Origin of the sequence: Paenibacillus sp. FSL H8-0548 (genome assembly GCF_038630985.1) — a bacterium.
Taxonomy (GTDB): domain Bacteria; phylum Bacillota; class Bacilli; order Paenibacillales; family Paenibacillaceae; genus Pristimantibacillus.
In genome coordinates this window covers 4271895-4502580 of the sequence record NZ_CP152049.1, presented here as the reverse complement: position 1 = coordinate 4502580, position 230686 = coordinate 4271895, and the positions used below count along the sequence as shown (strand labels likewise).

General features: G+C 45.7%; 226 protein-coding genes, 2 other RNA genes and 2 other annotated features (1 of these 230 running past the window's edge). Of the genes, 178 read left to right on the top strand and 50 right to left on the bottom strand.

The window, feature by feature from the left end:
- Positions 1-15 carry the 3' end of an A24 family peptidase gene (locus tag MHI37_RS19705; protein WP_083676572.1) on the top strand. It extends 759 nt beyond the left edge of the window, so only the last 15 of its 774 coding nucleotides appear in the window; its start codon lies beyond the left edge, outside the window; its stop codon occupies positions 13-15.
- Positions 16-18: 3 nt separating this feature from the next.
- Here the strand turns inward: MHI37_RS19705 and MHI37_RS19700 are convergent, their stop codons facing one another.
- Both MHI37_RS19700 and MHI37_RS19695 read right to left on the bottom strand, forming a co-directional pair.
- Entirely contained in the window at positions 19-528 is a 510-nt protein-coding gene (locus MHI37_RS19700) for a prepilin-type N-terminal cleavage/methylation domain-containing protein (RefSeq protein WP_076339778.1), read from the bottom strand.
- Between the two features lie 21 nt (positions 529-549).
- The gene (locus MHI37_RS19695) at positions 550-1017 is read right to left on the bottom strand and encodes a prepilin-type N-terminal cleavage/methylation domain-containing protein (protein ID WP_076339777.1); all 468 of its coding nucleotides are present in this window, start codon (positions 1015-1017) and stop codon (positions 550-552) included.
- A gap of 74 nt (positions 1018-1091) precedes the next feature.
- Between MHI37_RS19695 and MHI37_RS19690 the strand changes: the two genes are divergently transcribed.
- The 13 genes from MHI37_RS19690 (at position 1092) to MHI37_RS19630 (ending at position 14666) form a co-directional block, all read left to right on the top strand.
- On the top strand, positions 1092-3020 hold the full coding sequence (locus MHI37_RS19690; RefSeq protein WP_076339776.1) for a polymer-forming cytoskeletal protein: 1929 nt from the start codon (positions 1092-1094) through the stop codon (positions 3018-3020).
- Positions 3021-3054: 34 nt separating this feature from the next.
- Entirely contained in the window at positions 3055-4098 is a 1044-nt protein-coding gene (gene pilM, locus MHI37_RS19685) for a pilus assembly protein PilM (protein WP_076339775.1), read from the top strand.
- Complete coding sequence (locus tag MHI37_RS19680) at positions 4095-4697, top strand: hypothetical protein (RefSeq protein WP_076339774.1); 603 nt, start codon at positions 4095-4097, stop codon at positions 4695-4697. The genes pilM and MHI37_RS19680 overlap by 4 nt, the downstream gene beginning before the upstream one ends.
- 2 nt (positions 4698-4699) lie before the next feature.
- Positions 4700-5365 (top strand): hypothetical protein, encoded by a 666-nt coding sequence (locus MHI37_RS19675; protein WP_076339773.1) that lies wholly within the window; start codon positions 4700-4702, stop codon positions 5363-5365.
- A 231-nt stretch (positions 5366-5596) separates the two neighbouring features.
- Positions 5597-6667, top strand: a complete 1071-nt coding sequence (hemE, locus tag MHI37_RS19670) for a uroporphyrinogen decarboxylase (protein ID WP_076339771.1) — start codon at positions 5597-5599, stop codon at positions 6665-6667.
- The gene (hemH, locus tag MHI37_RS19665) at positions 6660-7613 is read left to right on the top strand and encodes a ferrochelatase (protein WP_076339770.1); all 954 of its coding nucleotides are present in this window, start codon (positions 6660-6662) and stop codon (positions 7611-7613) included. The genes hemE and hemH overlap by 8 nt, the downstream gene beginning before the upstream one ends.
- A 5-nt stretch (positions 7614-7618) precedes the next feature.
- Positions 7619-9052, top strand: coding sequence for a protoporphyrinogen oxidase (hemG, locus tag MHI37_RS19660; protein WP_076339769.1), 1434 nt, complete (start codon positions 7619-7621; stop codon positions 9050-9052).
- 105 nt (positions 9053-9157) lie between these two features.
- Positions 9158-10444 (top strand): CapA family protein, encoded by a 1287-nt coding sequence (locus MHI37_RS19655; RefSeq protein WP_076339768.1) that lies wholly within the window; start codon positions 9158-9160, stop codon positions 10442-10444.
- Positions 10445-10474: 30 nt separating this feature from the next.
- A complete protein-coding gene (locus MHI37_RS19650) occupies positions 10475-11227 on the top strand; it encodes a glycerophosphodiester phosphodiesterase family protein (protein ID WP_076339767.1) in 753 nt (250 codons plus the stop codon).
- 63 nt (positions 11228-11290) lie between these two features.
- Positions 11291-12154, top strand: coding sequence for a DUF92 domain-containing protein (locus MHI37_RS19645; RefSeq protein WP_076339766.1), 864 nt, complete (start codon positions 11291-11293; stop codon positions 12152-12154).
- 829 nt (positions 12155-12983) lie between these two features.
- Positions 12984-13820, top strand: coding sequence for a hypothetical protein (locus tag MHI37_RS19640; RefSeq protein ID WP_342556504.1), 837 nt, complete (start codon positions 12984-12986; stop codon positions 13818-13820).
- A gap of 77 nt (positions 13821-13897) precedes the next feature.
- Positions 13898-14404, top strand: a complete 507-nt coding sequence (locus tag MHI37_RS19635) for a copper amine oxidase N-terminal domain-containing protein (protein ID WP_342556503.1) — start codon at positions 13898-13900, stop codon at positions 14402-14404.
- Between the two features lie 25 nt (positions 14405-14429).
- Positions 14430-14666: a hypothetical protein gene (locus MHI37_RS19630; RefSeq protein WP_144023816.1), complete on the top strand. Its 237-nt coding sequence runs from the start codon at positions 14430-14432 to the stop codon at positions 14664-14666.
- A gap of 50 nt (positions 14667-14716) precedes the next feature.
- Here MHI37_RS19630 and MHI37_RS19625 read toward each other — a convergent pair whose 3' ends face one another.
- The gene (locus MHI37_RS19625) at positions 14717-15421 is read right to left on the bottom strand and encodes a GH25 family lysozyme (RefSeq protein ID WP_076339763.1); all 705 of its coding nucleotides are present in this window, start codon (positions 15419-15421) and stop codon (positions 14717-14719) included.
- Positions 15422-15811: 390 nt separating this feature from the next.
- Between MHI37_RS19625 and MHI37_RS19620 the strand changes: the two genes are divergently transcribed.
- The 3 genes from MHI37_RS19620 (at position 15812) to MHI37_RS19610 (ending at position 18351) form a co-directional block, all read left to right on the top strand.
- Positions 15812-16828 carry a S66 peptidase family protein gene (locus MHI37_RS19620; RefSeq protein WP_076339762.1) on the top strand — a complete coding sequence of 339 codons (1017 nt, stop codon included), beginning with the start codon at positions 15812-15814 and terminating at the stop codon, positions 16826-16828.
- A 201-nt stretch (positions 16829-17029) separates the two neighbouring features.
- Positions 17030-17923 (top strand): transposase, encoded by an 894-nt coding sequence (locus tag MHI37_RS19615; protein ID WP_342556502.1) that lies wholly within the window; start codon positions 17030-17032, stop codon positions 17921-17923.
- On the top strand, positions 17854-18351 hold the full coding sequence (locus tag MHI37_RS19610) for a transposase (protein WP_342556501.1): 498 nt from the start codon (positions 17854-17856) through the stop codon (positions 18349-18351). The genes MHI37_RS19615 and MHI37_RS19610 overlap by 70 nt, the downstream gene beginning before the upstream one ends.
- 208 nt (positions 18352-18559) lie before the next feature.
- On the opposite strand, the gene pepF is transcribed toward MHI37_RS19610, so the two are convergent.
- From pepF to MHI37_RS19595, 3 genes are all read right to left on the bottom strand, one after another.
- Positions 18560-20350 carry an oligoendopeptidase F gene (pepF, locus tag MHI37_RS19605; RefSeq protein WP_076339685.1) on the bottom strand — a complete coding sequence of 597 codons (1791 nt, stop codon included), beginning with the start codon at positions 20348-20350 and terminating at the stop codon, positions 18560-18562.
- 195 nt (positions 20351-20545) lie between these two features.
- Positions 20546-20728, bottom strand: a complete 183-nt coding sequence (locus tag MHI37_RS19600; protein ID WP_076339677.1) for a hypothetical protein — start codon at positions 20726-20728, stop codon at positions 20546-20548.
- A gap of 130 nt (positions 20729-20858) precedes the next feature.
- Positions 20859-21092, bottom strand: a complete 234-nt coding sequence (locus tag MHI37_RS19595) for a hypothetical protein (RefSeq protein ID WP_076339678.1) — start codon at positions 21090-21092, stop codon at positions 20859-20861.
- A 147-nt stretch (positions 21093-21239) separates the two neighbouring features.
- On the opposite strand from MHI37_RS19595, the gene MHI37_RS19590 reads away from it, so the two are divergent.
- Entirely contained in the window at positions 21240-21953 is a 714-nt protein-coding gene (locus MHI37_RS19590) for a methyltransferase domain-containing protein (protein ID WP_076339679.1), read from the top strand.
- Between the two features lie 169 nt (positions 21954-22122).
- Positions 22123-22842: a YebC/PmpR family DNA-binding transcriptional regulator gene (locus MHI37_RS19585; RefSeq protein WP_076339680.1), complete on the top strand. Its 720-nt coding sequence runs from the start codon at positions 22123-22125 to the stop codon at positions 22840-22842.
- 97 nt (positions 22843-22939) lie between these two features.
- Here the strand turns inward: MHI37_RS19585 and MHI37_RS19580 are convergent, their stop codons facing one another.
- Positions 22940-24127 carry an MFS transporter gene (locus MHI37_RS19580; RefSeq protein ID WP_076339681.1) on the bottom strand — a complete coding sequence of 396 codons (1188 nt, stop codon included), beginning with the start codon at positions 24125-24127 and terminating at the stop codon, positions 22940-22942.
- A gap of 133 nt (positions 24128-24260) precedes the next feature.
- Between MHI37_RS19580 and MHI37_RS19575 the strand changes: the two genes are divergently transcribed.
- The 3 genes from MHI37_RS19575 (at position 24261) to pfkA (ending at position 26683) form a co-directional block, all read left to right on the top strand.
- Positions 24261-24578 (top strand): hypothetical protein, encoded by a 318-nt coding sequence (locus MHI37_RS19575; RefSeq protein WP_076339682.1) that lies wholly within the window; start codon positions 24261-24263, stop codon positions 24576-24578.
- Between the two features lie 78 nt (positions 24579-24656).
- Positions 24657-25685, top strand: coding sequence for a tetraprenyl-beta-curcumene synthase family protein (locus MHI37_RS19570; protein WP_076339686.1), 1029 nt, complete (start codon positions 24657-24659; stop codon positions 25683-25685).
- 29 nt (positions 25686-25714) lie between these two features.
- Positions 25715-26683 (top strand): 6-phosphofructokinase, encoded by a 969-nt coding sequence (pfkA, locus tag MHI37_RS19565; protein WP_076339683.1) that lies wholly within the window; start codon positions 25715-25717, stop codon positions 26681-26683.
- A gap of 73 nt (positions 26684-26756) precedes the next feature.
- Here pfkA and MHI37_RS19560 read toward each other — a convergent pair whose 3' ends face one another.
- The 4 genes from MHI37_RS19560 to MHI37_RS19545 all read right to left on the bottom strand — a co-directional run bounded on the left by MHI37_RS19560 (position 26757) and on the right by MHI37_RS19545 (position 30939).
- Positions 26757-27953, bottom strand: coding sequence for a putative glycoside hydrolase (locus MHI37_RS19560; protein WP_076339684.1), 1197 nt, complete (start codon positions 27951-27953; stop codon positions 26757-26759).
- A 123-nt stretch (positions 27954-28076) separates the two neighbouring features.
- Positions 28077-29435: a transposase gene (locus MHI37_RS19555; RefSeq protein ID WP_342556500.1), complete on the bottom strand. Its 1359-nt coding sequence runs from the start codon at positions 29433-29435 to the stop codon at positions 28077-28079.
- 331 nt (positions 29436-29766) lie between these two features.
- A complete protein-coding gene (locus tag MHI37_RS19550; RefSeq protein ID WP_076339355.1) occupies positions 29767-29961 on the bottom strand; it encodes a hypothetical protein in 195 nt (64 codons plus the stop codon).
- A 138-nt stretch (positions 29962-30099) separates the two neighbouring features.
- Positions 30100-30939 (bottom strand): YitT family protein, encoded by an 840-nt coding sequence (locus tag MHI37_RS19545; protein ID WP_076339356.1) that lies wholly within the window; start codon positions 30937-30939, stop codon positions 30100-30102.
- A 155-nt stretch (positions 30940-31094) separates the two neighbouring features.
- Between MHI37_RS19545 and MHI37_RS19540 the strand changes: the two genes are divergently transcribed.
- The 4 genes from MHI37_RS19540 (at position 31095) to MHI37_RS19525 (ending at position 34367) form a co-directional block, all read left to right on the top strand.
- Positions 31095-32720, top strand: a complete 1626-nt coding sequence (locus MHI37_RS19540; RefSeq protein WP_076339357.1) for a DEAD/DEAH box helicase — start codon at positions 31095-31097, stop codon at positions 32718-32720.
- A 138-nt stretch (positions 32721-32858) separates the two neighbouring features.
- Positions 32859-33635 (top strand): DUF624 domain-containing protein, encoded by a 777-nt coding sequence (locus MHI37_RS19535; protein WP_076339358.1) that lies wholly within the window; start codon positions 32859-32861, stop codon positions 33633-33635.
- 47 nt (positions 33636-33682) lie between these two features.
- A non-coding RNA gene (gene ssrS, locus MHI37_RS19530) (6S RNA) lies at positions 33683-33865 on the top strand.
- A gap of 112 nt (positions 33866-33977) precedes the next feature.
- A complete protein-coding gene (locus MHI37_RS19525) occupies positions 33978-34367 on the top strand; it encodes a DUF1499 domain-containing protein (protein ID WP_083676517.1) in 390 nt (129 codons plus the stop codon).
- Between the two features lie 82 nt (positions 34368-34449).
- Here the strand turns inward: MHI37_RS19525 and tpx are convergent, their stop codons facing one another.
- Entirely contained in the window at positions 34450-34968 is a 519-nt protein-coding gene (gene tpx / locus MHI37_RS19520; RefSeq protein WP_076339360.1) for a thiol peroxidase, read from the bottom strand.
- Between the two features lie 103 nt (positions 34969-35071).
- On the opposite strand from tpx, the gene MHI37_RS19515 reads away from it, so the two are divergent.
- Together MHI37_RS19515 and MHI37_RS19510 are read left to right on the top strand one after the other, a co-directional pair.
- Positions 35072-35710 carry a rhomboid family intramembrane serine protease gene (locus tag MHI37_RS19515; RefSeq protein ID WP_076339361.1) on the top strand — a complete coding sequence of 213 codons (639 nt, stop codon included), beginning with the start codon at positions 35072-35074 and terminating at the stop codon, positions 35708-35710.
- A 43-nt stretch (positions 35711-35753) separates the two neighbouring features.
- A complete protein-coding gene (locus MHI37_RS19510; protein ID WP_076339362.1) occupies positions 35754-36653 on the top strand; it encodes a LysR family transcriptional regulator in 900 nt (299 codons plus the stop codon).
- Between the two features lie 87 nt (positions 36654-36740).
- Here the strand turns inward: MHI37_RS19510 and MHI37_RS19505 are convergent, their stop codons facing one another.
- Entirely contained in the window at positions 36741-37421 is a 681-nt protein-coding gene (locus MHI37_RS19505; RefSeq protein WP_076339363.1) for a zinc metallopeptidase, read from the bottom strand.
- 34 nt (positions 37422-37455) lie between these two features.
- A complete protein-coding gene (locus tag MHI37_RS19500; RefSeq protein WP_256710685.1) occupies positions 37456-37881 on the bottom strand; it encodes a MerR family transcriptional regulator in 426 nt (141 codons plus the stop codon).
- Positions 37882-38290: 409 nt separating this feature from the next.
- Between MHI37_RS19500 and MHI37_RS19495 the strand changes: the two genes are divergently transcribed.
- The 3 genes from MHI37_RS19495 to MHI37_RS19485 are packed head-to-tail and all read left to right on the top strand — an operon-like array spanning position 38291 to position 41508.
- Complete coding sequence (locus tag MHI37_RS19495; RefSeq protein WP_076339365.1) at positions 38291-39655, top strand: ammonium transporter; 1365 nt, start codon at positions 38291-38293, stop codon at positions 39653-39655.
- Between the two features lie 38 nt (positions 39656-39693).
- Positions 39694-40761, top strand: coding sequence for a DUF294 nucleotidyltransferase-like domain-containing protein (locus MHI37_RS19490; protein WP_076339366.1), 1068 nt, complete (start codon positions 39694-39696; stop codon positions 40759-40761).
- A 12-nt stretch (positions 40762-40773) separates the two neighbouring features.
- Complete coding sequence (locus MHI37_RS19485) at positions 40774-41508, top strand: 3'-5' exonuclease (protein WP_076339367.1); 735 nt, start codon at positions 40774-40776, stop codon at positions 41506-41508.
- Here MHI37_RS19485 and MHI37_RS19480 read toward each other — a convergent pair.
- The gene (locus MHI37_RS19480) at positions 41494-41952 is read right to left on the bottom strand and encodes a M67 family metallopeptidase (RefSeq protein ID WP_076339368.1); all 459 of its coding nucleotides are present in this window, start codon (positions 41950-41952) and stop codon (positions 41494-41496) included. The two genes, MHI37_RS19485 and MHI37_RS19480, sit on opposite strands and share 15 nt — an antisense overlap.
- 240 nt (positions 41953-42192) lie before the next feature.
- On the opposite strand from MHI37_RS19480, the gene MHI37_RS19475 reads away from it, so the two are divergent.
- Positions 42193-42732 carry a TlpA disulfide reductase family protein gene (locus MHI37_RS19475; protein ID WP_076339369.1) on the top strand — a complete coding sequence of 180 codons (540 nt, stop codon included), beginning with the start codon at positions 42193-42195 and terminating at the stop codon, positions 42730-42732.
- 75 nt (positions 42733-42807) lie between these two features.
- Here MHI37_RS19475 and cimA read toward each other — a convergent pair whose 3' ends face one another.
- Positions 42808-44424: a citramalate synthase gene (gene cimA, locus MHI37_RS19470; RefSeq protein ID WP_076339370.1), complete on the bottom strand. Its 1617-nt coding sequence runs from the start codon at positions 44422-44424 to the stop codon at positions 42808-42810.
- A 202-nt stretch (positions 44425-44626) separates the two neighbouring features.
- Here cimA and MHI37_RS19465 point away from each other — a divergent pair, with 202 nt between their 5' ends.
- From MHI37_RS19465 to MHI37_RS19455, 3 genes are all read left to right on the top strand, one after another.
- A complete protein-coding gene (locus tag MHI37_RS19465; protein ID WP_076339371.1) occupies positions 44627-45916 on the top strand; it encodes a DNA polymerase IV in 1290 nt (429 codons plus the stop codon).
- Between the two features lie 58 nt (positions 45917-45974).
- Positions 45975-46211, top strand: coding sequence for a ferredoxin (locus tag MHI37_RS19460; RefSeq protein ID WP_076339372.1), 237 nt, complete (start codon positions 45975-45977; stop codon positions 46209-46211).
- 160 nt (positions 46212-46371) lie between these two features.
- Positions 46372-47778, top strand: coding sequence for a L,D-transpeptidase (locus MHI37_RS19455; protein ID WP_076339373.1), 1407 nt, complete (start codon positions 46372-46374; stop codon positions 47776-47778).
- 6 nt (positions 47779-47784) lie between these two features.
- Here MHI37_RS19455 and MHI37_RS19450 read toward each other — a convergent pair whose 3' ends face one another.
- Positions 47785-47925, bottom strand: a complete 141-nt coding sequence (locus tag MHI37_RS19450; RefSeq protein WP_179090311.1) for a hypothetical protein — start codon at positions 47923-47925, stop codon at positions 47785-47787.
- A 174-nt stretch (positions 47926-48099) separates the two neighbouring features.
- Between MHI37_RS19450 and MHI37_RS19445 the strand changes: the two genes are divergently transcribed.
- The gene (locus MHI37_RS19445) at positions 48100-49197 is read left to right on the top strand and encodes a quinone-dependent dihydroorotate dehydrogenase (RefSeq protein WP_076339374.1); all 1098 of its coding nucleotides are present in this window, start codon (positions 48100-48102) and stop codon (positions 49195-49197) included.
- Positions 49198-49214: 17 nt separating this feature from the next.
- A complete protein-coding gene (locus tag MHI37_RS19440; protein ID WP_076339375.1) occupies positions 49215-50018 on the top strand; it encodes a GTP pyrophosphokinase family protein in 804 nt (267 codons plus the stop codon).
- 231 nt (positions 50019-50249) lie between these two features.
- On the opposite strand, the gene MHI37_RS19435 is transcribed toward MHI37_RS19440, so the two are convergent.
- Positions 50250-50786 carry a PCYCGC motif-containing (lipo)protein gene (locus MHI37_RS19435; protein WP_083676518.1) on the bottom strand — a complete coding sequence of 179 codons (537 nt, stop codon included), beginning with the start codon at positions 50784-50786 and terminating at the stop codon, positions 50250-50252.
- Positions 50783-51298 (bottom strand): thioredoxin family protein, encoded by a 516-nt coding sequence (locus MHI37_RS19430; RefSeq protein ID WP_076339376.1) that lies wholly within the window; start codon positions 51296-51298, stop codon positions 50783-50785. The genes MHI37_RS19435 and MHI37_RS19430 overlap by 4 nt, the downstream gene beginning before the upstream one ends.
- A 138-nt stretch (positions 51299-51436) precedes the next feature.
- Between MHI37_RS19430 and MHI37_RS19425 the strand changes: the two genes are divergently transcribed.
- From MHI37_RS19425 to MHI37_RS19415, 3 genes are read left to right on the top strand one after another with little or no spacing between them, the layout of a single operon-like run.
- The gene (locus tag MHI37_RS19425; RefSeq protein WP_076339377.1) at positions 51437-53101 is read left to right on the top strand and encodes an RsmB/NOP family class I SAM-dependent RNA methyltransferase; all 1665 of its coding nucleotides are present in this window, start codon (positions 51437-51439) and stop codon (positions 53099-53101) included.
- 1 nt (position 53102) lies between these two features.
- A complete protein-coding gene (locus MHI37_RS19420) occupies positions 53103-53855 on the top strand; it encodes a pseudouridine synthase (RefSeq protein WP_076339378.1) in 753 nt (250 codons plus the stop codon).
- Between the two features lie 32 nt (positions 53856-53887).
- Positions 53888-54685 (top strand): Cof-type HAD-IIB family hydrolase, encoded by a 798-nt coding sequence (locus MHI37_RS19415; protein WP_179090312.1) that lies wholly within the window; start codon positions 53888-53890, stop codon positions 54683-54685.
- Between the two features lie 1231 nt (positions 54686-55916).
- Here MHI37_RS19415 and MHI37_RS19410 read toward each other — a convergent pair.
- Entirely contained in the window at positions 55917-57725 is a 1809-nt protein-coding gene (locus tag MHI37_RS19410) for a DEAD/DEAH box helicase (RefSeq protein WP_076339379.1), read from the bottom strand.
- A 128-nt stretch (positions 57726-57853) separates the two neighbouring features.
- Here MHI37_RS19410 and MHI37_RS19405 point away from each other — a divergent pair, with 128 nt between their 5' ends.
- From MHI37_RS19405 to leuS, 5 genes are all read left to right on the top strand, one after another.
- Positions 57854-58048 carry a YwbE family protein gene (locus MHI37_RS19405; RefSeq protein ID WP_076339391.1) on the top strand — a complete coding sequence of 65 codons (195 nt, stop codon included), beginning with the start codon at positions 57854-57856 and terminating at the stop codon, positions 58046-58048.
- A 58-nt stretch (positions 58049-58106) separates the two neighbouring features.
- Positions 58107-58409 (top strand): hypothetical protein, encoded by a 303-nt coding sequence (locus MHI37_RS19400; RefSeq protein ID WP_076339380.1) that lies wholly within the window; start codon positions 58107-58109, stop codon positions 58407-58409.
- Positions 58410-58515: 106 nt separating this feature from the next.
- Complete coding sequence (locus MHI37_RS19395; RefSeq protein WP_083676519.1) at positions 58516-59760, top strand: GNAT family N-acetyltransferase; 1245 nt, start codon at positions 58516-58518, stop codon at positions 59758-59760.
- 61 nt (positions 59761-59821) lie between these two features.
- A complete protein-coding gene (locus tag MHI37_RS19390) occupies positions 59822-61078 on the top strand; it encodes an MFS transporter (protein ID WP_083676520.1) in 1257 nt (418 codons plus the stop codon).
- Positions 61079-61162: 84 nt separating this feature from the next.
- Positions 61163-61408: a binding site (T-box leader), on the top strand.
- A gap of 81 nt (positions 61409-61489) precedes the next feature.
- Positions 61490-63928: a leucine--tRNA ligase gene (leuS, locus tag MHI37_RS19385; RefSeq protein WP_076339381.1), complete on the top strand. Its 2439-nt coding sequence runs from the start codon at positions 61490-61492 to the stop codon at positions 63926-63928.
- 40 nt (positions 63929-63968) lie between these two features.
- On the opposite strand, the gene comER is transcribed toward leuS, so the two are convergent.
- On the bottom strand, positions 63969-64808 hold the full coding sequence (comER, locus tag MHI37_RS19380; RefSeq protein ID WP_076339382.1) for a late competence protein ComER: 840 nt from the start codon (positions 64806-64808) through the stop codon (positions 63969-63971).
- 179 nt (positions 64809-64987) lie between these two features.
- Here comER and MHI37_RS19375 point away from each other — a divergent pair, with 179 nt between their 5' ends.
- The 9 genes from MHI37_RS19375 to MHI37_RS19335 all read left to right on the top strand — a co-directional run bounded on the left by MHI37_RS19375 (position 64988) and on the right by MHI37_RS19335 (position 75206).
- Entirely contained in the window at positions 64988-65551 is a 564-nt protein-coding gene (locus tag MHI37_RS19375; RefSeq protein WP_076339383.1) for a ComEA family DNA-binding protein, read from the top strand.
- A gap of 99 nt (positions 65552-65650) precedes the next feature.
- Positions 65651-66946 (top strand): homocysteine synthase, encoded by a 1296-nt coding sequence (locus MHI37_RS19370; RefSeq protein WP_076339384.1) that lies wholly within the window; start codon positions 65651-65653, stop codon positions 66944-66946.
- A gap of 59 nt (positions 66947-67005) precedes the next feature.
- Positions 67006-67536 (top strand): deaminase, encoded by a 531-nt coding sequence (locus MHI37_RS19365; RefSeq protein ID WP_076339385.1) that lies wholly within the window; start codon positions 67006-67008, stop codon positions 67534-67536.
- A 225-nt stretch (positions 67537-67761) separates the two neighbouring features.
- The gene (locus tag MHI37_RS19360) at positions 67762-70344 is read left to right on the top strand and encodes a DNA internalization-related competence protein ComEC/Rec2 (RefSeq protein ID WP_179090313.1); all 2583 of its coding nucleotides are present in this window, start codon (positions 67762-67764) and stop codon (positions 70342-70344) included.
- Between the two features lie 460 nt (positions 70345-70804).
- Positions 70805-71353 (top strand): sigma-70 family RNA polymerase sigma factor, encoded by a 549-nt coding sequence (locus tag MHI37_RS19355; RefSeq protein WP_076339386.1) that lies wholly within the window; start codon positions 70805-70807, stop codon positions 71351-71353.
- The gene (locus MHI37_RS19350) at positions 71350-72369 is read left to right on the top strand and encodes a zf-HC2 domain-containing protein (protein ID WP_076339387.1); all 1020 of its coding nucleotides are present in this window, start codon (positions 71350-71352) and stop codon (positions 72367-72369) included. Before MHI37_RS19355 ends, MHI37_RS19350 begins: the two co-directional genes overlap by 4 nt.
- Positions 72370-72587: 218 nt before the next feature.
- Positions 72588-73622, top strand: a complete 1035-nt coding sequence (holA, locus tag MHI37_RS19345) for a DNA polymerase III subunit delta (RefSeq protein ID WP_076339388.1) — start codon at positions 72588-72590, stop codon at positions 73620-73622.
- A gap of 95 nt (positions 73623-73717) precedes the next feature.
- Entirely contained in the window at positions 73718-74989 is a 1272-nt protein-coding gene (locus MHI37_RS19340; protein ID WP_076334764.1) for a transposase, read from the top strand.
- Positions 74958-75206, top strand: coding sequence for a hypothetical protein (locus tag MHI37_RS19335; RefSeq protein WP_076334765.1), 249 nt, complete (start codon positions 74958-74960; stop codon positions 75204-75206). Before MHI37_RS19340 ends, MHI37_RS19335 begins: the two co-directional genes overlap by 32 nt.
- Before the next feature lie 575 nt (positions 75207-75781).
- Here MHI37_RS19335 and rpsT read toward each other — a convergent pair.
- Positions 75782-76054, bottom strand: coding sequence for a 30S ribosomal protein S20 (rpsT, locus tag MHI37_RS19330; protein WP_076336756.1), 273 nt, complete (start codon positions 76052-76054; stop codon positions 75782-75784).
- A 217-nt stretch (positions 76055-76271) separates the two neighbouring features.
- On the opposite strand from rpsT, the gene gpr reads away from it, so the two are divergent.
- From gpr to MHI37_RS19295, 7 genes are all read left to right on the top strand, one after another.
- Positions 76272-77279 carry a GPR endopeptidase gene (gene gpr, locus MHI37_RS19325; RefSeq protein WP_076336757.1) on the top strand — a complete coding sequence of 336 codons (1008 nt, stop codon included), beginning with the start codon at positions 76272-76274 and terminating at the stop codon, positions 77277-77279.
- A gap of 783 nt (positions 77280-78062) precedes the next feature.
- Positions 78063-79283 carry a stage II sporulation protein P gene (locus tag MHI37_RS19320; protein ID WP_076336758.1) on the top strand — a complete coding sequence of 407 codons (1221 nt, stop codon included), beginning with the start codon at positions 78063-78065 and terminating at the stop codon, positions 79281-79283.
- Between the two features lie 46 nt (positions 79284-79329).
- Positions 79330-79767 (top strand): hypothetical protein, encoded by a 438-nt coding sequence (locus MHI37_RS19315; protein ID WP_076336759.1) that lies wholly within the window; start codon positions 79330-79332, stop codon positions 79765-79767.
- Between the two features lie 80 nt (positions 79768-79847).
- Positions 79848-81665, top strand: coding sequence for a translation elongation factor 4 (lepA, locus tag MHI37_RS19310; RefSeq protein WP_076336760.1), 1818 nt, complete (start codon positions 79848-79850; stop codon positions 81663-81665).
- 141 nt (positions 81666-81806) lie between these two features.
- Entirely contained in the window at positions 81807-82967 is a 1161-nt protein-coding gene (gene hemW, locus MHI37_RS19305; protein ID WP_076336761.1) for a radical SAM family heme chaperone HemW, read from the top strand.
- A gap of 93 nt (positions 82968-83060) precedes the next feature.
- Positions 83061-83531 carry an N-acetyltransferase gene (locus MHI37_RS19300; RefSeq protein WP_076336762.1) on the top strand — a complete coding sequence of 157 codons (471 nt, stop codon included), beginning with the start codon at positions 83061-83063 and terminating at the stop codon, positions 83529-83531.
- Between the two features lie 91 nt (positions 83532-83622).
- Complete coding sequence (locus MHI37_RS19295) at positions 83623-83898, top strand: hypothetical protein (protein WP_076336763.1); 276 nt, start codon at positions 83623-83625, stop codon at positions 83896-83898.
- A gap of 76 nt (positions 83899-83974) precedes the next feature.
- On the opposite strand, the gene MHI37_RS19290 is transcribed toward MHI37_RS19295, so the two are convergent.
- The 3 genes from MHI37_RS19290 to MHI37_RS19280 form a co-directional block, all read right to left on the bottom strand.
- The gene (locus MHI37_RS19290; RefSeq protein ID WP_076336764.1) at positions 83975-85369 is read right to left on the bottom strand and encodes an ABC transporter substrate-binding protein; all 1395 of its coding nucleotides are present in this window, start codon (positions 85367-85369) and stop codon (positions 83975-83977) included.
- A 76-nt stretch (positions 85370-85445) separates the two neighbouring features.
- Positions 85446-86276, bottom strand: a complete 831-nt coding sequence (locus MHI37_RS19285; protein ID WP_076336765.1) for a carbohydrate ABC transporter permease — start codon at positions 86274-86276, stop codon at positions 85446-85448.
- On the bottom strand, positions 86273-87229 hold the full coding sequence (locus MHI37_RS19280; RefSeq protein WP_076336766.1) for a sugar ABC transporter permease: 957 nt from the start codon (positions 87227-87229) through the stop codon (positions 86273-86275). The genes MHI37_RS19285 and MHI37_RS19280 overlap by 4 nt, the downstream gene beginning before the upstream one ends.
- Positions 87230-87540: 311 nt before the next feature.
- Between MHI37_RS19280 and hrcA the strand changes: the two genes are divergently transcribed.
- The 6 genes from hrcA (at position 87541) to MHI37_RS19250 (ending at position 92896) form a co-directional block, all read left to right on the top strand.
- Positions 87541-88566: a heat-inducible transcriptional repressor HrcA gene (hrcA, locus tag MHI37_RS19275; RefSeq protein WP_076336767.1), complete on the top strand. Its 1026-nt coding sequence runs from the start codon at positions 87541-87543 to the stop codon at positions 88564-88566.
- Positions 88567-88624: 58 nt separating this feature from the next.
- On the top strand, positions 88625-89185 hold the full coding sequence (gene grpE, locus MHI37_RS19270) for a nucleotide exchange factor GrpE (RefSeq protein WP_076336768.1): 561 nt from the start codon (positions 88625-88627) through the stop codon (positions 89183-89185).
- 83 nt (positions 89186-89268) lie between these two features.
- Positions 89269-91095: a molecular chaperone DnaK gene (gene dnaK, locus MHI37_RS19265; protein WP_076336769.1), complete on the top strand. Its 1827-nt coding sequence runs from the start codon at positions 89269-89271 to the stop codon at positions 91093-91095.
- 104 nt (positions 91096-91199) lie between these two features.
- Entirely contained in the window at positions 91200-92330 is a 1131-nt protein-coding gene (gene dnaJ / locus MHI37_RS19260) for a molecular chaperone DnaJ (protein WP_076336770.1), read from the top strand.
- A 204-nt stretch (positions 92331-92534) separates the two neighbouring features.
- Positions 92535-92690 carry a YfhD family protein gene (locus tag MHI37_RS19255; protein WP_076336771.1) on the top strand — a complete coding sequence of 52 codons (156 nt, stop codon included), beginning with the start codon at positions 92535-92537 and terminating at the stop codon, positions 92688-92690.
- Positions 92690-92896 (top strand): hypothetical protein, encoded by a 207-nt coding sequence (locus MHI37_RS19250; RefSeq protein WP_076336772.1) that lies wholly within the window; start codon positions 92690-92692, stop codon positions 92894-92896. The genes MHI37_RS19255 and MHI37_RS19250 overlap by 1 nt, the downstream gene beginning before the upstream one ends.
- A gap of 54 nt (positions 92897-92950) precedes the next feature.
- Here the strand turns inward: MHI37_RS19250 and MHI37_RS19245 are convergent, their stop codons facing one another.
- From MHI37_RS19245 to MHI37_RS19225, 5 genes are all read right to left on the bottom strand, one after another.
- The gene (locus MHI37_RS19245) at positions 92951-93772 is read right to left on the bottom strand and encodes an ABC transporter ATP-binding protein (protein WP_076336773.1); all 822 of its coding nucleotides are present in this window, start codon (positions 93770-93772) and stop codon (positions 92951-92953) included.
- Between the two features lie 34 nt (positions 93773-93806).
- Entirely contained in the window at positions 93807-94838 is a 1032-nt protein-coding gene (locus MHI37_RS19240; protein ID WP_076336774.1) for an ABC transporter substrate-binding protein, read from the bottom strand.
- A gap of 23 nt (positions 94839-94861) precedes the next feature.
- Entirely contained in the window at positions 94862-95692 is an 831-nt protein-coding gene (locus MHI37_RS19235; protein WP_256710512.1) for an ABC transporter permease subunit, read from the bottom strand.
- The gene (ssuD, locus tag MHI37_RS19230; protein WP_076336775.1) at positions 95658-96785 is read right to left on the bottom strand and encodes an FMNH2-dependent alkanesulfonate monooxygenase; all 1128 of its coding nucleotides are present in this window, start codon (positions 96783-96785) and stop codon (positions 95658-95660) included. The genes MHI37_RS19235 and ssuD overlap by 35 nt, the downstream gene beginning before the upstream one ends.
- A 213-nt stretch (positions 96786-96998) precedes the next feature.
- A complete protein-coding gene (locus tag MHI37_RS19225) occupies positions 96999-97592 on the bottom strand; it encodes a TetR/AcrR family transcriptional regulator (protein WP_076336776.1) in 594 nt (197 codons plus the stop codon).
- 231 nt (positions 97593-97823) lie between these two features.
- On the opposite strand from MHI37_RS19225, the gene prmA reads away from it, so the two are divergent.
- From prmA to MHI37_RS19200, 5 genes are all read left to right on the top strand, one after another.
- The gene (gene prmA / locus MHI37_RS19220) at positions 97824-98822 is read left to right on the top strand and encodes a 50S ribosomal protein L11 methyltransferase (protein ID WP_076336777.1); all 999 of its coding nucleotides are present in this window, start codon (positions 97824-97826) and stop codon (positions 98820-98822) included.
- Entirely contained in the window at positions 98822-99499 is a 678-nt protein-coding gene (locus tag MHI37_RS19215) for a site-2 protease family protein (protein WP_076336778.1), read from the top strand. The genes prmA and MHI37_RS19215 overlap by 1 nt, the downstream gene beginning before the upstream one ends.
- Positions 99500-99618: 119 nt before the next feature.
- Entirely contained in the window at positions 99619-100395 is a 777-nt protein-coding gene (locus MHI37_RS19210; protein WP_076336779.1) for an RsmE family RNA methyltransferase, read from the top strand.
- A 5-nt stretch (positions 100396-100400) separates the two neighbouring features.
- The gene (gene mtaB, locus MHI37_RS19205) at positions 100401-101792 is read left to right on the top strand and encodes a tRNA (N(6)-L-threonylcarbamoyladenosine(37)-C(2))-methylthiotransferase MtaB (RefSeq protein WP_256710513.1); all 1392 of its coding nucleotides are present in this window, start codon (positions 100401-100403) and stop codon (positions 101790-101792) included.
- 117 nt (positions 101793-101909) lie between these two features.
- Positions 101910-102341, top strand: coding sequence for an NUDIX domain-containing protein (locus tag MHI37_RS19200; protein WP_076336780.1), 432 nt, complete (start codon positions 101910-101912; stop codon positions 102339-102341).
- A gap of 2 nt (positions 102342-102343) precedes the next feature.
- Here the strand turns inward: MHI37_RS19200 and MHI37_RS19195 are convergent, their stop codons facing one another.
- Positions 102344-103318 (bottom strand): Na/Pi symporter, encoded by a 975-nt coding sequence (locus MHI37_RS19195; RefSeq protein WP_076336781.1) that lies wholly within the window; start codon positions 103316-103318, stop codon positions 102344-102346.
- Between the two features lie 107 nt (positions 103319-103425).
- Between MHI37_RS19195 and MHI37_RS19190 the strand changes: the two genes are divergently transcribed.
- The 31 genes from MHI37_RS19190 to rnpB all read left to right on the top strand — a co-directional run bounded on the left by MHI37_RS19190 (position 103426) and on the right by rnpB (position 139884).
- Positions 103426-104823: a class I SAM-dependent rRNA methyltransferase gene (locus MHI37_RS19190; RefSeq protein WP_076336782.1), complete on the top strand. Its 1398-nt coding sequence runs from the start codon at positions 103426-103428 to the stop codon at positions 104821-104823.
- 29 nt (positions 104824-104852) lie between these two features.
- Positions 104853-108368 carry a helicase-exonuclease AddAB subunit AddB gene (addB, locus tag MHI37_RS19185; RefSeq protein ID WP_076336783.1) on the top strand — a complete coding sequence of 1172 codons (3516 nt, stop codon included), beginning with the start codon at positions 104853-104855 and terminating at the stop codon, positions 108366-108368.
- A 6-nt stretch (positions 108369-108374) separates the two neighbouring features.
- Positions 108375-112229, top strand: a complete 3855-nt coding sequence (gene addA, locus MHI37_RS19180) for a helicase-exonuclease AddAB subunit AddA (RefSeq protein WP_076336784.1) — start codon at positions 108375-108377, stop codon at positions 112227-112229.
- 27 nt (positions 112230-112256) lie between these two features.
- A complete protein-coding gene (locus tag MHI37_RS19175) occupies positions 112257-112862 on the top strand; it encodes a hypothetical protein (protein WP_076336785.1) in 606 nt (201 codons plus the stop codon).
- Between the two features lie 64 nt (positions 112863-112926).
- On the top strand, positions 112927-113280 hold the full coding sequence (locus MHI37_RS19170; protein WP_076336786.1) for a histidine triad nucleotide-binding protein: 354 nt from the start codon (positions 112927-112929) through the stop codon (positions 113278-113280).
- Positions 113281-113365: 85 nt separating this feature from the next.
- Positions 113366-113539 carry a 30S ribosomal protein S21 gene (gene rpsU / locus MHI37_RS19165; RefSeq protein ID WP_005547957.1) on the top strand — a complete coding sequence of 58 codons (174 nt, stop codon included), beginning with the start codon at positions 113366-113368 and terminating at the stop codon, positions 113537-113539.
- 15 nt (positions 113540-113554) lie between these two features.
- Positions 113555-113998, top strand: coding sequence for a GatB/YqeY domain-containing protein (locus MHI37_RS19160; protein WP_076336787.1), 444 nt, complete (start codon positions 113555-113557; stop codon positions 113996-113998).
- 200 nt (positions 113999-114198) lie between these two features.
- Complete coding sequence (locus tag MHI37_RS19155; protein WP_076336870.1) at positions 114199-115569, top strand: nodulation protein NfeD; 1371 nt, start codon at positions 114199-114201, stop codon at positions 115567-115569.
- Positions 115570-115598: 29 nt separating this feature from the next.
- Positions 115599-116588, top strand: coding sequence for a flotillin-like protein FloA (gene floA / locus MHI37_RS19150; RefSeq protein WP_076336788.1), 990 nt, complete (start codon positions 115599-115601; stop codon positions 116586-116588).
- A gap of 60 nt (positions 116589-116648) precedes the next feature.
- Complete coding sequence (locus tag MHI37_RS19145; protein WP_076336789.1) at positions 116649-117152, top strand: hypothetical protein; 504 nt, start codon at positions 116649-116651, stop codon at positions 117150-117152.
- 1852 nt (positions 117153-119004) lie between these two features.
- The gene (gene yqfC, locus MHI37_RS19140; RefSeq protein WP_076336790.1) at positions 119005-119283 is read left to right on the top strand and encodes a sporulation protein YqfC; all 279 of its coding nucleotides are present in this window, start codon (positions 119005-119007) and stop codon (positions 119281-119283) included.
- A gap of 51 nt (positions 119284-119334) precedes the next feature.
- Positions 119335-120528, top strand: a complete 1194-nt coding sequence (yqfD, locus tag MHI37_RS19135; RefSeq protein WP_083676245.1) for a sporulation protein YqfD — start codon at positions 119335-119337, stop codon at positions 120526-120528.
- A gap of 6 nt (positions 120529-120534) precedes the next feature.
- Positions 120535-121506 carry a PhoH family protein gene (locus MHI37_RS19130; protein WP_076336872.1) on the top strand — a complete coding sequence of 324 codons (972 nt, stop codon included), beginning with the start codon at positions 120535-120537 and terminating at the stop codon, positions 121504-121506.
- Between the two features lie 17 nt (positions 121507-121523).
- Positions 121524-123770: an HDIG domain-containing metalloprotein gene (locus tag MHI37_RS19125; protein WP_076336791.1), complete on the top strand. Its 2247-nt coding sequence runs from the start codon at positions 121524-121526 to the stop codon at positions 123768-123770.
- Positions 123767-124264, top strand: a complete 498-nt coding sequence (gene ybeY / locus MHI37_RS19120; protein WP_076336792.1) for an rRNA maturation RNase YbeY — start codon at positions 123767-123769, stop codon at positions 124262-124264. Before MHI37_RS19125 ends, ybeY begins: the two co-directional genes overlap by 4 nt.
- Positions 124264-124626: a diacylglycerol kinase family protein gene (locus MHI37_RS19115; RefSeq protein ID WP_076336793.1), complete on the top strand. Its 363-nt coding sequence runs from the start codon at positions 124264-124266 to the stop codon at positions 124624-124626. Before ybeY ends, MHI37_RS19115 begins: the two co-directional genes overlap by 1 nt.
- 30 nt (positions 124627-124656) lie before the next feature.
- Entirely contained in the window at positions 124657-125091 is a 435-nt protein-coding gene (gene cdd / locus MHI37_RS19110; RefSeq protein WP_076336794.1) for a cytidine deaminase, read from the top strand.
- 8 nt (positions 125092-125099) lie between these two features.
- On the top strand, positions 125100-126023 hold the full coding sequence (era, locus tag MHI37_RS19105) for a GTPase Era (protein ID WP_076336795.1): 924 nt from the start codon (positions 125100-125102) through the stop codon (positions 126021-126023).
- A 100-nt stretch (positions 126024-126123) separates the two neighbouring features.
- Positions 126124-126285 carry a YqzL family protein gene (locus tag MHI37_RS19100; RefSeq protein WP_076336796.1) on the top strand — a complete coding sequence of 54 codons (162 nt, stop codon included), beginning with the start codon at positions 126124-126126 and terminating at the stop codon, positions 126283-126285.
- A gap of 101 nt (positions 126286-126386) precedes the next feature.
- Positions 126387-127130 (top strand): DNA repair protein RecO, encoded by a 744-nt coding sequence (gene recO, locus MHI37_RS19095; RefSeq protein WP_076336797.1) that lies wholly within the window; start codon positions 126387-126389, stop codon positions 127128-127130.
- A 150-nt stretch (positions 127131-127280) separates the two neighbouring features.
- Positions 127281-128822, top strand: coding sequence for an MDR family MFS transporter (locus tag MHI37_RS19090; RefSeq protein ID WP_076336798.1), 1542 nt, complete (start codon positions 127281-127283; stop codon positions 128820-128822).
- Positions 128823-129191: 369 nt separating this feature from the next.
- Positions 129192-130079: a glycine--tRNA ligase subunit alpha gene (gene glyQ / locus MHI37_RS19085; protein ID WP_076336873.1), complete on the top strand. Its 888-nt coding sequence runs from the start codon at positions 129192-129194 to the stop codon at positions 130077-130079.
- On the top strand, positions 130072-132153 hold the full coding sequence (glyS, locus tag MHI37_RS19080) for a glycine--tRNA ligase subunit beta (RefSeq protein WP_076336799.1): 2082 nt from the start codon (positions 130072-130074) through the stop codon (positions 132151-132153). The genes glyQ and glyS overlap by 8 nt, the downstream gene beginning before the upstream one ends.
- Positions 132154-132180: 27 nt before the next feature.
- Positions 132181-132996, top strand: coding sequence for a pyruvate, water dikinase regulatory protein (locus MHI37_RS19075; protein WP_076336800.1), 816 nt, complete (start codon positions 132181-132183; stop codon positions 132994-132996).
- An 80-nt stretch (positions 132997-133076) separates the two neighbouring features.
- Positions 133077-133547 (top strand): YaiI/YqxD family protein, encoded by a 471-nt coding sequence (locus tag MHI37_RS19070; RefSeq protein WP_083676247.1) that lies wholly within the window; start codon positions 133077-133079, stop codon positions 133545-133547.
- Positions 133548-133589: 42 nt separating this feature from the next.
- Entirely contained in the window at positions 133590-135443 is a 1854-nt protein-coding gene (gene dnaG, locus MHI37_RS19065; RefSeq protein ID WP_076336802.1) for a DNA primase, read from the top strand.
- An 18-nt stretch (positions 135444-135461) separates the two neighbouring features.
- Entirely contained in the window at positions 135462-136592 is a 1131-nt protein-coding gene (gene rpoD / locus MHI37_RS19060; protein ID WP_076336803.1) for an RNA polymerase sigma factor RpoD, read from the top strand.
- Between the two features lie 123 nt (positions 136593-136715).
- Positions 136716-137552, top strand: coding sequence for a hypothetical protein (locus MHI37_RS19055; protein WP_076336804.1), 837 nt, complete (start codon positions 136716-136718; stop codon positions 137550-137552).
- On the top strand, positions 137552-138334 hold the full coding sequence (locus MHI37_RS19050) for a class I SAM-dependent methyltransferase (RefSeq protein ID WP_076336805.1): 783 nt from the start codon (positions 137552-137554) through the stop codon (positions 138332-138334). Before MHI37_RS19055 ends, MHI37_RS19050 begins: the two co-directional genes overlap by 1 nt.
- Positions 138301-139422 (top strand): Nif3-like dinuclear metal center hexameric protein, encoded by a 1122-nt coding sequence (locus MHI37_RS19045; RefSeq protein ID WP_076336806.1) that lies wholly within the window; start codon positions 138301-138303, stop codon positions 139420-139422. The genes MHI37_RS19050 and MHI37_RS19045 overlap by 34 nt, the downstream gene beginning before the upstream one ends.
- 57 nt (positions 139423-139479) lie before the next feature.
- Positions 139480-139884, top strand: an RNA gene (gene rnpB, locus MHI37_RS19040) — RNase P RNA component class A.
- Positions 139885-139962: 78 nt separating this feature from the next.
- Here the strand turns inward: rnpB and MHI37_RS19035 are convergent.
- Positions 139963-141804 (bottom strand): S8 family peptidase, encoded by a 1842-nt coding sequence (locus MHI37_RS19035; protein WP_076336807.1) that lies wholly within the window; start codon positions 141802-141804, stop codon positions 139963-139965.
- 181 nt (positions 141805-141985) lie between these two features.
- On the opposite strand from MHI37_RS19035, the gene MHI37_RS19030 reads away from it, so the two are divergent.
- From MHI37_RS19030 to MHI37_RS19020, 3 genes are read left to right on the top strand one after another with little or no spacing between them, the layout of a single operon-like run.
- A complete protein-coding gene (locus tag MHI37_RS19030) occupies positions 141986-142486 on the top strand; it encodes a YpuI family protein (RefSeq protein WP_076336808.1) in 501 nt (166 codons plus the stop codon).
- Between the two features lie 55 nt (positions 142487-142541).
- Positions 142542-142754, top strand: coding sequence for a DUF1540 domain-containing protein (locus MHI37_RS19025; protein ID WP_076336809.1), 213 nt, complete (start codon positions 142542-142544; stop codon positions 142752-142754).
- A gap of 6 nt (positions 142755-142760) precedes the next feature.
- Positions 142761-143180 carry a hypothetical protein gene (locus MHI37_RS19020; RefSeq protein WP_083676248.1) on the top strand — a complete coding sequence of 140 codons (420 nt, stop codon included), beginning with the start codon at positions 142761-142763 and terminating at the stop codon, positions 143178-143180.
- Between the two features lie 50 nt (positions 143181-143230).
- On the opposite strand, the gene MHI37_RS19015 is transcribed toward MHI37_RS19020, so the two are convergent.
- A complete protein-coding gene (locus tag MHI37_RS19015; RefSeq protein ID WP_076336810.1) occupies positions 143231-143860 on the bottom strand; it encodes a GTP pyrophosphokinase family protein in 630 nt (209 codons plus the stop codon).
- A 159-nt stretch (positions 143861-144019) separates the two neighbouring features.
- Here MHI37_RS19015 and MHI37_RS19010 point away from each other — a divergent pair, with 159 nt between their 5' ends.
- Together MHI37_RS19010 and MHI37_RS19005 are read left to right on the top strand one after the other, a co-directional pair.
- The gene (locus MHI37_RS19010) at positions 144020-144808 is read left to right on the top strand and encodes an ABC transporter ATP-binding protein (RefSeq protein ID WP_076336811.1); all 789 of its coding nucleotides are present in this window, start codon (positions 144020-144022) and stop codon (positions 144806-144808) included.
- Entirely contained in the window at positions 144799-147114 is a 2316-nt protein-coding gene (locus MHI37_RS19005; RefSeq protein ID WP_076336812.1) for a hypothetical protein, read from the top strand. Before MHI37_RS19010 ends, MHI37_RS19005 begins: the two co-directional genes overlap by 10 nt.
- A 70-nt stretch (positions 147115-147184) precedes the next feature.
- Here the strand turns inward: MHI37_RS19005 and MHI37_RS19000 are convergent, their stop codons facing one another.
- The gene (locus tag MHI37_RS19000) at positions 147185-147910 is read right to left on the bottom strand and encodes a queuosine precursor transporter (RefSeq protein WP_076336813.1); all 726 of its coding nucleotides are present in this window, start codon (positions 147908-147910) and stop codon (positions 147185-147187) included.
- A gap of 239 nt (positions 147911-148149) precedes the next feature.
- On the opposite strand from MHI37_RS19000, the gene helD reads away from it, so the two are divergent.
- Positions 148150-150477 carry an RNA polymerase recycling motor HelD gene (gene helD, locus MHI37_RS18995; RefSeq protein WP_076336814.1) on the top strand — a complete coding sequence of 776 codons (2328 nt, stop codon included), beginning with the start codon at positions 148150-148152 and terminating at the stop codon, positions 150475-150477.
- 2 nt (positions 150478-150479) lie between these two features.
- On the opposite strand, the gene MHI37_RS18990 is transcribed toward helD, so the two are convergent.
- Complete coding sequence (locus MHI37_RS18990; protein WP_076336815.1) at positions 150480-151373, bottom strand: PAS domain-containing protein; 894 nt, start codon at positions 151371-151373, stop codon at positions 150480-150482.
- Positions 151374-151876: 503 nt separating this feature from the next.
- On the opposite strand from MHI37_RS18990, the gene glgB reads away from it, so the two are divergent.
- The 6 genes from glgB (at position 151877) to gntK (ending at position 161329) form a co-directional block, all read left to right on the top strand.
- Positions 151877-153784: a 1,4-alpha-glucan branching protein GlgB gene (gene glgB / locus MHI37_RS18985; protein ID WP_076336816.1), complete on the top strand. Its 1908-nt coding sequence runs from the start codon at positions 151877-151879 to the stop codon at positions 153782-153784.
- 16 nt (positions 153785-153800) lie between these two features.
- Entirely contained in the window at positions 153801-154967 is a 1167-nt protein-coding gene (locus MHI37_RS18980) for a glucose-1-phosphate adenylyltransferase (protein WP_076336817.1), read from the top strand.
- Entirely contained in the window at positions 154964-156076 is a 1113-nt protein-coding gene (gene glgD, locus MHI37_RS18975; RefSeq protein WP_076336818.1) for a glucose-1-phosphate adenylyltransferase subunit GlgD, read from the top strand. Before MHI37_RS18980 ends, glgD begins: the two co-directional genes overlap by 4 nt.
- A 114-nt stretch (positions 156077-156190) precedes the next feature.
- Positions 156191-157654, top strand: coding sequence for a glycogen synthase GlgA (gene glgA / locus MHI37_RS18970; RefSeq protein ID WP_076336819.1), 1464 nt, complete (start codon positions 156191-156193; stop codon positions 157652-157654).
- The gene (locus MHI37_RS18965) at positions 157636-159618 is read left to right on the top strand and encodes a glycoside hydrolase family 15 protein (RefSeq protein ID WP_076336820.1); all 1983 of its coding nucleotides are present in this window, start codon (positions 157636-157638) and stop codon (positions 159616-159618) included. Before glgA ends, MHI37_RS18965 begins: the two co-directional genes overlap by 19 nt.
- Before the next feature lie 187 nt (positions 159619-159805).
- Positions 159806-161329 carry a gluconokinase gene (gene gntK / locus MHI37_RS18960; RefSeq protein WP_179090208.1) on the top strand — a complete coding sequence of 508 codons (1524 nt, stop codon included), beginning with the start codon at positions 159806-159808 and terminating at the stop codon, positions 161327-161329.
- A 63-nt stretch (positions 161330-161392) separates the two neighbouring features.
- Here the strand turns inward: gntK and MHI37_RS18955 are convergent, their stop codons facing one another.
- Positions 161393-163258, bottom strand: a complete 1866-nt coding sequence (locus tag MHI37_RS18955; RefSeq protein ID WP_256710514.1) for a prenyltransferase/squalene oxidase repeat-containing protein — start codon at positions 163256-163258, stop codon at positions 161393-161395.
- A 102-nt stretch (positions 163259-163360) separates the two neighbouring features.
- Here MHI37_RS18955 and MHI37_RS18950 point away from each other — a divergent pair, with 102 nt between their 5' ends.
- The gene (locus MHI37_RS18950) at positions 163361-164458 is read left to right on the top strand and encodes a YeiH family protein (protein WP_256710515.1); all 1098 of its coding nucleotides are present in this window, start codon (positions 163361-163363) and stop codon (positions 164456-164458) included.
- A 24-nt stretch (positions 164459-164482) separates the two neighbouring features.
- On the opposite strand, the gene MHI37_RS18945 is transcribed toward MHI37_RS18950, so the two are convergent.
- From MHI37_RS18945 to MHI37_RS18925, 5 genes are read right to left on the bottom strand one after another with little or no spacing between them, the layout of a single operon-like run.
- Positions 164483-164926, bottom strand: a complete 444-nt coding sequence (locus MHI37_RS18945; RefSeq protein ID WP_076336823.1) for a spore germination protein GerPE — start codon at positions 164924-164926, stop codon at positions 164483-164485.
- A 3-nt stretch (positions 164927-164929) separates the two neighbouring features.
- A complete protein-coding gene (locus tag MHI37_RS18940; protein WP_076336824.1) occupies positions 164930-165139 on the bottom strand; it encodes a hypothetical protein in 210 nt (69 codons plus the stop codon).
- Position 165140: 1 nt separating this feature from the next.
- The gene (gene gerPC, locus MHI37_RS18935; protein ID WP_076336825.1) at positions 165141-165809 is read right to left on the bottom strand and encodes a spore germination protein GerPC; all 669 of its coding nucleotides are present in this window, start codon (positions 165807-165809) and stop codon (positions 165141-165143) included.
- Between the two features lie 39 nt (positions 165810-165848).
- On the bottom strand, positions 165849-166052 hold the full coding sequence (locus tag MHI37_RS18930; protein WP_076336826.1) for a spore germination protein GerPB: 204 nt from the start codon (positions 166050-166052) through the stop codon (positions 165849-165851).
- Complete coding sequence (locus MHI37_RS18925; protein WP_076336827.1) at positions 166049-166276, bottom strand: spore germination protein; 228 nt, start codon at positions 166274-166276, stop codon at positions 166049-166051. The genes MHI37_RS18930 and MHI37_RS18925 overlap by 4 nt, the downstream gene beginning before the upstream one ends.
- 151 nt (positions 166277-166427) lie before the next feature.
- Here MHI37_RS18925 and MHI37_RS18920 point away from each other — a divergent pair, with 151 nt between their 5' ends.
- From MHI37_RS18920 to MHI37_RS18875, 10 genes are all read left to right on the top strand, one after another.
- Positions 166428-166853, top strand: a complete 426-nt coding sequence (locus MHI37_RS18920; RefSeq protein WP_076336876.1) for an Hsp20/alpha crystallin family protein — start codon at positions 166428-166430, stop codon at positions 166851-166853.
- A 151-nt stretch (positions 166854-167004) separates the two neighbouring features.
- Entirely contained in the window at positions 167005-167205 is a 201-nt protein-coding gene (locus tag MHI37_RS18915) for a hypothetical protein (RefSeq protein ID WP_076336828.1), read from the top strand.
- A 35-nt stretch (positions 167206-167240) separates the two neighbouring features.
- A complete protein-coding gene (locus MHI37_RS18910; RefSeq protein ID WP_076336829.1) occupies positions 167241-167465 on the top strand; it encodes a hypothetical protein in 225 nt (74 codons plus the stop codon).
- Positions 167466-167539: 74 nt separating this feature from the next.
- Entirely contained in the window at positions 167540-167977 is a 438-nt protein-coding gene (locus tag MHI37_RS18905) for a Fur family transcriptional regulator (RefSeq protein ID WP_076336830.1), read from the top strand.
- Positions 167977-168228, top strand: coding sequence for a membrane protein insertion efficiency factor YidD (gene yidD, locus MHI37_RS18900; protein WP_256710516.1), 252 nt, complete (start codon positions 167977-167979; stop codon positions 168226-168228). Before MHI37_RS18905 ends, yidD begins: the two co-directional genes overlap by 1 nt.
- Before the next feature lie 70 nt (positions 168229-168298).
- Positions 168299-168584 (top strand) — a binding site (T-box leader).
- A 58-nt stretch (positions 168585-168642) separates the two neighbouring features.
- Positions 168643-170640 (top strand): methionine--tRNA ligase, encoded by a 1998-nt coding sequence (gene metG, locus MHI37_RS18895; protein ID WP_076336831.1) that lies wholly within the window; start codon positions 168643-168645, stop codon positions 170638-170640.
- Positions 170641-170822: 182 nt separating this feature from the next.
- Complete coding sequence (locus tag MHI37_RS18890) at positions 170823-171890, top strand: zinc ABC transporter substrate-binding protein (protein WP_076336832.1); 1068 nt, start codon at positions 170823-170825, stop codon at positions 171888-171890.
- 58 nt (positions 171891-171948) lie between these two features.
- Positions 171949-172773, top strand: a complete 825-nt coding sequence (locus MHI37_RS18885; RefSeq protein WP_076336878.1) for an ABC transporter ATP-binding protein — start codon at positions 171949-171951, stop codon at positions 172771-172773.
- Positions 172757-173566 carry a metal ABC transporter permease gene (locus MHI37_RS18880; RefSeq protein WP_076336833.1) on the top strand — a complete coding sequence of 270 codons (810 nt, stop codon included), beginning with the start codon at positions 172757-172759 and terminating at the stop codon, positions 173564-173566. Before MHI37_RS18885 ends, MHI37_RS18880 begins: the two co-directional genes overlap by 17 nt.
- A 21-nt stretch (positions 173567-173587) precedes the next feature.
- Complete coding sequence (locus MHI37_RS18875) at positions 173588-174301, top strand: cytochrome c biogenesis protein CcdA (RefSeq protein ID WP_076336834.1); 714 nt, start codon at positions 173588-173590, stop codon at positions 174299-174301.
- Between the two features lie 16 nt (positions 174302-174317).
- On the opposite strand, the gene splB is transcribed toward MHI37_RS18875, so the two are convergent.
- Positions 174318-175385, bottom strand: coding sequence for a spore photoproduct lyase (gene splB, locus MHI37_RS18870; RefSeq protein WP_076336835.1), 1068 nt, complete (start codon positions 175383-175385; stop codon positions 174318-174320).
- 213 nt (positions 175386-175598) lie between these two features.
- On the opposite strand from splB, the gene mntR reads away from it, so the two are divergent.
- Positions 175599-176021, top strand: a complete 423-nt coding sequence (gene mntR / locus MHI37_RS18865) for a transcriptional regulator MntR (protein WP_076336879.1) — start codon at positions 175599-175601, stop codon at positions 176019-176021.
- Positions 176022-176090: 69 nt separating this feature from the next.
- Here the strand turns inward: mntR and MHI37_RS18860 are convergent, their stop codons facing one another.
- Both MHI37_RS18860 and MHI37_RS18855 read right to left on the bottom strand, forming a co-directional pair.
- Positions 176091-176408 (bottom strand): hypothetical protein, encoded by a 318-nt coding sequence (locus tag MHI37_RS18860; protein WP_076336836.1) that lies wholly within the window; start codon positions 176406-176408, stop codon positions 176091-176093.
- 33 nt (positions 176409-176441) lie between these two features.
- Complete coding sequence (locus tag MHI37_RS18855; RefSeq protein WP_076336880.1) at positions 176442-177398, bottom strand: DUF1385 domain-containing protein; 957 nt, start codon at positions 177396-177398, stop codon at positions 176442-176444.
- 192 nt (positions 177399-177590) lie between these two features.
- Here MHI37_RS18855 and MHI37_RS18850 point away from each other — a divergent pair, with 192 nt between their 5' ends.
- The 5 genes from MHI37_RS18850 (at position 177591) to MHI37_RS18830 (ending at position 181677) form a co-directional block, all read left to right on the top strand.
- Positions 177591-178091: a YqhR family membrane protein gene (locus MHI37_RS18850; RefSeq protein WP_076336837.1), complete on the top strand. Its 501-nt coding sequence runs from the start codon at positions 177591-177593 to the stop codon at positions 178089-178091.
- A 92-nt stretch (positions 178092-178183) separates the two neighbouring features.
- The gene (aroQ, locus tag MHI37_RS18845; protein ID WP_076336838.1) at positions 178184-178624 is read left to right on the top strand and encodes a type II 3-dehydroquinate dehydratase; all 441 of its coding nucleotides are present in this window, start codon (positions 178184-178186) and stop codon (positions 178622-178624) included.
- Positions 178625-178649: 25 nt separating this feature from the next.
- On the top strand, positions 178650-179723 hold the full coding sequence (locus MHI37_RS18840; RefSeq protein ID WP_076336839.1) for a Xaa-Pro peptidase family protein: 1074 nt from the start codon (positions 178650-178652) through the stop codon (positions 179721-179723).
- A gap of 28 nt (positions 179724-179751) precedes the next feature.
- A complete protein-coding gene (gene efp / locus MHI37_RS18835) occupies positions 179752-180309 on the top strand; it encodes an elongation factor P (protein ID WP_076336840.1) in 558 nt (185 codons plus the stop codon).
- A gap of 114 nt (positions 180310-180423) precedes the next feature.
- A complete protein-coding gene (locus MHI37_RS18830) occupies positions 180424-181677 on the top strand; it encodes an aspartate kinase (protein WP_076336841.1) in 1254 nt (417 codons plus the stop codon).
- A gap of 66 nt (positions 181678-181743) precedes the next feature.
- Here MHI37_RS18830 and MHI37_RS18825 read toward each other — a convergent pair whose 3' ends face one another.
- Positions 181744-182457, bottom strand: coding sequence for a 2-phosphosulfolactate phosphatase (locus MHI37_RS18825; RefSeq protein WP_076336842.1), 714 nt, complete (start codon positions 182455-182457; stop codon positions 181744-181746).
- 135 nt (positions 182458-182592) lie between these two features.
- Between MHI37_RS18825 and MHI37_RS18820 the strand changes: the two genes are divergently transcribed.
- The 31 genes from MHI37_RS18820 to MHI37_RS18670 all read left to right on the top strand — a co-directional run bounded on the left by MHI37_RS18820 (position 182593) and on the right by MHI37_RS18670 (position 210020).
- Entirely contained in the window at positions 182593-182859 is a 267-nt protein-coding gene (locus tag MHI37_RS18820) for a YqhV family protein (RefSeq protein ID WP_076336843.1), read from the top strand.
- 103 nt (positions 182860-182962) lie between these two features.
- The gene (gene spoIIIAA / locus MHI37_RS18815) at positions 182963-183991 is read left to right on the top strand and encodes a stage III sporulation protein AA (RefSeq protein WP_076336844.1); all 1029 of its coding nucleotides are present in this window, start codon (positions 182963-182965) and stop codon (positions 183989-183991) included.
- Positions 183988-184506, top strand: a complete 519-nt coding sequence (gene spoIIIAB / locus MHI37_RS18810; protein ID WP_076336845.1) for a stage III sporulation protein SpoIIIAB — start codon at positions 183988-183990, stop codon at positions 184504-184506. Before spoIIIAA ends, spoIIIAB begins: the two co-directional genes overlap by 4 nt.
- 15 nt (positions 184507-184521) lie before the next feature.
- Positions 184522-184725 carry a stage III sporulation protein AC gene (spoIIIAC, locus tag MHI37_RS18805; RefSeq protein ID WP_076336846.1) on the top strand — a complete coding sequence of 68 codons (204 nt, stop codon included), beginning with the start codon at positions 184522-184524 and terminating at the stop codon, positions 184723-184725.
- Positions 184726-184764: 39 nt separating this feature from the next.
- Entirely contained in the window at positions 184765-185160 is a 396-nt protein-coding gene (gene spoIIIAD, locus MHI37_RS18800; protein WP_076336847.1) for a stage III sporulation protein AD, read from the top strand.
- A gap of 5 nt (positions 185161-185165) precedes the next feature.
- Complete coding sequence (gene spoIIIAE / locus MHI37_RS18795) at positions 185166-186413, top strand: stage III sporulation protein AE (RefSeq protein ID WP_076336848.1); 1248 nt, start codon at positions 185166-185168, stop codon at positions 186411-186413.
- 17 nt (positions 186414-186430) lie between these two features.
- Positions 186431-187183 carry a stage III sporulation protein AF gene (spoIIIAF, locus tag MHI37_RS18790; RefSeq protein WP_076336849.1) on the top strand — a complete coding sequence of 251 codons (753 nt, stop codon included), beginning with the start codon at positions 186431-186433 and terminating at the stop codon, positions 187181-187183.
- Positions 187184-187214: 31 nt separating this feature from the next.
- A complete protein-coding gene (spoIIIAG, locus tag MHI37_RS18785) occupies positions 187215-187847 on the top strand; it encodes a stage III sporulation protein AG (protein WP_076336850.1) in 633 nt (210 codons plus the stop codon).
- A 35-nt stretch (positions 187848-187882) separates the two neighbouring features.
- A complete protein-coding gene (locus MHI37_RS18780; protein WP_076336851.1) occupies positions 187883-188500 on the top strand; it encodes a SpoIIIAH-like family protein in 618 nt (205 codons plus the stop codon).
- A gap of 239 nt (positions 188501-188739) precedes the next feature.
- Complete coding sequence (accB, locus tag MHI37_RS18775; RefSeq protein WP_076336852.1) at positions 188740-189231, top strand: acetyl-CoA carboxylase biotin carboxyl carrier protein; 492 nt, start codon at positions 188740-188742, stop codon at positions 189229-189231.
- A gap of 53 nt (positions 189232-189284) precedes the next feature.
- Positions 189285-190640, top strand: coding sequence for an acetyl-CoA carboxylase biotin carboxylase subunit (gene accC, locus MHI37_RS18770; RefSeq protein ID WP_076336853.1), 1356 nt, complete (start codon positions 189285-189287; stop codon positions 190638-190640).
- Positions 190641-190775: 135 nt separating this feature from the next.
- Positions 190776-191183, top strand: a complete 408-nt coding sequence (locus MHI37_RS18765; RefSeq protein ID WP_076336854.1) for an Asp23/Gls24 family envelope stress response protein — start codon at positions 190776-190778, stop codon at positions 191181-191183.
- 97 nt (positions 191184-191280) lie between these two features.
- Positions 191281-191838 (top strand): alkaline shock response membrane anchor protein AmaP, encoded by a 558-nt coding sequence (amaP, locus tag MHI37_RS18760; RefSeq protein ID WP_076336855.1) that lies wholly within the window; start codon positions 191281-191283, stop codon positions 191836-191838.
- 14 nt (positions 191839-191852) lie between these two features.
- Positions 191853-192083: a DUF2273 domain-containing protein gene (locus MHI37_RS18755; RefSeq protein ID WP_076336856.1), complete on the top strand. Its 231-nt coding sequence runs from the start codon at positions 191853-191855 to the stop codon at positions 192081-192083.
- Positions 192084-192211: 128 nt separating this feature from the next.
- Entirely contained in the window at positions 192212-192655 is a 444-nt protein-coding gene (gene nusB, locus MHI37_RS18750; protein WP_076336857.1) for a transcription antitermination factor NusB, read from the top strand.
- Positions 192656-192705: 50 nt separating this feature from the next.
- Complete coding sequence (folD, locus tag MHI37_RS18745) at positions 192706-193566, top strand: bifunctional methylenetetrahydrofolate dehydrogenase/methenyltetrahydrofolate cyclohydrolase FolD (protein ID WP_076336858.1); 861 nt, start codon at positions 192706-192708, stop codon at positions 193564-193566.
- Between the two features lie 8 nt (positions 193567-193574).
- Positions 193575-194924 (top strand): exodeoxyribonuclease VII large subunit, encoded by a 1350-nt coding sequence (gene xseA / locus MHI37_RS18740; protein ID WP_076336859.1) that lies wholly within the window; start codon positions 193575-193577, stop codon positions 194922-194924.
- Between the two features lie 4 nt (positions 194925-194928).
- Positions 194929-195183 carry an exodeoxyribonuclease VII small subunit gene (gene xseB, locus MHI37_RS18735; RefSeq protein WP_076336860.1) on the top strand — a complete coding sequence of 85 codons (255 nt, stop codon included), beginning with the start codon at positions 194929-194931 and terminating at the stop codon, positions 195181-195183.
- A 2-nt stretch (positions 195184-195185) separates the two neighbouring features.
- Positions 195186-196097: a polyprenyl synthetase family protein gene (locus MHI37_RS18730; RefSeq protein WP_076336861.1), complete on the top strand. Its 912-nt coding sequence runs from the start codon at positions 195186-195188 to the stop codon at positions 196095-196097.
- A gap of 81 nt (positions 196098-196178) precedes the next feature.
- Positions 196179-198125, top strand: coding sequence for a 1-deoxy-D-xylulose-5-phosphate synthase (dxs, locus tag MHI37_RS18725; RefSeq protein WP_076336862.1), 1947 nt, complete (start codon positions 196179-196181; stop codon positions 198123-198125).
- A gap of 15 nt (positions 198126-198140) precedes the next feature.
- Positions 198141-198971, top strand: a complete 831-nt coding sequence (locus tag MHI37_RS18720) for a TlyA family RNA methyltransferase (RefSeq protein ID WP_076336863.1) — start codon at positions 198141-198143, stop codon at positions 198969-198971.
- A 178-nt stretch (positions 198972-199149) separates the two neighbouring features.
- Entirely contained in the window at positions 199150-199617 is a 468-nt protein-coding gene (locus MHI37_RS18715; protein ID WP_076336864.1) for a hypothetical protein, read from the top strand.
- A gap of 18 nt (positions 199618-199635) precedes the next feature.
- Positions 199636-200088 (top strand): transcriptional regulator ArgR, encoded by a 453-nt coding sequence (gene argR / locus MHI37_RS18710; protein ID WP_076336865.1) that lies wholly within the window; start codon positions 199636-199638, stop codon positions 200086-200088.
- A 14-nt stretch (positions 200089-200102) separates the two neighbouring features.
- Complete coding sequence (recN, locus tag MHI37_RS18705) at positions 200103-201815, top strand: DNA repair protein RecN (protein ID WP_076336866.1); 1713 nt, start codon at positions 200103-200105, stop codon at positions 201813-201815.
- 123 nt (positions 201816-201938) lie between these two features.
- Positions 201939-203258, top strand: coding sequence for a SpoIVB peptidase (gene spoIVB, locus MHI37_RS18700; protein WP_179090207.1), 1320 nt, complete (start codon positions 201939-201941; stop codon positions 203256-203258).
- Between the two features lie 384 nt (positions 203259-203642).
- Positions 203643-204455, top strand: coding sequence for a sporulation transcription factor Spo0A (gene spo0A, locus MHI37_RS18695; protein ID WP_076336868.1), 813 nt, complete (start codon positions 203643-203645; stop codon positions 204453-204455).
- Between the two features lie 869 nt (positions 204456-205324).
- Positions 205325-206596, top strand: coding sequence for a transposase (locus MHI37_RS18690; protein ID WP_342556499.1), 1272 nt, complete (start codon positions 205325-205327; stop codon positions 206594-206596).
- Positions 206565-206813: a hypothetical protein gene (locus tag MHI37_RS18685; protein WP_076334765.1), complete on the top strand. Its 249-nt coding sequence runs from the start codon at positions 206565-206567 to the stop codon at positions 206811-206813. Before MHI37_RS18690 ends, MHI37_RS18685 begins: the two co-directional genes overlap by 32 nt.
- A gap of 307 nt (positions 206814-207120) precedes the next feature.
- Positions 207121-208008 (top strand): sugar phosphate isomerase/epimerase family protein, encoded by an 888-nt coding sequence (locus MHI37_RS18680; protein WP_218638964.1) that lies wholly within the window; start codon positions 207121-207123, stop codon positions 208006-208008.
- A 1-nt stretch (position 208009) separates the two neighbouring features.
- Positions 208010-209158: a Gfo/Idh/MocA family oxidoreductase gene (locus MHI37_RS18675; RefSeq protein ID WP_076340167.1), complete on the top strand. Its 1149-nt coding sequence runs from the start codon at positions 208010-208012 to the stop codon at positions 209156-209158.
- A gap of 1 nt (position 209159) precedes the next feature.
- Positions 209160-210020 carry a sugar phosphate isomerase/epimerase gene (locus tag MHI37_RS18670; RefSeq protein ID WP_076340166.1) on the top strand — a complete coding sequence of 287 codons (861 nt, stop codon included), beginning with the start codon at positions 209160-209162 and terminating at the stop codon, positions 210018-210020.
- 1 nt (position 210021) lies between these two features.
- Here the strand turns inward: MHI37_RS18670 and MHI37_RS18665 are convergent, their stop codons facing one another.
- A complete protein-coding gene (locus MHI37_RS18665; protein WP_342556498.1) occupies positions 210022-211380 on the bottom strand; it encodes a transposase in 1359 nt (452 codons plus the stop codon).
- Positions 211381-211684: 304 nt separating this feature from the next.
- On the opposite strand from MHI37_RS18665, the gene MHI37_RS18660 reads away from it, so the two are divergent.
- Positions 211685-213202 (top strand): histidine kinase, encoded by a 1518-nt coding sequence (locus MHI37_RS18660; protein ID WP_076340172.1) that lies wholly within the window; start codon positions 211685-211687, stop codon positions 213200-213202.
- Positions 213203-213378: 176 nt separating this feature from the next.
- Here the strand turns inward: MHI37_RS18660 and MHI37_RS18655 are convergent, their stop codons facing one another.
- Complete coding sequence (locus MHI37_RS18655; protein WP_076340182.1) at positions 213379-214623, bottom strand: IS4 family transposase; 1245 nt, start codon at positions 214621-214623, stop codon at positions 213379-213381.
- 186 nt (positions 214624-214809) lie between these two features.
- Here MHI37_RS18655 and MHI37_RS18650 point away from each other — a divergent pair, with 186 nt between their 5' ends.
- The 6 genes from MHI37_RS18650 to MHI37_RS18625 all read left to right on the top strand — a co-directional run bounded on the left by MHI37_RS18650 (position 214810) and on the right by MHI37_RS18625 (position 221315).
- On the top strand, positions 214810-215028 hold the full coding sequence (locus tag MHI37_RS18650) for a hypothetical protein (RefSeq protein WP_342556497.1): 219 nt from the start codon (positions 214810-214812) through the stop codon (positions 215026-215028).
- Positions 215029-215042: 14 nt separating this feature from the next.
- Positions 215043-216590, top strand: coding sequence for a response regulator (locus MHI37_RS18645; RefSeq protein WP_076340121.1), 1548 nt, complete (start codon positions 215043-215045; stop codon positions 216588-216590).
- Positions 216591-216759: 169 nt separating this feature from the next.
- Positions 216760-217713: an ABC transporter permease subunit gene (locus tag MHI37_RS18640; protein WP_076340125.1), complete on the top strand. Its 954-nt coding sequence runs from the start codon at positions 216760-216762 to the stop codon at positions 217711-217713.
- 15 nt (positions 217714-217728) lie between these two features.
- A complete protein-coding gene (locus MHI37_RS18635; RefSeq protein ID WP_076340122.1) occupies positions 217729-218610 on the top strand; it encodes a carbohydrate ABC transporter permease in 882 nt (293 codons plus the stop codon).
- A gap of 55 nt (positions 218611-218665) precedes the next feature.
- The gene (locus tag MHI37_RS18630) at positions 218666-220204 is read left to right on the top strand and encodes an ABC transporter substrate-binding protein (RefSeq protein WP_076340123.1); all 1539 of its coding nucleotides are present in this window, start codon (positions 218666-218668) and stop codon (positions 220202-220204) included.
- Positions 220205-220235: 31 nt separating this feature from the next.
- Positions 220236-221315: a Gfo/Idh/MocA family oxidoreductase gene (locus MHI37_RS18625; RefSeq protein WP_076340124.1), complete on the top strand. Its 1080-nt coding sequence runs from the start codon at positions 220236-220238 to the stop codon at positions 221313-221315.
- Here the strand turns inward: MHI37_RS18625 and MHI37_RS18620 are convergent.
- Positions 221276-222886, bottom strand: coding sequence for an IS1634 family transposase (locus tag MHI37_RS18620; RefSeq protein WP_076340174.1), 1611 nt, complete (start codon positions 222884-222886; stop codon positions 221276-221278). The two genes, MHI37_RS18625 and MHI37_RS18620, sit on opposite strands and share 40 nt — an antisense overlap.
- Positions 222887-223001: 115 nt before the next feature.
- Here MHI37_RS18620 and MHI37_RS18615 point away from each other — a divergent pair, with 115 nt between their 5' ends.
- The 4 genes from MHI37_RS18615 to MHI37_RS18600 all read left to right on the top strand — a co-directional run bounded on the left by MHI37_RS18615 (position 223002) and on the right by MHI37_RS18600 (position 225614).
- On the top strand, positions 223002-223166 hold the full coding sequence (locus MHI37_RS18615; RefSeq protein WP_342556496.1) for a hypothetical protein: 165 nt from the start codon (positions 223002-223004) through the stop codon (positions 223164-223166).
- Positions 223167-223246: 80 nt separating this feature from the next.
- A complete protein-coding gene (locus tag MHI37_RS18610; RefSeq protein ID WP_076336530.1) occupies positions 223247-224107 on the top strand; it encodes a sugar phosphate isomerase/epimerase in 861 nt (286 codons plus the stop codon).
- Positions 224108-224131: 24 nt separating this feature from the next.
- Positions 224132-225199 (top strand): Gfo/Idh/MocA family oxidoreductase, encoded by a 1068-nt coding sequence (locus MHI37_RS18605; protein ID WP_076336529.1) that lies wholly within the window; start codon positions 224132-224134, stop codon positions 225197-225199.
- Between the two features lie 112 nt (positions 225200-225311).
- On the top strand, positions 225312-225614 hold the full coding sequence (locus tag MHI37_RS18600; protein ID WP_076336528.1) for a hypothetical protein: 303 nt from the start codon (positions 225312-225314) through the stop codon (positions 225612-225614).
- A gap of 90 nt (positions 225615-225704) precedes the next feature.
- Here the strand turns inward: MHI37_RS18600 and MHI37_RS18595 are convergent, their stop codons facing one another.
- Positions 225705-225872 (bottom strand): mechanosensitive ion channel protein MscL, encoded by a 168-nt coding sequence (locus MHI37_RS18595; RefSeq protein WP_144023661.1) that lies wholly within the window; start codon positions 225870-225872, stop codon positions 225705-225707.
- Between the two features lie 137 nt (positions 225873-226009).
- Between MHI37_RS18595 and coaD the strand changes: the two genes are divergently transcribed.
- Positions 226010-226504 (top strand): pantetheine-phosphate adenylyltransferase, encoded by a 495-nt coding sequence (gene coaD, locus MHI37_RS18590; RefSeq protein WP_076336527.1) that lies wholly within the window; start codon positions 226010-226012, stop codon positions 226502-226504.
- A 69-nt stretch (positions 226505-226573) separates the two neighbouring features.
- Here coaD and MHI37_RS18585 read toward each other — a convergent pair whose 3' ends face one another.
- Entirely contained in the window at positions 226574-226867 is a 294-nt protein-coding gene (locus MHI37_RS18585; protein WP_076336526.1) for a DUF2627 domain-containing protein, read from the bottom strand.
- A gap of 215 nt (positions 226868-227082) precedes the next feature.
- Here MHI37_RS18585 and lpdA point away from each other — a divergent pair, with 215 nt between their 5' ends.
- From lpdA to MHI37_RS18570, 3 genes are all read left to right on the top strand, one after another.
- Positions 227083-228510 carry a dihydrolipoyl dehydrogenase gene (gene lpdA / locus MHI37_RS18580; protein ID WP_076336549.1) on the top strand — a complete coding sequence of 476 codons (1428 nt, stop codon included), beginning with the start codon at positions 227083-227085 and terminating at the stop codon, positions 228508-228510.
- Positions 228511-228607: 97 nt separating this feature from the next.
- Positions 228608-229642, top strand: coding sequence for a thiamine pyrophosphate-dependent dehydrogenase E1 component subunit alpha (locus MHI37_RS18575; RefSeq protein WP_076336525.1), 1035 nt, complete (start codon positions 228608-228610; stop codon positions 229640-229642).
- Positions 229642-230625, top strand: a complete 984-nt coding sequence (locus MHI37_RS18570; protein ID WP_076336524.1) for an alpha-ketoacid dehydrogenase subunit beta — start codon at positions 229642-229644, stop codon at positions 230623-230625. The genes MHI37_RS18575 and MHI37_RS18570 overlap by 1 nt, the downstream gene beginning before the upstream one ends.
- The last annotated feature ends 61 nt before the right edge of the window (positions 230626-230686 follow it).

The following is a 230686-nucleotide window of genomic DNA, read 5'->3' as shown; positions in this document are numbered from 1 at the left end:
ATGCTGAACTTTTAGAAGCTACCTCAGGGTTGTATAAACGACTGTGGAAGTTTCGTGAATAGACTTATTCGGAAGATAGGTTTTTAATATAATGTCTATTTTCCCGTCGAGTGCAGTAAATTGGATGCTGGCAACCCGATCAGAAAAAATATGCTTTGTCGATGTTATTGGTAGAATGCCGTTGTCATCTTTTAATTTATATTCTACTTGGAAAGTGTTCGTAGTTTCATCTAATGTGTAGCTTACAAATTGTCCACCAACATCAAAAGGATCAATTAACATCATATGATTGACGTTCTCAATGTTAGCGGGACTAGGGATAAGTCCCTTACGTGCGGAACTAACAATGTGATTCATAATGTCACGTGATTCTTGCAATGTTGCTTCACGTGCAGATACCTGATTAAGACTATTATTTGAATAATTCAGCAAATAAATTAGAAAACCTAGAACCACTGAGGTTAGTACAAGGACTGCAAGAACTTCAACGAGTGATAATCCTTTTTGGTTTCTGATGGAGTTAAACATTCGAATCACCTCAGCAATCATTTAAGTATATTCAATAAAGGATTCAAGCTTATATGTTTTGGAAGAATTTAAATTTGTGCAAATGATATCTATTCGCTTAAAGATATTGTCAAGGTCCGTCGGTACAGTACCGTCTACAGTTACTTTACCTAGTCCTGATGAGCTTACTTGAATGCTTATCTCGTACTGAGGAGCCGTGGCATTCGGATAATAGATATTAGTAGTAGAGGCAAGGCTTGAGCTTCTAAGATTGTCCAAAGAAATCGGCTGGTTGTAAACCGTAATGCTAGTCTTCGATGAGTCCTTTAGATTCTTCTTAAGTTCTTCAATAACTGTTCTAGTTAGTTGAACAGATTGGTCGACTTTCTCATTATCTTTTGTATGCAGGGTTGCTTGTTGCAAGATGTAGGTGAGAGAAAGTATGGCGATACCAAGCAGTACGATAGAGCCCAATACTTCAACAAGCGTTAATCCCTTTTGGTTTCGCATTACAATCCTCCCATTAAGTGCAAGTTTTCGAATAGCTTTACTATTAGAATAATACGATGAAGGAGGAAAAGGCAATGTTTAAATATTCAAGGTCAGACAAAGGCGGAACACTTATGCTAGTTTTCGGTTTTATCATCATGCTCTCCTTCATCGCAGTACCGCTTGCCATGAACACAAATGTTGGATTACTTCAAGCAAAAACAGGAGGCAATTCAGAAGCTGCTTTTGCAAAGGCCCATTCTGCTATGACTGTGTTTGGTAGATTGTATGAAGATATGACCGAACGTGAGGGGATAAGCAGTCCCAACAACACTGAAGCCAAAATTGTATCATTGCTAGACCAGGTTAATGCAATTGAAGCATTAGATGCTGAAGCAACGCTTGTTCGCAACAGCAGCAATGAACCGATAGAAATCATTTTTACAGCAAAGTATGGCAATGGTAATCAGACTCGATCAGGAAAAGTGAAATATAAATTAGATGCTATATATGTGGCACCAGTTGTGCCTCCAACATCAACCCCCACACCTGCGCCGACCTCACCGCCTGGGCCAACACCAGTCCCCACTGCTCCGGTTCCAAATCCAGGGGGAAAGGTATTGATCAAAGCAAATGTAGTTGGTGATCCTTATTTTAATAAAGTATTCGCAGCTTGTTATGTAGGAGCGACGGCAGGCGAAGCTTTGCCAGCCAAGCATTTTAATAATGGATTTGAGTATACGGATTTTGAGAAGTGGTTCGATCCGACGACAGATTATTATTTAAATAAAATTGACTCTACAACAAGTTATGCTTTTCAAAATGTATTTCCGGATGAACGGATGACGAATGTTTCTAGTATTAGCAATTCTACAACGGCAAATGAGCTCGTTATTGAAAAGTCGAGGAACGCTATTAATCATGCAGGCGATGTGAGGATTTATAAACAAAATGGTATCAATGATGCTGAGGTTATTATAGACAAAGAAAATTCGAAATCAATTGTTGCATCGGGGAATTTAGAGTTTAGCAAGGAAATAAGAAATATCGTTGTCGTAAATGGTAATGTTCAAGTAGGGAAAAAACTTACAATTGCTAACTCCAGTAATTCGAATATGACATTTAAAGGCGACATACATGTTCGTGGAGACATGCAGATTGGTACAGACTCAGATGTTGGGGAAATTACAATTGAGGGCGATTTAGTCGTTGGAGGTAAGCTGACTTTAAACAAGTCTATTAAAAAACTGACTGTAAACGGTGATATTGTAGCAGGTAGTTTGAGTGTCAGTTCTAGCATTAATGTTAATGTAAATATTATAGGATCTGTAGTTGTAAATGGTAATGCGGATTTTAACACCATCAACGGCACTAGCATAACGATTGGCGGCAATTTCATTTCAATAGGTACAGTTCAATTTCTAGGAACATGGAACGCAAAGTTCACGGTTATGAAAACAATGGCAGCGGCAGGGACAATTTCTTTTGGTACGTTTAATAGCGGCGGTTCCCTCGAAGTACTAGGAGATTTGATCTCAAAGAGTGATATTCTCTTCACCGGTGATTTGAATAATGGAGTTAGTATCGGGAAATCACTTGTTGCTTCAGGAAAAGTACAGTTCAAGGTCTCTAATGCTAAAGGCACCATCGCGATTGCAGAGAATTTACTCACAAAGTCTTCATTAACATTCACTGGAGATCTGAATGCCAGCATAAAGGTTGGCAAAACAATTATGGCAATCGGTGATGTTTCAATAAGTACGATTAATGGCAATGGAGAAATGATTATAGGCGAGCATTTCATAACTAAATCTAATCTTTCATTTACTAGTTCGGTTAATGGCAAAGTAGTATTGGAAAACGGTATGCTTATTGTCTATCAAAATGCTATTTTCGGAGATAAATTAAACAACGTAGATTGGAACAAAATAAAAATGAAAGGTTTTAATGTCGGGTTGAAAACAACCTTTTCAGCCGAATATGGAAATGCTAATCATACTAAGAAGTATATTTGTATTACTTAATCAAAATGTTGCTCTGCTACAAGGGGGATAAGAGATGAATCAATCCATACTTAGAAAACTATCAAATGGGCATCAAACCCTGGGCATAGAAATTACGGACAGCGATGTGAAGATTTGCGAGATTCAGCAGAAGGGCAAGCAGCCTATAAAACTTCTTAATTATTCATCTAGACAGCTGCCAGCAGGAGTAGTGGATGACGGTAAGGTAGTTGATCAGGAAAAACTTCATGATACGATAAAAATGGTGCTGGATTCAAGAAGATTCAGCAGCCGATACGTGCATTTTGCTATCCCAAGTCAAATGGCCATGGTAAGAAGTCTTAAGCTGCCTGATCTTGCTCATGCTGATCTCAAAAAGCTTGTGAGCTTTGAAATGAAAAACAACTTAAGTATGGCGTTTGACGATCCTTCTTATGATTTCATAAAGCTTCCGAGGAATCCGAACGATATTGTTAAGGTTCCATTGGAAGAAGAAAATCTTAGTGAGGTGTTGGTGGTTGCTGCACCTACAAGTATTTTGCAAGATTATGTGGATATTTTCGAGAGATTGAAGTTAATTCCATGCAGCATCGAGATTAAGTCGTTCTCTCTATTGCGTGTACTTGATACGGGACATATCGATACAGATGGCATTAACATTATTGTCAATGTGAATGAGCTTAATAGTGAATTCACCATTATTGAGGATGGCCATTTCAAAATAACCCGCAATGTTGAGGTATCCTTCAAAAGCATCACTAAAGATGCTGATTCAGAGCAAAATAGTTGGCTGGAAAGCTTCTCTAGTCCAGAGCAGACCTTCTCGAACGCTGCACAGGACTTGATTGCTGAGTTGGAGCGATTAATGAATTTCTATTATTATAATTTGAATAAAAGTGAGAAGTCATTTAGCAAAATTATTCTCTCGGGGGATATAGCAGAACTAGGGCGTCTAGCTGGGTTGATGGCAGAAGGCTTAACCCCGCCCGTAACGCTGCTTGATTGGCAATCACTATCTGTAGCGGATAACTCCACAAACTGGAATGCTGCTACTTATGCGGTACCGCTTGGTTTGGCTTTGAGGGGGAAGGAAGCATGAAATCGATTAACCTATTGCCTTCGAGACAGAAAGAAGTGCTGCAAAATCCGAAGCTTAAGCCGCTGCTCGTGATTTTACTGATTATTGTACTCGCTGCTCAATGTTATTATATTATGACTTGGAAATCAGAGAGCAGTCGTGTTAATGAACAAGGTCTGCAATTGGATCAGGAGATTAATGCGATTCGCGATAATGGTGAATTAAAGGTTAAAGTGGATGGATATAGGCAAGCAGAACAATTGATTGCTGCGCTTATGCAGAATCGCACCGAATGGGGTCCCTATTTGTCAGCGATTACTAAAAATATGCCTGCAACAGCAAAGCTAGTATCGTTAAACGCCGTGGACCAGAAAAAAATAACGATTGACCTTGATTTTAAGATCTACTCGGACGTAGTTGCGTATATGAGGCTATTGGAAGCTGAAGAACAGCTTCAACAGGTGATTTTAACCTCAGTGTTCAAAAAAACAGATGAACAAACGACAACGGAAGTCGTGCCTTCAGATATAGAGGGTGTATCAACAACCAAAACGGTAAGAAAAGAAGTTTATAAGCTAATGTTGGACATTGAGCTTAGCGACGATAAAGGAGCTTCGTAACGATGGAGATCAAGTTGAAATCCTCTAAGGCAGCACTTAGCCAAAACCAAGTTGTTTTTATAGTTGTCGTTGCTCTTTTGGTCGTCTTGAACGCTGCTGTTCTATTTTTATTTCTATTACCAGGGTTGGATAGTTTAAAAGTAGATAAACAAGGCATTGATCAAAAAAATGTTACGCTGCAAAGCGTAAAGAACGAGTACACGAATGAGAATATCTCAGATGAGCAAATGACGCAAATAACGACTCGTGTGCCTGTAAAAAGAATAGATTCGGAAAATTTTGTGTTTATTAATGATTTATCGGTTGAATCAAATACGCCTTTAGCCTATGTAAGGCAATCCGGCGGCACTGAATCGGAGCCGCAGTCAACCGCTGGTTCACAAAATTCAGGTACGATGATAACGGGATATGAGGTTCTCGTTGTGGGCCATTTGCCTGATTTGCTGGCTTACATTGATAACATGCAAAAGCATGAACGCTTGTTTAGCTTGCAAAAGTGGAGCATCACAGAGCAGACTAAGGAAGCCATTAATAAGGATTATCCAGAATTATTTTCGTTTTCCTTCATTAATAAGGATAAAGCAATTTATGCTTTGCAGATGACCGTTCAAGCCTATGTTTTCCCCCAATTGGCGAATGCCTTTCTTACGGATAGCATAGCAGAATAGTCTTTAGAGAAATCAGCGTAGATAACTGTTTGCAGCTTAATTAGGATGGCTTTTTGATGAGGGAGTTTCGTCTCTCATTCAGAAGGCCATCCTTTATTCATAAGTCCTTCACGCAGCTCAAAGCTTATTGTCATACTATTGTCATAGGAAGTCGACCTGCGCTAGTTGTTAGGTATGAGGAAAAAGGGCATAATGGAAGCATAGGAAAATACATAGAAAAGAGGAACGGGAATGACGTATAACGACCGTTTCATACGGGCTTGCCGGAAGGAACAAGTAGATCAAATACCTGTATGGTACATGAGACAGGCGGGAAGGTACGATCCTGATTACCGCAAAATAAAAGAGAAATATTCTTTGCTTGAAATATGCAAGCAGCCAGAGCTTGCGGCTGAGGTTACGCTGATGCCGATTCGGAAGCTCGGTGTTGATGCGGCTATATTATATTCCGATATTATGAATCCAGTAGCCTCTATCGGAATTGATTTTGATATCGTTGCTAATATTGGACCGGTCATTGCGAACCCGATTAAATCAGCCGCTGACGTGGAGAGATTAAAGCCAATTGATGTTGATGGCGATCTCGGCCATGTTATTGAAACGATTCGAATCCTAGATCGTGAGCTTGAGGTTCCGCTCATTTCTTTCGCGGGCGCACCGTTCACGATTGCGAGCTATTTAATTGAAGGAAGACCTTCCAAAAACTATTTGCGCACGAAAGAAATGATGTACAGTGAGCCAGCGGTTTGGCATGAACTCATGCGCAAGCTGGGTGACATGGTTATTACTTATTTGCGTGCGCATGTTGCCGCAGGGGCCAAGGCTGTTCAATTGTTTGACAGCTGGGTAGGCGCACTGAGTCCCGCTGATTTCCGGAAATTCGTATTGCCTACCATTGAACGGATCTTCGCAGAGCTGTCGGATTTGCCGCAGCCGAAGATTTATTTTCCAGGCGTGAGTTCAGGTGAGCTATTGCCGGAATTGCATCAGGTGAAGACTGATGTTATCGGCCTTGACTGGCGTGTATCTATTGCGGAGGGCAGACGGAGACTGGATAACGGCTTTGCTGTTCAGGGCAATCTTGATCCAACCATTCTGACTGCGCCAATCCAAGTCATTGAGAGCTATGCTAAGGAAATTATTGATAGCGGAATAGAAGCGCCAGGCTTTATTTTCAACCTTGGACACGGCCTATTTCCAGAGGCGTCGCTTGAGAAGCTCGCTGAGCTGACTGCATTCGTGCAATCTTATTCCAAGAAAGCTATTGCAGCACGCAGCAATAAGGAGGCAAAGCATGTCTGAGCATCAAAATAAGCAAATCGGTGTACTTGTTATGTCGTACGGCACGCCAGAATCGCTGGATGACGTTGAGGCTTATTATACTCATATTCGTCGTGGAAACGCGCCTACCCCGGAGCTGCTCGCTGAGCTAAAGGGTCGTTATGAAGCTATTGTGGGGGGCGTATTTCCGCTTCGGGAAAACACAAACGGACAAGTAGCTGGCTTGCAGGATAAGCTGGAGCAGCTGGCGCCAGGCCAATTCGTATGTTATCAGGGCTTGAAGCATGCGAAGCCCTATATTGAGGACGGCGTTGAACAAATGGCGAAGGCTGGCATTACGGAAGCGGTTGGCATCGTACTGGCTCCACACTTCTCGACGATGAGCGTAGGCAGCTACATTAAGCGTGCTGAGGAGAAGGCGAAGGAGCTAGGTATTGCGATGACTTTTGTGAAGCAGTATCACATGCATCCGAAGCTGCTTCAGGCACTTACCGAAAGAGTTGTGGATGGATTAGGACGATTGGCAGCTGCTACGGATGGCGAAGATCGTGTGAAGGTGCTGTTTAGCGCACATAGCTTACCAGAAAAAATTCGTGAGGTTGGCGATCCCTATGAGCAGCAGCTGCTAGAAACCTCAGCAGCAGTTGCGAAGGCAGCAGGCGTAAAGGATTGGCAGTTTACTTGGCAAAGCGCGGGGCGTACTAGAGATCCATGGCTTGGACCAGATATTTTGGAAACCTTGCCTGTGCTTGCAGAAGAGGGCGTTAAAGCAGTTCTAGTTGCACCGGTCGGCTTCGTATCGGATCATTTGGAAGTGCTTTATGATCTTGACATTGAAGCGAAGGACGCTTCCAAGCCGCTTGACATTACTTTAGATCGAATCGCGATGCTGAATCGCGACCCATTATATATGGAGACATTGGCAGAAACGGTCATCGAGGCCTTGGCCAGCCAAGGGAAGGAATGAATGAGATGCGGAGAATCGGAAACCCTGATCGAATTGTCATTATTGGCGGAGGGATCAGCGGGCTGAGCTCCGCTTTTTATTTGCAGCGGGAAGCGGAGCGACAGGGCAGGGAGATTGAATTGACCATCGTAGATGGCGCTCCTGCCTTGGGCGGGAAAATAAATACGCTGCAGCGTGACGGATTCGTCATTGAAAAAGGACCTGACTCTTTTTTGGCGCGAAAGTTGGCCATTATTGATTTGGCGGTGGAGCTTGGTTTGGAGAACGAGCTGACGACAACTAATCCAGGTGCGAAGAAAACATATATTTTGCATGAACGAAAGCTGCATGCTATGCCGCCAGGTCTAGTCCTTGGTGTTCCGACGGAGATCGGACCCTTCGTAAAGACAGGCTTGCTGTCATGGGGAGGCAAGCTGCGGGCTTTGCTGGATTTGGTGCTGCCTGCGCGCAAGGAACAATCCGATGAATCACTGGGTGGATTTTTAGAGCGGAGAGTGGGCAATCAAGTTATGCGAAGAATTGCCGAGCCGCTGCTTGCAGGCATTTATGCAGGAGATTTGAAGAAGCTTAGTCTGCAGGCAACCTTTCCACAGTTTGCAGCATCGGAGCGCAAGCATGGAAGCTTGATTCGCGGGATGCAGTATAACCGAAAAGCCGGCGCAGCGCCACTGCCAGCTGTGGCGAAGGGCGGCACTTTCCTTACTTTCAAAGGTGGCTTAACGACGCTCGTAAACGCGCTTGATCAAGCACTGAGCAAGGCAGAGCGGCGCCTTGGCACAAAGGTACAGGAAATAAAGCGAAATCTTGATGCCAGCGGTAAGCCGACAGCCGGTTATGAGGTTGTGCTTGATAGCGGTGAAACGCTGCAGGCGGATCGAATCGTCATGACAGCGCCTGCGTATAACGCAGCTGATCTGCTTGAGCCATTGATCGATTGCCAGGAGCTTCGTGCGGTTAACTATGTATCGGTAGCTAACGTGGTCATGGCATTCGACAAGGCAACGTTCGGACTGGATTTTGACGGATCGGGCTTTCTTGTGCCACGCTCGGAAGGGCTTCATATCACCGCATGCACATGGACATCAAGCAAATGGCTGCATACCAGTCCAAGTGATCGGGTGCTGCTGCGCTGCTATGTTGGACGCTCAGGTCAAGAGGAGAGCGTCAAATTGCCAGATGCGGGTCTCATCAAGGCTGTAAGAAGAGATATTGAAGAGACGATGGGAGTTAAGGCGGAGCCTTTGTTCACTGAAATCACGAGACTTCCGCGCTCCATGCCGCAATACCCCATCGGACATCTTGAGAATATGAAGAAGCTGCGCGAGCGTGTTCAGCAGGAGCTGCCTGGCGTATGGATTACAGGTGCAGCATTCGACGGCGTTGGACTGCCGGATTGCATAAGGCAAGGCAAGGAAGCGGCGCAGGCAATTTTCAAATAGGTCGTGCTATAATTGATTACCCATCAAAGGTGGAACCTTGCTATAATGGTAGAGTCATAGGGTATATGGACTTTTTAACCTAATGTAGAGAAGGAGCCATTTTCGATGCAAAGATCTCGTTCCGAAGCCCATTCACAGGAAAAGCTTAGACGGAAAAAAAGGCTCAAACGACGTATTATCGTCAATTTCACGCTCCTTGGTGTCATTATAATATTGCTTGGCGTATGGCTTGCCGTATCGAATTCGGATAAGCTGTCCGAATGGTTTGACATTTTTGGCGATGGTTCGAATGGTCAGGAGCAAGCAGGCAAGCCGAGTACAGATGAGAATACGCCGGGCAATGTTATTTTGCCATCGGAGGAGCCTGATAATAGCAATGAGAACGGAGTAAACGCGCTGCCAGAGGACGATGCTGAAGTGATTGATTCTGAGCCTGCAGCTAGTGATGACGATAAAATTAGCTTATCCTTTGTTGGTGACTTGCTGGTTGCAGAATATGTGAGTGCGATCACTGAGCGTGAAGGCTATGATTATCTGTATAAAGAGGCATTGCTTTATTTGAGCGAGCCTGATCTGACTGCAGGCAATTTGGAATTTCCAATTACGAAGAGGGGAACTCCGGTTGTTGGAACTCCATACGTGTATAAGGGTTCGCCTGATGTTCTCCCTTCGATGTACAATGCTGGCTTCGATGTGATGAGCCTAGCGAATAATCATGCTCTGGATCAGGGTGTTGAGGGCATGCTGGATACGATGAGCTATTTGGACGAAGCAGGCATTTCGCATATGGGTGCGGGCAGCAATGATACGGAAGCTTTTGCTCCGGTTATTAAAGAGGTTCGCGGCATAAAGGTTGCGTATATTGGACTGAGCAGGGTTGTCCCGTTCCCGTCGTGGAAAGCTGACAAGTATAATGCAGGATTAGCAGAGAGCTATGATACGACGCGTGCTAATGCTGCGATTGCCAAAGCAAAGGAACAGGCGGATATCGTTGTTGTCATGGTTCATTGGGGTAAGGAACGGGTAGATAAACTGGAGCCTTACCAGACGGATTTTGGCAAACAATATATTGATGCCGGCGCAGATCTAGTCATCGGAAGCCATCCGCATGTGCTGCAAGGGTTTGAAATGTATAAAGGCAAATGGATTGCATACAGTTTAGGGAACTTTATTTTTACTTCATATCCGAAAGAAACAGCTGGCGAAACCGGTGTGCTTGATGCTTTATGTACAAAAAGCGGGGATTGTGAGCTGACGTTCCATCCGATGTTTACAGTGAATGCGCAGCCGACACCCCTCGAAGGGGATGCGGCAAAGACGCTGCTTGATCGATTGTCTTCGATTTCTTTTGGCGTAAGGCTGGAAGCGGATGGTCGTCTCGTTTCTGATTAATGGAAACCGTCCGGAAAGGATGATCGTTTAATGAAAAATCCGTGTGTAGCACATAGGGGCTGGTCCAGCCGTGCGCCGGAAAACACAATGGCTGCGATACGACTTGCGATCGCTGATCCTGAAGTGGAATGGATTGAGCTGGATGTGCATTTATCGAAGGATCACGTGCCTGTTGTCATACATGATCCAACGCTTCGAAGAACAACGAATGGAAAGGGCGATGTGAAGAGTCTGACGGCTGCTGAGCTGACTTCACTTGATGCAGGCCATTGGTTTTCGCAAAAGTATCAAGGTGAGCCCGTACCTACACTTGAACAAGTGCTTAGTGAGGCTGTTGGTCATTGCAAGCTTAATATTGAGCTGAAGACCAATGGTATCCGCTATCCTTATATCGAGCAGAAGGTGCTGGAATGCATTCAAGCGTTTAAAGCGGAGGAAGAAGTTATTATTACTTGTTTTCACGAAGGCACCTTGTACCGGATGAGAAATCTATCGAAGTCCATTCGTACAGGTCTAATTATTGATGGTTGGCGCAATACGCTTCCACAGGAGCTTAAGGAACTAGGCTCGGATTTCCTTTCCATCAGCTATTCCAAGCTCAATAAGGAGCGCGTAGCGCTTCTGAAAGCTGCAGGCATACAGGTGATGGCGTGGACGATAAATGAAAAGCGGGCTATGCGCAAAGTAGCTTCGCTTGATCCTGATATTCTAATTTGCACGAACTATCCTGAGCGCTGGCATGAGCTGCGGCTGGAAGCATTAGCACAAGGCAGCACTAGCTAGGTTAGCTTAGGAGCAGCTTACGTTGTGCGGCTGCTGCTAAATAACAGGAGGTCGTAAGCGAGTATGGTTGGATTAATAGATGAGTGGTGGCTAAGGCTGCTTGCCGGAGTGCTCGGCAGCGGTCTTATTGCTGCAGCTGCACTCCGCTTTCGCGCATTGTCTGCTTCCGGAGCGTGGTCAGCCGTTATCATGGGTACCGGCTTCGCTGTGCTGGGAGCGCCTGTCTGGTTTGGCTTGCTGATTGCATTTTTCGTATCGTCTACCTTATGGTCGAAGTGGAAACGGAAGCATCGCGCCAAAGCATCCGCTGAAGCAAAGTATGAGAAGACTGGACGCCGTGATGCGGGCCAGGTGTGGGCGAATGGCGGCACAGGCTTGCTCTTATGTGCTGCTAATGCGCTTTGGCCAGATCAAGGCTGGCTATTTGCGTATATCGGCGTGATGGCTTCTGTTAACGCCGATACATGGGCCACCGAGATCGGCGCTCTTAGCAGGACGGCACCGCGATCGGTGACGAGCGGCAAGCCGGTTGCCCCAGGCACGAGCGGCGGAGTCACGCCGCTCGGCAGCGCAGCCGCGCTCGCAGGCGCCGTGTTCATCGGCGTCGTTGCCGCGGCTCTAGCGGCCCCGCAGCCAGCAGAGGCTGCTGCGGGTACGCTAGGCGGCGGAGCTGCAGCAGCGGCATACATCGCCGCAGCGGCCTCCGCCGGCCTGGCCGGTGCCTTCGCCGACTCGCTGCTCGGCGCAACCGGCCAGGCCATGTATCGCTGCCGGGTATGCGGCAGCGATATCGAGCGCGCCGCGCATTGCGGCAGCGCGGCGGAGAAAGTGCGCGGCTTCGCCTGGCTGAACAACGACAGGGTGAACCTCCTGTCGTCGTTATTTGCAGGCGTGCTAGCATGGATCATCGGGCATTGGCTGCTATAAATGCCCGATACGTTAGACCGTTTTAGGATTTCGAATCCTAGAACGGTCTTTTCTTTAGCTGAAAAAACCAACCAACCAACTTTGACGCGTTAAGAACACATATGCGCTTAAGCACACTTTTCCGCCTCTGCCACACGCCGATACAGCTCAATAAGCACGCACACGTGCTTATCCAACCTAAAACCCAGCTATTTTGACTCGTTAAGAACACATATGCGCTTAAACACACTTTCCCGCCTCAGCCACACGCCGATACAGCTCAATAAGCACGCACACGTGCTTATCCAACCTAAAACCCAGCTACTTTGACGCGTTAAGAACACATATGCGCTTAAGCACACTTTTCCACCTCAGCCACACGCCGATACAGCTCAATAAGCACGCATACGTGCTTATCCAACCTAAAACCCGGCTACTTTGACTCGTTAAGAACACATATGCGCTTAAACACACTTTTCCACCTCAGCCACACGCCGATACAGCTCAATAAGCACGCATACGTGCTTATCCAACCTAAAACCCGGCTACTTTCTTGACAGAGGACCAAAATTAGACTTATTTCACCGAAGAGAGGGCATCGAGTGCCCATTTGGCGGGAACGTGTGTGAATAGATCTATTTATTAGACTTATCTACTTTGCATTGCCCGCGATCCTACTGCGTACATATTGCAGGTAGGTGAGGGTGAGGGAAACAGCTGCTGGCGCGAGATGGTCAAGCCTGACTATGAGCATATACATAGATGCAATCTTCATTATTTCCATAACACAAATGTAACTTTTTACTAGTAACCTCGTCTAATCATTATCAATAGATGAAGAGGTGAAGGAATGCTGAAGGCGTTTAAGAAGCTGTCCCTGAGCACGATTGCTGCAGTGATTGTCCTCGCTGCAGCACCCATTCCTGCAAATGCGGCAGCAGCCCCGCTGCTGAAGGGTATTGTAAGCATCGATGGAAATCATGCGCTGGACGATAAGGGTGTATTGTGGACCTGGAATGAGGAAACGTACGAAGCAGTCCCTATTCTTGAGGAAGTTAAGACGATCTCAGAGGGGAACACAGCGGTGAAGAAGGATGGAACGGTCTGGACTTGGGGAAGGAAAATCGGAAATGTCACTGGTCCTGACGGTAAGATTGTATATTTTAATACGTTTGATCAACCGACTAAGGTAGAAGGGCTAAGCGGTGCTGTCGATGTATCAGGCAATTATGTTCTAAAGGCTGACGGTACGGTATGGTCAGTGAGTGGAGGCTGTGAATATCAATTGCCTAATGAATCCTGTGCTGCTGAAGCAAGTGTAGAAGCGAAGCTGAGACCAGGACGAATTGGAGAGCTGAAGAATATCGTGGCGATTGCGGATGGTGGAACTTTTCCGTTAGCATTGGGGAAGGACGGTTCATTGTGGATTTGGGGACAAGATAGATACGGAGATTCTTTTCTACCGGCTCCGTTAGTGGATCGCAAGGATGCTAAGCCAACCAATTTTAAAGAAGCTGCATCGATCTCTAGTGGACTAGCGATTAGCTCGTCGTGGGATATTTATACGATTGACCGTTTTGCTATTTATGGCGTAGCTTCTCCTGAATTCAATGTTGCTAAGCTGGCTCCAAACGTTGCGGCAGTATCGGGAGCAAGGGGGAATCTAACGCTTTCTCTTTTGTGCTAATGAAGGATGGCACGGTATCCTATTGGATCTGGCCAACAGCGGATAAAAAGCTTTATCCCGTGAAAGGGCTCGGACAGGTGAAGTCGATAAGCGCCAAGAGTGAAGGAGGCGGTACAGCTCTTCATAAAGATGGCACGATATCGTCATGGGGGCGAATGAGCAATTATTACGGGGATGACAAGTACAAATACAGCTATACCATTGTTCCGAAAAAAGTTGTCAAAGGCATAGGGATTCGTTTAAACGGTAAATATCAACTGATGGAAAATCAACCGGCTATGATTAATGGCTCTGTGTTCGTTCCCGTACGAGGGTTGTTTGAATCACTTGGCGGCACCGTGGATTACTCGAACGATATCGTCACCGTCAAATATGGTACGAATGTTATCCGGATGGAACTTTGGAAGCAGGAAGCTACCATTAATGGAATTACTGCGAGACTTCCTGCTTCCGTTCAGGCCGTTCGTGGCAGGACCATGGCACCGCTGCGTTTTGTCGCGCAAGCCATGGGTGCAGAAGTCGTATGGGATGGTAAGAATCAGGAGGTTCTGCTATCATCCGAAAAAATAAGAGATGACCACTAAGCAAAGAAAGGAAGCTGGCGTCTTCATGAGTTTTTTAAAACTATGGCATTCTCTTCCTGTTTGGATTGTGATGAGATCCATTTCGATACCCATGGCCATTATTATAGGATTTTTGCCATTGTGGGATGGCCGTCTTGATAGACATGATATCGTATTTCCGGTATTTTTTAGTCTATCCCTATTAAGCCAGCTGCGTATTCGCAGGCTAAAGGAAATGTCCAAAGTGAAAAGCGACGCCGACTCATCAGACTTACCTTCGTAAACTAGCATGCTGCCCGTCGTTGACACGAATAGGGGACGACGACAGGCAGCTTACCCTTTAAACCTTGCATCAAATGCTGCTTGGTCTCCTTTAAACACATTAATGTCAACGTAGGCATCGATACCAGCAACATGTCCGCGATTGCAATATTGCCACAACAGCCACCCACGCTTGTCCTGGAGCGAGGGATGCTTCACAATATCGCGAATCCAAATATCATAGCTTTCAAAGCCGCTGGCTGTATAAGTGTTATACGTGTCATAGGTGACGTAAAATATCGGTTTCTTCTTATAAGCGGCTTCAAGCTTGTCGCTCATTGCTTTTAATTCATGCTGAATGACAGCAACATCATGAGTAAGCGCAATTTCAATATCGATAACGGGCGGCAAGCTGGCTTCATCACTGTCAACTACGCTTATAAAATGGTCAGCCTGCTGCTCACCCGAGCTTCTTGCTGAGAAAAAATGATAGGCACCGACGAGTAGGCCATTCGCTTTAGCGTGATCCCAGTTTTTCTGATATGTGTCATCCGTAAAATCATTTCCTTCTGTTGCTTTCATATAAACAAACTGATATTTCCTTGTATTGGCTACGGTCCTCCAGTCGATATCCCCTTGATAATGAGAAACATCAAGTCCTCTAACCTTATACTTCATTGCGAACAGACTGTTATGCCATATTAACCCTTTATATTCCAAAAATCCAAGCAGCAATACAATGCTTATAAAAATAACGATTATCCTTTTTACTTTCACAGCTTCACCTTCAATTTGTTTAGTTTTGTATATTTGTATTAATTTGCTAACTATTCCAATGACGCTTTCCACTGAAAAAAGGTTGCTAATGACAAAGATATTGCTTCACGAGGCTACGTTGCAGTTTATACAACGTAATCGACGTTACTCACCTAACAAGGTACGTACACTGTAGTTTGTACAGTAGATTGCTTATTCTAGAGCGATATTCGTTGGTGTGGAGCTAATTCTAGTGCAATATTACAATGTAGCCGTCTGAAGCAGCACTCATGTGAGGTTTTCATTGTAACAAGTGCAGTGTAGGCGCTTCTCTTTACTCTAGCGGAGACTTTAGTTCAACTTATATAGATTCATTATGTAAAATATTGCGAATAAAGGAGGGCGACCCAAATGATTCAATATCCGTCGTTAGTAGAAGGGGCAACAATAGGAATAACAGCACCCTCATCGGGTGTGCAAGTGGAGCTTCATGATTTACTGCACCTTTCGTGTAGTCGTATGAAGACGAAAGGATTTAATGTGGTCTGCGGAGAAACGGTTTGGACGCAAAATAAGGCAAAATCAGCGCCTGCAAAATTACGTGCTGCTGAGTTCAATGATATGATGCGTGATGATACCATCGATATGATTATTCCGCCATGGGGCGGCGAACTATTAATTGAAATCGTTGAGCATATCGACTATGAAAATTTAAAGAGCAAATGGATTTTAGGCTATTCAGATATTAGCGTATTATTGTTAACGATTACATTGAAAACGGGGCTAGCAACTGCTCATGGCACAAATCTCATTGATTTAAGAGGAGAGTTCTCAGATCAGACAACTGCCATGTGGCAATCTGTCTTATCTGCTAAAACTGGGGAGTCAATCCTCCAGCATTCCTCGTTAAACTATCAGAAGGAGTGGCAGCATTCCAACCCATCGCCATATGTCTTTCATTTAACAGAACCAACCTCTTGGAAAGTAATTTCAAATTCGAATGCGAAAATACAAGGCCGCTTGCTTGGTGGTTGCATCGATGTGATCAGACATTTGATTGGTACTCCATTCGGTGATGTGCGGCATTTTCAAAATCATTTTATAAATAATGAACCGATCGTATGGTATTTAGAAAATTGCGAGCTAGCAGCAACTGATTTACGCAGATCGTTGGTGCAGATGAAATTAGCGGGCTGGTTTAATAATAGTTCCGGTCTTATGTTTGGCAGAAGCGATGCCAATAAACCAATTGAGAATTATACAGTGGAGGATATTTATATAGAGCTTTCTGAGGAATTACAGATACCAATCATTTATGATATCGACTGCGGCCATGTTCCACCACAAATAACTTTTATAAATGGGGCATTTGCTGAGATAGAAGTAGAAGATGGCAAAGGATCAGTAAAGCAATATTTTAATCCATAAGCTATATTTCTGTAAAACGAAAAAAAGACAGCCATTAGACTCAATGTCATTAAGTTAAGGCGCAGGACCAAAAATGAAGAAAAAGAGCAGGTTATCGAAAAGATAGCCTGCTCTTTTTTTGTGCGAAAAAGAAAAATAGAACTTGACAAGTAGATGGAAGTGTGTGGCGAAGCCTCTTGGAAAAACGAGGAGGTTACGCCAATGAATGAGTACGCGAATTCGCTAAAAAAAACGCTGACATCTCTCATACGAGAAATGTCAGCCGCACCAGCACCTTATGTCAAAAACCCTGAAAAAGATTTTACCCGAATGAAAAAGCTATCCTTTGAAACGGTTATGCAACTCCTGATCGCAATGGGTGGAAACAGCATCTATAAGGAGCTCTTGGAATCGCAGGGCTATAACGTAAATACCGCAACTACTTCTGCTTTTGTCCAGCAGCGGAATAAAATCTTGCCATCTGCTGTGGAATTTTTGTTTCACGCATTTACAGAGTCGTATACGGCTATCAAGGACTACCGAGGGTATCGCTTGCTTGCCGTTGACGGTTCGGATTTGCATATCGCAACGGATTCTACGGATACGGACACCTATTTTCAAAGTCAGCCGAACACGAAAGGCTATAACCTTCTACATTTGAACGCAGCCTATGACCTCTGCAACCGACTTTACGTGGATGCTATTGTTCAGCCACGAAGGTTGTGCAACGAGGGAAGGGCGCTGGCGGCTATGGTGGACCGTTCCTCTATCCAAGGCAAAACCATTGTAATTGCCGATCGAGGTTATGAAAGCTACAACAATTTCGCGCATCTTGAACGCAAAGGGTGGAACTACGTCATACGGGTAAAGGATTTGGATTCCAATGGTATTCTTTCGGGCTTGCGCCTGCCCGCTAGCGGAGCGTTTGATATTGACGTTCATCTGACGCTCACCAAAAAACAAACCAAAGAGGTTAAGGCTCATCCCGAAATTTACAGATTCGTCCCTTCCACGTCTACCTTTGATTTTTGGATTTGCAGGAGAACTTGTTTTACCCGATTTCCTTTCGGGTTGTTCGTTTCATCCTGCCGAGTGGCGATTATGAAACCGTCATAACGAATCTTTCTGCTGCTGATTTCCCACCCGATGAACTGGGGTCCATTTATCACATGCGATGGGGCATTGAAACCTCTTTCCGGGCATTAAAATACACCGTCGGTTTGACGAATTTTCACGCAAAGAAACGGGAGTCCATCATCCAAGAGATTTTCGCAAGAATGATCCTGTACAATTTCGCTGAAATGATGACCTCGCACGTCGTCATTTCGCAAATGGATAAACGGCACGCCTACCAAGTCAACTTCACGGTTGCCGTCCACGTTTGTAGACATTTCCTGCGCTCAAGGGATGATGAACTCCCGTCAGATGTTGAAGCGCTGATTCGTAAAAACATTTTGCCGATTCGACCCATTCGCCCAGGGCAGCAGAATACGCGCAAAATCCGCTCCAGATCAGCTGTTAGCTTCGTCTACAGGGTAGCATAATTCCGTTCACATGAACACTTTTTTAAGCGGATCTTCCATCCGCTTTGTTTGCTGTACGCATTTTTCCTTGCTTGCACCAAAAAAGAAACGGCACAGGACTTTTTCCCATGCCGTCTCGGATCCATTTTTATTCCCGATCTTGTCTTTGAGCTTAACTTAATGACATTGCCATTAGACTGTCTTTTTTTCGTTTTATGGGATCGTCACTCTACTTCGTTAATTGCTCCATTTGTCCAATAAGCTCCTCGAACACGCTCATCGCTTGCTCAATCGGCTCAGGAGAGGACATGTCGACGCCGGCCTTCTTCAAAATATTGATGGAGAAGTCGCTGCCACCGCTTTTCAGGAAGCCAAGGTAACGCTCAACTGCTGGCTCGCCTTCCTCCAAAATTTGTTTGGAGAAGCTTGTTGCTGCAGAGAAGCCTGTTGCGTATTTGTAGACGTAGAAGCTGTTATAGAAATGCGGGATACGTGCCCATTCCATTTCGATATCTTTATCGATGACCATATTCGGGCCATAATACTGAACATTGAGATCGTAGTAGATTTTGCTGAGATCCTGAGGAGTCAGCGAGTCTCCTTGCTCCGTGCGCTCATGTATAATTTTCTCGAACTCGGCAAACATCGTTTGACGGAAAACAGTTGTACGGAACTGATCAGCATAATAAGTCAGCAAGTACATTTTTTCTTTCGCGTCCGTAGATTTGGCAAGCAGATAGTCCATTAGAAGCGCTTCATTCAATGTGGAAGCAACCTCTGCTAAGAAAATCGTGTATTGCGCATCGCGATAGTTCTGATTCGTGTCCGAATAGTGAGAATGGAGAGCGTGACCCATTTCATGCGTCAACGTGAACATGCTGTTCAGATTGTCTTTGTGATTGAGCAATACATAAGGGTGTGTGCCGAAAGCGCCCCAGCTGTATGCGCCGCTGCGTTTGCCCTCATTCTCGTATACATCGATCCAGCTGTTATCGAAGCCCTCTTGCAGCACTTGTAGATAGTCATCGCCAAGCGGCTTCAAGCTTTCACTAATCGTTTTTTTCGCTTCCTCATACGTAATGTCGAGCTTGAACTCGTCAACGAGCGGTGCGAACAAATCGTACATATGAAGCTCATCAAGGCCTAGAAGCTTTTTGCGTAGATCCATATAACGATGCATTAGCGGCAAATGCTTGTGGATCGTATCAATTAGGTTCGTATAAACCTCTTTCGGAATGTTGTCGCCATATAAGGACATATCCAGTACAGAGTCATACTTGCGTGCCCGTGCATAAAAGATATTTTTAGAAACGTTGGAGGTAAGGGTAGTTGCGAGCGTGTTTTTTAGCTTGCCATACGTTTCGTATACGGCTTTAAAAGCTTCGCGCCTTACATTTTGATCCTTGCTCTCTAGAAACTGTATGTAACGGCCGTGTGTAAGCTCGATTTCCTCGCCGTCTTCATTTTTCACTTTAGGGAATTTAAGATCTGCGTTGTTCAGCATGCTGAATACGGTGCCGGGAGCTGAGCTTATATTGCCGACTTGAGCAAGCAGCGCTTCTTCATTTTTCGAGAGCACATGGGCTTTTTCACGGCGCATTTCTTCAAGTGTATGACGGTATTTCGCAATAGACTCATTGGAAATCATTTCATCGAGCTTATCATCTGAGAGGCTGAGTACCTCTGGGGTAATAAAGGAGAGCGCTTCGCTTGACTCGACGCTTATTTTTTTGGATTTTTCAGACAGCGCTTGAAAGCTCGCCTCTGCCGTATCCTCGTGATGCTTCATATTAGCATACACATAAAGACGCTCCACATGCATGGAGAGCTCATCCTCAAGCTCGAAGCATGCTTTGAGCTGTGCGACGTCAGTCAGCTTGCCTTGGTATTCAGAAACTTTCTTGATCAATGTTTTTGCTTCGGCATATTCCTTATCCCATGCAGCTTGGCTTTCAAATATATCCTCTAGCTTCCAGCGGGTCTCAGGCGCAGATTCGGAACGTTTGGGTACGTGATTCATCGAATTCCTCCTTGGAATGGATAAGGTTGTTTTGGCATGCTCAGCGTGTGGTGTTGCAGCATTTGAGGCGGCAGCACCTGATACAAGGCTTAGAGCAAGCAGCAGGGAGAGCCATTTCATCCAGTCATCACCTCAGGACACAGTTTGTGACTACTATGTCCGAGAGTAACTGCGAATATTCAGCTAAACGCTTGTTTAAGCTGCACCCATTGTGAGAAAAGCATACACAATAATAAAAAACGCAAGAGCAATGAACGCGATGGAAATCATCGCAAGACCTCGGCGCAAGCCAGCAGGCATGGAGTCACGTTTCATAATAACGATCGCTCCAAGCGAGAAGGCTGCAATAATAAAAATAATCGAAGTGGTAGGATCCATCTGCGGGTAAGGCCTCCTGACAATAAACAGTCATCATAAATTAGCGTTATCATTGTTACTATGCAGTGGATGATAACGATATGTTCGCTGTATAGGGTGAATTTTCCTTCCAGAGGGAAGGGGGAAGTAATTAAACTTCCTTCAACGCCGTCATGATCGCTTCTAATTCTTCCTCGCGTCCAACAAAGTCGGCAGCGCGGTAGCGGTTCTTCGCCCAGTGCATAAGCTCCGGACGGCTAATGAACGTATGAGTGTCTTCTCCCCATTGATCGGAGATTTCACGTACGATAAGTGTTTTTCCTTGGACTTCAACCGTCAGCATATTGTAATTGTCGGTTTTGTAAATTTCGTGTTTTTTGAACATTTTCATTTCCACCTTTTTATTTCTTAATTATGGTATTATAATCATCATAGCCATTATGGAGGCTGTAATCAATACGCCAGCTTAAGAATCGGGCGAAGAAGAGACGAGATTTGACGAGATGAGACGAGATGAGATGAGGAGAGTGCAATGATGATTAAGAAGCACTACGAGCAAATTGGTGTTGCTATGACTTGCAGAAGCTACGAGGAATATGTAAGGATGTTCGATCTGCTGCCAGAGGATATGGAGAATGGAAGGCTGCTGGATGTTGCGGCAGGAGGCTCGTCCTTTACAGCTGAGGCAAATGCAAGAGGGTATTCCGCGTATGCAGTTGATCCGCGTTATGGTGCGGGGATTAAGGAATGGATTCAAGAAGCGACAGAAGAGATAGAGACTTCTACTGCGAAGCTTGCCAAGCTGCAGGAGAATTTCGACTGGAGCTATTATGAGTCGCTTGAGAAGCACCGTGCAGGACGTGTAGCCTCAATTGAACGTTTCGCGGCTCATGTGTTAGACGCTGAGCATCAAGAACGCTATATAGATGGGAAGCTCCCGGAGCTGCCATTTGCAGACGATTCCTTTTCACTCGTGTTATGCAGTCATTTTATGTTCTTATATGCGGACCAGTTTGGACCTGAATTTCATACCAAAGCCGTTCTAGAGCTTATGCGAGTTTGCAAGCCAGGTGGTCAAATCCGAATTTATCCGCTAGTATCCTTGAATTGGGAGCGATATGCTGAGCTGGGCAAGCTACTTGAGATCATTGAATTTAATGGCGGCAAAGCACAATTGCTCACATCGCATCTGCCCTTCATACCTTCGTCTACTGAATATTTGAAAATCAACGCAGCTAAACAATAGGAAATGTGTTCAAGATCACATATAGAGAAGGCTCCCTAACAACAGGGAGCCTTTTCCAGTTTTATTTTTTTACCTAATGGGATTGTCTGTTTGGACTTGCTTTCATTGACCAAGACCTGCTTGCGGTGATAAACTGTTGCTTGGAAACTTTGTCAGGGGAGCGAGCATAATGAAATTTAAATTGTTCAAAGACCGTAAAGGAAAGGCCGATCAGGCTAAAAATAACAAGTTCGTTAAGCTTGGACGCGATATTTATGTTCAAGCGCGCAGAGGCGGACCGAACCCAGATGCAAACTTTGGTCTGAAGACGGCAATTGCGAATGCTAGAGCAGAGCAGATGCCAAATGATAATATTGAACGCGCGATTAAGAAGGCAGCAGGTGCTGGAGATGGCGTAGAATACGATGATATTATGTATGAAGGCTATGGCCCGGGCGGCGTAGCTATTATGGTGAAATGTTTGACAGACAACCGTAATCGCACAGCAGCGGATGTTCGTTCCGCGTTTAATAAACGGGGCGGAAACATGGGCGAGAGCGGCTGTGTCGGCTACATGTTTGATCATAAAGGGCTGCTAGTTGTAGATCGTGAAGCTCATGAAGCGGATGAGGATACGATGATGATGGTAGCGCTTGAAGCTGGTGCTGAGGATGTTATCGTCAATGAAGACAGCTTTGAAATTTTAACACATCCGCATGAGTTCGAGCAGGTGAAGAATGCCCTTGAGAAGGAAGGGTATACCTTCGTTAATGCTGGTGTTCGCTGGCTGCCGCAAACCATCGTAAAGGTAGACGGGGAGAACGCGGACAAGCTGCTTAAGATGATGGATGCTTTTGAAGACAATGATGATGTGCAGGACGTTTACTCTAACTTTGAGATTGTAGAATAAGCAGGGCTATAAATTTTTTTGTTTGCAAAAAAAAAGGAAGAGCTGCTTTGGGCGCGACTTACACGCTCATGAAGCAGCTCTTTTTTTAAAAATATAATCAAGGCTCTGATCGACTGATATAGTATCTTGCAAGAAATGCCGCGGCAGCAACGATAGCGAAGCCAGCACCCATCTGGAAGAAAGCTTCTCGTCCAAAATTCTCGTAAACAAAGCCGCCGAACAAGCCGCTGATTACGCCTGCTAGCCCGGTCCAAACGACCGCATATACCGCTTGTCCGGAGGCGCGGTATTCATCAGGGATAAGCCGTGACAAATAGCGGAGCGCCGTCGAGAAATAAATGCCGAAAGAAATGCTGTGCATCGCTTGTGTTGCGATTACCCAGCGCGGATCTTGAAGGTCGCTGAGCAGCCAAAGCCTAATCGCATACATGAGGGATGCAATCATGAGCAGTGGAAGCTCCTTGAATTTATGACCATATTTGCCGAGCAAAAATAATACGGGAATTTCGCTCAATGCTGACACGAGCCAAGCAAGTCCAATAAGTGAGTCGCTTGCACCCATATGCCGCATGGTGACAGCTAGAAACCCTTCATACATCCGATGGGGAATTGAAATGGTCAATATGATCAAAAAGAACAGCAGTACATCTCGCTGGCGAAGCAGCTTAAAAAATCCGGAGAAATCAATTTTACGGGCGCTCCCTTGGTAATCCTTAATGCGTGTCGTTAATAATAGCGTGATGGCAATCGTGCAGAGAGCAAGCGGAAGTGTCCATTGTGAACCGATTTCCTTTAAAATAAGTCCGAATGTATAGGCGGTGACCGCAAAGCCAAGAGAACCGAAGATTCGTATCAAGGCATAGGGGGTTCCAGTATATCGGCTGGATAATAACAATAAACTGTCGCTTAGCGGGTTAATCGGTGTCTGGAAAAAATAAAAGCCCATCATAACTAGACAAACAAGTGCAAAATTCTCGATTGAAAACAGCAGCGAGATCATTACGAGCTGGCCGAACAGCAGAAGCATGAGCAGCTTTTTGATCGTTCTGAATTTGTCGCTGGCGAGGCCAAGGATGATATTGGCGAAAATCGATATGAACGGTCCGGTGGAATAGATGATGCCGATCTGCTGCTCCGAGAAGCCTCTATCAAGGAAATATAAAGGTATAAAAGAGACGACCATCGCCGCTGTCGAATAAGAAGAGAAGCTGTAGACGCGAAGCGACATTGTCTCCTTCCGCGCGGTTGAAGAGCGCCCAGCTTGGGCTGGCTCGGGTGTATCCATTGTCTTAAGCTCACTCCATCTCTGATGTAAACAACATGGTTCCCAGTATAGCATGAATCGACATTCGCACCAATCCGATTTGAAGCTGGATTATTGTTTGTCGAAATGGTACATTTAATGGCGGAGGTTTACAATGGGTGCTTATCGTTTTGACTGGAGTGAGCGGCTTCGGATCCGTATTCCCGTGTTGGAAATGGAATGGGAGCAGTATAAAGCAGCGGAACAGCTTGCAATCGTTGAGCAATGGGAGCTGATCCGCGGTACGATCCCTGATCGTATCATGGAGTTTGAACGGCTTATCAACATAAAGCAGGCTCTTCTGTTTGAAGAGGAGAGCTTTGAGCAATCCTGTATACTAAACTATGAAATTGCCGATTATGCAAGTAGGATCAACGATCTGCACATTTGGTATCGAATCGATCAACAGTTAGAAGCGCGCCGGCATTCATGAAAATCTTTTGAGGAGAGGTGCAGCGTGAGATTGACGGCTTTGACAAGCAACCGAGTGCCGCGAGGTCCGCTTACACTCATGCATCGAGTCTATAAGTACGTGCTTCCTTTCGTGGATAGCGAGCTTAAGCAGCTTCGCCTAATGGCAGAGCGGATACCCGATGCCGAGCTGAGAGGGCAGGCGCTTGACAGCATGGATAACAAGAAGTTTCATTGTCAGGGCGGAAGCGTCTATGCTGCTGCGAATTTAGAGCAGAGACATGTTCTCATCCCTCTAATTGTCGCACTTCAAACGATTAGTGATTACTTAGACAATTTATGTGATCGCAGCACCTCGTTAGATCCAGACGATTTTCGATTATTGCATCAATCGATGCTAGATGCCGTCAATCCCGAAGCCCAGCTTCAGGATTATTATGCATTTCGCAAGGAGAAGGACGATGGCGGTTATTTGCAGCATCTTGTTCGGACTTGCCAGCAACAAGCCGCTAAGCTGCCTTCCTATCAAAGCGTGCAGCAGCATGTGAACGAGTTGGTTTCCCTTTATGGAGATTTGCAGGTGTACAAGCATATTCGCAACGATTTGCGGGAGGAGCAATTGCTCGCATGGTGGGATTTGCATCGTTGTCATTATCCGAATTTGCAGTGGAACGAATTTGCAGCGGCAGCAGGCTCTACTTTAGGGGTGTTTATGCTGTTTTTAGCGGCAAGCGAAGACCAATTATCGAGTAAGGATGCAGCCTCGATAAAGAGTATTTATTTTCCGCATGTGTGCTGTCTTCATATTTTGCTGGATTATTTAATTGATCAAGCAGAGGATCGAGCAGGCGGCGACCTTAATTTTTGCAACTATTATGATAATGACAGTCTGCTTGTTGAGCGTCTCGGCACTATCGTGAACCGAGCGCGTGAGGACGTGAAGCGGCTTCCTGCTTCTCGTTTTCATCGTTTGATTATTGAAGGGCTGCTAGCCTTGTATTTATCAGACCCGAAGGTTCGCCATCAGGCGGATGTCAGAGATGTGTCAAGGAGGCTAATGAAGAACAGTCCCATTACTCGATTGTTTTTCATTATAAACAGCATCTGGATTCGGAAACAACAAGCTTAACTATAAATAAAAATGTGGAGGAATGGACCATGTCTGCAGTCAAATCAATCGCAGTACTGACAAGCGGAGGAGATTCGCAAGGAATGAACGCAGCCGTTAGGGCTGTTGTAAGGAGCGCACTATATTACGGTCTAGATGTATATGGTGTTCAACGCGGCTATCAAGGACTTATTAACGATGATTTGCGTCAAATGGATTTACGGAGCGTTGGTGATATTATTCAGCGCGGCGGAACTATTTTGCAAACGGCAAGATGCAAGGAGTTTGTAACAGCTGAGGGCCAGCAAAGAGGTGCTGAGGTGCTTCGTTCCAGAGGTATCGACGGACTAGTCGTTATCGGTGGAGATGGCTCTTACCACGGGGCAAATAAGCTTAGCAAGCTTGGCATTAAGACGATGGGGCTGCCAGGTACAATTGACAACGATATCCCTTTCACTGATTATACGATTGGATTTGATACAGCAGTAAGCGTTGTTGTAGACGCGATTAACAAAATTCGGGATACGATGTCCTCGCATGAGCGCTCGTCCGTTGTTGAGGTTATGGGTCGTCATTGCGGCGACATTGCTCTTCATGCAGGTCTTGCAAGCGGTGCGGAGACGATTCTTGTACCAGAGGTTCCATTTGATTTGAATGAGGTTGCTGAGCGTATGAAGACGAATTTCGCCAAAGGCAAGCGCCACAGTATTATCGTTGTTGCAGAAGGTGCCGGAAAAGGCGAGGATGTAGCTAATCAAATTACAGCTAACAGCGGTATTGAACCGCGTGTAACTGTTCTAGGCCACATTCAACGCGGTGGAACGCCAACTGCGATTGATCGTATTTTGGCAAGTCGATTGGGCGACTTTGCAGTGAGACAGCTGATGGCTGGCGATTCAGGCAAATCCTGCGGCGTCATTAACGGCGAGCTGGTTACTACGGATATTGATAAGGTTGTCAATACGAAGAAACCTTTTGATATAGGCATGTATGAGCTTGCTCTTCGTTTATCGCAATAATGCGAATGCAACACAAAAAAATCCACCTGCGCTTTGGAGCGAGGGTGGATTTTTTTGTGTTGCTAATGCTGCACTACTCGTAGTTAACGTTTGGTGAATACTTATTCCCGGCGTTCCATAGCAAATACTCATTAATACCAGTGTCCTTAAGCGCCTTTATTTGCGCTTCAACCTCCGCCTTGCCATACTTCATATAGTGGCCATTTCCTAACCAGCTGGCAGTGAAATCTTGAATCCAAGGCCGGATAATCGGCTTTAGTTCTTCTATTGGATCAAGCTTCTTGTGTGTATCAATCATGGCCCCTTTAATGGTTTCGTAAGGGTTCAAATCAGGGTCCTTTTGTTTAAACCAACCGGTACTATAGTGGCTTGGATAAACCATTGGTGAGATCACATGCACATCGTTTGAGATTTTTACGAAGTCCTGACCGATACCCTCTGCTGTAGGTACAGACGCAGCATATCCGAAAATATCCACAGACATGCGTACACCTAGCGGCTCGAGCTGCTCGCGAGCGTATTTCACGAAGCCGGCAATCGTATCAACGTGACTTTGCTCAGCTTTGTCGAAGGTCAGCGAGGCCTCTTTATTCTCGAAGCCTTCAGGGAAACGGACATAGTCGAATTGAATTTCCTTGAAGCCTAGCTTTGCGGCTTCCTTGGCAACTGCGATGTTATAATCCCAAACTTCCTTGCGATAAGGATTGACAAAGCTTTCTCCGCGTCCGTTCTTCCATATGGTTCCATCCTGATGCAGGAACGAGAGCTCAGGCCGCTTGCGGGCTAGCGCGGTATCCTTGAAGACGACGATTCTCGCTATGGGATAAATGTTATGCTGCTTGAGTGTAACCATAAGAGCATGGATATCCCGAATATACTTTTTGGAGGCACCAACCTCCTGCAGCTCGGGTGTTGTCGTAGGATATGTAATAAAACCATTGTCATCTTTAATATCAATGACCATGCTGTTCAGCTCGGAATCATCAAGCAGCTTGAGCAATGACTCCATGCGTGCGCCACCAGCGCTGTGAGCCGTCACATAGATCCCTTTTATTGGCGGGGTATCCGGCTGCGGGTCTTTCTTGACAATGGCTAAGCTCTTGTCTCCAGATGTGTTTCCGCCAGCAATGGACGAATCAGGTTGGATTAGCGTTTGTCCAGCAGCAGAATTTAAGTAAGCAACAGCGAGCTGCTTGACGGCAGCATTTTCTTCACCGTTACCCGTGAGCAGACTGTACAGCAGCATTAAGGTTGAAATTATGATGTCCATTTTGCTCTCTCCCCGTTAGCTATTCTGTTCAAATTATAAAGCAGTTGGCATGCTGGGTCATTAACTTTTTTGAAAATATAAGAAAGTATATGCTTGAAATATAGAAAAGTATAAGTTTCATACTCAACTTTCGCAGCCTGAAATTGGCAAGTAAGCCTTGATGTAATTGGGCAAAGCGGAGATCCAGAGCTGTAGTTGACTTTTTATCATAGTGGATAGCTTTTTGCCGACTTGATTAGCGATTTCGTTCATCAATTCCACCAGTTGCTGTAAAGCCACTGCCCAGTCCAAAGAACCGACTTCATCGCATAGCAAATAAAACAGTCCACCGAGCGTCCGTTGATCGGTACTTTGCCGATGCTGCCAAGCCAGCAGAATATAACGGGAAAAGACAATCGTAGTATGGCTAATGAGCAGATCGTAGGAGCGACCTTGGAACTCTTTTTGCAGGCGCAGCAAGGATTTAGCGCATTTGAAAAAGACCTCGATGTCCCAGCGAAGAGCGTAGATTTGAATGATTTCCGGTGCCGTCAGTGTGAGATCCGTCGATAGAATCGCGAGCCACTCGTTTTTCTTGGAGCGATGGCGAACAAAGATCACGACGACTGGAATACCGGGAACCAGTTCCGTATGAATCTGACGCAAAATATTCCGTTGCTTCCCTTGGACTTGCGTTGCAGATCGGTAAAGACCTTTGAGATCGACCCGCTTGCCCTGAACGAGATATCGCTTGTTGTCGTTTTTCACCATGCCAATGACATGAAGACCTCGTTCCACCACTCGCTCGATTAAGGGCGCATGAGTGAACCAACTGTCCATGAGTACGTAAGACGCAGAAACACCCGAGGCGATGGCCCGATCCAGCAGTTCAGAAACCAGATGCGGGGCCGAAAGCAGAGCTTCTTTCCGGCGTTTGTAGCCAGTGGATCGCTTATCGATTCCCGGATGAATACCGGTCAGTCCAGCCTTCACAGAACTGAGCAGGGCGAAGTCCAGAGGGAGAAATGTATGGCCGTCCGACCAGCCTAAAGTCAGCATACGGAACCCCTTATAATAAGCACCGGTGGCGTGATCCTTGAACCGAGCGAGAAGTTCTACCGCTTTGCTGCGATTTCGTTCAAACATGGAATCGTCGACAATAAACACGGAAGTTCGTGTGACGGAGGTCAAGGTTTCGACTCGCTGAACGGTGTCACTGCTGAGAGAAGTCAAGAAACGCCGCCAAGCAAATCCGCTGTGATTAAGAAACCGGTAGACGGCATCTTTGCCAGGAAAGGCTTCACTTTTGGAACTTTCGAGCAGACGAAACCAGTTCTTCTGATGAAAGAGAAGGACAAAAACGAGCATAAATAGATGGGAACAGGTATAGCCAAAAGTCTTTTTGAATCCTGCATTTCTCAGGTGCTTCAGTACACCGAGTTCCTGAAAAGCAGGCCTCATTTCAGGTGGGAGTTGATCTAGGGACGACTTTTGCTTTATCATGGAAGGGACACCTCTTCTTTGGTTTAGTGGATCTCGACAATCTCACTTTACCAAATGAAGCGGTGTTTTTCTATATGGGCAAGATCGTTACTTAAACCAGCTTTACCTTAACACCGGATTGGAGTCAACTCGGTTTTGACTCTGCGAAAGTTGAGTTTCATATTTATACTCCGCCTATATTTTTGGGAGAAACTTCTTGTCCTTAGACAAGGATGACGTCGTAGTTTCTACTTAATAAGAGACGATTTCAGCAGTGGATTAAGCCCAAATCAAACAAAAAGCCAGTCGATTGTATCGACTGGCGCGTAAATAATCCGTCTGTCCCGCATTGTCATTGTAACAAAGCTTCTCTCTGCTGATTGCAAATGCTGTGCTGCACAATTTCCATGGCGTCAGCGGGCTCGAGTAAGGCAAGGCCGTCACGCAGCACGATGCTTATGTCCAATTCGCGTGGCGTAAGAAAAGGACTAAGCTCTGGGGCAAGCTTCTCTACAATTTGAGACAATTTGACCGTTTCCATATCCATTGAGCATCACCCTTTCATATCTAATGTTTAGGGGAAATCATATGGCAAGAAACCAAAGCTACGGGATACAAATAGTATATCAGGATCATTTTCAAAAACATAGGGATACTGCGTAAAATCCATATTCGGCTATATAAATTAGTCTTTTGGCTTAGTAAAGTCGCCAATTACGCTGACAGTCTCCACAATATTGATAAAGGCGCGCGAGTCGATGCTCGTCACTATTTTGCTAAGCTCAGCAAGCTCATACCTCGTCCTAACTGTCATCAGCATATCTCTCTCTTCAGAGGAATAGGCGCCGCGTGTTTTCAAGATTGTTATCCCCCGCGGGTGAGAGAGCAGCTTTGCCAGCAGTTCATCCGTCTTGGTTGTAATAATAAAGGCCGTTACTTTGATATGTCTCACATGAATGAGATCCACTATTTTTCCAGCGGAAAAAATGGACAGAAGAGAGTAAAGGGCTGAATCCCAGTTTTGAGTAAATATAACCAGAATTGCGATAACGAGGCTGTTCAAAATGAAAATGATCATGCCGACGGGTAAATCGCGTTTGCGGGTGACAATGGAGGCAATGATGTCGAATCCGCCGGAGGAGCCGCCATATCGAAGCGTCAAGCCGCTTCCGAAACCGGTAATAACGCCGCCAAAAACTGCGCCGAGCATGATGTCATCGGCAATTTTGACGATAGGAATGAGCTGCAAGAACAAGGTCGAGACGATAACCGTATAAATGCTCCACAGTATAAAACGACGGCCGATGATAAACCAGCCCCATAGAAGAATAGGTAAATTGAGAATGAAATAAAGCCATCCAATATTTCCGCCGGTAATGTAGCCGATCATCATAGAAACGCCGGATACCCCGCCACTGAGAAGCTGATGGGGGATAAGGAATAAATTGAAGCCGAGTGCGATAAGCAAGGAGCCTACTGTCATAATGGGCACGGTATATAAGTAACGAATGGAATGCGGATTCATAAGGTTCACTCCCATCCAACGGATGTGTTATTTACTTTATTTTGTGATTCTTTAGTATGGCTTTCTTTGGTTCGCTGGTATTCACGAATGATTGTGTGCTATAATGATTAAGATATTTTTAAGTAGGCTGCAGATAAAAGGAGTTTGAGAAAAGTTTGAAAACATTTGCTGAATTTGGCTTGGAACCAAAAGTGTTGCAAGCAATTACCGAACTTGGATTCGAGGAATCTACCCCGATTCAAGACAAAGCGATCCCTATTGCTATGGCTGGTCAAGATCTTATTGGCCAAGCACAGACGGGTACAGGAAAGACAGCGGCATTCGGAATTCCGCTCATTAACAAAATTCCGACAAGCGAGGAACGCATTGTCGCATTAATAATGACGCCAACCCGTGAACTCGCTATTCAAGTGGCAGAAGAGATCGGGAAGTTGACTCGATACAAGGGCCTTCGCTCGTTGCCGATTTATGGTGGACAAGAAATTGGACGCCAAATTCGTGCATTGAAGAAGAAACCTCAAATTATTATTGGTACACCGGGTCGTTTGCTTGACCACATCAACCGCAAGACGATTCGTCTGGAAGATGTACAAACTGTTATTTTGGATGAAGCAGATGAAATGCTTGATATGGGTTTCATGGAAGACATCCAATCTATCTTGAAGCAAGTGCCTGACGAGCGTCACACGATGTTGTTCTCTGCAACTATGCCAGCTAACATTCAGAGACTTGCACAGCAATTCCTGAAAAACCCTGAGCATGTTTCGGTTATTCCGAAGCAAATTACAGCACCGCTTATCGAGCAATTTTACATTGAAGTGCATGAACGCCAAAAGTTTGAAGCACTTAGCCGTTTGCTTGATATGGAATCACCTGATCTTGCGATCATCTTCGGTCGTACTAAGCGCCGGGTTGATGAGCTAAGCGAAGCGCTTCAGAAGCGTGGTTATACTGCTGACGGATTGCACGGTGACTTGTCACAGAACCAACGGGACAGCGTTATGCGCAAATTCCGTGACGGCAGCATTGACGTTCTAGTAGCAACTGACGTTGCTGCACGTGGACTAGATGTTTCTGGCGTAACACATGTTATCAACTTTGACCTTCCGCAAGATCCTGAGAGCTACGTTCACCGTATCGGTCGTACGGGCCGTGCAGGTAAAGAAGGTACAGCTTGGTCATTCGTTACACCGCGTGAAACGGATCACTTGCATTTCATCGAGAAAGTTACACGCCAGAAGATGAGCCGCAAGCCGCTTCCAAGCATTGCTGAGGCTATTGAAGGCAAACAACGTGTAACGGCTGAGCGTCTGATTGAAGTCGTTCAAAGCGATGAATTCTCTGAATACAAAGCAATTTCCATTCAATTGCTTGAGCAATACGATTCCGTTCACTTGCTTTCCGCAGCAATCAAATTGCTGACCGGCGAGAAGAAAAACGTAGAAATCGAATTGACGCCGGAAGATCCGCTTCGTGCGAAAAAACGCAAGCCGGATATTCGTTCGAATGGTCGTCCATTCAATCGCAGCGGTTCTTCTTCGTCGTCTTCATACGGCGGCAATCGCAGCAGCAGCGGCACTGGCGGCGGCGGTTATCGCGGACGCGATGACAGACGCAGCAGTGGCGGCAGCAGCAGTAGTACTGGTGGCAGCTCGCGTGGTGGCTATGAGTCGCGCGGCGGCAGCAGCAGTGGCGGCGGTTATGCAGGTAAACGGAGCAGCGAAGGGCGTCCAGAAAACCGTCGTCCAAAAAGCTCTCCTGATGGTTATGTAAATAACTAATCAAGTTTTACCTTTGTAAATTTTAATAAAAAAACCGAGGAAGTCCGTGATCCCTAACTGGCATCCCGACGACCTCGGTTTTTTTTTATTTTTTACTCGTCAGGTGGGAGTAATCTTACATTTCTGGAGGCAGATCTGATGGAACCAAGAGGACTAATGGGTGGGTTTTACCGAATATCCGAATGGATTATGCGGTTAGCGACTATTAATGTGTTATGGCTGATCTGTTCATTGCCATTCGTTTTCTTTGCATGGATGCTGGTTATGTCTCAGGATGTCAACCAAGTGTATTCTGGGCTGATTGTAATGGCTGTCGTTGCTCCTTTTACTTTATTTCCTGCAACAGCTGCAATGTTTGCGGTCGCTCGCAAATGGGTAATGGGTGAGAGCGATGTCGCACTCTTCAAAACCTTTTTCAGAGGCTACAAAGAAAACTATAAACAAAGTATGCTGGGCGGTATTATTTATACGATACTGCTTGCGATTATGATTGTAGACTTTATCGTTTATCGTGAACAGTTGAATTTGCTGTCCTACATTTTCATTGCATTCCTCTTACTGCTTATTATCTCGTTATTTAATTTTTTCTCAATGCTTGTTCATTATCATATGAAAACGTTTCAATTGCTGAAAAACGCCGTGCTTATTACAATAGGCAAGCCATTCCGTTCATTGTCAACGGCTCTGATGAGTGGTGCGGTTATGTATTTCAGTACTAGGTTTACGTTTCTCATTCCTTTCTTTATGGGCAGCATTATCGCTTATTTGGCGTTCTGGAATTTCCATTTAATCTATCAGAAGCTGCAAGATCAAGCGGAGAAGGCGCGGATAGCGGAAGAAGAAGAGGCTGAGAATGCAGCTGAGCTTGATCGAATTGATCTGGTTAAGGATGATTCAAGCAGCTCCAGTAAATAACAGCTAGTGAGCGTTTACTTTTTCATTTGTTCGGTCTATAATAGCAATACCTCCTGCGATGCTCGTTACGGCTTTACGCTGTTTTGAACCAATGGCTGTTTCACGGGAGACCAATATCGAGACGTAGCTGACATGCCCCCGAAAGGGGATCTCAAAAGCGGTTCTGCGGTCACCCACCTGCGTAAGCGGGTTCAGAAACATGTGAGTCGGACGGCATAGGCGGGTTTTCATTTAAAATGAAGAGCATCTGCTGGAGAAATCCAGCGATAGCTCTTTTTTCATTGGACAAATCATGTTATCATATAGAGTAATGTACATAGATTCCGGAGGGGGAGATCGTTGTTGTTGAAGCGGACCTTGATCGGGCTGCTGCGCAGTCATGAACAGACTGGCGACAGAGCCAAGGATCCAATGCTCAAATCTCATTTCTACAAGCTGTCCAAAGACAAGGCTTGGGAAGAAGTGCTATCGACTCTAAAGAAAATGCAAGGCTACAAGCTGCTTCACGAGGTGCAATCGGTTGGAGAGATTGTTCTTGAGAAGCGTACATCTTTTGGAAGAACAATGGACATTACAGTTTCTGTCATTAGTGTAAATCCGCTGCAATCTGCTGTCGATATTTATTCGGCATCCCGTGGTTCACTAGGAGATCTTGGTTCTAATTACAGAGTTATTATCGATTTGTACCGTACGCTGGATAAGAAGCTTGCTGCATTTAAAGTAAATAGCTAATACATAAACAAAGCGAGGAAGGGTTGCCTTCACTCGCTTTGTTTTGCAATGTCTATTCAATTAATTAGCTGCGGATAATTGATTATACAAGCGCTTTGACAGCGTTGATTGCAAGCTCGTAGTTAGGATGCTCAGTCATTTCAGGCAAGTATTCAACATACTGGATCGTATCGTTGGCGTCGATGACGAAGATTGAGCGTTGATCAAGGCCAAACTCTTTAATGTAAACGCCATAAGCTTCACCGAAGCTATGTGCTTTATAGTCGGAAAGCATTACGACTTTATCGACACCAGCGGCACCGCACCAGCGAGATTGTGCGAAAGGTGTGTCAACACTAATTGTAAGGACAACGACATTGTCACCTAGTGCGCCGGCTTCTTCATTGAAACGACGAGTTTGTGCATCGCAGACGCCAGTATCGATAGAAGGAACAACGCTGATTAGCTTAACTTTACCGGAGAAGTCCTTGAGTGAAGCATTCTCTACGAGAGATTTGTTGATACTGAAATCTGGTGCTTGGTCACCTATTTTTAGCTCAGGTCCAACTAATGTGATCGGATTGCCTTTGAATGTGGCAGCTCCTGTACGTTCTTGTGTCATGTGTAAACTTCCTCCTCTAAATGATTATTTTGGTCAATACCAGATTAATTATAAGCGTTATGAAACGACCTTGTCCAATTGCAATAGAAAAGGGGACGATTCAATGATCTTCTTAAGATATGAGAGCTTCCGCTCCTATCTAAAGCTTTATCCGATTACAGCAGCATTGATTGCATTAAACCTGGCTTACTTTATTGTGGTCGCCCTAAATGGTGACCCGAATAACGCTTATCATGCGTATAAGTACGGAGCCTTTGCAACCGATGTGGAGATAGATCCGTACGGACTCCAGCAGCCATGGCGTTATGTAACCTCCATGTTTATGCATTCTGGAATTGAGCATTTGCTTTACAATATGTTTGCGCTTCTTGTTTTTGCACCGCCGCTGGAATATTTGCTGAAACAGTTTCGTTACGCTGGATTTTATTTGATTTGCGGTATAGCTGGAAACGGGATGAGCGCTTTAATGAATGTTATTCAAAGTGATATGAGCCCGCATATCGGTGTAGGGGCCTCAGGAGCTATCTATGGCATTTATGGAGCTTTTCTATACTTATCATTGTTTCGCAAGACACAGCTGGATGAGAGCTCGCGCAAAACGGTATATGTTATTTTAGTATTTGGTGTCGTCTATTCGATTCTTGTGCCGCAAATTGATCTATGGGCACATGTTGGCGGTGCTTTGGCAGGCTTCATTCTTTATCATTTCTTCGATCGTATAAAGTCACGAAGACATCAGTGACATTTATGAAAACTATGTAGTTACAGGAGAGAATCTAACCGGTATGGAACTTCGTCAGCTTCATTATTTCGTAAAAGTAGCTAGAAAAGAGCATGTTACGCAAGCGGCAGAAGAATTGCATGTAGCTCAATCAGCAGTGAGTCGGCAAATTCATCAGCTTGAGGAAGAGCTTGGCGTAAAGCTATTCGCTCAAAAAGGAAGAAACCTACAGCTTACGCCAGTTGGTCAGCTATTTCTTAAACGCGCTGAAGTCATATTGGCTGATCTCGAGCGAGCGGTTATTGAAATACATGAATTTTTAGACCCTGAGAAGGGTGAAATTAGATTAGGTTTCCCTCATAGCTTAGGAATTTCTTTGATTCCGCAGGTTGTAGCAGCATTTCACAAGCTGCATCCGAATGTGAGGTTTCGATTTAAACAAGGGATGTATCCATCATTAATTCGAGACATGATCAAAGGTGAAATCGATTTGGCCTTTATCTCTCCTTTTCCTGACGAGCATGAATTCGTAAGCGGTGAAGTGCTCCTAACCGAAGAGCTGTTTGCGATATTGCCGCCAGGCCATCGCTTGTGCGATAAAGAATCGATTGAGCTGAAGGAGCTTGAGAAGGAGACCTTTGTACTATTTAGCGAAGGCTACTCGCTTAGGCCAATTGTATGGGAGGCTTGTCTGGAGGCGGGCTTCACGCCGCAGATCGGCTTTGAGGGTGAGGAGACAGATACGATTCGCGGTCTAGTTGCTGCGGGGATGGGAGTGAGCCTGCTTCCGGAGATGGCTCTTCATTATACGGGGCCTTTGCAGGCGAGAAAAGTCCGCGTCACGGAGCCGCGTGTGACACGGACGATTGGACTTATACAGCGTTCAAACGAGAAGCTTCCGTTAGTAGCCAAAGTATTTCACGGTTTTTTGCTTCGGTATTTCCAAGAAGGCTCAAAAAAATGATAAGTACGAATAAAAATAGGAGCTGTTCCGATCGGTCATTGATGACCGATCGAGAACAGCTCCTATTTGTTTTGCTTCATCTACTCATTATTCTTGTCGACTGCCGCCTACAAAGATCAAGATGTATCTAACGAGCTCAAGTAATGAGAGAAGAGCTGCTGCGACGTAGGTTAAAGCTGCTGCATTAAGCACCTTGGCAACTCCACGTTCTTCATTGTTCGTAATGAAGCCCTCGGCAACCATAATATTTCTTGCGCGGTTGCTGGCGTTAAATTCAACTGGAAGCGTGATAACCTGGAAGGCCACTGCTACTGAGAAGAAAATAACACCAAGACCGATCAAATTCAGGGCTGAAAATAAAATTCCGGCGATGAAGAGGAAAGGGGCAACGCCAGAAGCGAAATTAACGACAGGGAATATGCGATGGCGAAGCACCAGCATAGGATAATGCTCGGCATGCTGGATTGCGTGTCCGACCTCATGGCAAGCGACTGAAATAGCGGAAATTGAATTTTCGTAATAGACGGGCTCAGACAAGCGTACAACACGGTGAATCGGATCGTAATGATCGGTGAGCGAGCCTCTTACAGGTTCGATGGGAACGTCCTGAAGGCCGTTAGCGTCGAGCATGCGTCTTGCTGCTTGATAACCGGTTAATCCGCTGTTTGCTGGTACGCTGGTCCATTTCTTGAAAGTTCCTTTGACTCGGAATTGTGCCCAAATCGTTAGTATAAAAGCAAGCGCGATTAATACGTAGATAATGATCATTGAGTCATTCCTCCATTATATTGATAAGATATCGCTACATGAGGGAGCTTTTGTTGATGAGTATCATAAGTGCCTCGATGCAAGCGGCTGTCTGCGGCACAAGACGCGTGTAGAGATGGTTGGCTTGCCTTGGCTTGAGTTTATTGAGGACAGGCTCAAGCTCCTTGACTTCACGCTCCAACTGGCTTAAATGATGCTGCAGGTCCGTAAGCTTGCGAGAGACTTGCTCTTCTGGTGTAATTTTGCTCCAGCTTTCAATTGTAGATTTAATCTCATCTAACGTATATTTATCTTTTTTCATCTGTTCAATACGTTCTAAGCGCTGCAAGGTTTCATCGGCATAGAGGCGATAGTTTTTGGCCGAACGCTCCGCTGGCTGAATAAGGCCGATTGAAGTGTAATAATCTATTGTGCGAGCACTGATTTGCGAGAGTTTGGATAATTCTCCGATTCGATACATGTTTAACCCCTCCATTCGTACGTATCTAAAAAAACTTCTATTAAAGAAGGCCGCTCTTACGATAGCTTATGATAACGATGGTTCTGCTATTTCATCTACTTCTAATGATAATGGACAAGTAACCATACAGTCAAACGTGTTACATGTTGATGTGAATTTAGACCTGTTTCTTTCGTGAGAGGTAGTTATACCTATAGATGATGAAAATGCGAAGGATAGATAGGTTGTAACGTTGATTTCGAAGCAGAACGCTGCCAAAACCAAACGTTCGTGTCAGGTTATATGCCGAACGTTTGATTTTTTTTGAAAATACATATAAAAACTATTGTCAAATGGTTCGTTTCTGTCTATAATGACATTAAGTCTTTCGTAGCATGTCAGTTAACATAACATTTAGGGAGTGGTCGTAATGGTAAAGAAAACATTGTTAGCTTTAGGGATCTTCACTTTATTGTTTCCGGTAATGGCGTTCGCAGAGGATCCTTCAGCCGCAACGTTAGACATGGGTTTAAACTCACTATGGGTTATGCTTGCTTTCATTTTAGTTCTTCTTATGCAAGGTGGATTCATATTACTTGAAACAGGATCTACACGAATGAAAAACGCAGGCCATGTTGCAGGGAAAACGATTTTCACAACTGGCTTAGCTGCACTTATTTATTGGGCTTTTGGTTACGGTATGGCATTTGGCGGTGAGAGTAGTATTAATGCATTGTTCGGCTGGGGAGATTTCTTCTTCAATCCATCATTGACAGCTGGTGAAGGCGACAGCTATCCTAGCACTGTATTCTTCTTATTCCAATTAGCATTTGCAGCAGTGTCCTTATCCATTGCTTGGGGCGGTTTCGCAGAGAGAGCTAAATTATCCTCATACATCGTATTTACATTATTTTTTGTCGCTATTATTTACCCGACAGTGGCTCACTGGATTTGGGGCGGCGGCTGGCTTGCTGAAGATGGCGCACAAGATTTTGCAGGTTCGACGGTCGTTCACTTAACAGGTGCGCTTGCAGCATTCGCGGCAACTGTGTTGCTTAAACCGCGTATTGGGAAGTTCAACAAAGATGGATCAGCTAATGAAATTTTGGGGCATAACCAAGTGTTCACGGCATTGTCCGTATTGCTCCTGTGGGTAGGCTGGTTCGGTTTCAATGCAGGCAGTACTGTAGCAATTGGCGATGGTTTCTTCGGTTACGTAGCATTTAACACGATGCTTGGAGCAGGCGCAGGCGGCGTGGCAGCACTTTTCATTTCATGGGCAATTTCTGGAAAAGCAGATATCACAGCTATGCTTAATGGTACACTTGCAGGTCTAGTTGCGATTACAGCATCTTGTGCATTCGTAGACCCTTGGGCAGCAGTAGTAATCGGTCTAGTAGCTGGTGTGCTTGTTGTGTTCAGCGTGAAATTTTTCGAGAAAATCAAAGTTGACGATCCGATCTATGCTTTGTCCGTTCACGGTGCGGCTGGTATCTGGGGGACGCTTGCTAACGGTATTTTCGCTACTCAAGTGCTCGCTGACAAAGTAGGTGTTGGTACAGGTGGTCTAATTGACACAGGAAGCTTTAAACAACTTTGGGTACAATTCGAATCGGTAGTTGTAGTTGGAGTGTTCGTACTTGCTGCTTCCTTCTTGGTACTTGGTGTAATGAAGTTTATTATCGGCTTCCGTGTAACAGAGGAGCAAGAAATTATCGGTCTTGACCTAAGTGAGCATGGCGCTTATGGTTATCCTGAGCAAATGAAAAAATCAGGTGAAAATATTCAAGGTTAATATCATATGAAGGATTGACTGAAGGGAGAGGGCGCCCGATGAGTGATCCGGTGCGATTGCAGCTGCTGAAGCAGATTAGTTCAGCTGATCGTGTAGAAGAGCTGCGGAGCTTGCGGGATCAGGTTCACCAGCAGATGGAAGCTCTTCTCCTCACAAGTTCGGTCGAACAATTTAATGAACAATTGAATGAGGTGCACGACGCAGTAATTCGGCGCTCAATAATCCTCGCAGAAGCGGAAATGGCACGGATGGGGAATGGTTTTCCCCCCGTGCCTTACGCATATCTATTGTTCGGCAGCGGTGGCCGGAAAGAGCAAACTTTGACAAGTGATCAAGATAGCGGAATTGTTTATCGTGATCCTGTGGCTGATTCAGCAGAAGTACGGACTTATTTCATAAAATTAAGTGTTCTTATCGTTGGAAATCTTCAGACGGTTGGTTATCCGCCGTGTGAGGGTAATGTATTGAGCCGTAATCCCGAATGGAACTTATCCATATCAGAATGGGGAAGAAAGCTGAATCAGTGGTTTAAGGAGCCGTCCTGGGAAGCGGTTCGTTATTTATTGATTATTGCAGATGGTCGTTGTGTTTATGGAGAGCATGCGCTGCTTGAAGAGCTAAAGAACTTATTTTTTATTGATATGCTTAATCATCAAATCATTTTGCAGCGGATGTTAGACAATACGATGCGTCACAAGGTGCTGATCGGTTTCTTTGGTCAATTGCTTAAGGAACAGTATGGAGAGGATTCAGGCAGTCTAGACATTAAATATGGCGCATATATCCCGATGGTTAATGCCATAAGGCTGTTATCTGTTCAAGTAGGCATACAGGAGACATCCACTCTTCAGAGAATTAAACAGCTTGTGAAGATTGGAAGGATATCTGAAGCAGACGCTGAGGCATACGGTCATGCATTCCGTATTTTTCTGAGGCTGCGCTTAATGACGACAGAGCAAAACACCGATGGCTTCTATGCCGATAATGGGAAGCTATCCAGTCGTAAGCTAACGAAGGAAATGACAGATGAATTAAAGAACAGTTTGCGAGTGGGGAAGAAGCTGCAGCGAACGGTGTTCAAGCAGACAATGGGTAGGTTTATGTAGGGCGGTGAAGGAATGAAGGAGCAAAAAGGCGTCGGTCGTATGTGGAACCTATATAAAATGGGAGGATTTACACCTGCCATCGCTTCGATGCTTGGCTCGCAAAATGCGCAGCAAATGGCGTTTATTCGCAATGTCAACAAAGAGCAGCGTAGGCAATCCATGTTCGACATGCCGCTAAAGGAGCTTGAGGTTATTGTGTTTGATCTTGAGACTACGGGGTTTTATCCTACAAATGGCGATGAAATTATTTCATTCGGAGCCGTTATGTTTCGCGGAGGCGAGGTTGTAGAAGAGGAGTTCTTCTATAGTCTTGTCAATCCAAAACGTAAAATCCCGCGTGCGATTGTCGAGCTTACAGGTATTACGAATGAAATGGTACAGGATGCTCCTGATTTGATGCAGGTGCTTCATGATTTTATGGAATTTGTGGGAAGACGCTTGCTTGTTGCACATGCTTCGGGGCATGATAAGCAGTTTCTAAATGCAGCGCTATGGCGTACCTCCAAAGTGAATTTGAATCATAGAGTGCTGGATACGATGATGGTAGCCAAATGGCTTGAGCCGGACCTTGAAGGATACAGTCTGGATGAATTGCTTCAGAGTTGCTGTATTCCTGTTACGGACCGGCATCATGCACTGCAGGATTCGATCATGACAGCTAAGCTGTGGCGGAACTATCTTGCTCGTATTTTAGAGCGAAATATTACGACGCTAGGCGACCTATATGCTTATTTAAGTAAGCACTAGCTGAAGCGGCAGAAATTCACCTTGTGAGCGCCGATAGGGCTGTACATGAGGCGCTTCGCTGTTTTGGAGGGAGACAATCCAATAGGACAGCTCGGATGAAGGGAGAAAGCCTTCAGAGTCGCTAGGCGATGGAACAGCCGCTGTACGTGGGTGGGAATGAAACAGGCCGACAAGCTTTTGTCGGTTTTTTTGCATATCGTAGTAGATGGCCGTCCATTCGGCTGGATCAAAGGAAAAGGAATGTGTAGGGTCAATATGGGTATTGGTAATGGGGATAATCGTGTCGACAATAGGAATAGCTTCACCTTCTGTGTCCTCGTCGAAAGCTGAATGATAAGCGCTGGCAACAATGCCGCAGGCTTCGATTGGCTTTGCGTTTCTGCAAATTCGGATGAGCTGCTCATATGCAGAATGGGTCATGTGGCCCTTTTGCTGTGCTGCCATAATGATGCCTCCCTTTAATAAATTAGGATAACGTAATTATAACGGAATATGTCTGAGTGCGCTAATATTCGTTCCATAACGTATGAATAGACTATAGATGAGCTACAATAGGAGAAGAAGCAGCGTTGTAATCGTGACGTTTTTATGGCTAATAGGCTCAGCGCCTTGAGCTAACATACTGTGCATGATACCATGAAGCCATAAAGATATTATGTTGAAGTGAGAGAAGGTAGTTACTGAATGAAACGTGTCATTGCGCTTTTTACAATCGCCTTTGTGTTTGCTGGCTTGGCTGTATTCCAATATAACAACAACGATCCGAATTCGGTTACGCTCGCTGCTCCTTCTGCGGATTTCAAGCCAAAAGCTGGCTACGAAGCAACCGTCTTTAAGCTTCCAGCGCTTGACGAGAAGTCCTATGAGGTTGGCGGCGTACATGGCAAGCTGTCATTCGTTAACTTTTGGGCATCCTGGTGCGGGCCTTGCGAGCTGGAGGCGCCGGATCTGCAGCGTTTGCATGAACAATATGGAGAGGCGATAACACTTTACGGTGTTAATGCAACGAAGTACGATAAAGAACGAGCAGCTAGAGACTTTGTCAATGAGCATGAGTTTACATTTCCGATTCTGATGGACCGAGAGGGGGATGTGACGAAGCAATATAAGGTCGATACATTCCCGACAACATTTCTGATTGATAGTGAGGGTGTCATACGAGAGCGAATTAATGGCGTCATTACCTACGAGGAATGGGAACGCTTGATTGAGAAGTGGATGTAGTTAACCAAAATAAAGGCTGCCTAATGTCATATGATGACAAGGGCAGCCTTTATTATTTCTCTGATTCCTAGCAGCTTAATGATTAACAAGTCCAATTCGATCATGTGGATCAAGCGGCGTATTTTCTACTTTAACCATTCCTAACAAAGCATAGCGGATACTGTCGACAAGAGCTTCCCAGCTTGCTTCAATTACATTGTTGGAGACACCAACGGTGCTCCATGTATTGTCAAGTCCGGTTGACTCGATCAGTACACGAACCTTAGCGGCTGTAGCGTCCTTCTCGTCGATGACACGCACTTTGTAATCCGAGAGATGAATCCCCTCGATTTTTGGGTAAAACTGCACCAGCGCCTTGCGTAGGGCGTTATCGAGCGCGTTAACCGGACCGTTGCCCTCCGCCGCTGTATATACCTGCTGACCATCGACATTGATTTTTACGATAGCCTCAGAAATCATCTGGCCGTTTGTTTTCTCAACAAGCATTTTGAACGATTCCACTTTAAAAAGCTCCTTGACCTCACCGTCAAAGGCTTCGCGAAGCAAGAGCTCCATAGATGCATCGGCACCTTCAAATTGGTATCCTTGATGCTCAAGCTCTTTAATTTGATCCATGATCAGCTTTGTTTTTTCATTATTTGAGTTCACATCAAGACCAAGCTCTTTGGCTTTAGAGATGATGTTGCTTTGCCCGGCAAGCTCAGAAACCAAAATACGCTGTTTGTTTCCGATGAGCTCTGGCTGAATATGCTCGTACGTTTTGGAATCCTTCATGATTGCGGACACATGGATGCCGCCTTTATGAGCAAACGCTGCGTTGCCGACATAAGCTTGACCGACTGGCATGCTGACGTTGGCGATTTCACTTACATAACGTGCTGTGCTCGTTAAGGTGGAAATCTTGCCTTCTGCCAATACGTTGTAATTCATTTTAATTTGTAGATTTGGGATAATGGAGCATAAATTAGCGTTGCCGCAGCGTTCGCCGTAGCCATTAATCGTACCCTGCACCTGGCGTGCTCCAGCTCTAACAGCAGCAAGCGAGTTTGCAACGGCTAGCTCGCAATCATTATGTGTGTGAATGCCAATTGGTGTTGTAAGCTCCTGCCGGACACGTGTGACGATGTCATGTATTTCATTTGGCAATGTTCCGCCGTTTGTATCGCATAGAACGAGCCAATTCGCCCCAGCCGCTTGAGCTTTCTTAAGCACCGAGATTGCGTATTCTGGATTGTTTTTGTACCCATCGAAAAAATGCTCTGCGTCAAACAAGGCTTCCATGCCATTATGCTTTAAGAAAGCGACTGAATCATAAATCATAGCCAAGTTTTCCTCAAGCGTCGTTTGCAGGGCTGTATGTACATGGAAATCCCATGACTTGCCTACAAGCGTAGCAGCAGGAACACCGGATTCTGCAATGCGAACGAGGCTCGCATCCTGCTCAGCCAAGCTGTTCTTGCGTCGCGTGCTGCCAAATGCGGTAATTTTGGCATTCAGATTAAAAGCTTTGATCCTTTGGAAAAATTCAATATCTTTGCTGTTGCTTCCCGGATTGCCGCCTTCAATATAATGAACGCCCAACGCGTCGAGCTTCTGGGCAATTTTTAATTTGTCATCCGCTGACAGGCTGATTCCCTCGCCCTGTGTTCCGTCACGCAGCGTCGTATCAAATATGGATATGTTTGTTGTCATTAACGGGACGCCTCCTTTACTGATAGCCATTTCAAATCATAATGAACTATTATAGCACTTGTCGCGAGGAAAGTAGAGGGGGTTGGACGTAAAATTTGCATGTTCCATTTGGTTTCGTTGACTTGCCTCTAATGGAATTGTATGCTGAGGATGATCAAGCTTATGTAATTTTGTTGCTTCGAAATAGGTGGTGATTCACTCAATGACGAAAAATGTAAGCGAATATTATCCTGTCAAAGGCAGGGTCATTATTCATTTGGATATGAATGCCTTCTATTGTTCCGTGCATGAAGCAGAGGAACCTGAGAAATATAAGAACAGACCAACAGCCGTATCCGGAAGTGTAGAGCAGCGCAAAGGAATCATTGTCACTTGCTCTTACCCAGCGAGAAGCAAAGGAATAAAGACTGGAATGACAGTAAGACAGGCACTTCAGCTATGTCCAGAGCTTATATTAATAAAACCGGATTTTAATTTATACCGTAAATATTCTCAAGGCTTTATGGCTATTGCAAGACAATTTACACCAATTGTAGAAGCGGTATCGATCGATGAATGCTACATGGATATAACCGGCTCCAAAATGTTTGGCTCGCCGCTTGAAATTGCTGCTTCACTTCAGAAGAGAATTACATCCGAATGGTCGCTGCCTTGCTCAATCGGTTTAGCGCCAAACAAGCTTCTAGCTAAGATGGCATCGGATATGAAGAAGCCAAATGGACTTACAGTGCTTCGTATTCGCGATGTCAAAACGGTGCTTTGGGATAAATCCTGTGATACGTTGTTCGGTATTGGAAAAAAAACTGCTAATAAGCTGTCAAAGCTCAATATTCGAACGATCGGTCAATTGGCAGGGACTGACGAAATTTTGTTAATTAAGCATTTTGGCGTTGTAGGCTCTTGGATGAAGGCGGCCGCTCATGGGATAGATTATGGTGAGGTTAATCCCAATCGTGAGCGTAATAAATCGATAGGCCATACAACGACGCTGCCGAGTGATATTATGGCACGTGAGGAAGTGTACCGCGTGCTTCTTAATTTGGCTGACCAAACGGGACGCAGGCTGCGGCGGCAGAAGCTGGTGGCCACAACGGTTCAAATTACAATCCGCAGGCCGGATATGACGACGATTGCACGCTCGCACACGCTAGCTTCTCCAACGCAGGCCGCTGATGATATTTATAGGGAAGCCTGCAAGCTTTATGACCGGCATTGGCAGGCTGGCGAGCCGATTCGATTGCTTGGAATAACGCTGCAAAACCTCTCGCTGCTTGACGAAACGGCAATGCAGCTTGATTTATTCAGCTATGAGCAGCAGCCCCGCAGGGAGGCGCTTACGAAGGCGATGGATCAGCTTCGCGATAAATATGGCGAGGATGCAGTTCTAACTGCAGGGATGCTTGGCGACGATCCATCCACCTTAATTAGGAATAAACGAATTCGCGGTACATCCTTGCAAAAGGATGACAGTTTGTTATATATTGATGAGTGAAGCTTGACTGTACAGAGACGAGATTATACCGTATATATTTATTTGGGAGGGAATTTCCATGGGTAAGTTTACTTGGGTTGAAAAAGATACGTGCATCGCTTGTGGAGCTTGCGGAGCAACTGCTCCTGACATTTATGATTATGATGATGAAGGTCTTGCAGAGGTTATTTATAAAGCAGATGCAAACAGAGGAAATACAGAGATTCCGGAAGATTTGTTTGACGATTTGCAGGATGCCGCCGACGGTTGTCCTACGGATTCAATCAAAATTGCCGATGTGCCTTTTAATTATTAATATCTAGTACGACTAAAGAGCTCCTCTTCGCTGGCGTAAGCTGCGATGGGGAGCTTTTTTTGAAATATAGGAATGAAAAAAGAAATAAAGATTAGGCATTAAATCGAGCTTCCATCCTACCGATAAATAGATATCACCACGATTTGGAAAGGGTGGGAGGATGCAGTCTCAAGACGATATTTTATATTTAAAGCAATTTGTTAATCAACATCCGAGCAACAAAATGGGCTGGTATTTGTTAGGAAAGCAATATTTGCTGGCGGGTAAGGAAGGCAAAGCAAATTATTGCTTTTTAAAAGCTGGCGAGGTTTATGACGCCTTTGAGGATGAAAGTCATCCTCTGTCTGACAATCAGCTGCAATTGCTTAAAGAGTGGGATAGGAAGCAAAAGAAAAAAAAGATGGCGCTAAGAACAGGCTTATTAGCTGCTCTGCTTCTCCTTATAACCGCCCTTGCTCCAGCAAATGGGGAGATAAAAACAAAGATTGCAAATCAGCCGATCCCTGTTCTTCAAGCTGAAGTGCTCCCTGTTGGCGTCGTTTTTATTTCTCAGAAGGAGCGGCAGCCGATTGGCAGCGCTTGGAACACTCTAATGGAAGCAGCAAGCGAGGCACCGCAGCTTATGATTGCTGCGAGGCTTGAAGAGGAAGCTGGCTGGAGCAAATGGTTAGGTCAAACGAAGCTGCTTATGTCTGTACGGAAGGATAGAGGTTCTGCGGAGCTGCAGGCTGTGATGCTTGATCGACAGACCTGTGAATGTATTCCGTCTGACTCCTCTCGCATTTCCAAGCAATATGAGGACTGGCGTGAGCAGCAGGAGACGCATTGGACGCTGGCGAGTGCTATCGTTCATTATGAGCGTATTAATAAAAAATGGCCGGAGAAGCTCGATGAGCTCATCCGTCCGTATCCGAATAATTTTCTTTCTGGTGAGCGCAGCGGAATGCGTTCCATGTTCAATAGCGTTAAATTTAAAGTTAAAAATGCTAAAGCGAATAAGGATAAAGCTGCGGGGGCCTATGAAACGGGGAAAGGGAATCCATCGGCAGCGGACGAGGGACGAGCTCAGAATATGTTGGGAGGCAGCAGTGTTGGCAGCAATGGTCTGATGGATAAGGATTGGAGCCAGCCGCTTGAAATTATCGTAGACAAAGCGACTCACCAGCTTGCCGTCATTCAAGGGAATATTATCGTACGCAGTTATAGGGTAGGTCTTGGTGGTGAAGAAACGCCTGAAGGCCGATTCTACATAAGTGAAAAAGTGAAAAATCCAAATGGGAGAGATGATGGGGTATTCGGCAGTCGCGGGATGACTCTTTCAAAAACTTTATATGCGATACACGGCACAGATGAGCCCGACAGCATCGGCAAGGATGAATCGCTGGGCTGTGTTCGGATGAGCAAAGCAGATGTTGAGGAGCTATTCGATATGGTACCGCTAGGGACGGTTGTCAAAATAAAAAACGGGACGCTTCCGTCGAAGGTGCAAACGCCAGCTGAACGCTTTAAGCTGGAGCCGCGCCAAAACGAAACCAATCCCGCAAAGGTGTATAAATGGTTGACATAAGTATGTTTACGAGGTGAAAACTAGAAGCAATGCGATAGCTACAACAATAACCCCGACGACAGATCCGATCCATACCAGGGCCTTTTTATTTACTTCTTCTTTTGGTTTGGCTTTTATCGTTGCAGGCTTTCTTTTTGGTGAACTCATTGATATTCAACCCCTTAATTTCATAATAATAATGAATATGATCTCATTGTAATCGTTTTCTAGACAAGCTGCAATATAACGGATGCCTGCGCCTTGTGCGCAGGCTCTTTTCTTTTTGTTGTAAAAACGATAAACTGTCATGTAGAACATACAACTGAGATCGGAGTGAGTAAGGTGCTTTATTCTTCTATTTTAAAGCCTGTTTTTTTTCGTATGGACCCTGAGAAGGCCCATCATCTCGTTATTGACGGCTTGGCCGCAGGAGGAGTCATACCGGGACTAAATGGGCTTATGCATGCAATGTACGGCGTAGCGAAGTCGCCGGAGCTTGCTACCGAGCTATTTGGTATTCAATTTCCACACCCTGTGGGCTTAGCTGCAGGACTCGATAAGAACGGCAAGGCTGCAGATGGATTCTCTAGTATAGGGTTTGGCTTCGCTGAGGTAGGAACGGTAACCCCGAAGGGACAAGCCGGCAACGAGCAGCCGCGATTGTTTAGACTCCCGCCGGATGAGGCGTTAATAAATCGAATGGGATTTAACAATGAAGGTACTGCTGCGATGGCAGAGAAGCTGTCACGTCGGAAGATCAACCGAATTCCGATTGCGGTTAACATTGGAAAAAATAAGACAACACCGAATGAGTTGGCGCATGAGGATTATCAGACCTGCATCCGCGATCTCTATACATATGGCGATTTTTTTGTCGTCAACATCAGTTCCCCGAACACGCCGGATTTACGTGATTTGCAGCATGGGGAAGAACTGAAAAATCTACTTAGCGCAGTGAAAAAGGAAATAAACACACAAGCGGCGAAAGAAGGAAAGAAAGCTAAGCCTGTGCTGGTTAAAATTGCTCCTGATATGACAAACGAGCAGCTTGAGCTGACGGTTGCTACCATAATGGAAAGTGGTGTCGCAGGCATCATTGCTACAAACACGACATTATCCCGGAAGGGGCTTCAGCATTCCGCTGCGGGCGAAGCAGGCGGTTTAAGTGGCAAGCCGCTGCGAGATCGTTCAACTGAGGTTATACGGGCAGTTTACCGCCAGACAGGTGGGAAGCTTCCGATCATCGGATCAGGCGGAATTTTTACAGCGCAGGACGCATACGATAAAATCCGCGCAGGGGCCTCCTTGGTTGAAATTTACACAGCGCTTATCTACAAAGGGCCAGGCGTACTTAAGGAATTGACCAGCGGATTAAAGGAATGCTTGCGTAAAGATGGCTACCGCAATATTGCCGAAGCAGTCGGTGCAGATCACGTTTAGGAACAGGAGGCGGCCGGATGGACGGTAGAGACTGGAATCTTTTTTTACAGCCTTATGAACAAACGGTAGAAGAACTAAAAGTAAAGTTTAAGACGATGCGGGTTGAACTGAAAATACGAGAAGCTTATGCGCCGATTGAATTTGTCACCGGCCGGGTAAAGCGAATTTCAAGTATTTTGGAGAAAGCAAAACGGTTGAACGTACCTCCGGATCGTCTGGATTCAGGTATAGAGGATATTGCAGGCATACGCATTATGTGTCAGTTTGTTGATGATATCCATCGGGTAGCAGGCCTGATTCGGACACGAAGGGATCTTTTGCTCGTCTATGAGAAGGATTATATTACGAATTTTAAAGATAGCGGCTACCGCAGTTATCATATGATTGTCGAATACCCCGTTCAAACCGCGCTAGGCTACAAAAAAGTGCTAGCTGAAATCCAAATCCGCACATTAGCGATGAATTTCTGGGCGACGATTGAGCATTCTCTAAATTACAAGTTTAAAGAGAGCCTCCCTGAGGATGTGCGCACCCGATTGAAAAAAGCAGCGGAAGCGGCTTCCCAGCTCGATACAGAGATGACCAGCATACGTAAAGAAATATTGGATGCGCAGACCGAATTCGAGGAGCAGTCCAATGTCGTCTCGAAGGTGCTGAGTGGGATTCAGGATTTATATTTTTACAATCGGGTACGCGAGGCTGCACAATTTCAGTTGAAATTTAATGAGAAGTTTGAAAAAGAGGATTACCATGAGCTTAATCAGCTGTCGATCGATATTCAAGCGGCAATTGGAAGAGCCAAAAAAGCTAACCAAAACTAGGTTATCCTATTAAACGAAAAAGGTGTTTAAGCGGTGAGTAGGCTGCTTAGGCACCTTTTTGACATATAGGAATGAAACGCGCTGGCGCCGCCAAGGACGGTGACAGCCGTTTCTTCTTAACCTGGAAAAATATTAGCTGCCTTGGGATATAAGAAGAAAGAGCTGCTCAGTATTGGTCGATAAGACCCGTACTGAACAGCTCTGTAATCATGACGACAGCCCTTGGAAGAATTACTCGCTGGATTTTTTCGGCTTGTATAGGACGTCGATTGCTGCACGTATTTCATCAGCAGTCTTGCCTTGCTTGCTTAAGGCGATGACCTCTTCCATTTCTTTCTTGCAAATGCCGCAGCTTGTACTGTGATTCGTCCAAGTTACGGCCCCTTCATCCGCAGGGTGCTCAGCTACGTAACAGCGTAGAAGCGAGTCATGCGGAGTTTCTACAGCTAAGCCGTCCGAGCACCCGCAATAGCAAGTAATGCCGCTCATGATGTCAGCATGCTCGTGTACCGCCTTGTAAAGATCGCTTGTATGCGTGGTGTAATCAGAAAGAAACCCAGGGAGCTTGTCATACGATTCAGTCGTTTGCCAGGTTTCAGAGCCGTGCTGATGCTCAGTACCTGGCTTGTCATCATTAGCCAAGTCACAGGCCGTGAGTAGCGTTATACATGCGAATGCCAGCAGCAGCCCGTACATGATGCCGCGAATACGACTGTTTTTTTGATTCTCGGCAATCTGTTCCTCGGTTAAGCGCTGGCGCTTCATCATTTGCTCTCAGCTCCTGAATATTTATTGAAGAATGCACGGAAATCATCCAAGCTATAGCCTGTAGTACCTTCTTCAGCAAGACCGCCCTCAATCTTATCAACTTGTACGCCGTCCTCGAAGTAAGCAAGCGTTGGTGTATACTCGACATTATACTTGTTGAAGTAAGTTGGAAATTCTCTTAAATTGAACTGCGGCAGATCAATGCCAAGCTCATCAACAAGCGGCATTAATTGCGGTGTTGTTTTTTGGCAATGCGGGCAATCGGAAGCGAACAAATAGACGAAAAAATCTTCCTTGTCGGCAACCTTTTGATCCAAAACGGCCGGTAATATGATATTCTGATAGTTAGGATCATCAAGTTGCTTGCGTGTTTCTGGATTTAGCTTCGAAATAGGCTTGTCATAAAGTGCGCTAACAGACCCGCTGTTGTTCAAAACGAAGATCAAACCGAATAAAATAACGACAATACCGATGTACACATAAATCATTTTTAACTTCTTTTTTCTTTTCATTTGTAGAGCTACCTCCGAAGCGTTTTATTGGACAGACCCGTTTTATAAGGCATGTCCTTACTTTATTATATTATATAACAAAGTTGTATCTGTGTGAAAGAGCATGGCATCCAGGAAAATTGGCAGGAGGAAAGATGTATGATCGGCAATTTGCCGCGGAAATTCACGGATAAAATGGAAAAACTGCTAGGTGATGAATATGACAAATTTATGTCTTCTTACGCTGCCCCAAGAGTATATGGTTTAAGAATTAATCGTTTGAAGCTCGATGTGGAGCATTGGAAGGAGCTATCGCCGATAAGCAAGGGAGCAAGGCCTATCCCTTGGGCACCCGATGGCGTTTATTACCAAGAAGGTGAGCGACCAGGCAAGCATCCTCATTATCACGCAGGTCTCTATTATATACAAGAGCCGAGCGCAATGGCGCCTGTTGAATTATTAGATGTGCAGCCTGGACATCGCGTGCTTGATCTATGTGCTGCGCCGGGCGGAAAGTCAACACAAATAGCTGCGAGACTGCAAGGAAGCGGCGTATTGGTCACAAACGATAATGCGCGGGAAAGAACAAAGGCATTGGCGAAAAATATTGAGCTCGCTGGTGTCCGTAATGCCGTCGTGTTGAATGAAGAGCCTGCCGCGATTGCCGCTATTTTTCCAGAATGGTTCGATCGTATTCTGGTTGACGCCCCTTGCTCTGGTGAAGGGATGTTCCGTAAGGATGAAGCGATGATTGCGGAATGGGAGAAGCATTCAGTCGAGCAATGCTCAGTTATGCAGCGAGATATTTTAAGGGAAGCGGCTTCGATGCTTGCTCCTGGCGGACGGATTGTTTATTCGACCTGTACGTTCTCGCCTGAGGAGGACGAGCAGCAAATCGCTATTTTTCTCGCAGAGCATAGCGACTTCTATATTGAAACTGTGCCGCAGCAATATGGCTGGCGAGCAGGTCGGGCGGATATGGCCCGTAAGGCTGTTCAGCTCGATGAGGAGCGTTTGCAAACGATTCAGGGAACAGTTCGTCTATGGCCGCACTTGATTGAAGGAGAAGGCCACTATGCGGCTGTGCTGGTTCGCAATGGTGAACGTAAGCCTACGCTTGTTGATGAAGCGTTAAATGCAGCACCCCATTATCCAAACCAATCGAAGGCCGCGGGAGGGAACTTAAAGCGGGATACGCAGCAAGGTGGTCATCAAATACGTGAGAAGAAGCAGGATCACAGAGATGAACGTCGAGCAGCAAAAAGACAAACTCGCAGTGATTGGGAGAATACAGCAAACGATTTCTCTTCCAAGAAACGATCAAATGACAACGGTCGAGCGAGCAAGTCTGTAAAAGCAGGAGCTGCAGCTGAGGAAGCAACTCCGAGTCAGCTTTGGCAACAGCATGCCGAGCAACTGGCCATAGGGGCTTTGTCCTGGCCAGGACATGCTGTTGCATATGGCTCAAGAGTATATATTCAGCCGGAAGATCTGCCTTCGCTTGATGGCCTGCGAGTAGTTAGAGCAGGCTGGTATGTGGGAGAAGCAGTACGAGGACGCTTCGAGCCTTCTCACCCGCTTGCGATGGGAATGACTCGAGCGGAAGCTGTACGATCTATTAATTGGGGCTCAGATGATGAGCAGACGTTACGTTATCTCAAAGGAGAAACGTTATTTATAGAGGAATCCGCAATAAAGCTAAAGGATGGAGCGCCCGCGAAAGGGTACTTATTGATTTGTACCGACGGCTATCCGATAGGATGGGGGAAATATGCTGGAGGCATGATCAAAAATGAGCTGCCAGCAGGATGGAGATGGATGTAGGATGAGCAAAAAAATTAGAATAGATAAGCTGCTCGCCCATATGGGGCTTGGTACACGAAGTGAAATCAAAAGAGCGGTCAAGCTGGGAAAGGTGACCTTCGCTGGCAAGGTGATTAAGGATAGCGGACTTATCGTTGATTCAGAAACGACTGAGGTTGCTTTTGAAGGAACACCGGTCGTTTATCAAGAACTTGTGTATTTTATGCTTAATAAGCCGCAAGGGGTGATTTCTGCAACAGAGGATGGACGCGAGCGTACGGTCATCGATTTGCTTGAACCGCAGGATCGATTGCGTGAGCCGTTTCCTGTCGGCAGATTGGACAAGGATACGGTTGGCCTGCTGTTGCTGACTAATGATGGACAGCTTGCACACGAGCTGTTGTCTCCCCGCAAGCATGTAGCGAAAACCTATGAAGCAATTGTCCAAGGGAAAGTCGGAGAAGATGATAAACAAAGCTTTGCGGCTGGCGTTGCGCTGGATGACGGTTATATGACTATGCCTGCCGTTCTTGAAATTAGGGAATATGAGATGCGGGAGAATGAAGTTTTCTCCAGTATTGCTCTAACGATAATGGAAGGTAAATTCCATCAAGTGAAAAGAATGTTTGAAGCTGTAGATAAGACGGTCGTATACTTAAAGAGAGCAGCTATGGGGCCGCTGAAGCTGGACGAATCGCTGCCCGAGGGTGCTTACCGGGAGCTGACCAATGAGGAAATTGAGCTTCTTCGGTCGCATAAACGAGCTGCTCAGTAAACACAACATGAGATAGGAATTGGAGTGAGTCGATGAGCTTGCAATATGATTTAATTGCTTTGGATATTGATGGTACTTTACTAACGGATGATCATGTTCTAACGAAGGCAATACACGAAACGGTCAACGAGGCTGCTGATCGAGGCGCTCAAATCGTGTTATGTACTGGACGAGGCCCTCTACAGGCGCTTCCCGTATTGGAGGAGCTCGGACTCGGGGGGACGCTCATTACTCATAATGGGGCAGCTACGATTAATTCAGATGACCGTTCGGTTATTCATCAATTCGATATGATACCTGAACACCTGAGCAGATATGTTTCCTATTCACGTGATGAGGCCATCCATTTTGATTTAAATACCGCTTTCGAGATGATGGTAGAGAATGTAACGCCAGAAGCTGAGGCGATGTATTTACGCTTTCAAGCAACGCCTGCAGTACAAGATTTTCGTTTGACTTTGCCGAACGGTCTTGTGAAATTCACTGTATTTGGAAGCAAGGAGAAAATGGATGAGGTACAAGCTGAATGGGAGGGATGGCCGCAGCATCTTCATTCGATACGGAGCGGAGATTTTTTCATCGATGTTCATCACGCAGAAGCGAGTAAAGGAAGAGCGCTTCAGCAGCTAGCCCAATTTCGTGGCATTGACCCAAGTCGCATACTTGCCATTGGCAATTATTATAATGATATTACGATGCTGCAATTTGCGGGGATGGGAATCGCAATGGGCAATTCACCGCAGGAAGTGAAGCAGGCGGCGAAAGCAGTAGCCCCTTCAAACAGTGAGGATGGGGTAGCTCAAGCGCTGCGGGAATATGCTTGGAGCTGAAATAAAAAAAATCGTCGGGCTATAAGCTCCGACGATTTTTTGTTATTAGATTAGATTTATTGTAGATTAGAACAGGACAGATCTAGATATAATGACCAGAAGGATGAACAATACCAAAATTATGCCAATTGACGAAACTCCACCATACATACCGGACATGATTATTCCCCCTTACCAATAGATTCCGACATCGGGCTACTGGGTTCACAACGGTAACCCGGCCACTCGGTATAGGGTATTATATGTGTAAAAGCCCTTAAAGGATTGGACATCTGTCACGGTTTCCATAACAACCTGACGATTATTCCAACGATTCATGCAGCAAGTAATGACGGATTGGATACCGTTCAGTTAACTATCTTCCAAGGAGAATTGTCCAGTAACTGTTGAAGTGGCGGGTGAGACTGCATGTGCAGGCCACGTGGGCTGCACATGTGCTCCGAGCATGAACCCCTGCTTCCTCCGCACGCACTCAGTCTATCCTGCACATTAGCACTAACTTCGTGCTTTTCAGCCTCACCGAGCAGCCTATCCTGCACATATGCATTAGAATGGACTGATTTCGGCTCAAGACACGTCTATAAGGCTGTCTATAGTGCTGGAGTGCAACATAGGGAAGCTGGCGCTTGAAAAACCAGCTGCTATCCTGCGAAAGTGCAGGATAGCGCCGTAGTTGGTTGGTGAGTGAGTTAGTAGATTAGTTAGTTGAAGAGCCTGTTGGAGAACGGGCTGGAGGGTTGGTCGGTGGGTTAGTTCTAGGATAGTCATACATTTGCTTTGAGCACGAACCTTGCTTCTTCTGCACACGATAGACTCTTCACAGCTCGCAAACTATCTACCGAACACAGTAGATTCGCCTCCGCAGCAGGCTATCCTGCAGATTTGCACTAACTTCGTGCTTTTCAGCCTCACCGAGCAGCCTATCCTGCACATATGCATTAGAATGGACTGATTTCGGCTGTCTATGGACGAATATGGGTGTCTATATTGTATGGAGTACAGTATAGACGACCAGGGGCGTGAAAAATCAGCCTCTATCCTGCGCAGGTGCAGGATAGAGGCTGGGATTGGAGGGGGACTTAAAAAACCTGATGCATTCCATTTGTTAATAAAGCATTGATGGATTAGTATAATAATTTCTCATTCATCACTGCGTGATAAAAAAGAAAGGAGCGGTTTCTGCAGGGCATCAATTTGCCATGCGAAAACCGCTCCTATGCTTTATTGCAGATTACCGGCCACGACCACCGCGTGGTTTATTGGAGGGGCTTCCCCCACGTGAGCCGCCTGTTGGTGAACCGCTGCGTCCGCCTGCTGGGGAGCTGCTGCGCCCTCCGGTAGAAGAATTTCCGCGCTGACCGCCACGACCGCCTGATTGAGCTTTGCCACGAACAGCACCGCGCTCATTGCTTGCTTTAATATCTTTGCGCGCTGCTTCCCAAGGACTTTCTACTTTGGCAGAAGCTCTACCTGCTGCATGCTCGGCGCCGCGCGGACTGCCAAAGCCGCCAGTGCGGCTTGCACCCGTACGGGCTGAACTGCTGCGATCACGCTCATTGCCGCGAGGGGAGGCGCTGCGCGTGCTTGTACGTTCGCCACCGCGAGCCGCGTTTTCGTTATCGTGCCGCTCCGCGCGTCGAGCCGCCCAACCTGAGGTTTTTTCAACAGCTGTTTCGGAAGCTTCACCGCGAACCTCTGCTGTTCTGCTAGGACGCTTGCCGTTTGACGGACGTACGGTCTCACGCTGACCTCTGCGGCCACCTGGCTTTGCTCCGCGATCCGATTGGCCAGTGCGTTCACGACCACGACGGCCGCCTTCGGCTGGTTTGCCGTTTGCGCTGCGGCTGCCGCCTCTGCTTGCTCCGCTGCTGCGACCCTTATCTAGACGATCTCCTGTTTGCACATGGACTGAAGTTTCAACACCTTCACTGTCAATGGCACGACGTGTGAGCTTCGCATTGATGCTTTGCTCAATAAGGATCAGATGGTTCTTGTCATAAGGTGTCGCTAGCGTAATGGCCGCGCCATCATGACCTGCGCGTCCTGTTCTTCCTATCCGGTGAATATAGAGCTCGCCGTCCTGAGGAACGTCGTAGTTATATACATGCGTGACACCTTCCACATCAAGGCCGCGTGCTGCAACATCTGTTGCAACGAGTACCTGAAGGCGAGCATCTCTAAAACGTTTCATAACTTGCTCACGCTTGGCTTGCGTAAGATCGCCATGCAGCTCATCGGATTCAATGCCAAGCTCCTGCAGCTCTTTATTTAATTTCTTAGCGCGAACCTTCGTCCGGCAAAAAACGACAGCCAAATAGGGCTGGTGGCGCTCAAGCAGATGAACGAGCGTCTGCTGCTTCGTTCTATCCGTCGTCTCATATACGATCTGGGTAATGCTGTCGAGAGTGACATTCGTGCTTCGTACGCGAATATCGACAGGGGTTTTCATATAATCAGCTGCCAGCTTTCTGATTGCATCAGGCATCGTAGCAGAGAAGAGCATCGTCTGACGTGCCTTTGGTGTTTGGGAAATAATGCTCTCTACATCAGGCAAGAAGCCCATGTGGAGCATTTGATCAGCTTCATCGAGAACTAGCATTTGAAGTTTGCCCAAATTGATCGTCTCACGCTTCATATGGTCGATAAGTCGACCAGGCGTGGCAACTACAATATGAGGCGAGCGCTGCAGCTTGCGTATTTGAGCATCAACGTCTTGACCGCCATAAGCAGCGAGGACACTAACGCCAACAGCTGGAACAAGTTTTTTTAGCTCGCTCGTTATTTGAATGGCAAGCTCTCTGGTTGGTGTCAATATCAGAGCTTGTACTTGCTCTTTCTCTATATTAATTCGTTGCAAAATAGGCAAAGCAAACGCGATTGTTTTGCCTGTGCCCGTTTGTGCTTGCGCAATGACATCCTGCCCGTTAAGAAGGAGCGGAATGGCTTGTTTTTGAACCGGAGTCGGTTCGATAATTCCATCTTGGTGAAGCAGATCGCTTAGCTTGGGAATGATACCCAAAGCGTTAAATGCGTTTGACATTAATACATTTCCTCTTTTCATAAACATCGTTTGATGTTAAGTATAACAGTTGTCCTTATAATGTGCATCTTTACTTTGCTTATGCTATGCTAAAAGCCAACATTAAGAGCAGCAGAGGAATGATAAAGATGAATGGAACAGAGCGCTCCGCCATCAAGGCGGGCATAGAGGTTGATATTGTTTTGAAGCAGGACCAGCGAACAGGCAAGCTAACGCGAGGTATCGTGAAAGATATTTTAACCAATTCGCCCAAGCATCCTCACGGGATCAAGGTAAGACTGGCTGATGGGCAGGTCGGCAGAGTCAAGAACATACACACATAAGGGTTTAAGCTAATCTTATTCGTCGTGATCGTCATGCCAAAGTTGAAGGAGTGATCCCATGGCATTCGGCATTAAGAGAAAAGAGCTCGAGGGATGGAAGGCAGCAGTTGCTAGAGGAGAGATTGCATTTCTGACACATTACTGGCTGGACCCGCGATTTCCCGACATGCGGACGGTGACGAAGGTTGGCTGCTCCGATAGAGTGAAGCTCTCGCGCTGGTGTCTGGACAACGGGCTAAACCCGCGTTACATACACGATCGATCGGAGTATCCGCACTTTGATCTGCTCGGACCTAAGCAGCGGGAAGTATTGCGGGCGGCAAATTTGTTGGAGCAGCTGGAGCGGTTTGGCATGGCATAAAGCAAATAGTAATCATAGCTGCTCATTCGAGCGGCTGTTTTTTTTGAAATATAGGAAAAAATCTTCTCGCTCATTCGTGCTGTATCCATTAATATAAGAGAAACGTTTGGAAGCTCTTACACTATTTATGATAAAAGAGGGGATCACGATTAAAATCGCAAAAGAGCAGCTGCTGCAGCAATTTGGCCAATGGACAGCTTTCGTAACGGATTTAGAAAAATATGATGAACGATTTTGGAATCAGAGCTTGGGCGCTGGAAAATGGTCGGTTCGCCAGGTTGTGGCACATATTTTGCGGTGGGACGACTATTTCTATGAAGAATCGATTGCAAAATTGAGCGAGGCTTCTCCTCTTACTGTAAAGCATTTGGATTATGATGAGTTTAATGAGCTGGCGAAGACTTATGGGAAAGCGACATCAATCGCAGTGCTGACTGCTCAGGCGGTGCAAAGCCGTATGCGGATTTTGGACAAGATAGCAAGCTTGACGGACGAGCAGTATGCAGCAACCTACACTGATGCGGACGGGCACCCTTTTGAAGTCGAACAATATATGAAGGATTTCATTTGGCATGATCAGCATCATATACAGCCTATTCAGAGGCTTCTTCATACTCGCATTGAGGAAATGAGCTTAAATGGCTGGCCTGCCTTGCGGACGATCGTCTATGACGGCTGGCTGCTTCGTTTTTCCAACGGCTATACGAAGCGCTCAAACTCGATTAATCCGATTTATGGACACACGTTGGAGCTGGATGCCAAGATACGTGCTTGCGAGGAGCTTTATGATCAGAAAGGGATACGTACCACTTTCAAAATCACGCCCCTTAGCCAGCCAGCCACGCTTGATGAAGAGCTTGCTTCACGCGGCTATGCGCTTATCGACCAAACCGTTGTAAAGACCGTCCATCTATCCGAAGTTCGCGCCCCTACCTATGACGATGTTTGGCTGGAGAGCGAGCCTTCCGAAAGCTGGCTTGATGCCGTCGCTATATTTAGTGGGTTAACCGCTGAACAAAAAACGACGACTCGCCAAATGCTGGAGCACTCACCGCTAAAATCTTGTTTCGCGCTGCTGCATGTCAACGGAATTCCGGTTGCCGGAGGGTTTGCCGTCATCGAAGAGGAGTGGATAGGCCTTTATGACATTGTCACGGATCAAGAACATCGAAATAAAGGCTACGGCGAGCAGCTTATTTTGCACTTGCTGCAATGGGGCAAGAGCAATAGTGCGAGAAACGGATATTTACTAGTTGTGAAAAATAATGCGCCAGCCAATCGTTTGTATGATAAGCTCGGCTACATTCCGCAGTACGAATATTGGTACCGCGTTCGTGAAAGCATTACATAGCTTCAGATTGAATGCATCGCGCGTAGGAATGGGAAACTAAATCATCTTGAGCAGGAACAGCATGAGAAAGAAGGAATATTTTGTGAATACGAATAATGGAAATGCGGCTTTGACGCGGGCGTCTGGCGCAACCGCAATGACTAGCTCATGGTTATTGCTAGTAGGAATCTTACTTATTTCTGCTAATCTAAGAGCATCAATTACCGCTGTCGGCCCCATTGTGTCAGATATACAGCAATCATATGGCCTCTCGGGAACACTTACGGGATTGCTTACGACATTGCCGTTGCTGGCATTTGCACTGATCTCGCCCCTTGCACCTCGAATGGCTCAACGCATAAGTATGGAGAATACACTGTTTGCAGCCATGGTGGTTTTGACAGGTGCGATTATCATTCGTTCTTTACCATCAGTAGCGGCTTTGTTTGCAGGAACGGTTCTGCTGGGGATGGCGATTGCGGTTGCTAACGTTCTGCTGCCAAGCTTAATTAAACGAGATTTTTCAACAAAAGTTGGAGTAATGACCGGTTTGTACTCTGTGGTTATGAATTTAGGCGCTGCTTTTGCTTCAGGCTTGAGTATTCCAATTGCAGAGGAGCTTAACTTTGGTTGGCAGGGCATGCTGATTTGCTGGGCAGCTTTAGCACTTATTTCTACCATGGTCTGGCTTCCTCAAATCCGTAAATTCCCGCGAACGAGCAAGGGAGCATTAACATCTAGCAAAAAAAGCGAAAGCCTGTTTGGTTCTCTTCTCGCATGGCAGGTTACATTATTTATGGGGCTCCAGTCGTTTGGTTTTTATGTGAATGTGACGTGGCTGCCTGAAATTATGCACGATCGAGGCATGAGTCTTGCAGATGCGGGCTGGATGCTGTCGCTGCTTCAATTCGTCAGCCTGCCGGCAACATTTATTACACCCGTTATTGCAGGGCGGCAGGTTAGTCAACGAGGTCTTGTTATGATCACGGCTGTTTTGATGCTGATCGGCTACGTTGGTTTACTAACTGGAAATGCAGCTTTAATCCCAATTTGCATGGTTATGTTAGGATTGTCCGGAGGGGCAGGCTTCAGTCTTGCAGTGATGTTCTTTGTGCTGCGGACGAGCAGCACGGAGCAATCGGCACAGCTGTCAGGGATGGCACAGTCCGTAGGGTATTTGCTCGCTGCTGCCGGTCCGCTGCTATTCGGGCTGATACATGACCTGACCAGCAATTGGAGCCTATCATTAATCATGCTTATTATTGTAGCTGTGCTTCTAGGGATTACCGGTTTAGGTGCAGGTGCCAATAAAACGCTGGCTTCGGAGCGGGGGAATTAAAAGAGGAATGGGAGGTAAAGCAAGGGCGTTTCTCTTGACACCGAACGGAACGATCTTTATAATCGAAACTAACCATTTTAAGCATATGAAGCGTTGAAGAGGAATAGTAATTTCGTGTGTTAGGCCTAGAGAGCCGGTGATTTATGGTGCAAGCCGGACCTGCAGCGAAATGAAGCTCGCCTTGGAGCTGTGCGAAGCAGCAATCGGTGCAGTTGCCGATTGTGATCAGCACCGTCTGGCCTGCGATAAAGGCGACAAGTGAGCGTTGGGCAAAGCATGTCTGCCGCTAACTAGGGTGGTACCACGGGAGAACAACCTCTCGTCCCTAGCGATAATCGCTAGGGGCGGGAGGTTTTATGTTTTTTTGAACACGTAAGCACACAGTACATATTTCTAGGAGGAAATCTACAAATGAGTCAAGAACAGCAATTTCACGGTTATAATCCACTTGTTGTCGAGCCGAAATGGCAGCAATTCTGGGATGCCAACAAAACATTTCAAACTAGAGAAGAAGTAGGCAAGCCTAAGTTTTACGCATTAGATATGTTCCCGTATCCATCTGGAGCGGGATTGCATGTCGGTCATCCTGAAGGCTACACAGCTACGGATATTGTGTCCCGCTACAAAAGAATGAAAGGCTATAACGTGCTTCATCCTATGGGCTGGGATGCCTTTGGCTTGCCGGCTGAGCAGCATGCGCTGGATACAGGACAGCATCCGCGTGACATCACGTTCAAAAACATTGATAATTTCCGCAGACAAATTAAATCACTTGGCTTCTCGTATGATTGGGATCGTGAGATCAGCACGACTGATCCAGAGTACTACAAATGGACGCAGTGGATTTTCATTCAATTGTATAATAGAGGATTGGCTTACGTTGCTGAAGTATCAGTAAACTGGTGCGAAGCACTGGGTACAGTTCTGGCAAATGAAGAAGTGATTAATGGTCTGAGCGAGCGCGGAAATCATCCGGTTGTTCGTAGGCCCATGCGTCAATGGATTCTAAGAATTACCGAATACGCGGATCGCCTGCTCGATGATCTTGAAGATCTGGATTGGTCGGAGAGCATTAAGGATATGCAGCGCAACTGGATCGGAAAATCCAAGGGAGCAGAGGTTACCTTTGATATTGAAGGCCATGACTCTTCAGTTGTCGTATTTACGACTCGTCCTGACACTTTGTTTGGAGCAACGTATTGTGTGCTTGCGCCTGAGCATGAGCTGGTTGCCCAAATCACAACCGAGGAGCAGAAGTCTGCTATCGCTGCCTACCAGGAAGCAGCAGCTCGCAAAAGTGATCTAGAGCGCACCGATTTGGCTAAGGATAAATCAGGAGTATTCACAGGCGCATATGCGATTAACCCTGTAAATGGCGTGAAAACACCGATTTGGATTGCCGATTATGTACTTGCAGGCTACGGAACAGGAGCGATTATGGCGGTACCAGGCCATGATGCTCGTGACTGGGAGTTTGCTAAGCAATTCGATCTTCCCATCGTGGAGGTCGTGCAAGGCGGCGATGTAACGAAGGAAGCCTATGCAGGCGATGGCAAACATGTTAACTCTGATTTCATCAATGGATTAACGAATGAGGAAGCAATCGCTAAGATGATTGAGCATCTGGATGCATCCGGCAAAGGTAAAGGGAAAGTTACGTACCGCCTTCGCGATTGGCTGTTCAGCCGTCAACGCTACTGGGGCGAGCCGATTCCGATTATTCACCTGGAGGATGGCACGATGAAGACGGTACCTGAAGATCAGCTGCCGCTTCTACTGCCTGATGTGGATGCAATCCAGCCATCGGGAACTGGGGAGTCTCCACTTGCTGTCGTTACGGATTGGGTAAATATTATTGATCCTGAGACAGGCATGAAGGGGCGCCGCGAGACGAATACAATGCCGCAATGGGCAGGAAGCTGCTGGTATTATTTGCGCTTCATCGATCCAAAAAACAACGAGCAGCTTTGCTCCCCTGAGAAACAAAAGGAATGGCTGCCAGTCGATCTGTATATCGGCGGTGCCGAGCATGCTGTGCTTCATCTGCTTTACGCTCGTTTCTGGCATAAGGTGCTGTATGATATTGGTGTAGTCGATACTAAGGAGCCGTTCCATAAGCTTGTTAACCAAGGGATGATACTTGGGAACAATAATGAGAAAATGTCCAAATCGCGCGGAAATGTCATTAATCCTGACGATATCGTAAATGAATTTGGTGCAGATACGCTGCGGATGTACGAAATGTTCATGGGGCCGCTCGAAGCGACAAAGCCTTGGAACACGAATGGTGTAGAAGGAACTTACCGTTTCCTTAGCCGTGTATGGCGTATGTTTATAAATGAGGATGGCAGTTTGAGTGCCAAAATCGGAGCTGGCGAAACAAGCGATGCGTTCAAGCGTGTATGGCATCGCTCCATTAAGAAAATTTCAGAGGATTACGAAGGATTGCGCTTCAATACTGTAATTAGCCAATTGATGATTTTTGTCAATGAAGCATACAAAACAGAAGCGTTGCCGCAAGAAGCGATGGAGAATTTCGTTCAATTGCTGTCTCCAATCGCACCGCATATAGCGGAGGAGCTTTGGGAGAAGCTTGGCCGTACCGATTCCCTATCGTATGCAGCATTCCCATCCTTTGAAGAGTCTTGGACTGTCGATCAGGAAGTAGAAATTGTGGTTCAGGTTAATGGGAAAATTGCGGACCGCGTTTCCATAGCAGCAGACATGGATGTTGCTGAGATGGAGAGCATGGCGAAGGAGCTCGAGAAGGTACAAGAGCTTATTGCTGGCAAAACGATCCGCAAGGTAGTTGCAGTTAAAGGAAAGCTTGTAAACATAGTCGCAAATTAATGCATACCGAAGAGGTGAGCGGGCTTTAGCTGAAGAACAGCTATTGACCGTTCACCTCTTCGCCTATAAAGGCGGTCGAAACCTTAACCACATCTTCATTGAATTTGGCATGGGTTGTGCGAATCAGCTGATTAAAAACACCATCCGTCTCACGTCTCAACAAATGCAGCGCTTGGGCCGTAATGCCGCCTGGTACGGCGACTCTCGCTTGAATATCAGCAGGCGTTAAACCGCCTTCCGTTAACAGCAGGCCTGTTCCTAGCAGCATGGCGCTCGCTACTCGCTGTGCTTCTTCGCGGCCAATGCCAGTTTCCTCTACAGCCGCATCAACGAACTGTTCCAATAAAAAGGAGATGAAGGCTGGGCCGCAGCTTGATAAATCCGATACGATACGGGTATAGCTCTCATCAATTCGCAGCGGCTCGCTGATATGGGATAACAAATCCTCCAGCAGCTGTTTATCTTCCTCGTCAATTCTCTGACCGTATATGCAAAGCGAGGCTCCGCTCCATACATAGTTTGTAATACTGGGAATCACCTTCGCGATTTTGCAATCGAGTTCGCCCTCCAAATGTGAGATAAGCACAGGGCTGGTTATGGATACAACAATTTGGTTTGGACGAATGATCGGCTTTAATTCGTCGACTGCTTTTTTGAATTCCAGCGGTTTGACACACAAGAAGATGATATCGCAGCCGTACGCTGCTCCGGCGTTCGTATATTCGGCTCTCATGCCGAAGTAACGGTCGGCCAACGCTTTCGCTTTTGCAAAGGTGCGATTGCTTATCGAAATTTGTGAAGGAGATAAAGCGCCCGATGCAATCAAAGCTTCAATGAGCAGGCTTCCCATTGTGCCCGTCCCGATAAATCCGACATTCATGCTGAACCCTCCTATAGGTTTGGCGAGAGCAAAGCCAGCTGCATTTAAGCAATAGATAGCTATGCGCGAGCAAATCCCGAGTCAAAATAACCGTATTCGCTTGCTCTCATACTTTATTCCGCAGGACTTGTTCTATATGTCAATTATTCCTAAAATAGATGTCGAAAGGAAGTGCTCTATTGTATTCAGTTAGGAATGGGCTTTCTAGCAAGCAGCTGATGCTTGCTGTCATTTGCATTTTGACTGCCGTTATTTTATTGGCAACGGCTCTTATGGAGCCTAAACAAGTGGCGACCGGTGAATGGATTCCTCTAAATGAAGCAGTAGAAAGTGCATTCGCATCATTGGATGAACCCATTGCTGAGGAAGTCTTGCAGGAGTCAAGCGATATCGCTGATGCTAATCATTCAGAGAGCATAGCCGGGAAAACCACGGGTCTTGCCCCAAAGGAGAATGAAGCTATAGCAGCCGAACCACCTGCTCCAGACGTGGAGCCAAGCAAAGCGATGGAGGCTATGGAATCAACGGCGATTGCTGTAAATGACGGCAGGCTTGACATTAACCGGGCAACAGCAGCTGAGCTTGACGGGCTGAAAGGCATTGGCCCTGCAAAGGCTCAGGCCATTATTGAGGATAGAGAAAGAAACGGAAGCTTCACTTCGGCTGAGGATTTGCTCCGTGTCAAAGGGATTGGAGAAAAACTGCTGCAAGGAATAAAAGAGAGCATTGTCGCTCGTCCATAATTGTGAGAGAATGGATGGGAGCGGATTATTTTGTCAGAAGAATCCGCTTTCAGCAGTGTAATGAGATTATTTATAACTTCATTTGAAGGAGTCGAGAAAATGTCAGAACAACGCAAGCTTTCTCTTGATACGCTAACCGTCCACGGAGGCCAACAAATCGATCCGACAACGATGTCGCGCGCGGTACCTATTTACCAAACGACATCGTACGGATTCAAAGATACAGATCATGCAGCGAATCTATTTTCACTGCAGGAATTTGGCAATATTTATTCCAGAATAATGAACCCGACATCGGATGTTTTTGAGAAGCGGGTAGCTGAGCTGGAAGGTGCTCCAGCGGCGCTGGCAGTGGCTTCAGGTCAAGCAGCGATTACATATGCGATTCTGAATATCGCAGGTGCAGGTGACGAGATTGTTTCTGCAACGAGTCTTTACGGCGGTACATACAATCTATTTTCCATTACACTTGCGAAGCTGGGCATTACGGTACGTTTTGTAGACCCATCGGATCCTGAAAATTTCCGCGGCGCTATTAATGAACGTACAAAAGCAGTTTTTGCTGAAACGATCGGCAACCCCAAAGGTGATATTATCGACATAGAAGCTGTTGCTGCAATTGCGCATGAGAACGGTATTCCGTTTATCGTAGACAATACGTTCCCAAGCCCATATTTGTGCAGACCGATTGAGCATGGTGCAGACATTGTCGTTCACTCAGCGACAAAGTTTATCGGCGGCCACGGTACTTCTATCGGGGGTGTCATCGTTGATGGAGGCAAGTTTGACTGGAAAGCAAGCGGCAAGTTCCCGGGCCTAACTGAGCCGGATCCAAGCTACAATGGCGTTGTGTATACCGATGCCGTTGGCCCAGTAGCATATATTATTAAAGCGCGCGTGCAATTGCTTCGCGATATGGGAGCAGCTATTTCACCATTCAACTCCTTCCTCTTGCTGCAAGGTCTTGAGACGCTTCATCTTCGGATGGAACGCCACAGCTCAAATGCACAGAAGGTTGCTGAATTTTTGGAAGCGCACGAAGCTATTGAATGGGTGAATTATCCGGGTCTTCCGAGCCATCCATCCTACGAGCTTGCGCAAAAATATTTGCCTAAAGGCAGAGGCGCAATCTTGACGTTCGGTATTAAAGGCGGCGTGGAAGCGGGCAAAAAAGTAATCAACGCAGTAGAGCTATTCTCGCATTTGGCTAATGTTGGCGATTCGAAGTCGCTGATCATTCATCCGGCAAGCACGACGCATCTTCAGCTTTCCGCTGAGCAGCAAGCGAATGCAGGTGTTGCGCCAGGGATGATTCGTTTGTCTATCGGTACAGAGGGTATCGAGGATATTTTGGCGGATTTGGAACAAGCGATAGCAGCTAGCCAACAAAACTAATTCATTGCTATAATGACAACTAGAACATCAGTTACAGCATGAGAAAGGAAGTTGGAGCTATGAACCCCCAAACACAGGATACGCTCCGCAAAGATTGGGATACGTATTTTATGGATATTGCTTATATGGTTTCGACACGTTCGCAGTGTCCGCGCAGACATGTTGGCGTAGTCCTGGTACAAGGAAAGAAGCTGTTAGGTACAGCTTATAACGGCGCTCCGATGGGGGTGCAGGATTGCCATGAGGCAGGCTGCATGATCTCGGAGGAGGTTGAAATGAAGCTGGTTGACGGCAAGGAGCAGCTGTTTAAGAAGCAGCGCTGCATTCGAACGATTCATGCGGAGCAAAACTTGCTTTTGTTCACGGATCGAACGGATCGAGAGGGCTCAACCGTCTACGTAACCGATCAGCCTTGCTGGACCTGTGCCAATATGCTCGCGAATAGCGGTGTTGTTGAAATCGTCTACCATCGCAGCTATCCGAAGGATAGCGACAAGGTCATTCTTCTGATGGAGCAAAAGGGCATTGTCTTCCGCTGTTTGGATCATTTCGAGCCACCTGCTCAGGCCCATATGGATGTAACCTCATAGAAAATTAATGGTATATGGAAATCGAGGAGGAACCTCTGATGCATCTTTGGATGCGTCAGAGGTTTTTTTTGCATATATAGGAACGCCATTTCGTCATACTTTCTCTATATTTCTCCGGAATGAAACGCGCTGGCGCCTCCAAAGGACGGCGACAGCCGTTTCACCTTGATACGGATGGAGGCATGGAGAGCAGGGGATGAAAGAAAGAATGAAGGAGAGAACGTAATGGGGATGAATCGGCGACCGCTCATTTGGTTTGCGATAGCTTGGACTTTTGGAAGCGCCGCGGCTGCAGGTCTAGGCAGCCGCGGCGCTTTGCTTGCAGCCGGAGCTGCGGCGCTGCTGGCGCTGGCCGCTGTGCTTTGCAGGCAGGCGACGTGGCAGCTCGCTGCTGTATGCACTTTGGCAGTTGGCCTTGCCGCGGGAGAGCGGATGTGGGCGGATGCCCGCAACGTGACCGAGCTGCCGGAGCTGCTGGCCGCCGCTGAGGCGGATGGACCGCGAGCTGCGTATGCGGCGGAAGCGGTGGGCACGATCGTGTCGGCGACGGAGGTCGACGGCGACCGCGCGATGTTTCGCGTGGCGGTGCATAGCGTCCACGTCGCGGGTGAGACTGCGGCTCGCGAGGTACGCGAGCGTGTGCTCGTGCATGTCCGGCTGGCTGTGCAGCCGGAGCAGGCTGTCGCCGCGGCTTGGCAGCGCGGCGAGCAAGTGCGCTTGACCGGCGAGCTGACGCGGCCGGTCGGCGCATCCAATAGCGGCGGCTTCGATTACCGCCGCTATCTCAGCAGCCAGAGAATCCACTGGCTGCTCAAAGTGCAGGGCACCGGCGCCGTCGAAGCGGCGCCGGGCCCGAAGTGGACCGCGGCCGCGATGCTCGGCCGCGTCGATGCCGCGCGCGCCTATCTTGGCGCGCGGATGGATGTATTGTATCCCGCCTCACAGTCGGGATACATGAAGGGGCTGGTCCTCGGCATACGCGAGGACCTCGATCCCGAGCAGTTCCAGCAATTTTCGCGGCTGGGACTTACTCATATATTGGCCATTTCAGGACTTCATGTGGCTGTATTCTTATATGTACTGGGCGTCTCGCTGCGTCTCGCCCGAATGAGCCGCGAGCGCATATTGCTGGTGCTTATTTTATCTGTTCCCCTGTATGTGCTGCTCTCCGGGGCATCTCCCTCAGTAGTGCGAGCGGGTCTGATGTCGGTGCTAGGTTTGCTGGCAGCCCGCATGGGGAAGCTGAAGGATGGTCTGCACTTAATAGCCGCAGCCGCAGTATTGATGCTGATATGCGATCCGTTCTTTCTCGAAAATGTAAGCTTTCAGCTTTCGTTTATCGTCACGATCGGTCTAATTATTGGCGTGCAGCCAGTGCGCAGGGTGATGCCAAAGTGGAAGCGTGGCAAACCGCTGCTTGATCTGGCAGCCGTTACACTCGTTGCTCAAATCGTCTCCTTTCCAGTTTCGATCTATTATTTTAATCAGTTTCATATTTTATCAATGGTCGCTAATTTTGTGCTCGTTCCGTTTATTAGCTTCGTTGTTATGCCCCTTGGAGCGGTGTCGCTCCTGCTTGCGATACCGTGGGAGGGCGGCGGAAAGCTGCTTGCCTTTGCTTCGCATTATGCGAATGATTGGACATTTGCCATTGTTGATCAATTAGCTCAGGTAGACACGCTCAGAACAATTTGGCGTTCGCCGCCGTTGTGGTGGGTGGCCATCTCGCTTGCTCTACTTGGGTTTTTCTTTCGTACGCTAAATAAGTGGACTCAAGGCAGAGCCGAAGAGTCAGCCTCAGAATCTGAGGAAACGGCGCCGCTTGCAGCTGCTCCTGCATATCATCTGCATATAGCGCGACCAAATAGAGGCTTAAGCATCCGTTTGTACATGAGTGTATTTATGCTGCTCGCCTTGCTTTGTTATGCCTATATGCCGGATTTATTAGATCGAAAAGGGGCTGTCAGCTTCATAGATGTTGGTCAAGGGGATGCCGTTCATATTCGCACACCAACCGGTAAACATATTTTAATCGATGGCGGGGGGACATTGTCCTTCGTGAAGCCGGGAGAGGAATGGAAGGTGCGAAGCAGTCCCTTTGAGGTCGGCCAGAAGGTGCTTGTTCCGCTGCTGCTCAAAAGAGGAGTTCGAGCTATTGATATTCTCGTTATTTCACATTTAGATAGTGATCACATCCGTGGTCTAAAGGCGGTGCTGGAGACGATCCCCGTCCGCAGTATTTGGTGGAATGGTACGGTGAAGGAGGCAGAGGATGCCGAGGCTTTGCTGAAGCAGGCATTGCGCTTAAACATTCCGATGTACAGCGTGAAAGCAGGAATGAGCCAGCAGCTGGATCATGCAACCGAGGTGCGCGTGTTATGGCCGCTAGCTGATCATGAACGTGATGCGGTCATTATGCAGAAGGAACAAAATGAAAGCAGTGTCGTTTTATCCATCGAGCTTTATCATTCTGCCTTCCTTTTTACTGGTGATATAAACGCTGCAACCGAACGCTCGATTATTCGAAATGAACAGCGGTCGACTTCCGATAGTTCAAGTCCGTCTGACATAACGATTATGAAGATCGCCCATCATGGCAGCCGTTTCTCGACGAGCAGTGAATGGCTGAATTACTGGAAACCGATCGGGACCGTAGCATCAGTCGGTGCTACAAACAGCTATGGGCATCCTCACCCTGACGTCCTTAGCAGACTTGAGCAAGCGCGCGCAGCATTTTGGCGGACAGACTCGGATGGTGAGGTTCGGTTTACTGTCACAGAAAAAGGAGTGCAGACGTTCGGAAAATAGTAGAATGGGAATACGATAAACGGCAGGAGAGTTTGCGTAGAAGAGGTGCAACCCGCTCTACTGTGCGTTTGCAATTCCTTATGGGTCAGAGCTGCTGTCAAAGTATATTCAAGTAATATCTATATACGAGGTTCTAGAAATTTGGTATCCTTTGATGTGGAGTTCAATTTTTCAACTCAGACCTAGAATTGAACATTCAGGCTTACTAAATAGAATATTTATGAATCGTAATCAATCCCCATTTGGGGGAAATTGTTCAAATATAGGAAAGTATAAGTTTCACATTTATGCTCCGCCTATAGTTCTCGGAATGAAACGCGCCACCGCCAAAAGGACGGCGAGAGCCGTTTCACCTTGATTAGTAAAAGTTACTAATAATAATAAAGTAATTTTTATCATTTATCTGCAACTTTTAACGTAACCAGTTCGTCAGAATGGTTGCAAGAGAGGGGGATCCTTCGTGGTGGAGCCGGAGCTCATAAGAGCAGCTCAGTCGGGAGATCGCGACGCTTTAATTACTCTATTGCGCGAGATTGAAACACATGTTTATCGGACAGCCTATTATATATTAAATAACGAGCAAGATGCCCTTGATGCAGCACAGGAAGCGCTCATTCGCATCTATACGAAAATAGGCTCATACGAAGAGAAAGCACAGTTTAAAACTTGGATTCAACGTATTGTAACCAACATTTGTATTGATAAATTCCGGAGAAATAAACCAACGGTGTCGATAGATGAGCATGATATGGTATTCCATGAGAAGCAGAATGTGGAAGACGAGGTAATGTCTGCTTATGCTGTGAAAGACATTCAAGAGGCGATCGAGAAGCTGCCTGAGCATCATCGTGCGGTTGTTGTGCTCCGATATTTACAGGATTTTTCTTACAATGAAATTGCAGAATCGCTTGATTTACCACTTAATACGGTGAAATCCTATTTGTTCAGAGCTAGGCAACAGCTGCAGACGTTACTTCATGATTATCAGAAAGGTGGTGTCCGGGGATGAATTGTCAAGAGGTGATGGAATTAATGCAAAGACAGCTAGATGACGATCTCGATGAAAGCGAGAACGAAGTCTTAATGAACCATACAAGACAGTGTCCGGACTGTGCAGCTATGTTCGAGCGGTTGAAGCTGCTATCCGCCGAGCTTACCAGTCTACCTAAAGTTATGCCAAGCTATAGCTTAGTTGATGCGATAATGCCTCAGCTGGAGAGACTGGAGCTGTTTGCTCAGTCCGAAGCGACAACAGAGCCAGCTAATGATTTAGAGCTGCGTGAAGCAGCGGGACGCAGAATGAAACGGGAACGTCGCTGGCCGTCCATGCGGATTGTTGGCGGGGTTATTGCAGCGGGAATTGTCGCTGGGCTATTTCTCGTAACGTATAAACCAGGTGTGAATTGGGATCTGAGTACAGCAGAAATTTTAAGCACGGCGTCGAATAATTCTGCAGCCGATATGGCTAACGAGGAGCCAAAGGGATTAGCTTTCAAAATGCCCGATTCGAGTAATGGCGCTTCTAGCTCGGAGGTCAAAACCGAAGCCATGAATAAAGATAACAAATTATATGGCATCTCAACTGATCCTAAAGTTAGATCATCGGAAGCGGAGGAATCAACCCAGCAATATGAATCCTCTTCGATTTTTGATCCACCAAAGTTTGATGCAAGCACAGGCAGTGAATCAGCAGTACCGGAGCAGCAGAGTGATGGCAGCTTAGATGAAAAAAGTATTGCGACCGATGATTTTCAAGGTGAGCAGGGCTTTGCCGCACACAACGTATCAGTGATGTCTCCGGATGAGCTGTATGATGCGACAGTAGAGATGTATAAGATTAGGATTTCCACTACATCAGATCAGGAAATTGTTTATACGTCTCCTCGCAAAAATGGAGAGCTCATAAATCTGAGCTGGTCTGAGGATAGCTCGCAGTTGACTTATGAGGTTCATATCGAGCAAGGTGCAATTGAAAAGTATGTGATTGATCTAGCTACTCTGACAGAGCAGAAGGCAGTGCATTAATTGTAAGGTATTCGCACATATTCAATGGCTATTGCGTATAGTATTAGCATCGGAGAATGTCTGCGACAGAGCCTTAACGTCGTATGACCATCCGCAGGGCGGCACCATGGGCCTGCCCCGCGGATGTTTATATAGATGTTCGGCAAAGGGATGAGGCCTATAGGAGGCTCATCCCTTTGTTGCCGTATTATTGTAGTTCAAGGTGATGGGGTGAGCGAGTGGATGCTAAGGAAGCTATAAAGGAAATCAAAGGCGGTCGTTTTCGACCGATCTATGTGCTGTATGGCAAGGATCGCTATCGCGTACAACAATTCATTAATGTGTTGACGGAATCGATGTTTACTGTAGATGAACGAGAGCTAGGCATTGTGAAGTTTGATACGGCGGAAACCTCCATTGAAGAGGCAGTGCTTGAAGCAGAGACGTTACCGTTTTTCGTTCAGAGGAAGCTGATTCTTATTCGGGATGCTACTCTTTTTTGTGCTGGAGGCAAGGAAGGCGGAAAGCTGGAGCATCGTCCTGAGAAGCTGATTCAATATATGGAAAATCCTTCAGAATCATCGATTATCGTCGTATCTGTCAATGCTGAGAAGCTTGACGAGAGGCGTAAGCTTGTGAAAACGTTAAAGGACCGAAATTCCTTAATCGCCTTTCCTGAGCTTGATGCGGCCCAGCTTAAGCAGTGGATGATCAAGCGTGCTGCTGAGCAAAACCGAACGATGACCGCTGATGCTGCAGAGCTACTGCTTTCGCGCGCAGGGGCAGGCATGCAGCAGCTCTCACAAGAGGTGGACAAGCTCTGTCTGCATGCAGGAAAGGGTGGCACCATCGATATAGAGACGGCCTCGCTTCTAACGGCTGCTACCGTTGAAGAGGACGTATTTGCGCTTGTAGATGCGATTGCTGAGCTTCGTATTGATAAGGCAATCCGATTGTATAGAGAGCTGCTCGTACGCCGTGAGGAGCCGATTAAAATCGCTGCGCTCATTGCAAGGCAATTAAGAATTATGCTGCAGATCAAAGAGCTCGAGCAGCATCAATATTCACCACAGCAAATGGCAGGACAATTAGGGCTGCATCCTTATGCTGTGAAGCTTGCATCAGAGAAAAGCAGAAAGTTTCAAGTGGCAAAGCTTGGCAAGCTGCTGGCTTCGCTTGCTGATTTGGATTATCAAATGAAAACCGGAGCGATAGACAAAACGCTCGGTTTAGAGCTTTATTTGCTTTCCCTCGGCATGGAGAAGGGCGCTTAGGCGCTGTCTCTATGCTTTTTTTATTGTTTAGGAAATTATGCGATGCTAAAAAATGTGGATAATCGAGTCGAAAAAATAAATAGGGGGGGATCGTTATGGAGAAGCGAGAAACATGGAAGAAACGAGGGATCGTGAAACAGATCTTGAAGGATCATTTTCATGGGTTTTGGGAACTTCATGCGAATCTATTCCCGGAAGAACTGCAGAAAGCGATACCGGAAGCCGTAAACAAGGCAACGCGATGCGGCACGAAGGATATGGGTTACGCGAGATATGAATGTATGGGTTGTACGGAGGGAAAACCGGAACCGGTCATTATCTGTTTTACTTGTAAGAGTCGGTTTTGTCATGGATGCGGAAAGAAATACACCGATGACTGGGCAGAAAAGCAACAGGAGCGAATCCTGAATGTCCCCCATCGTCATACCGTGTTTACGGTACCAAAAGAGTTGAGGAAATACTTCTTTGAGGATCGGAGTCGTTTGAACGAGCTTAGTAAAGAAGTGGCGAAGGTCATCCAATATTACTATCGGCGTAAAAATAAGAGCAAACAGTATGACGTGGGCGTCATTACGGTCATTCATACGTTTGGAAGGGATCTAAAGTTTAATCCGCATATTCATGCCCTGGTTACGGAAGGTGCGTTAGATTGCCATAAGCAGTGGAAGAGTGTGGAGTATATTTCTTTTACCTACTTGAGAAAGTCATGGCAGAAGCTACTTATGGATTTAATGTTGAAGTGGCATCCTGGCGATGCGAAGGTAAAAACGTTGGTAAACCAACTGTACAGTCGGTACAAGCATGGATTTTATGTCAACGCAGAACAACGAATGAAGGATGCCCGTGGAGCGGCCAAGTATATTGGACGTTATCTGGCTCGTCCGGCAATCGCAGAGTATCGCATTATAAAGTATGACTACCATACGGTACATTACTGGTACGAAGATCATCAGACAGGAAAGAGGATCGATGTCGTAGCCCCTGTCATGAAATTCATTTATGCCCTGGTGCAGCATATCCCGCCGAAGCATTTTCGAATGGTAGGCAGGTATGGCCTGTACAGCAGAAGTAAGAATAAGGAGTCGCAAAAGATCATTAACTTATGGCGGTACATGGTCCATAAACAGATTGAAATGACGTTCCCGCCGAAGGAAAAGAGAAGAAAGACGTACCGTCAGCGGATGTTGGAGACTTATGAACGGGATCCGATCGCCTGTCCCTGCTGCAAACAAACCATGTTGCTTGTGGTTATTTGGCATGCAGACTATGGGCGAATTTATTATTATGATGAGGAAAGTGAACGAGCGTATAAGAAGAAATGGGGGGTTCGGGCTAATGAACGAAAGGAAAGGCAAGAAACAGGATAGCGAAAAGGAAGAAGCTGTTGAACTATTTTCCTTTGATGATGAGGAGGAAGAAGTCTTTATCGATTATGTTTGCGTAGATTGCGGATGTTTAGATCCTGTGCCTGATTTCATCGTAGGAGAGTGTTCTTATGAATTAGGACCTGAGGAGAGTCCTGTGTTCGTATGCCCGGAGTGTAACGGAGACTTGGTGAGGAAGAAAGAGCCGGCGGAGAAGTAACCGTCGGCTAGTACGTAAATTCACCGTAGGTGATTTTGTTCTTGTATAGGAAACTATGCATTCTCCGAACCTGTTGATAATGATGCTGCGGAAGCAGCCAGTGAGCAGATAACGAAAGCTAACGGAAGCCAGAGACGCTAAAGTTGCATTTTGGGTTAGCGTCACATTTTAACGGAAGTGGGAGACGCTATTCCGCAGAAATGAAGCGAAATCGGGCATGTATGGTACAAATAGGGGCTCGTGTTTCCGTTAGAATCTTGAAACGAAAAATAAAGGCGATTTAGCGTCTGTGGTTTCCGTTAGAAGTGTGAGCTGACGCGACCGCGATTTCGAATCATCCGTAAGGGTGATTTTGTTCTTACGCTGAATCACAAAAAAAGCTTCACCGCTCAAGAAGAGCGGTGAAGCTTTTTTTAGAAAATATAGGAAAGTACATCATTTCGCCATACTTTCTCTATATTTCTGGGAATGAAACGCGCTGGCGCCGCTAAAGGACGGCGACAGCCGTTTCACCTTGAGCTAACCTAAGAGAAAGTATCCGGAGACGCTCACTCTTGATTAGACTTATCTCTTGCTTAGGCTTGAGCCGAAATGGCATTTAGTCTTTTCGCAAGACGTGATTTTTTGCGGGAAGCCGCATTTTTATGAATCAGGCCTTTAGTTGCTGCTTTGTCCAATTTTTTCGTTGCAGCGATAAGTGCTGCTTTAGCAGCATCTACATCAGTGCCAGCGATAGCTTGGTCTGCAATTTTAACAGCCGAACGAAGTGCGGATTTTTGGGAAGCATTCAAAGCACGACGCTTTTCGTTTGTTTTAACGCGTTTAATCGCGGATTTAATATTTGGCATGGAATTCACCTCCTAAACTGTTTACAACGGTTCATCTACATAATAAACCTAGACAACATAACTTAAAATATACTATCATGCCAATGCTCAAAAAGCAATAGCAGGAAGTGTCTTGTTATGATTGCATTGCAAATGCTCGTGGTGAGTGCAAGGAGTATGAAATAATGCCATCTGCGAACAATAACTCTAGAACATACGTTGAGAGGAGAAAAGAGCAGTGGAGAAAGAGCTTGATTTGCAGAACTATAATGTCCGAACCGATTTGGCACTTGAAGCAAAGGAAATGGCTGAGGCCCCTTTAGGAGGCGTAATTCCGGGCATTCAATCCGAAATAACGGAGGACGATGGCATCACCATAACACAGCTGCACGTTCAGAATGAGCAGGGTTCGCAAGCTATCGGTAAAATGCAGGGGCATTACGTTACGATTGAGGTGCCCGGGCTGCGAAATGGCGATACTGGCTTGCAGGATCGCGTGGCAACACAGTTCGCCAAACATTTTGAAGCTTTCTTGGAGCGTTTATCTATAAGTAAAACTGCGCGTGTCCTTATTGTTGGTTTAGGCAACTGGAATGTCACACCAGATGCGCTTGGTCCTATCGTCGTCGAGAATGTGATGGTGACGCGTCATTATTTCGAGCTGATGCCTGACCAGGTTGCGCCTGGCTATAGACCGGTAAGCGCGGTAGCGCCAGGCGTGCTTGGCATTACGGGGATTGAGTCCAGTGAAATCGTACACGGCATCGTCGAGAAAACTAAGCCAGAGCTGGTCATCGCCATCGATGCCCTTGCATCCAAAGCATTGGAACGCGTGAATACGACCATTCAAATAGCGGATACAGGCATTCATCCCGGTTCGGGAATTGGTAATAAACGGAAAGGTCTGACGGAAGAAATTTTAGGGGTCCCAGTAATTGCGATAGGTGTTCCGACCGTGGTATATGCTTCCACCATAGTAAACAACACGCTTGAAATGATGAGCAATCATTTTAAGCAGCAGAACGCTAATTCTGACCATATCCTTGGGTTAGTCAATCAAATGGAGGAGAACGAGCGCCTTCAGCTTGTTAAGGAAGTGTTGAGTCCAATTGGACATGATCTGCTCGTGACACCTAAAGAAATTGATGAGTTTATTGAGGATATCGCGAATATTATTGCAAGTGGTCTAAATGCCTCGCTTCATGAAGCAGTTGATACAAGCAATGTAGCTGCTTACACGCACTAAGGGTTGAGCTGTACGTGCAGCGGCTCTCTTCTTGCGAAAATATTCAAAGTCTTTTTTTAAAAAAAGCCGGACAGTTCATTATGAATTGTTCGGCTTTTTGTATTTCATTTTGAGAAAAAAGGGCTTTGGGCTGAGCATTCTATGATCTTTGTTCTGCCAAGCTAGATAAGTGGAAAGTAACTCCTCGCTTCATCGAACACCTCTACATTGTACAAACTACAACAGAAACCTGACATGACACTCTAATTAGGAACCTGCATTGCATATATGCAGTGAAAATAGTCTCCAACGAGGTAAAATAGGCGAAAACTGAGGGATAGGCTGCAGAAAGTGCAGTGTAGCTCGGGAGAATTCGAAGTTAGTGGGATTTCATTGCACAAAGTGCAGTGTAGACAACTCATCGAGGGCTATTCATGCGCATGAGCTGCCCTAGTCCGACGGGTAATCTTGGCTGGGGTGGTTCAGCTAGAGTTATTCAAGCGCATGAGCTGCTCCAGTCCTCCGTAATGCGGGGCCCTCTGGACTCTCTCATTCAACACCGGCACACACGCTCTAGCCCTTCCACGCGGTCATACCAGTATCCAGCTCCCGCAAAAATGATCTAAGTTAATGTACCTCCACACTAGCCATCTCTCATCCTTATGAGTGTCGCTGTTAGCTGGAAATGCGAATCTATCGTCTGTGAGGCTTTCAGCCATTCTGAGTTCTATGAACTCTATCACTATCATAGTTTAGTAGTAACTAAGAGCCACTGGCACAAAGAAGCGGGAGGTAGTACAGCTTATGAAAAGAAAAATGATGCTGCTGGATATAGGAAGGGAAAGTAAACGTGTGAGACAGCTGCTGGTGACGGGGCGTACATTTGCGCTGCTATCTTTTTGTTCTATGGTGTTTTTTGTGTTGCTAGGTTTTGCAGGGATGGCACATCAGCAAACGACGTCGTCACCTGTCAATTCGATGAAAGGATTCGCCGCGGCAGTATCCGGCGGGTTTTTTGGGGATATGCTAGAGATGGAGATGCCTGCATTTCAGAGCAGCCAACAGGAAGATCCCATTACGGCCAAACAAATAAGCACATTGCTAATGCGTGCCTTGACCGATATTAATCCGAGTGATCCAAGGAGCATGCTGGCAGGGGAACTGCCTGGCATGAGCGTGAATGATGCTTTTCTCATACGAAAAGGGGTAGGGACTGATACTGCAGTAGGGCCAGAGGACAATGCGCCGATTTCTAATGACCTGACGGGCATATTACCAGAGGGCATAGGAACGGAAGGGGTAACTGAGCTGCCGACGCCTACAGACGAGCCAGTCGATAACGGTACGAAGGACGTACCAGGAAAGCAGACAACTGGTGACTCTAAGGTTGCGTTTGTGTATCACTCGCATAATCGGGAATCCTGGTATCCCGAGCTGACAGATAAAACGAAGGATCCTAACTCGAAAACAAAAAATATAACACTTGTGGGCAAACGGCTCGCGCAGAAGCTCGAGGAGAACGGTGTTGGCGCACAGCATTCCGATACCGATTATCCAACAGCCATTCAAAATTACAGATGGGAATTATCCTATAAATATTCGATGAAAACAGTAAAAGAAGCGATTGCCAGCAGCAAGGACTTGAAGTTTTTCTTTGATCTGCATCGTGATTCGCAGAAGCGTAAATATACAACGATCGAGATAGATGGAAAAAGCTACGCTCAGGTGTATTTTATTATCGGTCATAAAAATCCAAACTGGGAACAAAACGAAGCTTTTGCGACTAAAATTCACGATGCTCTTGAAAAAAAATATCCTGGCATCTCGCGCGGCATATGGGGCAAGACAGCGGCATCCGGCAATGCGGAATACAATCAGTCCCTTGCCTCGGATAGCGTCCTGATCGAAGTTGGAGGTGTAGATAATACACTAGCGGAATCCTATCGGACGGCCGATGCGCTTGCTGAGGTGATATCAAGCATTTATTGGGCTGATGAGAAGGTATCGGGAGCTAAGGCTAATTGAACTAAACCAAATCATCTAATGTGGCAAAGAGAGGATTGAAAAGCCAATGAAGCGGAACGCGCTAAAATGGACAGTAATCGGCGGAGCGATGGCTATTATCGTCATGTACGGCATAGAAATGTCCTCCTCAGGCATTGAGCGAATATATGGTCCTATGGAAGGCGGCAGTGAATATACAGAATACGCAACGCCGCTGGAGACGACAAGCCCTGCTGAAGAGCTGATGAATATTCAGCAGCAGAAAATTGCTCAGCTGGAAAAGGATCTCGCAGAGCTTAAGAGGCTTTCCGCGGCTGGAGGCAGCTATGCTTCCAAGGCGACTGAGGAGCTGCCGCTTATGAATGATCGATTGCCTGGAGTACCGCTTGAAACAAGTCAGCCGGCTGTTAATCGGATTGCAGATTCGACTTCTGGCCTGCTGCAAAATATGTCAAGCAATGGCATTCGAATGGTCGTTTCGATATTCGATGGCCTGACCAAGTGATAATGAACATTGCTGGTCTTCCTCTAAACTGATATAATAGGTGGAATGATTAGCATTATTGGAAATTGTGGGGGTTAGGCATGACTGACGTACGTGACCGACAAAAAAGAATTAGGAATTTTTCCATTATCGCGCATATTGACCACGGAAAATCGACACTTGCTGACCGGATATTAGAATTTACCGGTGCCTTGTCCTCTCGCGAGATGCAGGAACAGGTTCTTGACAAAATGGATTTGGAGCGGGAGCGCGGCATTACGATTAAGCTGCAAGCGGTTCGTTTAGCGTATACGGCAGATGATGGTATCGAGTATATACTCAATTTGATTGATACGCCTGGACATGTCGACTTTACATACGAGGTATCTCGGAGCCTCGCGGCTTGTGAGGGAGCTTTGCTCGTCGTAGATGCTGCGCAGGGAATTGAGGCACAGACGCTTGCCAACGTATATTTGGCGCTGGACAACAACTTGGAAATTGTACCCGTCATTAACAAAATCGATTTGCCTAGTGCCGAGCCTGAGCGGGTAAAGCAGGAAATTGAGGATGTTATTGGATTGGATGCTAGCGATGCAGTGCTTGCTTCGGCAAAGTCTGGCATTGGCATAAAAGAAATATTAGAGCAGGTTGTTACGAAGATGCCTTCTCCGGAAGGAAATCCGGATGATCCGCTTAAAGCACTTATTTTCGACTCTCACTATGATCCCTACAAAGGCGTTATCGTTTATGTTCGGGTAGTGGACGGAAGCATTAAGGCAGGCAAAAAAATTCGCTTTATGGCAACAGGAGCTGAGTTTGAAGTCATCGAGGTCGGTGCCTTTATGCCAAGAATGGCGATCGTGAATGAGCTGGCGGTTGGCGATGTTGGCTTTATCGTAGCGGGTATTAAGAACGTTAAGGATACTCGTGTCGGTGATACCGTTACAGAAGCGAAGCGACCTGCACCAGAGCGTCTGCCAGGCTATCGTCAGATCAACCCAATGGTATTCTGCGGATTGTACCCAATCGAGACGCAGGACTATAATGACTTGCGCGAGGCGCTTGAGAAGCTGGAGCTAAACGACGCATCGCTAAGATACGAGCCAGAATCCTCCACAGCGCTGGGCTTTGGATTCCGCTGCGGATTCCTTGGTCTCCTGCATATGGAAATTATTCAAGAGAGAATTGAACGGGAGTTCAATATTCCGCTTATTACGACAGCGCCGAGCGTAATTTACAAAGTCACGCTGACCAATGGCGATTCGATGGAGATTGATAACCCTTCGAATTATCCGGAAGCAGGCAAGCTTGATTTTGTTGAGGAGCCGTTCGTTAAAGCAGGCATTATCGTACCTAACGATTATGTTGGTGCTATTATGGAGCTTTGCCAGAACAAACGCGGCGAATTTGTTAATATGGAATATTTGGACACGAATCGCGTAACGATTACTTACCAGATTCCACTTTCAGAAGTTGTGTATGATTTCTTCGATCAGCTCAAATCGAGCACGAAGGGTTATGCGTCATTCGACTATGAGGTTTCGGGTTACCGGAAATCCAATCTCGTGAAAATGGACATTATGCTTAATAATGAGCAGGTTGATGCCTTGTCAGTGATTGTACACCGAGATCGTGCCTATCACCGCGGTAAAGTAATTTGCGAGAAGCTGAAAGAGCTGATTCCGCGTCAAATGTTTGAGGTGCCGATTCAAGCATCTATCGGCAATAAGATTATCTCACGTGAAACAGTTAAAGCGATGCGCAAAAACGTTCTTGCCAAATGCTACGGCGGCGATATTAGCCGGAAGCGGAAGCTGCTTGAGAAGCAGAAGGAAGGCAAGAAACGGATGAAGCAGGTAGGTAGTGTAGAGGTACCGCAGGAAGCGTTCATGGCGGTGCTCAAAATCGGCGAGGATTAAAACGTACGAGGATGAGGGAGGGCGCTGCTCTCCCTTTTTTCTGTTTATTTCGATCATAATATCGAACTATATTTCAATGCGAGACAGGATCGGATGCTATGGCTGCATTCTAATGTTTACGCTTGAAGGAGAAGGTTAACGATGTCCATAACGCAGTCACCACGCGCTTTATATATACACATCCCTTTTTGCACGAACAAATGCCACTATTGTGATTTTACTTCTTATGTGTTGAAGGGTCAGCCGGTTGATCAATATTTGGATGCGCTAGAGCAGGAAATGCAAAGAACAGTCGCAGAATGGCCTCCCGTAGAGATTGATACTGTATTTGTTGGCGGAGGCACCCCGACGGTGCTGACGCCCCCTCAAATGGAGAGATTTTTGAAGGCGGTTCACACCTATTTTCCAATGGCTCCGAATGTAGAGTTTTCGATGGAAGCGAACCCGGGAACGACAGATATCGATAAGCTGACGGCTATGAAGGAAGGCGGCGTGAACCGGATCAGTTTCGGGGTGCAGTCCTTCGATAACGGCTTGCTCGAGCGTATTGGCCGTATTCATAGCGTTGATGATGTGTACCGCAGCATTGAAAATGCGCGTGCAGTCGGCTTTACTAATTTATCCATTGATTTAATGTTTGGTTTGCCCGGCCAAACCGTTGAACTGCTAGCAGACAGCGTTAACCGCGCAATGGAGCTGAAATTGCCTCACTACTCGATCTATAGCTTAAAAGTAGAGGAAAATACGTTGTTCCATAAGCTGTATGAACGCAACGAGCTGCCTTTGCCTCCAGAGGAAGAGGAATTTAATATGTTTATCCTCCTAATGGAAATGCTCAGCAGCAACGGCTATGCCCACTATGAGATTAGCAACTTTGCGAAGCCTGGATATGAAAGTAAGCATAACTCCACTTACTGGCGCAATGAACCCTACTACGGCCTCGGAGCGGGTGCTCATGGTTATGTGGGCCGTATGCGTCATGTAAACCTGAAGGGAATTACGCCTTACATCGATGCTGCTGCGCAGAAGCTCCCTCGCTTGGAGTCGTTTGAGGTGCCTGAGCATGAGGCGATGGAGGATCTAATGATGGTTGGCTTAAGGCTGCTGGAGGGCGTACCTGCGTCGCGCTTCTCTAATCAATTTCCCGGACATACGCTGGAGGAGAAGTTTGGCGAGGTGATCGGGAAACTATTGAAGGATGGCCTTCTTGAAGCGGAAGAAACGACGGATGACACCATCTATCGGTTAACCGATAAGGGCGTGCTGCTCGGAAACGAAGTTTTTGGTGCTTTTATCGGATAAAATAGCTAAAAATTCTATTGAGAAAAAATGCGTTGTGTTGTATATTTATTCATATTGAATTTGAACTTGCACCGGGTGGAGGCGAAGGGCACAATGCAGGCAGTACAGGTTAAATGCAGAAAAGCGACATCAGAGGATATCGAGACTTTGTTTCAGTTAATAAAAGGTTATGCCGAAAAAGGCATTATGCTGCCTCGCACTCGGGAAGCGCTCGAATATATGATAGATACATTCGTCGTCGCACAGATAGGGGACGAGGTGGTCGGCTGCGGCTCCCTGACGAGATTAGGCAAGGATCTAGTAGAGATTCGTTCGCTCGGCATGTCCGAGGGCTACAAAGGTGTTGGCATCGGGAGCAAGCTGGTGGACGCTTTAATCGAAGCGGCGAGAGAGCAGCAAATACCGAAAATTATGGCGTTGACCTATGCAGTATCCTTTTTTGAGAAAAATGGCTTTGAGGTTGTAGATAAAGAAATTTTCCCGGAAAAGGTATGGAAGGATTGCGTCAATTGTCCAAAACAGCTGGCATGCGATGAAATCGCAGTGTTAAAAATGCTGGATTAACGCAACTATTGCTCCTCTTGATAGTAATGCAGCGCGTTTTGGTATATAGTCAAGATAGATGTTTATTGTCACATAGAGGAGAAATAAAAAAATGACCCAAAAAAACGATCAATCAACAGCTGTAGAAGATAAGCTCAAGCATGTAACCACAGTGCTCTTGAAGAAATGGGCAGGCTTTAGCGGATTTTATGGCTTCAAGGCAATGGAGTACGATGAGGTATTTGCTTTGTTAAACACAGGCGACTGGAAAGTGAATATAGATGACTCCGTTCCCTCATTCCGAGTAGTCGAACTGTTTAAAGGCGAGGAACGCGTTAGAAAAGAAAAATTTGCAATCGATGAAGCAGGCAGAGTGCATAAAGTATAAGCATTCAATCTGTAAGTAAGTTGCGATGAAACAAAGAAGCCAAACCCTCGAGCAGGGTTTGGCTTCTTTTCATTTCTTATTTTACTGTCTTGTTGTAATTCGCAATTTTTTCTGTGATCGCTTTAGCGGCGTCATCGAGTGCTTTTTGCGGTTCTTTTACGCCTGTTAAAGCTTCTTCGATCGCTGTTTCAACAAGCTGACGCGCTTCAGGGAACACACCGATTACCGCTCCTTGCGAAGCAGGAGATGGTATCGATTGATGCAATTGATCGACTGCGGTTTGGAATTGCGGATACTTCGCTAAATTATCGGCTACAATCTGCTCGTCGTAAGCTTTTTTCGTAATCGGGAAGTAGCCTGTATTGATATGCCAATAAGCTTGAGTTTCTGGCTTAGCTAAAAATTTGATGAAATCCCATGCGGCCTTCTGTTCTGCTTCTGGCTTATTATTTAAAATCCACAAGCTTGCTCCGCCAACAACTACGCCGCCATCCTTAGCGTCTGCTGGCTTAGGCAGGAAGCCGGTTCCTACTTCAAATTTCCCGCCTACGGCATCAACAATTCCGCGCAGGGAAGCTGTAGAATCCAAGGTCATAGCAATTTGACCTGCTGCGAAAGCTTTTTTCGTATCATCCGTTTTACGCCCTAAGTTAAGTGCTGATTTGCTGTCTACAAGCTCCTTCCACCAGGTTAATGTTTTGAGACCCGTCTCATTGTTCAGCTGGGATTCTGTCGCTGATGCGGTACGTCCATTGCCATTATTAACATATTCGATGCCTTGATTAGCAAACAACTGCTCCATGAACCAACCATAAATGGCGAATGAAGCGCCTGTTTGTCCATTTTGCGTAAGCTTGGCAGCTGCGTCTTTTATTTCTTCAAAGGTTACGGGTGCTTTCTCAGCATCAAGTCCTGCCGCTTTGAACAAATCTTTGTTGTAATACAAAATCGGATTCGATGTATTAAAGGGCATGGAGTGCAGCTTGCCGTCAAACGTATAATAATTTGTAATGTTTTCTTCTAACTGAGAAAGATCGTAGCCTTCAGCATCTACAAAGGTTTGTACCGGCGTTGTCGCTTTAGAATCGATCATAAAGCGTGAACCGATTTCGTACACTTGAATGAGTGAGGGGCCTGATTTGGAATCCATAGAAGCTTTCATTTTATTCAAGCTCTCATCATAGGTTCCTTGGAACACTTCTTCGACGATTACATCACTTTGGGAAGCGTTATAATCAATAACTAGCTGGGATACTGCTTTACCGAGTTCTCCGCCCATCGAGTGCCACCATACCACTTTAATTGGCTCTTTTGCTGTATCAGATGGAGCGGCAGTCGCTCCAGTTGTGTTTGCAGCAGAAGGTACCTCCGCATTGCCTGTGTTGACAGGGCTATTGCCTCCGCATGCTGTTACTGCAAACAACATTATTGCCATCGTAATCGTCAATCCGGACTTAAGACTTGCATTCATCTTCTTCTCTCCCTCTCTACTACTTTTTTTCAAAGCATGTATGGAATCGTCTAAGTAGACGCAGCCACCTCTTTAACTATCCTTTTACAGCACCGGCAGTAATTCCCCGCACAAGCTGCTTTAACCCAATAATCAGCAGCAGCAATGAAGGAAGAAGTACAATCGTTACGCCGGCTAATACAATGTTCCAGCTTGTCATTTCTTCGAACTGCAGCATACTAATGCCAATCTGTACGGTTCGCATTTTCGCGCTGTTCGTAGTCAGCAGGGGCCATAGGTACATATTCCATGAATTTAGAAATACATAGACAGATAGTGAAGCGATAGCTGGACGTGATAACGGCAAGACGATCATTAGGAAGTGACGGATATGCCCGCTGCCATCTATTTTTGCTGCTTCAAATAGCTCGCGCGGCAGCTGCATGAAATATTGACGAAGAAGAAAAACGCCAAATGCGGAAGCCAGAAAAGGAATCGTCAAGCCTTGATAAGAATCCAGCCATCCCCATGATTTTACAGTCAAATAATTAGGGATAATGGTAACTTCCCATGGAATCATCATCGTAGAGAGAAACAATGAAAACCAATATTTTTTGCCGGCAAAACGGACATAAACGAAAGCGTAAGCAGCCATGCTTGCAATAAAAACTTGTCCAACCATAATGATTGTCGAAATCAAAAAACTATTCGCTATGAACGTACCCACAGGGATAAGCTCAAATACAGCAGAGATACTGCCGAAATAAAGGCTCTCAGGAAACAGCCTTGGCGGAAAATGACTCGATTGCTCCGGTGTCATTAATGATTGTAGAAAGGTATAGATGAGAGGAAACAGCATGCCTACGGAAAGTAACGAGAGTATAAGGTAGATAATAGAACGACGCATGAATGGTTTTATTCCGATCATTGGTAATGCACCTTCTTCTCAACAAAGACAAATTGGACGATCGTTAAGGCGAGAATAATAGCGAACAGCACTAACGACAAGGCGCTTCCTGTCCCGAATTGATAATTAATGAACGCTTCCTTATAGATGGAATAAACGAATACCTCTGTTGATCCAGCAGGTCCGCCCTTCGTTAGAAGATGGATTTGGCCAAAGGATTGAAAGGAACTAATGATCGAGATGACTGCAAGGAAAAATAATGTAGGTGATAGGAGAGGAAGCACAATTTGCAAAAATGCTCGCATTGGTCCTGCCCCATCGATTTTTGCGCTCTCGATCATGTCATCCGATATGCTCTGCAAGCCGCTCAGCACAATGATATAGTTGAAGCCCGATTGCATCCAGATCGTCATCATAGATATGGATAATAATGCAGTTGATGGATTGGTAAGCCATTGTATAGGGGTAATTCCGAGCTGGGCTAGTATATAATTCAGCATACCGAGGGTGGGGTGAAACAAGATCATCCAAATCACTGCTGCTGTACTGACTGACAATGCAAGCGGCATCGCGAACATAAATTGAAAAATGCGCATGGCAGGCAGCTTTATATGGGTAAGAGCAGCTGTAACGATACCAAGTACGATGCCGACAGGAACCGTATATAATGTAAATAGGCCAGTTACGGTGAGACTATTCCAGAACAATTCCGACGAGAATAGCTGTGAATAGTTGTCTAACCCGACATAGGCAGCAACTCTTCCCCTAGGGTCTGTTAATTGGAAGCTTAAATAGATAGATTTGAGTAAAGGAAAAAATAAAAACAACGTAAACAGCACAAGTGAAGGGGCTAAAAATAAATAACCAAGCACATTTTCTCGCAACCGTACGGTCTTAACGAGAAGTTGGCTAGCAAACGGAGAGCGAGGCTTACGTTGAACAGCCAAAGTAAGCTTGCCTTCTTGCATATTCATTACTCATTCATCCTTTCACATCTAAGTTCTCCGTTTAGTGTAAAATTCGAATGTTAGAGGAATGTTTTGAAATTAATAATAAATTGTGTTCTTCAGGCACTTAAATCCCATTCCTAGCGTGAAAAGATGGTGGCATTTGCTTGCCCGCTGTATGCTTACCTATAAATAGGCGCATGAAAAATTCCGAACCGACTTGACAATTGACAAGATGGTTTGGTATTTTTGTAGTAATGATTAGCACTCGATTCGATTGAGTGCTAACGATGGTAAACCGAAATGACGGAACTGACATTTACGTAGGGGGAATTCGAATGCTGACGGAACGACAACGGATGATATTGCACGCTATTGTGGATGACTATATTCGCTCAGCTGAACCAGTTGGCTCACGCAGCATTTCGAAGCGCGGCGACGTTGGCTTCAGTCCAGCCACCATTCGCAATGAAATGGCGGATCTCGAGGAGCTTGGGTTTCTAGAGCAGCCGCACACTTCAGCGGGTCGTATCCCATCGACGAAAGGCTACCGTTATTACGTAGACCATTTAGTGAAGCTTAATGAAGTGGATGAGAATGATATTGGCATGGTCCGCTCATTTGTGACGGACAAAATGAATCAAATGGAGCAGGTCATTCAGCAAACTGCAATGATTTTGTCCAATTTGACCAATTATACATCCATTTTGCTCGGACCAGAGATGTTCAGCACGTCACTTAAGCATTTTGGCCTTATACCGCTTGATCATACATCAGCAGTCGCCATCATCGTGACGAACACCGGGCATGTTGAAAATAGAACGATATCGATTCCAGAAGGCCTGAAAATGGATGATATGGAGAAAGTCGTTAATATTTTGAACTCGAAGCTTGTTGGCGTCCCATTAATCCGTCTAAGAGCAAAGCTTTACACTGAAGTTGGGCAAGAGCTTGAACGGCATGTTGATCATTACGAGCAACTGCTGCAGGTGCTGGATCATGCGCTTCAAAATGAAGATGAGCATCGGATTTTTCTTGGCGGTGCAACAAATATGCTAACGCAGCCTGAGTTCAAGGATGTAGACAAGGTAAAAACAATTTTGGATTTACTTGATGAGACACCAGCCATAATGAAAATGTTTACCGGCCTTCCGTCAGGTATACAAGTACGTATCGGGACAGAAAATGACCACAAGGCAATTAGCGATTGTAGTTTAATAACAGCAACCTATGCAATTGATGGTCAATCGCTGGGAACGATCGGCATTCTAGGACCAACACGAATGGAATACGGCAAAGTCATAAGCTTATTGGACATTATATCTAAGGATATGGCTGTTCTTTTAGGCCGCTGGTATAAGTAGTAACATCCTGCGCTGATGAAGCCAAATTTACTTCGTAAACTTTTAAGGAGGTGATTGCATGAGTACGAAGGAGCAACATAATGAAGCGGCTGAGGCTGCAGAAGAAGTAGTATCTGCAGAGCAATCGGAGCAAGCTAATGAGGAAACGGTTAACGAGTCGATAGAGGAAGATGCGCGTTATGCAGAGCTTGTAAAGCTGGCTGAAGAAAATCAGCAGCGCTTCTTGCGTGCGCAAGCGGATTTCGACAATTTCCGTCGCCGTACATTGAAGGAAAAAGAAGAACTCGGACAGTACGCATCGATGAAGCTTATTTCGGAGCTGCTGCCGGTTGTAGATAATTTTGAACGCGCTGTTGCTGCAGCATCGGTGAACGGTGATTTTGATTCGCTTGCGAAGGGCGTAGACATCATCTTCCGTCAACTGGAGCAGACGCTGGGGCAAGAAGGCCTTAAAGCAATGAATGTTGTTGGTGAGCCGTTTAACCCTGAATTCCACCAAGCCATCATGACCGTTGAATCTGACGAGTATGAGGAAGGTATTATTGTGGAGGAAGTGCAGAAGGGTTATATCCTGAAAGAAAAGGTATTGCGTCCTGCGATGGTTAAAGTAAGCAGCTAAGCCTAAATGACTTCATTCAATAAATGTACCAATAGCAGTTAGCATGATAAAAAATACAATATATTATAGGAGGAACAATAGCTATGAGTAAAGTAATTGGTATTGACCTTGGTACAACAAACTCTTGCGTTGCAGTAATGGAGGGGGGCGAAGCTGTCGTTATCCCGAACCCAGAGGGCAATCGCACAACGCCTTCAGTAGTCGGATTTAAGAAAGATGGCGAGCGTGTTGTCGGTGAAACGGCAAAACGTCAAGCGATTACGAATACTGACCGTACAATCAGCTCAATCAAACGCCATATTGGTACAAACCATAAAGAAAGAATCGACGATAAAGATTATACGCCGCAAGAAATTTCTGCAATCATTTTGCAAAAATTGAAAGCTGATGCTGAAGCTTACTTAGGCCAAACGGTAACGCAAGCGGTTATTACAGTTCCGGCGTACTTCAACGATAGCCAGCGTCAAGCGACAAAAGATGCAGGTAAAATCGCTGGTCTTGAAGTGCTTCGTATTGTCAATGAGCCAACGGCTGCTGCACTGGCATACGGCCTTGAGAAAACAGAAGATCAAACGATTCTTGTATATGACCTTGGCGGCGGTACTTTCGACGTTTCCATTCTTGAGCTTGGCGACGGCTTCTTCGAAGTTAAAGCGACTAGCGGCGACAACAAGCTTGGCGGAGATGATTTCGACCAAGTCATTATCGATCACCTTGTTGCTGAATTTAAGAAGGATCAAGGCATTGATCTCTCAAAAGATAAATCAGCCGTTCAACGTTTGAAGGATGCTGCTGAGAAAGCGAAAAAAGAGCTTTCAGGCGTTCTGACTTCAGCGATTTCGCTTCCATTTATTACAATGGTAGATGGCGTTCCTCAGCATTTGGAGCTTAGCCTAACTCGCGCGAAATTCGAAGAGCTAGCTGCTCCACTTGTAGAGCGTACGCTTGGTCCTACTCGTCAAGCGCTTAGCGATGCTGGCATGTCTCCAAATGATATTGATAAAGTTGTTCTTGTAGGCGGATCGACTCGTATTCCTGCGGTACAAGATGCAGTTAAAAAATTGATCGGCAAAGATCCGCATAAAGGCGTTAACCCGGATGAGGTTGTTGCTCTTGGCGCAGCTGTACAAGCGGGCGTATTGACTGGCGATGTGAAAGACGTTGTATTGCTTGACGTTACTCCATTGTCGCTTGGTATCGAAACAGCTGGCGGTGTGTTCACAAAAATGATCGATCGCAATACAACAATTCCTACGAGCAAATCCCAAGTTTACTCCACATATGCGGATAATCAGCCGGGCGTTGAAATTCACGTTCTGCAAGGTGAGCGCTCGATGGCAGCAGGCAACAAAACGCTTGGCCGTTTCACTTTGAATGATATTCCTCTTGCTCCACGCGGCGTACCGCAAATCGAAGTTACTTTCGATATTGATGCCAATGGTATCGTTAACGTATCTGCACTTGATAAAGGCACAGGCAAAAGCCAAAAAATTACGATTACATCTTCAAGCGGCCTAAGCGAAGATGAAATCAACCAAATGATGAAAGACGCTGAGCTTAATGCTGAAGAAGATCGCAAGCGTCGTGATCTTGTTGAAGCGAAAAACAGCGCTGACCAATTGGTTTACTCCGCTGACAAAACGATTAAAGATCTTGGCGACAAGGTGGATGCTGGAGAAATCGAAAAAGCAAATGCTGCCAAAGAAAAAGTTACAGCGGCACTTGCAACGGATGATATTGAGCAAATTAACGCAGCAGTAGCTGAGCTTACAGAAATCGTTCAGCAGCTTTCCGTTAAGCTTTATGAGCAAGCGGCACAAGCAGAAGGCGCAGAGCCAGAAGCAGGTTCAGCAAAAGGAAAAGACAATGTAGTAGATGCCGACTACGAAGTTGTTGACGATAATAAATAAAGTGTAGCGAGCGAGAGGTCAAAGACAGGCGCTACCTGGCTTTGACCTCCTTTCGCGCGCAGATGCACATGCAATCATAAGATAGATAGCGGAGGTGAGAACAGGTGGCAAGCAAACGTGATTATTATGAGGTGCTAGGTGTTGGCAAGGATGCATCAGCAGATGAAATTAAGAAATCATATCGTCAGCTAGCACGTCAATATCATCCAGATGTGAACAAGGCTGCAGATGCGGAGTCCAAGTTCAAGGAAGTAAAGGAAGCATATGACGTATTAGGTGATGATGGCAAACGCTCCAATTATGACCGGTTCGGCCATGTTGATCCGAATCAAGGAATGGGTGGCGGAGGCGGCGCAGATTTTGGCGGCGGCTTTGGCGATATATTTGATATGTTTTTTGGCGGTGGAGGCGGCAGGCGTGATCCTAATGCGCCACAGCGCGGCAACGATTTGCAGTATACGATGACGGTTGAGTTTAAAGAAGCCGTATTTGGCAAAGAGACTGAAATTACGATTCCGCGTACTGAAACTTGCGATACCTGTCATGGAGACGGCGCAAAACCGGGTACAAAACCAGAAACCTGCTCCATTTGTAAGGGCAGCGGACAGCAAGAGGTTGTGCAGAACACGCCGTTCGGACGGATGGTTAACCGCAGAGCTTGTACGAATTGCAGCGGTACTGGCCGCGTAATTAAAGACAAATGTTCTACATGCCACGGCGCAGGCAAGGTGAAGCGTCAACGCAAAATCAATATTCGAATTCCAGCAGGTGTGGATGACGGCGCTCAAATCCGGATGACGGGTGAGGGTGAAGGCGGTCTTCGTGGCGGTCCAGCGGGGGATTTGTACATTGTTATTCGTGTGAAGGCGCATGAGTTTTTCGAGCGCGAAAACGATGATATTTACTGCGAGGTTCCTCTTACCTTCGTACAGGCAGCGCTTGGTGATGAGATTGAGATTCCAACGCTGACCGAGAAGGTAAAGCTGAAGATCCCGGCAGGCACGCAAACAGGCACATACTTCCGTCTTAAAGGCAAAGGTGTACCGAAATTGCGCGGCTACGGACAAGGGGATCAGCATGTTAAGGTTACCATCGTAACACCAACAAGCTTGAATGATGATCAGAAGGATCTGCTCCGTCAATTTGGCGGCTTGAGCAGTGATGCAGTATCCAATGATCAAGAGCATCATGAATCCATTTTTGATAAAATGAAAAAGGCTTTCCGGGGTGAATAACCCGGAACGTCTTTTTTTTGAAATATAGGAAAGTATATCATTTCGCCATACTTTCTCTATATTTCTCGGGAATGAAACGCGCAGCGCCGCTAAAGGACGGCGACAGCCGTTTCACCTTGGTGCGTGTATAGTTTTTAGTGAAATAACGTATTCTATTCGGGTAGGAAAACCATACATCTACAAACAACCGGAGGGAATAAAAGAATGACAGACAAAAACAATTTGGAAAAAGTGAATTTTGCCAACCTGCCTGTTGGTGAGAATGAGGATGTAGAGTTTTCCGAAGAGCTTGCAGATGAGGCTGATCGCAAAGCAGCTGAGCGTGCTCATGCAGCAGATCAGCGCAACGAGCAGGAATAATGAGTCAAATCGAGATCCAGGCTACCTTTGCGGGCAAGGATGCTGCTCAGGAAGCCTCACTTAAGCTGCATGCACTGCGTGCAACGGATGTAAGCGGCTTGTTGGATAACGGGACGGTCACGGCAACAGTAGACGAAGCTGTTGCAGAGCGAGCGTTATATCTCATTCAACAAATTGGCGGAAATGCAAATACGACGATAATGTAACGCGAAGAGACTGCCGGCTGGAGAGCCTGCAGTCTCTTTTTCGTTACACGACGATTAAATATCTGCCGCTTCTCTGAGCTCGTTGTTTACCGGCCGTAATGACCTGACTAATGTATCGCGAAGCTCGTTGTACCTCGCATGCTTTCGGACGAAGGAAAATGGCTCAGTCCGCTTGTTGAGCGGATTGTCAATATCATGCTCAATTCGTCCAGGCGCTGCCTGCATAGTAATAATGCGAGTGCCTAACAGCAATGCCTCATCAACGTCATGTGTTATAAATACAATGGTTTTTCCTGAATTCAACCATATTTTGCGAATCAAATATTGGAGTGATTCACGTGTGATGGCATCGAGCGAAGCAAATGGCTCATCCATCAAAATAATCCGAGGATTCGTTGCTAGTGCTCTGGCAATCGCCGTTCGCTGTTTCATGCCTCCTGAAAGCTGAAAAGGAAATAAAGAGGAGTAGGAGGTTAATCCTACTTGCTTGACGATTAAAGCTGCTTTTTCTTTCCGCTCTGAACGCGAGTAGTTGAGCATTTTTAAACCAAACTCGACATTTGCCTGAACAGTCAGCCAAGGGAATAGATTTGCATGCTGAAAGACAACTCCGACCTCATGGTGAGGCTGGCTATGACGTCTTTCAAAGATGGTGACTTCGCCTAGAGTGGGCTGTTCGTAGCCTGCTGCTAATTTAAGCAGTGATGTTTTACCGCAGCCGGAAGGGCCGAGAATACAAACGAATTCACCCTCTTGAATGGAAAGATTAATATTTTCCAGCACCTCCGCGGAAGCTTTGGCATGGGTATACGTAAGTTGTATACCTTGCATGCTGATGGCTTGTGTGGCGGAATCGGTATCTGCAGCTTGTATCATTGTGATTACCTCCTATCCTCATTTTGAATTTAGCTTAACGTTTAAGTGAATCATTCCAAATTCCTTGCTGATAGACGCTGGAATCTGGTGAGGTTGGAATTGTTTTCTGGTCAATTAGAAATTGTCCTGTCTGCTCAAGAACTTGTGCAAAGCCGCTTACGCTGTTGTCTGCACCGAGGTATTTGGCGTCCTGCTGCTCCGCAGAGGTTAACCAGACGAGCTCATGCAGCTGCGTGAGGGTATCTGCTTCGGACTGGCTGAGAAGCGGCGCAACCGCTTTGGCAGCCTCCTCTGGCTTTGAACGGTACAAGGCAACAGCTTCGTCGAGAAGAGCGACGTAATCCTTTACAAATTGCGGATACTGTTCAACGAATTTACGGCTAACGATGCCAACATCTGCCGTAATAATGCCCTGCTCAGATAATGTTTTGGCAGAGATCAATATTTTCCCATCGTCTGCAACGAGCTTAGCAAGTGAAGGCTGCCATACGAATGCGCCATCAATATCTTTGCGCTGCCATGCAGCTACGATATCCGGCGGTTGAAGATCGAGTATGCTGACTGAGGAAGGGTCAATGCCTTCCTGCTTTAGAGCGGACAATAAGCTGAAATGTGTCGTAGAGCCATAAGGAACGGCTATTTTTTTCCCGACTAGATCCTTTACGGTGTTTATATTGGCACTATTGCGGACAGCTAACGCTTCATTGTCTCCGATAATATCATGCAGAAAGTAGACCGAATAAGGCAGATCATTCGCAAGACCAATGGCAACAGGAACAGATCCGGCGAGACCAAGATCGATGCCGCCAGCAGCAAACGCGGTATTCACATCTCGTCCTGAATCGAAAGGCACCCAGTTTACTTTTACATCAGGGAATTTTTTCTCCGCTAGGCCGAGTGCCTTCGCAAGCAGCTCAGCATTCGGGATAATTTGAAAGCCAATACGGACTTCCTTGGGCGAAGCAGCAGCAGGGGCTGGTTCAGTTGAGCATGCGGTAAGGATGCTAAATACGGAAAGCAATAACACGATTGTCCATATGCCTGTCATTGTCTTGTTTTTCATCATTTCTCTACACTCCTATTTTCATCTCATTCTTTGCCACTCCATGGTATAAGCTTTCTTTCGAGCCAACGCAGAACGGAATCAATCAATAAGGCGATAAGCCCCATAATAATAATGCCTGCAAAAATAATGTCGCTTCGCAAAAACTTACTCGCATCCAGCACCATCCAGCCGATGCCGGACATGGCTGCTACCATTTCGGCTGCGACAAGAGTTGTGTAGCTGACTCCGATAGCCGTACGAATTCCTGTGAATATCTCGGGTAATGCAGAAGGCAATAACACATAAATGAACAGCTTGCGCTTGTTTGACCCTAATGATTTTGCCGCATGAATACGATCAATGGATATACGTCTTACTCCGGCTACGACAGCAATGTATAAAGGAGCAAATGCAGCTAAGTAGAGAAGCGCAATCTTCGATGAATCCCCAATGCCGAGCCATAAAACGAGCATCGTATAATAGGCTAATGGCGGAAGAGGCCGATAAAATTCGATAAAGGGATCGACGAGTGATCGAATAGTAAGGGAAGATCCACTAATAATGCCAAGCGGGATAGCTGTAATGAGAGCGAGTGCGAAAGCGCTGCCGAGTCGAAATAAACTATCCAGAATGTGATGAGCAAGCGAGCTTCCCTTATAGCCATCTTGAAATATTTGAGTAAAAGCGACCCATACCTTCTCCGGAGCAGGTATGAACAATGGATTAACCCACTGCCATTTCGTGACGAGCCACCAAAGAAATAATAAGGTAAGCACAGCAATGCAGGACAAGCTTAAGGGATAAGCTTTGTTTCTTGTCCAAGCTTCAAGAGCAGGGCGATTAGCGGGTTTTCCCAGGCTGGTATTGATAAGCAACCATCTCCCCGTTAGGCCCCGCAGGCAGCGCCTTAGAATGCGAGGGACGCAGCTTAGGAAATAACAGCTCTGCCACCCTATAAGCCTCCTCCAAATGCGGATAACCAGATAAAATAAAGGTTTCGATTCCAAGCTCAGCGTATTCCTGCAGCCTTTCAGCTATCGTATCTGGATCTCCGACAAGTGCGGTACCTGCGCCACCTCTGACTAGTCCGATGCCAGCCCACAGGTTTGGAGATATTTCCAAGCTGCTCCGATCACCGCCGTGTGTTTGGGTCATTCGCTTCTGACCATGCGAATCCATACGAGCATAGACCTTCTGTGCTTTGGCAATGAGCTCGTCGTCCAAATGACTAATTAACTGATTGGCTGCTTGCCAGGCCTCCTCATTCGTTTCCCTGACGATGATATGAAGACGAATCCCGAATTTGACCGTTCTTCCTTGCGCGTGGACAGCTTCTCGGACTAGGGTAAGCTTCTCCTTCACCTGCTCCGGGGGCTCGCCCCAAGTTAAGTAATAATCAGCATGCTTGGCTGCGGCAGCAATAGCAGCAGGAGAGGAGCCTCCAAAAAATACAGGTGGATGAGGCTGCTGGATCGGCGGGAAGAAATTAACAGCCTGACTAATCTTAATATGCTTGCCATCCAAGCTGACCGATTCCTTCTGCGCGAGCACATCACGCCATACAGACATGAATTCATCTGTTAATTCATAGCGCTCATCATGCTCAAGATACAAACCATCAGCGGCAAGCTCTTCAGGATCACCTCCTGCGACTACATTAATGAGCAGACGTCCCTCGGAGCTGCGATCGAAGCTGGCTGCCATTCTAGCTGCAACGGTAGGCGACATCAGGCCAGGTCTTACTGCAACAAGAAACTTCAGCCTTTTCGTAACAGGAATGAGGGTAGAGGCAGTAATCCAAGGGTCCTCGCAAGCTCTTCCCGTTGGAAGCAGGACACCAGTGAAACCTAAGTCGTCAGCGGCCATTGCAATTTGCCGATAATAAACGGGCGTCGTTGTTCGTGCGCCGAGATCGGTTCCTATGTAACGGCCGTCCCCGTAGGTAGGAATAAACCAAAAAAATTCCAATTTGCTCATCCTTTACACGTTGTTTTTATTAATCACATCGGATAAGTTGGTATAATGATAATAAAAAAAGCATAATGACTCTTTTTGGACAAAGTAGTCATTATGCGTCGCCAGTGGTCTGGTGGACGAGATATGAATAATTATTCACTATGTGAACAATATAGCAGTAATTGGCAGGAATAGTCAATCATTTTGTTTGACGGAGAAATTGAATTATTTTAGAAGCAAAGCTAGTATTTTATCGGGCGTTAGCGCCGCGATCTCGTGAATCCCCGGTATGTTATGCAAAATAAGAACTTCCATCATTGAAACATAAATGAGTGCTAATTCCATACTGTTTCCATCCTTGATAACGCCGGTTGATTGCCCAAGCGCGATCATTTCCGCCATCGGCCGCAAATTGTCAATAAATCTCTCGCTGACCGCTTGAGTGAGTTGTTCGGGCACAGCCTCTGAGGTTCGAGCATATTGCAGAATAACAGTGATGGCCCAGCCATTGCGATAGGTTAGCCAGTTTTTGGTATACCAAAATAGCTTGTCATAGGAAGAGCCCTGTATGTGAAGCGCTTGCTCGACAAATTTGCGATATTCTTGCTGGCCATTTTCTACGAGCGCTTGAAAGATATCATTCTTGGAATCAAAATATTTGTAAACATTGCCTACGCTGATCCCTGCGGTTGCCGCAATGTCGGTTATTTTTGTAGCGGGCAAGCCCCGTCTTGCAATTACGTGCATGGCCGACTCTAATATTTGACGCTGCCGTTCATCTCGCAGCCTTTGATCTTTTTCTACATTTCTTGGTGACATTGAAATAGCGCCCTCCCTTGCCGTAATCGGCTCACAAACTTATCAGCTGCCCGCAAGCTGCGGTCCGTATTGATTGTAGCATAATTGCAGCCGTCAGTCGCAGCGGTCAAATCTTTGTGTAAAGGTGCTACTCTAGTGTACAATAGATGTTAGGTTTTTATAGCGAAACGTTTGTCATGCTGGCAAAGGCCAGCGATAGCCGTTTACGATTGTATTTGGAGGATATTACATATGAAATGGCATGAAATTACGATTTTCACTACTGAAGAGGCGCAAGAAATGATATCGAACTTTTTGCATGAAGCGGGCGCGGGGGGCGTGTCCATTGAGGAGTCGGGCACACTCAACAAGCAGCGGGATACATCGTTTGGCCAATGGTACGAGCATCCCCTTAATGATATTCCTGAAGGTGAAGCTATCATCAAGGGCTATTTTGGAGAAGACACAGACATGGATGCTCTAATTGAAACGATCAGACCGCGTGTCGAGGAGCTTCGTGAATTTGATATTGATCCTGGAAACGTAAAATATGCTGCTTTTGTCGTAGATGATGAGGACTGGGCGAATGCTTGGAAGCAATATTTCAAGCCGCTTCGAATAACGGATACGTTAACGATAAAGCCTACTTGGGAAGTGTACGAGCCAGGTCCGGATGAGCGGATTATTGAGCTTGATCCCGGCATGGCATTTGGAACAGGGACACATCCAACTACATCGCTATGTCTGGAGACACTAGAATTAGTTATCCGCGGCGGTGAAGAAGTGATCGACGTTGGCACAGGCTCTGGCGTCCTTGCCATTGGCGCATGTCTATTGGGCGCAAAGAGCGTCCTAGCGCTAGATCTTGACCCTATCGCTGTAACCAGTGCAAAAGCTAATGTGGAGCTGAATCATCTATCAGAAAAAGTTGAGGTTAGACTTAGCGATTTACTCGGTGTAATCAAGGATGATTCAGCAGATGCTGACCATGCATTAAGCAGCAGCTCAGTAGGGATAACGGTTCCTGTGGACATCGTTGTTGCGAATATTTTGGCTGAAATTATTTTGCTCTTCGTTGATGACGTCTACGCAGCATTGAAGCCTAACGGTATCTACATAGCTTCGGGTGTGTATAAGAATAAAGAAGAAGTAGTGGAAGAAGGCTTAATTCGTTCTGGCTTTGAAATTGTTGAGAAGCGCCGCGATGAGGAATGGATTGCATTCGTAGCGAGAAAGCCGCAGGTGGGCTAATGGATCTGCAAAGCATCATTCGAGTACCGCTTGAGGATCTGCCTTTTGTTGTTCTTTCGCTGATTATTGCATTCACTGTGCATGAGTTCGCTCATGCTTACAGTGCTTATAAATTTGGCGATGACACAGCGTATAATGCTGGCCGTGTAACGCTGAATCCACGTGTGCATCTTGATGTGCTAGGCACTCTTCTTATTATAATTGCTGGCTTTGGATGGGCGAAGCCCGTACCAGTGGATCGCAGTAAATTCAACAGTCCAAGATTGATGAGCATAATTGTAACCGCAGTTGGACCGCTAAGTAATTTATTAATGGGCATCATTGCTATTTTTATTTATGTGGTCATATTGACAACAGGGATACTTGACGGCGCTTCCGTAGGCGTTGATGCCGCTGTGCATCGTTTTTTTGATTATTTCATCTATTATAATTTTTTATTGTTTATTTTTAATTTAATTCCGCTGCCTCCGCTTGACGGCTATCGCATCATTTCTGATTTGCTGCCGCTTAAGCTTCGCTATAAGCTGGATCAGAATGTGCAGTGGGGGATGCTGATCTTCCTGCTTATCGTGTTCATTCCGCCGCTCCGAGAGGTAACGCTGGATCCGATTCTAGCTTTAGGCGATCAAATGAAGTTTAATACCTTTGCCACTGTGTACCAATTATTCAATTCATAAATAAAAGTGTTCTTTATGAGGAGATGAGTCGGAGCTGGCAACGGTTTCTGATAGATTTATGGAAGTTAAACATGTTATTATGAAGGATGGAATTTGTTTAAGGGTGGTTGGAAACGAGTATGCAGCGATATTTTGTAGCGGCGGAGCAGTTTAGTGACAACGGTATACGCTTAGTTGGCGAGGATGCGCATCATGCATTCCGTGTTATGCGTACGAAGCCAGGTGACAAGTTCATCGTTAGCGACGGTCAGTCGCGTACAGCGCTTGTTGCTGTTATTGAAGCTTCTTCTACGCTTGTTACAGCCGAAATAATGGAGATGTTACATGCAGATAGCGAGCCTGGCTGGGCAATCACTATCGCACAAAGCTTGCCTAAGGGTGACAAGATGGAGCTGGTCATTCAGAAAGGGACGGAGATCGGTGCCTATGCGTTTGTTCCTTTTCAATCTGAGCGTATGGTTGTGCAGTACGATGCGAAGAAGGAAGCAAAGCGAATCGATCGCTGGAGCAAAATAGCGAAGGAAGCAGCGGAACAGGCTCATCGCAGCCGCATACCGACACTAGAGGCGGTACATAGCTGGCGTGAGCTTATCCAATCCATAGCAGCTTATGATTTGGTATTGTTCTGCTACGAGCGTGAAGGGCATGCTGCTCATGGCAGAGGTGTTCGTACTGCAGTTCAGGAGTGGATCAACAGCACGGATTTAATCCGTGCGCCAAAGGTGCTTCTCATTGTTGGGTCCGAAGGTGGCTTTACAGACCGGGAAGCGGCTGAGGCGGAAGCAGCGGGTGCTGTTTTAGTTGGTCTGGGCAGAAGAATATTACGAACGGAAACAGCGGGAATCGTAGGATTAACCTGCTTATTATATGAATCCGGAGAAATGGGAGGAGCGTAACAACTATGCCAACAGTCGCATTTTATACGCTAGGCTGCAAAGTGAACTTCTATGATACAGAAGCAATATGGCAGCTATTCAAAAACGAAGGTTATGAGCAGGTTGATTTCGAATCAACTGCTGATGTCTACTTAGTTAATACTTGTACAGTAACGAATACAGGAGATAAGAAAAGCCGCCAAATCATTAGACGCGCCGTGCGGCGCAATCCAGACGCAGTAATTGCTGTTACAGGCTGTTACGCTCAGACGTCTCCAGCTGAAATTATGGCAATTGAAGGCGTTGACCTCGTTATTGGCACGCAGGACCGCGAAAAAATTATGAGTTTTGTCAATCAAATTCAAGGTGATCGCGAGCCGGTTAACGCCGTTCGCAATATTATGAAAACACGTGATTTCGAGGAGCTTGATGTTCCTGATTTCTCCGAGCGGACACGTGCATTCCTGAAAATCCAAGAGGGCTGCAACAACTTCTGTACCTTCTGCATCATTCCTTGGTCTCGCGGTTTATCACGCAGCCGTGCGCCGCAAAGCGTTCTTGAGCAGGCGAAGCAGCTTGTAGCCTCGGGGTACAAGGAGATTGTTCTAACAGGAATTCATACTGGCGGCTATGGCGATGATATGGAAAATTACAATCTAACCAGCTTGCTGTGGGATTTGGATAAAATTGAAGGTCTTGAGCGCATTCGCATCAGCTCCATTGAAGCAAGTCAAATAGACGATGCTATGATTGATGTGCTTAACCGTTCCAGCAAAATGTGCCGTCATTTGCACATACCGCTTCAAGCGGGTGAGGACTCTGTGTTGAAACGGATGCGTCGCAAATATACGACTGCAGAATTTGCTGCAAAAATTAAAAGGCTGCAAGAAGCTATGCCTGGCGTTGCGATCACGACAGATGTTATCGTCGGTTTCCCTGGTGAAACAGAGGAAATGTTCGAGAGCGGCTTCCGGTTTATGGAGGAAATGAAATTTGCAGAAATGCACGTCTTCCCATACTCCAAGCGGACAGGAACACCTGCTGCACGGATGGATGAACAAGTGGATGATGAGATTAAGAATGAGCGTGTGCACAAGCTGATCGACTTGTCTGAGAAAATGCAGCTCGCCTATGCGGAGCAATATGTAGGCCAGGTGCTGGATGTTATACCTGAGCGCGACTACAAGGGTGCGCCAGGCACTGGACTTGTTATGGGCTACACGGATAATTATATTCAAGTGGTATTCAATGGCACGGAAGCGTTGATCGGCAAGCTTTGCCGTGTCAAAATTACAGAAGCCGGCGTTAATGAATGCCGTGCCAAGCTGGTTCGCGTATTGGAGGACACACCATTGCCAAGCAGTGAGCTAGATCTGCATAGCTTCGTTTTGGAGCGTCCAGAAGCGATAAGAGCTTAGCCAACAAAGCTTGACAGATGCGGGGGTTCCTTTGCTAATCGATTCCTTAACAGGATTAGATGGAGGAATCCTTTGCTGCATATACTATTGAATGAATGCTGCAAGGAGGAAATGGACATGAAGGAAATTTCAGCAGGCGGAGTCGTATTTCGTCGTACCGAGGAAGGCAATCTGCAAATTCAGCTCATTCAGGATCGTTATGGAAAAGTATCGTTGCCCAAAGGTAAAATGGAGGCTGGCGAAACGATTGAACAGACCGCTCTGCGAGAAATTGTCGAGGAGACTGGACTTGAAGGCGTGATCATTGCTCCCATAGATCAAATTAAATATAAATATGAGCATGAGTCGCATGGTACGGTAGATAAAGAGGTTCATTATTATTTGGTTGAGGCTGTCGGCGGCTCCCTGCAGGCTCAGGTGGAAGAGATACGCGGAGTAGATTGGTTTGAGCCGCAGGAGGCATGGAGGCGCCAGAAGCAATCCGGGTATGATAATAACCATCGTATTGTGGCCGGAGCCTTTCAGCTGCTTGGACTGCAAACGAGCTAATGCTAGGCTGTGGGCTCTATTTTGCGGAATACGGCTAAATAGCAGAAGGGCAGCGCGAGCAGCGAGCTTAAAACATTGAATATCGTCTGGGCACGGGCGATTTGTCCGGCAGGCGTCGTTGAAATCCATTCGGATATGGCAGTAAGCTCACCGATAAACGGCATAAATAGCAAAGCCCCGCCTGCATTAAGTATGACGTGGGACCATGCTACATACTGACCGGCCTTAGAGCCGCCGATGGACGCCAGCAGGGCAGTTGCGCAGGTGCCGATGTTAGCCCCAAGCACAACGGCAATGCCAAGCTCAATAGGCATAACGCCAGCGGAAACAAAACCCATGATGATACCGATGACGGCAGCGCTGCTATGGACAGCTGCTGTGAGAACGGCACCGGCTGCGAGTCCCCACCAGAGGCTGCCCGTTGCTTTTCCAAGAAACCAGCTGAATAAAGGGCTGTCCTGAACAGCAGGGCCTACACCTTGCATCATGGTCATTCCTGTTAATAGCAATGCAAAGCCGCACAGAACGACGGATATAGATCGAAGCGAATCCAGCCAGCGGGTTTTGCGGAGCGCGGGTATCAGACGCAATTCCCCGAATATAGCGGTAATTAGCCATAATCCTATTGAGAAGCCTAATAAAGGAATGGCTACCTTATTAAGATTTAATCCAATAATTTCTGTCGTGATGCATGTGCCAATATTGGTGCCTAATATAATTCCTAGTGTTCGAGGGAAGGTAAGCAAGCCCGCGTTGACCATGCCGATAGCGATGACCGTTACTGCTGTGCTGCTTTGAAGAAAAGCTGTTGTAACTGTGCCAATCGCTAGCCCATGGATAGGTGTTGCTGTTGAGCGGGCGAGAATACCGGTCAAATATGGGCCGGCTAATCGGTGAAGTGCAAGCTCCATCAGCTTCATGCCGCACATAAAGACAGCAAACCCAAGCAGCATTGGAATGAGAATGGTATGAACCATTAGATGATCTCCTTATTGGTTAGTGAAGAATAATTTCGTATGTATACATATGCATGAGATAAGACAAGCATGACTAGCCAGCTTAACGAGGGGAAGAGAAAAACAACGTGAGTAATCCAAAAATATATCTTCAGAAGGCAAGAAAGAAAAGACTGGAGCAAGGTCATCCGTGGGTTTATGCAACTGAAATCGACCGTTTGGAGGGAGACGCGCAGCCCGGTGATTTGGTAGATGTGGTTACCCATCAAGGGCGCTATTTGGCAACGGGCTATTGGAATCCAAAATCACAAATTACGGTGCGTGTCGTTGCCTATCAGCCTATTGCCGCTATGGATGCAGATTTCTTCCGCAGTCGGCTTCGTGATTGCCAGGAGCATCGCCGCCGCTTTGTAGCAGATGCGGATTGCCGTTTAGTATACGGCGAGGCGGATTTTCTGCCAGGCCTGGTGGTTGATCGGTTCGATAACGTATTGGTGCTCCAGCTATTGACGCTTGGAATGGACGCAAGAAGAGAAGCGCTGATCGAAGCACTAATCGACGTGTTTCAACCACAGGGGATCTACGAGCGCAGCGATGTTAGCGTTAGGGGACTTGAGGGACTGGAAGAGAGAACCGGTGTGCTATATGGGGATTGCCCGTCCATTTTGCAAATTGAAGAGAATGGCTTGAAGCTGGAGGTTGATATCGTAGAGGGCCAAAAAACAGGCTATTTCTTCGATCAACGTGAAAATCGTGCGGCTATCGCTCCGCTTATGACCGGCTGGGGAGGCCGGAGCGGAATACGGCTTGCGAGTCGTGAAACTTTAGATGCAGGCGCTCAAGAAGCGCTGAGCTTATCCGGAGACAATAGAGCTCTAGTGCCGGTGAATGCAAATGGAAAACTCGTTACCTTCCCTTATTGGGACGGTGCTTCTGTACTGGAATGCTTTGCCCATACCGGCAGCTTTACGCTGCATGCATGCAAGTATGGCGCGAAGAAGGTGACCTGTCTTGATGTATCGGAGCACGCCATCAACACTGCTAAGCGCAACGTCGAACGCAATGGTTATTCTGATCGCGTAGAGTTTGTCGTAGCAGATGCATTTGAATATTTACGTGCGCAGGTGAAAGGTGCTGAAGAGCGCAAACAGCGCAGCCTTGGCGGTGCTGATACCTCTAAGAAGCTCGAAGGTGGAGCAGGACGAACATGGGATGTCGTTATTTTGGATCCGCCCGCATTTGCCAAAACGAAGAGCGCTGTGCCAGGGGCATGCCGCGGCTATAAGGACATTAACTTACAAGGGCTTAAGCTTGTGAACGACGGTGGATATCTTGTTACGGCAAGCTGTTCCTATCATATGCGTCCCGAATTGTTCTTGGAGACGATTCAAGAGGCTGCAGTAGATGCAGGTAAGCTGCTGCGTTTAGTCGAATGGCGTGCCGCAGGCAAGGATCATCCACAGCTGCTTGGCGTAAATGAGGGACATTATTTGAAATTTGCGATTTTTGAAGTAAGAAGCAAATAATCGAGATTGTATAGACGGGAGAGCTGCACATGTCGCTTCGCTTTGTCATCGGACGTTCGGGAACTGGAAAAACATCCTATTGCTTGAACGAAATTAGGGAGCAGCTGCGTGTTCAACCGGACGGGCCTCCGCTCGTCATGCTCGTACCAGAGCAGGCTACCTTTCAGACGGAGTATGCACTGCTTCAAACAGGAGAATTAAGCGGAACGATCAGGGCACAGGCGCTAAGCTTTCGGCGTCTGGCCTTCCGGGTTATGCAGGAAACCGGCGGTACGGCACTTACACCCATCGGTGATACAGGCAAGCATATGCTGCTCTACAAAATTGTCCATCGATTAGGACAGCAGCTTGAGCTTTTTCAAAGCGGAGCGGAGCAGCCTGGTTTTATTGACCGGCTTGCTGAGCTGCTTACCGAATGGAAGCGCTATGGCATTGATGCGGAGCTTTTGCAGGACAAGCAAAATGCGAACAACGCGAGCGCGGGTCAGTCTACTTTATTAAACCGCAAACTGCATGATTTACAGCTAATTTATAGTCAGATGGAGCAGGAACTCGCGGGCATGTATATCGACGCCGAGGATTATTTGCGTTATTTGCAAAATGGATACGCAGATGCTCCCGCTATGCAAGGCGCCCAAATATGGGTGGATGGCTTTTTTGGTTTTACACCTACCGAATTTGAAGCTTTAGGCACGTTAATCGCGTCCTCTGCTGAGGTGACGGTTACACTAACACTTAATCGGGATTATCAAGCAGGAGAGCAGCCGCATGAGCTGGATCTGTTCCATCCGACGGCCGTTACCTATAACACGCTGATGGAGCTTGCAGCCAAACACGAGGTAGAGGTAGTGCCTCCTACCATTCTAGGCGAAGCTTTGCCTGTCCGCTTTACGAGTAGCCCGATGCTGGCCCATCTGGAGAAGCATTACAGCGAGCGCATTCCTATGCTTATATCAGATAAAGAAATGCTTGATCCTGAAAATATTCGCTGTGGTGTATCCCTTCATGCTGCCGCAAATCGTCGGGCTGAGGTCGAAGCTGTCGCGCGTGATATTATTCGCAGAGCTCAGCATGAAGGTTTGCGCTGGCGAGATATTGCAGTGATGGTTCGCAATAATGAGGATTATGCCGATTATATTGGTCTCGTATTTACGGATTATGGCATTCCTTTTTTTGTGGATCAGAAGGAAAAGGCCGTTCATCATCCGCTGGTTGAATTTATCCGTTCCGCTCTGGAAACCGTGCTGTTTGGTTGGCGGTATGATGCGGTGTTCCGCTGCGTGAAGACAGAGATGCTGTTCCCAATGGATGGCAGTCTGCTGCGGGAATGGTTCGACATGCTGGAAAATTTTGCGCTTGCTGCTGGCATCGACGGCTGGAAATGGCTCGATAAGCGGCGCTGGCATCCATTAGTGCCTGTATCACTCGATGATGATGATGAGATGGAAGTGAAAATCAGTGAAAAAGCGCAGCGTGAATTTGACATTGTGCTGGCAGCAAGGGAAGCCGTTGTGCAGCCGCTCAACCGCTTCGGCGAAGCGCTTAAAAAAGCGGGAAATGTTCAAGAAATGTGTGAAGCGCTGTATCGCTTGCTCGAACATTCAGATGCAGCAGATCGCTTGGAGCGCTGGGGAATTCTAGAGGCCCAAGCTGGAAAAACACAGCGTGCCAGAAGTCATCGCCAGCTGTGGGACAGCGTTATGCAGCTGCTGGACCAATTAGTTGAGCTTGCTGGAGCGGAGACGGTAACTCCTGAGCTGTTTGCTGGCATGATTGAAGCAGGGCTGGACAGTCTGAAGCTGGCAGCTGTGCCGCCTGCCCTTGATCAGGTGCTGATCGGCAGCATGGATCGGACCAGATCTGGACAAGTACAGGTCTCCTATGTGCTCGGAGCCAACGATGGCGTGATGCCGATGCGGGTAAAGGAAGATGGCATACTTACGGAGCAGGAGAGAGAGCGGCTTGCCGAGGATGGCCTAGCGATGGCACCGGGAGTACGCCGGCGCCTGCTTGATGAGCGATTTATGATTTACAACGCATTAACTGCTCCTAGCCGGCATTTATGGCTTAGCTGGGCGCAGGCGGATGAGGAAGGGAGAAGCTTGCTCCCATCTGAAATCATTCGGCAGATTCGCCAGCTGTTTCCTGGTATTCCGATTCAAAGCATTGCGGCAGAGCCGTCACCAAGCTTGTCAATCTTGGAGCAGAGTATGTTCGTATCTCAGCCGCAGCGAACTCTTTCCTATTTGATTGCAGCGATTCGAAAATGGCAAAATGGGGCTGCTATCGCTCCATTTTGGTGGGATATGTACAATTGGTTTGCGATTCGCCCAGAATGGCAGCGCAAGCTGCAGCTGCTGACGGGCTCCTTGTCCTATGTGAATCAGGAGCTTTATCTTTCTAAGGAAACGGCAAGGGAGCTCTATGGTGCACGTCTGCAAGTCAGCGTATCCCGTATGGAGCGGTTCGTATCCTGTCCGTTCCAGCATTTTGCGATTCATGGCTTAAAGCTGCGGGAGAGAAAGCTCTATCGATTGGATGCGCCTGATGTCGGGCAGCTGTTTCACGCGGCACTCAGCAAGATGACGAATAGTCTCGGCGGAGGCTGGGGGAAGGCCACAGAAGCAGAATTGAAGGCTGTCGCAGCGCAGACGGTAGATGAGCTGGCGCCTAAGCTGCAATCGCAAATTTTGCTTAGCAGCAGCCGGTTTCAATATATTGCGCGCAAGCTAAAAGAAATCGTTGGGCAAGCGGCTCTAATGCTGGGCGAGCATGCGCGAAGAGCGAAATTTCAGCCGGTCGGAACAGAAGTTGCTTTTGGACCGGACGGCACATTGCCTGCACTGCGTATCCCGCTTGAAGACGGCGGGGAGCTGGAGATTATCGGCAGGATCGACCGTGTCGATGCAGCAGATACGGAGGAAGGCTTGCTTCTGCGCGTGCTGGACTACAAATCAAGCTCGACTCATTTGCGGCTTGAGGAAGTAGCTTTTGGCTTGTCACTGCAAATGCTGACCTATTTGGACGTGCTCGTTACCTATGCGCCCGCTTGGCTCGGTAAAGCCGCATCGCCTGCGGGGGTATTGTACTTCCACGTGCACAATCCTGTGCTGGCATTAACGAACAGGGTGAGCCCTGCTGAAGCGAGCGGTCAGCTGCTTAAGCGCTTTAAGACAAGAGGGCTGATATCAGCTAATGCGGACACGGTCAGACTGATGGATGACGAATTAGAGACCGGCTACTCTGAGCTTCTTCCTGTCGCCTTGAAACGCGATGGCACCTTTTACAGCAGCTCCTCAGTGGTGACGAATGAACAGTGGGATGTGCTTAGGCAGTCTGTTCGGCATAAGATCGGGCAGATTGGCAGCGCCATTCAGGCGGGCGAGGTGTCGATCGAGCCTTACCGAATGGGAACGAAAACTCCTTGCCAATATTGTGATTATAAAGCGGTCTGTCAGTTTGATGCGCAGTTTGACGGGAATGAATATAAGAAGCTAAGCAAGCCTGCGAAGGAAGAAATATGGCAGCAGCTGGAGAAGGAGTAGAAGAGGATGCATACTGCAAAGGATTCCCCAAAGCCGGAAAACAGCATATGGACGGATGATCAATGGGATGCTATCGTGACGAGCGGCTCCAATATCCTTGTCGCTGCTGCTGCAGGATCGGGTAAAACGGCAGTTCTAGTCGAACGTATTATCCGCAAAATATCGGCTAACACGGATGTGGATCGTCTTCTTGTAGCTACCTTTACGAAGGCGGCGGCTGCAGAGATGAAGGATCGTATTCGGGTCGCCTTGGAGCAGGAGCTGGAGCGGCAGCCTGATTCTGAGCATCTGCGCCGTCAATTGGCTTTGATGAACCGAGCTTCAATTACGACGCTGCACTCTTTTTGTATGGATGTCATCAGGCGTTACTATTCACTTATCGGTCTGGATCCCGGGTTTCGAATTGCCAACGAGACGGAGAGCGAGCTGATGAGGCTTGATGTGCTCGACCAGCTGTTTGAACAAAAGTATGAAGGTGCGGGTGATGAAGGCGCTTTTCTGCGCTTAGCGGATCTTTATGGGGGTGAACGCGGCGATGAGCCGCTTTACCGCCTAGTTCAGCAGCTGTACGATTTCGCGCAAAGCCATCCGTGGCCTGCGCATTGGCTGCGGCAGACGGCAGAAGCGTTCAATGTTGCCGATGTAGCAGCGCTGCAAAGCAGCGATTGGGTCGTTAGTCTGAAAAATGACATTCAGCTTACTTTAGAGGGTGCTGTTTCATTGCTTCATCAGGCGCTGGAGTTGACACGTCAGCCAGCGGGACCAGCACCGTATGCAGCAACATTTGACGATGATTTGCAGGTGGTCAGCGCTCTTGCAGAGCGTATTCATACGACGCCCTGGGAGAGCTGGGTAGAGCCCTTCCAAGCGGTTCAGTTCGGCAAGCTCAAAGCGATGCGCGGGGATGAATATGATAAGTCGCTGCAGGAGCAAGCCAAGGAGCTTCGCGATAATGCGAAGAAGCTGATAACTGCCTTGGCTGATGAACTGTTTGGCAGAACGGCTGAACAATTTTTGGAGGAGCTGCAGGAGCTTGCGCCGCTCATGAAAGCATTGGCAGAGCTGGTCATTGAATTTGGACAAGCGTACGAAGCTGCGAAGCGGTCGAAAGGCTTGCTTGATTTTGGTGATTTGGAGCATTATTGCTTGCGTATTTTGCGTGATCATTCCTCAACGCCGGAGCGAATGATGCCTTCGGTAGCAGCGACTGAATTCCAGCAGCAATTCGATGAAATATTGCTCGATGAATATCAGGACACGAATATGGTACAGGAAGCGATCGTGTCGTTAATCGAAAGACCAGGCACGGGAAATCGTTTTATGGTTGGCGATGTGAAGCAGAGCATATACGGCTTCCGCCTTGCAGAGCCGAAGCTGTTTCTGCAAAAATATAAATCGTATCTTTCCCTCCGCGAAGCAGGCGAGCGTTCGGAAGCGGAAGGGCCTAAAGCAATACGGATCGATTTGGCCCGTAATTTCAGAAGCCGCTCGGAGGTTGTTGACGGGGTCAACGCGGTATTCCGCGCCATTATGCGTGAAAATGTAGCCGAGATGGACTATGATGAGCGTGCTGAGCTCGTTTGCGGCGCTTCTTATCCGATCAGTGTGCCTGCTGATCGTTGTCAAGTTGAGTTTGCTGTTTTGAACAAAGGGGCTTCAAAGGATGACGAGGCCGCTGCTGAAGAAGACAACGAGACCGTTGAGCTTGCTGACGATAGCGAGCAAACGTCAGGCAGTGTGCCAGTGGAATCGGCAGAAGAGCTAAAAGCAGCACAGCTGGAGGCGCGCTGGATTGCTCAGCAGCTGCAAGTGCTCATAGACAGCGGCTTTCAGGTTTACGACGGAAAGCGGCGCGAGAATCGTCCTTTGCAATGGAGAGATGTCGTTATACTGCTGCGAGCAACGCAGCAATGGGCGCCTATCATCATTGAGGAGCTCCAGAGCTGCGGTATTCCTGCTTATGCGGAGCTGAGCAGCGGATATTTTGACGCAACGGAAGTAGAGACAATGCTGTCGTTGCTTCGAGTCATCGATAATCCATATCAGGACATTCCGCTGGCGGCAGCGCTGCGTTCTCCCTTATTTGCGCTTGATGCGGAGGAGCTTGCCCGTATTCGTATTCAATCAGCAAAAGGATCCTATTACGATGCTGTAATGCTTTCGGCTGGCAATTTGATGCTTGATGAGGAGACTCGAACTAAGCTGTCATTATTTTTGAACAGCTTGGATCGTTGGCGTGAGGAGGCAAGGCAGGGCTCGCTTGCGAATTTGCTATGGGAAATATACCGCGAAACAGGCTATTATGATTTCGTCGGGGGTTTGCCAGGCGGCACACAGCGCCAAGCGAATTTGCGTGCGCTGCATGACCGAGCGAGGCAATATGAAGCGACATCCTTCCGCGGCTTATTTCGTTTCCTGCGCTTTATCGAGCGCATGCGCGATAGCGGGGGAGACTTAGGGACGGCAAGGGCGCTCGGTGAGCAAGAGGATGTCGTGCGGATCATGTCTATTCACAAGAGTAAAGGTCTTGAATTTCCTGTTGTATTCGTTGCCGGCTTAGGCAAGCTCTTTAATCAGCAAGATGTGCGAAGCGCCTTCTTGAAGCATAAGGAGCTTGGATTCGGACCTCGCTTTGTTGATCCGGCCTTGCGTATCAGTTATCCTACTTTGCCTTATTTGGCCATTCGCAGGGCGATGCGCAAGGAAATGCTTGCTGAGGAAATGCGTATTCTATACGTTGCTTTGACTCGGCCGAAGGAGAAAATGTTTCTCGTTGCGACAGTAGCTGATGCAGATGCGAAGCTTAAGCGGTGGCTTGCTTCCGTCGATGCCAACAGCTGGATACCGGATTTCCGCGTTGCAGCAGCAAGGTCCTTTATTGACTGGCTGGGACCACTCGCAGCTATGCAAATGGCGGAGAAAGAGCAGGAAGCAGTGAGCGCACCGCAGTGGCGGGCAGGCATTGTTTCAGCCTCGTTATTTGGTAAGGAGGCAGCAGCAGCGATCGAGGAGCCGAGTGAGCAGGACACGGCCAAAGAAGAGCGGCTTCAAGCGGTTACCTCTTTGTCGCTTCTTGAAGGAATTGAGGAGAATGAAGAGCTTCGGTTGCGGCTGGAATGGCAATATCCGCACCAAGCGGCGGCCTTGCTTGCAGCCAAAACATCGGTAACTGAAATGAAAAGACTGCACGCAGTTGAGGACGAGGATGCTGCCCCGCTGCCGGGACAGGCTGCTGATGTGGCTGAGGAGCAAAGAGAACAGGAGCCATCCCTTATACCGGCTTCGGGCTATACTTTTCGTTTGAGGCGCCCTGCTTTTATGGAAGAGAAATCGCTAACCGCTGCTGAGAAAGGCTCCGTTAATCATTTACTTATGCAGCATGTGCCGCTTACAGGAAATGTGGATGAAGCGAATCTGAAGGAAACGCTCGACGGCATGATCGCAAGGCGTCTAATGACGACGCTGCAGTCCAAAGCGTTAGATCTGCCGGCAGTTGCCGCTTTCTTCGAAGGCGAGCTTGGACAGCGGCTGCTCAGCGCAGGGTGGGTGCGGCGCGAGGTTCCTTTCAGCTGCATGTTTCCTGCCAGTCGCGTTTATCCGGAATCTGAGGAATCGCTCGCTCAGGAGCCCATATTAATTCAAGGGGTAATTGACTGCTTATTTGAGGATGAAGCAGGCATCGTTCTGCTTGATTACAAAACAGATCGAATCTCTAATCAGCAATGGACCGAGGCGGCAGAGCGGCATCGGTTTCAGCTTGAGCTTTACGCAGAAGCAATTGAATCCGTGCTTGGCCGCAAAGTGGACGAGTGCCACATCTTCTTTTTTGATGGGGGGCAGTCGGTAAGCTTGAGAAAGTAGAACATAGTATATAAGGAGGCAGCGAAGTTGGAACAGCAGCAAACGGGCAAACGCTCGATCGCACTGCCGATTACACTCGTCATTCTTGTGTTCAGTCTAATTGGCAACGTATTTTTGTATTCGCAATTTTTGCAGCATAAGCAGGAAAATAATTTTGTGACCGGCCAAAGGATCTACGAGGCAGGCTCAGAATCGAAGAAATTTATTTCGGAAATGATTTTACAGCTAGACGCCTTTATGCAAAGCAAAGAATTAGATGAGCGTCTAGCTTTGTATTTCGCAGCTGGGAAAGTTTATGCGCAAGGCCAAGGCTTGATTGACTTTGCGGCTGAGGCTTCAAATCTTTCAGCAGAGTCTAGTGGCATAGATATTGCTCTATTTTCTGGGTATTTAAAAGATATGGAAGCGGGTCTGCTAGCTATCGGGCGTAATGATGCGTTATTAAGCGATGAGGATCAGTCGTATGTGGCTAGCTTGAAAAGCACATTAGGAGAAATGTCGGTCATTATGGACAATTTCAACACTAATATTGATGGAAATCGAAATGCGATTATTCGTTTGTCCAGCGGTCTTGACTGGATTGAGCTTGCCGAGGAGCTTCAGCAGGCGATTAATTCAAATGCTGGACAGTAATATTGGACGAGCATTCGATTTTTCGATATGATTGGAGAAGTATATTGAACTGGGGGTGAAACCTATGGACTGTATTTTTTGCAAAATAATCGAAGGCACGATTCCGTCGAAAAAAGTTTTTGAGAACGATAGAATTATTGCATTTCACGACATACAGCCAGCTGCTCCGGTACATCTTCTCATCATTCCGAAGAAGCATATCCCGACAATGAATGACGTAGCCGATGAGGATGCATCGTTGCTTGCTGAGCTGTTCGCAGTAGCCCGTCAAATCGCCAAGGAGCAAGGCATTGCAGAGTCTGGCTATCGACTTGTGAACAATGTAAATGCTGATGGAGGGCAAATTGTGTACCATTTGCATATCCATTTGCTAGGGGGAACTAAACTTTCTCCGGTATTGACAAATATCCAAAGTTGACACTGCCTTTTGGTTTGACATATAATTAAATTTGATAAACCGTGTATTAGCTCTGGACGGTCTGTTTCGGAGGGAGGGAAAACTAGTGTCTGAAACTAAAGTTCGCAAGAATGAAACTATTGATGCTGCTCTTCGCCGCTTTAAACGTTCCATCGCTAAAGATGGAGTTCTAGCTGAGGTGAAAAAACGCAAGCATTATGAAAAACCAAGTGTTAAGCGCAAGAAGAAGTCTGAGGCTGCGCGCAAGAGAAAGTTTTAGGAGGATCCTTCCATAATGAACCTGAGCGAAAGATTGACCGACGATATGAAGCAAGCCATGAAGAATCAGGACAAGTTTAAGCTTTCCGTTATTCGTATGATGCGCGCGTCAGTGAAAAACTTGGAAATCGATCTCAAGCGTCCGTTGGACGATAACGAAGTGCTTGATATATTGAGTCGTGAAATCAAACAACGTAAAGATTCCCTCCAAGAATTTAAAAAAGCCGGCCGTGATGATTTAGTAGCGGGTCTTGAGGTCGAAATTGAAATTATTGGTCAATACCTTCCCGAACAGCTGACTGAAGAAGAGATTCAAGAGATAGTAACGCAGACCATCCATGAACTCGGTGCTTCTTCCAAAGCCGATATGGGAAAAGTTATGAGTGCTCTTTTGCCTAAAACAAAAGGACGCGCTGACGGTAAGCTAGTAAATCAACTCGTGCAGCAACATCTTAACTAACTAAACATTCGGACTCACAAAGCACCCCTGAATAAGGGGTGTTTTTTTACTTGTAGGAAAGTATATCAGCTCGCGAGCCGTTTCACCTTGACGCTGTGTATAATTGGCTATATGAAAATATAGTCGTTTTTGAAACGTTTTTGCTTGAATATCGTATTAGGGAATATTATATGAAAAAAAAAGGAGGAACCTTCTTGCATATGAATCGATTGCGAAGAAGATTGTCCGCCGCTCCTATTGCCTGGCTCGCAGCAATCATTCTGGTTACGTTTGCAGGCTGTTTTGGCGCACCATCGGAGCAAGCGAAAGCAGCAAGCGACACTGGACCTGCTGTCTATGTCATTCCCGTTAAACAGACGGTTGAATCGGGTCTTCAATCTTTTTTGGAGAGAGCCTATAAAGAGGCTGAGGAAGCAAAAGCAGAGCATGTCATACTTGTCATTAATACACTTGGCGGGAAAGTTGTAAACGCTGAGAGTATTGGTCATTTTATTAGGGAGAGCAAAATTCCGACAACAGCGTTTGTTGAAGGGAAAGCGGTATCAGCAGGTACTTATATTGCACTAAATGCTGACAATATCGTCATGCAGCCAGGCAGTACGATTGGTGCTGCGGCAGTTGTTGATGGATCAGGCCGGCTGTTGGAGGATCCGAAAACAATTTCCTTTTGGACCTCTGAGATGAGTGAATCCGCTGGATTGCAAGGGCGAGACAAGAACATCGCCGCAGCGATGGTTGATATTAACGTTTCCTTGGATCTGAAGGATAAGATTGGCAGAGACAAGCAGAAGGGTGAAATACTATCCTTGACTGCAAGTGAAGCGGAGAAGGTAGGCTATTCCGAGCATACTGCAGCTTCGGTTGATGAAGTCGTGAAATGGCTGGGTCTTGAAGACCGAACGCAGATTGAGGTTACGCCCTCACTTGCAGAACAAACAGCGAGGTGGCTAGTAAACCCTGTCGTTATGACCGTACTGCTTATACTCGGTATCGCGGGTGTTATTATTGAAATGCTCATTCCAGGCTTTGGTGTTCCAGGCATCGTTGGGATATTGTCATTCGGACTGTATTTCTTCGGTCATTACGTTGCTGGATTTGCCGGTATGGAGTCAGTTGTTTTGTTCGTAATCGGTATTGCCTTACTCATTATCGAGATATTTGTCCCAAGCTTCGGCATATTAGGAATTCTGGGTAGCGCGGCATTAGTAGCAGGTGTGGTTACTGCGGCGTCTGATCCTATGACTGCGTTTATCTCTATCGTAATCGCGTTAGTAGCGGCGATTATTCTAATCTCCATCTATGTAAGGATGAACAGAACGAAGGGGATTTGGAACAAGTTCATTTTGCGTGATAAACTAACAACGGAGCAAGGCTACCTGTCCGCTGATGTGAAGGATTCATTGCTTGGGCTGGAGGGTACAACCATTACTCCGCTTCGTCCCGCTGGAACCGTACAAATCGGAGATAACCGCGTTGATGTTGTCACTTCTGGTGAATTCGTTGATGCGAATCGCAAGGTAAAGGTCGTTAAGGCAGAAGGTACTTGGGTAGTCGTTAAAGAAATTGTTTAGTAGATAAAAAAATATGGAGGTTAGAATATATGGATCCATTAGTTTCTTTTCTAATTTTAGCTGTTGTCGTTATAGTCGTTCTGTCTGTATTTCTTAGTTTTTTCCCGATTATGCTTTGGATATCTGCACTTGCATCGGGTGTTCGTGTAAGTATTATTACACTTGTAGCGATGCGTTTGCGCCGCGTAGTCCCAAGCAGAATCGTCAATCCCTTGATCAAAGCTACAAAAGCAGGTCTTGGCTTAAATATAAACCAGCTCGAGAGTCACTTCCTTGCTGGTGGTAACGTTGACCGTGTAGTAAATGCATTGATTGCTGCGCAGCGCGCAAACATTCCTCTCATATTCGAGCGTGCGGCTGCGATTGATTTGGCTGGACGTGATGTGCTGCAAGCAGTACAAATGAGCGTTAACCCAAGAGTGATCGAGACGCCAACCGTTGCTGCAGTAGCGAAGGACGGTATTGAAGTTAAGGTTAAGGCACGAGTAACCGTGCGTGCCAATATTGATCGTCTCGTCGGCGGTGCCGGTGAAGAAACGATAATTGCCCGTGTTGGTGAGGGTATTGTAACGACAGTAGGTTCTGCGAATTCTCACAAAGATGTCCTTGAAAATCCAGATATGATTTCACGTACCGTTCTAGGCAAAGGTCTTGACGCTGGTACAGCTTTTGAAATCTTATCGATCGATATTGCGGATGTGGATGTAGGCAAAAACATCGGTGCACATCTGCAAACAGAGCAAGCCGAAGCAGATAAGAAAATTGCGCAGGCAAAAGCGGAAGAGCGTCGCGCGATGGCCGTTGCACACGAGCAGGAAATGAAAGCGAAGGTCGTAGAGATGGAAGCTCGAGTTGTGGAATCGGAATCACAGGTTCCGCTTGCAATGGCTGAAGCTCTTAGAACTGGGAAAATTGGTGTAATGGACTACCTTAACTTGAAAAACATCGAGGCTGACACCCAAATGCGCAATACTATCGGCAATCAGGAAGGCTCCACTGACCACAAAGATGGACGCTAATGCTTAGGCATAACCTAGCTATTGCATTACGCGCAGCTGCGTGCTGGAGGTGAAGACAGCTTGAAAATTATTGATTTTTTGATGGACAACATCTTTATCGTCGTTATTATTTTTGGAGCGCTGGCGTCGTTATTTGGCAAGTCAGGCTCCAAGAAGAAGCTGCCTGGGCAAATGCCGGACTTTGGGGGAGGCGGTCTGCCGAGAAATGTTTTTCCTCAGACTAATGACCCTAAACCGGTAATTGACCAGCAAGCAGAAATGCAGGGGAATGAGGGGCAGACGGTTTATCGTTCTCTTCATGATCAGGAACGTCAAACCGTTGTTGATGCTCCCTATGAACGCTCGTATATTGCTGCACCTCCAGAGACGGCTAGATCAGCCGCTAGGGAACGTGCGCTGCAAGGGGCTAAAGTAAGTGGATCTGCATCACGCAACGTCTCAGAACGCAATTCAGCAGCCCAAGAGATGCGGGATTCATCTACACGCGTTGAGGATATGCGTAAAGCGGTCGTGTGGGCAGAGGTTCTTGGTCCGCCTCGCTCGAAGAAGCCGTTTGGGAAATAAAAAAAACCGTCGAAGCATACTGCTTCGGCGGTTTTTTTTCTCAAAATACAGGAAAGTATATCATTTCGCGATACTTTCTCTATATTTCTCGGAATGAAACGCGCCGCGCCGCCAAAGGACGGCGACAGCCGTTCCACCTTGATTATCTTTGAACTTTTTATAGTCGATTTGCGATAGTTGTAGTGGGGGAAGAAGAAAAGTTCTAAACCAGTGCATGAAAATGATCGTGGGGGCATAGCTCAGCTGGGAGAGCGTCCCAATAGCATGAGGTCACTGCAAAAGTACAGGATAGCTTCCGCACTGGGAGTAGGAGACGTGAGGATTTGAGGAGCGGCACGGAGCGTGGGGGAAGTTGAGGAAAAAGACGATGTATGTGTTCGTTTGTGTGAAGGATATGGAGCCCACACAAACATGCCTGGAACAAAGGCGGCAGCATCACGAACTCTGTCGTGATAGTCAATCATAAGAATGAGTAGTAGAGTAGTAGGCTATCCTGCACATTTGCAGGGTAGCCTACTCTTTTTACTGTTTTAGGACAGCTATCCTGTACGTAAGCAGGATAGCTGCCCACAATGAAGATCAGATGGCTGGAAATGAGCTGAAATGACGATCTATAGTGCGTGAGTACAGGATAGGTTAGCTAGAGCGTCCCAATAGCACGAAGTTACTGCAAAAGTGCAGGATAGCTTCCGCGCTGGGAGTAGGAGTAGGAGTAGGAGTAGGAGTAGGAGTAGGAGTAGGAGTAGGAGAAGTGAGGATTGGAGGAGCGGCATCAAGCGTGGGGAACGTTGAAGGAAAAGACGATGTGTGTGTTCGTTTTGTGAAGTGTATGGGGGATACTCAAACATGCCTAGAACAAAGGCAGCGGCCGTACGAACTCTGCCCGAGACAGTCAATAAAGTAGACGTTCCTGCGCATTTGCAGCATAGCAGCCAACAATGGAGACAAGACGGCTGGAGATGAGCTGAAACGGCGAGCTAAAATGTGTGAGTATAGGATTGGCTTGTTAGTACAAGTACGAGCTGGTTGGTTGCACACCCCAAGAAAAAATGAATAGCTGAATTTTAGAATGATCACGGGGGCTTAGCTCAACTGGGAGAGCACTTGCATGGCATGCAAGAGGTCAGGGGTTCAGTTCGCGCGGACGAAGGGAATGCAGAGGAGCAAGGCGTCTGGATCTAACGCTAAAATTCATCGGCAAATACGTTTCGTCAGCCGTTACATCTTGAGCGGTTGAAAAGCTGCTGATGCAGATTCATCTCATATTTAGCTTGCCGTTTGCATATTTTGGTACAGTACAACAAAATCGTTATCCTTTTGTTTGACTGCGGCAAGTTTTTTGCTATATAAGTAGAACTTAAAAAATGAATATTTAGCGGAGCGAGAAGATCGTTCTGGAGAAACAAAGAGTCTGGCTGCAACCGCGTTTGAAAAGAATGGTCTACTCGCTTCGTTTTAACTTCACATTTATAAATGCAATGAGAATTAGATGGAATTCTCCCGCTAAAATAACGTTGTTCGCTTGGCATACGAAAATAGATGGAATTTCTCCCGTTAATTTTACTGTTTTTCATGAATTTCGGCTGATTCCTTAGAATTAGAGGGAGAAATTCCATCTATATAAGTTGAACTTAAAAAATGAAGATTTAGCGAAGCGAGAAGATCGTTCTGGAGAAACGAAGTGCTCGCCTTTGCAGCCTTATTCTCACCTTTAAATGTCTTAGGAAATCAAAGAATCTGGCTGCAACAGCGACCCTTCAGAATGATCTACTCGCGCAGCGCCTAAAACGTAAATTTTTAGTTCAAATTATATCGTTTTCTATGAAACCTTGAAGGAGGCAAAGAATCGTCCATGCGTCGTATAAAAAAGAAATTTCGAAAAATAACAGCAGAGCTGCTCGATATGCCGCATGATGTCGTATTTGATTTGCCTCGTCTAACGATGATTGGGGATTGTCAATTATATATCGAAAACCATCGCGGCGTCGTTCATTTCTCAAGTGAACGTTTGAGATTAGCTTTAAGCAAAGGGCAGCTTGAGGTCATCGGAAGCTCACTGGTGATTCGTACCATTTGGACGGAGGAAGTGTTTGTGGAAGGTCAAATTTCGAGCATTCAGTTGATTCCATAGGTTGAAAAGACTGTCGTTGCTTTTAGGCTAAATGTATGGGAGGGGAATGAATTGAGCGGAAAAGGTGCAGATTGGTTAAAAGGAATGGTTACTGTTCATATAAGGGGAGGAGAACCGGAGGAGCTGGTAAATAAAGCTCTTGCTGGTGGTTTGCAGCTGTCTTCTATTCGTTGGACAAGCAGCGGTTTGCTAGAGTTTGAGCTTTCGGTCAGTGACTTTTTTGGTCTTCGCGCGTATTTAAAGGAGACAGGCTGCCGGGCGCATGTTATAGAACGAAAAGGGCTGCCGTTTCTACTCGTAAGAGCAGAGCGAAGAAAGCTGTTTGCGGGTGGAATTGTCTTGTTCTTTGCATTAATCTTCATGCTTTCATCGCTCGTTTGGAGCATAGAGGTTCAAGGCAATACAAAGCTAAGCGAGGATCAAATTTTATTGGCTGCGAGGGAAGAGGGCTTGTACCCGATGCAATGGGCGTTCCGTCTAACGGATACAGATGTGCTGTCTAAGCAGCTAGTCCGCAAGCTCCCAGGCTCTACATGGGTTGGGGTGGAGAAGAAGGGTACTAAAATTATTATTCAAGTTGTTGAATCGACGATACCTGAGCAAGCATCACTGCAAACACCGCGTCATTTGGTCGCATCCTCGGATGCGGTAGTAACTGAAATTATTGCTGAGGCCGGTCGTCCGGTCGTCAAAAAAAATACGAGGGTGAAAAAAAACCAAATCTTGATTTCGGGAACGATCGGCGGAGAAGAATTTTCTCGCACGGTCGTTGCTAGAGGGAATGTACGCGGGCTCGTCTGGTATGAATTCGAGGTTTATTCCCCGCTGGTTCAGCATGTGAAGGTTTACACGGGCGAACAAAAAACAAAATGGTTTGCGGTTATCGGCTCCAGAGCGCTGCAGGTGAGCGGCTTCGGGAAAAGCTCTTACACCGCATCTGAAACTATTCGACATGAGGAGAAGGTATCGTGGCGCAGCTGGTCACTGCCTATCGGGCGAATGAAAGAATCTGTCATGGAGACTCGCTTAGAGGATCGAACATTGACAGAGGAGGAAGCGCGGAGCATAGGCATTTTGCAGGCAAAAGCGGATGTACTCTCAAAAGCTGGCAGCGATGCGGTCATACGAGATGAAATTGTTTTGCATGAAAAGGCGGACAATGGTAAAGTTTATATGAAAGTTCTTTTTGAGGTCGAGCAATCTATCGTTAAGGAAATGCCACTAGTCCAGATGCAGGGAGAATGAGGATTGTTGCAAATTGAGACGAAAGTAATAAAGATACCGATAGGCAACGCAGCAGAAGGTCTTGCTGTACTTGGGCCACAAGACAATTTTTTGCGTCTTATTCAATCGCAAGTAGAATCATCTGTTACGTCGCGTGAAGCAGAAATAGTCATTTCAGGTCCTTCTGCTGAGGTTGATTCGCTAGAGCAGCTTTACAATGTGTTATTGCAGCTCGTTCGCGGCGGCTATAAGCCATCGGAGAGAGATGTGTCATATGCACTTGAGCTAGCAAGAACAATGCAGGCAGAAGAGCTGCTTGACTTGTTTAAGAAAGAGATTACGACGACCTATCGAGGAAAGCCGATAAGAGTGAAGACGATTGGGCAGCGCCATTATGTGAAGACGATCAAGAAGAAGGATGTCGTGTTCGGTATAGGTCCAGCGGGAACAGGAAAAACGTATTTGGCCGTTGTGCTTGCAGTTGCCGCGCTTAAAGAAGGCTCCGTCAAACGAATTGTATTAACTAGACCTGCTGTTGAGGCGGGCGAAAATCTTGGTTTTTTGCCAGGTGATTTGCAAGAGAAGGTAGATCCGTATTTGCGGCCCTTATATGATGCACTGCATGACGTGCTCGGACCTGATCAGACGGTGAAGGCCATTGAGCGGGGGATGATCGAGATTGCGCCGCTTGCCTATATGCGCGGACGGACGCTCGATGATGCCTTTATTATTTTGGATGAAGCACAGAATACAACACCGGAGCAAATGAAAATGTTTTTGACTAGACTGGGCTTTAGCTCGAAAATGGTCATTACAGGAGACGTTACACAAATCGATTTGCCTAGAGGCAAGAACTCGGGCTTGATTGAAGCGCAGCGTATTTTAAAGAACATCGAAGAGATAGGCATCATTCTATTCTCTGAGCAAGATGTCGTCCGCCATTCATTAGTTCAAAAAATTATTGTAGCCTATAACTGGGATGCTGAAAACAAAGCCTAGAAAGGGATGTCTGCTGCATGAGCCAAAACCAGACCGGAAAACAGGGGAACTTGCGTCCGTCTAAGATGACGGGCTGGAAGCAGAGTGCAGCCGTTCGCTGGGTGCTGATGTTTATGTTTGTGCTGCTATTCTATTTCAGCTTAGCTCCGCATCTCGTTCCTGAAACTTATGATATCGAGGAGGGCGCGGTTAGCGAGAAGGATATTAAAGCGCCCTTCCAAATTAAAGACGAGAAAGCGACGAGGCAAGCGGAAGAGGATGCCGCTGACAAAATCGACGTTATTTATTCCATCGTACCGCTTCGCAATGAAGCCTTGGTTGAGCAAATATTTATGCGTATTGAGCAATTGAATATGGACGATCAAGTGACGCTACAAAATAAAATAGATATTTACAGAAACGAAATTCCTGGGCGCTACTCCGAATACATTGAAAGTTTTGTCAAGCTTAACAAGGGCAAAGGCACTTACAATGAAACATTGCTTGATGAAATGGCAATTATTGCTAATGAGCAGGAATATACGATTCCGGAAGAAACCTTTTACAAAATGCCGAATTTATCGTCCGAAACGTTAACCGAGATGCGAAATGTAGCTCGGGATATTGTGCGTAAGCTGACGGGAGAGCAGCTTCGCGAAGCGGAGACCGCTCGAACGCAAGTAGCTGAGCTTGTTAATGCAAGCACGCTGACTAGCCGGACAAGCAGGGAAATTGTGCAGGAGCTGGCTAGATTTGCGATAATGCCAAATAAATTTTTGGATAAAGCTGCAACTGACGAAGCGAAAGTGCAAGCGAAGCAAAATACAACGCCCGTTGTTATTAAGGAGGGTGAGCTGATCGTTAAGCGCGGTCAGACCATTACACCTGATTTGTACAAGCTGCTAGTGGATTCTTCCCTCCTGCAGGATAAGAAAAATTACTGGCCGCAGATGGGACTTCTCATCATGTCTCTCATATTTGTTGTCTTCCTGTATGCTTACTTGCATCAGTCGGGCAGCATAAATGGACTAAAGCCAAAGTACAACAACGCATCGCTTCTTATGCTGTGGCTGATTTTTCTAATAAACCTTATTACGATTCAAATTATTTCGTTAACTCAAACCGATGCTGCGCCATATGCCGGCTACCTAGCTCCAGCTGCTTTAGGCGCGATGCTGATCACGCTGCTGCTTGATATCCATCTTGCAATGATCAGCTCGATTATATTTTCGATTATGGGAAGCATTATATTAAATACAGGACAGAATCAAATCTTCGATTTCCAATATGGATTTGTCATTATTGTCGTTTCGTTTGCTGCGATCTTCTCCATACACCGAGCAAGTCAGCGATCAACGATACTAAAGGCAGGCATTATGGTAAGCTTGTTTGGCACCTTGACTGTCATGTCGATCTTGCTGCTCTCAGAGCAGCTGGAGCGTGTAGCATTTATCTACTCTGCCGCATTTGCTTTTGCCAGTGGATTGATAACAGCAGTGCTCGTTATCGGCTTGATGCCATTCTTTGAAATTACGTTCGGTATATTGTCCGCGCTTAAGCTGGTGGAGCTCTCTAATCCGAACCATCCGCTGCTGCGCAAGCTTCTTACCGAGACACCTGGGACTTATCACCACAGTGTAATGGTTGGCAATTTGTCGGAGGCAGCAGCAGAAGCGATCGGAGCTGACGGATTATTATGCCGTGTAGGCTCGTATTATCATGATATTGGCAAGACGAAGCGGCCGAATTATTTTATTGAAAATCAGACGAATATCGAGAATCCACATGATACGATAGATCCGAAGCTCAGCAAGTCTATTATTGTCGCACATGCAAGAGACGGTGTGGATATGCTTAAGAGCCATAATATTCCGAAGCCGATTCGAGATATTGCTGAGCAGCATCACGGTACAACCTCGTTGAAATTCTTTTATTACAAAGCAGTCAAGCAAGCCGAGGAGCAAGGCATTGAGCCAGCCTTCACAGAGGATGATTTCCGTTATCCTGGACCCAAGGCGCAGTCGAAGGAAGCGGCAGTCGTCGGTATTTCCGATTGCGTGGAGGCAGCGGTTCGCAGCTTGCGCAACCCCACGGTTGAGCAGGTAGAGGCGATGATTCACAAAATTATTAAGAGCAGACTTGATGATAATCAATACAATGAATGTGATTTGACGCTGAAGGAGCTAGACAGAATTGCGCAGTCACTCAAGGAAAGTGTAGTTGGCGTATTTCATTCACGCATTGAATATCCGGAAGATGTGAAAACAAAGGAGAATTTAGGATGAGCTTACAGCTAGATTGGAGCAATGAACAGCAAAAGCTGGAAATACCTGAGGCTTGGATAACAAAATTAGAGCAATTGCTCCAGCTTGCTGGTGAAGCAGAGGGTATGACCGATGGAGATGTATCACTCACATTTACGAATGATGAGGAAATTCATCAGCTAAATCGCGAATATCGTGGAATCGATCGTCCGACTGACGTGCTGTCCTTCGCGATGCAGGATGACGGGGTAGAGGAGCTCGACATTATTTTTGAGGTCGAAAGCGAAGATGAGCTTGACCCGATTTCCGGTATGCTGGGAGATATTATTATAAGTGTTGATACGGCACTGGCTCAGAGTGAAGAGTATGGTCACTCCTTGGAGAGAGAAATCGGATTTTTGTTCGTGCATGGCTTTCTGCATTTAATTGGCTATGATCATCAGGATGACGTGACGGAAGCTGAAATGACTGCTAAGCAAGAGGCGATATTGCAGCAGGCCGGCCTCACTCGTTAATGATTAAGTTTATCCGGAGCTTCGCAGTTGCAGTGGCAGGGATTGGTTTTTCTTTACGTACACAAAGTCATATGCGTTTTCATGCCGCAGCAGCCATAGTCGCGTGCTGCCTAGGGTTTATCGTATCGCTTCAGCCGCTGGAATGGGCGATCATTTTGTTAGCTATTGCGGTAGTTATTAGCGCAGAAATGATCAATACGGCTGTAGAGCAAGCGGTGAACCTTGCCAGTCCAAACATTCATCCGGTAGCTAAAGTTGCGAAGGACGTTGCTGCTGGAGCTGTTTTATTTGCGGCAATAATTTCAGCAATCATAGGGCTGCTCATTCTTGGGCCGCCATTATGGGATATCGTTTTCAAATAAATGGGACACTGATTCGGGAGGATGGTAGGAATGGGCTACGAAGGTTTATCCAATGCTTATGCAGAGCTGCTGTATGCAGCAAAGGAAGCGATGTCTCGTGCGTACGTACCCTATTCCAACTTTCAAGTCGGTGCGGCGCTGCTGGACAATGAAGGACATGTTCATTTTGGCTGCAACGTAGAAAATGCAGCATATGGACCAACCAACTGTGCGGAGCGAACTGCTTTATTTCGGGCTGTTGCTGACGGAAAGCGGCCAGGCCAGTTTCAAGCTATTGCCGTCATCGGTGATACGGAAGGACCAATAGCGCCTTGCGGCATTTGTCGACAGGTTTTAGTTGAGCTTTGTGCACCAGACATGCCCGTTATTATGGGTAATTTAAGCGGGAAATGGGCGATATCGACCGTTTCAGACTTACTGCCGGGAGCCTTTACTCCGGCAACACTAGATTATAGGGAGAGTTAATTAATAATATGAATCGAAATACTACAAATGATCGTGACAGCAAAAAATTCCGTTCGGGCTTTGTGGCAATAATCGGAAGACCAAACGTTGGAAAATCAACGCTTATGAATCATTTAATTGGTCAGAAAATTGCGATTATGTCCGACAAGCCGCAGACGACACGGAATAAAATTCATGGTGTATATACGACAAACGATACACAAATCGTTTTTCTGGATACGCCAGGTATTCACAAGCCGCAATCCAAGCTTGGCAATTATATGATGCAGACAGCAGAGAGCGCGCTTAGAGAGGTTGAGGCTGCGCTGTTTTTGATTGATGCATCAGAGGGCCTAGGCGGAGGAGACCGCTTTATTATTGAGCAGCTTAAGAAGGTGAAAACGCCTGTTTTTCTGGTCATGAACAAAATTGACAAGGTAGAGCCTGAACAGCTGCTGCCGATGATTACGCAATATAATGCGCTGCACGAGTTTGCCGAAATCATTCCGATTTCTGCTCTTAAAGGCAATAATGTAGAAACGCTGCTCGAGCAGCTGACTCGTTATTTGCCAGAAGGACCGCAATATTATCCTGCGGATCAGATTACGGATCATCCGGAGCAATTTGTATGCTCGGAGCTTATTCGCGAGAAAATTTTGCACATGACCCGTGAAGAAATTCCCCATTCCATTGCTGTTACGATTGAGGATATGCGCGTGAAGGAAAACGGCGTAGTCTATATCGGTGCAGTTATTTTTGTCGAGCGTGACTCTCAGAAAGGGATAATCATCGGCAAAAAAGGAGAATTACTAAAGGAAGTCGGTAAACAGGCACGTAAGGATATCGAAGCTTTGCTTGGCTCGCGCATTTATTTGGAGCTGTGGGTAAAAGTGAAAAAAGACTGGCGCAACCAAGAGCGAGTGCTGAAGGATCTTGGCTATCGGAATGATTAGACTAATTTAACGTTATTTGTTAAGGATAGTTCGCATCGGTTCATCGCATCCTATTACCATCTGGAGCAGCATTTCAGGGCGCGGAAAGGGATGAATACGTATGCGGAATTTTTCGTGGAAGTATTTTACGTTGACCGGGGATGTCGAGTCCTTCATGCTTTATAAGGAAATGACACAGTTTGGAGCAGAAAGCGGCTCAGCCCAATTAACTCAGGAGCATGATGAGCTCGCCATGATGGATGTGGAAGACACCTCTAGCTGACATAGCACTGAAATTAAGAAAAATGTTGAATAGGTATAAAGCGGAAGGCGCCGCCATGGGACGGCGTATTCCGTTTCTGCTTTTAGGGGAGAGTTTGCGGGATGTTATATCGTGTCGAAGGAATTGTTATTCGAAGTATGGATTATGGTGAAGGCAACAAAATTGTGACATTACTCACGAAAACAAACGGAAAAGCCGGAGTGCTGATCCGCGGCGCCAAAAAAGTGAAAAGCAAGCATTCCTCACTCGCACAGCCATTTACATATGGAGAGTTCACTTATTTTCGCACTAGCGGACTCGGTACACTTAATCATGGTGAGATTATTGAATCTCACCATGTTTTGCGTGAAAAGCTTGATCTGGCAGCTTATTCATCGTATGTAGCAGAGCTGACCGATCGTTCTTTGCAGGACGATGAGCCTACCGGCTTCCATTTTGAGCAGCTCAAAGCCTGCCTAGCAGCGCTGCAAGAAGGGAAGGATGCCCAAATTGTTACTCATCTATACGAGATGCGTATTCTGGATTTGTCGGGTTATGCGCCTGCGCTCGATGAGTGTGTAAGCTGTGGCAACGTTGTAGGTCCGTTTAAGCTCTCTCCTTATTCAGGAGGGATATTATGCTCAAGATGTACTGGCAAAGACCCTCATGCCGTTCTGCTGAGCGATGGAGCATACAAGCTGCTTCGGCTTTTTCGCCGAATGGATATGAGAAGGCTAGGCTCCATCCAAGTTAAGCCGGAGACTAAAGAAGAGCTTAAGAAGATTATGCGCAAGCAGATGGATACTCATTTGGGTTTGCAGCTGAAATCACGTAATTTTCTAGATCAATTAGACAAGCTGATGTAAAATGATGAACCTTTTTAAGCAATCATTTCCTTTTTTATCCGTCTCGAGACTGATGCTTAATCCTTCATTTGTATGTTTATATGAATAAGTATTTATTTTATACTTATCGAGGATATTTTTGGATTTGATATTCAATGGAGGGATTATCTGATGTCTACGGGACAAAATAGACTTGGCTTTGTAGTTGCTGGTCTTCTGCTAGGCATATTGGTCGCATCAATCGATAATACGATTGTATCGACCGCTATGGCTACCATCGTGTCCGATTTAGGCGGTTTGGACAAATATGTGTGGGTTACATCTGCCTATTTGGTTACAGAAATGGCTGGAATGCCGATATTCGGAAAGCTGTCGGATATGTATGGACGAAAAAGGTTTTTTGTATTAGGTATATGCTTATTTCTAATTGGCTCTGTGTTATGCGGAACGGCGGAGTCCATTACGCAGCTGACGATTTATCGTGCTATTCAAGGTATTGGCGGCGGAGCGATGATGCCTATTGCATTTGCCATTGTATTTGATATTTTCCCGGCAGAGAAGCGAGGCAAAATGGGCGGTCTGTTCGGAGCCGTATTTGGAACATCGAGCTTATTTGGACCTCTTGCAGGGGCATACTTAACGGAGTACATCAATTGGCGTTGGATTTTTTATATCAATGTACCGATAGGGCTTGTAGCTCTGGCCTTTATCGTAATTTTTTATAAAGAATCGCTTTCACATGCCAAGCAAAAGATCGACTGGTGGGGAGCTTCAACCCTTGTTGGCTCAATCGTTTGTTTAATGTTTGCTCTTGAGCTTGGCGGGGCAGAGTTTGCTTGGGACTCCGCGCAGATTATTAGCTTGTTTGCTGGTTTTGTTATATTGCTCGGCATTTTTCTATTCATTGAAACAAGAGCTGCGGAGCCTATTATCTCCTTCAATATGTTTAAGCAGCGCTTGTTTGCAGCAAGTACAGGGGCAGGATTATTTTACGGTGCTGCGTTTATAACTGCAGCTTTGTATATCCCGATGTTCGTGCAAGGGGTGTTCGGCGGAACAGCGGTGAACGCGGGCCTAACCTTGCTTCCCATGACGCTTGGCTCGGTAATTGCGGCTATGGCGGGCGGGATGCTGGCTAACAAAATGGCCTATCGCAGCGTCATGACGTTCTCAGCCCTTATTTTCATAACTGGAATTGTACTGCTTTCAACCATAACACCAGACACGACTAGATTTATGCTGTCGTTGTACATGTTTCTTACCGGCTTCGGAATTGGCTTCTCTTTCTCGGTGCTTGGCATGTCTTCGATACATGGATTTGATATGCGTCAGCGGGGCAGCGCTACCTCCACCATGTCCTTTGTGCGTTCGCTTGGAATGACCGTCGGCATAACGATATTCGGCATCATCCAGCGCAATCATTTCACGAGTGGAATGGCGGAAGCTTTTGCAGGCAGCGATGGAGCTAGTGCAACGACAGACAATGCACGCGAACTGTTGTCGCCTGAGAAACGTGCCGAAATTCCTCCGGCAGTGATGGACAAAATCGTTGCAGCTCTATCTGAATCGGTATCTGTTACGTTTCTCTGGTCTGTTGTTCCTGCCATCTTAGCGCTCGCCTGTGTTCTGATGATGGGCAACGCAGGGTTGAAGGATATTATTGGGAAAAATGAAGGCAGCACGGGTGCCGATAAGGAAATTAGAGGACATTAATACATTTCAAAATGGCAGGCTGCAAAGGTTTGACAATTGTCACAAAGAAGCATAAAATAGTGCAATATGAATATTGGACAATGATGGAGAAAGTAATTGCTTAGTGTCGACGACGTTAGCGAGCCAGGAATAGTGAAAGCCTGGATGGACACAGTGATGAAAGGGCACTCCGGAGTCGTATCGTTTAAAGAGGGTTAGCTCATATGGAGCTGACCAAGTAGGGTGGAACCGCGGGATTAATACTCTCGTCCCTACGTCTGGCAACAGGCGTAGAGACGAGAGTTTTTTTGTATGTCTATGCGCTTGCTGCTTTCTATGGAGCGGTCCGGGAACGGACGGAAAACAGTGAAAGAAGGAGAGGGTCAGAAAATGAATTTTCAAAAAATGATTTTGACGCTGCAGCAATTTTGGGCTGATCAACAGTGTATTTTGGTTCAGCCTTATGATGTGGAGAAGGGTGCAGGAACGATGAACCCGATGACGTTTCTGCGTTCGATAGGACCTGAGCCTTGGAATGTAGCGTATGTGGAGCCTTCCCGCCGACCAGCGGATGGCCGTTACGGTGAAAACCCTAACCGACTGTATCAGCATCACCAATTCCAGGTTATTTTGAAACCATCGCCAGATAATATTCAGGAGCTTTATTTGGATAGCCTAAAGCAGCTGGGTATTGATGCGAATGAGCATGATATTCGCTTTGTTGAGGATAACTGGGAAGCTCCCACGCTTGGCGCATGGGGACTTGGCTGGGAGGTATGGCTGGATGGTATGGAAATTACACAGTTTACCTACTTCCAACAGGTTGGCGGCATCGATGTAAATCCGGTTGCGGTTGAGATTACTTACGGCATGGAACGGCTTGCATCATATATACAGCAAAAAGAAAATGTGTTTGATTTGGAATGGGTAGAGGGCATTACCTACGGCGACGTATTTAAGCAGCCTGAATACGAGCATTCAAAGTATACATTTGAGACTTCGGATACAGAAATGCTGTTTAGCTTGTTCAATATGTATGAGGCAGAAGCTCAAAAAACGATGGAGCATCATCTCGTGTTCCCTGCCTATGATTATGTACTGAAATGCTCGCATACATTTAACCTTCTTGATGCGCGCGGCGCGATTAGTGTAACCGAGCGTACCGGCTACATTACAAGAGTAAGAAATTTGGCGCGTGCAATTGCATCGACTTACTATGAAGAGAGAGAACGTCTCGGATTCCCGTTGCTAAAGAAAGGAGTGGAGCAGCATGACTAGAGATTTATTGTTTGAGATTGGTCTTGAGGAAGTACCGGCTAGATTTGTTCGCGGTGCGATGAACCAGCTTAAGGACAAAGTGGTAAAATGGCTGGCAGATTCACGCATTGAGCACGGAACCGTAAACGTCTATGCAACACCTCGCCGTATTGCTGTCCTGATTCAAGAGGTTGCCGAAAAGCAGTCGGATATGAATGAGGAGGCAAAAGGCCCGTCACGTAAAATTGCTCAGGATGATCAAGGCAATTGGAGTAAGGCAGCGCTTGGATTCGCCCGCAGTCAAGGCGTTCAGCCGGAGCAGCTGTATTTTCAGGAACTAGCCGGTGTTGAATATGTTTACGCAACAAAAAGCAGTATTGGTGCTGAGACTGCAGCTATATTGCCAGAGGGCTTGTTGTCTATTATTTTGTCGATGTCCTTCCCGAAAAATATGCGCTGGGGAAGCCATGAGCTTAAGTTTGTAAGACCTATCCGCTGGCTCATCGCTTTGTTTGGCAAGGATATTATTCCGTTTGAAATTACAGGAGTACAGACTGGCAACCAATCTCGCGGCCATCGCTTCCTAGGGGGCGATGCGGTCATTCTGGAGCCTGCTGAATATGTTGAGCGTCTGCGTGAACAGCATGTGCTCGTGGATGTTAGTGAGCGAGAGCAGCTTATTGTGGCACAAATTGATCAGTTAGCTAAAGAGAAAAATTGGGAAATCGCAATCAAAGAGGATTTGCTCGAGGAAGTGCTGTTCTTGGTTGAATATCCAAACGTATTGTTTGGCGGCTTCGATCCAGCTTTTCTAAATATTCCGCAAGAAGTATTGATTACGTCGATGCGCGAGCATCAGCGGTACTTCCCAGTATTTGATGCAAGCGGACAGCTGCTGCCGTTTTTCGTTACGGTACGCAACGGTGACCGTAGATCGATTGAGCTTGTGGCAAAGGGCAACGAAAAGGTATTGCGCGCAAGACTATCGGATGCAAAGTTCTTTTACGAGGAAGATCATAAGCTGACGATTGAGCATGCACTCTCCAAGCTGGAAAATATCGTCTATCACGAGGAGCTGGGCTCGGTTGCTGACAAAGTGAGACGCATTCGTGCAACTGCTGATTTAATCAGCAAGCAGTTGGTGGTAGATGTGCAAACTGCTGAGGATGTTAGTCGTTCCGCGGATATTTGCAAATTCGATCTCGTGTCGCAAATGGTATATGAATTTCCAGAGCTGCAAGGCATTATGGGGGAAGATTATGCGATAAAAGCAGGAGAGCGCAAATCTGTGGCGAAAGCCATTAATGAGCATTATCAACCACGCTTTTCCGGCGATCTCGCACCTTCTGAAATTACAGGTGCAATCGTAAGCTTAGCGGATAAAATAGATACCATCGTGGGCTGCTTCTCTATTGGCATCATCCCAACAGGCTCACAGGATCCGTATGCGCTTCGTAGACAAGCAGCTGGTATTGTTCAAATTATACTAGCGCATGGCTTAAAGCTGGAGCTGAACGATTTGTATGCTGCTGCGTTGTCTGTGCATGAGAGCCGCGGTTTGAAGCGACAAGCTTCAGACATTAGCAAGGATCTTGCTGATTTCTTCGCACTTCGTGTCAAAAACGTATTGTCTGAGCAAGGCGTACGGTACGATGTTGTGGATGCTGTTATGGCATCAGGCTTCACAGATCTGAAGTCAACGATTGAGCGTGCTGCTGTGGTTCAAGCTTTGGCTGCCAGCGATGAGCGCTCTGAATTTAAAACAACCGTTGAGCAATTCAATCGCGTCAGCAATCTAGGCTCCAAGGCAGCTCATAAAGCAGCTGATCCAGCTTTATTTGCAGAGCAAGTTGAGACTGAGCTTTACGAAAATTGGCAGCAGCAGCGCCCGACTTTCAATGCAGCTATCGAAAATGGTGACATTTCGAAAGCAGTACAAACCTTGTCCTCGTTGAAGCCGTATATTCATTCTTATTTTGAGAAGGTTATGGTTATGTCGCCGGATGAGGCTGTACGGGCAAACCGTTTAGCAACACTTGCAGGAATTGCTGAGGATATCGCGATTATCGCTGATTTTTCAAAGCTTGTTTGGTAATGGGTTGATACAGGAGGATGATCATTCATGTCTCATGCGAATCCAGAAGTAATCGTATACGTCGTTTCTGATGCTGCGGGGGATACAGGTGAGCTAGTCGTGCGTGCTGCGATAGCTCAGTTCCATCCGATGAACACCGAAATTCGCCGAGCCCCTTTTATCACAGAGGAATCAGGCTTGCAGCGGATCGTACAGCAAGCGAAGCAGTCGGATGCAATTGTCTTGTATACGTTAGTTATCCCTAATCTGCGGAACAGTATGAAGAAGCTCGCGGATAGCTTTTCTGTTGTTGCAATTGATCTATTAGGCTCCTTTATAGAGACGCTGGAGCAGCGGACAGGGCGGAAGTCACGTCAAGAGCCTGGGCTTAACCATGTGCTTGATGCGGATTATTTCCGCAAAGTGGAGGCAGTTGAATTTGCTGTTAAGTATGATGATGCTCGAGACACCTCAGGTGTACTAAAAGCAGATATTGTATTGGTAGGGGTATCAAGAACCTCGAAAACTCCTCTATCCATGTATCTTGCGCATCAAAAATTTAAAGTCGCAAATGTGCCGCTGGTACCGGAGCTAAAGCCGCCTGAGGAATTGTTCAAGCTTCCTAAGCGCAAAATAATTGGGCTGACTATTGGCGTTTCATATTTAAATACGATCCGCAAAGAACGGCTTAAAGCGCTAGGCTTGCCTAATAATGCATCGTATGCAACGACAGACCGTATTGAAAAAGAGCTCCTTTATGCCGATACTATAATGAAAAAGCTTGATTGTGTCGTTATTGACGTTTCCCATCGTGCAGTGGAAGAGACGGCAAGCTTAATTATGGAATATGTACGGATGCCTTAACAGCCGCTGGCAGGATTTTTTCGAGTTATGCCGTATATAATAGTAATGGATATGAAATATAATTCGAGCGGTGATGTCAAATTAGGCTGAAACAACTTACTATTGTAGTTGACGCGGACGCTTGCCCAGTTAAGTCGGAAATTGGCGAGACGGCAAGACGTTTCTCAGTACCTGTTCTTATGGTGGCCTCGCATGACCATCGATTGGAGCCGCAGCTTGGCGTGAATATCGTCCAGGTTGATCGAAGCAATCAATCTGTAGACCTGTACATCGTCAATCATATTGTACGCGGTGATATTGTCGTAACGCAGGACTTTGGACTTGCATGCATAGCTATCGGAAAAGGTGCAATTGTCTTATCTCCGCGCGGGGAGCAATACTCGGACGAAAACATTGATTATTTAATGGAGCGCAGACATGAGCTCGCCAAGCGCAGACGTACCGGGGGTAAAACTAAAGGCCCAAAAGCGATGAATAATGACGATCGTGATCGTTTTCAACAAAAGTTGACAAAAGTTTTGCGGAATGAGCAGGAGAACCATGACATATAGCGAATATTATTTACGTGTTACTTAGGATGAAGGTGATGAACGATGACATACGGTAATAAAATACCGGAGGAAGTCATTGATGCGGTGCGAAAGCATCATGACATCGTAGAGACGGTCGGAAAATATGTTCATCTCACGAAGCACGGCAAATATATGAAGGGGTTATGTCCGTTCCATTCGGAGAAGACCCCCTCGTTTACAGTTACGCCGGAGCTCCAAATTTACCATTGCTACGGCTGCGGCAAGGGCGGGAATGTGATTCGATTTGTCGAGGAAATGGAAGGTTACTCCTTTCCAGAGGCGGTGCGTATTCTGGCGACAGATGCAGGCATGCCTATCACATGGTCTTCACCCGATGGAAGTAAAGCTACGCCGCACGATGCTGAGAGGTCAAAGATCATTGAAGCTCATGACCTGACGATCAAGCTGTATCATCATGTGTTGAATAACACGAAGCAAGGTCAGGCTGCAAAGCAATACTTGCGGGAACGAGGTCTTACCGACAAGCTGATCGATCATTTTATGATCGGTTACGCTCCTGAGGAATGGGATTTGCTCGTGCGGTTTCTGACGAATCGTGGATTTGATCCAGCATTAATGGAAAAAGGCGGATTGCTCTCGGCAAAAGCTGACGGGAGCGGGTATGTGGATCGGTTTCGTAATCGCATTATGTTTCCAATATGGGATCGAGACGGCAAAGCTACCGCGTTTGCGGGTCGCATTATAGGCGAAGGACAGCCGAAATACTTGAATACCTCGGAAACAATGCTGTTTACGAAGAGCAAGATACTTTATAACCTGCATTATGCGCGGCCAACGATCCGTAAGAGCAAACAGGTAGTATTGTTTGAAGGCTATATGGATGTCATCAAATCTTGGAGCGCAGGTGTGAAAAATGGTGTAGCGACGATGGGGACAGCTCTGACCGAAGATCATTGTGTCATTTTAAAGCGACAAGCAGAGGAAGTTATCATTTGCTACGATGGTGACGATGCTGGACAAGCAGCGGCATTCAAATCGATTCCGATGCTAGAGAGCGCAGGCCTAAAGGTATCGGTGGTGATGCTTCCAAAAGGCAAGGATCCCGACGATTATATAAGCGAATATGGACCGGAAGCATTCTTGAGAGATGCGATAGATCAATCCGTTTCAGTTGCAAAATTTAAGCTTATATATTCAAGGAAAAACCATATACTGCTAAAAGATGAAGGTAAAAAAGATTATCTGCTTGAAGCAGTACAAATTATTGCAGAGCTTGATTCATCAACAGAACGCGAGGTCTACTTAAAAGAAATATCACGTGAGTTTGATATCTCTCTTGACGCCCTGAAGCAGGACTGCCATCAAATCAGGCAGGAGCTGCAAAAAAAGAAACCGCAAGGGGATAATAACGACAATTCGTGGAATAATGGTAGGAATGAAAAGCCCCGAAAGTCTGGACCGCCAACACTTATGCCCGCTTATACTCATGCAGAGCGAAGGTTGCTGCATGTTATGATGCGAGACCGAGAAGTTGCGCAAGCGGTTCATGAACGGCTTGGGGATGCGTTTAATGTAGAGGATCACGCAGCGCTTGCTGCTTATTTATACGCTTATTTTGCACAGGGCTATGATCCGGATGTCAGCCGCTTTATTGCAACGCTGCATGATGACCGGCTAGAGCGGGCAGCTGCATCCATATTGATGATGGACGGAGACTTCCCATTCGACGATGCGACAATGGACGCGTATATTCACGACATTATCAAGGTTCCACAATATCGGGACATTGATCGTAAGAAGGAAGAAATGGTACGTGCTGAGCGTACCGGAGATTTTTTGGCAGCAGCACAAATAGCTAGTGAGATTATAACCCTAGAGAGACAGCTTAAAGGTCGACAGGAAGATCGTTTCTAGGGAGGAGGGAGTCGGATTATGGCGAATGATCAACATACTGAACTAGATACCGAACAAAAACTGGATCATGTGAAGGATCAATTGATCGAGCAAGGCAAAAAGAGGTCTTCTTTAACATACAAAGAAATTATGGATAAGTTGGCTCCTTTCGATCAAGAACCGGAACAAATTGATGAATTTTTTGAACAGCTTGATGATTTTGGAATTGAGGTACTGAACGAAAACGAAGAAGAAAATCCACTCGCTGCTGGTGGGGAAGAGCCAGAGCGTGAGCAGGATGACTTCAACTTCGACGATGATCTTGCACTGCCGCCAGGCATTAAGATTAACGATCCAGTGCGGATGTACTTAAAAGAAATTGGCCGTGTTCCACTTCTGTCAGCGGATGATGAGGTTGAGCTTGCACAGCGAATTGAGAACGGCGACGAGGAAGCTAAGCGTAGATTAGCGGAAGCAAACTTGCGGCTTGTCGTAAGTATTGCTAAGCGCTACGTTGGTAGAGGAATGCTGTTTCTTGATCTGATTCAAGAAGGTAATATGGGTCTGATTAAAGCTGTTGAGAAGTTTGATCATCAGAAAGGCTTTAAGTTCAGTACGTATGCGACTTGGTGGATTCGTCAAGCCATTACACGCGCGATTGCTGACCAAGCTCGGACGATTCGTATTCCGGTTCATATGGTGGAAACGATTAACAAGCTCATTCGCGTTTCCCGTCAATTGCTTCAAGAGCTTGGACGCGAACCGACACCTGAAGAAATTGCTGCTGAGATGGAGCTGAGCACGGAGAAGGTTCGTGAGATCATGAAAATTGCTCAAGAACCAGTATCGCTCGAAACTCCAATTGGGGAAGAAGATGATTCACATCTTGGGGATTTTATCGAAGACCAAGAAGCTCTTGCCCCAGCGGACGCTGCTGCCTACGAGCTGCTTAAAGAGCAGCTGGAGGACGTGCTTGATACGTTGACCGAAAGAGAAGAAAATGTATTAAGACTTCGCTTCGGCCTAGACGATGGACGTACGAGAACGCTGGAAGAGGTTGGCAAAGTATTTGGCGTTACACGTGAGCGTATTCGTCAAATTGAGGCCAAAGCCCTTCGGAAGCTTCGCCATCCAAGCCGCAGCAAGCGGTTGAAGGATTTCCTTGAATAAAAAATAATGTTAAACAATAGTGACCTTTCTGCTCTTGCAGCGAGGTCTTTTTTCTAAAAAATAACGCTTATACATAATGACTAATCACCACTCAGGTTGATACCGAAAGGATAGCGGGATTCCATGAACGAGGATCGTCGGCAAATTATCGTGAAAGAAATTGGTCATTGGCGTCATAGCAAACTGCTGCCGGATCAATATTGTGACTTTCTACTCAATTTATATGCTGATCAAGATACGGTCCAGACAGCCAGAGAACAGCATCATACCGTTGGAAAAGCAATCGCTGCAGTGCAACGTGCAACAGGCATGCAGTGGCTCCTTACATTTGGAACCTTTACCTTAATTTCCTTTGTTGTGCTTTATTTTAACGAATTTCATCCACTATTGCAAATGGCAGTCGTGGCGCTAGGAGTCAGTATATTTTTACGGATAGGACAGCGTTTGCGCAGCCGTAATGAAGCAGCAGGTTTAGCTATAACGAGTACAGGCATGCTCCTTTTATTGGGTGGGGGATTATACATGCTGAATCTGCACGGTTTGGATCATTGGGCTTGGAAAACTAGCCTGCTGGCCTTCTGCTCGCTTTTTTGGGTCATTTACGGCATTACAGCACGAATACCCGTCCTTCATTTATGTGGTTGGTTAGCGGCAACACTTGTCTATGCTTGGTTGCTATCGCAATTTATGGTGAATTCTAAATGGTATGAAATTCAGCTCTATTGGCTGCCAATAGCTTGCCTGTTCGGTTGGAGCTGTTGGTTCGTTAACCGTTGGTCGAAGACCGTATCTGCGGTCCTATTCTTAACCTGTGCCATGATATGGTTTATGCCGGAGCTTTATACGGTGATGTTTGTAGAAGAGGCGATATGGATTCAACTGCAGCTTATTATCAAAATTGCTGTCGGTGGAGCTTTGTTATTTTCAATGCGGAAAAAATGGATGGTGTGGATTGTATAATGTTGAAATTATCTAAACGTCTGCAGCTTATTGCAGATTATGTTACGGCGGGTTCGCGAGTAGCGGATATTGGCTCGGATCATGCGATGCTTCCTGTTTATTTGCTGCAGTCAGGCAAAAGCCCTTCTGCTATTGCAGGAGAGCTGAATCGCGGTCCATATGAAGCGGCAAAGAAGCAGGGGGCTGATGCAGGTCTGTCAGCGCAATTGACAGTTCGTCAAGGTGATGGTTTAAATGTACTGCAGATCGGTGAGGCAGATACCGTAACGATTGCAGGCATGGGCGGAAGTTTAATGAGCGACATATTAGAGGCAGGACATGCCCTGAACAAGCTGGAAGGCGTTAAGGAGCTCGTGCTGCAGCCGAATGTGGGAGAAGAAATTGTTCGTGAATGGCTTCTAAAGCATGACTGGTTTTTGGCTGGAGAGACCATCATCGAGGAAGATGGTAAAATTTACGAAATTATGCACGCTGTTCGTTCGGCAGATGTTGCTTTGCGCAATGATGACCTATATGACGGATCCTTCTTAAAGCTGGAGCTTCCTTCTGAAACATTATTTAAAATATTGAAGCAGATGGGACCTCATTTGCTTCGCAATCCCGAGCCGGCACTATTCAAAAAATGGCGGCATGAGCTGAATAAGCTCGGAAGAATTTGTCAGCAGCTATCGGAGTCAGAACTAGCTGAATCTACAATTAAGCGTGATCAATTTCAATTGGAAATGAACAGGATTGAGGAGGTGCTGCAATGTTTGCCCACGGTCAAACCGTTGTCCAACTAATGGAGCAGCTTGCTCCAAAGCATTATGCGGTTGAAAATGATAAAATTGGTCTTCAGCTTGGGACGTTGAATAAGTCAGTCAAAAAAATTCTCGTCGCTTTAGATGTAACGGATGCGGTCGTTGACGAAGCTATTGAACAAGGCGCAGAACTTATCATTGCTCACCACGCCATCATTTTTCGGCCGCTAGCGAAGCTGGATACTTCAACAGCCGCTGGCCGCTTGTATGAAAAGCTTATTAAAAACGATATTGCTGTCTACATTTCACATACGAATTTAGACGTAGCAGACGGCGGCATCAATGATTGGCTTGCCGACCTCATTGGTATCGTTCCAGACGGGCGTCAGTGCCTTGAAGAGGTTCATACGGATAAACTCTACAAGCTGGTTGTATTCGTCCCTGAAACTCATCAGGAGCAGGTGCTTGAAGCCATATGGCGTGCAGGTGCAGGAGAGCTAGGCAGCTACAGCAATTGCAGCTTCAATATAAAAGGCACAGGGACATTTGTTCCAGGTGAGGGTACGACTCCATTTATAGGCGTTCAAGGCAAGCTGGAGCGTGTAGATGAGGTTCGAATTGAAACGGTGGTTCCATACAGCGTGCATCGCAAAACAGTTCAAGCGATGCTAAAAGCACATCCTTACGAGGAGGTTGCTTATGATCTGTATCCGATCGATTTAAAAGGGCGTTCCTTCGGCTTGGGCCGCTCTGGCAAGCTTGCTTCCCCTGTTACATTAGGCGAACTGGCAGAGCAGGCTAAGCGAATATTTGATGTTCCAGCTGTTCGGGTTGTCGGTCCTCTGGATCGAGTGATACGTAAAGCAGCAGTACTGGGCGGGGCAGGAGCTAAATATGTTCGTCATGCGATCTTTGCAGGAGCGGATGTGCTGGTTACTGGGGATATTGATTATCATACTGCTCATGATGCGCTTGCTGCGGGTATGACGATTATCGACGCTGGTCATAACATAGAGAAGGTCATGAAGCAGCAAGTTGCTGATTGGCTGAATAAGCAGCTGGCTAACAGCAAATCAGCAACAAAAGCGATGGCATCCGAATTGAATACAGAGCCGTTTACTTTTGTGTAATATTTAGCATGGGGTTGAGCTTTTACTCAATACCTTGTATACTTAACGATGCCACGGAAAGTTTGACAGACAATCGCTGGCGGCCTCGTTGCCGCGAGAGGAAAGTCCGGGCTCCACAAGGCAGGATGCTGGATAACGTCCAGTCAGCGCGAGCTGAAGGATAGTGCCACAGAAATGGACCGCCGATGGCCGGCTTTAGCCGGCACAGGTAAGGGTGGAACCGTGGTGTAAGAGACCACGAGGAGCATAGGTGACTACGTTCCTGGTAAACCCCATCTGGAGCAAGACCGAGAGGACGCCGCAGCCATGAGCTGCAGCCTTAGCCTGAGGCGCGTCCGGGTTGGTTGCTTGAGCCATGCAGCAATGTACGGCCTAGATAGATGATTGTCGCTTCATCGTGGGAGGGTCGTTCCCGTATGGACCACTAGAAGTACAGAACCCGGCTTACGACAAACTTTCCGCACGAACTTACACTTATAGACAAAGAGCACCCATCGCGCAGCGATGGGTGCTTTCTTGCATTTGCATTTGTAGATGTATTTATTTATCGTATTTAGAAATAATTCGATCAAGCCTGCGCTTGACCTGATCTGGGTAAGTTTGTAAGGCGCCGCCGAATTTGGAAGCTGCGCTCAGCGCTTTATCAACGTCAATCTCCCCATAGCCGAAATAATTATCCTTGCCCGCATCTCCCAAATCAACCGCTGATTTTCGCATAAGCTCCATAACCTCGACATTTGACAGCTCTGGATTGACAGAGCGGATTAATCCAGCTAGCGCGGCGACATGTGGGCTTGCCATAGACGTGCCTGACAGGGCTGCATATTGACTGCCTGGATAAGTGCTTGCAATGCTGTCTCCCGGCGCAGCCACATCGATATAGTCGCCGTAGTTGGAGAAGGAAGCCTTCTCTTTACTGCTATTAGTTGCGGCAACCGCAAAGACCTCCGGATACGCAGCAGGAAATCCAGGCCGATCGGTATTGTCATTGCCGCTTGCGGCGATCATGACAACATCATGTTCGTATGCATACTTAATCGCATCATGAAGAAAATCAGCCTGTGCATAATTTCCCAAGCTCATATTAATAACTTTAGCTCCATGATCAACTGCCCAAATAATGCCTTGAGCAACAGAATAGGTGGAACCTGCTCCGCTGCTGTCAAGCACCTTAACCGGCATAATTTTGTTGTACCAGGATAATCCTGCTACTCCTTCTCCATTGTTGACAGAAGCGCCAATAATGCCGGAAACATGCGTACCATGACCTACATCATCATCAGGTTCAGCGGACTCATCTACAATGTTGATGCCTTCAACTATTTTCCCTTTTAAATCTGGATGGTTGCTTTGTACACCAGTGTCAAGTACAGCAATAATGACTTGGTCGTTGCCTTTGGAAATGTTCCAGCCTTTTTCCGTTTCAATGGAGGGCAAGTTCCATTGATATTCCGAATATAGTGTATCATTTGGTACAATCGTTTCATTCGTCATATAGAGGTAATGAGGCTCCGCGTATTCGGTATTCCAAGATTGCTTGAAATATTGAACAAGCTGATCTGCTTCAATATTTCGGGATCGGAATACGAAGGTATCGCCCATTTGCTTGACGGATTCCGCATTGATTTCACTCTTTACACGATTAAGCTCCGCTTGCGATAGATTCTTAGTGAAATGAACAACAACTTCACGAATATGGTAATGGCTTGCATTGCCATTGTCTTCTCCCGTACGAACCGTTGTGTCCGTCGTTGTATTTGGTTTTACGGATTCAATTTTATAGTTGCCTTCAGCTGGATAGGGGATCAGCCTAAGATTGCGAAGCTGATGTTTTTCGACTTCTTTTACAATGTCCTGCTTGATCACACCGACAACTCCAATGCCAGTATGTTTGGAATCAGGAACGCCGAGCACCATGTAGCGGCTGCCATCTTTAGTTGAAAAGGCAGGCGATTCATACTTTGCTCCTTTTGAAACCTGTGTTTTTGCTTCACTAACATAGGTTTCCACTTTACTTCCATCCATTTTTGGCAATGTACCGCGGTTAACACTTCGTTTGCCAGATATCCAGCTTATATAGCTCATATGCATATGCTCATGCATCATATGTTCAATATGCTTCTCGGCTGATGCTTTGGAGTCCTTGCTGGCACTCATTAGCTTTTGAAAATCTTTGGAGCATTCTGAGGCGCAAAGCATAGCTGTTGCTTTCATGTCATTTTGCAAAGTAGCCATTTTGAGCGTATGCTCTCGTTTAGCCGAAAAACTAGAAGTCTGAGGGGACTTGGTCTTTGTTTCCTTCGGTGCAAATAAAGTTGTGCTTGGAATAAGCAATGCGGCCAAGGCAATAATCGTTAAACCGCCGATCCATTTTTTTGACATGCTTGAAACCTCCATTAATCGTTCTGAGTAAAGCAAAGCCTAATTTATAGGGTTAGGTATCTAAGCAGAAAATATGCGAGGAAATAAGGGAATCGTGAGTACCACTTCAATGTAATTTGTGGTACGATGATCATGATGTAGTTTTTATGTGTGTTCGGATTATGAAAGGGGATCTACCTATATGCCAAATGCTAATGTTAAATCACTTACAGAAACAACTCGTGAAAAACTAAAGGATGCGGTTAGTCAGATCGAACCGTTTCTGAATAACAATGCTCTACTCCAATTAGCTGGAGATGATGCTGGAGAAGAAACCCAGCTATTTTACAAGGGGCTTTTATCTGATTTGAGACATTTATTGGTGTTTTCTGAAGTGTCAGTTGAAAAGCTGGGGGTATTGCTCAGACGGCCCAATTTTGATATTGAATATGCAGAACGTGTGCTTTATGAGGCTTATCATCAATGTGTAAGTGCGTTCTATTATCCGAAGAATGAATGTTATTCTGAAGACGGCCGTTATGCCTATACAGGTCAAGATGCGATTCGCTTCCGCTTCAAGCCAAGCCGTGATTCACGTGACATAATACTTAGTGTTTCAAAAATATACGAAGAGCTGCGTGATGAGTTGGCTTATTACGAAAACGACTACATGACGCAGCGTCGCATGCAAGCGCAAAAATAAGGCAGAATGAATCACCTCCGGTCAGGGAAACTTGATAGTGGAGGTGATTTTTTTTATGCCAAAAGGCGTAAGTTGTAGTGTAGCCAACTGTAACTTCTGGAAGGAAGGCAACAATTGCGGTGCAAATGCAATAACAATTGAGATTGATCAGCATGCAGATGCACATTTTAATGAGGAGTTTGCCGAAGCTGAGCTTGGAGAACTTCATCAGGATCATGCTGAGCAATCCAAATCAACTTGCTGCCTTACCTTTAAACCGAAGGAGTGATGGTCGATGGGTGATTTTAAGAACGATAAAAAAAAGAGGCATAACGAGCGGCGAGATCGGGTAAACCATGATAGTCATCCGATTGTAGGCTCAGATCGTTTACTTGATGTAAATGAAGAAATGGCTGCTGATTTTGCAATTAATCAGCCTGTGGTGCATGCAAAGCGGGGAGAGGACCGGTCTGTAGAACGAGTTGAACCAGAGAGAGCTTACTCCGGCGGTTATGCGATTGGCTGGGTTTCACTGGTATTTGCGATAGCATCATGGTTTATTTGGCCCGTTCTGATGGGAGTGACATCAGCGGTGCTAGGCTTTATCGCATATCGACAAGGGGCTAGAGGACTCGGTGGGTGGTCTATGGCGATCGGACTTATTGCAGTAGCGTTAAATTTAGTCATTGTGCCCTTATATTATGCTTTAACTTAAACAATAAAGAGGCTCCTGCCCAGGGGAATGGGCAGGAGCCTCTTTATTTGCTATTTCAACGATTGCTCACGATGCTTCTGCACCTCAACATTCAAGGCAAGCATTTCGCGATCAAGCAGATGGATCATATCGGCAGAACCTTTGAGCTGCTGTTGGATATGCGGTGGAATTTGTTCATTGAACTTATAATAAATTTTATGCTCAAGGCTTGCCCAAAAATCCATTGCAATGGTCCGAATTTGGATTTCGACAAGTACATTCTCTGTCCGGTCCGTTAAAAACACTGGGATTTCAATGAGTAGATGAATACTCTGATAGCCATTTGGTTTTGGTTTGATTACATAGTCCTTAAGCTCGACAACCTTGACATCGCTTTGCTTGCTGATCATGTCAACGATTTGATAAATATCTGTGGAGAAGGAGCAAATGACACGTACGCCTGCGATATCACGTATATGCTGTTTAGCATCCTCAAGCGTTATTTCGAGTCCCTTGCGTTGAAGCTTTTGCATGACGCTCTCTGGTGTTTTAATTCTAGTCTTCATATGCTCGATCGGGTTATAATCGTGAATAAATTGAAATTCTTCATTTAAAATGTTAAGTTTTGTTTCTACGGCATCAAGCGCAAATTTATAAGTTAGAAAAAAATGAGCCCATTGTTTTAGCTGATTGGTTTTCATTATTGCTGATCACTCCTGATATAACTAATATGTATATTTGCAATGATACGATCAGACATTTTCATCTGGACAAGAATCGTTGTATTATTATAATGGTCGATATTATATGCCAAGTCAAATTTGTAGGACGCGTAAATGTCAACAGAGGAGAGTGCTTACGTGATTATAGATATTCAACATGTGTCATGGGATAGAAATGACAAAAAAATTTTGCAGGATATAAGCTGGACCGTTCAAAGCGGGGAGCATTGGTGCCTGCTGGGTCTTAATGGATCTGGAAAAACGACATTATTGAATATGATAAATGGTTATATATGGCCTACGGAAGGCAGTATGTCTATACTGGGAAAAAAATTCGGTGAATTTGATCTAAGGGAGCTCCGTAAAAGCATCGGCTGGGTCAGTACATCGCTGCAACAGAAGCTTTATGGAAGTGAAACAGCACTTAAGATTGTTCTAAGTGGAAAGTTTGCTACCATTGGATTGTATGACTTCACGAATAATGAAGACATTAGGCAGGCTGAAGCCTTGATGAAGTCGCTGGGCTGTACCGCTTTAATGGATCGGACCTATGATACCTTATCGCAAGGCGAGCGGCAGCGTGTCCTGATTGCACGAGCTTTGATGGCAGCTCCCAAGCTGCTTATTTTAGACGAGCCGTGCACAGGGCTTGATGTGTTTGCACGCGAGCAGCTGCTGCAAATGATTGCCGCTGTGGCAGCAGAGAAGGAAGCACCTACAATTATATATGTAACTCACCATGTAGAGGAGATTTTACCGTGCTTTACAAAAACCCTTCTCATTAAGGAAGGAGAGGTTTTCGCAGCCATGGACACCTCTGAAACACTCACATCTGCACTGATGAGTGATTTTTTCGCAGTTCCGGTGGAAATACAACGTCGCGATGGGCGGAACTGGTTATCTGTTAACGGGGAATTATGGAATTAGAAACGCAAGAGTCGATACAGCTGCAGATCGAGCCACAACCAAGCAGGTGGAAAAAGATAAAGAGATGGACAGCTAGACGATTTATTTTGCGAAACTATCTAGATTCTTATGTATGGAGGGTTGCTACAGGGAGCACTGCTTTTATCAGCTCGTTAGCGATAGGGACGGCGGCTCTTGGCATGCCAACTGGATTAGGTACAATAATTGATATTTTAGTATTTATTGCAGCAAACCTTGGTGCCATGAGCATCGCTGCCGTACTTATATCATTCCTTTTTCACTTGATTTCTTTGCCGTTGCCTCGAAGATTTGCCGCCGTTTGGCTTTATACAGCAGTGGAGTGCTATTTTATACTGTATTTTGCCGAGCTCGGGGAGCTTATGTCGGCTATCTTTGCAATTATAATCACTTTATTAGGTGCATTAATTGGTTTACTGCTCGCTCTGCTGATGAAATTGCGCTTGAAAACTTGGGTTCGTACAGTTATTGCACTAACTATTGCTTGTGCAGCTGCTGTAACGATGGTCTTGGTGGAGTGGCCGGAGTCTGCTGTAGTTCCTGTAAGAGAGAGTGCAGCTATTCAGCAAACCGATGGCGCTATTCAAGGGTTGGATTTGCAGAATCCTGCTGAGCCAGGGACGTTTGCCTTTGAGGCTTTCACATACGGAAGCGGTGAGGACAAGCACAGATCGATATTCGGCAAAGATGTAGACCTACAGTCAACAGCGGTTGACGCTTCGGCTTATATTACGAAATGGAAGAAATTAAAGAAACTGTTTTGGGGCTTTGATGAGAAGTCACTGCCTTTGAACGGTCGTGTGTGGATGCCGGATGGCGAGGGGCCTTTTCCAATTGCGCTTATTGTTCATGGCAATCATCTCATGGAGGATTTCTCAGATGGCGGCTATGGCTATCTAGGGGAGCTCCTTGCAAGCAAAGGAATTATTGCTGTTTCACTAGACGAGAATTTCCTTAATTATTCGGTCTGGTCGGGTATTCCGAGTAATGATATGAAGGTTCGTGCTTGGGTTTTGCTTAAGCATTTGCAGCAAATCAAGCAATTTAACGAGAAGCCTGACAACGCTTTTTACGGACGAGTAGATTTCGAGAAAGTGGCTTTAATCGGACACTCCAGAGGGGGGCAAGCCGTTGCGATGGCGGCAGATGCAGACCGCTGGTTTATGGATGATCGTACACTTGAGAGTCTAGAGGATGTTGTTATTGAGTCCGTCATTGCAATTGCACCTACGGATAAGCAAGTGGACGAGAAATCCGCGAGTTTAAAAAATGTAAACTATTTGACGCTGCAAGGCGCTAGAGATGCAGATGTCAATAATTTCTATGGGGATCGGCAGTTTAATAGAACTTCCTTTCAAGATGCGTCTAACAAATTCAAATCCGCCCTCTATATTGCTGATGCGAATCATAGCCAGTTTAATTCTGACTGGGGAAGAATGGACGAACGTCCGCCTGGAGGTTTATTTTTGAGTCGCAAGCAATTATTAGAGGCGGATGAACAGCGTCAAGTTTCAAAGGTATACGTATCGGCGTTCCTGCAAGCGACCTTGCTTGGAGAGGAGAACTATAAGGCTTTGTTTAAAGACTATCGTGCTGGGCTGGGATGGCTGCCGGAAACGATTTACACCAATCGTTATGAAGAAGCTGAGTTTACTGAAATTGCGGGATATGATGACGGTATTCGCAAAACTGAGCTTAAGGACGGCGGCAAGGCAACGGTATCAGGAATGAAGGATTGGCAAATCGTATCCGCTGAGGATCGGGATGGGAAGAACAAAGGGACAAAAGGTATTGAGCTGGAATGGCAGGAGCCTGGAGCTGAGTATGCGCTTGAGCTGTCACCTAAGACAAGCGAGGCTGCTCAAAATATCGTTGATGGCAATCTTGTTTTTTCAATGGCCAATCTGGAGCGGGATCTGCTCGCAGCAGAAGTGGAGCCAGATGCTTCTAACGCAGCTGCAGACAAGACTGAACTGCCGCCGCTGCCGATTGTTGAGATTGAGCTTACGACAGTGGATGGAGATCGCATTGGATTGGAGCTTAGTGAAGTAATGCCGGCCTCCCCTCCAGCCTATACTGCGTTTATATCTATTCCGTGGCTCGAAGAGCGAATAAAGGAAGAGAAATACACGGAAGCTAATGAGCCGGTATTTCAAACCTATGTGTTGCCGATAGATCAGTTTAGTTCAGAGGAGCTAACGATTACAGCGCAAGAAATTAGTCGAATTACGTTCCGATTTGTCAGTGGACCTGGTAAAGTTATGCTCGATGATATTGGTTTTATGTAATATAAAAGGCTGCAAAAGCGGGATGCCAGACAGAGGCAGTCCCGCTTTTGCAGCCTTTCTAGAAAAATGATTAGCTATTTGCTGCTTCCTTATCATTCGTAAATGTAAAGTTTCTGGCGGCATATAAGAAGGGTGTAGAACACAGGGAAACGATAAATTTAATGACATAAGTCGACAAGAAAATGGATAGCCATAGCTTGCTACCATATCCAGGCGCACCAGCGAACGCAATGGTGCAAAATATGAGCGTATCAACAAGCTGACTTACCATTGTGCTTCCATTATTCCGAATCCACAGCTGATTATGCGCTGGAAATAAACGCTTTAATAAGGAGTAAATTTTAACGTCAAGAAATTGACTCACGAAATAAGCACACAGGCTCCCTAGAGCAATACGAGGCAACAATCCGAACAAAGTCTCCATTGCTCCTTGTACCTCTAAAGGAAATGGTTCATTATGTGGATTAAACTGGAGCGCCATTTGCATAATAATGGTTGAGGCAATAAGTGTAAAGAAGCCGAACCATACGGCTTTTTTAGCAGCTTTCTCTCCGTACTTTTCATTTAAAAGGTCTGATGCCAAATAAATGGTGCCATACATTGTGTTACCTAGCGTTATGGCGATAACGACGCCGAAGGCATGAATGTCAACTGTTTTGACGACTTGAATATTAGCAAGCACAGTGGCCATGCCTATCCAAGCATAAATGCCGATCCGTCCAAAAAAACGATATGAAATAAGAAAAAAAGAAAAATGCACGAGCATAAAAATCGCGCCGAACCACAAATTAAACATGTTGAAAGTAGCCTCCTAGTATTGATAACGCGGGAGTTTTCGAACCTCGGAATGCTGGATGATCTATGATTCTGATTCGAATTTCTGCCTTTGTTATTATAAACGCTCCTAGTGGAAGCGGCAATAGCGATTCGGTGCCATTTAATTGCGCAGTAGATAGTGGTAGAATGGATGTTACTGTTTTATAGCAGATTACAGCAGAACTTGCTTCACCATACTAGTAGTCAAGGAGTGATAATATGAGCAATCTCAACGATCAACTGCCACAAGAGCAGCAGCGAGTAAAAGATGTGACGACTATCATTCGCTCACGGATAGAAGAATTTCGTAAACAGACTGGCGGCATGCGCGAGGATATTGTCGATATAAGACGAAATTTCTGGGATGATGTAACGCTGAATTTTGAGGATGCTGCAGAATCTGCAGAATCCCATGCTAGCATGAAGCAGCAGGCAGAGGTGCTTTCAGAGCGGGAAAGAAGCTACAGGCATGCGGAGGAGCAGCTTAAAACGCTCTTAAAGCTGGAGCACTCCCCTTATTTTGGCCGAATCGATCTTTTGGAGGAAGGACAACCAAGGACAGAGGCGATTTATTTGGGAGTAGGCTCGCTGCTTGATGACAGCGGTGATGAATATTTAATTTATGATTGGAGAGCACCTGTATCCAGCCTTTATTATGATTCTGGTCCTGGACCCGTACAATATCAAACACCAAGCGGAACCATTAGCGGTGAATTGTTGTTAAAGCGGCAATTTATTATCCGTGATGGACAAATTCGCAGTATGTTTGATACAGGCGTTACGATAGGCGATGAGCTGCTGCAAGAGGTGCTTGGCAAGCAGTCGGATGCCCAAATGAAAAGCATCGTAGCTACGATACAGAGAGAACAAAATCGTATCATCCGAAATGAGCGCGCAAGATTGTTGATTGTTCAAGGTGCAGCAGGCAGTGGGAAAACGTCAGCGGCACTGCAGCGTGTAGCTTATTTATTATATCGTTATCGTGGCATTTTGAATGCTGATCAAATCGTATTGTTCTCACCTAACCCCATGTTCAACAGCTATGTGGCTACCGTATTGCCGGAGCTAGGCGAACAAAATATGCAGCAAACAACCTATCAGCAATATTTGGAGCATAGGCTCGGCAAAACTTTCGCACTTGAAGATCCGTTCTCCCAGATGGAATATACGCTGGCTGCTATGGATGAAGCGGGATATGAAGCCAGAATTGCGGGAATTACGTACAAATCAAGCTTGGATTTTATGCATCTCATTGACGAATACGCGGCCGGGCTTGCTCATGCTGGGCTTGCTTTTAAAGCAATTAGGTTTAAAGGGCGTACACTTATTTCGGATGCGGCAATAGCTGAACAATTTTATAGTTTTGATCGTTCCATTTCGATTGGAAATCGGATGCGCTTCACAGCGGAGTGGATGCTGAAGGAGTTAACAAGATTAAGCAAAGAGGAACGTGAGCAGGATTGGGTGCAAGAGCAAATTGAGCTGCTTGATCCGGAAATATACTCGAAGGCCTATGATGAGCTGCAGCGTAAAAATCGTTTTTCAGGCAATTCTTTTGATGATTTCGATGCAGAGCATGATTATTTAGCCGCGATGGTGGTGCAGGAAAAATTCAAAAAACTGCGCAGAAAAGTAAAGCGTTTAGGTTTTTTGGATGTGCCAGCAATCTATAAGCGGTTGTTTGAGAAAAATGAGTCTTTGCAGGAGCGGTTGAAGGCTGGCCGCCATCAGCTTCCGGATCAGTGGGAGGAAATAAGCGAGCAGACGAATTCATCACTGAATAATGGTGTTATTTATTATGAAGATGCAACGCCGTATTTATATCTGAAAGAAAAGCTCGAGGGCTTTCATACCAATACGCTCGTTAAGCATCTGTTCATCGATGAGGCTCAGGATTACTCGCCATTCCAATATCATTACCTCAAACGGATTTTTCCGAATTGTAAAATGACTGTGCTAGGTGATTTGAATCAATCTATTTTTGCGCATGCAGTAACTGGCAACGGCTTTGAGCCGCTATCAGAGCTTTATAGTGAAGAGGAAACAGAGAAGATTGTTCTAACTAGAAGCTATCGCTCGACTCGTCCGATCGTTGCTTTTACGAGTCGCATGATCGATGGGGGGGAGCAAATTGAGCCTTTTAATCGCGATGGCGCCGAGCCGACAATAACAGAGGCAGCAGACGAGCGGCAGCTTATTAAAGCCATTGAGGATAAAATAAACCAATTGCATGAAGCGGACTATCAATCGATAGCTGTCATTTGCAAAACCGCTGCTGAGAGCAAGCGACTGCATGCGGCTTTGCAAGTTCATTTGCCAAAGCTTCGTTTAATTGAGAAAGAAACAGTCACCTTCGAAAAAGGGGTACTTGTTATTCCTTCATATTTGGCGAAGGGCGTTGAATTCGATGCAGTTATCATCAGCAATGCAGGCGAGCAATATTACGGACGGGAAAGTGAAAGAAAACTATTTTATACGGCTTGTACAAGAGCGATGCATGAGCTTCATTTATTTTATACCGATAAAATCACTGCCTTTATTCGATAGACTTATTTTCTAGTTTCTGGCCATATCTCAGAAATCTCGAGGTGAAGCTCAGAAGCGATCAGCTCTGCTGTTAACCTTTTGGGCTTCAATATTTTTCCGTTGCGCAGTTTGGAAATGGTTTGAATAGAAATGCCGGTCGAGGCTGAGAGATGACCAGCAGTCATGTCTTTCTTAGCCATCCAGATGCGGAGCTTCAATGATGGGTCGATTTGATCATTAATGGGAGATAAATCCCATATGACGAATGCAAATTCCAGCACTTCGCCGAATCCATCAAGAATCGGAGTGAAAGTGGCGGACATCATGAGCTCTACACCGCTAAGTATCGTCGTTTTAAGCGTCAAGCTTCTCTCCTGCTTATTGAGTGTGGCTTCCTGAAGCACTTCTTTCATGGATCCGTGCTCCGTCTCGGTAATAAACTGCAGCAGTGTTTCGTCTGTCATATTGCGATCTGCTTCAAACAATAGTGGGGACAAACTGTCTCGTAATAAACGAATGTGCTGATGGCGGTCAACAATACCGCTAATCAGCACTTTGTTTATTTCAGATTGCTGTTGTATCCATCTGTAAGGAGTCAAATCCTCAAAGATGACGTAGGAACGAGTGTATCCATCCTGATTGTTTCTGGGCAAAGGCTGTTGGTTTAGTCGTGTAAATAATTGTCGATTATTTTTAGTCATAATATTAATTTCGCTTTTTAAAACCGTAGCAGTTGTATCTATATTGTATCTTTTCAGATATAAAGAGCATTTTTCGGATCTAAGTTCCTTGACTGTATAGCCTGTTAATCGCACAAAAGCGTGATTGGCATCCTCGACAGAAACTCCCTGATTATTTTGTCGAATAACGAGCATGGGAAAATCCATATTTTGAAAAATTTGACGATAAACCGACAAAGTAAAACACTCCTCATGTATTTCATTGTGTTTCCTATGAAACAAGTAAAAGTATAGAATAGCCCATGATGACAAGCAAGTAGATGTTATGACGATTTAGTAACAGTTATATTTTGGAAGTGATAGGTTTAATTAATTAAACTTAATAGCTTAATCGAGACATATGGCGAGTAAAAGCTACATAGTTTAGGATAAATTCGCCAAAACAACCGTACAGCAGGCTTTATTCTATTTCCATTTTCCTATAATATGGTATCAGACAACCCTGTTGCCAGGTATCAACTGCGAAAGGATATTATTTAAAACGTTATTATATCTAACATGAAAACGGAATCAAGTTAGTTTATGTCATCTTTTCTTACATAAAAACCAGTGGGTTGTCGAAATCTATGAAAACGACTGTGTTTTTTTTACCAAACGATGTATAATATCTATAAGTATTGAGGTATTCATCGGTTTCGCTTCATACGAATCAGATTATCCAACAGGAGGTGAAACCATAAATGGTTCAACAGGCACCTAATGGATTGTCACACCAGGAATTATATTTGTTTAATGAAGGAAACGCCTATCACAGCTACCGTTTTATGGGTGCTCATCCTGTTCAAATGAACGGAAAGAATGGTGTTCGGTTCACACTATGGGCTCCGAATGCTGCTGAAGCCAGAGTCATTGGTGGTTTCAATAAGTGGGAAGGTAAGAAGCATGTCATGGATAAAGTCGGAACGACAGGCATCTTCAATCTGTTTATCCCGTATATTAAAGAAGGCGAAATGTACAAATACGAGATAATCACCCCCGAAGGGCATATTATTCGGAAGGCTGACCCTTACGCATTTTTCGCTGAACGCAGACCTGGAACCTCATCTATCGTAACTCAGATATCAGGTTATGAATGGGAAGATGAGCTTTGGCTTGCGAAGAAGCATGAACGATCTGTTTATTCAAACCCTATGTTGATTTACGAGATCCATGCTGGCTCTTGGAAGATCAAAGGGAAAGAGGATTTTTACACGTATGAAGAGCTGGCGGAGGAGCTGATTCCGTACGCAGCTGAAATGGGCTACACGCATATTGAGCTAATGCCAATAGCAGAGCATCCTTTGGATCAATCGTGGGGCTATCAAATTACCGGCTTTTATAGTGTTACCAGCCGATATGGTTCACCTAAGCAATTAATGCGGTTTGTTGACAAATGTCATCAGGCTGGCATAGGGGTTATTTTGGATTGGGTGCCAGGACATTTCTGCAAGGACGATCATGGCTTGCGACTTTTTGATGGAACGCCGATTTTTGAAGGTGCGGATGCGAAGCGTGCAGAAAAACCGCTTTGGGGAACGCTATCGTTCGATTTTGGCAGGAAAGAGGTTGTCAGTTTTCTTATTTCAAATGCGATTTATTGGATGGAGCTCTATCATATTGACGGCCTGCGTGTAGATGCTGTCGCTAACATGATTAATTTACATATGGACAAACCGCCAGAGTTGTATACGTACAATGAAATAGGCGGCGCTGATAATTTAGATGCACTGCGTTTTATCAAGAAACTCAATGAAACGGTGTTTCATTATTACCCTCAAACTCTAATGCTTGCTGAAGATTCATCTGCTTGGCCTGCGGTTACATCTCCAACCTATCAAGGCGGCCTAGGTTTCAATTTTAAATGGAATATGGGCTGGATGAACGATATGCTGCGCTACATGACATTAGATCCACCTGAACGCTCGCACCACCACCATCTCATTACATTCTCGCTCCTTTATGCTTTTTCAGAAAATTTTGTTCTACCTCTATCTCATGATGAAGTTGTACATGGCAAACGATCACTACTAAATAAAATGCCTGGAAGCTACGAAGAAAAATTTGCACAATTAAGATTGTTTTATGGCTTCTGGATGTCCCACCCCGGCAAGAAGCTCTTGTTCATGGGAAGTGAATGGGGCCAGTTTGATGAATGGAAAGACGGGGATATGCTCGATTGGATGCTGCTTGATTACGATATGCATCACAGCATGCATCATTACGTTAGAACGCTAAATCACTTGTATCTTAATCAGCCTTCCCTTTGGGAGAGAGAGCGTGATCCGGGCTGCTTCGAATGGATCGACGTTCATAATGCAGCTCAATCGGTCATTTCGTTTATCCGCCGCGGAAATACTGAATTTTCTATTATCATAGCTAATTTCTCCAGAAATGATTACCAAAACTTCCGTATCGGTGTCCCAGAGCATGGTTTATACCGCTCTTTTATAAATAGCAATAATAAGCAATTTGGCGGAATGGATGAACAACCAGAGGAATACTACAGCAGCGAAAGCGTCGCCTGGCACGGCCATAACCAAAGCATTACGCTTCACCTACCTCCCCTTGCTTTCTTGTTATTCAGCTTAGATCAGGGGAACACACTTTGAGAGGGAGTTGATGTCCATGGGCCGTAAAGAAATGATCGCTATGCTGCTCGCTGGAGGCGAAGGAAAAAGGCTAGGCGTGCTTACGAAGGATTTAGCTAAACCAGCGGTCTATTTCGGAGGGAAATACAGAATTATTGATTTCACCTTAAGCAATTGTGCGCATTCGGGAATCGACACCGTCGGTGTACTAACCCAGTATCAGCCACTTGAGCTTAATCGATATCTCGGCATTGGAAGTCCTTGGGGACTAGATCGCCGTGATGGGGGAATGACGATATTGCCGCCGTTTATGAAGCAAAAGGGCGGCGTATGGTATAAAGGAACAGCGAATGCCATTTATCAAAATATGTCTTTTATTGAGCCTTATAATCCCGAATATGTTCTTATTATTTCTGGTGACCACATTTATAAAATGGATTACGAGCTCATGCTGCAGCATCATAAGCGCTCAGGTGCGGATGTAACGATCGCAGGCATTGAGGTTGAATGGAAAGAAGCAAGCCGTTTCGGTGTCATGCATATTGACGATGAGGACCGTATAACGGCATTCGAGGAAAAACCTAAAAATCCAACAAGCAATATTGCTTCGATGGGTGTTTATATTTTCACATGGTCCGAGCTTCAAAAATATTTGATCTATGACGAGGCTAGCCGCAGCTCTAGTCATGACTTTGGTAAAGATCTAATTCCAGCTATGATGCGTGACGGAAAACGACTGCATTCCTATCCATTTAAAGGTTATTGGAAGGATGTTGGTACGATTGAAAGCTTGTGGGAAGCGAATATGGATCTTCTCGCTGATGAACCGCCGCTTGAGCTCTCAGATCCGGAGTGGCGGATTTATTCGGTCAGTCCAAACCAGCCGGCACAGCATATAGGCGCTAATGCTGATGTCTCGGCATCGCTCATAACAGAAGGCTGCTTAATTGAGGGAACCGTAGATCGTTCTGTTTTGTTTTATGGCGTAAAGGCTTCAAAAGATACAATTATAACGGAGTCAGTCATCATGCCTAATGTTCGAATTGGAGAAGGTGCCCGTATATATAGAGCTATTATCGGCGAAGGAGCAGTCATTCAAGAAGGTGTAACGATTGGCAGCCCAGATGATGATGCAATAACTGTCATTGCTGTGGATCAATATGTTACTAATGACCATTTGCTGCGGGAGGTGGAGCACTCATGAAGCATAAAGTGATGGGCGTCATTAATTTAATTCATGAGACAGATGAGCTAGAGCTGCTCACTCAGGGGCGCTGCCTGGCAACGGTGCCATTTGGCGCTAGATATCGACTTATTGACTTTGTATTGTCCAGCATGGTCAATTCCGGCATTTCGAAGGTAGCGGTGTTTGCGCATACGAAATATCGTTCCTTAATGGACCATCTTGGATCAGGCAAGCATTGGGATTTGCAGCATCGTCAAAGCGGATTATTCGTGCTTCCGCCTGTTACGGATGATATTCAGGAAATTAGTCGCGGCGATTTGTATCATTTTTATCAGCAGCGCGATTATTTTAATCGCTCCTCCTTGGATTATGTCGTAATCACACGGAGCCATATGGTATGTAATATCGATTTTGAGAAGGTCATTCAATTTCATTTGGAACGCGAAGCAGACATTACGGTTGTTTGTAAGCAGCAGGCGGATCTGCTTATGGGCAGAGCTCGTAAGGTTAAGATGAATGAGGAAGGCCGCATTACCGATATCCAAGATCATTATGGCCGTATGGCGAGTGACATCAGTTCTATGGAAATGTACATCATGCGTAAAGAACTGTTGATGGAGCTCGTAGAAACCTCATTGGCGCAAGGCCAGGATCATCTCGTGAGACATGCGATCTTTTCAAGGCTCGACAAGCTGAAGGTGTATGGCTATATGTATGAGGGCTATTTGGCAGTCATAAATACGTTAAGCAGCTATTATCGAAACACGATGAATTTATTGGATCCAGCTGTATGGAATGAGCTGTTCTACCAGCCGGGCCCGATTTTCACTAAGGTTAAGGATGAACCACCGGCGCGATATTTAGGAAGCTCCAAGGTGACAAATTCGCTAATAGCCAATGGCTGCCGAATTGAAGGCACGGTTACGAACAGTATATTGTTCCGAGGTGTGCATGTTCAAAAAGGAGCAGTTGTCAGCAATAGCATCGTCATGCAAAACGGTATCATTGGTGAAAACAGCATACTTCAGCATAGTATTTTGGATAAGGATGTTCGCGTTGAGGCTGATCGTGATATTCGTGGGGCTGCAAGCTCGCCGTTTCTAGCCGGCAAGCGAAAAATTATATAATCCGAATCTATTCTTGCCGCGAAATATGCCCTTTAACGCGATAGGAAAGCAAACGTTTTTTCCAATTGGGTTGATGCAGGCGCTCAAGCGGCGTCCATGAGAAAGGAGAATCCTATGAACATTTTGTTCGCAACCTCAGAAGCTGTGCCGCTTGCGAAGACAGGTGGTCTCGCCGATGTTGCAGGGGCGCTCCCAAAGGCGCTGAATAAGCGGGGCGTTGATACCAGAGTTGTAATGCCAAAGTATGCTCAAATTCCTCCCGCGCTGCTAGGGCAGTTTGAACAAGTTGCGGTATTTAACGTTGCATTTGGCTGGCGCAATCAGTATTGCGGCTTGCTCAGGGCAGAGTTTGAGGGTGTTACTTATTATTTAATCGACAATGAGCGTTATTTTAAGCGCGATGGACTTTATGGGTATGATGATGATTCGGAGAGGTTTGTTTTCTTTTGCTTCGCCGTGATGGAAGCTGTTCGGTATATGGATTTCCATCCCGACATTGTCCATTGTCATGATTGGCAAACGGGCTTGATCCCGTTTCTACTTAAAACAAGATATTTCTATGATCCAGCATGGGCTTATACTAAATCGGTATTTACGATTCATAATCTGAAATATCAAGGTCTGTTCGGCGTTGAGCATTTGCAGGACTTGCTTGGCGTAGGCTACGATATGTTTTATGCAGACAGCTTGGAATTTTACGGCGCTGGCAGCTGCATGAAGGGCGGTCTCGTTTATGCAGACAAGCTGACCACGGTCAGCGGAACGTATGCAGAGGAGATTCAAACCGAATATTTTGGAGAAAGACTGGATTCACTGCTAAGATATCGCTCAGGAGACTTGATCGGTATTGTGAACGGCATTGATGACGAGTTGTTTGATCCGATGAATGACATTGCAATAGATGTGCCTTATCGAAACTCGTTAAGCCGCAAGCGAAAAAATAAAGTGGAGCTGCAGCGTGAGCTAGGACTGCCGCAATCCGAAAATATTCCGCTGGTCGGTATTGTTTCTCGATTAGTCGAGCAAAAGGGCTTTGATCTGATCATGGCGACCTTTGAGGAGCTTCTTCAGGAGGATGTCCAATTTGTTATATTGGGAGCTGGGGATGAACGATATGAGCATTTCTTTAATGATGCGGCGTTTCGTTACCCGGACAAGGTTAAAGTGTGGATTGGTTATGATGATAGACTGGCCCGCCGTATTTATGCAGGCTCGGATATGTTCGCGATGCCTTCACAGTTCGAGCCCTGCGGCCTCAGTCAGCTTCTTGCGCTGCGCTATCGCTCCGTACCTATCGTTCGAGAAACTGGCGGACTAAAGGACACGGTTAGAGCCTATGACGAATATAATGGCGAAGGTAACGGCTTCAGCTTTACTAATTACAATGCGCACGATTATATGTTCACCGTTCGCAGAGCGTTAGCTCTCTATCGTAATGAGGAAGTGTGGAAGCAAATCGTGAATAATGGCAACAAAGAGGATTACAGCTGGAACCGCTCCGCCAAAGCCTATATATCCGTTTATTCACAACTTTTAGCGCACCGAGAGGAGAAGGAATCATGGCCCGTCATCTTGTAATCGGCAACGGTAAGATGCTTTTGAATTTGGATCAAAATTGTTACATTCGAGATATCTATTATCCATTTGTTGGTCAGTTAAATCATGTAGGTGGACAATACTGTCGCTTTGGGGTGTGGGTGGAAGGCTCTTTCAGCTGGCTGGATGAACCGGAATGGAAGTTTGATCTGGATTATGTGGAGGATTCCTTAGTCACAAATATTATCGCTAAGCATGAAAGACTAGGCATAGAGCTTCAAATGAATGATGGGATACATCAACGCGAATGTATTTATATCAAAAGAGTCGTTATCCGCAATCGAACAAATGATACAAAAGAGGTTCGTTTGTTCTTTCATCAGGATTTGATGATTGATGGTACTGAGGTTGGAGATACGGCGGTTTATTATCCGGAGAATCATACGCTTTATCATTACAAGCGAAATAATTACTTTATGTTCAATGGTTTCTCCGATGAAGGCGGCATGACCCAGTATTCAACAGGAATCAAAAGGTTTCAATCCGCAGAAGGCACTTGGCGGGATGCAGAGGATGGCGTGCTGATGGGCAATTCAATTGCTCAGGGCTCAGTAGACAGCACCATCAGCTTCCGGACGGTCGTTCCGCCGAACGGGGATAAATCGATTTACTACTGGATGTCCATTGGTCAAAATCTAGAAGAAGTTAAAGCGCTGAACCAGTATGTTCAGGAAAATCATCCGGAGAAGCTATTAAGCCGAATGGTTATTTACTGGAAGCATTGGTTAGGCCGTGCGGAATCCGACCTTGGTGATCTGCCGCAGGATGTAGTTAGAATGTTCAAAAAAAGCCTGCTTCTCGTTAGAACTCAGGTGGATGAGCGTGGAGCCATTCTAGCTGCGAATGATACTGATATTTTGCAGTATAATCGTGATCATTACAGCTATATGTGGCCGCGTGACGGTGCACTCATAGCGGATGCCATGTCTATGGCGGGTTATCAGAGTGTCATTTCTCCATTTTTTCACTTTTGTGCGCAAGCATTGTCTCCAGAAGGTTACTTGTATCACAAATATAATCCAGACGGTACGGTAGGCTCGAGCTGGCATCCTTATATTGTGCAGGGAAGCAGGCGCTTGCCTATACAAGAGGATGAAACGGCGCTTGTACTGTTCGCATTGTGGAAGGATTATTCCCGAAACCAAGTTATTGAGCTGCCGCAGTCGCTATACAGCAACTTAATTCGGAAGGCAGCTTCATTTTTAAGCTCCTATATGGAGCCATCCTTGTTATTGCCTAAGCCGAGCTATGATTTGTGGGAAGAGCGCTACGGTATTTGGACGTATACAGCAGCATCCGTGTATGGCGGTCTGATGGCTGCTTCATACTTCACAGATTTATTTGGAGATTATGAGCGTAGTGATCATTATAAAAGCACAGCAGATGAGATCAAGCAGGGCATTATTACACATTTGTGGGATGAAGAAGCGGGCCGCTTCGCACGAGGCCTTATTCAGAAGGATAATCGCTGGGTGAAGGATATGACGCTGGAGAGCAGCCTGTTTGGCGTGTTGGAATTTGGGGTGCTTCCTGTAGATGATTATCGCGTAGTTCAGACGATGCTGGCGATCAAGGAAGGTCTTCAGATCAAGACCCATATTGGCGGTATTGCTCGCTATACAAACGATTATTATTTCCAGCAATCTGGAGAAATTGATAAGGTGCCAGGCAACCCATGGATTATTTGTACCCTGTGGGTAGCTAACTTTGAGATTGATTCCGCGAAAACGATCGAAGAGCTGGAAGGTCCAAGACAGACGCTGCAATGGGTGTCAGATCATGCGCTTCCTAGCGGTTTGCTGCCAGAGCAGCTAAATCCGTATGATGGCTCACCATTATCCGTAGCGCCTCTAACTTGGTCTCATGCAACGGTAGTGCAGAGCGTAAGCAAGTATGCTGAGAAGTATAAACAACTACGGGCCGAAAAGGAGCAAAATGGGTTCTAGTTGACCAATCTATGATGTGCTGTAATATTTCAATGAACCTGCATGCTGATACCGAGCATGCAGGTTCTTCCTGCTGATTGAATAAACATTGCAACAACGTTATGGTATTATGACAGTATAATTATAAATGATACTCGCTGTAGATAACATTAATGTATCTGGAGGTACAGAGGGAAATATGAAATATGTGATCGGTGTTGATATTGGAACGACGAGTACGAAATCGGTGCTCTTTACAGAAAAAGGTGCAATTGTTGCTAGTCATGGTATCGAGTATCCGCTGCATTCGCCTTCACCGGCTATTGCAGAGCAGGATCCGGATGAAATTTTTAATGCGGTGCTGGAGACGATTGGACAAGCGATAATGAAAAGAAACGTACAGCCGAAAGATATTTTATGTGTTTCATTCAGCTCAGCTATGCACAGTGTTATTGCTGTGAATGAAGAGGGCTCACCGCTTACGAAATGTATAACATGGGCCGATAATCGCAGCATAAAATGGACCGAAAAAATTAAAAATGAATGGAATGGCCATGAGATTTATATGCGTACGGGCACGCCGATCCATCCCATGTCACCTTTGTCTAAGCTGACGTGGCTGCGCTATGATCATAAAGAGCTGTTTGATCTTACATATAAGTTTATTTCTATTAAAGAATATGTGTTTTTTAAGCTATTTGGTCAGTATGTCATTGATTATTCAATTGCATCTGCGACAGGGATGTTCCATCTGGAAAATCTGCAATGGGATGAGGAGGCACTGCGAGTAGCGGGTGTCACACCAGACCGTTTGTCTGAGCTTGTTCCTACGACCTTCAAGCTTGCGGGTATGGACGAGCAATATGCGAAACGAATGAATTTGCCAGCTTCGACGCCGTTTGTAGTAGGCGCTAGTGATGGCGTACTATCCAACCTAGGAGTAAATGCAATTAAGCCTGGTGTTGTAGCCGTTACGATCGGTACGAGCGGTGCGATTAGAGCAGTTACAGATAAGCCGGTAACAGATCCGAAGGGCAGAATTTTTTGTTATGCGTTGACGGAGAAGCACTGGGTCATCGGGGGGCCGGTCAACAATGGAGGCATGATCTTCCGATGGGTTCGTGATCAAATCGGTACAGAGGAGATTGCGAGTGCCAAGAAGCTCGGTGTTGATCCTTACGAGCTGTTAACAGAGCTTGCTGCAAAGGCGAAGCCAGGCTCCGAAGGACTTATTTTCCATCCTTATTTATCTGGCGAGCGTGCCCCGCTTTGGGATGCGAATGCACGAGGCTCCTATTTTGGCCTAGGACTCCATCATAAGAAGGAGCATCTCGTTCGTGCCGCACTGGAGGGTGTAATATTTAATTTATATAGCGTACTCCTTGCGCTCGAAGAATTGACAGGCAAGCCTACGAAAATTCAGGCGACTGGCGGATTTGCGCGATCGGAGCTTTGGCGCCAAATGATGGCAGACATTTTCGATCAGGAGCTGCATGTGCCGGAAAGCATTGAGAGCTCATGTCTAGGTGCTGTGATCCTTGGCTTGTATAGCTTAGGTGAAGTGGATTCTTTAGACGTAGTGTCAGAAATGGTGGGCGGTTCTCATTTTCATTTGCCTAACAAGCAAAATGCAGAAATTTATTCCGAGCTCATGCGAATTTACATTCGAGTATCACGATTATTGACGGAGGAATACGCTAATATCGCAGCCTTCCAGCAGAAATGGATATAATATAAAAAAAGCAGCCGAAAAGTACATCGGTTGCTTTTTTTTATGCATATAAGTGAGTCACTATCAGCCATATTTCTTCAAAATAGCGGATAGTGTAAGCATAGGCCATATATAATTATTGCTAGGATAGTGAACATACAAGCTGCCTGGCAAGGCGGCTCCCGTGGGGTAGGTATACGTCCAATCTCGTTGCTCAAGTGATCGGAGCAAAGCATCTACGCCTCGTTCAATAGCTGCATTGGGCTTCTCATTTGCTGCTAGGAGCGCGTCAAGCGCCCATGCGGTTTGAGAAGGCGTACTCGCATGAAGGGGCACATAGTGCTTTACTTTATCGCTAAGACAGGATTCACCCCAGCCTCCATCCTCGTTCTGAATGTCCAGCAGCCACTTCACGCCTTTTTTGATGGCAGGGTGATCACTGGACACGCCTACTGCCGTCATTCCTTGAATGGCAGCACTGGTGCCATGGATATATGAAATTCCCCATCGCCCATACCAGCTGCCATCTCTGTTTTGCTGAGATAATACCCAGTGGACACTTTGATCAAGCCATTGATGTCCAATTGACATGCCCAGCTCATTGCCTAGAAAGCCAAGAACACGACTTGAAAGGTCTACGGTTGAAGGGTCGGTAGAGATGTCAGCAGACCCTTCAAAGGTAAAGAAGCTTGCTGGCAATGTCTGTCCTTGCCGTTCAAAGGCAGGCCAACCGCCATCGTCGTTGCGCATGGAGAGTATCCAGTTTAATCCTCTTTGCCAATTGGCGGATAACCCTTCAGTTGATGATATATAGGGACGCAAGGCACGAAGCGCTGCAACGCTGTCATCAACATCTGGATACAGCGTATCGACGTCAGAGAAGCCCCAGCCGCCTGCTGGCGTATTAGGCAGTCTTATCGCCCAATCACCTAGCAGGGTTTGCTGCCGCGGCATGAGATAGCTCCCCGCCATCTTTAAGGCATGTGATGCAGGCGGGAGGTCTGCTTCACGCAAGGCGTAGCTTAGCATCGCTGTATCCCATACCTCAGAGGAGCAGACCTGAAGATGCGGCCGATCTAAACACATTAAGGATATAATGCCTGACAACAAACGGTTTATCGTTGGAGATTCGGGAGAATAACCTAGCTGCAGCAAGGATAAAATCATTAGAATTGTCGCCGTAGAGAACGTAAGCAGCGTGCCGTTAGGCTCAAGTCGGTCAAACATAAATGACTCGGCTCGTTGTTCGGCGTTTTGTGAAACAGCTGGAAGCAGACTGGATAACGGCAGCGTTGCGATAAATCCGTTCAAGGCAGATATCCATGTTGAATCATTATTAAAGGATTGGGAGTCTCCAACAAATAAATAGGATAGCTGTGGCATTAAGGCTGTTTTTCTGACAAATTGCTTGTTCGACATAATTAAGATGGGTACAAGATGTACACGTGCATGGCCGGAGAGTGAGAAGAGATCAAGTCCGATCCCAAGATCAGAGAAAAAAGCTTCAAGTGGAATACGCAGCATTTTAGGCCATTCTGCTTGACCGGTAGCAGCGAAAATAACTTGGGTAAATAAGTTTCTAGCTTCCCCCAGTCCTCCGCGGCTTAAAATAAATTGTTTGGCAAGCAGCATGCGAGGGTCCTCTTGTGCATAATATCTCGCATACAGCAACGCAAAATAAGCTTCGGCTGTCGCCTCTAAATTTCCGTCGGCTTCGTCCGGATACAGCCGCCAAGCCCCATTCGACTCTTGTTTGGACGCTATTCGCGCTGCAAGGCTATGAATCAATTGCTCATCTGGCCGCTCTAGCAGGCGCAGCAAAATAATAAGATAGCTGTCTGTCATCGTCCCAGAGTCTAAGCATAATCGCCATGCGCCGTCCTGCGACTGCTGCTTAAGCAGATCTGCGGTCATATTAGTCAGTTTTGCACGAATTCGATCCATCTCCATGGGAAACATTCATCCTTTGCAACTGTAGTTGCACTATTTATATAGAAAAATTCAACCATAAGTAATACTGATGAAAACGATAGTAAAAAGGAATTTCACATTGTGTTGGACAGGCTCTATAGTGAAGGCATGAAGAGCAACCAGATTGTTCATAACACAGAGGTGAGAAGCTTGATTAATAAAAATATTACAATTTATCCATCTATAAGAGGATGGGGCTTTATTTATGGTTTAGCTCTAACCCTGCTTATCGCAATCGCCGCTAAACTGATCGCCACACTTCCATTTTTTCAAATCATGGGGCAGCTGGTCGTAGCGATTTTACTTGGCATCGCATTTAAAGCGTGGACAGGCGTTTCAGAGCAAGCTGCAGAGGGTATTGCTTTTTCGAGTAAAAGACTGCTGCGATTCGGTATTATTTTATTAGGATTGCGTGTGAATTTAAATAATCTTTGGCATGCGGGACCGAAAGTATTTGCAATTGCGGCAATCAATATTGCTTTTACGATTGTTGTCGTTTACGGGATAAGCAAATGGATGAAAATAGATAAAAGGCTCGGGATGCTGACTGCCTGTGGAACTGCTATATGCGGTGCCGCAGCGGTAGTCGCGATTGCGCCTGCGATGAAAGCAAACGATAATGAAGCAGCAATCAGTGCGACAACGGTCGCGATTCTTGGAACGATTTTCACACTCGCCTATACGGTTCTATATCCAATACTGCATTTAAGCGATGCGGGTTATGGCATATTTGCAGGCGCCACGCTGCATGAGGTTGCACATGTTATTGCTGCAGCAGCACCTGGCGGACAAGAAGCGATTGATTTAGCTGTCATTGTCAAAATGTCGCGTGTAGCGCTGCTCGTTCCAGTCGCGATCATTATTGGCATATGGAATGGACGTAATGCTAAGCAAGCAAAAAGGCTGCAATTAAAAGCTTTGCCTATTCCATGGTTTATTTTTGGCTTTCTGGTAATGAGCGGAATCAACACGACTGGTATTCTCCCAGAGCATTTGACAGGACAACTGATCGCAGCTGCATACTTTCTGATAGCGATGGCTATGGCTGGTCTGGGTCTTGGCGTTGATTTGGTCATTTTTAGAAAACTAGGAAAAAAACCTTTTATCGCAGCGCTGATCGGATCGCTTCTGCTGACGGGGCTTGGTTTCTTTCTTATTCATGTCTTTCAATTGAACTAATGATCGAGAACCAATAAAGTCCACTTAACAACCGATAGGCGGAAATGGTTTCGGGCGTGGATATTGGCGAATATGCTTAATGCGGGATTCACCTCTCAAGCACATGCCGTTGCCGACTTGTATGCTTGCCGATGAGCTGGCTGCGATGACGTGAATATATCCGACGTTAATATTTGGATAGATGTTCGTTCGATTAAGCTGGAGCACCTGTCCGTTATCGAAATCAGGATCATTTAATGCTGGAAGAGGGCGACTAAATAATGGATAAGACTCGAAAAAGACATTGCCCGCAGTTAAATGATCCTCTTGTCTCTGAAGCGCAAGAGCGCGAAGCTTAGCATCCGTTTCAGCACGATCGCCAAATTGAACGATCGCAGACTGTGATGCGCTGATAATAAGAACAAAGCCGACATTTGATGTTCGAATGGGATAACCATCGAATGGCTGTTGATCGTATGAATCCATCATTGATTACGATTCTCCAATCATGCCCTCTGAGCCTTCAGGCAGCGGAAAAGGGGCCATGGGGCCTACGATGACGGACTCTGGCGGCGTATCGAACATAGAGTATAAGGATACACAATCGGTGTCCCCGACTTGCAGCATGGAGGCGCTCGAGACACCTAATATATCAATTTGCCCAACACTTAGCTGATAATTATATACGTTGAACTGAAGCATTTTACATCATTCCTCCTGATCGGGGCTTACCAGTTTGCAGACGCTGCATGTAAGCGAGAAGTGCTGAATCGGCATCCCTCGTTGTTTTTGCAAGGATATTAGACACGATCGCTGCTGAATCGTTAGGAGCTGATTGTTTCCCTCTTTCATTTGCAGTTTGCTGCATATAATATTGAATGCGGCTAGGTACCTGCTTTCGTATATCCTCAATAATAATTTTCCTGTGATACGGATCTAATGGTATACAAAGCTCATTCTCGTAGCTGAGCAGCTGATCGGGTGCTTTCGTATCCAAATAACCGTTCATTTCTGTATAAACCTCCTGGTATATCGGGTTCGGAGGTGGAATGGATGGTCCGGCAGATGGGAACGTCTCCTGCTTCGGTACCGAAAGCTGGTCGATGTTGCCGGGGAATGAATCATCACCGCTGCCTGGAGTAGTCATCCCAATGTTAAGCGTACCGTCGAGCTTCTCAACCTTCAATTGGTCAAAATGATATTCTATGCTTTCGATATTGTAAGTAGGACGCGCTTCAAGCTGCTTCATCTGCTCGCATAAAGCGGCGACCTTTGCCTCAAGTGCTTCAAGCTGCTCTTGCTGCTCTTTGAGCTTATGTTGTACTTCAAGCGACCACGTCTGCCAAGGGGAAAGTGGGTTTTGCTGCTGCATATGACTGCCCTCCTTCTTGTAATCGGAGCATGAGCCCCTTTAGGTGGGATTTGGCAGAGGGACGAAGGAAAGTGGATTTTCTTCGCCAAGCTGAGGCGCGGGACCTGCAAACCCACCAGTATTATACAGCTGAGAAAGCGAACGAATCGATCCGGCGCTGCCGACTTGAAGCACTGAACTATTGGCGACACTATCTACTCGAAGCTGATGAATGGTAATTTGCTGATGAATCGTTATATTCATATCGCACTCACATCATTATTCGAGCTATCCTGAACGTCCGGATCAATGGAGTTTGTAGCACTGACAGCATTATTAGAATTGGTTAAGCTGCCTGTTAGGAATGAGCCAGACCCTGCATACGTTTTGGAAGTGCTGTTCGGAGAAATCTCAAGCGCATCACCGAACTGTACGATGGATCCAGAGCCAGTGCTAACTATTTTGACAAAACCTACGACTGCTGGCATAAGCATCCTCCTTCTTTATGAGCTTTTTTGTGGATTGGTTGTGCGTAACATATCTTATGCTGCATTCGCCCAGAGGTTCCCGGTAGAGAAGTATCCAGCTTGAGGCTAGGCGCATATGTTGGTAGGAGTGCTGGAAGGCAGGTGTTTGCTTGTGGCATCCAAATGGGATGATATGGAAAAATGGATGGAGAGGCAGCAGCTGCCGAAAGGCTTTGAGCTGCTGCGTGAGCCGGATTGGGTAGAGCAATATGTGCGTAAAATGATGACTAAAGCGCTGCCTGAAGCAGCAGGCGTGATGATTGGAGGAGGCTCAGCCACCTTTTCGGAGACTCGCCATTTTATTCATGTGAAAATAAATTTACCGAAGGGCTTTGAGAAAGAGCAGCTACGATTATTTGTTCGTGAGGATCGGCTGCGGCTTGAAGGTTTGCCGGGAGGTAAAATAGAGACAATCAAGTTGCCGAAGCTGGTGAAGCCGCGTGTGAGCAAAACACTTGTGAAGGACAACGTTTTACAGGTGAAGCTTCAGAAAAGACCCACCAATCGTACATTCCATGAGGCGATTGTGCGATGGTAATGCTGCCTGTTTCTTACTGAGAGCACATAATCGGAAGGTATGTGCTTTTTTTGTCACGAAATCGACAGGGATTGCTGCTGGCAAATAGCTCCGCAATCCCTTATAATGTCTAGTGAACATATACATATTTGTTAAAAAGGGAGTGTGTTCGGTGTCACTAGTCGATGTAAGCAGTGTTTCTGCTTCGTTATTCATACTCGGTATCGTGTTTATCTTGCTTATTTTCGGATTGCTCAGCTTTGGGATTTTGCGCATGTTTCAGCAAAAATTTCGTGCAGGCTGGTTTTCCTTCGCCGGTGCGATCATCAGCTTCGTCGTTTTTATGGTCATACTAAACAAATGGTATCTATAGTATTTTTATAGCTGCACACAACCGGAGGTATTCGCTTGACCTGGACAATCATATGGTTTTTCGTTAATATGCTGTTTGTTGTTTCTGTTATAACCTATATGTTTATGCACCGCTCTTACATGGAAACGAGGAGACAATCGAGCGATAAAGGGCTTATTACGCGGCTAAATAATCGCCGAAAGCTTATTGGCGTACTCAGTATCGTGTTGTTCGTAGCTATGTCAGCCAGCTTTATGATCAACATGAAATTAAATGGTTAAGCAGCTCTCATTGACGAGAGCTTTTTTTTTCGTCATTATGGAGATAGACAATTTTTAGTTCGGAGGTTCGACATATGCATACAATGGAAGACATTATACGACGCATGTCAAGTCAAGGCTTACGAATTACAGATCAGAGGAAGACGCTTGCAAAGCTATTCTCGGAGACACAGGGCTACCTTGCTCCTAAGGAAGTCTATGAATATATGGGAAAATCTTACACAGGTCTAAGCTTTGATACGGTTTATCGCAATTTACGAGTGATGGAAGAGCTGGGCGTGCTGGAGCAGGTTATTTTTGAGGATGGCGGCAAGTTTAAGCTTCATTGCAAAGAGAACGATCACCATCACCATATGATTTGCTTGCAATGCGGAAAAACCTATCCGATTATTTTTTGTCCGATGGAGCAAACGTTGGTTCCGGAGGATTTCAAAGTCGTTAAGCACAAATTCGAGGTGTTCGGCTATTGCAAGGAATGCGTGCAGGATGAGCCGGCGGCAAGCAAGGCCTAATGTCTAACAAGCGAGTCATGCGAAGAGTAACGCAAGCGCCGATCCATTTTTATCGCAAAGTGATATCGCCCTTGATCCCGCCTTCCTGTCGCTTCTATCCAACCTGCTCGATGTACGCTCTGGAAGCAATCGAGAAGCATGGTGCTGCCAAAGGAACATGGCTAGCGGCTAAACGAATTGCACGCTGTCATCCTTTTAATGCGGGGGGCTATGATCCCGTTCCGCCTGTATCAGGTGGCAAGACAGAATGACCTTGACAGAAGCACCATTATTTCGGTATATTTTGATTTATACAGGGTAAACTGATTACTAAATTTCACCATATTTCCGAGGAACGGATAAGTACAATAGGATGCCTTTTACAGAGAGCCGGGATAGTTGCTGGAAGCCGGTAAAGGACACGATTGGAAAATGGTCCGGGAGGATTCGCTTTCAAGCTGCAGCTTGTGGAACAAAGCTGAGTAAGGGAGCGACGCTTTGCTAGCGTTAACGGCATAGCCGCCATGAAGGCGGCACACGAAGCTTTCTCGAAGAGTCGATTTCACCTGGGCGTCTTCGCGATTGAAATTTGGGTGGTACCGCGTGAGTTACAACTCTCGTCCCATGATGGACGGGAGTTTTTTGCGTTTTTTTACTGTAAAAAAGTTGAAATAGGGGGAGTTCCAATGACGAAGAAAAATACGTTTTATATTACAACGCCTATTTATTATCCGAGTGATAAGCTGCATATCGGTCACGCCTATACGACTGTGGCAGGGGATGCGATGGCGCGCTATAAGCGCCTACGCGGCTACGATGTATGGTATTTGACAGGAACAGATGAGCATGGCCAGAAGATTGAGCGCAGAGCGAAGGAAAAGGATCAATCACCGCAGCAGTTTATTGACGATATCGTCGTAGGAATTAAGGACCTGTGGGCAAAGCTGGAGGTTTCCAATGATGATTTCATTCGGACGACCGAGGATCGCCATAAACGGATTGTTGAAAAAATATTTGCCCAGTTTATGGCGCAGGATGACATTTACAAGAGCAGCTATGAGGGCTGGTATTGTACGCCTTGTGAATCCTTTTTCCTAGAGCGTCAGCTTGTAGATGGCAAATGTCCGGACTGTGGCAGGCCCGTCGAGCTGGTGAAGGAGGAAAGCTACTTCTTCCGCATGAGCAAATACGCAGATCGTCTGCTGCAATATTATGAAGATCACCCGGACTTTATTCAGCCGGAATCACGCAAGAACGAAATGATCAATAATTTCATTAAACCAGGACTTGAGGATTTGGCTGTATCTCGTACGACATTTGATTGGGGCATTAAGGTGCCGGGCGATCCGAAGCATGTTATATATGTATGGATTGATGCATTGTCCAACTATATTACAGCACTCGGTTATGGCAATGAAGGCGAAGATAAAAAATTCCAAGATTTCTGGCCTGCCGATGTTCATTTGGTAGGGAAGGAGATTGTAAGGTTCCATACGATTTATTGGCCGATCATGTTAATGGCGCTAGACCTTCCGCTTCCTAAAAAAGTATTTGCGCACGGCTGGCTATTGACGAAGGAAGGTAAAATGTCGAAATCAAAAGGCACGGTCGTGGATCCGGTTATGCTGATTGAGCGTTATGGCCTTGATTCACTTCGCTACTATTTATTGAGAGAAGTGCCATTCGGTTCAGATGGGGCGTTTACGCCTGAAAACTTTATCGAGCGGATTAACTTTGATCTAGCCAACGATCTTGGCAATCTGCTAAATCGGACGGTCGCTATGATCGATAAATATTTTGATGGCGAAATTCCGACTTTTGCAGGAAGTGTCACCGCATTCGATGATTCGCTGCAGAAGCTTGCTGGCGAAACGATTTCGCAGGTGGAAGCAGCGCTGGAGAATATGGAGTTTTCGGTGGCGCTTGCTGCTCTGTGGCAATTAGTAAGCCGCACGAACAAATATATCGATGAAACACAGCCGTGGACACTAGCTAAGGATGAATCAAAAAGTGGAGAGCTTGCATCCGTGATGTATCATTTGGCTGAATCGCTGCGTATCGTCTCGATCTTGTTGCAGCCATTCTTGACGCATTCACCGCGCGAAATGTGGAAGCAGCTCGGTCTTGAGCCAGGTGAGCTGACATCATGGGAGAGCACAAAACAATTTGGATCACTGCCAGGCGGCACCAAGGTAAGCAAAGGGAACCCGATATTCCCGCGTCTTGACACTGCAGAAGAAGCTGCCTTCATTGCTGCAGCGATGAGTGGCGGTGTGAAGCAGGAGGCAGCTGAGCAGGCTGCAGATACAGCATCAGGGAATGCTGTATCTGCAGAACAGCAGACGCCAGTGGAGGCAAAGGCAGAGATTGCAATTGATGATTTTGCCAAGGTCGAGCTTCGCGTGGCGCAGGTGATTGCCGCAGAGCCAGTTCACAAAGGCGATAAGCTGCTTAAGCTTCAGCTTGATCTTGGTTATGAGCAGCGTCAGGTTGTCTCAGGCATCGCTAAGTTTTATACGCCAGAGCAAATGGTAGGCCGGAAGGTTATTTGTGTAACGAACCTTAAGCCGGTTAAGCTGCGCGGTGAATGGTCGCAGGGAATGATTCTTGCGGCGTCGCACGGCGACCAATTAACACTCGCTACCGTCCCAGATGATATGCCAAATGGTGCAGCTGTAAAATAAAAGTCAGCAAAAATTCAAATAGGAATGAATAAACGATGCTCTGGAAGCCATACCACTTCCGGGGCGTCTTTATTTTTGTTGTTTGATAGGGTTGACAGTCTGTTTCTTTAAGTCGTATAATACAAAACGTAATAATAACGATTACGATAAAGACTTAGAGTAGAGAATGGAGAGAAACTTAAATGAAAGATCTGAACTTTTCCAAACGATTTATATCGCTTAGCCTGCTATTAACTGCAATGCTTCTGTTTGCAGCAGCTTGTGGGAATAACGCGAACGGCGGCGCATCCTCTTCGGATGCTGTGAATACATCGAATAATACTGCTGCATCGGATCAATCGAAGGAAAACCAAATTAGCATCGTTACCAGCTTTTATCCGCTTTATTTTCTCGCATCGGAGATCGGTGGAGACCATGTGAATGTTGATAATTTAGTAGCTGCAGGCGTGGAGCCGCATGATTGGACACCTAAGAGTCGCGATTTAAGCACTGCGTCAAAGGCTCAGTTGTTCTTGTATCATGGTGCAGGACTTGAAGGCTGGGTAGAAGGCTTTCTTAAGGGGCTGTCTAAAGACAGCACAGTGATAACAAAAGAAATTAGTGATGGCATTTCGTTAATTGAAGGCTCAGAGGATGAGCATGAGCATACGGATGCGGAAGAACACGAGCACGAGCATGAGGATGACCATGCTGATGAAGAGGCTCATGATGAGGAGCATGACCACGGCGCAGTAGATCCACATACGTGGGTGAGTCCAAAATCAGCATTGAAACTGGCGGAGAATGTGAAAAACAGCTTAATTGATGTGGATAGCGCCAACCAAGCAGACTACGAGAAAAACTATAATGCCCTATTATTGAAGATTGAAGCTATTGATGCAGACTATACAGCTAAGCTTGCTCAAACATCAAATAAAAACATTGTAACCTCACATCAAGCATTTGGTTACTTGGCACGTGATTATGGCTTGAAACAAATATCGATTATGGGTCTTAGCCCCGATGCTGAGCCGCGTGCTCAGGATTTGCTCAAAATTTCAAAGTATGTGAAAGAAAATAATATTAAATATATTTTCTTCGAAGAATTAGTATCGGATCAGCTTGCTAAGACGCTTGCGAGTGAAGCGGATGTTGAGACGATGGTGCTTAATCCGCTTGAAGGCTTAACGCCGGATCAAGAAAAAGCAGGAGAAACCTATTTGACTTTAATGGAACGGAACTTGCAAAATCTTGTGCAAGCTTTACAATAGAACAAAAGGCAAGCCTATGGAGCTGGATCAGCTCCATATTGCTGTAAGGAGAGAGAGTATGGCGCAATCAAATCGAATTATAAATGTTGACGCAAGCTGCCATCAAGAGGTTATCTCATTGGAGAACGTCTCCTTTTCTTTTCAACAGCAGACTGTCATTTCAAATCTTAGCTTTGGGGTGAAGGAACGTGACTTCATTGGCTTAATCGGTACGAATGGGGCTGGAAAAACGACGCTGCTGCGGATGATCGTTGGTTTACTAAAGCCGACAAGCGGTACAATTCGTTTGTTTGGAGAGAAAGTCGATCATTTTAAGCAATGGGAACGTATCGGATATGTTCCGCAAAAAAATTCGCTTAATCCGTTATTTCCTGCTACCGTGAGGGAAGTGGTTCTATCAGGGCTCTATGGGCGGAACAAAATGTTTAAGAAAATGAATAAGGCTGATTACAAAAAATGTGAGGATGCACTTCATGCGATGGGTATTGAGGATTTGGAGGGCAAACGCATTGGCCAGCTATCTGGCGGACAACAGCAGCGTGTCTTTTTGGCAAGAGCCATGATCAATAATCCGTCGCTGCTTATATTGGATGAGCCTACTGTGGGGATCGATACCGAAACGCAGGAAAGCTTTTTCCACATGATTAAGCATATGCATCAGCATCACAACATAACCTTTCTGATGGTTTCGCATGATTTGGAAATGATCCGTTCTTATTTAGGACAAGAGCCGGCATCAGCAAATGGAAAGTTAAAATTTCATATTAAACATTCACATGAGACTCAGGATTGTGTGGAGAACGACTTAGCCCACAGCTTGAAAGGGTTAAGGGAGCAAATGGAGAGCAGGAAAGAGGTCGTTTTGGTTGGAGATCGTAACTAGTGAATTTTTTCAACGAGCTCTTATTGGCGGGCTGCTTATTGGCGTAACTGCCCCGCTAATGGGCTTATTTCTTGTGCTGCGCAGACTCTCGATGATCGGGGACACCCTAGCTCATGTCTCGATCGCTGGCGTAGCGCTCGGTTTTTTGATTGGTGTATATCCGATTGCGATGGGCTTGGTCTTTGCTATAGCCGCCTCATTTGCGATTGAGAAGCTTCGCAAAGCCTATAAATCTTATGCAGAGCTGTCCATTGCCATTATTATGTCTGGCGGAGTAGCACTTGCTTCCCTGTTGTTTACGATGGGAAAGGGCTTCAATAATAATGTGAACAGTTATTTGTTTGGGAGCATCTACACGCTCAATAATACAGATCTGTATGTGATTGGCGGGGTTACGATCATTGTACTCGTTGCGATACGTTTGCAGGTTAAGGAGCTTTTCTTGATTACGTTTGACGAGGATGCTGCAGCTGTAAGCGGCTTGCCCGTCAAATTTTATAATGTTATGATAAGCGTGCTTACTGCATTAATTATTAGCGTATCTATAAAAATAGTAGGAGCATTGCTGGTGTCGGCTTTGCTTACGATACCTGCTGCATGCAGTCTAGTTATTGCCCGAAGCTTCCGTCAGAGCGTCATTACGGTAGTGGTTATCGGAGAGCTGGTTGTCGTTGCGGGTTTGCTAATTGCAGGAGTATGGAATTTAGCACCAGGCGGTACGATCGTATTGCTGCTTATTGTGGTTTTGTTATTGCTGTTGGTGTTCAAACGCGGCGTACGCGCTGGCAGTTAATCCAGATTGGGGTGTAATGATTTGTCAGACATCAATATTTGGCTGGCTTTCGGAGCTGGATTTGCATCGTTCATCTCGCCATGCTGTTTGCCCCTGTATCCCTCTTATTTATCCTATATAACAGGTATATCAGTGGCGGACTTAAAAGGGAATTCGAATGCAAAACAAAAACGTATGCGCACGATGTCGCATACGCTGTTTTTTATTTTAGGCTTCTGTACCGTCTATTATGCGTTAGGCTACGGAACGAATCTGTTTGCTGAATTTTTTAGTGAATACCGCCAGCTGATTCGGCAGCTTTCTGCTATTTTAATTATTTTGATGGGACTCTTTTTAATTGGATTATTCCAGCCTCAACTGCTGATGAAGGAAAGAAGAATAAATCTAATTCCGAAAAAAGCGAACTACATAAGCTCATTCGTTTTTGGAATCGGCTTCTCAGCTGGCTGGACCCCTTGTATGGGGCCTGCTTTGACGGCGATATTAGGACTTGCTGCATCTGAGCCCGGCACCTGGTTTAAACTAACGACCGCTTATGCGCTTGGGTTTGCCATTCCGTTTTTTGTTCTCGCCTTTTTTCTAGGGACAGCTAGATGGATTTTGAAATATTCCGCTACAGTTATGAAAGTTGGCGGAGCCGTCATGATTCTTATGGGTATTTTATTATTTACCGATCAAATGACCAAAATTACCATTTGGCTTAATATGATAACGCCTGAATGGCTTGCGTTCTAAAGGTGCATAATGCTGCTTAGGTGAAATATTCAATTTTGGCTTCGGGAAAATGTTCAAAGATGCGCTCCGAGATAAACATGCGGAGCGCATTTGCTTGCTCATCGGGGTAAACATATTTTCCTTGTCCCCAGCGGCCCCATTTATATTTTCTTTTTTCGATATCCATTTCGAGCTTCGTTCGCGGATAACGTTTTTCAATGACGGCTTTAGCGGTTTTCGTAAAACGATGCTGAATAAGCTCGAATGTAAGATCCTTCGTCACATCGTGAGGGAGTGCCTCTGCAAGTGATGAAATCAGCTCTTCATAGCCGTTCTCCCAGCCTTCATGCCATATAATCGGGGCAATAATGAAGCCAATTGGATAACCCGCCCTAGCTGCCTTGGAGGCGGCCTCAATTCGTTGCTCAAATTTGGAGGTTGCAGGCTCGAAATGTTTAATGACATATTTGTCATTGACACTGAAGCGAATCCGGGTATGACCATTGTGTTGAGCGTCCAGAAAAGAATCGACATGATGAAATTTGGTAACAAACCGAAGTCGTCCGTGCTCTTGTTTGCCAAAAAATTCGATAAGCTCACGCAGGCTCCCGGAAATGGGTTCTAGTCCGACGGGGTCTGAGGTACATGCTGCTTCAAAGCGGGTAATTTCTGGCTGCCTTTCGTCAATATATCCTTGCGCCGCATCAAGAATATCATCAATATTGACGTATACTCGAATATAAGGCTTAGCGCCCAAGGTCGTTTGTAAATAACAATAATGACAGTGAGCCATGCAGCCAGTTGCGATGGGAATGGCGTATTCGGCAGAAGGCTTGGACGTATCGAATTTTAAAGTTTTACGAATACCTACAACGAGCGTGCGCTTGGCAATTTTATATTTCTCAAGCTCAGAATCTCCAGGCAAGTTGGTTATCCGATTGTGTGAGGTCGTCATGCGATAAGGAATGCCTTCCTTCTTGACCCATTCAAAAATTCGCTGTCCTTTTGGATAATCGAGCGAGGAAGGCTCAAAATAAACAAGCTCAGGGACGAAGGAGAGGGTAGTTCGGTCTATTTTGACTCGATCAAGCAGGGCTGTACTCATCAGATATTCCTCCTATTGATCATTCAAGTGGTGCTATTCCTTTATTGTATGGAAAGGAACCGCTGCTCAAACAGGTAAGTTGAAGTACAATATGCTTAATGTAAATCCAATTAAGAAATGTGTACAGGTTGCAGTGAACGGAGCGAACAGTGTATGATTATAAAAATAACGCCTTTGAAACAAGGTGAAGAAGTTTGGTTAGGGGGTTCTTCAGTGCCGACACCGAGCATGGAAGACTACTTGGAAAGAATTTATAAGCTCATTGATGAAAAAGGATACGCACGAGTTTCGGACATCGCAGAAGGATTAGAGGTTCATCCTTCCTCCGTTACAAAAATGATTCAGAAGCTGGACAAAGATAACTACTTGATTTACGAGAAGTATCGCGGGCTTGTCCTGACCAATAAAGGCAAGAAGATGGGGAAAAGGCTAGTTGACCGCCATCAGCTGCTTGAATCGTTTTTAACGACGATCGGCGTACAAGACGAAAATATTTATCAGGATGTCGAAGGCATCGAGCATCATTTGAGCTGGGATTCCATAACATGCATTGAGACATTGGTTGAGTATTTCAAGCGTGATTCTCAAAGAATGGACGAGCTTCGTGCTGTTCGTTCGGAAATGGAAAGTGAGTAGTACATAAAGTATAGCAACAAACAAAGAAAAAGGTCAGTGCCTTAGCGGCACTGACCTTTTTCTTATCTGTTAATGATATTTAGGTAAATCATCGTCTTCCTTGCCGCCTTCAATGACACGAAAGGGTACTGTTTTAGAGCGCGGCTTTTTTGGTTTTGTTCGGGAAGCGGCAGTTCGGCTTTGTTTAACATAGGTCCTTCCTTGCTGCGAGCTATTCCCTCTTATGAAAGAAGGCGGGTACTTATAAAGCAGGAAGATACCGCCAAGTACCACAATTGGAATGATAAAACTGAGTGGTCTTTGGATGACGTGATAAAAAATACCGATCACCAGTAGTGCCAATAATGATATTGACCATACATTCCATTTGCTCGGTAGTCTGCTCATTGTAAGGCCGCCTTTCCTAATTGATGACAACATTTATTTCATTTGACGATCCAGCTCGAGCATGCGATTGAAGGAAGCGATAGAAACGGCTACTTGTTCGTCGCGCGGCTCTTTGGTTGTAAGCAGTTGAAGCCAAAGGCCAGGGAAACCGAGGTAGCGCAGAACAGGTACTTCACGGAGCGCATTGGTCCAACGAAGCACTTCATAAGAAACGCCGAGCACGAGTGGAAGCAGAAGTATGCGAATGTATACGCGTTCCCATATCGAGTCCCATGTAAAGAATGGGAGTGAATAGATGACGACGCCGACGATAACTGTAAATACGATAAAGCTGGAGCCGCAGCGATAGTGGAGACGGCTGTATTTTTGAACATTTTTCACCGTTAGATCCACGCCTGCTTCGTAAGCACTTATTACTTTATGCTCAGCACCATGATATTGGAACAACCGCTTAATTAGCGGTGTCATGGAGATGAAGTATAAATAAGCGAGCAGCAAAATGATTTTGATAAGTCCTTCTAATAAGTTATGACCGATCTTGTTCTCAAATACCCCAGAGAATAACAATTCTTCAAGTGCGGCCGGAGCAGCTGTAAAGATCAGCTTCCCAAAAATAAACGAAAGAACGCCGGCTACTGCTACGCCAACCACCATGCTGAGGCTCCAGCCGGGTTTTTTTTCTTCTTTCACGGGTGCAGAAGGTTCTGCCTTTTGTTTCTCATCATCAGCTTCATCCTCTGAATAAGCTTCCATAGAGAAGTTTAAATGCTGTGAGCCTTTGGCGCTTGATTCCAAAATGCCTACAACGCCTCGAACCAGTGGAATTTTCTTCAACGCCTGTACCCAGTTCTTGCTCGTACGTGGCACCTCATAAAAAACGATTTCATCATTTTTTCGACGGACCGCTGTTACGTTAACGTGTTTGCCAGCAAACATTACGCCTTCAATAACCGCTTGTCCGCCATATATGCTTCGGGAGTCTTGCGGCAAGTGCTTGTCACCTTCCTTGAGTGGAATATCGCCTTTAATCAACCAGACGAATGTACCTATAACTTTGTAAGTCTATTGTACTTGATCTATAGGCCAATTGCCAATAACAGCTCCTAGGCTATGCGGTTATGGAACAGTTTTTTTTGACATACTAAGCAAGAAAATAGATTTTTTGGAGCGGAGGCATAGCAAATGGCAAATAACAAACAGAAAAATGAGTATGAGAATCATCATACGAATGCTTGGCTCTATTCGATAAAGATTGGTTTTTTTGCTGGCTTGATATGGGGATGCGTAAGATGGTTATTTTATGAAATGAATTTCACGAAGGTCATGCCTGGTTTTGCAGCCGATCCATTCTTTAAAGTCTCTTTTCTAAAGACGGCGTGGGGATCAGTTGTAGGTATTGGATTTTTTATTATTCTTTCGATTGTAGCCGCACTGCTATACAAATTCACGTTAGGCCGATTGCGAGGACCATGGCCGGGAGTCTTGTATGGGGCTGTATGGTGGGCAATTTTATTTATTGCGGTTGGACCTATGCTGGGCATTATGGAGGTCATCAGCAAAGTGGGCTGGAATACGATTTATACTGAATTTTGCGTCTTTCTATTGTGGGGTGTATTTATTGGTTATTCTATTGCCTTTGAGTTTACGGATGAGGCTTCAAGAGAGCCGATAAAAATACTGTAAACTGTTCTGCTTCTCAAGCGACTTATATTTGTGGTAAAATGGCTAATGATCTTTGAACCTGTAAAGGATTCGGTTGCTTGGGAGGTGCATTCATGCACAATATTATTATTTTGAACGGACCAAACCTTAACATGCTAGGCATTCGTGAGCCTGGCGTATATGGGACAGAAACACTCGCGTTCATTGAGTCGCTCTTACGCTCAAAAGCGGAGGCGTTAGGCGTATCGCTGGAGTTTTTCCAAACGAATCATGAAGGCGATATGATTGATCGAATACATAGTGCATATGGAAAGGCCGATGGTATCGTTATTAATCCTGGCGCATGGACGCATTACAGCTACGCGCTGCGCGATGCTCTCAGCACCGTAGGGCTGCCGATTGTCGAGGTGCATATGTCGAATATTCACAAACGAGAAGAGTTCCGACATACATCTGTCATCGCTGCAATTGCAGTCGGCCAGATCGCCGGTTTTGGCTCTCAAAGCTATGAGCTGGGTCTTACAGCGCTCGTGAATCATTTGCAAAAATCGTAATAAAGGAAGAAAGGGTGAAGCGGTTATGCCAAACGATAGAGTAAAGCGTCTTCGGCAGTTGATGGAAGAACATCGCTTTGAAGCGATATTAATCGGGAGCGAACATAATCGACGCTACATTAGCGGCTTCACAGGTTCTTCAGGCATGGTACTGATTACACTAAGCGAAAGCTATTTGCTTACGGATTTTCGTTATCGTACGCAAGCTCCTCAGCAGGCTGTCGGCTTTCAAATTATCGAGCACGGGCCAAACCCGCTGGAGAATGTGCAGGAGCTACTAAGTCAAAGGAAGCTGACGAAGCTGGCTTTTGAACAGGACCATGTCGTGTACAGTGAGTTTACAGCGTGGTCAAAAACGCTGAAGGGCATTACACTAGAGCCTGCTTCAGGATTAGTGGAGAAGCTTCGCTTGATTAAGGATGAGGCTGAACTGCAAATTATGCAGGAGGCCGCTGATCTTGCGGATAATACCTTTACGCATATTCTGAATATCATCCGTACGGGAATGAGAGAAACGGATATTGCGCTCGAAATGGAAGTTTATATGCGCAGCCATGGAGCGACGTCATCTTCCTTCGATACCATTGTGGCTTCTGGCGAACGTTCCGCTTTGCCGCATGGGGTAGCTAGTGATCGTATTATCGGCAACAATGAATTTGTAAAGCTTGATTTTGGTGCCTACTATAACGGTTACTGCTCCGATTTGACTCGGACTGTCATTGTTGGAACGCCAACAGCCAAGCATCTTGAAATTTACAATATTGTACTGGAGTCCCAACTACATGCTCTTGAGCATATTAAGCCGGGCATGACTGGTCGCGAAGCAGATGCGTTAACTCGTGACATCATTACAAAATACGGCTATGGCGATTTGTTTGGACATGGTACTGGACATGGGCTAGGTATGGAAATTCATGAAGCGCCAAGATTATCAAAGCTAAGCGAATCGATTTTAACCCCCGGCATGACGGTTACGGTTGAACCCGGCATTTACGTACCAGGCTTCGGCGGCGTACGCATTGAGGATGATATCGTTATTACGGAAACCGGTATTAAAATATTAACCTCTTCCCCGAAGGAATTAATCACTCTGGGATAAGGACTATTCATTCAGGAGGGAATCAGTGATGATTTCAGTAAACGATTTTAAAACAGGCTTAACCGTACAAGTAGACACCGATATTTTCTCAGTTCTTGACTTTCAACACGTAAAACCAGGCAAAGGCGCGGCATTTGTTCGCTCTAAGCTGAAAAACCTTCGCAACGGCAACGTTGTTGAAAAAACATTCCGTGCGGGCGAGAGCATTGGCCGCGCAATTATCGAAAACCGTGAGGTACAATATTTGTATAATTCCGGCTCCGAATACACATTCATGGACAATGAGACTTTTGACCAATTCAACTTGGAGAAGAAGCAGCTCGAGTGGGAGCTTAACTTCCTGAAAGAAAACATGAACGTAAACATCTCCAGCTACCAAGGAGAAATCCTTGGTATTCAAATGCAAAACAGCGTTGAGCTTAAAGTTGTTGAAACCGAACCAGGCGTTAAAGGCAATACGGCTCAAGGCGCAACTAAAATGGCTAAGGTTGAAACAGGCCTTAATGTACAAGTTCCACTATTCATTAACGAAGGCGATGTTTTGCTGGTTGATACTCGCGAAGGCAAATACATCTCGCGCGCTTAGCAGCAGCGTGATTAACCGTCCGAAGCAAATCGGACGGTTTTTTTGAAATATAGGGGTTCGTTATGCTATAATTATGTCTTGTATTTACATGTCAGGGTTGGGAGTGAATCGGCTTTGTCGTTGATAGTGATGAAGTTTGGCGGCAGCTCCGTAGGAACGCCGGAGCGGATGCAGCGGGTAGCAAAACGAATAATTGATAGGCAGCAAGAGGGCAACGACATTGTTGTTGTCGTTTCTGCCATGGGAGATACGACTGATGATCTGATTGATCAGTCCAAGGTGCTAAATCCAAATCCGCCGGCGCGGGAATTGGATATGCTGTTAACAGTTGGTGAGCAAATTTCGATTGCTATGCTTTCGATGACGATCCATCAGCTTGGAGGAAAAGCCCAATCCTTTACGGGATGGCAAGCGGGCATTCGCACGGAAGCGGTGCATGGCAAGGCGAAGATGACCAATATTCATCCAGAGCGTGTGTTCGATGCGCTGAAGCAGGGGAATGTAGCGATTATAGCTGGCTTCCAAGGCATGACGGAGGATGGAGAAATTACGACACTTGGTCGTGGCGGATCGGATACAACAGCGGTTGCGATGGCTGCTGCGATGCAAGCAGACGTGTGTGAGATTTATACTGATGTTGATGGTATATACTCCACCGACCCTCGTGTTGTGAAAAATGCTAGAAAGCTTAACGAGGTTTCATATGATGAGATGCTTGAACTCGCTAATCTAGGCGCCGCTGTACTGCACCCACGTGCTGTAGAGTACGCTAAACACAATAATGTAAAGCTTGTTGTTCGTTCAAGCTTTACCCAAAACGAAGGTACAAGTGTGAAGGAGGAAGCGGTCATGGAGCAAGGCGTGGTCGTTCGCGGCATCGCGTTTGACAAAAATGTAGCTAGAATTAGCATTATGGGTGTTGAGGATGTTCCAGGAGTGCTGGCTCATGTGTTTGGCGCATTGGCAAGCAACGGCATCGATGTCGACATTATCGTGCAAAGCGGTGTGCAGGATGGCAAAGCCGATTTCTCCTTTACACTCTCAGGTGATGATAGAGACAAAGCAATCGCAGTAATCGAAGGCATTCGCGGCACGGTTCCTTACCGTGAGACGACTTCTGAATCTAACTTGGTCAAAGTGTCCATTGTTGGAGCAGGCATGGTTAGCAATCCAGGTGTGGCAGCGAAAATGTTCGAAACGATTTCTAAGCTTGGCGTGAGCATCAAGATGGTAAGCACTTCGGAAATTAAATGTTCATGCGTAATTGTAGCTGAACCTTTAAATGAGGTTGTACGTGCGCTTCATACGGCATATGGCCTTGATACCGAAGAGCAAGCCTTTGTAGGCGGCCCAGAGGATCGTCGTTAATTAATAGAATAAATAGAAGAGAAGGCATGTTCCGTATTTTCGGGGCATGCCTTTTTTTGACACTTATTAGATGACGCGTGTTAATTGATCGCCATTTAATCTAGGAACTTCTTTATAAATGTCGATCAAGGAGCAAGCTTCTATATCCTTCCGCAATCCAAGCTTTGTTAGCTTCCTGCCTGTCATTCCATTAACAATGGTTTCTCTTACCTGTGCTGCACGATTCCGATATAAAGCGAGCATCGCCGTCCCAAAATCATCCATTTCAATTGCGACATTGCTGTGTGAATGCAGTCTCTCAAGCACAAGCCCTGCGCACAAGCCATCTTCAATAGCAAATTCATCGTGACTTCCTGCACATAAGATAACGACATCCCGGCGCAGTTCTATTGCTGTACGGGCACATGCTTCCGCATTGAGCAGCGAGGCAGTTAATACATGGTCCGCTCGCATGGATTTATGAATGGCCCGTGTGCCATTCGTCGTTGTGAGTATAATCCGTTTGCCTGCTACAACCTGCTCCGTGTATTCCTCAGGCGAATTACCGAGATCGAAGCCGGCTATTTTACGGCAAAACCGCTCACCTCCAAGCAAATCCCCTGGTCGTTGGAGCGCTCTCGCTTCCATGACGGTTTCCGCAGGAATGACACATAAAGCACCAGATACGATAGCCGTAACGATCGTGCTGGTTGCTCGCAGAACGTCGATAATGATAGCGGTCTTATGATGGAATTTTGCGGAGCTGGCTTCGTTGACACTTGATATTACCTGTACTTGCATATTCGTAATTCCGCCCTTCTCCTCCTCGATGCTTTACTATATGCGCCTATTACTGGGCAGGTGTTCGGCATGAAAGCTAGACAAGCACGCATATGCTTAAAGAACAAATGAAATTTATAAGGAGGTCATTGCTATATGCTGAACAAAATCGTGCTGACCATGGCTTCGCTGAGACTCACATCCGGTACGATCGAAATTTGCGCGGCGCTATTGATGCTCAGGCTGAATCAAATTGACAAGGCTCTTATTGTAAACTCTTCGCTTGCTCTTGTTGGCCCGCTCATCCTTATTGCAACGACAACGGTAGGTCTTGTTGGTTTGTCAGATAAGCTGTCACCATCAAAATTTCTTTGGGTGGGAGCAGGAGTCATTTGTTTGATGATTGGTATTCTAAAAAAATAATAGATTGCAACTCTAGCATATCGTCAGTGGAGCAGACATATTTTCCCTACATCAGCATACAAATAAGAACTACGAAGGACAAACATCCGGGAGTGATGATCGCATGCTGGAAAGAGTAGCGCACCTACTGCCTATTGAGCTAAAGACGTTGCTGGAGCGCCTTCCTGAACAAATGCAGGAACAGCTCGAGGAAATTAGGATTCGAGAGGGACGGCCGCTTGAAATTGGGTTTCGCGGACAGTCTCGATTTATGATGAGTGACGGGTCGCTTAGGCAGGCCGCTGATGGAGCATACAAGCCGTCAGCAGATACGTGCCGCAAGCTGCTCGAGCGTATTACAAACTATTCTTTGTACGCGATGGAGGAGGAGCTGCGAAGAGGATTTATTACCGTTTCAGGCGGGCATCGGATTGGACTTGCTGGCAGAACCATATTGGATGGAGGGGTTGTTCGCGGCATTCGCGACATTGGCGCCTTTAACATTCGAGTAGCGAGAGAAGTGATCGGTGCAAGTGCTCATTTACTGCCAAAGCTAATTGATCGGACGAGAAAAACGCTTCATTCCACTCTCATATTGGCACCTCCGCAGCAAGGGAAAACGACGCTCATCCGAGATATAGCTAGATCAGTCAGCTATGGCTTGTGGCCGCTGCTTGAGTCGAGCGGCTGGCAAGGCAGGAAAGTAGGCATTGTGGATGAGCGCTCAGAGATTGCGGCTTGTGTTCGAGGTATTCCGACCTTTGATATAGGTCCGCGAACTGACGTAATGGATGCTTGCCCAAAGGCTGAAGGGATGATGATGCTTGTGCGTTCGATGTCGCCTGAGGTGCTGATCGCTGACGAAATCGGCAGACCGGAGGATGGTGAAGCTATTCGTGAGGCAAGTCATGCAGGAATCAGCATAGTCGCTACAGCCCACGCCTACGATTTGCAGGATGCCAAGGGCAGGCCCGTATTGCTCAAGCTGCTGGAGGAAGGGGCGTTTAAGTACGTGGTTGAGCTTAAGCGCACAGAGCAAGGCATTATGCATCGTGTCGTACCTGCAGAAGCTGTAATTGCCCGCTCACCCTCGCGCGAAGCTGTGGATGCGGTACATGCCTATGCAGGGCGGCTTCGAGCTGATGATCCATGATTAAGCTGCTAGGTGCGGTATTGGTCCTGTTCGCAGGCACGATGATTGGGTTTCAGCAAGCAGCGAAATTTGCAGAGCGGCCAAGGCAGCTGCGTCAGCTCGCACATGCGCTGCAGCGGCTGGAAACGGAGATCGGCTACGGACATACCCCGCTGCCGGAAGCTTTGGAGAGAACAGCATCGGCAACACCTGAGCCGCTGGCTTCTATTTTTCGCAAGGCAGCAATCGGCGTTTGGGAAACGGAAAGCTTTAGCTTCCGGGATAGCTGGGAGCAGGCTATTACTTCTCAGTGGAGTGCAACATCGATGCGGAAAAACGAGCAGGCAGTGCTCATTCGGTTAGGCTCAACGCTCGGAATAAGCGATAAGGATGATCAAATGAAGCATATCCATCTGGCACTATTGCAGTTGAAAGCAGAGGAGGACTCAGCGAGAGATGATCAGGGGCGTTACGAGAAGATGTGGAAAAGTCTTGGAGTTTTGATCGCTGTGCTGGTCGTCATTTTGATGGTGTAATGGGGTGCCGCATAAATGAACATGGATGTGAGCGCCATTTTCCAAATTGCTGGAATCGGAATTGTTATCGCTATGATACATTCGGTACTAAAGCAAATGGGAAAGGAAGATATGGCGCACTGGGTTACCTTGATTGGATTTGTTGTTGTACTTTTTATGGTAGTTCGTCTCTTGAATGAGTTGTTTCAGGAAATAAAATCGATATTTTTGTTCCAGTAGACGTCTCTTATCGGACGTTGATGTAAGCAGGTGGATGCAATGGAAATGATTCAAATCGTCGGTCTCGGTCTGACGGCTTCTATTCTCATCCTTGTCGTTCGAGAGCAAAAGCCGATGTTCTCTTTTTTGCTCGCAGCATTTACGGGTCTCTTTATCTTCTTATATCTCGTCGGAAAAATCGAACTCGTTATTACTGTTCTTGAGGATTTGGCTAATCGTTCAGGCATCCCTTCCATTTACTTGAAGACGATTTTGAAAATAATCGGAATCGCGTACATTGCGGAGTTTGGGGCGCAAATTGTTCGGGATGCAGGGCAAGAGGGAATCGCCTCGAAAATCGAATTTGCCGGCAAGGTGTTTATTCTCGTGATGGCCGTTCCTATCATTAGCGTGATCGTCGAGACGGTTATTGGGCTGCTGCCGGAGGGAGGCTGAGAACTATGATTAAGCTCACTCCTTCTAAGGACTCGGCCAAGCTGCTGCTCTTTGTACTTATAGCGACGTTTCTATTCTCCTTCGTTCCGAATATTGGATATGCAATAAGCGGTGAGGGCGAAGCGCCGGCGCAAGGAAGCCAGAAACAAGCAGAAGAGCTTGCCAAGGAGCTTGCGATGGAGCAGCTGGGCGGACTTGAGACAGGGACGGTAGAAAATTACTGGAATAAGCTTCGCAGTGAATATGGCGGCTACTTTCCGGAACAGCGGATTCCAAGCTTTATGGAAATGATTTTGCCAGGAGGCGGCGGGCTAAAGTTCACCGATATGTTTAAAGGGCTGCTTCGGTACATGTGGCATGAGGTGCTGTACAATGGAAAGCTGCTCGTCACTATCGTTATGCTTACGGTATTCAGCATGGTGCTGGAAACGCTGCAAAATGCATTTGAACGAAATGCGGTTAGCAAGGTTGCTTATTCCATCACGTATATGGTGCTCATCATTATTGCGGTTAACAGCTTCCATGTGGCAATGGGATATGCAAAGGGTGCAATTGAGAGCATGATTCAATTCATGCTGGCGATGGTGCCGCTGCTGCTTACGCTGCTGGCTTCTATGGGCAATGTCGTTACGGTATCGGTCCTGCATCCGTTGATCATTTTTATGATTCATGCCGTTGGCACGCTGATTTACACACTTGTTTTTCCACTTTTGTTTTTCTCAGCGGTTCTTCATATTACCAGTGCACTATCGGAGAAATTCAAAGTTACGCAGCTAGCCAATCTTTTGCGAAATATTGGCGTAGGCGTACTCGGAGTTCTGCTGACTGTTTTTCTTGGTGTTATTTCTGTACAAGGTGCAACAGGCGCGGTCACTGATGGCGTTACCCTAAGAACTGCGAAGTTTGTGACAGGGAATTTCGTACCCGTTGTGGGGAGAATGTTTTCAGACGCTGCGGATACGGTCATCTCAGCATCTATGCTTGCCAAAAACGCGGTAGGCTTGGCAGGCGTGATCATATTACTATTCATCAGCGCGTTCCCTGCAATCAAAATATTGACACTTGCGCTCATTTACAACATTGCCGCTGCCGTTATGCAGCCGTTGGGAGATTCGCCAATCGTGAGCTGCTTGCAGACGATAGGCAAGACCATGATCTATGTTTTTGCGGCTTTGGCTGCTGTCAGTCTCATGTTTTTTCTTGCGGTAACAATCATTTTGACTGCAGGAAATGCGTCGTTGATGGTTAGGTAAGGAAGGAGACGAATGGTGTGGTTGCTTGGTTAAGCGACTGGCTGAGAGACATCATCGCAATTATTTTGCTGGCTGTATTCGTCGAGCTTCTGCTTCCGAACAAAGCCATGCAGCGTTATGCACGGCTCGTCGTAGGTTTGTTTATACTGCTGACGATACTCTCCCCCATATTAAAGCTTATGCAAAGTGACATAGGGGAGAAGCTGGATGAAGGCATGAAGCAGTGGAGTGAATCGGCGATGACACGAGAGGTGCAGATGACCGGATTAAACCAAATTACGAGGGATGCGGAAGCAATGAGCGAGAAACGTACGCTTGAAGCTGCAAAGCTTACAGAGCGGACGCTTGAAGCGACGATCCGCACAGAGCTGCTTGAACAAACAAAGGCTCCTGTCGAGGAGGTAGACGCGATACTGAAGTGGGTCACTCACTCTGGTAAGCAAATGCCTTACATAAGTCAAATTACAGTTACTCTCCAAGCGGCGAGCGAGTCGACTAACTCAACAGGGGATGAAACGGCCATAGAAATCGTGAAGCCAGTCATCGTTGAAATTGAGATCGAGTCTTCTGGAAATCAGGATTCTCAGCTTAGCGATCAGGATGTGGATACGAAAAAGAAGCAGGATCAGAACCAAGGCCGAGCTAAAAGCAAGTGGTCGGAGGCAGATGCGCCTACTGCTTCAGCCATTCGTGAATTGATTACGAGGGGCTGGGGGGTCGAGGGGGGCAACATTGTGGTAAGGCAGCCAGCAAAGATGGAGAAGCAATGAATGTCTAGGGACAGATAGGAGGTAAGGCGCGGTGGCCAAATGGCTGGAAGGCATAGAATCAGCGGTTAGCGGAGGTCCCGGCGGTCCAAAGCGAATTAGGACGCTGCGAATTTTGCTCATCGTTGGTGGGATTGGCGCAGCGCTAATGATTATGAATTCATTTTTAACCTATAAGGAAGTGGAACCGTCTGTACAGGATCCGAATCCACCACCGCAGACCGAGGCTGCTTGGAACAATTCGGCTGCTTCCTCTGGCTCGATGTTTGCTGCAATTGAGCATCCTTTGGAGGCGAGGCTGAAAGAGATTCTGGAGAAAATTGTTGGTGTAGGAAGTGTGGATGTGCTCGTAACGGTCGAATCGACAGAGGAAATTATTATTGCGCAGAATGAGCAAGAATCACAGCAGACTACAGATGAGAACGATCCGAATGGCGGTAAACGCCACATCACCTCCATCACCAAGGACGGACAGGTCGTATTGTATGAAATCTCGGGAGATCAGAAGCCGATTATAACCAAAACGATTAATCCGCGCATTCGTGGAATTCTCATTGTCGCTAGAGGAGCAGAAAATATGACGGTCAGACGTCTCATCATCAATGCTGTTGAAAAGGGAATTAACGTCCCGGTTAACCGAATTTCTGTAGTGCCGAGCAAACAGTAGTTCAACAAAATTGAAATGTTGGGGAGGGTGTTCACATGAACACGAAAAGACAAACGGTATGGCTCGTATCAATGCTTAGCTTGATGGTGGTATTATCTGCTTATTATTTATTTACGCAAGATGTAGACTCGCCGGAGGTTCTGACAGATAGCTCCAAAACGGAGCAAGCAGCACAAAATGCTACAGAGGCTTCTACTAAAGGGGATGCGCTCATTGTAAATGAAGTGGAGCTTCCAACAGATGGTGAAATTCTCAGCGAAGAGGATCAGAAAACACTCGCCCTCATTGAGGAGCAAGGTCTGGCAGCAGGCGGTGTGTTCAGTGAATTGCTCGCGAAGCGGGAGCGAAAAAATATTGAGGAAGGCAATCGGATTATGGCTGTAATCGCAGAAACGAAATCAAATATAGAAGAGCCAGTAGCTGCAATAGGCGAGCTTGAAATGCTGGAGGAGAAAAACGCGAAGCTGACTGGAATTGAATCAGAGTTGTTGACGCGCTATGAGCAGGTGGCGATCGATGAACAAAGTGACAAGTTCAGTGTCGTAGTCTCAAGCGAAAAGCTGGAGAAAAAAGAAGCAGCGGATATTATCAAATTAGTAATGAGCACTATGGATGTAGGAGCAGATCAAGTGTCGGTACGTTATATTCCATAACAAACATCATCAAATTAAACAGGAGGACGCTGCTTCCGCCAGCATGTAAGCTGGTGGTAGCAGTGTCTTTTTTTGTGCTGTCATTGCCGATAAAACAAAAATTGTTCGTGTTCAGGCTTGTTTATGATATAATGTTAATCGTTATGTGAAAGAATTATTAATATTGAGATGGTTACCTTCTATGGCAACAAGCTATGGAAGCAATTTTTCTATCGCAAATTTAAGGAGTGAAAATATTCATGTTCAAATTGAGCGAGATCAAAGAGTTGATCAAATTGGTTGATCAAACTTCCGTTCATGAGCTGGAAATCGAAAACGAAGGGACTCGCCTGCTCATCCGCAAGCCTGGAAAAACCGAAGTGGTGAATGTGCAAGCAGCCCCAATTACGCATACATACGCGACTGCACCTCTACAAGTACAACAAGCAGCTCCAGCAGCTCAGTCTCAAGCTGTGCAAGAAACAGTGGCAGTACAGCCGTCTACAGATCATTTGCATCAAATTGTTTCGCCAATGGTTGGAACCTTCTACAGCTCGCCGACTCCAGAAACATCTGCTTTCGTTAAAATCGGCGACCGTGTAAGCGACAAGAGCGTTGTTTGCATACTTGAAGCGATGAAGCTGATGAATGAGCTTGAGGCTGAGGTTCGCGGAGAGATCGTGGAGATTTTAGTATCCAACGGTCAGCTCGTGGAATATGGCCAGCCATTGTTCCTTGTGAAGCCAGAATAAAGAAGTGAGTAAACGTCGAAACAGGGAAACTGTTGTTTGAAAGGGGTTCCTACGTGAAATTTCACAAAATATTAATTGCCAACCGCGGCGAAATTGCGGTTCGAATCATTCGTGCATGCCGCGAGCTGGGCATTAGCTCAGTTGCTGTTTATTCAGAGGCGGATCGCGATTCACTTCATGTGAAGCTGGCAGACGAAGCTTATTGCATCGGACCGACCGCATCGAAAGACAGCTATTTGAATTTAACGAATATTATGAGCGTAGCTACAATTACCGAATGCGACGCGATTCATCCCGGCTATGGCTTCTTAGCGGAAAATGCTGACTTTGCGGAAATTTGCGAGTCATGCAACATTACCTTCATTGGTCCATCTCCAGATGCGATCAACAGGATGGGCGATAAGGCCGTTGCGAAGCTTACGATGAAATCAGCTGATGTTCCTATTATTCCTGGTTCGGATGGACTTGTGGAAAATATGGAGGATGCGGTTCGTGTTGCTCGAGAAATTGGGTATCCTGTTATTATAAAAGCGACAGCCGGCGGCGGAGGCAAAGGTATTCGAATTGCTGATGACGAGACGATGCTGATTTCACAAATTACGACGGCACAGCAGGAAGCTCAGAAGGCATTCGGCAACGCTGGCGTATATTTGGAAAAATATCTGACAGGCATGAAGCATGTCGAAATCCAAATTATGGCGGACAAGCACGGCAATGCCGTTCATTTGTTTGAACGTGATTGCTCCGTACAGCGTCGTCGTCAGAAGCTCGTAGAAGAAGCACCATGCTCGGTATTAACGCCAGAGCTTCGTGAACGAATGGGTCAAGCAGCTGTTCGTGCAGCGCTTGCAGTAAACTATTCAGGTGCAGGTACGCTTGAGTTTCTACTCGGGCCTGATGAAAAATTTTACTTTATGGAAATGAATACACGTATTCAGGTTGAGCATCCCGTAACTGAAATGATTACGAATGTTGATCTCATTAAAGAAATGATTTCTGTAGCAGAAGGTAATCCGCTGTCCTTTGAGCAAAGCGATTTGAAAATAAATGGCTGGTCCATTGAATGCAGGATTAACGCTGAGGATTCAGAACGGAATTTCATGCCGTCTCCAGGCTTGATTCCATTTTATTTGCCTCCCGGCGGCGCAGGCGTACGTATCGATAGTGCTGTATATCCTGGCTACACGATTTCACCTCACTACGATTCGATGATTGCAAAACTAATCGTATGGGGAGCCACTCGTGAGGAAGCAATCGCGAGAATGAAACGGGCATTATCTGAGTTCGCAATTGAAGGAATTCGGACGACCATTCCATTCCATTTGAAGCTGCTGAACCACCCGAAATTTGTGAGCGGAGACTTCGATATAAAATTCCTAGAAGAGCATGATATTAACGCTAAAGAATGACAATAAGGCAATGCTGTGAACAACTAGTATTGTTTGTCATATTTCTTGGCGAATGTTATAGTATATTAACAAGATACGGTTCATTGCTAGGCTCTGCGCCGTGTACGCGCAACTTTAAGGAGGTGTACAGCCATCATGAGTACGATTGCTGCTGAGTATGAGAAAACGGACATTGGCACCATTCAAATCGCACCTGAAGTGATTGAGGTTATCGCTGGTTTAGCGACGATCGAAGTTAATGGAGTCGCTGGTATGAGCGGCGGATTCGCTGGAGGCATCGTTGAGCTTCTTGGTCGGAAAAACTTATCTAAAGGCGTTAAAGTTGAAGTTGGTCAGCGTGAAGCGGCAGTGGATGTTTCGATTATCGTAGAATACGGTAACCGGATTCCTGAAATTGCTACCGAAATTCAACGGAATGTGAAGCACTCCATTGAGATGATGACGGGTCTTCATGTTATTGAAGTGAACGTACATATTCACGACGTACATTTCAAGACGCCTGAGAAGCCGGAAGAAGATGAGATCCCTTACAGAGTTAAATAGATTAAGCTTAATTAAATTCCGTACAACCCCCTGGTGATTGGGCATGCCGCTCGGCGCTAGGGGGTTTTCATTCGGCTTGGCAGGAGGAGGCGCTACGTTGGTTAAAGTCGTGGACAAGCTGCTTTTATTTTTATATAGCATCGTAATTGGATGTTTATCTTTATTTCTGCTCTCCATTGGGTTTGGTTGGATATCGGAGGATCTATTGAATGATCTGATTGGCGATTTATATCGTATCGATTCCATCAAAATTACGATAGCTGTAACGGGTGTCATCCTGTTTTTCCTTAGCTTGAGATTTTTTATCGTATCGCTTCATCGCGGTTCGGCAAGTGCTCCGTCAATTGATCAAAGAACTGACTTTGGTGATATTCGCATCTCTCTTGAAACGATCGAAAATTTAGCAATGAAGGCAGCATCTCGTCAGCGCGGGGTAAAGGATTTGCGCACGCGTATCCGTGCTACTGATGCTGGACTCGATATCGTTATTCGTGCTGTTGTTGATGGGGAAAGCTCTATACCGGTGCTGACTGAGGAAATTCAACGCTCCGTGAAGGAGCATGTTGAGGACATAGCCGGTATACCTGTAATGAACGTTGCAGTATATGTTGCGAACATCATTCAAACGGGCACGTTTAAGAGTCGCGTGGAATAGAGGTGAGTTTGCTGATGTGGACGGAGTTCTGGGCCATCTACGGGAAGCGCGCTGCTGGCGCTGCGATAGGTCTGTTTTTTGGGTTTTTATATTTATTTGTTGGTTTTTGGGACATGCTTTTTGTAGCGCTGCTTGTGTCCATCGGGTATTGGATTGGTTTGCATAAGGAAACAAACAACGGACCTATCTTACCATGGCAGCGGCTTTGGTATTCGTTGTTAGAAAGATTCAGGCCGTTTAAATGATCCTGTGGTCTCCTCCGTACTCCGGATTTCGGATAGCCGCTAATTCGTGGCAGGGAGGAGATCATAGGCTTTTTTTTGAAATAGGAACACAAACCATTTTATCGGCATAAAGCTGCCGTGGAGGTCACATGAAACGTAGATTAGCGAGAGAAATAGCAGTATCATGCTTATACCAAATGGAAATGAATGAGGTTTCTGCATCAGATGCGGTTGATATGCTGATGGAGGAGCTTCGTCAAGAAAATGAAATTGGAGCAGACCCTTCTGAGGTCGGCGGTACGGATGAATTTATACGTGAGCTTGTATTAGGCGTAATGGAGCATAAGCAAGCAATAGACGGCATGCTGCAGCAGTTTTTGACTGGCTGGCATATCGATCGTTTGTCACGTGTAGACCGTCAAGTATTAAGATTGGCTTGTTACGAGATTGTATTCCGTGATGACGTACCCCCTAAAGCAGCGATTAATGAAGCGATCGAGCTTGCTAAACATTTTGGCACAGAGGAATCTGGTAAATTTGTGAATGGCGTGCTTGGGAAGCTGCTTGAAGAGGTTGAAGAGCTCAAATCTTAATTGCTTTTTTAAAGAAATATCATACATTTAATTCAAAGGAGACTGGAGCTATGTGCGCACAAATCATTGAAGGTAAGAAGATATCCGACCTTATCCGTGAGGAAATGATTACGGAAACTGCAGCCTTGAAAGAAAAGGGAGTTATTCCTGGTTTAGCCGTTGTACTTGTAGGAGAGGATCCTGCTTCGAAAGTATATGTCGGTTCTAAGGAAAAGGCGTGTCAGCAGCTTGGAATTTATTCTGAAGTACATCGCCTATCGGCTGAAACGAGCGAAGAAGAATTGCTTGCATTGATCGAACGCTTGAACAATCAAGCTTCAATTAATGGTATTCTTGTTCAATTGCCGCTTCCGAAACATATTAACGAGAAGGCAGTCATTGATGCGATAAGTGTTGCAAAGGATGTTGATGGCTTCCACCCGGAGAGTGTTGGGAATTTGGTCATTGGCGATGATAGTCTCCTTCCATGTACCCCAGCAGGTGTTATTGAGCTCATTAAACGCAGCGGTGTAGATATTTCCGGCAAGCATGCTGTTGTCATCGGCCGAAGCAATATCGTTGGCAAGCCGGTAGCAATGCTGCTGCTTCGCGAGAATGCCACGGTGACGATTTGTCATTCCCGTACAGCTAATATGGAGGAAATTGCAAAACAAGCAGATATACTCGTTGTTGCAATCGGGAAAGCAAAAGCAATCGACAGTAAATTCGTTAAACCTGGCGCCATCGTTATTGATGTAGGCATTAACCGTCTTCCTGATGGAAAGCTCGCTGGCGATGTTGATTTTGATGATTGTTTGGATACGGCAGGCTACATAACGCCTGTACCGGGCGGAGTAGGCCCAATGACCATTACCTTGCTTATGAAGAACACGATTACGGCGGCAAAAAGGGCAAACGGAATCAAGGAGTGATTGCAGGCATGGCGGAGCAGCCTCGGGTTTATTCCATTAAAGAGCTTAATCGTTATATCAAAATGAAAATGGAATCGGATACGCTGCTTTCTGATATTTTACTTCGCGGCGAAATTTCGAATTTCACTCATCACTCCAGCGGACATATGTATTTTACGCTGAAGGATAGCGACAGCAGGATAAAGTCAATCATGTTTGCCTCCTATAACCAGAGGCTTCCATTCATCCCTAAAGAGGGTGCGAAGGTAATTGCCAGAGGTAATATTTCCGTTTATGAGCGTGACGGCAATTATCAGTTTTATGTACAATCCATGCAGCCTGACGGCATTGGCAGCTTATATCTAGCTTTCGAGCAGTTAAAGAGCAAGCTGAGCGCAGAAGGGCTATTTGACCAATCGCGAAAACGTCCAATTCCGCGCTTTCCGCGAGCAATTGGCGTCATTACATCACCGACTGGGGCAGCGGTACGTGATATTATTATTACTCTACAGCGCAGGTATCCTTTAGTACCTGTATATATATATCCTGTGCTCGTTCAAGGGAAACAAGCCGCTCCAGAAATCGTTAAGGCGATTGAAGCAATGAACCGTTTTGGCGAAGCCGACGTATTAATTGTTGGACGCGGCGGCGGCTCGCTTGAAGAGCTGTGGGCGTTTAACGAGGAAGCAGTAGCTAGAAGCATTGCCGAGTCAAAAATACCGATAATTAGCGCGGTAGGCCATGAGACGGATTTTACAATTGCTGACTTTGCTGCCGATTTGCGAGCGGCCACACCTACAGCAGCAGCGGAGCTTGCCGTTCCAAGCATGGCTGAATTGCAGCAACAGCTGCAGCGACAACAGAAGCGGCTCGTACAGGGTATTCGTTATCGAGTTCAGATCGATAAGGATAAGCTTCAGCGGATTCGTCGTTCGCCTTTCTTTTTGCATCCACGCCGATACCTGCTCGATCAAGCCGAACGTCTTGACCGTTTGACAGAGCAGCTGGAACAGCGGACGAAGCAGATTGCGCAGCGCGGACATGCTCGCCTGGCTAAGCTCCAAACCACCATTGCTGGTCATCATCCGGGTGAACGTGCAGTATTCGCTGCGAAAAGGTGGCAGACAGCAAGCAAGCAGCTGGAGACTTCGATGGCTCTTATTTTAAAGGAAAAGAAGAACAGTCTACATAGCTCTATGAGACAGCTCGATGCGTTAAGCCCGTTAAAAGTAATGTCTAGAGGCTATAGTCTCGTTTACGACAAGCAAGAGCGGCAGCTCATTAAATCGATTCACGATGTAAAGCTGGGCGATATCGTTAAGGTGAAGATAGCAGATGGTCAGCTTGACTGTCGTGTAGATTCATTGAGGGGAGATTAAACCGATGGCGGTTAAAAAGGATAGCGAGCTTAATTTTGAGCAAGCAATGGAGCGCCTTGACTCCATAGTTTCGAAGCTTGAGAGTGGTGATGTTCCTCTTGAAGCTGCAATTGAACTTTTTCAAGAAGGCATGATATTGTCAAAGCTATGTGGTGGAAAGCTGGAGCAGGTCGAGCGCAAAATCGAATTATTGATTGAGACGGAGCAAGGCTTTCAGAAAAAAACGTTTGCAGACGTGAACGAGGATAAAGGGGAATAAGCTTGAACGAGAGGCCATCCATAAAAGCATATTTAACGAAATGCTCGGAGCTGACGGAAGCTTCGCTTAAACAATCGCTGCCTAGTACATGGGACGTTCCTTCATTGCTGCGGGAGGCGATGCAATACTCACTCGAAGCAGGAGGCAAGCGTCTAAGACCCGCTTTAGTTCTATCCGCGGCGGAAGCCATATTAGGCAAGCCTGCATTGGATGCTGCGTTGCCAGTGGCTAGCGCGGTTGAGTTTATCCACACGTATTCATTGATCCACGATGATTTGCCTGCTATGGATGATGATGATTTCCGTAGAGGCAAGCCGACGAATCATAAGGTGTTTGGAGAGGCCATGGCGATATTAGCCGGCGATGCACTGCTTACCCATGCTTTTTACCTTATTCCTCAAGCGGCGCGTCTAGGCGGAATTGCTGCTGAAGTAGCGCTTGCTATAGTAGAGGATCTGGCTAAGCTAGCTGGTGCTCCTGGGATGGTTGGCGGGCAGGTAGCAGATATGCTGGGAGAGCAAGGAATAACCTCGGTTGCAGAGCTTGAATATATTCATCTGCACAAAACCAGCGATCTTATCGTTTTTTCGGTTACTGCGGGAGGACGTATTGGAGGGGCAACAGATAAACAGCTAGCGCTGCTTGCTCAATATGGTCGCAACATCGGACTTGCTTTCCAAATTCAAGACGATATATTAGATCTAATTGGGGATGAGCAGAAGCTCGGCAAAAAAACCAATAGTGACGTACAGCAAAATAAAGTAACGTATCCTTTCCTTATCGGAATAGAAGAGAGCAAAGCTCAGGTGGAACGATTAACCCAAGAAGCGAAGTCTGCTGTTCTGGAAGCTGAGCTGCTGGCGCCAGAGAGACTGCTTGAAATTGCGGATTATCTCGTTCAACGCGATCATTGAGAACGTCATGCTTTTTCCATTTTGGTTGGGAAATAAATTTCAGTATGCTATAATGAAAAATATGTAGATGTGTAGATGTACATGGGACGGCAGATAGAAGCTGTCCGCGAAAGCGAGGAAAGCAAATTGCTGCTTGACCAGATTAACGGACCTCAAGACTTGAAGAATCTAACTATAGCTCAATTAGAGCAACTGGCTGGTGAAATTCGTCAGTTTCTTATTGAGAATCTTTCTGTTACAGGCGGTCATCTAGCTCCTAATTTAGGAGTTGTAGAGCTGACTTTAGCTATGCATTATTTATTTAATAGTCCTGAAGATAAGTTTATTTTTGATGTAGGACATCAATCATATGTGCACAAAATTTTAACTGGGCGTAAGGATCGGTTTGATACCCTGCGTAAATACAAGGGCTTATGCGGCTTTGTCAAAAGAGCGGAGAGTGAGCACGATGTCTGGGAAGCCGGACATAGCAGCACCTCCTTATCTGCTGCAATGGGCATGGCGTTAGCACGTGATTTAAAGGGTGAGAGCAACCGTGTCGTTGCTGTTATCGGAGACGGCGCACTTACTGGGGGCATGGCACTCGAAGCGCTTAATCATATCGGTCACGAGAAAAAAGATTTAATCGTTATTTTGAATGATAATGAGATGTCCATTGCGCCGAATGTAGGAGCAATGCATCATTACTTAGGAAAAATACGCACAGACCGTCATTATCATAAGGCTAAGGAAGAGCTTCAGCAATTGCTGAATAAAATACCCGCCATTGGCGGAAAGCTTGCCAAGACGGCTGAGCGCTTTAAGGATAGCTTGAAATACTTACTTGTAAGCGGGATTTTGTTCGAGCAGTTTGGACTTACTTATCTTGGACCTGTAGATGGTCATGATATTGAGCAAATGCTTGATATTATGCGTCAAGCAGACGCTATGCCGGGTCCTGTGCTTGTACATGTTCTAACTGTCAAGGGCAAGGGTTATTCACCAGCTGAGGCAGATTCTTTCAAATGGCATGGCATTACTCCATACAAAATTGAGTCTGGACAGGTGCTCAAGGCAGTAGGCCCGCCGATGTATACAGATGTGTTTGGTCAAATGCTGATTGAGCTGGCTGAGAAGGATGAGCGAATTGTTGCTGTTACTCCTGCTATGCCGGGCGGATCTGGTTTGCTGCCATTCGCAGCTAAATTTCCGAATCGAATGATTGATGTTGGAATTGCTGAGCAGCATGCGGCTACGATGTCAGGAGCGCTTGCTTTGGAAGGCATGAAACCGGTTTTTGCAGTCTATTCCACTTTCTTGCAGCGGGCGTATGATCAGGTTGTTCATGACATTTGCCGTCAGAACCTCAACGTGATTTTTGCGATTGACCGTGCAGGCTTTGTAGGACCAGATGGCGAGACTCATCATGGCGTTTACGATATTTCGTTTTTGAGACATATACCTAATTTGGTTATTATGATGCCAAAAGATGAGAATGAGCTCAGAAAGATGCTCAAAACTGCTGTGGATTACAATGATGGTCCGATTGCTGTTCGCTATTCGAGAATCGCTGGCTTAGGCGTAGAAATGGAAGCTAGCCCTGAGGCTCTTCCCATTGGCAGCTGGGAGACGGTTCGAGAAGGTGATTCAGGCGTGATTTTAGCGATTGGTCCAATGCTTCAGGTGGCTGAAGAAGCTGCTGAGCTGCTTAAGCGAGACGGCTCGAATATTCAAATCGTTAATGCTCGGTTTATTAAACCGCTCGACGAGAAGATGCTGCTGACGCTCGCTGCGGAAGGCAAAAATATCATTGTGCTGGAGGAAGGTGCTGAGCTCGGTGGTTTAGGGAGCGCAGTGCTGGAGTTCTATTCGTTGAAAGGCATTTATGGCTTGTCTGTTCGTATTATAGGTGTTCCAGATGTTTTCGTGGAGCATGGCACCATAAATGAACAAAGAAAAGAAATTGGTTTAACTGCAGAGAGAGTAGCTAATGAAATGCGAACGATGCAGCAGCCAAGACGAATGAAGCGAGTTACTGGAAAACAGTAATGCTAAGGGAGAAAGATGACAACAACTGCAAAAGAACGAATTGATGTGCTTCTAGTGGAGCGCGGCTTTTATGAAAGCAGAGAAAAAGCAAAAGCGGCCTTGATGGCGGGACTTGTACTCGTAAATGACGAGCCGGTGGATAAAAGCGGGATGAAAGTAGCTCGTACTGCGGATATTAAGGTAAAGGGTGCTTTGCATCCTTATGTTAGCCGTGGCGGTTTAAAGCTGGAGAAAGCAATTCGGAATTTCGGCATTGAGCTCAACGGCCGAGTGATGCTTGACATCGGCGCATCAACCGGAGGTTTTACGGATTGTGCTCTACAGAATGGTGCTGCTTATGTTTATGCCATTGATGTTGGTTATAATCAGCTGGACTGGTCTCTTAGGCAGGATGAGCGTGTACATGTCATGGAGCGTACCAATTTCCGTTATACACAGCCGACTGATTTGATAGGACCGCCTCCAACTTTTGCTTCTATTGATGTATCCTTTATATCGTTAAAGCTTATTTTGCCTGCATTATCTCAATTATTATCGGTTGGTTCTGGCATTGTAGCTTTAATTAAGCCGCAATTCGAGGCTGGGCGTGAGAAGGTTGGCAAATCGGGTGTCGTACGCGATTCCAACGTTCACAAAGATGTTCTGCGTACAGTACTGACCGCTGCTGCTGAGATCGGCTACAGACTGCAGGATGTTACTTTCTCGCCGATTACAGGCGGGGAAGGCAATATTGAGTTTTTGGCTTATTGGACTTGGTCCGCAGAGCCAAATACAGCCATTCCTGATGATGCTGCATTAGCTGGATTAGTTAAGCAAGCGAGTGAGACTTTTACCGCTAATAAATAAATTGAAGATGTCGTGCAGATTTAATGCTGCCGACATCTTTTTTTTACTTTACAGCGACCTGCTGTATTTGATAAACTGTACAAAAGCAAACAAACGTTCGGTATCGGATTAAAACAGGAAAATGCCCCCAGCATCGCGAACGATTAAAGATATGATCATTCGTAGATGGGGGATGCTTATGGGAATGTACGGTGATTGGTTTATTATGCTGCTGGCTGGCTGCTTGCTCGTCATATGGCTGTTCAGGATGTTTTATCGTTGGCTGCACGAGCCTGCAGGCGTGAATCGTCTTAAACTCGGCAAAGGCGGCATCCTAGCTCCAGATGATGAGAATATCGTACTGCTGGAGCAGGCGGGATATACTGTTCGTTCAGGAAAGCATTTGGTGCCGATTCCAATCCAGTTGGATGGAGTGCCGCTTGGAAAGGGAAGTCGGTTATATATTGATTACATTGCGGAAATGGATAATTGTACGTTTATTGTGAAAACAGCACGGGAGCGGAAGCCAATGGATTGGACGGCAAGCGGAGTTAGAGAACGCTTGCTTGTGTATTCACTGCTCTTGCCTGAATGTGATGGAATATTGTTCGTTGATGCAAGAGATAAGGTCATACGTAAAATTACGTTTCACATCGCAGACCATTAACTCATGGAGGTTTTATATATGAAGGGCATTCGCCAATTTAAAATCAAGGAGATTATTACGAATCGAGCGATTGAGACGCAGGAGGAGCTAGTTGAAGCCCTTCGTGAGTCAGGGATGCAGGTTACACAGGCAACGGTTTCTCGTGATATGAAGGAACTAATGCTAATTAAAGTACCTTCAGGCGAGGGGAATTATAAATATTCGCTGCCTCAGGATCATCAACGCCAAAATCCAATTCACAAGCTGAAGCGTGCTTTGCTTGATCACTTTGTACATATTGATTTTACGGACAACCTTGTTGTAATGAAGTGTCTGCCAGGCTCAGCGAATGCAATAGGGGCATTGGTTGACAATATGGAGTGGTCAGAGATAATGGGTACCATTTGCGGTGATGACACCATACTGATGATTTGTCGAACCAAGAAGCAGAGCGGGGACATTGTAGAACGTTTGCTTGAACTTTTGAATTAAGGAGTGATTATGCCATGCTGCGTGAGTTGTCTATTCGGAATTTAGCGGTAATTGAAGAAGTGAACGTTAATTTTCATCATGGATTCCATGTGTTGACAGGAGAAACAGGAGCAGGTAAATCTATTTTAATTGATGCACTCAGCTTACTGGTTGGCGGTAGAGGCTCCGCAGATATGGTACGGTACGGCTGTGACAAGGCTGAGATGGAGGCTATGTTCGACTTGCCAAGCAATCACCCTGTTTGGCTCGTTTTGAGCAAGCTTGGTGTACATGCCAATTCCGATGAGATGCTGGTCATTAGACGAGAGTTGTCATCGCACGGGAAGAGCAGCAGTCGAGTGAATGGACAGCTCGTTACGATGACGATGCTTAGGGAGATTGGCGAATGCCTGGTCAACATTCATGGACAGCATGAGCATCAATCCTTGCTGCGTACAGAGCAGCATTTGGAATGGCTGGATCTTTTCGCAGGAGATTTATTAATTGAGCGCAAACAAAATTATCGTCAACTTTTCGGCCAACTGCAGCGTGTGAGAACTTCTCTTCGGGAGCTGGAAAACTCAACCAGGCATAATGTTCAAATGCTGGATTTGTATCGTTTTCAGATTGAGGAAATAACGAATGCGCAGCTTAAGCCATTAGAGGATGAATTACTAGCTGAACAGAGACGCAAGCTAATGTATGCAGGAAAAAGAATGGATGGCGTATCTGAAGCTTATTCCTTGCTTTACGGAGGGAAAGGGCTGGATATGGTGAGCAAAGCAGTAGCCAAGCTGATCGATATTCAAACCTATGATGCACAAAAATTAAATCCGCTGCTGGAGCAGCTTCAATCCGCGTTTTATCAAGCGGAGGATGCTGCTTTCCAGCTCCGTGACTACCGCGACAGTATTGAATCAGATCCTAATGAGCTTTCGCAGGTGGAGGATCGACTTGATTTAATTCATAGCTTGAAACGCAAATACGGGGAATCAATCGAAGAAATTCTATCCTATTTGGAACGCACGATTATCGATCGAGATAAAATTGAAAATCGTGACCAAATGCTGGAAGAGCTTCATCGAGAAGAAGCTCAATTATATGAGCAAGCGTTAATATTTGCGAAAGAATTATCTCATTTGCGCGAGCATGCAGCTACGAAGCTGTCTGAGTCGATTGAGAAAGAGCTTAGCCAGCTTCAAATGCCATCGGCAAAATTCCGTGTTCAAATTGATACAACCTATACAGGGACAGTGGGAAATAAGGACATTCGATTGCATGTTAATGGAATGAATGAAGCGGTTTTTATGCTTTCCACAAATCATGGAGAGCCGCTCAAGCCCCTTAATAAAATTGCTTCTGGAGGAGAAATGTCGCGCATTATGCTTGCTCTGAAAAGTATTTTCGCAGAAATTGATCAAGTGCCTGTATTGATTTTCGATGAGGTAGATACAGGAGTCAGCGGTCGTGCAGCACAAGCAATTGCAGAGAAAATGTCGCAGCTGGCAAAGAAATGCCAAGTTTTCTCAATCACTCATCTTCCTCAGGTTGCTTGTATGGCTGACCATCATTATGAAATTCGCAAACAGGTTATTGGATCACGAACCTCAACTTCAGTTGATGAGCTTGTTGGAAAGACACGAATTGACGAGCTGGCCCGAATGCTTGGCGGCGTTGAGATCACTGACAAAACTAGGAATCATGCACAAGAAATGCTTGATTTAGCGCATCGACAGAAAGGGGCGTAATGGAAGCCAATTAGGGAATCTTTTTGTGGACATAAAACGACTGGGTGAGGGTAACTTAAAGGTACGCCAATGGCGACTTTGCCTTCTACGTCATGCGATGGAAATACAGGGAGCGTGAAATCATTGAACTCCAATCAAAGGAAGCGATGGTTTGGCCTAGTTCTCGTTATCTTCATTTGCATGATCGGAAGCTCCACCCCGTTTCAACACTTTGCCGCAATCCCGAATGAACTTCGTTTATTCTCCGGGCAACTGAAACGATTGCATTACGGAGTGCCCGTTCATGCTGAAGTAACGGTCGATCCTCAGATGCTTCAGGTTAATGGAACCACAAGTCATTCTTTATCCGTAAATTTGAACGAGCCACTGTCACTGCAGTCAATCCAAAGCGGTCAAACGAAGATGAAAGTGAAATTATTTGGTAAAATTCCTTTCAAAACGGTTAAAGTTAATGTTGTACCGGATTTGCGTGTTATACCAGGGGGACAGACCATCGGAGTTAAAGTTAAATCCTCAGGCATTCTGGTTGTAGGGCATCATCAGGTCGCAGGTACCGATGGTATGAAGCAATCACCTGGAGAAGCTGCTGGACTCCGCCTGGGCGATTTGATTGTTAAGATCAATGGTACTAACATTAATCAGGTCCACAGGGTTGCAGAGCTAAGTGAGAGGTCTGGCAATGACAAGAAGCCTCTAGAAATTACTTTTAAGCGAGATGGTCAATTAAGCAAGACGCAGCTTAGTCCTGTTTTCGATGCACAGGATAAAGCTTGGCGGCTAGGACTGTACATTAGAGACTCGGCAGCAGGTGTTGGCACGTTAACCTTTTATGCCCCTGATCAAGGCGTATATGGAGCGCTGGGACATGTTATAACAGATATGGATACGCAAACGCCGATTGAAGTAGGCGAAGGTCAAATCTTACAATCCAGTGTAACCTCCATTAACAAAAGCCAAAATGGTGAGCCGGGAGAAAAAAGAGCACATTTTGTGAAGGAAAGTAAAATATTAGGAAATGTTGAGCGTAATACTCCGTTTGGCATTTTCGGCAAAATGAATGAAGTTCCTACTCATACCTACAGTGAAAAAGCATTACCCGTAGCCTTTGCCGAAGATGTCAAAGAAGGTCCTGCGGAAATTTTAACTGTTGTAAACGGACAAAAGGTTGAACGCTTTGATATCGAAATCGTTCATGTAACCAAGCAATCCGGTCCAGCCACTAAAGGAATGGTTATCAAGATTATTGATAAACGATTACTGAGCAAGACAGGCGGTATTGTTCAAGGGATGTCTGGAAGTCCAATTATTCAGGATGGTAAGCTTGTTGGTGCCGTCACTCATGTATTTGTAAATGATCCTTCCTCTGGATATGGCTGCTTTATTGAGTGGATGCTGCAGGACGCGGGAGTATTGCTCAAGTCGGCAATTAGAGAGGCTGCATAGCGAAAGAAGTTAAACATCTGCTTAAGCTGAGCTCAGCTTAAGCAGATGTTTTTTTGAAAATATAGGAAAGTATAGCATCTCGCCATACTATCTCTATATTTCTCCGGAATGAAACGCGCCATCGCCATAAGGACTGCTACAGCCGTTTCACCTTGTTATTGGCAAAAAATAAAAAACGCATGAAACGAAAAAACAGCAATGAATTTTGTCGAACAAGAATGAAACTTATCGTTACATGTAACAAATTTTTAATTATATCGAAACTTCGTAAATAAATAAAGAAAAATAATTTTCGACAGAAGGAAATCATCTTCACATGTCGAAAACTTTAAGCAGACAACTAGTGAGCGAAATCATGAATATCAATTAAGGGAGGCCCACAACTTGCATAAAATCGAAGTTTTATTGGCAGATGACAACCGTGAATTTACAAACCTGTTATCGGAATACATATCCGAACAAAGTGATATGAGTGTAAGTGGAGTCGCGTATAATGGGGAAGAGGTTTTAAGACATTTGGAGGAAGCAAGAGACGTTCCAGATGTACTTATCCTTGATATTATTATGCCTCATTTGGATGGGTTAGGTGTTCTTGAGCGTTTGAAGGAAATGAATATTTCTCCAATGCCTAAAATTATTATGCTGACCGCCTTCGGTCAAGAAAATATTACGCAAAAAGCAGTACAGCTCGGAGCTTCATATTATATTTTAAAGCCGTTTGATATGGATATTCTGGCGAATCGTATTCGTCAGCTTGTTGGCAGTCCAACTTACTCATCTTCTGGCAGCTTTACGACAAGCTCATCGACGCTCAAATCAAATGTTGTTCCGATTGCAAAAGGCAAAAACCTCGATGCGAATATTACAAGCATCATTCATGAAATTGGCGTACCTGCCCACATTAAAGGGTATCAATATTTACGTGAAGCAATTACGATGGTTTACAATAATATCGAAATTCTTGGTGCAATTACTAAAACGCTTTATCCAGCTATTGCTGAAAAATTCAAAACGACGCCATCTCGCGTTGAACGCGCGATCCGTCACGCGATAGAGGTCGCATGGACACGCGGCAACATTGACAGCATCAGCCACTTGTTTGGCTATACGATCAACATCAGCAAATCGAAACCAACGAATTCAGAGTTCATCGCGATGGTGGCTGATAAGCTGAGGATTGAGCATAAGGTTAGCTAAATGGCGTAGTGGTGAGGGTTTACGGTGATTGCAGCCAGAACAATTATGGCGGTAAATATCTGAAATCATCGATTCTAAGCCGATAAACGGCTGTGTATCATACCAACTAATACCGTTATTTATTGGGTTTACCACAAACCCAATAAATAACGGTATTTTTTATTGTTTAGGAAACTATGCATTCTCCGAACCTGTTGATAACGATGCTGTGCCAGCAGCCGGAGAGCGGATAACGAAAGCTAACGGAAGCCAGAGACGCTAAAGTTGCATATTGGGTTAGCGTCACATTTTAACGGAACAGGGAGACGCTATTCCGCAGAAATGAAGCGAAATCGGGCATGTAGGGTACAAATAGAGGCGCGTATTTCCGTTAGAATCTTGAAACGAAAAATAAAGGCGATTTAGCGTCTGTGGTTTCCGTTAGACGTGTGAGCTGACGCGACCGCGATTTCCAATCATCCGTAAGGGTGATTTTGTTCTTGTTTAGGAGTAACTATGCATTCTCTGAACCTGTTGATCATGATGCTGCGGCAGCAGCCAGTGAGCGGATAACGAAAGCTAACGGAAGCCAGAGACGCTAAAGTTGCATATTGGGTTAGCGTCACATTTTAACGGAACAGGGAGACGCTATTCCGCAGAAATGAAGCGAGATCGGGCATGTAGGGTACAAATAGAGGCCTGTGCTTCCGTTAGAATCTTGAAACGAAAAATAAAGGCGATTTAGCGTCTGTGGTTCCGTTAGAAGTGTGAGCTGACGCGACCGCGATTTCCAATCATCCGTAAGGGTGATTTTTTTATTGTTTAGGAAATTATGCGATGCTAAAAAATGTGGATAATCGAGTCGAAAAAATAAATAGGGGGGGATCGTTATGGAGAAGCGAGAAACATGGAAGAAACGAGGGATCGTGAAACAGATCTTGAAGGATCATTTTCATGGGTTTTGGGAACTTCATGCGAATCTATTCCCGGAAGAACTGCAGAAAGCGATACCGGAAGCCGTAAACAAGGCAACGCGATGCGGCACGAAGGATATGGGTTACGCGAGATATGAATGTATGGGTTGTACGGAGGGAAAACCGGAACCGGTCATTATCTGTTTTACTTGTAAGAGTCGGTTTTGTCATGGATGCGGAAAGAAATACACCGATGACTGGGCAGAAAAGCAACAGGAGCGAATCCTGAATGTCCCCCATCGTCATACCGTGTTTACGGTACCAAAAGAGTTGAGGAAATACTTCTTTGAGGATCGGAGTCGTTTGAACGAGCTTAGTAAAGAAGTGGCGAAGGTCATCCAATATTACTATCGGCGTAAAAATAAGAGCAAACAGTATGACGTGGGCGTCATTACGGTCATTCATACGTTTGGAAGGGATCTAAAGTTTAATCCGCATATTCATGCCCTGGTTACGGAAGGTGCGTTAGATTGCCATAAGCAGTGGAAGAGTGTGGAGTATATTTCTTTTACCTACTTGAGAAAGTCATGGCAGAAGCTACTTATGGATTTAATGTTGAAGTGGCATCCTGGCGATGCGAAGGTAAAAACGTTGGTAAACCAACTGTACAGTCGGTACAAGCATGGATTTTATGTCAACGCAGAACAACGAATGAAGGATGCCCGTGGAGCGGCCAAGTATATTGGACGTTATCTGGCTCGTCCGGCAATCGCAGAGTATCGCATTATAAAGTATGACTACCATACGGTACATTACTGGTACGAAGATCATCAGACAGGAAAGAGGATCGATGTCGTAGCCCCTGTCATGAAATTCATTTATGCCCTGGTGCAACATATCCCGCCGAAGCATTTTCGAATGGTAGGCAGGTATGGCCTGTACAGCAGAAGTAAGAATAAGGAGTCGCAAAAGATCGTTAACTTATGGCGGTACATGGTCCATAAACAGATTGAAATGACGTTCCCGCCGAAGGAAAAGAGAAGAAAGACGTACCGTCAGCGGATGTTGGAGACTTATGAACGGGATCCGATCGCCTGTCCCTGCTGCAAACAAACCATGTTGCTTGTGGTTATTTGGCATGCAGACTATGGGCGAATTTATTATTATGATGAGGAAAGTGAACGAGCGTATAAGAAGAAATGGGGGGTTCGGGCTAATGAACGAAAGGAAAGGCAAGAAACAGGATAGCGAAAAGGAAGAAGCTGTTGAACTATTTTCCTTTGATGATGAGGAGGAAGAAGTCTTTATCGATTATGTTTGCGTAGATTGCGGATGTTTAGATCCTGTGCCTGATTTCATCGTAGGAGAGTGTTCTTATGAATTAGGACCTGAGGAGAGTCCTGTGTTCGTATGCCCGGAGTGTAACGGAGACTTGGTGAGGAAGAAAGAGCCGGCGGAGAAGTAACCGTCGGCTAGTACGTAAATTCACCGTAGGTGATTTTGTTCTGAAAATATAGGAAAGTATAAGTTCTACATGTATAAAGAAAAGCAATACCAGTAAAAAAATCAACGAATTTCAGCAACCATGTGGAAAGCATTTTGTCTGAGGTTGTTATATTATATAGGCAGTCCCAATGGCTTTGACTCATTTGACAGCGTTTACTTGAATGCTGTGTGAGAGGATGGATAGCTGGAACAGCTATTTATACCAGCCCCAAGCAAGGGATGAAGGGATAACAGCTTTTTTGAATAAAAAGGAGGAGCAGCACACAGTGAATAAAGATTTAATGATATCAGGCTTCTCAGATGAAATCTCGTCTGATTTTGATACTCAGCTAGAAGTGGTATCAAAGCTAGGCATGCGTTATATTTCATTGCGCGGAATCGATGGGAGGAACATCGGAGAGTTCTCTGTAGATGAAATCAAAGAATCGGTTCTTCCTAGGCTCCAGAAGGCACAGATCGGAGTTTCATCTATTGGCGCGCCAATCGGTAAAGTGTTCGTCAACGATGAAGAGGGCTTTGCAGAGCAAAAGCTTATGCTGGACAGGCTTTGCCAAATAACTAACCTATTAAATTGTAAATATATCCGCATATTCAGTTTCTATATTCCAAAGGGTGAGAATGCAGATCGCTATAAAGATCAAGTAATAAGCAAGTTAAAGGAATATGCCGATATTGCGGGAAAACATAATATCATCTTATTGCATGAGAATGAAAAGGATATATATGGTGATATTGCAAGACGCTGCCATGATATTTTGAAATCGGTTGCTTCTCCTTATTTTAAAGCGATTTTCGATTTTGCTAACTTTGTACAATGCGGGGAGGACACTGCGGAGTGCTACGAATTGCTGAAAGATGAAATTGTTTATATTCACATCAAGGATGCCGTTTCTACGGATAGTCAAAATGTGGTTTGCGGTACAGGGGAAGGTAAAATACCAGAAATTTTAGCTCAGGCTATTGCTAGCGGCTACAAAGGTTTTTTAACGTTAGAGCCGCATTTAGTTTTATTTGATTCATTAAAAGATTTAGAGCTTGAGGATGCGACAGAAATTATTAAGGATAACAAGGGGCTGGATGGAGCGGGCGGGTACAAGCTTCAGTATGAGTCTTTATTGCAAATTCTAGAAACAATTGAAAGTGAGGAGATATAAAATGAAAAATGTGAAAATGGGAATTATCGGATTGGGTGCAGAAGGCGGATTATATGCTGGATTTCTAGCAGACGGAAAAGTTAAGAACATGGTGATCGGGGCTATATGTGATACAGATCCAGAGAAAAGAGCATTGTCTGCAGACAAGTATCCGGATGTTCCTTTCTATGACAACTACATTGATATGCTTGAGAGCGGCGATGTGGACGCAATCGTTACCTGTGTTCCACACTATCTGCACCCGGAAATGGGGATTGAGGCGTTAAAGAGAAATATTCACGCCTTGGTAGAAAAGCCCGCTGGTGTTTACACAAAACAGGTTCAAGAATTAAACGATTTTGCAGCTTCAAAGCCTGAGCTGACCTTTGGAATTTTCTTCAATCAGAGAACGAATCCACTTTATCTAAAGCTGAAAGAGCTCATTGATAGTGGTGAAATCGGTGAGATTCGCCGTACGAACTGGTTGATCACAACATGGTGGAGACCACAGGGCTACTATGAGCAAAGTGCATGGAGAGCAACTTGGGGTGGCGAAGGCGGCGGTGTGCTGGTTAACCAAGCCCCGCATCAATTGGATTTGCTTCAGTGGATTTGCGGTATGCCGAAAGAAGTGTATTCGAATGTGAAATACGGCTACCAAAGAAATATCGCTGTTGAAGATGAAGTAACGGCCATGTTTGACTACGAGAATGGTGCTACTGGTGTATTTATTACTTGTACACATGACGTTTTGGGTACCGACCGTTTGGAAATTTTAGGTGATAAAGGAAAGATCGTTGTTGATGACAGCAAGAAAATAACGATTAAACGTCTTCATAAGTCCGAATCTGAAATGAGCGCTAATATGAGCTGGGCAGATGTAATGAAAATATTTACAGGCCAAGGCCCAGCAGATATTTTCACGGAAGAGGTGCTCGAATTCGAAAGTGTATGGGGTGCTCAGCACATCGCCGTACTGGAAAACTTCGCTGCAAATATCGTAGAAGGTACACCTTTGATCGCTCCTGGCAGCGATGGCATACATGGCGTTAGGCTGGCAAATGCGATTCATCTGTCCAGCTTCTTAGGCAAAAAAGTAGAGATCTCATTTGATGAAGAGCTTTATTTGGCTGAATTAAATAAAAAAATTGAAGAAGAGAGGAACAAATAGTATGAAAAAAGGTAAAATCGGTGTTCAAATGATGATGCTTAAAGGCAAAGTTGAAGAGCTAGGTGTCTATGAGACGATGAAAAAGCTAGATGAGCTTGGTTATCACTGTGTAGAGGTATCACAAATTCCGATGACTGAAGCTAATGTATCTGAATTCAAAAGAGCATGCGCTGATTTCGATATCAAAATCGCCTCTATGTCTGCTGCTTTAGAACCCATGATGCCAGGTATGGCGGGCGAGACACTCACGAATGATTTTGACAAAATAGTAAGTGATTGCAAAACCTTGGATTGCAACTTCTTGCGTATAGGCATGCTTCCGTTCAATTTAATGGGCAGTAAAGATAAAATTATGGAGTTCATCGGAAAAGCTGAAGTTATGGCAGAGAGATTGGATGAGCATGGAATTGAATTATATTATCATAATCACCATATTGAGTTCCAAAAATATGATGGGGAATATTTATTGGATATGATCAAAAACAATACCTCTAAACTCGGTTTTGAGTTAGATGTTCACTGGATTCATAGAGCGGGTGTAAATCCGATTGAGCTTATTAAAGAATACGCTGGCCGTATTTCATTGCTGCATTTAAAAGACTATCGTATTGGTCAATTGAATGTGAACGAACTAGATTTCAAAGACATGGGTAAATTTTTCGAAAAGTTCACCAATCTAATTGAATTTGCCGAAGTAGGCGAGGGCAACCTTGATATGAAAGGCATTATTGAAGCCGGAATTGAGAGCGGTGTACAGTATTTCTTAGTGGAGCAAGACGATTTGTATGGCCGTGATCCATTTGACTGCTTGAAGACCTCTGGGGACAACTTAAGAAAATTGGGCTATGCCGATTGGTTTTAACTCAACTTTCGCAGCCTGAGATTGGCAAGTAAGCCTTGATGTAATTGGGCAAAGCAGAGATCCAGAGCTGTAGTTGACTTTTTATCATAGCGGATAGCTTTTTGCCGACTTGATTAGCGATTTCGTTCATCAATTCCACCAGTTGCTGCAAAGCCACTGCCCAGTCCAAAGAACCGACTTCATCGCAAAGCAAATAAAACAGCCCACCGAGCGTCCGTTGATCGGTACTTTTCCGATGTTGCCAAGCCAGCAGAATATAACGGGAAAAGACAATCGTAGTATGGCTAATGAGCAGATCGTAGGAGCGACCTTGGAACTCTTTTTGCAGGCGCAGCAAGGATTTAGCGCATTTGAAAAAGACTTCGATGTCCCAGCGAAGAGCGTAGATTTGAATGATTTCCGGTGCCGTCAGTGTGAGATCCGTCGACAGAATCGCGAGCCATTCGTTTTTCTTGGAGCGATGGCGAACAAAGACCACGACGACTGGAATACCGGGAACCAGTTCCGTATGAATCTGACGCAAAATATTCCGTTGCTTCCCTTGGACTTGTGTTGCAGATCGGTAAAGACCTTTGAGATCGACCCGTTTGCCCTGAACGAGATATCGCTTGTTGTCGTTTTTCACCATGCCAATGACATGAAGACCTCGTTCCACCACTCGCCCGATTAAGGGCGCATGAGTGAACCAACTGTCCATGAGCACGTAAGACGCAGAAACACCCGAGGCGATGGCCCGATCCAGCAGTTCAGAAACCAGATGCGGGGCCGAAAGCAGAGCTTCTTTCCGGCGTTTGTACCCAGAGGATCGCTTATCGATTCCCGAATGAATACCGGTCAGTCCAGCCTTCACGGAACTGAGAAGGGCGAAGTCCAGAGGGAGAAATGTATGGCCGTCCGACCAGCCTAAAGTCAGCATACGAAACCCCTTATAATAAGCACCGGTGGCGTGATCCTTGAACCGAGCGAGAAGTTCTACCGCTTTGCTGCGATTTCGTTCAAACATGGAATCGTCGACAATGAACACGGAAGTTCGTGTGACGGAGGTCAAGGTTTCGACTCGCTGGACGGTGTCACTGCTGAGAGAAGTCAAGAAACGCCGCCAAGCAAATCCGCTGTGATTAAGAAACCGGTAGACGGCATCTTTGCCAGGAAAGGCTTCACTTTTGGAACTTTCAAGCAGACGAAACCAGTTCTTCTGATGAAAGAGTAGGACAAAAACGAGCATAAATAGATGGGAACAGGTATAGCCAAAAGTCTTTTTGAATCCTGCATTTCTCAGGTGCTTCAGTACACCGAGTTCCTGAAAAGCAGGTCTCATTTCAGGTGGGAGTTGATCTAGGGACGACTTTTGCTTTATCATGGAAGGGACACCTCTTCTGTGGTTTAGTGGATCTCGACAATCTCACTTTATCAAATGAAGCGGTGTTTTTCTATATTAGCAAGATCGTTACTTAAACCAGCTTCACCTTAACACCGGATAGGGGTCAACTCGATTTTGACTCTGCGAAAGTTGAGGTTTTAAGAATAAATATTTTTAGATAAAAGAGCCTTGACAGCACATTATACCAAATACCTATGATCACTTTATTTATGGGGAAAACGGTTGTAATGTGCTGTTTCTGTTCAAGCATGTTGAACAGGCTTTTAAAGAGGGGGCCGAAATCATGCCTTTGGCGGGGAAGTCTTTTTTTAATTCCATTCGCTTCAAATTGATCTTTGGGTTGATCGTGGTAATGCTGCCGGTTCTATCTTTGCTCATTTATAATAATCTTTACTCGATTCAGGTGGTGCGCAATCAGGTGGCACAATCGAATAGCAATTTGCTTGACTTGTATATGGGGCTAATAGATAAAGAATTAACAAATATAGATACCTATTTATTTCAATTCGCTACCAAAGAGACGAGATTGAATTATTTGGAACGCCCTGCGGAGGAGGATTTGGATCGTTATAGTCTGTCAAAGTATCAGTTATTCCGAGAGCTATATGATAACAGCAATCCTTATTATTCGCTTGATTTCTTCTTTGTATATTCCATTGTGAACGAGGATTTATTGCTTGCTCCAAAAAGTTTGGCAACAGAGACTGCTAATACGATGTTAATCAAAAACAGCCTCAACGGTATTTTTCAAGATCAAAATAAAATGCTAAGTTACCCTTATGAATGGTGGTCGAGTTTGAACATTAATGAAAGCGCTTATCTTATACATATTATTAAAACCGGAAATGTCTATATTGGCGCATTGGTAAACTATAAACAAATAATGGAACCACTAGATAAGCTTGATCTTGGAACAACTGGAAAATCACTGCTTGTGGGTGCAAACAACGAGCCTTTGCAAGACGCTGCTTTCTTTGAAGCTAATCAGATTAAGCTGAACTATGAACAAAAGGTCTATCATCTGACAGGGAAAGATGAGAAATATTTGGTTATAGGTGAAAAATCGGACAAAGGGGATTTTAGCCTCCTTGCTGTCTTGCCAGACCGAAGTATTTTGGAAAAACTTCCCTATGCTCAGCGTGTCATAGTAGGCATAGTCAGCGGTGCAGTGTTGATCTTGATGGCTGCTTTGTTTTTGTTAAGAAAAATCATTTTACTTCCTATCAACCGAATTATGGTCGCCATGAGGAAAATTAAAGGAGGTCATTTGGAGGCCCGAATTAAGGATGTTCCCACATCCTATGAATTTCAGCTTATGAATGAAAGCTTCAACAGCATGGTTTCAGAGATTCAAAAATTGAAAATCGATATTTACGAAGAACAATTATTCAATCAGAAAGCTGAGCTTAAACATCTGCAGCTGCAAATTAATCCGCATTTCTATCTTAATTCATTGAATACATTTTATTATCTTGCTGACGACAAAAACTATGTGGTGATGAAGGAGCTTTCTCTTTCTTTAATCGAATATTTTCGCTTCATGTTTCGTAGTCATTCGGATTTTGTTGCGCTTAGAGAGGAGATCAAACATGCCCGAAATTATTTGAGGATTCAAGAATTCAGATTTCCGGGTGGGCTAACTTACGATTTTTCAGTTGACGATTCTCTAATGGATTGTAGCGTTCCGCCCTTAATTGTTCAAACGTTTGTTGAAAACGCTATCAAGCATGCTGTGACCTTAGATGAGCTGGTTCAAATTCATATTACGATCAATTCTGATGAATCCTCCCCGGACCACTAGCATTGCATAAAAATCGTATAGTCTTGTCAAGCGCTTATCCAGGTTACAGTATTAGTAAAAGAAAGGAGACCTATGGTTAGTGAGAATTTTCAGAATATAAAATCATGACAGTTAGTGCCAAAAAGACAAGGGGTGCTGTGATTCAGACAATCCATTATCCACATAATGTTAGATATTTAAATTACCGGATCATATGCCAGTTCGTCCAAGTGATCTTCTTCACCATTCTCGAATTGCTGTAGCGTCTCCGCAAATATGCGCTCATGATCGTAGGTCCGTCGCCCCTTGGATGTTCGGGTGCGGTCCCCGTACCATTTTCGGATCATCGCTATCAAGGGCTCGTCCCAGCAACGTTGCATCAGTTTATAGATGATTAATAAGTTACCCTGGAACGCAATCTTTCGCTTAAGAAGCAGAAGCAGACAATACGTGATGAGTGCAATGCGGATTTGCGTATAGACTGCATTGGCGCTGATACCATAGAACCGCTTAATGTGCAGATGCTGCTTGACCCACTTGAAGAACAACTCGATGTGCCAGCGGCGACGGTAGAGCTCGCCAATCTCGATTGGCTCCATGGTCCTTTCATTCGTGATGATGGTAATGAGATTGCCCTTGCTATCATGTGTTTCGATTAACCGCAGCGTATGCTCCATTTGGTTTACACCAGGCTTGCCTAATCGCACGATGGCTTCTCTTAGAATGGGTCCCTCGGCATTCACAACCTTCTCTTCAAGGACCGTGACGACCGCATTAGCCTTCAAACGAGTGATGAATCGCGTACCATTTTCGCAATACTGGTCGAATAAGTCATAATCGAGATAAGCGCGGTCAAACAGATTCATCGCATCCGGTTCCTGCACGACAAGCTCGTTCATCTCTGTCTTGTCCGAGGCTTTTGCCGGTTTAAGGACGACTTTATCTGGACTTACCATCTGTTCGTGATAGACTACGCGGGTATGCATCTTGATGCCAGCTTTCGTGTTGCGAAATTCTGCCCACCGATGCTTCGTTAGACAGAGAGAGATCGTGGAAGAATCAATCAGATTCAACCGTCCAAGTGCTGCCGTTCCTTTCTGAAAGCCGTATTCCCTGTGAATCTGCTGAATGAGATGGCCAAGTGTCGCATCGAATAGACCTGGATCCAAGTCTCGCAATTTTCGGGAAAGCTGCGAAGCACTGATCGATTCCAATGCCAGTTCTCGTTGCAGCTCTTCACTCATGCGAACGTCCAAACTGATGTCAGCCAAACTCTTGACTTGGCACAACTGTGCAAAGATAAACAACTTACAGAATGTAACGGAATCCAGCTTCTTCGTGTACTTATCCAGTCCAAGTTTTGCAATCTGGTTCAATAAAAATTCTCGATCAAGAGGAATAAGGTATTCCTTAAAAGTGGATTTTGTAGTATCCTTGTCCATGCGATCTCCTTATGAGTAGGGATTTGGACAGGACTGTCTTCTTCCCTAATCATAAGGTTTTTTCTTTGGGTAAAGCCACCTTAATTATTACATATTTAGAACAATTTTCTCATATAGGCTTTTCGGTGATCGCACTTGACAAATCTGATTTTTGTTTATGCAATGCTAGTGTCCCCGGACGAAAGAATGAAAATTCGCATTCAGGATACTGGAAAAGGCTTTTCGAATGAGGTTTTGCGACAGATGCAAGAGAATATTAACCCTATTAATGATTCAGGGGAACATATAGGCATTTGGAACGTCAAACGTAGATTATGGCTGTTATATCAGAATCAAGCGGACATTGCCTTCCATAACGATCATGGCGCTGTGATTGAGATAGGGCTGCCGCTTCGACAAGGGTGAAAGGAAGATGGCATATGCACTCGTTATTAATCGTCGAGGATGAGGTCTATATTGCAAATAAGCTAAAATCAAGTTTGGATTGGAAGGAGCTCGGCATTTCAGACATATTTGTAGTTCATAACATTCGACAGGCTAAGGAGCTGTTTGAGAAATATTTGATTGATATTATGATTTGCGATATCGAAATGCCCCAGGGAAACGGGATCGAACTTCTAGAATGGATCAGGGAGCACAATTTAAAGACAGAGTCCATGTTTTTAACCTGCCATGCTGACTTTGAGTATACAAAAAAGGCCATTCAATTAGGAAGTTTGGATTATTTACTGAAGCCTGTTCAACAGGAAGAGCTAAGGGCTGTCATTTTGAAGGCGCTTAAAAAGATAAACAAGGAGAGGCCGCGAATCATTGAGCACTTCTGGCTGGACTTGATCCATCAAAGCATTCCCTCCAACCCAGAAAAAATTAGGGAAAACATCGCAATACAAAACATTCCATATTCGGAAACGACATCGTTTCTACCCATATTAATCGGCGTTCAGCACTGGGAGAAGAAGCTGTCGATTCGCGAGGAAAATATTATGGAATATGCACTGCGAAAAACAGCGGAGGAGCTCCTGCTCCAAAAAGGAATGAATGGTCAAATCATTCAAGTGAAAAGGGGATATATTTTAGTCGTTATTCCTTTTGTAGAAACATACTCTTTCGCAGAACGCGAGAAGGTGAAAGAGAGCTGCCAGTCCTTCATTCAAGCTTGTAACCAATATTTGTATTGTCAGCTTTCCTGTTACATCGGAGAAACGGTTATCATTCAAGACATGTTAGGCATATATGAAAGGCTAGTTGATTTCCATCATGATAATGTTTCCCTTAACAATCAGGTCTTTTTTTATCAGGAGAAAACGATTGCAGATGAGACCATTCCATTGCCGCAAATGAATGTATGGTCGGAAATGTTGAAATTCGGAAACAAACATAAATTACTTATGGAAACAATGGAGTTTTTAGAATCATGGAAGCAGCTCAAAGGTATCGACGCAAAAAAGCTGCAGCAGTTTTATCAAAGCTTTTTACAAATGCTTCTTTATGCGCTGCAGCAAAAAGGACTGATGGCAGATCGAGTTTTCTCCAATCATTTATCGCCTGATCGGGCATTAATTGCCACTAGGTCAGTGAAGGATCTCCAAATATGGATAAAGGAATTACTCGAAATTGCATTCCTTCATATGTTTGATAATGAATCGAGCCTGTCCGTAGTGGATAAAATCAAAATTTATATTACCTCTCAACTTGATCAAGCTTTATCGCGTCAATACATTGCTGATCATATTGGACTCAGTCCGGATTATATCGTAAAAATATTCAAGAAGGAAACGGGTTTATCCATTTCCGATTATATCGTTCAGGAGAGGATCCGCATTTCAAAGGATCTGCTTACTAAATCAGACTTGCCGATCAGCAGCATTGCTCTCGCAGTGGGCTTTTCCAATTTTGCATATTTTTCAACTATCTTTAAAAAGGAAGTATGCATGACACCCCAGGATTATAGGAAGAAATGCCAATAAATAAACAACGTCCCTATGATAGGGACGTTTTATTTATTTATAACGGAAATTCAAAATTAAAAGGACGATATCTTGGTAGTGGGAAACTACGTTTATATTTATGATTATGACAAGAAGGACAACAAAATATTTTTAACTAGGGGAGATATGAATGAATACACAATCACAAATGCAAGCGCAGCCCAAACAAGCGACTGCTACCGGATTGCGATTCAAATTAAAAGAGTTGAAAAAGTATCGAGCGCTTATGTTGATGGCCATTCCAGGAATGTTATATTTGCTGATCAACAATTATTTGCCCATGTTCGGAGTTGTAATCGCCTTCAAAGATGTTAACTTTGCAAAAGGGATATGGGGAAGTGATTGGATTGGCTTTAAAAACTTTGAGTATTTATTTAAAACGTCGGATGCCTTTATTATTACTCGGAACACCATTCTCTACAACCTCGTCTTTATCATTTTAGGTACCAGCATTTCCATTTCTCTAGCTATTTTGTTAAACGAGATAAAAAATCGTTTTTTATCTCGCTTTAATCAAAGCCTTATTTTGCTCCCGCATTTGATATCCATGGTTATTGTTGGTTATCTGGTGCTCGCGTTTCTGGATGGGAACAGCGGGTTTATGAACAAAACGATTCTTCCTATGTTTGGACTCTCCGAAGTATCTTGGTACAGCGAAACCAAATATTGGCCTTATATTTTAACGATCGTTCATATTTGGAAGGGTGTCGGTTATTCATGTGTGATCTACTTGGCATCCATCATCGGTATTGATTCGGAATATTACGAAGCGGCGACGATTGACGGCGCGAATCGGTGGCAGCAAATTTGGAACATCACGATTCCTTTGATTATTCCGGTTATTACGATTCTGACCTTGCTCTCGATCGGCCGTATCTTCTATTCCGACTTCGGATTGTTTTATCAGGTGCCATTGAATACGGGAGTCCTGATGCCGGTTACCAACACGATTGATACTTACGTGTATCGCGCTTTGATTAATTTAGGTGATATTGGGATGTCATCGGCCGCCGGTATGTATCAAGCAGTCGTTGGGTTTGTGTTAATTATTGTAGCCAACTATGTTGTCAAAAAACGTAATAGCGATAATGCGTTATTTTAGAAAGGGGTAACCGCCATGCCATCCAATAAATTGTATCAGTGGATTATTAATCTCGTGATGTTGGCCTTTAGCGCTTTCTGTATTTTTCCGTTTCTAGTACTCATTTCCGCGTCCTTTACCGATGATATGGAAATTACCCGAAATGGATATTCTTTTATCCCAAAAGATATTAGCTTCGCAGCTTACGGTTATTTGTTAAATGATGCCGCTAACATTGCCCGTGCTTACGGAATCACGATTCTGATTACCCTAATTGGGACTGTGGCAGGACTTATCCTTATCGCGCTGCTTGCCTATCCGTTATCGCGGAAAGAAATGCCTTTCCGAAATGTATTAGCCTTCTACGTGTTTTTTACGATGCTGTTTAATGGTGGACTCGTTCCTACGTATTTGGTCTACACGAATATGTTCGATGTCAAAAATACGATATGGGCTTTGATTATACCTGGGCTATTATTAAATGGCTTTTACGTTATTCTGATGCGAACCTTCTTCTCGACGTCCATTCCTGGCGCCATCATTGAATCGGCATATATCGACGGTGCCAAGGAGCTTAGAATCTTCACCAGCATCGTGCTGCCGCTTTCGACACCCGTGCTTGCAACTATTGGATTGTTTCTAACGATTGGATACTGGAATGATTGGTTTAATGGGTTGATTTATGTGACGGATAAGCAATATTACAGCCTTCAAAACCTGTTGAACCGCATATTGCTGGATGTTCAATTTCTGCAGAACAGCCAAGATGGTATTTCTTCTGAACTGGCTGCCAATATCCCGCTTAAGTCGATGCGAATGGCGATGGCTGCGATCGGAGCCATTCCTATTATTGCGGCATACCCTTTCTTTCAAAAGTATTTTATTAAAGGGATTACAGTCGGAGCAGTCAAGGGCTAAGGCTATAACTGGGTTACACCAGTTTAGTATAAGTAATTAATAAGGGGGCTTATGAATGAAAAGGATTACGAGATGGGGAAAAACACTTTTTGTGCTTGGAATGGGAATGAGCTTAGTTCTTGCGGGCTGCAGCACAAGTAACCAGAATGAAGCAAAAAGCACAAACACAAGTACAAGCACAGACACAAAAACAAAAACACCGGAATTAGAGCCTTATGAAATGGTGGTTGTTATGCCTGGCACTGGTGATCCTAAAGATTTTAAAGAAATTGAAGCTGAAATTAACAAGATCACCAAAGAGAAAATCAATACGACTGTAAAGTTTGTACCGATTAATTTTGGAGCATGGGCGCAGCAAACGACACTTATGCTGTCGGGTAACGAGAAAGTAGACGTCATTATAAGTGGACTCGGTACCTATAGCCAGCAAGTTGCTAAGGGTCAGCTTCTTCCTATTGATGATTATATCGATGAGTATGCACTTGGTGCGAGGAAAGTATTAGACGATATGGATCCACTCTTTATGGATGCTGCTAAGATCAACGGAAAAACTTATGGCATACCGAGTGTTCACGATCTAGCCGCAGACGCTGGATTCACGATTCGTAAAGACTTAGTTGACAAATACAATATTGATCTATCCGCTATTAAGACACTAGATGATCTAGATGCGGTATTCAAAATCATTAAGGAAAATGAGCCGGATATGATCCCAACAACAAAGTATGGAAACACCATGTTTGACGCATTTTTGTTAGGTTCTATCGATAACTTAGGGGATGGGTTCGGTGTGCTTCTCAATGATGATAATGGTTTGAAGGTCGTCAATTGGTTTGAGACCCCTGAATATGAACAACTGTTAAATACGGTAAGAAGATGGTATCTGGCTGGCTACATTGATAAGGATATCGCGACAAGTACGGATACAGCACAAAACATTGTCAAATCAGGTAAAGCAGCTTCGTGGCTGCAGCATATGAAGCCTGGAACGGAGCAGCAGGAAAGCAGAAATAGTGCCAAAGAGATGGTCTCTGTTCATATGAAGCCTGCTATAGCCACAACAAGTAAAATTCAAACATGGCTATGGAGTGTTCCAAATAACGCTAAAAACCCAGAAAGATCCATGATGTTCATTAATCTGTTATTTACAGATAAAGATATCGTTAATTTGTACGATTGGGGTATCGAGGGCAAGCATTATGTAAAAACATCAACGGATAATGTCATCGATTATCCAGCTGGAGTTGATGCGGCGAATACGGGCTATCCCCCAGGTCTTGGTTTTATGTTCGGAAATCAATTCCTGTCCTACGTATGGAAGGGCGATGATCCGGAGCTTTGGACTACAATGGGGAATTTCAATAAAGAAGCAATTAAATCAAAAGCACTGGGATTCACCTTTAACGCAGAATCCGTGAAGACGGAAATCGCGGCCGTGACGAATGTAGCGAATCAATTCAAAATAGCGTTGGAAACGGGAACAATCGATCCTGCGAAAAATCTGCCGGAATTTAATAAACAGCTCAAGGCAGCGGGGATTGAAAAGATTATCGCAGAGAAGCAGAAACAGTTGGATGAATGGGCTAAACAGTAATAATAAAATAGACAGTGAGGAGCAAATTATTATGAAAAATGTAAGATTGGGAATTATCGGTTTGGGAGCAGAAGGCGGATATTACGCTGGATTTTTGGCAGATGGAAAAGTTGAAAATATGGTTATAGGGGCTATTTGTGACATTGATCCAGCTAAAAAATTGTTGTCTGCAGAAAAGTATCCAGACATTCCTTTCTATGATAACTATATAGAAATGCTAGAAAGCGGTGACGTTGACGCAATCGTTACCTGTGTACCGCACTATCTACACCCAGAGATGGGAATAGAGGCATTAAAGAGAAGTATCCATGCCTTGGTAGAAAAACCAGCGGGCGTTTATACGAAACAGGTTCAAGAATTAAACGATTTTGCAGCAACAAAACCTGAGCTGACCTTTGCTATTTTCTTCAATCAGAGAACGAATCCACTCTATCAAAAACTCAAAGAACTGATTGATAGCGGTGAAATCGGTGCAATCCGCCGGACTAACTGGTTGATTACAACCTGGTGGAGACCGCAGGGCTACTACGATCAAAGTGAGTGGAGAGCAACCTGGGGAGGCGAAGGAGGCGGTGTACTTGTTAACCAAGCACCCCATCAGTTAGATTTGCTTCAGTGGATTTGCGGTATGCCGAAGAAAGTATACGCCAATGTGAAATACGGCTACCAAAGAAAGATCGCTGTTGAAGATGAAGTAACCGCAATGTTTGACTACGAGAATGGTGCTACTGGTGTATTTGTTACCTGTACACATGATGTTCTGGGTACGGATCGTTTTGAAATTTTAGGAGACAAAGGTAAGATCGTTGTTGATGGCAGCAAGAAGATTACCATCAAACGGCTTGCAAAACCCGAGTCTGAAATGAGCAGCACCATGAGCATGCAGGATGTTATGAAAATTTTCATGGGTCAAAGTGATTCTAATATTTTCAGCGAAGAAGTGCTTGAATTTGAAAATGCCTGGGGTGTACAGCATATATCCGTTATGGAGAATTTTGCTGCAAATATTATAGATGGGACACCTTTAATAGCACCTGGCAGTGATGGCATACATCCTGGATTCCCGCCAACTCATAACGAGGATGGCGGTTCGATCCCCAAACTGAAGTAGATTTCCTTCTGTTTCTCAAGAATTTCTCCCACACGCAGTTCTTCTCCTGGCGTTTCAAAGCATTCAATGACATCGAGCTTATCCAGAACACCCTGCATCGTATAGGTTTTAAACAGACCGACATCCTGCATTTTCTTTTTGATGTACGAAAGATAGATGAGTGCCACAAATTCAACAAATAGCTTGCCGTCCAGACTTTGTTCGGAAGAAACCAACGTTCGACGCATATTGAGGCGTTCCTTTAAATTGCCGAAGGCTTTCTCGACCACGTCCTTGTTCCGATATAATTCAAGCGCAGTGACGGCATCCATCGTTTCATTGGTCACCAGAGCGAAATAACCGTAGTAACGCTTGGCTTTGGCAACCACTTCCTCCTTGACCGTCACACGAGCTCCACGTTTGGGTGTGGTTTTTACCTCAAAGTATTTCTTGTATTGCGACTCATGCTCCGGAATAGGGCGGCCTGATTCGAGTTCCTTCAGCAACCCGATTAACTTGCGATCAAAGGCTTTTTCATCTTCGGCGGCTTTATCGATGTTGTAGTAATAATGAATGTACAGGCGCCTGGGTTCGGTGATCGTATCGCCTTTGTAAGGACGATGCTCGGTATAGTTCCACTCTGTCTGAACGGTGTGGCAGTAGAGTTCGTATTTCTCATTGTAGTGCTCAAAGCTGCGAAATCGATCATAAATGCCGTCCAATTCATGGCGGATGAAAGACAGTGACATCTTGGCGGAGATCAGAAACTTCAAGTGTGATTTGAACAGCGCATTGATGTTAGCTTCGCTATAAAATCCACGATCCATAACCAGCTTCACTTTAGAAAAACCGAGCGTAGCGAAATCGGCCAGCAGGTTGGTGAGCGTCTTGGCATCCGGGATGTTTCCGGCCAGCTTGCGGTAATAAAACGGCAGATTAGAGGTTTCGCCAAACACAAGCGCCAGATTCAGTTGTGCCAGCGGATCGCCTTCTTTATTCCGACCGTATTGCACCTGGCGCAGCCCTTCGGAATAGCTGGAAATGGACGTAATGTCGTAAGCCCAATATTCCTTGTCCGTGCGGCGTTTTCCTTGCAGTCGGAAGAATCGGCTTTTCGCCTCCTCTGTAATGGAGGCGAAGATGTCACTGCTGCGCTGTGAAGAAATGTTTTTGCCGTAAGGATGCTTATGTAGGAGATCAAATTTCTCGAAGCGGTAAAGCGGATTGTTGTCCTCCAGAATCAGGTAATAGACGATAGATAGAATCTGCTGAGCCAGTTCCGGAAAGCACTGCTTCAGATCTTGAACGATACCGAGATTTTCCCCAATGGCATCGAAAAGATAAGTCGCCCCATAAAACTTTCTGGCCATTTGTGTGGACGGAACGGGACCGCGTTTTGTAGCGGTAGAAATGGATTGTTCCTTCCGCCCTCTACCGTCAGTCGGGACGATTTCCCCCGAATGGGGATCGACACGTCCAATGAGCGTGCGCTTTGCACGAGATTGCTTCTTTTCTTTGTCCCAATACGAAACAGATTCGTAGGCATAAGTAATACCGGAACGGTTGTCCTTTTGGTAGACGATAGTCGCCAATTTCCCTCACCTCGTTATGTATTAGTATAACACATAACGAGGTTTGTGGCAAGAAAAAAACACCAAAAAATCAGTGTTTGTAAGGGTTTCTGTCGTTTTTTATTATGGGATCGTTATGTTTCGGCGGGAATCCAGGATACATGGCGTTAGACTGGCAAATGCGATTCATCTATCCAGCTTCTTAGGTAAAGAAGTAGAAATCCCATTTGATGAAGAGCTGTATTTGGCCGAACTAAATAAAAAGATTGAAGAAGAGAAACGGATTCCTGCCAAATCATAAAATCTAATAGAATCGCACTAACTCATAGCCGTATTGGTTATGAGTTAGTTTATAACATGAAACTAATGGAGGGATATAAAATGAAAAAAGGAAAAATTGGCGTTCAAATGATGATGCTCAAAGGAAAAGTGGAGGAAATAGGCGTTTATGAGACGATGAGAAAGCTAAATGAGCTGGGATACCACTGTGTAGAGATATCACAAATTCCGATGACTGCCGAAAATGTGTCAGAGCTAAAAAGAGCCTGCGCAGATTTCGATATCAAAGTGGCCTCGCTTTCTGCCGCAGTAGAACCTATGATGCCAGGTATGCCAGGCGAGACATTAGCTGCTGACTTTGATAAAATTGTAAGTGACTGCAAAACATTAGATTGTAACTTTTTGCGTATCGGAATGCTTCCGTTCACTGCAATTGGTAATAAAGATAAAATCATGGAGTTTGTAAAAAAAGCAGATGAAGTCGCAGTGAAATTAGCAGAGCACCAAATTGAATTGTACTATCATAACCACCATATCGAATTCCAAAAATATGATGGTGAATACTTATTGGATATCATCAAAAACAATACCACTCATATCGGCTTTGAATTTGATATTCACTGGATTCAAAGAGGCGGGGAAAACCCTGCGGAGTTTATTAGAAAATACGCAGGCCGAATTGCCTTAATACATTTGAAAGATTACCGTATAGGCCAGATTGATGTCAGCTCCTTAGCGGGAGGAGACATGAGCAAATTTATGCAGGCATTCTCCAATGTGGTGGAATTCGCAGAGGTTGGAGAAGGCAACCTTGACATTAAAGGAATTATTGAAGCTGGCCTTGAAAGCGGCTCGCAGTATTTCTTAGTGGAGCAAGACGATGTTTACGGACGCGATCCATTTGATTGCTTGAAAACCTCTGGAGACAACCTGAGAAAATTAGGCTATGCTGACTGGTTTTAAGTTTTAGACAGGGGATGATAGAGAGTGGTCAATAAAACATACGGTTTTGCTATTATTGGAACCGGAAATATAGGAACCTTTCATGCGGAGCTGTTACAAAAAGTAGAAAGAGCTCGACTTGTTGCCATTTGTGATCGAAATCCTGTTCGTGGTCAAGCATTTGCTGAACGCTTTGGCTGCAAGGCGTATACGAATCTCGATGAAATGCTTGAGGATAGCGAAATTGACATTGTAAACATCTGCTCGCCAAGCAGCATGCATGGTGATCAAGCCATTGCGTGTGCAAAAGCAGGGAAACATGTGATGACAGAAAAGCCAATGGACATTTTACTGGATAAATCGGATCAAATGATTGAGGCATTTCACCTTTCTGGGACTAAGATCAGCGTCATTTCACAGCATCGTTTGGAAGAGAGTGTAATCAAAGTTAAACGTCTGATTGAACAAGGAGCATTTGGTAAAGTAGTTCTCGGTACTGGAGCTATCAATTGGTACCGCTCACAGGAATATTACGATAAGAGCACTTGGCGGGGCAAATGGGCATGGGATGGCGGCGGGGCTTTAATGAATCAAGGCATCCACATCGTCGATATTCTGCAGTATATAATGGGTCCCGTTGACACTGTTTTTGCTCATTGTGAGACGTTAGGACATGATAGAATCGAAGTGGAAGATGTGGCGGTTGCTACCTTGCGATTCCGCAATGGGGCGATGGGAACGCTTCTAGGGACGACCTCGGCGTTTCCAGGTTTACAAACGAGGCTTGAAATATTTGGAACTAAAGGCAGCGCAGTGATTGAAAATGGAGTTTTAGTCATCTGTAAGTACAAGAATCCAGAGGGTAAAAACGATGAAGAGATCATAGATGAGAGTGATCGCAGAGAAAAAAACGAAATGAGCAACGGCGCTTCAAATCCAATGTCCATTTCCGGTCGTACACATATGCTTCAATTTGAGGATATGATAGATTCAATTGAAGAGAAGCGTGAACCCTTCGTAAATGGAATCGAAGGAAGAAAGCCGCTGGAAATCATTCTTGCCATTTATGAATCGAATAATAGCGGCCAGCCCGTAACGCTTCGTAGAAGATAAGAGTATTCTGTCTGACTAATTCCAATTAATGATCAGCATAAAAAACGATATTAAGAGAACTATAAATATTGGTCAATCTAGAGCTGAATCAATAATTATTGGAGGGTCGTTCATGGTGAATCGAAATCAACAACAGTTAGCTGCTGATCTTCAGGAAAATAAACAATTGCAGCAAGCACAACAAGAAGTTCAAGCGGCGCATCAACTATTACAAGCAGAAAGCCAACAATTATTAGAAGCAGAACAGCTGCTGCAAATGGAAACTCAGCAAGTGTTACAAGCACAGCAGCAAGTCAGGCAAGAACATCAAGATGTTGAATTGGCACAACAAATGCTGCTACAGGCGCAAGCTGAAGCAATGACTATTCAAAATAATCCACTTCAAGGTTCTTCTCCATTCGAAGAGCCAAAGTGATCAAGAAATAAGTGGAAATGAACGAGCCTTCGGAATATTCCGTTGGCTTTTTTGTTGCCGCGAAACAAAAAAAGGTCATCCTTGGATGCCTCAATTGTAGATAACTCTTCGGTTTAGACAAACATTGCTGCCATACTTCTTGATTAAACCAGCCGATTCTGCTTTGATTAAGCTATGAATTTCTTTTAGGCGCTGAGTCTGAGGCTGAATAGTTTCCTTTACTTTTCCGTCTACAGTTACATCGAATACGATTTTCATTGGTGCACCTCTTCTTCTTAGGATGCTCTAATCATAATCCTGTTGTATTACGGAATGATAAAATGAAATGTAGACAATTGTAATCGTATGTTGAGAGAATTATCGCAATGTAAACTATTCAATTATGAGGTGACAGGATGAGGGCTGTTTACGCAGGAAGCTTTGACCCTATAACGCTTGGACATGTGTCTGTAATCGAGCGTGCCTTCCATTTGTTTAGTGAGGTTCATATTATTGTAGCGAACAATCGGTCGAAGAAGCATTATTTTACAATTGAGCAGCGCACGGAGCTGGTCGCTTTATCGATTCAGCTTGATGAGAAAATAAAGATCGTTCCTTTTGAAGGCATTGTAGCTGATTATGTTAACGAGCATGATATAAATGTAATTATAAGAGGGATTCGCAATGCTACGGATCTTGAGTATGAGCTTCAGCTAGAGCAATATATTCGCAATGCAACGATGGCGGATACGATTTATTTGTCACCTTACACACACTATATGCAAACGAGCAGCTCGCTCGTAAGAATGTTTCTTATGTCTGATAAAATAGAGCTTGCTGCATCTTATATGGTGCCCAAAGCGTATATGCAGATGCTTGATTACGTGGAATATCGCGGAGAGACTACTTAATTAAAGAAATCCGCAGAGCAGCGATTATCATATTCGCGGCTTTGCGGATTAGAATACGTTTAGAGTGAATTAGCTTTGCGGCTTAGGAGGCCGAGGACGCTTCTCTTTGAATCGTGTAGCGACATAATTCCGTTTCCGATCTCGGAAAAATGTCCACCCTGCGATAAAGCCGGCGCCAGCGATAAACATAATAAAGCCTAGCAAAAATTTTAACCAATCAAAATCAGGTGTTATGGCTTCGTTACCGAATTCCGAAAAGTAGACAAATACTGAATCTTTCATTTTGAGAAAGCCGAAGCAAGCCAACAGACCTGGAATAACGAGCATAAGGATAGCAATAAAACGGGCAGCTACTAATTTCATAAATATAGGGTCTCCTTAAAGGGGAAATATACAGTAATCTCTATCATACCTTTTTACGGGCATGGTGTCTAATTCATAAAAGCACGATGCGAGCAGCGGTAAAAACAGGTACAATAGGGTTGAATGTCATGCTACAATGCGAATGGACAAGTCTGCGACTTGAAAGAAGAAGTATAAGCATATATTGATGGCAATAGATGAAGGGAATGATTTTTTTGGCTATACAAGTGGACGTAGCAGTTCTTGGAGGCGGACCTGGTGGATACACGGCAGCGATACGAGCTGCTCAGCTTGGTAAAAGTGTCGCTATTATTGAAATGGACAAGCTAGGCGGAACCTGCTTGCATAAAGGATGTATACCTAGCAAGTCGCTGCTGCGCAGCGCAGAGGTATATTCAACGCTGCTTGAAGCAAGCTCATATGGTATTCAGGTGGCTGAAGGGGCAATTACGCTCGACTATAATAAAGTACAGCAGCGCAAGGAGCAGACGGTGGAGCAGCTTTACCGCGGACTTCAAGGGTTAATGAAAAAAAACGGCATTCAAATCATTCAAGGCAAGGGTAGAGTAATTGGTCCTTCAATTTTCTCACCTCGAAGCGGATCGCTTGCGGTCGAATTGCCGGACGGCGAGATGGAATCGGTTGTCTCGAAGAATTTGATTATCGCTACAGGCTCAAGGCCGCGTCAATTGTCTGGTCTATCACCGGATGGCCAATACATATTATCTAGCGATGAAGCACTTCTTATGGATAAGCTTCCCCGTTCTATTATGATTGTTGGCGGCGGCGTCATTGGGGTCGAGTGGGCATCGATGCTGCAGGATTTTGGTGTACAGGTAACGCTGATCGAGTCGGGCTCAAGGCTGCTGCCGGGTGAAGATACCGAGGTGTCTGCTGAGCTGACTAGAGTGCTTCGAAAGCGCGGCGTACGTGTACTGACTAGTGTACAGCTCCAAACGGAGCAATATAAGGTTGAGAACGATGAGGTCTCTATTGTGGCGTCTACAGAGGATGGAGAAGTACTGCTAACGGCAGAGAAGCTGTTGATATCTGTTGGCCGGCAAGCAAATGTTGAGGGAATCGGCCTTGAGAATACGGATATTCGCACAACGAACGGAGTAATCGAGGTCAATGCTTTTGGACAAACGAGCGAGCCTCATATTTATGCAATCGGAGATGTTATCGGTGGAGTCCAGCTAGCCCATGCGGCAGCACATGAGGGCTTAATCGCAGCAGAGCATATTAGTGGCAAGAAGCCACCGGCTATAGAAGCGCATCTCATTCCTAGATGTATTTACTCGCGTCCAGAGATTGCTTCCTACGGTCTAACCGAGGATGGTGCTCGTGCAAAGGGCCATGACATTAAGACAGGAAAAATCCCTTTCCAAGCTATCGGTAAAGCTCTTGTTTTAGGTGAGAAGGATGGTTTCGTTAAGGTTATCGCTGATCGGAAAACAAATGATATCGTTGGTGTTCATATGATTGGTGCTCATGCTACAGACTTAATCTCAGAGGCTGCGCTAGCAGGTGTACTCAATGCAACACCTTGGGAGGTCGGTCAAATGATACATCCGCATCCGACACTTGCAGAGGCGCTGGGAGAGGCTATGCTGGCTGTTGACGGCAACGCAATATCGTTCTAATTCAGACTGTTTTCTTTTTGGATCAATTGGAGTTATAATATATATGATCAAGTCTTAGTACCAGGTTATAATAGCTTGAAAAAAGGAGGAACACCTTATGACCCAATCTGCTTCTACTGGGCAAAATATTCGTCATTTGGAACTCGGGCTTAGCGATGAGCAAGCAATTGATATGTATGCCACTATGGTGACGGCACGTAAGTTTGACGAGCGTATGCTGCTGCTGCAGCGTGCGGGGAAAATTAATTTCCACGTATCTGGTGTAGGCCAAGAGGTAGCACAGGTTGCCGCAGCGTATGCGCTTGACCGCGAGAGAGATTACTATCTCCCTTATTATCGCGATTATGGCTTCGTACTCGCGGTAGGGATGACACTGCGTGAGCTGCTTCTCTCTGTGTTCGCCAAAGCAGAGGACCCTAATAGCGGCGGACGCCAAATGCCGGGACACTTCGGCCACAAGAAGCTTCGAATAGTTACCGGATCAAGTCCGGTTACTACGCAGGTTCCACATGCGGTAGGCATTGCGCTTGCAGCAAAAATGAAGAGCGACCCGATTGTCAGCTTCGTCACCTTTGGCGAAGGGTCGAGCAATCAAGGCGACTTCCATGAGGGCTGCAACTTTGCAGGTGTGCATAAGCTGCCTGTTATTTTCATGTGTGAGAACAATCAATATGCCATTTCAGTGCCTGTGCACAAGCAAATCGCAGCGCCTGTTGCGGATCGAGCGATTGGCTACGGCTTCCCTGGTATTCAAGTCGACGGAAATGATGCGCTTGAAGTATTCCGCATCGTTAAGGAAGCTCGCGAGCGTGCAATTGCAGGTGAAGGGCCGACGCTTATTGAAGCGTTAATGTACCGGATTTCACCGCATTCCACTTCAGATAACGATCTTGCTTACCGGACGAAGGAAGAGGTAGATACGCATCGTGCGAAGGATGGCATACCTAAATATAAACAATACCTAATGGATTGCGGCATTTGGAATGAGGAGCTTGAGACTGAGCTTCTAGCGAAAATCCGCAAGCTGCTTGACGAGGCTACCGATTATGGCGATAAAGCGCCATTCCCGACGCCTGAATCTACATTGCTGCATGTATATGCAGATGATGCTGGGCAAGGAGGCGGGGAATAATGGCAGTAATTGAATATATTGATGCAATACGCCAGGCGATGAAGGAAGAACTGGAACGTGACGCAGATGTCTTTGTATTGGGTGAGGATGTAGGGCTCAAGGGAGGCGTGTTTACAACGACGAAGGGGCTTCAAGAGCAATTTGGCGAGGCTCGTGTGCTTGATACTCCGCTCGCGGAATCTGCCATCGCCGGTGTTGCTATTGGCGCCGCTATGTATGGCATGAAGCCCATTGCTGAGATGCAATATTCGGATTTCATGTTCCCAGCCACTAACCAAATTATAAGCGAAGCTGCAAAAATTCGTTACCGTTCGAATAATGACTGGACATGCCCGATTGTCATTCGTGCGCCAATTGGCGGCGGTGTTTTTGGAGGCTTGTACCATTCGCAATGTCCGGAATCGGTATTTTTTGGTACGCCCGGTTTGAAAATCGTAGCACCCTACCGCGCATACGATGCGAAGGGATTGTTGAAGGCTGCGGTGCGCGACCCGGACCCTGTGCTTTATTTTGAAAACAAAAAATGCTATAAGCTCATTACGGGTGAAGTGCCAGACGACGATTACATCGTACCGATCGGTAAAGCAAATGTGCTTCGTGAAGGCGATGATATTACGGTTATCGGCTACAGCATGCCGCTGTATTTTGTAGAGCAGGCAGCTGCAGAGCTTGAGGCAGAGGGCATCAGTGCCCATATTCTTGATCTAAGAACGCTCCAGCCGCTCGATAAAGAAGGAATTCTTGAGGCTGTTCGCAAAACAGGCAAGGTGATTATTATCCATGAGGATAATAAGACCGGAGGCGTTGGAGCTGAAGTATCCGCAATTATTGCCGAGGAGCTGCTTTATGAGCTGGATGCTCCAATTATGCGCTTATGCGGGCCGGATGTGCCGGCAATGCCAATTAATCCTCCTGGCGAAAAGTTTTTCTTGCTGAACAAGGAGAAAGTAAAAGAAGCCATGCGGCAGCTTGCGCTTTATTAGCATAACCAAGCTATCTAAATAGCTTTTGTAGTTAGGACGAATGTCACCGCGAAACGTATGC

Bases quoted from the DNA above. Each gene is read 5' to 3' on its own strand.
- MHI37_RS19700 (WP_076339778.1), bottom strand. From the start codon at position 528: ATGTTTAACTCCATCAGAAACCAAAAAGGATTATCACTCGTTGAAGTT.
- MHI37_RS19695 (WP_076339777.1), bottom strand. From the start codon at position 1,017: ATGCGAAACCAAAAGGGATTAACGCTTGTTGAAGTATTGGGCTCTATC.
- MHI37_RS19690 (WP_076339776.1), top strand. From the start codon at position 1,092: ATGTTTAAATATTCAAGGTCAGACAAAGGCGGAACACTTATGCTAGTT.
- pilM (WP_076339775.1), top strand. From the start codon at position 3,055: ATGAATCAATCCATACTTAGAAAACTATCAAATGGGCATCAAACCCTG.
- MHI37_RS19680 (WP_076339774.1), top strand. From the start codon at position 4,095: ATGAAATCGATTAACCTATTGCCTTCGAGACAGAAAGAAGTGCTGCAA.
- MHI37_RS19675 (WP_076339773.1), top strand. From the start codon at position 4,700: ATGGAGATCAAGTTGAAATCCTCTAAGGCAGCACTTAGCCAAAACCAA.
- hemE (WP_076339771.1), top strand. From the start codon at position 5,597: ATGACGTATAACGACCGTTTCATACGGGCTTGCCGGAAGGAACAAGTA.
- hemH (WP_076339770.1), top strand. From the start codon at position 6,660: ATGTCTGAGCATCAAAATAAGCAAATCGGTGTACTTGTTATGTCGTAC.
- hemG (WP_076339769.1), top strand. From the start codon at position 7,619: ATGCGGAGAATCGGAAACCCTGATCGAATTGTCATTATTGGCGGAGGG.
- MHI37_RS19655 (WP_076339768.1), top strand. From the start codon at position 9,158: ATGCAAAGATCTCGTTCCGAAGCCCATTCACAGGAAAAGCTTAGACGG.
- MHI37_RS19650 (WP_076339767.1), top strand. From the start codon at position 10,475: ATGAAAAATCCGTGTGTAGCACATAGGGGCTGGTCCAGCCGTGCGCCG.
- MHI37_RS19645 (WP_076339766.1), top strand. From the start codon at position 11,291: ATGGTTGGATTAATAGATGAGTGGTGGCTAAGGCTGCTTGCCGGAGTG.
- MHI37_RS19640 (WP_342556504.1), top strand. From the start codon at position 12,984: ATGCTGAAGGCGTTTAAGAAGCTGTCCCTGAGCACGATTGCTGCAGTG.
- MHI37_RS19630 (WP_144023816.1), top strand. From the start codon at position 14,430: ATGAGTTTTTTAAAACTATGGCATTCTCTTCCTGTTTGGATTGTGATG.
- MHI37_RS19620 (WP_076339762.1), top strand. From the start codon at position 15,812: ATGATTCAATATCCGTCGTTAGTAGAAGGGGCAACAATAGGAATAACA.
- MHI37_RS19615 (WP_342556502.1), top strand. From the start codon at position 17,030: ATGAATGAGTACGCGAATTCGCTAAAAAAAACGCTGACATCTCTCATA.
- pepF (WP_076339685.1), bottom strand. From the start codon at position 20,350: ATGAATCACGTACCCAAACGTTCCGAATCTGCGCCTGAGACCCGCTGG.
- MHI37_RS19600 (WP_076339677.1), bottom strand. From the start codon at position 20,728: ATGGATCCTACCACTTCGATTATTTTTATTATTGCAGCCTTCTCGCTT.
- MHI37_RS19595 (WP_076339678.1), bottom strand. From the start codon at position 21,092: ATGTTCAAAAAACACGAAATTTACAAAACCGACAATTACAATATGCTG.
- MHI37_RS19590 (WP_076339679.1), top strand. From the start codon at position 21,240: ATGATGATTAAGAAGCACTACGAGCAAATTGGTGTTGCTATGACTTGC.
- MHI37_RS19585 (WP_076339680.1), top strand. From the start codon at position 22,123: ATGAAATTTAAATTGTTCAAAGACCGTAAAGGAAAGGCCGATCAGGCT.
- MHI37_RS19580 (WP_076339681.1), bottom strand. From the start codon at position 24,127: ATGGATACACCCGAGCCAGCCCAAGCTGGGCGCTCTTCAACCGCGCGG.
- MHI37_RS19575 (WP_076339682.1), top strand. From the start codon at position 24,261: ATGGGTGCTTATCGTTTTGACTGGAGTGAGCGGCTTCGGATCCGTATT.
- MHI37_RS19570 (WP_076339686.1), top strand. From the start codon at position 24,657: ATGCATCGAGTCTATAAGTACGTGCTTCCTTTCGTGGATAGCGAGCTT.
- pfkA (WP_076339683.1), top strand. From the start codon at position 25,715: ATGTCTGCAGTCAAATCAATCGCAGTACTGACAAGCGGAGGAGATTCG.
- MHI37_RS19560 (WP_076339684.1), bottom strand. From the start codon at position 27,953: ATGGACATCATAATTTCAACCTTAATGCTGCTGTACAGTCTGCTCACG.
- MHI37_RS19555 (WP_342556500.1), bottom strand. From the start codon at position 29,435: ATGATAAAGCAAAAGTCGTCCCTAGATCAACTCCCACCTGAAATGAGG.
- MHI37_RS19550 (WP_076339355.1), bottom strand. From the start codon at position 29,961: ATGGATATGGAAACGGTCAAATTGTCTCAAATTGTAGAGAAGCTTGCC.
- MHI37_RS19545 (WP_076339356.1), bottom strand. From the start codon at position 30,939: ATGAATCCGCATTCCATTCGTTACTTATATACCGTGCCCATTATGACA.
- MHI37_RS19535 (WP_076339358.1), top strand. From the start codon at position 32,859: ATGGAACCAAGAGGACTAATGGGTGGGTTTTACCGAATATCCGAATGG.
- tpx (WP_076339360.1), bottom strand. From the start codon at position 34,968: ATGACACAAGAACGTACAGGAGCTGCCACATTCAAAGGCAATCCGATC.
- MHI37_RS19515 (WP_076339361.1), top strand. From the start codon at position 35,072: ATGATCTTCTTAAGATATGAGAGCTTCCGCTCCTATCTAAAGCTTTAT.
- MHI37_RS19510 (WP_076339362.1), top strand. From the start codon at position 35,754: ATGGAACTTCGTCAGCTTCATTATTTCGTAAAAGTAGCTAGAAAAGAG.
- MHI37_RS19505 (WP_076339363.1), bottom strand. From the start codon at position 37,421: ATGATCATTATCTACGTATTAATCGCGCTTGCTTTTATACTAACGATT.
- MHI37_RS19500 (WP_256710685.1), bottom strand. From the start codon at position 37,881: ATGTATCGAATCGGAGAATTATCCAAACTCTCGCAAATCAGTGCTCGC.
- MHI37_RS19495 (WP_076339365.1), top strand. From the start codon at position 38,291: ATGGTAAAGAAAACATTGTTAGCTTTAGGGATCTTCACTTTATTGTTT.
- MHI37_RS19490 (WP_076339366.1), top strand. From the start codon at position 39,694: ATGAGTGATCCGGTGCGATTGCAGCTGCTGAAGCAGATTAGTTCAGCT.
- MHI37_RS19485 (WP_076339367.1), top strand. From the start codon at position 40,774: ATGAAGGAGCAAAAAGGCGTCGGTCGTATGTGGAACCTATATAAAATG.
- MHI37_RS19480 (WP_076339368.1), bottom strand. From the start codon at position 41,952: ATGGCAGCACAGCAAAAGGGCCACATGACCCATTCTGCATATGAGCAG.
- MHI37_RS19475 (WP_076339369.1), top strand. From the start codon at position 42,193: ATGAAACGTGTCATTGCGCTTTTTACAATCGCCTTTGTGTTTGCTGGC.
- cimA (WP_076339370.1), bottom strand. From the start codon at position 44,424: ATGACAACAAACATATCCATATTTGATACGACGCTGCGTGACGGAACA.
- MHI37_RS19465 (WP_076339371.1), top strand. From the start codon at position 44,627: ATGACGAAAAATGTAAGCGAATATTATCCTGTCAAAGGCAGGGTCATT.
- MHI37_RS19460 (WP_076339372.1), top strand. From the start codon at position 45,975: ATGGGTAAGTTTACTTGGGTTGAAAAAGATACGTGCATCGCTTGTGGA.
- MHI37_RS19455 (WP_076339373.1), top strand. From the start codon at position 46,372: ATGCAGTCTCAAGACGATATTTTATATTTAAAGCAATTTGTTAATCAA.
- MHI37_RS19450 (WP_179090311.1), bottom strand. From the start codon at position 47,925: ATGAGTTCACCAAAAAGAAAGCCTGCAACGATAAAAGCCAAACCAAAA.
- MHI37_RS19440 (WP_076339375.1), top strand. From the start codon at position 49,215: ATGGACGGTAGAGACTGGAATCTTTTTTTACAGCCTTATGAACAAACG.
- MHI37_RS19435 (WP_083676518.1), bottom strand. From the start codon at position 50,786: ATGATGAAGCGCCAGCGCTTAACCGAGGAACAGATTGCCGAGAATCAA.
- MHI37_RS19430 (WP_076339376.1), bottom strand. From the start codon at position 51,298: ATGAAAAGAAAAAAGAAGTTAAAAATGATTTATGTGTACATCGGTATT.
- MHI37_RS19425 (WP_076339377.1), top strand. From the start codon at position 51,437: ATGATCGGCAATTTGCCGCGGAAATTCACGGATAAAATGGAAAAACTG.
- MHI37_RS19420 (WP_076339378.1), top strand. From the start codon at position 53,103: ATGAGCAAAAAAATTAGAATAGATAAGCTGCTCGCCCATATGGGGCTT.
- MHI37_RS19415 (WP_179090312.1), top strand. From the start codon at position 53,888: ATGAGCTTGCAATATGATTTAATTGCTTTGGATATTGATGGTACTTTA.
- MHI37_RS19410 (WP_076339379.1), bottom strand. From the start codon at position 57,725: ATGTCAAACGCATTTAACGCTTTGGGTATCATTCCCAAGCTAAGCGAT.
- MHI37_RS19405 (WP_076339391.1), top strand. From the start codon at position 57,854: ATGAATGGAACAGAGCGCTCCGCCATCAAGGCGGGCATAGAGGTTGAT.
- MHI37_RS19400 (WP_076339380.1), top strand. From the start codon at position 58,107: ATGGCATTCGGCATTAAGAGAAAAGAGCTCGAGGGATGGAAGGCAGCA.
- MHI37_RS19390 (WP_083676520.1), top strand. From the start codon at position 59,822: ATGAGAAAGAAGGAATATTTTGTGAATACGAATAATGGAAATGCGGCT.
- leuS (WP_076339381.1), top strand. From the start codon at position 61,490: ATGAGTCAAGAACAGCAATTTCACGGTTATAATCCACTTGTTGTCGAG.
- comER (WP_076339382.1), bottom strand. From the start codon at position 64,808: ATGAATGTCGGATTTATCGGGACGGGCACAATGGGAAGCCTGCTCATT.
- MHI37_RS19370 (WP_076339384.1), top strand. From the start codon at position 65,651: ATGTCAGAACAACGCAAGCTTTCTCTTGATACGCTAACCGTCCACGGA.
- MHI37_RS19365 (WP_076339385.1), top strand. From the start codon at position 67,006: ATGAACCCCCAAACACAGGATACGCTCCGCAAAGATTGGGATACGTAT.
- MHI37_RS19360 (WP_179090313.1), top strand. From the start codon at position 67,762: ATGGGGATGAATCGGCGACCGCTCATTTGGTTTGCGATAGCTTGGACT.
- MHI37_RS19350 (WP_076339387.1), top strand. From the start codon at position 71,350: ATGAATTGTCAAGAGGTGATGGAATTAATGCAAAGACAGCTAGATGAC.
- MHI37_RS19340 (WP_076334764.1), top strand. From the start codon at position 73,718: ATGGAGAAGCGAGAAACATGGAAGAAACGAGGGATCGTGAAACAGATC.
- MHI37_RS19335 (WP_076334765.1), top strand. From the start codon at position 74,958: ATGAACGAAAGGAAAGGCAAGAAACAGGATAGCGAAAAGGAAGAAGCT.
- rpsT (WP_076336756.1), bottom strand. From the start codon at position 76,054: ATGCCAAATATTAAATCCGCGATTAAACGCGTTAAAACAAACGAAAAG.
- MHI37_RS19320 (WP_076336758.1), top strand. From the start codon at position 78,063: ATGAAAAGAAAAATGATGCTGCTGGATATAGGAAGGGAAAGTAAACGT.
- MHI37_RS19315 (WP_076336759.1), top strand. From the start codon at position 79,330: ATGAAGCGGAACGCGCTAAAATGGACAGTAATCGGCGGAGCGATGGCT.
- lepA (WP_076336760.1), top strand. From the start codon at position 79,848: ATGACTGACGTACGTGACCGACAAAAAAGAATTAGGAATTTTTCCATT.
- hemW (WP_076336761.1), top strand. From the start codon at position 81,807: ATGTCCATAACGCAGTCACCACGCGCTTTATATATACACATCCCTTTT.
- MHI37_RS19300 (WP_076336762.1), top strand. From the start codon at position 83,061: ATGCAGGCAGTACAGGTTAAATGCAGAAAAGCGACATCAGAGGATATC.
- MHI37_RS19295 (WP_076336763.1), top strand. From the start codon at position 83,623: ATGACCCAAAAAAACGATCAATCAACAGCTGTAGAAGATAAGCTCAAG.
- MHI37_RS19290 (WP_076336764.1), bottom strand. From the start codon at position 85,369: ATGAATGCAAGTCTTAAGTCCGGATTGACGATTACGATGGCAATAATG.
- MHI37_RS19285 (WP_076336765.1), bottom strand. From the start codon at position 86,276: ATGATCGGAATAAAACCATTCATGCGTCGTTCTATTATCTACCTTATA.
- MHI37_RS19280 (WP_076336766.1), bottom strand. From the start codon at position 87,229: ATGAATATGCAAGAAGGCAAGCTTACTTTGGCTGTTCAACGTAAGCCT.
- hrcA (WP_076336767.1), top strand. From the start codon at position 87,541: ATGCTGACGGAACGACAACGGATGATATTGCACGCTATTGTGGATGAC.
- grpE (WP_076336768.1), top strand. From the start codon at position 88,625: ATGAGTACGAAGGAGCAACATAATGAAGCGGCTGAGGCTGCAGAAGAA.
- dnaK (WP_076336769.1), top strand. From the start codon at position 89,269: ATGAGTAAAGTAATTGGTATTGACCTTGGTACAACAAACTCTTGCGTT.
- MHI37_RS19255 (WP_076336771.1), top strand. From the start codon at position 92,535: ATGACAGACAAAAACAATTTGGAAAAAGTGAATTTTGCCAACCTGCCT.
- MHI37_RS19250 (WP_076336772.1), top strand. From the start codon at position 92,690: ATGAGTCAAATCGAGATCCAGGCTACCTTTGCGGGCAAGGATGCTGCT.
- MHI37_RS19245 (WP_076336773.1), bottom strand. From the start codon at position 93,772: ATGATACAAGCTGCAGATACCGATTCCGCCACACAAGCCATCAGCATG.
- MHI37_RS19240 (WP_076336774.1), bottom strand. From the start codon at position 94,838: ATGATGAAAAACAAGACAATGACAGGCATATGGACAATCGTGTTATTG.
- MHI37_RS19225 (WP_076336776.1), bottom strand. From the start codon at position 97,592: ATGTCACCAAGAAATGTAGAAAAAGATCAAAGGCTGCGAGATGAACGG.
- prmA (WP_076336777.1), top strand. From the start codon at position 97,824: ATGAAATGGCATGAAATTACGATTTTCACTACTGAAGAGGCGCAAGAA.
- MHI37_RS19215 (WP_076336778.1), top strand. From the start codon at position 98,822: ATGGATCTGCAAAGCATCATTCGAGTACCGCTTGAGGATCTGCCTTTT.
- MHI37_RS19210 (WP_076336779.1), top strand. From the start codon at position 99,619: ATGCAGCGATATTTTGTAGCGGCGGAGCAGTTTAGTGACAACGGTATA.
- mtaB (WP_256710513.1), top strand. From the start codon at position 100,401: ATGCCAACAGTCGCATTTTATACGCTAGGCTGCAAAGTGAACTTCTAT.
- MHI37_RS19200 (WP_076336780.1), top strand. From the start codon at position 101,910: ATGAAGGAAATTTCAGCAGGCGGAGTCGTATTTCGTCGTACCGAGGAA.
- MHI37_RS19195 (WP_076336781.1), bottom strand. From the start codon at position 103,318: ATGGTTCATACCATTCTCATTCCAATGCTGCTTGGGTTTGCTGTCTTT.
- addB (WP_076336783.1), top strand. From the start codon at position 104,853: ATGTCGCTTCGCTTTGTCATCGGACGTTCGGGAACTGGAAAAACATCC.
- addA (WP_076336784.1), top strand. From the start codon at position 108,375: ATGCATACTGCAAAGGATTCCCCAAAGCCGGAAAACAGCATATGGACG.
- MHI37_RS19170 (WP_076336786.1), top strand. From the start codon at position 112,927: ATGGACTGTATTTTTTGCAAAATAATCGAAGGCACGATTCCGTCGAAA.
- MHI37_RS19160 (WP_076336787.1), top strand. From the start codon at position 113,555: ATGAACCTGAGCGAAAGATTGACCGACGATATGAAGCAAGCCATGAAG.
- MHI37_RS19155 (WP_076336870.1), top strand. From the start codon at position 114,199: ATGAATCGATTGCGAAGAAGATTGTCCGCCGCTCCTATTGCCTGGCTC.
- floA (WP_076336788.1), top strand. From the start codon at position 115,599: ATGGATCCATTAGTTTCTTTTCTAATTTTAGCTGTTGTCGTTATAGTC.
- yqfC (WP_076336790.1), top strand. From the start codon at position 119,005: ATGCGTCGTATAAAAAAGAAATTTCGAAAAATAACAGCAGAGCTGCTC.
- MHI37_RS19125 (WP_076336791.1), top strand. From the start codon at position 121,524: ATGAGCCAAAACCAGACCGGAAAACAGGGGAACTTGCGTCCGTCTAAG.
- ybeY (WP_076336792.1), top strand. From the start codon at position 123,767: ATGAGCTTACAGCTAGATTGGAGCAATGAACAGCAAAAGCTGGAAATA.
- MHI37_RS19115 (WP_076336793.1), top strand. From the start codon at position 124,264: ATGATTAAGTTTATCCGGAGCTTCGCAGTTGCAGTGGCAGGGATTGGT.
- cdd (WP_076336794.1), top strand. From the start codon at position 124,657: ATGGGCTACGAAGGTTTATCCAATGCTTATGCAGAGCTGCTGTATGCA.
- era (WP_076336795.1), top strand. From the start codon at position 125,100: ATGAATCGAAATACTACAAATGATCGTGACAGCAAAAAATTCCGTTCG.
- MHI37_RS19100 (WP_076336796.1), top strand. From the start codon at position 126,124: ATGCGGAATTTTTCGTGGAAGTATTTTACGTTGACCGGGGATGTCGAG.
- recO (WP_076336797.1), top strand. From the start codon at position 126,387: ATGTTATATCGTGTCGAAGGAATTGTTATTCGAAGTATGGATTATGGT.
- MHI37_RS19090 (WP_076336798.1), top strand. From the start codon at position 127,281: ATGTCTACGGGACAAAATAGACTTGGCTTTGTAGTTGCTGGTCTTCTG.
- glyQ (WP_076336873.1), top strand. From the start codon at position 129,192: ATGAATTTTCAAAAAATGATTTTGACGCTGCAGCAATTTTGGGCTGAT.
- glyS (WP_076336799.1), top strand. From the start codon at position 130,072: ATGACTAGAGATTTATTGTTTGAGATTGGTCTTGAGGAAGTACCGGCT.
- MHI37_RS19075 (WP_076336800.1), top strand. From the start codon at position 132,181: ATGTCTCATGCGAATCCAGAAGTAATCGTATACGTCGTTTCTGATGCT.
- dnaG (WP_076336802.1), top strand. From the start codon at position 133,590: ATGACATACGGTAATAAAATACCGGAGGAAGTCATTGATGCGGTGCGA.
- rpoD (WP_076336803.1), top strand. From the start codon at position 135,462: ATGGCGAATGATCAACATACTGAACTAGATACCGAACAAAAACTGGAT.
- MHI37_RS19055 (WP_076336804.1), top strand. From the start codon at position 136,716: ATGAACGAGGATCGTCGGCAAATTATCGTGAAAGAAATTGGTCATTGG.
- MHI37_RS19050 (WP_076336805.1), top strand. From the start codon at position 137,552: ATGTTGAAATTATCTAAACGTCTGCAGCTTATTGCAGATTATGTTACG.
- MHI37_RS19045 (WP_076336806.1), top strand. From the start codon at position 138,301: ATGTTTGCCCACGGTCAAACCGTTGTCCAACTAATGGAGCAGCTTGCT.
- MHI37_RS19035 (WP_076336807.1), bottom strand. From the start codon at position 141,804: ATGTCAAAAAAATGGATCGGCGGTTTAACGATTATTGCCTTGGCCGCA.
- MHI37_RS19030 (WP_076336808.1), top strand. From the start codon at position 141,986: ATGCCAAATGCTAATGTTAAATCACTTACAGAAACAACTCGTGAAAAA.
- MHI37_RS19025 (WP_076336809.1), top strand. From the start codon at position 142,542: ATGCCAAAAGGCGTAAGTTGTAGTGTAGCCAACTGTAACTTCTGGAAG.
- MHI37_RS19020 (WP_083676248.1), top strand. From the start codon at position 142,761: ATGGGTGATTTTAAGAACGATAAAAAAAAGAGGCATAACGAGCGGCGA.
- MHI37_RS19015 (WP_076336810.1), bottom strand. From the start codon at position 143,860: ATGAAAACCAATCAGCTAAAACAATGGGCTCATTTTTTTCTAACTTAT.
- MHI37_RS19005 (WP_076336812.1), top strand. From the start codon at position 144,799: ATGGAATTAGAAACGCAAGAGTCGATACAGCTGCAGATCGAGCCACAA.
- MHI37_RS19000 (WP_076336813.1), bottom strand. From the start codon at position 147,910: ATGTTTAATTTGTGGTTCGGCGCGATTTTTATGCTCGTGCATTTTTCT.
- helD (WP_076336814.1), top strand. From the start codon at position 148,150: ATGAGCAATCTCAACGATCAACTGCCACAAGAGCAGCAGCGAGTAAAA.
- glgB (WP_076336816.1), top strand. From the start codon at position 151,877: ATGGTTCAACAGGCACCTAATGGATTGTCACACCAGGAATTATATTTG.
- MHI37_RS18980 (WP_076336817.1), top strand. From the start codon at position 153,801: ATGGGCCGTAAAGAAATGATCGCTATGCTGCTCGCTGGAGGCGAAGGA.
- glgD (WP_076336818.1), top strand. From the start codon at position 154,964: ATGAAGCATAAAGTGATGGGCGTCATTAATTTAATTCATGAGACAGAT.
- glgA (WP_076336819.1), top strand. From the start codon at position 156,191: ATGAACATTTTGTTCGCAACCTCAGAAGCTGTGCCGCTTGCGAAGACA.
- MHI37_RS18965 (WP_076336820.1), top strand. From the start codon at position 157,636: ATGGCCCGTCATCTTGTAATCGGCAACGGTAAGATGCTTTTGAATTTG.
- MHI37_RS18955 (WP_256710514.1), bottom strand. From the start codon at position 163,258: ATGGAGATGGATCGAATTCGTGCAAAACTGACTAATATGACCGCAGAT.
- MHI37_RS18945 (WP_076336823.1), bottom strand. From the start codon at position 164,926: ATGATGGATTCATACGATCAACAGCCATTCGATGGTTATCCCATTCGA.
- MHI37_RS18940 (WP_076336824.1), bottom strand. From the start codon at position 165,139: ATGCTTCAGTTCAACGTATATAATTATCAGCTAAGTGTTGGGCAAATT.
- gerPC (WP_076336825.1), bottom strand. From the start codon at position 165,809: ATGCAGCAGCAAAACCCACTTTCCCCTTGGCAGACGTGGTCGCTTGAA.
- MHI37_RS18930 (WP_076336826.1), bottom strand. From the start codon at position 166,052: ATGAATATAACGATTCATCAGCAAATTACCATTCATCAGCTTCGAGTA.
- MHI37_RS18925 (WP_076336827.1), bottom strand. From the start codon at position 166,276: ATGCCAGCAGTCGTAGGTTTTGTCAAAATAGTTAGCACTGGCTCTGGA.
- MHI37_RS18905 (WP_076336830.1), top strand. From the start codon at position 167,540: ATGCATACAATGGAAGACATTATACGACGCATGTCAAGTCAAGGCTTA.
- yidD (WP_256710516.1), top strand. From the start codon at position 167,977: ATGTCTAACAAGCGAGTCATGCGAAGAGTAACGCAAGCGCCGATCCAT.
- metG (WP_076336831.1), top strand. From the start codon at position 168,643: ATGACGAAGAAAAATACGTTTTATATTACAACGCCTATTTATTATCCG.
- MHI37_RS18890 (WP_076336832.1), top strand. From the start codon at position 170,823: ATGAAAGATCTGAACTTTTCCAAACGATTTATATCGCTTAGCCTGCTA.
- MHI37_RS18885 (WP_076336878.1), top strand. From the start codon at position 171,949: ATGGCGCAATCAAATCGAATTATAAATGTTGACGCAAGCTGCCATCAA.
- splB (WP_076336835.1), bottom strand. From the start codon at position 175,385: ATGAGTACAGCCCTGCTTGATCGAGTCAAAATAGACCGAACTACCCTC.
- MHI37_RS18860 (WP_076336836.1), bottom strand. From the start codon at position 176,408: ATGAGCAGACTACCGAGCAAATGGAATGTATGGTCAATATCATTATTG.
- MHI37_RS18850 (WP_076336837.1), top strand. From the start codon at position 177,591: ATGGCAAATAACAAACAGAAAAATGAGTATGAGAATCATCATACGAAT.
- aroQ (WP_076336838.1), top strand. From the start codon at position 178,184: ATGCACAATATTATTATTTTGAACGGACCAAACCTTAACATGCTAGGC.
- MHI37_RS18840 (WP_076336839.1), top strand. From the start codon at position 178,650: ATGCCAAACGATAGAGTAAAGCGTCTTCGGCAGTTGATGGAAGAACAT.
- efp (WP_076336840.1), top strand. From the start codon at position 179,752: ATGATTTCAGTAAACGATTTTAAAACAGGCTTAACCGTACAAGTAGAC.
- MHI37_RS18825 (WP_076336842.1), bottom strand. From the start codon at position 182,457: ATGCAAGTACAGGTAATATCAAGTGTCAACGAAGCCAGCTCCGCAAAA.
- MHI37_RS18820 (WP_076336843.1), top strand. From the start codon at position 182,593: ATGCTGAACAAAATCGTGCTGACCATGGCTTCGCTGAGACTCACATCC.
- spoIIIAA (WP_076336844.1), top strand. From the start codon at position 182,963: ATGCTGGAAAGAGTAGCGCACCTACTGCCTATTGAGCTAAAGACGTTG.
- spoIIIAB (WP_076336845.1), top strand. From the start codon at position 183,988: ATGATTAAGCTGCTAGGTGCGGTATTGGTCCTGTTCGCAGGCACGATG.
- spoIIIAC (WP_076336846.1), top strand. From the start codon at position 184,522: ATGAACATGGATGTGAGCGCCATTTTCCAAATTGCTGGAATCGGAATT.
- spoIIIAD (WP_076336847.1), top strand. From the start codon at position 184,765: ATGGAAATGATTCAAATCGTCGGTCTCGGTCTGACGGCTTCTATTCTC.
- spoIIIAE (WP_076336848.1), top strand. From the start codon at position 185,166: ATGATTAAGCTCACTCCTTCTAAGGACTCGGCCAAGCTGCTGCTCTTT.
- MHI37_RS18780 (WP_076336851.1), top strand. From the start codon at position 187,883: ATGAACACGAAAAGACAAACGGTATGGCTCGTATCAATGCTTAGCTTG.
- accB (WP_076336852.1), top strand. From the start codon at position 188,740: ATGTTCAAATTGAGCGAGATCAAAGAGTTGATCAAATTGGTTGATCAA.
- MHI37_RS18765 (WP_076336854.1), top strand. From the start codon at position 190,776: ATGAGTACGATTGCTGCTGAGTATGAGAAAACGGACATTGGCACCATT.
- MHI37_RS18755 (WP_076336856.1), top strand. From the start codon at position 191,853: ATGTGGACGGAGTTCTGGGCCATCTACGGGAAGCGCGCTGCTGGCGCT.
- nusB (WP_076336857.1), top strand. From the start codon at position 192,212: ATGAAACGTAGATTAGCGAGAGAAATAGCAGTATCATGCTTATACCAA.
- folD (WP_076336858.1), top strand. From the start codon at position 192,706: ATGTGCGCACAAATCATTGAAGGTAAGAAGATATCCGACCTTATCCGT.
- xseA (WP_076336859.1), top strand. From the start codon at position 193,575: ATGGCGGAGCAGCCTCGGGTTTATTCCATTAAAGAGCTTAATCGTTAT.
- xseB (WP_076336860.1), top strand. From the start codon at position 194,929: ATGGCGGTTAAAAAGGATAGCGAGCTTAATTTTGAGCAAGCAATGGAG.
- dxs (WP_076336862.1), top strand. From the start codon at position 196,179: ATGGGACGGCAGATAGAAGCTGTCCGCGAAAGCGAGGAAAGCAAATTG.
- MHI37_RS18720 (WP_076336863.1), top strand. From the start codon at position 198,141: ATGACAACAACTGCAAAAGAACGAATTGATGTGCTTCTAGTGGAGCGC.
- MHI37_RS18715 (WP_076336864.1), top strand. From the start codon at position 199,150: ATGGGAATGTACGGTGATTGGTTTATTATGCTGCTGGCTGGCTGCTTG.
- argR (WP_076336865.1), top strand. From the start codon at position 199,636: ATGAAGGGCATTCGCCAATTTAAAATCAAGGAGATTATTACGAATCGA.
- recN (WP_076336866.1), top strand. From the start codon at position 200,103: ATGCTGCGTGAGTTGTCTATTCGGAATTTAGCGGTAATTGAAGAAGTG.
- MHI37_RS18690 (WP_342556499.1), top strand. From the start codon at position 205,325: ATGGAGAAGCGAGAAACATGGAAGAAACGAGGGATCGTGAAACAGATC.
- MHI37_RS18685 (WP_076334765.1), top strand. From the start codon at position 206,565: ATGAACGAAAGGAAAGGCAAGAAACAGGATAGCGAAAAGGAAGAAGCT.
- MHI37_RS18675 (WP_076340167.1), top strand. From the start codon at position 208,010: ATGAAAAATGTGAAAATGGGAATTATCGGATTGGGTGCAGAAGGCGGA.
- MHI37_RS18670 (WP_076340166.1), top strand. From the start codon at position 209,160: ATGAAAAAAGGTAAAATCGGTGTTCAAATGATGATGCTTAAAGGCAAA.
- MHI37_RS18665 (WP_342556498.1), bottom strand. From the start codon at position 211,380: ATGATAAAGCAAAAGTCGTCCCTAGATCAACTCCCACCTGAAATGAGA.
- MHI37_RS18660 (WP_076340172.1), top strand. From the start codon at position 211,685: ATGCCTTTGGCGGGGAAGTCTTTTTTTAATTCCATTCGCTTCAAATTG.
- MHI37_RS18655 (WP_076340182.1), bottom strand. From the start codon at position 214,623: ATGGACAAGGATACTACAAAATCCACTTTTAAGGAATACCTTATTCCT.
- MHI37_RS18650 (WP_342556497.1), top strand. From the start codon at position 214,810: ATGAAAATTCGCATTCAGGATACTGGAAAAGGCTTTTCGAATGAGGTT.
- MHI37_RS18645 (WP_076340121.1), top strand. From the start codon at position 215,043: ATGCACTCGTTATTAATCGTCGAGGATGAGGTCTATATTGCAAATAAG.
- MHI37_RS18640 (WP_076340125.1), top strand. From the start codon at position 216,760: ATGCAAGCGCAGCCCAAACAAGCGACTGCTACCGGATTGCGATTCAAA.
- MHI37_RS18635 (WP_076340122.1), top strand. From the start codon at position 217,729: ATGCCATCCAATAAATTGTATCAGTGGATTATTAATCTCGTGATGTTG.
- MHI37_RS18630 (WP_076340123.1), top strand. From the start codon at position 218,666: ATGAAAAGGATTACGAGATGGGGAAAAACACTTTTTGTGCTTGGAATG.
- MHI37_RS18625 (WP_076340124.1), top strand. From the start codon at position 220,236: ATGAAAAATGTAAGATTGGGAATTATCGGTTTGGGAGCAGAAGGCGGA.
- MHI37_RS18615 (WP_342556496.1), top strand. From the start codon at position 223,002: ATGTTTCGGCGGGAATCCAGGATACATGGCGTTAGACTGGCAAATGCG.
- MHI37_RS18610 (WP_076336530.1), top strand. From the start codon at position 223,247: ATGAAAAAAGGAAAAATTGGCGTTCAAATGATGATGCTCAAAGGAAAA.
- MHI37_RS18600 (WP_076336528.1), top strand. From the start codon at position 225,312: ATGGTGAATCGAAATCAACAACAGTTAGCTGCTGATCTTCAGGAAAAT.
- MHI37_RS18595 (WP_144023661.1), bottom strand. From the start codon at position 225,872: ATGAAAATCGTATTCGATGTAACTGTAGACGGAAAAGTAAAGGAAACT.
- coaD (WP_076336527.1), top strand. From the start codon at position 226,010: ATGAGGGCTGTTTACGCAGGAAGCTTTGACCCTATAACGCTTGGACAT.
- MHI37_RS18585 (WP_076336526.1), bottom strand. From the start codon at position 226,867: ATGAAATTAGTAGCTGCCCGTTTTATTGCTATCCTTATGCTCGTTATT.
- MHI37_RS18575 (WP_076336525.1), top strand. From the start codon at position 228,608: ATGACCCAATCTGCTTCTACTGGGCAAAATATTCGTCATTTGGAACTC.
- MHI37_RS18570 (WP_076336524.1), top strand. From the start codon at position 229,642: ATGGCAGTAATTGAATATATTGATGCAATACGCCAGGCGATGAAGGAA.